The organism is uncultured Marinobacter sp., from assembly GCF_947259545.1.
Lineage (GTDB): Bacteria > Pseudomonadota > Gammaproteobacteria > Pseudomonadales > Oleiphilaceae > Marinobacter.
In genome coordinates this window covers 171,037-399,188 of the sequence record NZ_CAMYMK010000008.1, presented here as the reverse complement: position 1 = coordinate 399,188, position 228,152 = coordinate 171,037, and the positions used below count along the sequence as shown (strand labels likewise).

Below are 228,152 nucleotides of genomic sequence, written 5' to 3'. Positions count from 1 at the left end.
GGAAAGAACTTGGTCTGCATGGAAGCTCTGGTTCGCTGGAATCATCCCCTGAGGGGATGGCTATCGCCGATTGAGTTTCTGGACATTGCCCGTGGCAGTGGCCTGATGTACGCCCTGGGCGAGTGCGTGCTGCAACGGGTCTGTGAAGACTGGTCCGAAGCTTCATCATCAGGCATCCAGCTGCCAACCATCTCGGTCAACTTGTCTGCCGAGCAGGTTCTGACGGTTGACTTGCCTGATCGGATTGAGGAAATTTGCGCCAAACAGAAAATGCCGGTCAGCGCCCTTCAGTTTGAAGTCACCGAAGACTCGATCCAGGGCGACTCCGGAATTATCGAGAAAGTTCTGGAACGGCTGGTCAAGGCCGGAGCCGAACTGGCCATTGATGATTTCGGTACCGGCTATTCGTCATTGTCCCGCCTCAAGAGCCTGCCGTTTTCCCGGATCAAGATCGACCGGTCATTCATCAAAGACCTCCCGAATGACGAAAACGATTGCGCCATTACGCTGTCTATCATAGGTTTGGCCAGAGGCCTGGGGCTCTCTGTCGTGGCCGAAGGTGTCGAGAATGAGTCCCACGAAGCGTGGCTGCTGGAGAGAGGTTGCGACTACCTCCAGGGCTACCGGTACAGCAAACCGCTCCCGTTTACCCAGATCATTGACCGCTATTACTCCGGCTGATCCGGCAGGGTAAAGCCGGGAAAGACAGACAACACCTCAAGGAAGCTGCTTTCCGGCGGCGCACTGATAGACATCGCCTCCCCGGATGCAGGATGCTGGAATTCCAGGCGGGTAGCTGCCAGCATTAGCCGCCCCTGTCCGAATCTCTCCGCGAAATAACGATTGTGCCGGCCCCGGCCATGATTGGCATCGCCAATGATCGGATGATGGATGTGCTTCATGTGCCGTCGAAGCTGGTGTTTTCGACCGGTTTTAGGGCAAAGCTCGACCACAGCGTATCGGCTGGTCGGATATTTCTCGATGGCAACTGGTATCTCCGTGGTCGCCAGCGTTCGGTAGCGGGTTAACGCTTCCCTGACCGGCTGTTCAACGCCCCGGAGGCGTCGATCTTCCGACTCTTCCCGCAACGGGTGGTCAATCTCTCCGCTCTCCGCCGGCCAGCCACGCACCATTGCAAGATAAGTCTTGGACACGTCGCCGGACATCATCGCAAGACCCAGCGTGCGTGCCGTGTCTCTATCCCTGGCAAACACTAGGATCCCGGATGTAGGCCGGTCCAGTCGATGCACCGGATAGACATGCTCCCCACCATTCAACGCCCGTGCATACTGCAGGGCAAATTCAGTTTCATGCCGGTCTATGGGGCTTCGGTGTACCAGCAGGCCCGCCGGTTTGTGGACCACCAAAAGCTGGGTATCCCGGTACAATTCAGTCAGCGGGTTGCGCTCGAACGTCATCGCCCAATAATCCCCCTGACTCTGTGCCCTACCCGGTCGCCCAGAACCAGCAGCGCCGGGGTGAGCAACAGCGTCAGTATGGTCGCAAAGGTCAGGCCACCGGCAATAGCGCTGGACAGCTGGGTCCACCACTGGGTGGAGGGTGCCCCGATTCCGAGGGATGGGGTCAGCAGATCCACGTTGATGCCCAGCACCATAGGCATCAGACCCAGCACCGTGGTGACCGCCGTCAGCAATACCGGCCGCATACGCAGACAACCGGTTTCCAGTGCCGCCTCATAGGCTGCCATCCCGCTTTTTCGCATCCGGTTGTAAGTGTCGATCAGGATGATGTTGTTGTTCACCACAATCCCGGCCAGGGCAATGATCCCCATGCCCACCATAACAATGCCAAACGACTGACCATTCAGCAGCAATCCCAGCAGGACACCTGCTGTGGACAGCACAATTGCAGACAGGATCAGGAAGGTCTGGTACAGAGAATTGAACTGGGTCACCAGTATCAACAGCATCAACGCAATAGCGACCAGGAAAGCGGAGGTCAGGAAGTTGGCCGCCTGCTGCTGGTCCTCGTTTTCGCCACCCACTTTGATCGTCACACCAGCCGGAGGCTCCGGCATTTCCGCCTGCAGGCTGCGCAGCAATTCATCAACCCGACGCCCGGGCTCGATATCGGCTTTGATGGTCACCGTGCGCTGACCATCCACACGGACAATGCTACCGGTCTTCGGCGCCGGCTCCAGGGAAACAAACTCCGACAACGGGGCCTGGCCACGGCTGGTGTGGATGGTTTGACGCTGGAACTGATCGAGTTCGCGCCAGTTGTTCGGAACCCGGACCGCGATATCCACCTCATCCCGCACATCTTCCGGGCGGTAGGTAGCCAGAACCAGCCCATTGGTAATCAATCGCACGGCGCTGCCAACACTCAGCACGTCGGTACCAAAACGCGCTGCGGCTTCACGATCCACCTGCAATCGCCATTCAATGCCCGGGAGGCTGCGGTCATCCTCTATGTCCACGAATCCGCCCATCGTGGACATGCGTTTCTGAATCTGGTTCACGTAGTCATCAAGCACGTCACTGCTCATGCTGCTCACTTGCAACTCAACGGGTTTCCCGCCCGCCGGGCCACCTTCCTGTTTCCGGAATTCAAGTTGAATGCCCGGGATGTCGCTTGTCCGTTCCCTGAAATCCTCGAGAATGTCGTTCGCCGGGCGCCGGGTAAACCAGTCGGTAAACTGGAACTGCAATACACCGATCACGTCAGGGGCCATCCGATTGCCAGCACTAACCATGGAACGTGCATACAGCGCTTTCACTTCCGGCATGCCCTGGAGGCGTTGCTCCACTTCACGAACGATACTGTCCCGTTCCCAGATTGACAGATCTCCCCGGGCCCGGACCTGCACCTGAGCGGAATCGGGTTCAACCTCAGGGAAGAATTCGACACCATGATTGAAGTAGGCATAGGCGGCGTAGATCACCACGATCAACCCCAGCACGCCCAACAGGGTGAATCCCGGGCGGTTGAGCAAGACAGCGAGGAGTTTCCGGTACCCGTCCATCATGGGCCCGCCACCCACCGCCTGCCGGGCTCTCTTACCGCCACTGGCAGCCCCGAGAACCGGCAGGAATACCAGGGCCATCAACAGGGATGCGGTCAGGCAGATAATCACGGTGGTGGGCAGGAACTTCATGAACTCCCCGACTACGCCCGGCCAGAACAGCAATGGTGCAAATACCGCCAGGGTGGTCGCGGTGGACGCAATGATCGGCCACGCCATACGACTTGCGGACTCAGCCCAGGCGGCTCGAACCCCCATGCCGTCGGACAGGTTCCGGTCTGCCAGCTCAGACACCACGATGGCACCATCCACCAGCATCCCCGCCACCAGGATCAGACTGAACAGAACGACGATATTGAGGGTCAGCCCCATTCCCCAGATCACCAGAATGCCTGTCAGAAATGCGCCGGGAATGGTCAGGCCAACCAGAACCGCAGAGCGCGGCCCCATGGCGGCAATCACCACAATGATCACCAGTACGATGGCGGTCAGCACGTTGTTCAGTAGGTCACTCAGGATGTCGCGAACTTCGGTGGACTGATCCATGATGTAGCGAACATCCAGCTCATCGGGCAACTCGGAATCCGCAGCTTCAATCAGCGCCCGGACCTGGGCAACGGTTTCAATGATATTGGCGCCGGTCCGTTTGGACACCTCCAGGACCAGCGCCGGTTCGCCATTGATACGGGCAAACCCTCTCGGGTCTTTGAAGGTCCGTTGCAACATGGCGACGTCACCAAAGGTAATAACCGTATCGCCGTCCACCTTGATGGGCATGGACATCACATCTTCGATGTTTTCAATCACCCCGGGTACTTTCATCGCCATGCGTCCGGCACCGGTATCGAGACTGCCAGCGGCCACCAACTGGTTGTTGCGCGTAATCAGCGTAGCAAGCTGATTGAAATCGACCCCGTAGCTTTCCAGCACCTGGGGATCCACCACTACTTCCAGTTGGTCTTCACGGTCGCCGCCGATCTCCACCTCCAGAACTTCCGGTATGCCCTCAATGGCATCCTGGAGTCGTCGCGCAATGGTGATCAGCTCGCGCTCCGACAGGGGACCGGAGAGCCCGACGGAGAGCACCGGAAATAACGAAACATTGATCTCGTTAACTCGGGGCTCGTCCGCTTCCTGGGGAAGTTTGGTGCGGGCGGTGTCGACTTTCTCCCGCACATCCTGAAGGGCTTTATCCGGGTCAAAGCCGGCATCAAATTCCAGGATAACGGACGCATGCCCTTCGGATGCCGTTCCCTTCATCTCCTTGATGCCTTCCAGGGAGCGCAGTTCCTGCTCCATGGGTCGGACCAGCAAGCGTTCACCATCTTCCGGACTGATCCCCTCCAGGGTCATGGAGATATAGATCATCGGTATGGTGACGTCCGGATTGGCTTCCTTGGGGATACTGTAGAAGGCCGCGATCCCGCCGAGAATCAGGAACGTGAGGGTCAGAAGGCTGGTACGGCTGCGATCAAGGGCCGCAAATATCAGGGTCCGCATGCTGTTCAGCCCCGGTCACTTGAACGGTCAACCGGGTGTACTTCCTGCCCGATAGACACAAAGCCACCACCGCGGGTAATCAGCTGGATCTCGTCCGGCAGTCCGCTAACCCAGGCACCATCGGTGGTCACGCTCAGCAAGGTGACATTACGGAACACCACCCGATTGCCGTCATCCACATAACGCACACCCGGGCGACCGTCGTCCCCCAGTGACAGATAGGCCGGAGAAATAAAGGTGGCCCGGGTTTCGGGCAAGGCAATCCGCAATGTGGCACTACCACCCGCCACCCGTTTGAGATCCGGATTTTCTACTGTCACCTCAACCTCAAAGCTGCGGGTTTGCGGATTGGCCGCACTGGCTACAAAACTCACCTCACCTTCCAGGGAACCGCCGTTGATCAAACGGATATAAACGCTTTGACCTTCCGCTACGTCTCCAACCGATTGCTGGGGTATCTGTCCGGTCGCCTTGAGGCGGTCTACCTGGACCAGTTCAAACAGTGCCGTACCCGGCTGCACCAGATTGCCCAGGTCCACATGGCGACGATTCACAATGGCATCAAACGGTGCCTTCGGAGTGAGATCGTTAACGGCATGGCGAACCTGCGCCAATTCCGCACGGGCTGCGGACAAATCACTCTCCAGCCCCAGGATATCCGACTGGCTCGCCAGGTTGCTGGCGCCAAGCCGGCGAGCGGCAGCCAGATCGGCTTCCAGCTTCCGAACCCGGGCCTGCCACCGTTCAACACCTGCCCTGCGACCATCGTCGGACAGACGCAACAATGTCTGCCCCTGTTTCACCCGTTGGCCCTGGTCCACCGCCAACTCTTCCACCGTCCCGCTGACTCCGGCGCTGATGGACACTGTCCGCCAGGGTTCCAGTTGCCCCTGCAGCATCAGTCCGGGCTCGTAGAGACGAGCCCGCAGGGTTTCCACCTCAACGCTGGGTGGCTCGCCGGCATCGACTTCCTCCATATCCGGAGCTTCCTGTTGCGCGACCTTTACCTCGCCACTGACCAGCCAAAGCACGAGTGCAATGATTACCAGTAATGACAGCCCAAGGGAGCCCCACCTGCTCTTGCTCATGTTCTTCTCGTTTGTTGCGCATACATTAAGGAGTCAAACGGTAGCACAAAAAGATGGAATCAGGGGTTGCGCTGGCCTTCATTGCTGGGTTAACTTTTCACTATCGTAAACAGAGTTTGAGCAAGCGCACTTATCTCATGAACTTCAACGCTGTAATCGTCCTTGTGAAGCTGGTCCTGGTGGTCGTGGTACCGTCCGGGGGCTTTTGCGTGGACAAGCGGGTGAGATAGCGACAAACCTGACAAGACACCAGAAGCCCCCGGCACCGAAAGGTCCCGGGGGCTTTTTTTTGCGGAAGAAAAAGGGAAAAACGACCATGAACGGCGCACAGCACATTCTTGAAGCGTTCCACCGCCACAACATCAGTACGGTTTTCGGTTACCCGGGCGGTTGCATCATGCCGCTATACGACGCGCTGGTGGACGACGTGGGTGTGGAACATGTGCTGTGCCGCCATGAGCAGGGCTGCGCCCTGGCCGCCGATGGCTATGCCCGGGCCAGCGGCAAGCTGGGCGTTTGCATCGCCACCTCCGGCCCCGGCGCCACCAACCTGATTACCGGGGTTGCCAATGCTCACCGGGATTCCATTCCCATGCTGGTGATCACCGGGCAGGTACCCTCCGGCCTGATCGGCACAGATGCATTCCAGGAAACCGACGTGCTGGGCATGACCCTCGGCATCGTTAAACACAGTTACCTGGTGGATGACGCTGACACCCTGCCCGGCATCATGGAAGAAGCCATCGAGCTGGCCCAGAGCGGCCGGCCGGGACCGGTGTGGATTGATATCCCCAAGGACCTGTTACTCACTGACGTTGCCGATGCCCCCTGCTCCCGGCCGGAGCCACAGCACGGCGGCTGCCCGGATCTGACCGAAGCACTGACCATGCTGCGCAGTGCCCGCAAACCCCTACTTTACAGCGGCGGCGGCATCAGCCTGGCCCACGCAGAGCACAGTTTCCGCGCGTTTGCCGAGTCGTCAGCCATGCCCTCTGTGGTAACCCTCAAGGGCATCGGGAACGCCGGTAAACACAATCCCTACAACCTCGGCATGCTGGGGATGCACGGCTCCCGAGCCGCCAACAAGGCGGTCGACGAATGCGATCTGTTGCTGGTAATCGGCGCGCGCCTGGACGACCGCGCCACCGGCAACCTGAACGGTTTCGCCCCCAACGCCAGGATGATTCACATTGACGCCGACGCTGCTGAAATCAACAAACTGCGTCCGGCCGATCTGGCCATTCGCGGAGACCTGAACGACATCCTCACCGCATTGACCACTGCCTTGCAGGACAAACCACTGGCCATCGGCGAATGGCGGAAACAGTGCCGTACCTGGCACACCACGGCCGGCTTCCACGCCGCCGATAATGAAGAAGCTTTGGCGCCCATCACCGGCCCGGCGTTTATCCGCCAGCTCTCGCGTGTTGCGCCAGACGATACGGTCATTGCCTGCGATGTCGGCCAGCACCAGATGTGGGTCGCCCAGCACTACGAGTTCGACCACCCGCGCCATCACCTCACCAGCGGAGGCCTCGGCACCATGGGGTTCGGCCTGCCCGCCGCCATCGGTGCCCAGTTTGCTGACCGTAACAGCACCGTTATCAACGTGACGGGCGATGGCTCGTTCATGATGAACGCCCAGGAGCTGGCCACCATCCGCCGCTACAACCTGCCGGTAAAACTGATCGTGATGGACAACCAGTGCCTGGGCATGGTGCGCCAGCAGCAGGAGCTGTTCTACAACAACCGGGAAAGCCAGATCAATCTGGACGACAACCCCGACTTTGTAGCCATGGCCAGGGCCTTCGACATCCCGGCCCTACACATTGAACGCACCGACCAGATCCGCCGCGGCATTGAAACCATCCTGGCCTACAACGGCCCAATGCTGCTGCACGTAGCCATCAGCCGGGAAGAAAACGTATGGCCCATCGTCAAACCCGGCGCCAGTAACCGCGACATGATCGACGAAACCGCCCGTACGTCCAAAGCCAGCAAGGAGCAAGTTGCATGAACCCGCAAAGCCAGCCTTCAACACCCAGCTATACGATTAACTGCCGAATGACCCAGGAAGCCGCAGCCCTGGAGCGGCTGTGCCAGGTGGTCCGCATCCGCGGGTTCCGGATCGCCACCATGGCGGTTGAAACCGCCGGCGAGCATCTGAACATCGCCCTCACCCTGGAAGGCACTCGGCCGATAGCCATGTTGCAGTCGCAGCTGGAGAAGCTTCATACGGTTGCCGAGGTTGCCTTGGGCTCTGGTTCTGCGGCCCGGTCTCGTTCGGCCTAAGCTCGAAGTTGCGATTCTTCCAGCCTGAGGTTTGGCGGGCATGGTCTTTCTGTAGCCTGAGGTTTAAAGGGCAGGTACGGGGGTGGGGGTATCTTTTCTTCGGGGAAAACAACTCGCTTCGCTCAGACATCTTTTCCCTGTCAGAAAAGATACCCCCACCCCCCTACCGACGGGCAGAAACGATATGTCTGAAGAACAAGAGAACAAAAAGTCTTTAAGCCGGTGAACCCGTGTTGCACGTCGGCGCGGGGTGGTAGGTGGATTTTTCGCCGGAAAAAGGTGTCTGAGCGAAGCGAGTTCTTTTTCCAAGAAAAACTCCACCTGCCACCCCGCAAGCCCGCCCCTCAACCCACAGGCTACAAGGACGGAAACTCCAAGGTTACAGGCCCTGAGATTACCAGGCTTTGTAGGGCAGGAACTTGCCATTCATCGTGACCACAACGCGGTCGCCCTTCGGATTCTCTTCCTTCTCGATGTCCATGGTGAAATCGATGGCACTCATGATGCCGTCGCCGAACTTCTCGTGAATGAGTTCCTTCATGGTATCGCCGTATACACCGACTACCTCATACAGGCGGTAGATCAAAGGGTCCTGGGGAACGGCGCCGTCCCAGGCTTTCTTGGGGCAGACCTGCAGGGCTTCCGCCACCGGCTTGTCGAGGCCGAGGATTTCACACAAAGCGAAGGCTTTGTCTTCGGTCAGGCTGTTCATGCCCAGGGCTGCCGATGTTGTAAACACCGGAGACATGCCGATGGTTTCGGCGATGGCTTCCCAGGTCATGCCCGTTGAAACTTTGGCCTCCAGGATTTTGGCGGTCATCAGTTCTTTGTTCATCATGGCTGTTTCCTCTCTTAAGTTTTAACGTCAGGCATTCACCGCACGGGCGGCAGTGTCAGATTCGGATTCGGTTTCAGATTCAGCGGACGCTGGCTTTGACTGGGCAACGCCTTTGGCGGGCTCAATGAATTTCGGGCTGCCGTCTCTCTTGGGCAGAGCCGAGCCGCTCCGGTTAACCAGGAAGTCCACCAGGTAGTCCCGGGTTTTGTGGTAGGCCGGGTTCTGGAAGATGGTGGCGCGGGCCCGCGGATGGGGGATGTCCACTTTCACGCTTTCAGCGATGCGGGCGTTGGGGCCGTTGGACATCAGGAAGATGCGGTCAGAGAGCAAGATGGCTTCGTCCACATCATGGGTGATCATGAACACGGTCTGGCGGGTTTCTTCCCAGATTTTCACCAGCTCGTCCTGAATCACACCCCGAGTCAGGGCATCGAGAGCACCGAAGGGTTCGTCCAGCAGCAGGAGTTCCGGCTGGGTGGCGAAGGCCCGGGCGATACTCACCCGCTGGCGCATACCGCCGGAGAGCTGAGACGGCTTGCGGTTCATGGCATGATCGAGGCCCACCATCTTCAGATAGCGCTCGCTGTGCTCTTTCACCTTTTCCTTGGACCACCCCGGCCAACGGGCGCGCACGGCAAAGACAATGTTGTTCAGGGTGGTTTTCCAGGGCAGCAGGCTGTAGTTCTGGAACACGACCCCGCGCTCAAGGCCGGGGCCTTTGATTTCCTTACCATTCATCACCACGTTGCCGGCGCTGGCTTCGTCCAGACCTGCCAGCACGTTCAATATGGTGGATTTACCGCAACCGGAGTGGCCGATAATGCAGACGAACTCGCCTTTCTCCAGGGCAAAGCGGATATCCTCGAAGACGGTCAGCTCGCCGCCCTGGCCGTCCGGGTAGACTTTGCACAAACCATCTACTTCCAGGAATGATTTACTCATAACAGGTCTCCATTCGGAGGGTTGAGGCCGGCACCACTTACCGGTGCCGGACCGCTCACTCTTTGTACTCCACCAGCTTCTGGGCCTTGCCCAGAGCCAGGTCGAGCAGCATGCCCACTACCCCGATCATCAGGATGGAGAAGATCACACTGGCCAGATCCAGGTTGTTCCACTCGTTCCACACGTAGTAGCCAATGCCGGTGCCGCCCACGAGCATCTCTGCGGCCACGATGACCAGCCAGGCGATGCCGATGGAAATCCGCATACCGGTCAGGATGGTGGGCGCCGCCGCCGGCAGGATTACTGTGATGGCGGTGCGCAGCGGACCGAGTTCGTGAGTTCGGGCCACGTTGACCCAGTCCTGCCGGACATTGGCAACACCAAAGGCGGTATTGAGCAACATCGGCCATATCGAGCATATAAAGATGACGAAGATGGCCGATGCGTCGGAATCCTGAATGATGAACAGGGCCAATGGCATCCAGGCCAGAGGAGAAATTGGCCGAAGCAACTGAATATAGGGATTCAGTGCCTTGTACATGAGTGGCGACATGCCAATCAGGAAACCCACCGGCAAGGCAATAGCCATGGCTGCCAGGTAGCCGGTCAACACCCGATAGACTGAATAGGCCAGCTGAATACCGATACCCTTGTCATTGGCGCCAGCGTCATAGAATGGATTGGACAGTTCAGCCCATGCCAGTTTGATGACTGCAGAGGGCGGTGGCACCCGGGACTCCTGGTCGGCACCGCCCATCAACATTTCGTACTCAGTCATTCCGGTCTGGGCCTCCGGCGGCTGCGTCGCCATTTCCCAGAGTCCGAGAGCCAGAATCAGGAACGATATCGACAGGATCGCCGCCCGAATGTTCAGGGAGGCCATAGTTACACCCTCCCTATGGCAAAGCTGCGGGCGTACTCTTCCGGGCGATTCGGATCAAAGGTTTTGCCCATGATGGTATGGGTCTTGTAGGTTTTATCCGGAGCGGCATACCCCATTTCTTCCATCAGCTTTCCGGTCTCGCCGGCCAGGTAGACCTGCTCGGCAATGCCTTTGTAATCGACGTCCCCCTCGATATAACCCCAGCGCTTCATTTGGGTCAGGATCCACATACCCATGGAATGCCACGGGAAGGGATCAAAATCGATCCGATCCGGCACGTTCTGAATCTCTCCCAAACCATCAGCGTAGTAGCCGGTCAGTACCTGCTGGATCACCGGCACTGGCTGGTTCAGGTAGTTTTTGGGCGCTATCGCCTCGGATATTTCTTTACGATTATCAGGATTATTGGAGTACTGGGTGGCGTCGATAATTGCCCTGAGCAACGCGCCGTAGGTGTTCGGATTCTCGGTAGCAAACTGCTGGCTGCACGCGAAGGCACAACACGGGTGGCCTTCCCAGATGTCCTTGGTGAGCATGTGAATGAACCCCACCTTCTCCCACACGGCACGCTGATTAAACGGATCCGGGGACAGGTAGCCATCCAGATTACCGGCGCGCAGGTTGGCAACCATCTCGGGTGGCGGAACCACGCGAATCTGCACGTCCTTGTCTGGGTCGATGCCGTTCTCGGCCAGGTAGTAACGCAGCAGGAAGTTGTGCATGGAGTATTCGAACGGCACCCCGAACTTGAAGCCTTTCCACTGCTTCGGATCCCGCTTGTCTTTATGATCAACATGCAGAACGATGGCCTGGCCATTAATATTTTCAACCGCAGGCATGATGAACGGTTCCGGTGTGGACCCCGCACCCATGGTCATGGCGAGGGGCATGGGTGTGAGCATGTGGGAAGCGTCGTATTCGCCCGCCAGGGATTTGTCCCGGGCCACCGCCCAGCCGGCGGTTTTGGTCACCGTCACGTCCAATCCATAACGCTCATAGAACCCCATCGGGTGCGCCATGATGATGGGCGTGGCACAGGTGATCGGCACAAAGCCGACGTTCAGTCTGGTTTTCTCAAGCTTGCCGAGAGATTCCTTAACAGCCGCCTTGGCCTTATCCATGGGGAAAACGCTGCCAAGCAACGCCGCTGCCGTGCCCGCGCCCATCATTTTCATGAAACTCCGGCGGCTGTGATCGTTATGGCCGAAAACAGATCGGACGACCGCACTCTCGATGGCCCGATCCATCATCTCCTCGGAATCCATTCCCTCCCCGGGAACCGAGGCATCCTGGCTCGGTGATTGCTGCGGTTCCTGAGACATCGACGGCGCCTTTTGCCCGGGTTTGCATTCCGGACAACCGCAGGTTTTGGCGTGGATCAGTGACTGGTCACCGTCAAACGGATTGCCAAGGCTTTTCGTGGTCATGGGGCACTCTCCCTACTCTCGGATTGTTTTTGCACTCTCGCGGTGCAGCAAAGGCGCAGCTCGGGTCCAGTGCGAATATTTCGCCGGACCGGTTGCGATTTCTGGGAGAGCTATCGCAGGGTTTGTGCCAAGTCCCGGAAAATTATTACCTATCTGTTTTATATGGTTTTTATTCAGAGTTATCGAATCCAGCCAACGACGATATTTCGTAATTAACGATTTTTCGTAGCCGTAACTGCGATGTTTCGTAGTTGGCACAAGGTTTGTTTTGTCCTTTACGGAATGACACAGGACAGCGCCATGAGCCACGAAACCACCGCCATCCCCAAAGCCACCACCAATTGGATTGATCATCTGCCAGAAGCCGCCCTGCTGGTGGACGCTGGCCGGGATCTTATCCTGGCAGCCAACAGCGCCATGGGACGGATGATTGGCACCGACCGGCAATCTCTGACAGGCACTCCCTGCACCCACCTGTTTACCGACCAGCGCCCGCAACTGATTGCCTTTACTGAGGAGACCCTGTTCCGCAGCCACGGCTGGAGCCGGGACTTTATCCTTCAGCATCGGGACGGCCACACAGTGGAGCTGGAGATCTCCTCCTCTCGGGTCGGCGAGGCGGAATCACGGAACCTATTACTATTGCTCCGGGACCGGCGCCAGCTACGCACACTGCGGGAACGACACAATGCCAACCACTACCACCGGGGCGGGCTGCTGGAATGGCGACGGGTTGAAGAGCTGTTCAAGGACATGGAGCGGGAGAATCAGTTGATCCTGCATGCTGTCGGGGAAGGTATCTATGGCGTGGATGCCGAAGGCCGCACCACCTTCGCCAATCCCGCAGCGGAACGTATGCTGGGCTGGCGAATGGATGAACTCATGGGGCGGGTCATTCACCGGGTGGTACATCATTCCCACGAGGACGGCAGCCTCTACCCCCTGAAAGAATGCCCTATCTACGCTGCTTTCCGGGATGCCAGTGTCAAACGGGTGGGCGAAGACTGGTTCTGGCGCAAGGACGGTAGCGGATTCCCGGTTGAATATACCAGCACGCCCATCCTGGATAACGGCCACCCGGTCGGTGCTGTTGTCGTATTCCGGGATATCTCACCGCGCCTGCAGGCACAGAAGGAACTTCAGAAAGCACTGGAAGAGGTAGAGAGCCTCAAGCATAGACTGGAGATGGAAAACGCCTACCTGCAAGAAGAGCTCAGCGCTGAATACCACTTTCACGAAATATTTGGCCAGAGCGAGGCCATCAAAGCCATCGTGCGGCGGATCGGTATGGTGGCGCCCACCGACGCCAACGTGCTGATCACCGGTGAATCAGGCACGGGCAAGGAGCTGATCGCCCGCGCCATCCACCAGTCCAGTAGCCGACGGGACCGGCCCCTGATTCGGGTGAACTGCGCCGCTATTCCCAAAGACCTGTTCGAGAGCGAGTTCTTCGGCCACATCAAAGGCGCCTTCACCGGTGCCATCAGTGATCGCGTCGGCCGATTCGAACTGGCTGATGGTGGCACGCTGTTCCTGGACGAAGTGGGCGAAATTCCCCTCGAGCTGCAAGGCAAACTACTGCGTGTTCTGCAGGACCAGCAATTTGAGCGTGTAGGTGAGAACCACACACGGGCCGTGAATGTCCGGGTGATTGCCGCCACCAACCGGGACCTGAAAGCGGAAGTACAGAACAAAACCTTCCGGGAAGACCTCTACTTCCGCCTGAACGTGTTCCCCATCGAGTCCGTGCCACTGCGTCGTCGCCTGGAGGACATTCCCATCCTCGCACAGGAGTTCCTGAACCGGGCCTGCCAGAAATTCAACAGGCCTCAGCTGGCCCTTAGAGAACGTGACGTTGAAACCCTGAAAGCCTACCACTGGCCCGGCAATGTGCGGGAGCTGGAAAACGTAATTGAGCGCCAGGTAATCACCGCCGACGGCCGGCTGGATCTGGACCTGCCCGGGCCAGACTCCGCAGCCCGCACCACAAAGGCAGACACGCCCCCGGCCCGGCATTTCAGCGATGAATTAATGACAGAGCAGGAGCTACGGGAGCTGGAGAAACAGAATCTGGCACGAGCCCTGACAATGAGCAGTGGCCGGGTATTCGGGGATGACGGCGCGGCCGCCATGCTGGGCATCAAACCCACCACCCTGACCTCGCGTCTGAAGAAGCTGAAGATCGAACCCAGGAAGTTTCAGGTCAGACAGGTAACGTCAGATTTTCCATAATAAACCCAGGACACAGCATTAACACGAACATTGGTACAATGCTGACAAATCATATGGCCCACCCGTGATTGTCACCAAGGATATCGTGTCATGCACAACCTGACGTTCTCCTCACACTATGCCCGAGCCGTCCTGCACGGGCTGGAGGAACGGGGGCTGCCTATCGCCGATCTGTTACACAAAAACGGCATCGATCCGGATTTCATCTACCCGCCACGGGCACGGCTGCCCACCGAGCAGTTCATTCGACTGTTCCGCATGACGTGGAAAGTGCTGGATGATGAATTCATGGGGCGCACTACCGAGCCTTGCCGGGTCGGACATTTCCATCTGATGGGATCCCTGGTGGTGCACAGCGCCACCCTGGAAGACGTTATCCGACAGAGTATTCGATGCTACCGGCTGTTCAATCACGACATTGAGATCGAACTGAACACCGAGGGGGAAGAAGCCGAGCTGACCATGACCCATCGCCATCCGGAGCTGGACCCGGATCAGTTCCTGATTGAATGGCTGTTGATGGTGTGGCACCGGCTGGTAGGGTGGTTGATCGGGCGCAAGATAGTGCTCAGCCACGCCACCTTTCAGCACGGGCTGCCCGGCCATTTCGATGAATACCGTTTTGTCTTCCCGTGCCAGTGTTACTTCGACCAGGAACGCAACAGCCTGTTCTTCAGCAAGGCGTATCTGACCATGCCGGTCACACGGACACCGGAGGAACTCGACGAGTTCGTCCTGAGTTCGCCCCGAAACCTGCTGGTCTGGACCGACGATGACGACAGCCTGACCACCCGGGTTCGAAGACTGCTGGAAGGGATGGAACAGGATCGCTTGCCGACTCTGGAGACGATGGCGGATCACCTCAACATGACCAGCAATACCCTGAGCCGCAAGCTCAAATCCGAAGGCAGTGCCTATCAGAAGATCAAGGACAACCTGCGGCGGGATCAGGCGGTCACGTTGTTGCTGCGACCGAACCTGACCATCACCGAGATTTCATCCCAGCTGGGGTTCACCGAGCCCGGCGCCTTCTCCCGTGCCTTCAAGCACTGGACCGGGCTCAGCCCCCTCGCCTACCGCAAGCAGGACTATTAGGCCCGCTTACAGTAACTCGATGGCAACCGCTGTACCTTCGCCTCCACCGATGCACAGCGAAGCAACCCCACGCTTGAGGCCCCGCTGTTTCAGTGCGTTCATCAGGGTGATGATGATGCGCGAACCGGACGACCCGATCGGGTGACCGAGGGCGCAGGCGCCGCCGTACACATTGACCTTCTCGGCCGGGAGCTTCAGTTCGTTGATCGCTGCCAGGGTCACCACGGCGAAGGCCTCGTTGATCTCGAACAGATCCACATCGTCCACCGTCCAGCCCGCCTTCTTCAGTACCTTTTCGATGGAACCGATGGGCGCCAGCGTAAATTCGGACGGCAAACGGGCATGGGTTGCGTGGGCCACAATGCGCGCCTGGGGTGTCAGCCCCCGGGACTCGGCTTCCGCTGCGGACGCCAAAACCAGCGCCGAGGCGCCATCACTGATGGAACTGGAGTTGGCTGCCGTTACAGATCCGTCTTTGGCGAACGCCGGCTTGAGCGTCGGAATCTTTTCGGGGCGGGCGTTGCCCGGCTGCTCGTCGGTGTCCACCACCGTCTCACCACCACGGCCAGGCACACGTACCGGCGCGATTTCCGGTTTGAACCAGCCGCTCTCGATGGCCGCCAGGGATTTGTTCAGGGAACCAATGGCAAACTCGTCCATGGCTTCCCGGGTAATGTTGAACTTATCCGCCGTGCGCTGAGCAAATACGCCCATCAGACCGCCTTCGTAGGCATCTTCCAGGCCGTCCAGGAACATGCTGTCCATCACCTGGCCGTGCCCCATCCGCATGCCACCACGGGCTTTGGGCAGCAGGTAAGGCGCCTGGCTCATGTTTTCCATACCGCCGGCAATCATGACGTTGTTGGTGCCGGCCTTGATCTGGTCGTGAGCCATAATCACCGCCTGCATGCCGGAGCCACACATCTTGTTGATGGTGGTGCAACCGGAGCTGTCGGGGATACCGGAAGCGCGGGAGGCCTGGCGCGCCGGCGCCTGTCCCAGTCCGGCGGGCAACACACAGCCCATAATGACTTCCTGAATGTCCGCCGGCTGCAGACCTGAACGCTCAATGGCCGCCTTGATGGATACCGCACCCAGTTCCGGGGAGCGGACCGAACTCAGGGAGCCCATCATACCGCCCATGGGGGTTCTTGCTGATCCTGCTATTACTACGTCGTTGGTGCTCATGGTATTTGTCCTCTGGATTCGGTGCAGGGCCGAGTATGGGGAAGTCTTTCAAGGACACGCTGTGAATACGTCCATGTACGCTCGACCAAAACATCCATGTTTTGGACGGTCCCTGAAAGAAGTCCCCACACTCGCCCCTCTATCTTGTGAGTTGGCCCGCGGAAATCAGGCTTTGCCCAGTACCGAACGGGCAATGATCTCTTTCATCACTTCCGAGGTGCCGCCATAGATCCGCTGCACTCGTGCGTCTATAAACGCCCGGGAAATCGGATATTCCGTGGTGTAACCGTAGCCGCCGAACAACTGCAGGCAGCCATCCGCCACCCGGCACTGCATTTCGGTGGCGCTGTACTTGGCCATGGAGGCGGTCGGGGCATCCAGTTCGCCGCGGTCGTACTGATCGATACACTGGTCCACGAAGGCGCGGTTCACCCGGTAATCGGTTTCCATACGGGCAATCTCAAAGCGGGTGTTTTGCAGTTGGGCCAGTTTCTGGCCGAACAGTTCCCGCTCCTGGGCATACGCCACGGTCAGGTCGAGGGCACCGCGGGCAGCGGCTACACCGAGAGCACCAATCACCAGTCGCTCACGGGGCAGTTCCCGCATCAGGTACATAAAGCCCTGCCCTTCCTCGCCGAGCAACGCGGAGGCGGGGATGCGCATGTCGGAGAAAAACAGTTCCGAGGTGTCGCCGGAATGTTGGCCGATCTTGTCGAGATTGCGTCCCTTGCTGTAACCCGGCAGGGAGGTGTCTACCAGGAACAGGCTGATGCCACGGGCACCCGCGTTGGGGTCGGTCTTGGCCGCGACGATCACCATGTCCGCGTGCTGGCCGTTGGTGATAAAGGTCTTGGAACCGTTGAGGATGTAGTCATCCCCGTCCTTTACCGCGCTGGTGCGGATCGCCTGCAGATCACTGCCGGCGCCGGGTTCGGTCATGGCTATCGCGCCAACCGCTTCGCCGGAGACCATTTTCGGCAGCCACTGCTGCTTCTGTTCCTCATTGCCGATGTGGCTCAGATAGGGGGCGACAATGTCCGAATGCACCATCACGTTGGTGGACAGTGCACCGTAGCCCAGCCGCGCCAGCTCTTCACCGACGACCACGGAATACTGGAATGGCGCGCCGCAACCGCCGCACTCTTCCGGCACATCCACACACAACATGCCGGCATTTCCCAGGGTATTCCAAAGCTCACGGGGCACAATCCCGGATTTTTCCCAGCCTTCGTAGTGGGGTCTCACCTCGGCTTCCAGGGCCTTGATGACGGACTCCCGGAACATCTCGAGCTCTTCTTTATCAATCGGACTAGTCATAACGTTCTCCCATTTCCCCCAATCACTTCGGCGCCATGCGCAGGGCGCAGTCCAGACGAACCACTTCACCGTTGAGGATAGGATTGCGAACCATCTGATCCACCATCATGCCAAACTCCTCCGGTTTGCCGAGGCGCTTGGGAAACGGCAGGGTGGCCGACAGACTGTCCTGAACTTCCTGGGGCATGCCAGCCAACATCGGCGTCATGAACAGGCCCGGTGCAATGGTGTTCACCCGGATACCCTCACGGGCCAGTTCCCGGGCTGCCTGTAGAGTCAGCGCTACCACACCGCCTTTTGACGCACTGTAGGCTGCCTGACCGACCTGCCCCTCATAGGCAGCCACAGACGCTGTGGAAATGATTACCCCCCGCTCACCATCCGCGTTGGGTTCACGCTGCGCCATATCCGCTGCCGCCAGACGCAGGATGTTAAAGGTTCCGATCAGGTTCACCTGAATAACCTTGCTGAAACTCTCCAGAGGCATCACACCGTCACGACCCAGAATTTTCGCCGCCGGCCCGATACCGGCGCAGTTCACGGCCACACCACAGAGACCGTGAGCTTCACGGGCTGTCGCCATCGCCGCCTCAGCGCTTTCCGATGAGGTCACATCGCAGTGAACAAAAAGCCCGCCGATATCGCGGGCCACGGCCTCACCCTGCTCTTTCTGCACGTCAAAAATGGCGACCTTGCAGCCCGCCGCCGCCAGAGCACGCGCGGCCCCTTCACCCAATCCGGATGCACCACCGGTAACAATGGCCGGTACATTCTGAAATTCCATAGCGTTCTCCTTGTTGTCAGACACTCAAATCTGGTTGTTGTAAAGTGTGTTCCAGGCTCGGCTCCCATGCCATGACATATTCCGCCACAAAATTTGTTAAAAAATTCAATTCTGAAAATCGTCCCTTTTACACCCAAAATTTACTTTACGTTTACGTAAACTTTATCTAACCTTAGTCTAAAAAGGAAATCGCCATGGCAGAAGAAAAACGCACGTACAGCATCAGCGAACTCGCCAAGGAGTTCGACGTTACAACACGAAGCGTCCGCTTCTATGAGGATCAGGGCTTGCTGAAGCCCTCCCGACGGGGGCAGACGAGGATTTTCAGTTCGAAAGACAGAGTTCGACTGAAGCTCATTCTCCGGGGCAAACGTATGGGTTTTTCCCTGGCGGAGACCAAAGAACTGTTCGACCTGTGGGATGAAACCCTCACCGGCAACGAAAAGCAGTTACTGAAAATGCTGACCATTCTGGACAACAAACGCGCCCAGCTGGAACAGCAGAAGAACGACATTGCCCAGGCGGAAATGGAAATGGACACCGCCGAAGCGCGGTGCCGGGAAGCACTTGCAGACCTACAGAAGCGCAAGCGGCAACAGAAAGGTGCCGAGAGAGAGGCGCCAGCATCCGCTGAACAGAAATAATTTGCGAGAACAACAAGGTAGCCAACAATGAAATCACAATACACAGAGTTCAACTTCGGCCTAGGCGAAACCCTCGACATGCTCCGCGAGCAGATCAACGGCTTCGCCGCCTCCGAAATCGCGCCCCGCGCCGAGGAAATCGATCGCAACAACGAATTCCCCATGGACCTGTGGCGCAAAATGGGTGATATGGGCCTGTTGGGTATCACCGTGAAAGAAGAATACGGCGGCTCAGACATGGGCTACCTCGCCCACGTGATCGCCATGGAAGAAATCAGCCGTGCGTCTGCTTCCGTCGGCCTTTCCTACGGTGCCCACTCCAACCTCTGTGTAAACCAGATTCATCGCAACGGCACCGAAGAACAGAAGCAGAAATACCTGCCGAAACTGATCAGTGGTGAACACGTTGGCGCATTGGCCATGTCCGAGCCCAACGCCGGTTCCGACGTCATCTCCATGAAACTGAGCGCCAAAGACGCCGGCGACCACTACGTCCTCAACGGCAACAAAATGTGGATCACCAACGGCCCGGACGCGCACACCTACGTCATCTACGCAAAAACCGACACCCAGGCCGGCTCCAGGGGCGTCACCGCCTTCATCGTTGAACGCGATTACCCGGGCTTCAGCCGCCACCAGAAACTCGACAAACTCGGCATGCGCGGCTCCAACACCTGTGAACTGGTGTTCGAAGACTGCAAAGTGCCCAAGGAAAACGTCCTGGGCGGTGTTGGCAACGGCGCCAAAGTTCTCATGAGCGGCCTCGACTACGAACGCCTCGTCCTCTCCGGCGGCCCGCTGGGCATCATGCAGGCAGCGCTGGACGTCACCGTTCCCTACATCCGCGAACGCAAACAGTTCGGCCAGGCCATCGGCGAATTCGAACTGGTCCAGGGCAAAGTGGCGGATATGTACACCTGGATGAACACCGCCAAGTCCTACGTCTACATGGTCGCCATGTCCGCCGACCGCGGCGAAACCACCCGCAAAGACGCCGCCGGCGCCATCCTCTACTCCGCCGAAATGGCCACCAAACTGGCCCTGGACGCCATCCAGCTGCTCGGCGGCAACGGTTACATCAATGAATATCCGACAGGCCGCCTGCTGCGTGACGCCAAGCTGTACGAAATCGGCGCCGGCACGTCCGAAATCCGCCGCATGCTGATCGGCCGGGAACTGTTCCTGAACAAGTAAGTTTTACCGACCGGAAGACAGCACCCAAGTTTGACGAGGGGCTGCGGGCAGAGCGATTCGGGAATTTCGAAGGCCAAGGATGGCCTGAGAGAAGCGCACATGGATGTGCTCGTAGCGGTTCCCGAATCGCTCTGCCCGCAGGCCCGACGCACGGACTCCGATGCACGGACAAGAAGCCCTATGACTATACTCCAGAGCAAAATCAACACTCGGTCTGAAGAATTCGAGGCCAACAATTACTCCATGGCATCCGCCGTGGCCGACCTGCGGGATAAAGTGTCCACCATCCAGCAAGGCGGCGGCCCCACCTACCAGGAACGACACCTGGCACGTGGCAAACTGCTGCCCCGGGAACGCATCAACCAACTGCTGGATGACGGCTCCCCCTTCCTGGAAATCGGCCAGTTCGCCGCCTACAACGTCTACGACGAAGAAGTCCCAGCCGCCGGCGTCATCGCCGGCATCGGTCGGGTGTCCGGCACCGAATGCATGATCATCGCCAACGACGCCACCGTAAAAGGCGGCAGCTACTACCCGCTGTCCGTGAAAAAACACCTGCGCGCCCAGGAAATCGCCCTGCAGAACCGCCTGCCCTGTATCTACCTCGTAGACTCCGGCGGCGCCAACCTGCCACGACAGGACGAAGTCTTCCCGGATCGTGACCACTTCGGCCGCATCTTCTACAACCAGGCCAGAATGTCCGCCGACGACATCCCGCAGATTGCCGTGGTCATGGGCCTGTGTACCGCCGGCGGCGCCTACGTGCCTGCCATGGCTGACGAATCCATCATCGTCCGCAACCAGGGCACCATCTTCCTGGCCGGCCCGCCACTGGTTAAAGCCGCCACCGGTGAAGTGGTCAGCGCCGAAGACCTCGGTGGTGCGGACGTACACTGCAAGATTTCCGGTGTCGCCGACCATTACGCCGAGAACGACGCCCACGCCCTGGAAATTGCCCGGCGCAGCGTCTCCAACCTCAACCGCCGCAAACCGACCGACGTGGAGATCCGCAAGCCCAAGGCACCGCTGTACGACGCCGAAGAAATCTACGGCATCGTCGGCACCGACCTGCGCAAACAGTTCGACGTGCGCGACGTCATCGCCCGTATCGTCGACGGCTCCGAATTCGACGAATTCAAACGCTACTACGGCCAGACCCTGGTCACCGGCTTCGCCCATATCCACGGCTACCCGGTGGGCATCATCGCCAACAACGGCATCCTGTTCAGCGAAGCGGCCCAGAAAGGCGCGCACTTCATCGAACTGTGCTGCCAGCGCAACATCCCGCTGCTGTTCCTGCAGAACATCACCGGGTTCATGGTGGGCCAGAAATACGAGGCAGAAGGCATCGCCAAGCATGGCGCCAAAATGGTCATGGCCGTCGCCTGCGCCAACGTGCCCAAGATCACCGTACTGATCGGCGGCAGCTTTGGCGCCGGCAACTACGGCATGTGCGGCCGCGCCTACAGTCCGGACTTTCTGTGGATGTGGCCCAACGCCCGCATCTCCGTGATGGGCGGTGAACAGGCTGCCGGCGTGCTGGCCCAGGTAAAACGCGAGGGCATGGAGCGCAAGGGCCAGGAATGGAGCGCCGAGGAAGAGGCCGAATTCAAGCAACCGGTCATCGACAAGTACGAGGCACAGGGCCATCCCTACTACGCCAGCGCGCGCCTATGGGACGACGGTGTCATCGACCCGGCCCAGACCCGTGAGGTCGTGGCCCTGAGCCTGTCCGCCACCCTAAACCGCCCGGCCAAGCCAACACGCTTCGGCGTGTTCCGCATGTAATGGAGGACAGCGCCATGACCGATCAGGAATCAGCAGTAATGCTCAACCAACGCGCCAAGGGTGTCACCGAAGTGGTGCTCAACCGCCCGGACAAACGTAACGCGTTCGACGACGTTATCATCCAGCAACTGATCAACGCGCTGGAAAAAGTGAATGCCGACAAAAACACCAACATCGTGATCCTTCGATCCGAAGGCAAGCACTTCTCCGCCGGCGCGGACCTGGGCTGGATGCGCCGCATGGCGGACAACACCCGACAGGAAAACCTGGACGACTCACGAGAACTCGCGCGGCTGATGGACACCCTGAACCACCTCGGTAAGCCGGTGATTGGCCTGGTACAGGGTGCGGCTTTTGGCGGCGCCGTCGGCCTCGCCGCGTGCTGCGATATCGTTCTCGCAACGGAGAAAGCAAGTTTCTGTCTGAGCGAAGTGAAACTCGGCCTGATTCCCGCAGTGATCAGCCCCTACGTGGTACGGGCCATAGGCGAACGCCAGGCCAGGCGCTATTTCATCACCGCTGAGATATTCACTGCCCAACAAGCGGAGCACTTCGGCCTGGTACACGAAGTGTGTGACGACGTAGCCGCCATGGAACGCCGCTGCGACGAACTGCTGCTACAGCTCGCCCTCAACGGCCCGGAAGCCATGCAGGCGGCCAAGGATCTGGTGTTCGCCGTCAGCCACAAGCATATCGGCAATGACGTGATTGAAGACACCGCACAACGCATCGCCGACATCCGGGTAGGTGCCGAAGGCCAGGAAGGACTCAGCGCCTTCCTGAACAAGCGCAAGGCCAACTGGGTTCCGGAGGAAAAATAATGTTTAGCAAAATCCTGATCGCCAACCGGGGCGAAATCGCCTGCCGGATCATACAGACCGCCCACCGCATGGGCATTCGTGTCGTCGCCGTGTATTCCGACGCCGATGCCGACGCACGGCACGTGGCCATGGCCGACGAAGCCTTCAACATCGGCCCCGCCCCCAGCTCCGAAAGTTACCTGCGGTCCGACAAGATCATCGAGATAGCGAAGGAAAGCGGTGCCCAGGCCATTCACCCGGGTTACGGCTTCCTTTCGGAAAACACCCAGTTTGCCGAAGCCTGCGAAGCCAACGACATTGTTTTCATCGGCCCGCCCTCTTCGGCCATTGCCGCCATGGGCTCCAAATCCGCCGCCAAGGCGATTATGGAAAAAGCCGGTGTACCGCTGGTGCCCGGTTACCACGGTGACGACCAGTCACCGGAAACCCTGCGCGCCGAAGCCGAAAAGTGCGGCTTCCCGCTGCTGCTCAAAGCCGTCGCCGGCGGCGGTGGTAAAGGCATGCGTGTCGTTGAACGACTGGAGGACTTTGACGATGCCCTGGCCGCGGCTAAACGGGAATCCAAGAATGCCTTCGGCAACCCGGACATGCTGATCGAGCGCTACCTGACCCAGCCGCGCCACGTGGAAATCCAGGTGTTCTGTGATCAGGATGGCCACGGCGTTTACCTGGCCGAGCGGGACTGTTCCGTGCAGCGCCGCCACCAGAAAGTACTGGAAGAAGCGCCGGCCCCGGGCCTGTCGGAAGAAACCCGCAAAGCCATGGGCGAAGCGGCGGTGAAAGCGGCCCAGGCCATCAATTACGTGGGCGCCGGCACCGTGGAATTCCTCTACGACGTGGACGGCTCCTTCTTCTTCATGGAAATGAACACCCGCCTGCAGGTGGAGCACCCGGTCACCGAAATGGTCACTGGCCAGGACCTGGTGGAGTGGCAGTTGAAAGTGGCCTGGGGCGAGCCCCTGCCGCTGGAACAGTCCCAGGTGAAAACCCGGGGCCACGCCCTGGAAGCGCGGATTTACGCCGAAGACCCGGATCAGGACTTCCTGCCCGCCACCGGCAACCTGCGTTACCTGAGCACCCCTGACGAAAGCGTCCACGTGCGCGTGGACACGGGCGTCACCGAAGGCGACGAGATCAGCATCCACTACGATCCGATGATCGCCAAGCTGATCGTCTGGGATGAAACCCGGGACCAGGCCATTAACCGCATGGTGCAGGCCCTGGAGCATTACCGCATTGCCGGTGTGAAGACCAATATCCGCTTCCTTCACGCACTGGCCGATGCCCAGCCGTTCCGCGAAGCCGACCTGACCACCGGGTTTATCGATGAGCACCGGGAGCTGCTGTTCCCGAAGTCCAAACTGGACACCCACAAGGCCCTGGTACTGGCTGCCGGCTTCGTGCTGGAGCAGCGCAAGTCCCGGGAAGTGGTCAGCACCGATCCCTGGTCACCGTTTGGCCGCCAGAACAGCTGGCGCATGAACTCCGAATACGCCCAGCCGCTGAAGCTGCAGGTGGGCGAAGACATCCACGAACTCAAGGTGCTGGAACGGGACGACCGTTACCAGATGCACGTTGGCGGCAGCGTATACAACCTCACCGCCCGGCTGGACGACGACTACCTGCAGGCAGTGATCAACGGCCATCGCATCAGCATTCATGGCAACCTGCACAACGACAAACTGGTGCTGTTCTACGAAGGCGACACCTTCCAGTGCACCCTTTACCGGGAAACCTACGGCCTCGAGGAAATGGCCGGCGAAGGCAGCCTGTCAGCGCCTATGAACGGTGCCGTCGTCGCTGTACAGACTGAAGTGGGCCAGAAGGTTACAGCTGGCCAGAGCCTGGTCATCATGGAAGCCATGAAGATGGAACACGCCATCAAGGCCCCGGCCGATGGCGTGGTTACCGACATCTTCTTCGCCGAGGGCGACCAGGTGTCCGAAGGTGCCGAACTGATCGCCATTGAAGTCACCGCAGACGCGGAGAAGGAGGCAGGCTGATGGCCTTTCCGAAGAACGTGCGACTGGTTGAAATGAGCCCCCGGGACGGCCTGCAGAACGAACCCGGCCCGGTGATCGACACCGCCATCAAAACCGGACTGATAGAGCGGCTGGCCGACTGCGGCCTGACCCACATCGAAGCCGCCAGTTTCGTGTCCCCCAAATGGGTGCCGCAAATGGGTGATGCCGCCGAGGTCATGGCCGGCATCAACCGCAAACCGGGCGTTCGTTACTCCGTACTCACCCCCAACCTCAAGGGCTTCGAGAATGCCCTGGCAGCGGGGGTGGACGAAGTGGCCGTCTTTGGTGCCGCATCCGAATCCTTCAGCCAGAAAAACATCAACTGCTCCATCGCCGAAAGCCTCGACCGCTTTGCACCGGTGATGGAGGCTGCCAATAAAGCCGGCATCCCGGTGCGGGGCTATGTCTCCACCGTGCTGGGCTGCCCCTACGAAGGCGACATCGCGCCCGAACAGGTGGCCAAAGTCGCCAAAGCCCTGGCGGATATGGGCTGCTACGAAATCTCCCTGGGCGACACCATCGGCGTGGGCACACCGCTGAAAGCCAAGCGCATGCTCGAAGCCGTGGCCGCGCAGGTGCCAGTCGAGAAACTGGCCGCCCACTTCCACGACACCTATGGTCAGGCCCTGGGTAACCTCTACGCGGTACTGGAAGAAGGCGTAGCGGTGATTGATGCGTCCGTCGCCGGCCTTGGCGGCTGCCCCTACGCCAAGGGCGCTTCCGGCAATGTTGCCACCGAGGACGTGCTATACCTTCTGAACGGCCTGGGCATCGAAACCGGCGTGGACCTGGACAAACTGGTCGCCACCGGCGACTGGATCAGCCGCCAGCTCAGGCGCCATAACGGTTCCAAAGTTGGTCAGGCACTTGGAGGACAATGCGCATGAACCAGAACAAGAACGTGGTGGCCCTGGACCTGCCGATCCCCGAGATCCGCGACATGCCGGAAGACACCCAGAAGTACTTCCAGATTTGCCAGGAAAAACTGGGCATGATCCCCAATGTTCTGACCGCCTACAGCCAGAACCTGAAACAGCTCGAAGGCTTCACCCGCCTGTACAACGAACTGATGCTGGGCGAAGGCGAGCTGAGCAAGCTGGAGCGGGAAATGGTGGCCGTGGTGGTCTCGTCCGAGAACAAGTGCTACTACTGCCTGGTGGCCCACGGCGCTGCCGTTCGCCTGCTGAGCGGCGATCCCCAGTTGGGTGAACACATGGTGATGAACTACCGCAGCGCCAGACTCGACAAACGCCAGCGAGCCATGCTGGATTTTGCATCCCACCTCACCCGTTCACCGGCCACCGTCACCGAAGAACACATTCAGGCCCTGCGGGACGTCGGTCTCAGCGACCGTGCCATCTGGGACCTGAGCAACCTGATCGGTTTCTACAACATGTCCAATCGCGTGGCCATCGCCAGCGATATGCAGCCAAACCCGGAGTATCACAGCCAGACTCGCTAGCAGGTTCGACACTGCTCGCCCTTGACTACAAAAACAATGGAGGCAGAGACAATGAGCACGACTCTTCCAAGCTATACCAGTGGCACCTCAGAGACACCACTGCTAGGCATGACCATCGGCGAAATGCTCGACCGTACCGCCGAGCAATACCCGGACACCGAAGCCCTGGTGTGCCTGCACCAGGACATCCGCTGGACTTACAAAGAGTTTGTCGAAAAAGTAAACGAAGCAGCTCGCGCCTTTATGGCCATCGGCGTAAAACCGGGCGACCGCGTTGGCATCTGGTCCCCGAACCGCTATGAGTGGACCGTTACCCAGTTCGCCACCGCCAAGGTCGGTGCCATCCTGGTGAACATCAACCCGGCCTACGGCGTACACGAACTGGACTACGCCCTGAACCTGGCCGGTATTTCCGTGCTGGTCACGGCGGACAGCTTCAAGGCCTCCGATTACCGCAAGATGGTCTACCAGCTGGCCCCGGAACTGAAGGCCAGCACCCCGGGCCAACTCAAGGCCCAGCAAGTGCCGGAGTTACGCGCCGTGGTCAATCTGGACAAAGACAAGCACGACGGCATGTGGACCTGGGACCAGTTCGTGGGCTTTGCCAGCGATGTCAGCCAGGAAGAGCTGGACAAGGTACAGGGCCAGCTGCAGTTCGATGACCCGATCAACATCCAGTTCACCTCCGGCACCACCGGCAACCCCAAAGGCGCCACCCTCACCCACCACAACATCCTCAACAACGGCTACTTTGTGGCGGAGAGCCAGCGCTTTACCGAAAAAGACCGCCTGGTCATTCCCGTGCCCCTGTACCACTGTTTCGGCATGGTGATGGGCAACCTGGGCTGCATTACCCACGGCTCCACCATGATCTACCCGGGTGAAGGTTTCGAGCCCAAGTCCGTGCTGCAGGCCGTGCACCAGGAGAAGGCCACCGCCCTCTACGGCGTGCCCACCATGTTCATTGCCGAACTTGCCGAGCCGGAGTTTGAAAGCTACGACCTCTCCACCCTGCGCACAGGCATCATGGCCGGCTCCATCTGCCCGGCAGAGGTGATGAAAAAGGTCAACGGCAAGATGAACATGAAAGAAGTTCAGATCGCCTACGGCATGACCGAAACCAGCCCGGTATCCACACAGACCAGCTCCCTCGACCCGTTCGAAAAGCAGGTCACTACCGTGGGCCGCACTCAGCCGCACCTGGAAACCAAAATCGTCGACCCGGGCACCGGCAACGTGGTCCCCCGCGGTGAGATCGGCGAGCTGTGCACCCGAGGCTACAGCGTGATGCTGAAGTACTGGAACAACGAAGAAAAAACCCGCGAAGCCATCGACGGCGCCGGCTGGATGCACACCGGTGACCTGGCCACCATGGACGAAGACGGCTACATCCAGATCGTTGGCCGCATCAAAGATATGGTCATCCGCGGCGGCGAGAACATCTACCCGAAAGAAATCGAGGAATTCCTCTACACCCACCCGGCCATCGAGGAAGTGCAGGTCACCGGCATCCCCGATGACAAGTACGGTGAAGAGCTGATCGCCTGGGTAAAACTGAAGCCGGACGCGGACCCGGTGACAGGCGACGAACTGCGGGAATTCTGCAAGGGCAAAATCGCCCACTTCAAGATCCCCAGGAACTACAAGTTCGTGGATGAATTCCCGATGACCGTCACCGGGAAGATCCAGAAGTTCAAAATGCGGGAGATTTCTATTGAGGAGATGGGGTTGAAGCAGTAAGCCACTCCCCCTGCTCTGTTCCCCACTTTCAGACCCCGGCTATTTGTCGGGGTTTTTTCTTTGCGCTTCGTAATTACGTGGTGATATGACAAAATATTACCGATCGGCATAGCAGGCCTTTGATTTTTCCACTATTTTGTAAATTCGTTTGAACACAAAAGCGTAATAATTCAGCGGTCACGTTGCTGTAGTCGGTGTGACCGCTATCCAATTGCTGCATTCAGGGAGACGGACCTTTGAGCAACCTTACAGGGAAGTGTTTGTGCGAAACGGTGAGCTATGAAATTGAAGGGCGACTCGGCCCGATTTTCAATTGTCATTGCTCCAAGTGCCGGCGTTGGCACGGCGCTGCTTTCCGCACTCGTGCCTCGATTCGTAATGACCAGTTTCGGTGGCTGTCCGGAGAGCACAATCTCACTCCGTATGCTTCGTCCGAGAACGTCACCAAGTACTTTTGCAAGACGTGTGGTTCGCCTTTAATCAGTACCTATAAAGATCGTCCGGAAGTTATCGGCGTCCCACTTGGTGGTCTGGAAGGTGACATTGATGATGAGCCCGAGGCCCATATTTTTACGGGTTCAAAGGCAAGCTGGCATCAAATCACAGACTTGCTGCCACAGTTCGACAGCTGGCCTACTAGTGAGTCCCGAGTCAGAGATACAAGTGACTAACCATGCCAGTCGCGGCTACGGCGTTGGCGCCCATTAACACTGGCGTCACACGATGAGGTGGACTCCTGGTTCAGATAAGCCTCCCCCCTTAATTCGCCGTCATTTTCAGCAGACACCGCACAGACGGTGACAAGGGCTACGCCGAAATGGTCGAACGAATGGCGAGGCCCAACAGTGACTACTTGTCAGCAAGCGGCCGCCATGCTTCACTTTCCGGACTCGTACCCACACCCCCAACCGGAGACCGCTTTATGTCCAACCCTGTCACTGTCAGTTCATTAAGGCCACAAGGTGCCCGTCAGTTGTGGCTGTTGCTGCTCAGTGTCTTGTTTCTGGGCGGGTGTTCCTCGCTGTACTACAACACCATGGAAAAATTCGGGTATGAAAAGCGCGATATCCTCGTGGACCGGGTGGAAAACGCGCGAGACAGCCAGAACGACGCCCAGGAAACCTTTCGTTCCTCTCTGGAGCGCTTCCAGAGCGTTGTGGATACACCGGATACCGAGCTCAAGGATCGGTACGCCGAGATCAGCGATGCCTATGAAGACAGTAAGTCCAGCGCGGAAGATGTCCGCGATCGCATCGACAAGGTGGAAGAAGTTGCAGAAGATCTGTTCGATGAATGGGAGGATGAACTGGACCTATACGAAAGCGCCTCTCTGCGACGCAACAGCGAACAGCAGCTTGATGAGACCCGGGCTCAGTACAGCCAACTGATCCGCCGTATGCACGTGGCCGAAGATCGCATGGAGCCAGTATTGCAGGCCTTTCAGGATCAGGTGCTATATCTTAAGCATAACCTGAACGCCCAGGCGATCGGTTCCCTGGAGAACGAGCTGGTGAGTATCCGTCAGGACGTGGATGAGTTGATTCGCAATATGGAACAATCGATCGACGAGTCCGAAGCCTTTATCCGGAGATTCCGCGAAGGCGGATAGCGCCTGCCGCGAGCGGGCACCGAACACATACCGTCAAGGACATGATATGAACAGCGAGCCGGTTTTGTTTGCCCTGGAAGGTAGCCATGAGTTTGGTCGTTCCGTTGCCGCACAGCTCGGCATCAGCCTGGCCCCCCATGAAGATCGCGCCTTTGACGATGGCGAACACAAGTCCCGGCCACTACAGAGTGTACGGGGCCGGGACGTTTACGTTCTCCATACCCTCTTTGGCGAGCAAGCCTTAAGCGTTAACGACAAGTTGCTACGGCTGCTGTTTTTCATCGCCACCGTTAAAGATGCCGGCGCGAAACGCGTCACCGCGCTGGTGCCGTATCTGGCTTATGCGCGCAAGGATCGTCGCGCCAAGGAGCAAGACCCGGTCACCACACGCTACGTGGCGCAACTGTTCGAAGCCATGGCGGTGGACTGCGTGGTGGCGCTGGAAGTTCACAACCGGGGCGCATTCGACAACGCCTTCCGCTGCCAGACGGTGCATCTGGAAGCCCACAGTCTGTTCGTCAACGCACTTATAGACCGTGTAGGTGACGAGCCGGTCGTTATTGTTTCCCCCGACGCCGGGGGCACCAAACGCGTGGACCGGTTTCGCGACGCCTGGGCGGATGCCACTGGCGAACAGCCACCCACCGCCTTCCTGGAGAAACGACGAAGCGATGGCAAAGTAACCGGCGATGCCGTGATCGGGGACATGACAGGCAAGGTTGCCATCATCGTTGACGATATGGTGGCGAGCGGCACCACCCTGTTGCGCGCCGCCGACGCTTGCAAAGACAAGGGCGCCACGAGGGTGTTCGGGGTCATCACCCATGGCCTGTTCGGGCCGGGTTCGGAGCAACTTTACCGTGCCGTGTCCATGGATCAGCTTTTCATTACCGACAGCGTTACACCGCAGCAGAAACCAGAGGTTCAGGGCCGGGTCACGACCCTTCCGGTTGCCGGGCTGTTTGCCCAGGCCGTTCGGGAGCTCCATACCTGAACGGCTCACCCTCCTCATTCTGAAGCTGGTAGTCGTAGGCCGCCTGGAGGCCAGTCTCTTCTTCGCGCTCCTCCTCGTGCTCCGGCTCAATGTAGCGCGGATACAGGGGAGACAGTATGGCCACCAGAATGCCAACCACCGAAAACATGGCAAACGCATCTGAGTAACCGAACTCATTCACCAACAAGCCTACAAGAGGCGACCCGGTTGCCTGTCCAAGCGACACAGCCATAAAAGGCAATACGGGACCCATCGATAATCGGCCCGGCAACAGGCGGATGCCGGTCATCAGGTACAGGCCCGTCAGACTCATATAAGCCAGGCCGAAGACCAGTGCGGAGAATGCCGCAATCGCCAGGTTATCGGGACTGGCGGCGAGCAATGCCAGGCTCGCGGAAAGCATCATCAGCATGAGTGCCTGGGTGATTGGCGGGTTGTTGCGATCGGCCAGATCCGCCACCACGGCACCTCCGAGACCGGCAATACCAACCGCCAGCCATAGCCACCCGGTCGCATCGGGCGGCAGGGCGCCAAGGTTGACGACCAGGTCGGGCGCGAAGATCCAGTACGCCGCGGAGACAAAGCCCATCATGAAAGCAAACAGTGAAAGCCTGAACAGACGCCACCACTGCAGGGCGCTGATCGAAGGTGGTGGCGCCGCGTTCGACGGCATGACTCGCGACACGGAAGGAATGAAGATCCACGTGGCAAGCATCCCGATGACCGCCAGAACAGCAAAGGACGCGTACGCATAACGCCAGGCACCGGCCAGGAATAGAATCGTCGGTACAGCAATGACTACACCAATGCTGGTGCCAGCGTTCATAACCGAGCTGACCCGCCCATGGAGGGAGCGTTTCACCAGCGCCTGCATGGCCGCGGTCAGTGCCGGCATCATCAGACCGGTGCAGATGCCACAGGCGAATACACCCACGCCAAGGGATAAAGCTCCGGAAGCCTGGCTGATCAGCGCCAGACCGACAGTACCGAAACCACCGGAAAGCATCGCCGTATTGCGGGCACCAAGACGGTCAGCGGATAATGGTGCGACCATCGTGGCAAATACGAAACTGATGAGTGGCAGAGCGCCGATGATGCCGATCACGTCCGGCGTCAGCTCCAGCTCTGCGCGGATTGGGGGCACAAACAGCCCGAAGGCAAAACGCGCAAGCCCGTAGCTGATCGCAATCAGTGCTGCTCCCAAGAGGGCAAAAGCTGTGCTTGAGGGAAACTTCATTCCACCTCCGCCAGACAAGCGTCGAGAATTGGGGCCTTGTCGTTGCTGATTGTAATCAGCGTAGACGGCAACGAAACCACGAGCCAGACTTGTATCAGAGATCACGGTGACTGAACACGCAGCGCCGCTCTGGCCACCAGGGTCGAAGACGACTACATTCAGAGCGTCGGCTGGGAAGGTAACACTTGCACCGGCCCCGAACACAACAGGGAATCGAAGCTATGGAACGCCCAAACGCCGACCCTGCCCTCGAGCAGGCGTCGAAGCAGTTTGATGGAGCACTGGCTGAGTTCGCTCGAGCCCGTCACATCAACCCCAACGCCTCCAGCCTTGGACTGTTGGAGCGTGCCCGAATCCTGATGACAATGCCGGGCGGCTTTGATGTCCTGTACCGGCGGGTCCGATCGCTGGAATCCGCCGGCATCTTCGGTGCCAGCGACTGGGCTCAACCGGCGATACTGCAGCCGGCACTGGTCAAACACTCCCTGCGCGAGGCCGGGGCCGTTACCACCATCGTAGAAGCCATCAGCGAGCTAAGAATGCTTGCCGTCACCCTGGGTGACTACTTCCACCCCGGCATTTCAGCGGAACAGGCACGGCATTTTCTGACCCAGGTGATGGCGCTGAACCTGGATCTGCTGTCAGGCCAACTTACGGAAGCCGACCGGGAGCGCCCGAAACAGCTCGGGCTGATTGTCCAGGAACTCTACCGATACCTGATTTCCCATCTTGGCTATGAGAGCCTGCTGGACAGTCTGGTGGAGGAAGTCTGGCGTTTGCTGGACCAGGGGCCAGTACAGGTTAACAGCATCTGCGAGATGATCGATCAGATCGCCAAGTGCCTCTATGACCCCAAGATAAAAACCACCGGCAACGGTGCCGCCACCCGTCTGGTCAACGCGCTGTTTGCGCCCACACCGGGCAGCGCCGAAGACCCGGGCCTGGAGATCTATGAGCAGCGGCTGACGGAGATGGACGACGAAGCACTCTCGTCGGAAGCCACGAGCTTTGCCCGCAGCATGCACAACACCGGTCTGGCCTCCCCTTATCATGCGGTTATGCTGAGGTTCCTGCGCAACAGTGAGCAGGACGATCTGATACCCGACGCACTGGGACTGACCATGACCGGTCTGGATGATCTCTACTGTTACACGGAACTGGTCCATGCCCTGATCGACGAAGCCATCTACCCGGAAACCTGCCAGGCCGTTTACGGACTCACCTTAATGCTGGAACGGGGTTCGCTGTTTACGCCTTCCGTGGCCCAGGCCTTGTGGCGGCAAATCAAACTCCGCCTGTCAGCAGAGACAGCACACACTCTTCAAGGGGTCTATGGCGATGCCCGGCCGCCCCGGGTGTTCCTGCTGGCCGGTGTCATCAATCTTTTGGGGCAGCCGCTGGGAGTGGGCCAGGGCAACAACCCCACCTGCCAGTCTGCCATCGGTCTGTCGATGTGGTCCGCCAACGAAGCCGATTACCTGCTCCAGGTATTGGCCTGGGCGGCCCGGGACAACGAAGTGCTGAGCCGGTTCGAAGGCCAGAACGTCTCTTCCAGAGATCTTAAGCCCGGATTGGTCGAGGGAACACCAGTCGATGTGGACCCGGTATCGCTGATCCTAATCCCCCACCTGGATCGCATCTATGGGGAGATGTGGCGCCGTTGTGAAAACCGGGATGACGATGCCCATCGCTGGATCAACCCGGAATTCTATGGCTGGTGGGTCAGCCAGGGATTCCGTGTGGTGGCCGATATCCACACCGGCAAGGTGCACGACTACGACGGCTTCATTCGCCACTTCTATGCCAGCTACCACCCTTTTTACAACGGGAACATGCCAGTCATCCACGCCCAGCCGGCGGGCATTGCCGTCACGGACAGCGCCTCGCGCTTCGTGGGCCGTCACGCCATCAACATCCTGAGAGTCGGGCTCAGCCCCCAGGACGAGATACGGGTCTACTTCTTCAACCCCAACAACGACAGCGGCCAGGACTGGGGCCAGGGCATCACCTGCTCCACCCGGGGCCACGGCGAGTATCGCGGCGAAGCCTCCCTGCCCATTGCCGAATTTACCTCCCGCCTTTACGCATTCCATTTTGACCACCTGGAGTTGGGAGACCTGTCAGCAATACCGGAAGACGAAGTCGCCCGTATTATGAAGCTTGGCTACACTAGCTGGGCAGCATCGCCTTAGAGCTCACCAGGCTGGGCCTGAACAAGATGGTCGGTGGAATGATGGCAACTCGAATACGAATGGCGATTGTGATTGTCTCGGTGCTGGCCGCCCTGCTCATCGCAGCCGTCCTGGTAGCCTGGTTGCTGGTTGATACTGATCAGGTCAAAAAACGGATTGAGGCCGGGCTCAGCGACATCACGAACATGGACGTGCAGATCGGTCAGCCCCTGCGCTTCGGCCTGCTGCAGGGACCAAGCGTCACAATTGCAGAACTCGAGCTAAGCAGACAGGGGCAGGTAGTGGCCACAGCTGAAAGTGTCAGTGTGGGGCTTGCCACCTTCAGCCTGCTGACCGGTAACGTGCACCCAATTGATCTCCATATAAAACAGCCGGAACTGGTGATCAAGCGCTCCAGCCCGGGTGTGTTCAACATTGACGGGACCGATCCCGAGGAACTCGACGCACTGTCGCTGAGGCGGTTGCGGGTGTCCGATGCACGGTTTACCTATATTGATCAGACCTCGGAGATGGGATGGCTGTTTGAGCATTGCGATCTGGAGCTGCGCAATATCCACCATAACGGTGGCATGCCGGACCAGGCGCTTGCATCTCTTGCCGCCGAAGGCGACTTGCAATGCGATACGCTTAGCCAGAGCCGGTTCAAGGCTTCCGATTTCTCGATGAAGGTCCGCGGCGATAGCGGCGTCTTCACACTGAAGCCCGTCAAGGCAACTGCTTTCGAGGGAGAAGCCTCGGGATGGATTGAGGCGGACCTTTCGTCCCGAACACCCGCTCTCAGGCTTGAATACGGGCTTGCTGAATTTGATTTCGGGGCCTTCATGGGCAAGCTGAACCCGGATCAGGCCGCCACCGGCAACGTCGATCTTGAGTTGTCTCTCAATGCGCAGGGCAACACCTGGCAGGAGCTCCGTAACAGCGCAACCGGCATGCTCAGCTTGAGCTCGGGGGAACTGACCATTGATGGGTATGACCTGGATGACGAGCTGGCGGATTACACCAAAACCCAGAACTTCAATCTGATTGATGTTGGTGCGGTATTCATTGCCGGGCCGGTAGGTCTTGTGGTTACGCGCGGTTATGCGTTTACCGGTGTGCTTCAGGGCAGCGGGGGGAGCACAACCATTGATCAGATGATCTCTGAATGGGTTATTGAAGGGGGTGTGGCGCAGGCGCGTGACGTGGCCTTCCGAACTCCACAAAACCGCCTGGCCCTGACCGGGGCGCTGGACTTCGTCAATTACCGCTTCCAGGACATGCAGGTAGCAGTAATTGACTCCGATGGCTGTGCGGTTGTTGAACAACGAATTACCGGCCCGTTCCACGAACCCGAGATCGAGCGGCCCAACGTTCTGGTCGCGGTGACCGGACCGATGCTCGACCTCGTCAAACGCGGGGTGCGGGCGATTACAGGTGGCGACTGCGAAACGTTCTACACCGGATCGATGCCTCATCCCTGAACATGGCGGACTTTTCTGCAAAAGGTAGAGTTGGATAGCCCGAGCGTTGGCAATTACCTGCCCAAAGATCTAATTTGCCCGTATGTGGCGGGACGCAACGCCGTGGCAGCGCTTTACCTATCGCGCCCAGCGCAATCCCCTGGTTGTGCTGTTGAGCTACCCTATTATTTTCGGGTTGATCGTAGTGGTGTGGGTGCTCGGCGATATTGCAGACTGCTTCCGGTATGCCCTTTGGGATGAAGATAAACAGCGAATGGTGTCCTACCGGGAGGCCCCCGGTTGAACAGCCACTTCAGCCCCTGATGCCCCGGGCGGTATCACGGCCACAACCCTACCCCCAATAACGCCAACGTGGTCAGCAGTGCGGCAACGTTCACCCCCAGCACCGGGGACAACTTGCTGTTGTCATCCAGCGCATGGGGCAACCGCCAGGCCACCCAGAGCGCGGCCGGTAACGTGAACATTGCCAGCCCGCTGGCCACGGGTAGCGCTCCGACTAACAGGGCAGTGGCCAGCAGCAGATAACTTCCCAGCAACAACACCGCCACCACCGCTGCAGCCACCTTCAGGCCGAGCACTATCGGCAGATGGCGACGGCCGGCCTGGCGATCCGCCGCAACGTCGGGGATCTGGTTGATCAGCAGCAACTCGATGACCCACAGCATCACCATCACGGCCACCAGGGCAGCACTCGCATCCGGCTGGCCGCCCAGGGCCACCTGCGTGCCCCATATCATCACCGGCCCGAAGCCCAGGCCGGGGGCGAGCAGGCATAGCCAGGGGGAACGGGTGATCCATTGGGTGTAGCCAATGATCAGGACAAGCCCGCCCACCCCGAGCAACAGCATGGGCAGCCCCCGTAACCACAGGAAATAGAGGCCGATAGCCGCCATCGCGGCCATTGTCACCAACGCCGCAACGAGAACCTTGGGGGCTGCTTCAGGCCTGTCCGGTAAGGCGCCGCTGCCACCGGAAAACGGGGTGCGGGTGGTGGCCAGGTCAAGGCCCGAGCGGAAGTCCTGATATTCATTCAGCAGGTTGACCGCCGCATGGGCCAGCAGTGCCCCCACCAGGACCAACAGCACATGCATTCCATCCAGTACCGCCATCTGCCGCCAGGTCAAAACAATGCCCAGCGCCACACACAAGGGTGCAAGCACCAGGAAATTCGGGCGGCTCGCCCTCAGTACCGCTACACTAGACATATGCTCTCCTCCGCGGATTGCCTGTAATTGTCAGCCTGCTAATCTCTCTACCAAGGAAGATAAGATAAAACGAGGGATATCCCGCTACTATTAAGAACGGCGGTTGACGCAAGTCAAGGTAGCGCTCCCGTGATCCATTCCAGACTTGTCAAAACAACACCCTGAGGGCAACGGACATGCACGATTGGCGGATTCCAACCATCCTCGGCGGCCTGGTGCTCGCCATGGGCCTTGCCTGGATAACCCAGGGAACCGGCGTCATCCACAACGATCCCGAACGCAATATCTACATTCCAGGCCAACTGACCATGCCGTTGCAGGTCAAGGTAGCCTACAATCCCGAGCAGATCTTCTTTCGCTACCGCTGGCCAGCGGATCAGGCCTACGTCTATCACGACATGCTGCGTTTCGCGGACGGCGAGTGGATTCGCCACGGCAATTCCCGCGCCGGTCCGGATCCAGACAACACTTACGAAGACCGGGTCACTATGCTGGTGGATGACGGCGGTGTACCGGAGTTCGCCCGTTACGGTGGCTATATCACCGTCGGCGCCAACGCCCGCTTCTTTACCGACTCCGCCACCCCGGCTGACGTGACCGCCCACCCTCACCTGGGCAAAACCCTGGGGCAGAGCGATGTCCGCAAACACTTGCCCGATACCCGCCAGGATATCAGTGACTGGCGTACCGTGGTGGATGCCGACGCGCTTCAGGCACAACGGGAGGTGGGGTATTTCCTGGATCTCTGGCACTGGCGCGCGGGCCGCTCGAACCCCGTTGGTATGTCTGACGATCAGTGGATCGGCGAGCACCGCCACGGTGACGCCGGCCAGGGACCTTACACCACCAACTGGGACAGCGACGCCAAACAGCCGCTCTGGATGTTCGATCCGGAAGCCACCGGAATCCACGCCCTGCGATGGGAAGATATCCAGGCCAACCGGGTCGATTTTGACGCTATCTATTACCTGGCCGAGACTTTCGCCATTCCCTTCGATGCCACCCGCAACTGGCAAAACGGCGACGTGATTCCCCGCCGTCTGTTGCGTGAAGGGGCTGGCTCGCGGGGAGATATCCGGGTGCATGGAGACGCCCGTTGGCGCGACGGATACTGGGACGTAACCCTGGTCCGCAGTCGCGATACCGGCAAGCCGCTGGATGACAAGATGTTCCGGGATCAGGGGAGTTATACCCTGGGGTTTGCCGTCCACCGCAACGCCACCGGCAGCCGTTGGCACTATGTATCCCACCCCTACAGCCTGGGGCTGGGCCGCGACGCCGACATCCAGGCTGTCGCCTTCGAGGGAAGTGAGCCGGACTGGTCCCAGGCCTGGTTTGAGACCACCCTGTTCTACCCCGGCCAGGTGAATTGGCCGCTGCTGATCAGCCGCGCCCACGCCGGCAGCGCGGATATCGCCGAAGGGAAGCCGGTCCACCCCCGCCACAGCGAAGAGCAACTCGCTCACTACGGGGTGGAAATGGAGTTCAACGAGGCCATCATCCGGCAGTGGTGGCTGACCCTGGCCGCCGGTCTGTTCTTGCTGGCCGGTGTCCTGGTTGGACTCTGGTTCAGCTTTTCACCAACCCGCCAAGGAGACCGCCCATGACCGGCATACACCACATGCTTGTGCACATTCCCGTGGGCTTCTGGGCCCTCGCAGCATTGCTGGTTCTGGTTGGAGCCCTGGGCCGGGGACGCCCGGCGGAGATTGCCCAGGCCGCACTGCTGCCGCTATTGATCCTGAGCCTTCTTGGCGCGATGGCCGCCATTGTCACTGGTTTCCTGGTATGGCCCTGGCAAGCCAACCTGTACAGCCCCCTCGCCCGCAATCACATCCTGATGTCACTCTGGTCCCTGGGCGTCTGGGCCATGGTGGCTGTCCTGGTCTGGCGCGCTGGCGCAGCCGCGTTTACCGGTGCCCGGCGCTGGGCGCTGGTTTTCCTGGCGCTGTTGGGAGGCGTCCTGTTTGCCATCACTGGCACGCTGGGCGGCCATCTCGCCGGTGCGCCCACCGCGTTCTCCAAGATACTCGGCGCCCTGGGCTGGAATGTGTACACCACATTCTACGTGCCCGGTTGGGTGCTTTTGGTCCTGCTACTGATTGGGCTCGGCTGTGCAGTACTGGGCGTCAGAAGCGGTCGAAAGGCGGCGTAAACAAGCGAATTTTGATGGGGTGTCGATTTCCACCCGCACTGTCCGACTTACCAGTGAACACAACCAACAATCACTGGAGGACGACAGTATGAAATACATGTTGATGCGCAAAGCCGATGCCGACACCGAGAACGCCGTATTACCCACGGAAGAAATCCTGCAGGCAATGGCCGACTACAATGACCGTATGACCCAGGCCGGGGTGTTCGTCGATGGCAACGGACTGAGGCCAACCCGCGAAGGTTGTCGCATTCAGTTCCGCAACGGCGAGCCGACCGTTGCGCACGGTCCATTCGAGCAAACCAGCGAGCAGCTGGCTGGCTACAGCGTGCTTGAGGTGGATTCCCTTGAAGACGCCATCGCCTGGGCAAAACAATGGCCCCCGGAAGACGCCGATGGCAATGTTACCCTTGAATTACGCCGGTATTTTACGCTTGAAGATTTCAAGCCCAGCCCTGCACTTGAGCAACACCGCTCTCTGGGACAGCTACCCCGGGAGATGAATGTGCATGTAGCGTTTGCCGGTCACTGCCGGGAGGCCATGGAATTTTATGCGGAGGTGACAGGCGGCAACCTGGAGGCCGTGATCACCTACGGGGAAACGCCGGCGGCAGAGGATGTCGCCCCGGACATGCATGATCGTGTCATCCATGCGTCCCTTAATCTCAGGGGCCGCCGGCTAATGGGCGCGGATATGTCGGGAGATTGCTACCAGCCACCACAGGGCGCCCAGGTCCATCTTGAATACGATGATCCTGAGCAGGCTGAACAGGTTTTCCGAAGGCTTTCAGACGGGGGTGCGGTCATTATGCCGTTTGAAAAGACTTTCTGGGCGCACCGTTTCGGAATGGCCAAGGATCGCTTTGGCGTTCAATGGATGATCAGTAGCCAGATTGAACATTGCCAGTAAGACACAACAAGGAGCAATAGCATGACGGAACACGCAAAGAACACCATTTGCCTCTGGTTCGACGGTGATGCCGAGGAGGCAGCAAACTTCTACGCGGAAACCTTCCCCGACTCATCGGTTGGTACCGTCCTTTACGCACCGGGAGACTATCCAACCGGATCGAAGGGAGATGTGCTGACGGTAAAATTCACTGTCCTGGGCATTCCCTGCCTGGGCCTCAATGGCGGCCCAGCCTTCAAGCACAGCGAAGCATTCTCGTTTCAGGTTGCCACCTATGACCAAGAGGAAACCGATCGTTACTGGAATGCGATTGTCGGCAACGGCGGCGAAGAGAGCGCATGCGGCTGGTGCAGAGATAAATGGGGGCTGTGCTGGCAGATTACGCCGGTGGCTTTGACAGAAGCGATCGCCGATCCCGATCCTGCTGCGGCCAAGCGCGCCTTCGAGGCCATGATGACGATGGGAAAGATCGACATAGCGACCATTGAAGCGGCGCGTCAGGGTACGCCACCTCGCTGACATTAGCCAGTCCGGGAATCCCACTCCCGGACTGGCTAATGTTCACGGTGCCAACTTCTTCTTCAGCGCTTTGGTTACCGACAACGGCAGGCTCGGCAACGCGCGCAGCATCCACGGCAGTATCCGGCGCTTCACGCCGCTCAGTGACTCCGGAATCATGACTTCGATCAGGTGTGGCCCGGGCATGCTCAGGGCGTATTCCATGGCCTTGGCCATATCCTCGGCTGTATCTACCCTCACCCCGTGCACTCCCATGCCCTGTGCCATCTCGGCAAAGTTGAGCACGGGGCCGCGCAGGTCCAGTTGAGACTTTGCCTTCGTACCGGCCTGCTCTGCCCCCACCCGCTCCAGCTCAATATTCAGCACAGAGTAGGAGGCGTTATTGAAGATGATGGTGGTGACGTTGAGCTGTTCACGGGCCATGGTCCACAAGGCCTGGATGGTGTACATGGCGGTGCCATCGCCGATCAAGGCCAGTACCGGCCGATCCGGGCAGGCAACAGCGGCACCAACAGCATTCGGCAGGCCCTGGCCTATGGCGCCACCGGTGAGAGTAAGCAGATCATGCCTGGGCGCGCCAGCGGTCATCACCGACAGCATCAGGCTGGAGGTAATGCCTTCGTCCACAATGATGGCGTTATCGGGCATAAGGTGACCCACCGCCTTGCAAACTTTTTCGGCCGTGAGCTTGCCCCTCGGCCGGCCCGGTCGTTGGCTGGCCTGAAGTTTCGGTTCTGCCTGGCTGGCACCGAGGGCTTCGTTGAGTTTGTTCAGACTCCCGGTGATGTCCTGGTCCGGCGCCGCAAGGGTGTGAACTTTGCAGGTATCCGGCACCAGGTAACTCTGCTTGCCCGGATAGGCGAAGAAAGAGACGGGAGCCTTGGCATCCACCAGGATCAGGTGATCAATATCTGTCAGTTGTACCGTGGCCAGTTCTGCTAGGTAAGCCAGGCGCTCTACCGGGGGCAGGCCGGCGCCCCGCTCCATGCGGGTCGGGAAGGTTTCCGCCAGCAGCATGACGCCGCTGTGCGCAGCAAGCTTTGCCGCCGCCAGCAGGCTGGGCTCCCGTAACGCATGCCCGCCCATCAGCAGGGCCGTTTTCTTGCCGGAACGAATGGCTGCGGCGATGGCATCAACGGTGGCAGCATCCGCCGGTGCCGGTTTGGGTGGAGCGAGAGGCGCGCAGGGCACTCCTCCTTCCCCCCAGGAAACGTCCGCCGGCAGGATCAGTGTGGCTACCTGGCCTGGGGCGCTGCGTGCGGCCGCAATGGCCTCGGCGGCATCCTGGCAAAGGGTTTCCGTGCTCTTGGCGGTGCGGACAAAACCCGGCGATACGTTGCGGGCTACGGTTTCAATATCGGACTGCAACTGGGCATCGTACTTCACGTGGTAGATTGCATGATCGCCAACGATATTCAGCACCGGTACCTTGCCCTTACGGGCGTTGTGCAGATTGGCCAGCCCGTTCCCCAGTCCACAGCCCAGGTGCAGCAGCGTGGCAGCCGGCTTGTCGGCCATGCGGGCATAACCGTCCGCCGCGCCAGTGGCAACACCTTCGAACAGGGCAAGGACGGCACGCATTCCGGGCTCATCATCCAGTGCCGCCACAAAATGCATCTCACTGGTGCCGGGGTTGCTGAAGCAGACTTCAACATCAGCATCCACCAGGGTTTTCATCAGGGCTTGTGCGCCGTTTGTCATTGTTTTTCTCCACGCTTTCAGAGTTCTTGTTTATATCGCGGCTCTGGAATCATGCCAACTATGCCGATCCAAGGCTACTGGACATCAGCCTCCGGCCACAATAGACCGCACGGCGGCGCGGGCGGTCATGATGCAGCCGGGCAGAAAGGTGCCTTCAAGGGAACGTTTGCCGCTGGCGCCACCGCCGCCAAAGCCGGCCGCTTCTCCCACGCAGTACAGGCCGTCCACGGGAGCACCCGCACGGTTGAGCACGCGGCTTTGCAGGTCCGTTTGCAGACCACCCAGACTTTTACGAGTGATCAGCTGCATTCGGATGGCAATGTACGGACCGGCACCGGGCTTCTGCAGGGGCGACGGTTTGCAGGTGCGCAGTCGGTCCGGTCTCCATTCCCGGGCATGCTGGATCAGACGGATCTGGGGATCATTGTGTAATCGGGTACCGGCAGTGAAGTTGGCGTCGAAATCGTCCGCCGTAGCCTGCAGGGTAACGGGGTCAATGTCATGGGAGCACGTCAGGGCGTTCATTCTGCCGGCCAGTTCAGCCAGGCTCTCTGCCACCAGAAAATCGCGGCTTTCCCGCTGCATTTGACGAACCAGTGCGTGATTACCCAGCAGCAGCTCTTTCACGAACAGGGGGAACTGTTTGTCCCGTATACGGGCATTGTGCTCTGCCCCGGAGATGGCGAATTCTTTGGCGGCAATGCGCCAGTTGAGCAGGTGCCAGGTCCAGGGTTTTTCCTGTTCTGCCACCCGTTGGCACAGCCAGTGAGTGTCGAATCCGGTCACCAGGGGCTCGGGGCCGATACGCTCGCCCCGATGGTTCAGCCACAGGGCGGATTTGCAGGGGATGGTGGAAAGTCCATGGCCGGGAAACTGCGGGTACGGATGCGGGAAACCAGCCGCGTAATTCCACATCTCCCCGGCGTGGGTAATCCGGCCACCCAGGCTGTCAGCAACCCAGTGGTGCATTTGACCGTCCGCATTGGGGTTTGCGCCGTTCAGCATACTGGCAGGCTGCCGGCGGTCGCTGGGCCAATTGGCGCGGCATTCCTTGTGGCTACCGTTGATGCCGCCGGTGGCCAGCACCACGGCCGATGCTGTCAGCCGGACTTCTTCACCGCTTGTCTCATTAATCGCCAAGGCGCCGCAGACTTTGCCGGCAGCGTGGTCCAGTCTGGTGATACGATGCTGGTGCAGCAAGGTGAGTTTCCCGGCGCTGTTTTCACGATGCAGTGCCTCCACCAGGCAACGCACCAGCTCACGCGCTGTCCCCCAGATTACGTGATAGCGGGGCACACGGTTACCATCACCGAAGCGACCACGCTCCACCCAGTTAACCGCGGGCAGAAATCGGATGCCTTCGTTGCGTAGCCAGTCATATACTTCCGAACGGGAGTGTTCGACGTAATAGCGTGCCCATTGCAGGACCCATTGGTCATTCGGATCCAGCTCACCGAAACTCAGCCAGTCACCGAGGGCAACCTCCGGGGAATCGGCAATTTTCATCCGTTTTTGCAGAGGTGTGCCCACCAGCATCATCCCGCCAAAGGCCCACAATGCCAGGCCACCCATGCGCTCAGCGGTATCCCTGTCCGCAAGGGTGACACTCTTCCCGGCCCGTAGGGCTTCGAGTGCCGTGACAATACCAGCCAGCCCTCCTCCGACCACCAGAACATCTGAAGCAATTACTTTGGCCATGATACGCATCCGACTTGATTGCAACGAGTTGTCTGATTCCAAGATATACCGGTACTATGGTTTAAAAATTGACTTCAGAGGTCAGCAAAATTGACGCTAGAGGCCACGGTTTCCATTGGCTGGGTAAATACCGTTATTGCGGCGGCGCAACGCCTTTCCGTCGACAAAGACACCCTGCTGGCAACGGCTGGCATTCCCTCCGCTGCGAGCGAGCTGGAGCGCTGGCCTATAGATGACATTACAAGGCTCTGGCATGCGGCAGAACGTTGCACCGGTGATCCGGGCGTTGGTCTGAAGGTGGGGGCCGAATTTACTCCGAGGAGTATCAGTGGGGTCGGGTTTGCGTTGCAGTCTGCCGCCACCCTGCGTGAAGCCGTTGCGATGGCTCAGCGGTTTCAGCGATTGATCTCTGATGGCGGTCGGTTCCAGGTGTTGGCCGGCAGCACCGCTACCTGGTTGGTCTATCATCCCCGGCAGGGGAAGCTGGCATTCAGCCCTCACCAGATTGAAGCCGTTCTCGCTGCTGTAGTCGGCTTCGCCAGCTGGGTGACAGGAGCCCGAATGAAGCCCCTGCGGGTGCAGTTCAGCCAGCCCCGGCTTGGGCCGCCTCAGGGATACGAAACGGCCTTCCACAGCCCCGTGGACTTCGAGCAGGCCTTCAGCGGCGTGCTCGTGGATAATGAAATACTGGATCAGCCCCTGCCCCAGGCCGATCCCCAGCTTGCCCAGGTACATACGCGCTACACAACGGCACGCCTGGCGGCCCTTTCCATGAACAGTGCCTCTGTTCCGGAGTTGCAACGATGGCTGGCTGCCAGGCTGGGCCCGGTTCTCCCCCGGCGTGCCGAAGCTGCGGAGGCATTGGGCATCAGCGAACGCACACTGGCGCGGAGGCTACGGGACCAGGGGCAGACTTTCGACAACCTGCTGGATGAGGTGCGTCGCCAGAGAGCGCTTCAGGCTGTGGCGGAAACAACTACTCCTTTGCCCGAGATTGCCGAATCACTGGGGTTCGCCGAGGTGAGTACGTTCTATCGTGCGTTCAGGCGCTGGACAGGCTTACCGCCGGTGCGGTGGCGCAAGCAGTTGACAACCACCTCCCGAAGATGATGTTATCACTAGTAACAATGTTACTAGTGATAACTTATGCCTGACGACGTCAAACCTCCCAAAACCTCCTACCACCACGGCGACCTACCCCAACAGGCGCACCAGTTGGCCCTGGAGATCCTGCAGGAGCATGGCGATGCCGCTATCAGTCTGCGGGCGCTGGCCAAGCAGATCGGGGTCAGCGCCCCCGCGCTATACCGCCATTTCATTGACCGGGAAAGTCTGCTCGCAGAGCTGGCCGTGACAGGGTTTGAGGAACTACGGGAACGGCTGTTGGCGGTGGATCAAAGTAAACCTCGGCGGGCGTTGATTGAAATTGGCCTGGTGTACGTATCTTTTGCACAGGACGAACCCAACCTGTACCGGCTGATGTTTGGCGGGCGGGTATTGCCCAAGGGCGTTCACCCGCGCCTGGACTCCGCAGGCAAAGGTGCGTTTCAGGTGCTTGAAGACACCATTGCCCGGGCCCAGCAGGCAGGCTACATCAAACCCATGCCGCTGGCGCTGATGACCGCTGCCGCCTGGTCGCTGGTGCATGGACTTTCACAACTGACCATCGACGGGCATTTACCCAGTGCCGATGCGGAACCCCAGCTGACGGAAGGCGTCGTCACCCTTCTGCTGGACGGATCGCTCGCTGATAATGAACAACGACACAAGGACACCACATCATGAGCAGCCCCAAACCAAGTACCATTCGTGTCGGCCGTCGTTACCGCGCCAATCGCCTGGACGGTCCTTACGACGCCATCGTCATCGGCTCCGGTATCGGCGGGCTGACCGCCGCCGCCTGCATGAGCAAACTGGGCAAGAAGGTGGTGGTGTTCGAGCAGCATTACACGGCCGGCGGTTTTACCCATAGCTACGACCGAAACGGCTACGAGTGGGACGTGGGCGTTCACTACATCGGTGACGTGGGCGCGGACCACACCCTGACCAAGCGCCTGTTCGACCACATTACCGATGGCCAGCTGAAGTGGGCACCCATGGACAGCCATTTTGATCGCATCTTTATCGGCGACCGCCATGTGGATCTGGTGGCCGGTCCTGACAACTTCAAAGCAGAATTGAAGAAGGCCTTCCCAGGTGAAGAACAGGCTATCGATACCTACCTGGAGTACCTGAAGCAGGTGGCTAAAGCCATGCCCGGGCTGGTGATCGGAAAAGTACTACCCGATCTGGCCGCGGGCCCCCTGCGCAAGCTGGTCAACCGCACCGCACCCTCATTCCTGAATCGGCCTACTCGCGAGGTTCTGGAAGGCCTGACCGGCAACCAGGAACTGATTGCCGTGCTCACCGGCCAGTGGGGGGACAACGGTCTGCCACCAGCGGAGTCCAGCTTTATCATCCACGCCCTGATTGCGCGCCATTATCTCTACGGCGGCTACTACCCTATCGGCGGTGCCTCGGAAATGGCCAAAACCATCATCCCGGTCATCCAGCAGGGCGGCGGCGAGGTGTTTACCTACGCCGATGTGAAGGAAATCCTGATCGAAAAAGGCAAAGCGGTCGGCGTCCGCATGGCCGACGGCGAAGAAGTCCGTGCCCCGTTGGTGATCAGCAACGCCGGCGTGTTCAACACTTTTGACAAGCTGTTGCCGGAGTCCGCGCCCCACCGGGACTATTACCAGCAAAAGCTGAAAACCGTGGAACGCTCCATGGCCAGCAACTGCCTGTACATCGGCCTGAAGGATACCGCCGAGAACCTGCAGCTGCCGAAAACCAACTACTGGATCTACCCGGGCGCGAATTACGAAAAGCAGATCAGTGATTTTATAGCTGCGCCGGAAGAGACCGACATTCCGCTCACGTACATTTCCTTTCCTTCCGCCAAGGATCCGAGCTTTGCCGAGCGCTACCCCGGTCGCGCCACCATCGAGATTGTCGCTCCCGGGCCTTACGACTGGTACGAAAACTGGGCCGATAAAACCTGGGGCAAGCGTGGCGACGAGTACGAAGCGAAGAAGGAAGCCTACGCCCAGCGGCTGCTGACGAAGCTGTACGAGAAGTTCCCGCACCTGGAAGGGAAGGTGGATTATTATGAGCTGTCCACACCGCTTTCCACGGACTATTTCTGCCGCTACAGTAAAGGTGAAATCTACGGCCTGAATCACACGCCGGACCGTTTCGAGCAGGACTGGCTGAAACCCAAAACCCGTATCCCCGGCCTTTACCTCACTGGCCAGGATGTGATGACCTGCGGTGTGGCCGGAGCAATGATTGGCGGCTTACTCACGACCGTGGCCGTCAGCGGCCTCAAGGGATTGCCGCTGGCAAAGAGGATGTTTGTGGGTTAGAGCCAAGGGAGAACGTAAGTCAAGGAGAATAAACGTTGCTTGATTTTGTGGTGCAATCCTCTTTCACAGAGGTTGCAGCCCTTCTCGTATTGGCGGCCATCATCGGGTTCATCGGCATATTACTGAGGCAGCCGCTCATCGTGAGCTTTATCGCTGTTGGCCTGATCGCAGGGCCATCAGTTCTGGATATTGTTCATTCCCGGGAACAGATTGAGCTTCTTTCCGAGTTAGGTATCGCCGTCCTTCTGTTCCTTGTGGGTATTAAGCTGGATGTGAAGCTGATCCGTTCTATTGGCGGAGTCTCCTTGCTCACGGGACTGGGTCAGGTGGCTTTCACATCCATCTTTGGCTACTTCATCGGGCTGGCGATTGGCCTGAACCATGTAACCAGCATTTACGTTGCGGTCGCCCTCACCTTTTCGTCCACCATTATCATCGTCAAGCTGCTCTCGGATAAGAGAGAAATCGACTCATTGCACGGTCAGATCGCCCTGGGGTTCCTGATCGTCCAGGATCTTGTCGTTGTCATGGCAATGATTGTGCTGGCGGCAATCGGCATAGGAAGCGGGCACGCCCCAGCCAGTAATTCGTCGGTCTGGCAAGTAGCCATCTCCGGCATTGGCTTGCTGTTATTTGTCATCCTTTTTGTCCGGTACATCGCCGATCCGCTCACCGAGAAACTCGCGAAAGCAACTGAATTGTTGGTTGTTTACGCCCTCGCTCAAACGGCATTATTCGCGGCGATTGGCGATTTGGTGGGTCTGGGCAAGGAAGTGGGCGGCTTATTGGCGGGTGTGGCACTCGCCTCCACGCCCTATCGTGAAAGTATCGCGGCCAGACTGGCACCGTTACGCGATTTCTTGCTGCTGTTCTTCTTCATCGCACTGGGGGCGCAACTGGATTTGTCGCTGCTGGGCTCTCACATCTCTGGCGCCATCATCTTCTCGCTGTTTGTTCTTATCGGTAACCCACTAATTGTAATAGTCATTATGGGAGCCATGGGGTACCGGAAAAGGACCAGCTTCCTGGCCGGCCTGACCGTTGCCCAAATCAGTGAGTTTTCACTCATTTTCGTTACCATGGGCATCAGTCTGGGCCATATGCAACAGGATGTTCTCGGACTGGTCACCCTGGTCGGCATTGTGACCATCGCGGCATCGACTTACATGATCACCTATTCCCATCAACTTTACAGGCTGTTTGAGCCTTTGCTGGGGATATTTGAACGGCCAGGCACTCCCCGTGAACAGTCTGCCGAACAGCACGTTGGTGATCATTATCAGGTGATCATTTTTGGCTTGGGCCGCCTGGGCACAGCCATCGCCACTCGCCTCAAAGCACAAGGCATCAAGGTTCTGGGACTGGATTTTAATCCCGTTGCCATCAAATACTGGCGGCATTTGGGATTGGATACCGAATACGGAGATGTCACGGATGCAGAGTTTGTGGCCGAGTTACCACTCAGGCACGCCAAGTGGGTTGTGTCCGCCATTCCACATCACCAAACCGGGCTCTCCTCCGAAGATATGCGGAAAACAATCATTCAATTGACCCGGGCAGCGGGGTTCGCCGGCCAATTGGCGACGGTATCCCAAAGCAAGATCGAATCGGAAGAGTTGAGACTGCAAGGCGTAGATCTTGTCCTGGAACCCTTCCAGGATGCGGCTGATCGAGCCTGCGAGTTACTGCTTGAAGGTCTTGATGTCCAGTCAGGTCCACATGACGCAAACAGAGAACCAAACCATGAACAGGTTTAAAAACATTCTGTATGTGCTGAATGAACCCATCGGTGAACCCTCAGCGTCGTTGATTCGAGCCGTTTCCCTGGCTAAGAACAATCAGGCGGATTTGACGCTGTTGTATGTGCTCCCAAAACTTTCCTTATCGTCATATTCGAAACAGGCCGGTATCAGCGGCCAGGAACTGCAAAGCAGGATCCTTGCACATGAGCAGGCCGCCCTGGATCGACTGCACTCGTTGCTGGACCAGAACCTGACCATCAAGACCGGGATTCGGGTTGGAAAACGATACCTCGAGAGCATTCGCGCTGTGCAGGCCAATGACTTCGATTTAGTGGTCAAGGAAGCGGATGCGATTGACTGGCTTGACCGTTTCTTCGGCAGCGACGACATGCACCTGTTGCGCAAATGCCCCTGCCCGGTCTGGCTGATGAAGAAAGACGAGAAAGCGGATTACGAACATATCATGGCAGCCGTGGATTTCGACAACGCTGATGAGGACTCAGGAAACGATGAGCTGAACTCAGTGATCATGGAGCTGGCAAGCTCACTGGCTCTGGCAGACTTCACATCGCTCGACGTGGTGAACGCCTATGACGTGCCCGAGGCCGGCTTTATAAGCCTGTGGACAGACCAGCCTGACAAGGTCGAAAGGGAGCTGCTGGCGTCGGAATATTGCCTGAGAGCTCGCAAAATGGACGAATTGCTTGAAGAATTGAAGCACAAACTGGGAACCGAGTCCTATAACTACCTGTCTCTCCGCTCCCACCTTGTCCAGGGGGTTCCGGGTCGCGAGATTCCGAAAATGGCCAAAAAAGTCAAAGCGGACCTGGTAGTGATGGGAACCGTTGCCCGTACCGGTATTTCCGGCATCATTATTGGCAACACCGCCGAGCTCATCCTTTCCCAGCTAAGCTGTTCCGTACTCGCGATCAAACCCAGAGGATTCGTGTCACCGGTGTCTTAACACCAGGCATTCGAAGCGGTTGCGCTGCGCTTACTCACAACAGGCCATAAGCCGCGTGGCGTGTTCCCGTATGGCATTCTTCAGACCCTCTGGCTTCACGACGGTGAACGGGAAAGGGAGCTGTACCAGCCACCAGGCAAACCACTCGAAGCTGTCGGTGCGGGTGGTCAGAAGTAATCCGTCATCCCGTTGTTCAAGCTGATCCGCACAGGATGAGTGGAAATCAAACACAGTTGCGGCGGACTCACGGTCGGTGTGAAGCAAGAGTGATACCTCATGAGTTCGCCCCCAGGACAAAAAGCTCTCGTTCAGGAACTCCGCCGCATCAAAGCCTGGCGGTCGCCGGAAGGTATCTGCCATCAGGTGGACGCCGCTGATACGATCCAGCCGGAACGACCGCATGGCCTCCCTGAGATGGCAGAAGCCGGTGAGATACCAGCGTCCCTGGCGGAACACCAATCCGTAGGGATCAACACTACGGTCCATGCTGCCACGGTCCGGGGAGTGATAGGTAAACCCCACGGTCCGCGACGCTTCGGTGGCGACAGTCAGTGTTTGCAGGGCACGGTCGTCCAGGCTGGGTTCACCCCGGGGAAGGATCACCCGGGTGGTATCGCTGACACCGCGCACCCGCCTTTTCAGGTTGACCGGCATCACCCGTTCCAGTTTCGCCTGCACGCTGGCAATCGCCGGCGCCGCATCCGCCAGCCCGAGTTGCCGGGCCGCCAGCAACCCCAGGGAAACCGCCAGAGTTTCTTCATCGGTAAACATCATTGGCGGTAATTTGAAACCCGCCACCAATCGGTAACCACCGTAGCGCCCCTGTTCCGTCATCACCGGGATGCCCAGGTCCTCAAGCACCGTGATGTAACGCCGGATCGTCCGCCGGTCCACGCCCAACCGTTCCGCCAGTTCCCCTCCACCGATCTGGCCGTGGGCCTGTAATAACTCAAGCACGGTAAGCACGCGGGTTGTAGGACCAGACATAATCGCCTTCCTCCTGGCGTCGATTTGCGATGATTCTCATAAAAATTCTATTGTCCGATTTATTTAGGACAGATTCTTACCTATTTACAAACTAATCTGATCTCGCAGTACATCACTCCCTTAAAAAACTGACAGGAAATGGAGATCGACATGTCAGAACTCACCTTTTACACTCATCCTATGTCTCGCGGACGCGTTGTACGCTGGATGCTGGAAGAAGTCGGTATTCGCTACTCGGTAGAGACGATGGAATTCGGACCGGACATGAAGTCCCCGGAGTACCTGGCCATCAACCCTATGGGCAAGGTGCCGGCCATCAAGCACGGCAACACGATCGTGACCGAGGTGGCGGCCATCTGCGCTTACCTGGCGGATCAGTTTCCGGATAACAAACTGGCACCACCGCAGCAATCCCCTGAGCGAGGCGCGTATTACCGCTGGTTGTTCTTCATGGCGGGGCCCTTCGAAATGGCCACCAGTGCGCTGGCCTACGGCTGGAGAATCGATAGCAGCAACGCGCAGGCCGTCGGCTGCGGCCGGGTGGAAGACAGCATCAATACGCTGGAACAAGTATTAGGCCGAACTCCGTATATCTGCGGCGATCAGTTCACCGCAGCGGATGTGCTGGTTAGCAGTTACCTCTGGTGGGAAACGATGCAGAAGAACATCCCGCCAAACGAGGTCTTCCAGGACTACATCCAGCGTACGGAAAGCCGGCCAGCAGCCCAACGTGCCAATAAACTGGACGATGCTCTGGCCGAGCAGATGAACGTCGCCATGGCCTGACAGGCTTACCTGGCCTTGCCCCGATCAACGACAGGGGCAGGCCAGGGGCCCGCTGGGCCAGGCAGTAGCTGGTGTTCAGTGGCCGACTTCGGGATTAAGGGCTCTGATACACCAGGAGCTGGATGGCATGACAATACTCCCGGAATTATCCTGAAAGGGAGCAAGAGCCTCTCTCAACGCTTCCTCTATTTCCGGGCGCTGTCGCTCCGCCTGCTCTCCGGCTTCCCGAAAAACTTCGCCGGCTGGCCCGATGGCCAACTGGAAATTGATGGCATCCTGGACCGAGTTCCCCACGGTAACCGGGCCATCGAGCTGTTCGAAATTTACATCACGGAATCCGGCAATCTCCAGCTGCTTGGATACCACGTCGGTACAGGCCATGGAGAAGGGCCCAGGGCCACAGGACCGGGCGCCCTCGCCGGGCTCCGGCAGATAACGCAGGACCACCTCCTTCGCCATGCCCAGCCAGGGGTTATAGTCGCTGCTGCGCCAGACAATGAAGATCAGCTCACCTCCCGGACTCAGGGCACGCCGGATATTTTTCATCGCCAGTACCGGGTTTTCGAAGAACATCATGCCGAAGCGTGAAAAGCACAGGTCGAAACTACCATCAAAGGGGTAACGCTCGACGTCTTCGGTAATGAACCGGATGTTGTCCAGCCCCGCCCTACGGCCATCGTCCCGGGCCTTGGCCAGAAACTGCTCCACGCAGTCAACACCCAGCACATGGCCATCGGGCCCGGTCTTGCGGGCCAGTTGGATGGCGGTATCTCCCCAGCCACACCCCACATCAAGAATCCGGCTGCCCGGAGTCACGGTCAGGCGTTCCAGAGGCACCCGGCTGTGATAGCTAAGGCCTTCCATCAGAATGTGCCGGAACCGGTCGAATTTGTCGGCCAGGGTGTCGTTCCAGAACTGCACATATTCAGTGGGTTCAGTCAGTTTGGTGGCAACCTCGCTCATGGTATCCTCCCTTGTAATATCTCGTTCTCCACGGGAATCGGCCCTCCGACAAATGCCAGTAACACCAGGCCATTCCATGTTGGTGCAGCAAGGACGTGTTGGTTGGGCAATTTGTTCCCGGGTCAGCGGCGCGGTCTAACGAGCAGGTACCATTTTTGTCCGCAACCCATCCGCATGGTAATTTAGCGACATGACAGGAAACTGACTTCCGATCACCCACGTTTGATGGATAAAACGATGATAACTCGACTGACCGCTCCATTGGTCTGCCTGGCATTCTCACTAACTGGCTGCGCCTTTCAGGAAACCCTGAAGAGCGGCACCAAAAATCCGTGTGCCTCCCTGAAAAACATGGTGGCGGATTACCCAACGGGGTTCGCTTCGTACCGGAAAGGCGGGTCGGATTTCAGTGCGGTGACGATTTACCGGGCGAAGGAGGAACTGATCAGGGGACACTGTGAAGTATGGGCCTGGGGCAACGCTGACTCTGCCTACGTATGCACCGTCGGTGCTCCGGATCCTGAGGTCGCTGTCACGCGCTACAATCAGGCGGTGGAACAGGTAGCAAGTTGCCTGGGACCGACGTGGGTATCGTCGGAAGTGGCCCGCGAGAGGGACGGCGAGGCTGCCGGGGTGGCTACCCGCTTCAGATCTCAGGATGCCAAAACGCCTGTCGTTTCCGTACACAATGTCGAGGATCGCTGGCGCAGGTCTGTTTATCTCTACATTGGAAGCCCTGCCCGGGCTTTGTAATCCGACGCACCACCATCAGGCCAGCCCTTCCCTGGGCGCCTGATGCTGCTATCAGATCTGTTTGTAAGCCACCTCAGACAGCGCACTTCGATTGCCGTCGGTATCGAGGGTCCGCATGGCGAAGTACCAGGTACCTTCACTCAGTTGATCAACCAACAGTTCGTCAACGGAGGCGTCGCCAATGGCCAGGGTCTGATCCATCGTGTCAACAGAGGTGCCATAGACCACTTCATAACCCGCGATTTCACCCATGCTGAGACTGTCTCCATTTTCCCGGGTCAGCGGCGCGGTCCAGCTCAATAACGCAGCATCTGCGGGGATGGCAGTGCCTGTGCTACCGGAATCTGTCGTGTCACCTGATGTGCTGGTCTCACCGCCACTGTCACTGGTGCCATCAGTTCCGGAGGTTGTATCTCCAGAGTCAGCGAGACTGGTATCGGACTCGTCGTATACATCAGCAATAGTCTCGAACCGCTGCACATTGCGATGCTCAACCACCGCCAGTTGCTGACTGATCGTAGCCGAGTCCACTGTAATTTGAAGCTCCGACGCCTGTAATGCAGAGGCCGCTACCAGGTCTGACAAGGCAAGACTGTCACCATCCCCCAGGATCTGAATCTGCCCGGTGGCAGCTACCTGGGTCGTCATGTCATTCAGAACCTGGGAGATGGTGGTCCACTGGGGGTTGTCGTTTACCAGTGCCAGAAAAGCCGCATTGGCAATGGCCACCTGAAGGGCATCGGCGGATACATCACTGAGCTGATCCAACCGGGTCAGATCAGGCGGTGCAAGGTGTAAGGCACCGGCAGTAAGGCCGAACCAGTTTTCAACCGTCGTGTACGCACCCGCCAGCGCGTCAGGCGACAAGCCCTGATCGTTTCGCTCCGCGAGCGACACCGCCAGATGGGTCAGTGGTGTCAGATAGACAGTCTCGGAGATCAAATCGCCTGCGCCACGCAGGCTGAAGTCACTGTCGAGACTCAGGCTCTGGCCAAATACGACGGTGCTTCCGTCAGCCTGATCACAGCCGGGGAGGACATCGCAGACCATGCGGGTATGATGGTCGGTACTTAACTCAACCAGTGCCCAGCCGTCGGCCTTGCCCCGCAACTGAAGTTCATAACTACCGTCTTCATTGGTTCTGACGGTCTTGGCGGCCAGCCGGTCCAGAGAGTAGTTACCGTCTTTGTCCGCAATCAGGCGATTAGCCGTAACCATCCCCTGTTTAATAATGCCTTTGACGGCCGCCCCCGCAACTTTCACCACGGGGTCACCGGAATGGGTGCCGCCATCTGACTGCGCAGTCGCTTCACTCTCACTGCCTGAACCGCAGCCTGCAAGGAGGGCCACTACAGGGATAAACAGCAGTCCTTGCATCGATATTTTTTTGCCGCGATATGACATATTTTGCACCAATTTATTGACTATTCGAGCAAATCATATCGCGGGATTTTTCGGTTATTTGCGCTCTGGTTCCCTGTTTGTCACGGCCATTTCGTCAAGAAGTTGGCACTTACACTAAAAGACAGAATGACATCGACTGTAACGCGACAACGGGTCAAATGGTCGACGTTAACACTTTGTTTTCAAAGGGATTTCAGAAAGTTCGGAGGGAGGATCGAGAGCGGGACAGGAGGGAAAGATCGAATCCCCCTGCCCCTGTATTACAAATTCAAACAGCGAAATTTCACGCTAATCCGACTACTCACGCGCAATCAGGCGCCGTACCTGCTCGAGATTCTCGTTGGATGTGACGTGGTAACTGGGAGACGCTTTGGCGGCTTTCTGGAAGAATGCCTCAGCCTGTCGATAATCTTCTTCGGCCATACGGATATAGCCCATGGTATTCAACGCGTCCGCCTCACTCATTACCTTCGCGAATGCCTCCTGCGCTTCGTCATAGCGCTCCAGACGGGTATAGAGCTGCCCAAGATTTCGCCAGGTACGCTCGTGTCCGGGGGCAAGGCCAAGTGCTGTCTGGTACTGGCTTTCGGCCCGATCCCAGTGACCAATAAGATAATAGGAATAGCCCAGATTATTGTGGAGCTTGACGTTTCGGGGAGCCAGCAGGAGCGCCCTGTCGTAATAATTCCGGGCGTCGGTAAAGTCGCCACGCAAGTCCGCCATAATGCCCAGAGCATTCAATGCCTGCCAGCGGTTACTGTCGGCCTCAACCGCCTGTTCCAGCATGGTCCGGGCCTGGTCGTATTCCCGCTGTTTCATCATCATCAAACCCAGGCCCTCAAGGGCACCGGGGTGAGAAGCATCCTTCTCAAGAGCCAGACGAAAAGCAGAGGCAGCCTTGTTATTGGCTTCTTTGTGCAGGTTGATGGCGCCAATCTTGTAGAAGGTGTCGGCATTGTCCGGGTCCAGTTCCAGTGAGCGGATGTATTCGAACACGGCTTCGTCCACCTTGCCCCGCCGGTACGCGGCATCGCCCCTGGCGATCGCCTCCTCTGCCGATTCCACGGGCATCAGTGTGGAGAAGGTCAGTTCTGACGCACCCTCGTAGAGTTCCGTGTAGTTGTTGCCGGATTTAACGGCCGGGTTGGCGGCGCAACCGGCAAGGAAGAGCGCAGTAAGGATGACACCCACTCTCCCCCGTTTCCACAAGCAATGCCAGCCGGCGACTCGACTACCCTGATGCAATTCCTTTGTATGCTGATGTGCCGTCATGGTCAATCCTCGAATTATTGTTGTGGATATGATTACCCCTTGAAATGATCCAGAAGCCCAACGATAGCTGGGCCAATCGCCACTACAAAGAATGCGGGAAACATGCACAGCACCAACGGGAACACCATTTTTGTGGAAATGGTGGCGGCCGCCTCTTCCGCACGCTGCATACGTTTATCCCGGAACTCCTCCGAATAGATACGCAGGGATTCGGCAGTACTGGTGCCAAACCGGAGGCTCTGGCTAAGCAGCGCCACTAGACCACCGATCTCCTCCAGCCCAGTGCGGTCAGCAAGGTTTTTAAGAGCATCAACCCGATCCACACCAGCCCGCATCTCGCTATTTACCAAGGCAAGCTCCTCAGCCAACTCCGGGTGACCAACTTCCAGCTCATCAGACACTCGCTGTATCGCGGGCTTCAAGCCATATCCAGCCTCAGTACAAACTACCAACAAATCAAGAGCATCCGGGAAGCCATTGTAAAGTTTGCGCTTGCGCCGCAGGATCAGCTTATTCAGCACATAGTTGGGCCCAAGCGCTCCCAGAAGCATGGCTGCAGCCGCCGCTTGTACTACCGCCAGATTGGTCAGTCCAGGAACCCATTGCAACCCGAAAAACACTGCCAGAGGCAAGCCCACAATCAACAGGGTTTTTATGGCATAAAAATTGGACAGGGCATTGTCATTGCGAAAGCCGGCATGGATCAGCCGCTGCGCAGTCCGACTACGTTCTTTCTCTTTCCTTGGCAGCACATAAGGAGCAATAGACTTGAGCAATGGTGTAAATGGGCTTCGACCGGCCCCTTCGCCAATCTCCGGTGCCACCACGTTGTGCAGACGGCTCCGTACCGGATGAAACAGGGTTGACATCAGAAACATACCAGCGAGGGCGAGACAAAAGACCGCCACTGCCATCAGCATCACAAAAGCCAGCTGTGTCATCTGCCGATCCTTGAGGATGCTATCGAGCATTCCGATCAGGTAATCCATGGCTCTTCTCCCTATACCTTGAGGTTAAGAATTTTCTTGATCCAGAAAACCCCTATTACAATCAGCACCAGAGCAATGAGGACAATGTCACTACCCCGCGAACTTTCGGTAAGCATCGGCATGTAGTCCGGATTCACCAGCGTAATCAGCACAAACAGGACAAACGGAGTCATGGTGAGCACCCAAGCGGAAATCCGCCCCTCCGCCGAAAGGGTCCGGACCCGGCGCTGGAAGCGGAAACGGCCACGAATTACGGCTGCAATTTTCTCCAATACCTCGGCAAGGTTACCGCCCGACTCCCGCTGAACCAGCACAGCGGTAATCAGGGCCATAATCAGTACACTGGGTACACGCTGCAGCAACCCGAACAGAGCTGAACGAACATCTCCCCCGTAATTAATTTCGTTGAAGGTCGTCTGAAACTCTTCCTTTACCGGACTCGGCATTTCAGTGGATACCAGGCGAATCGCTTCAATAAACGGGTGGCCTGCCCGCAAGGCGCGAATAATCACATCCACCACGTCCGGTAACTGCTCTTCAATCTTCGCAATACGTTCAGCGCGTTTTTTTCGCAGGTAGATGAATGGAATGAGTGCACCAAACGGCGCAATGACCAGCGGCGACCACCAGGCACCGCTTATGGAATAGCCGACAAATCCAGTTATCACCGCCAACAACCCCGCCAACAGCAGCACCCGGTAGGCCCGGGTACGATACCCACTCTGGGCAACCAAAGTTACCAGGGGCTGCAACAGGGAAAGGGTTTCAAGTCGCTTCTCCAAGGGCGACAAGTCCTTCAGGTATTGCTCCCGTATGAGGGAAACGCGCTCCTTCGAGCCATCCTTCATAGTCAGGTTATTCATCCGCCGGCTTAGCCGTTTCCGTGCACCTCGACTCTCGCCGAATACCGGAATCACCATACCCTGAGACAACAGGAACACCGCCACAAAGACGAGTGCCAGGAATATCCAAAGTTTATCGCCCAATACGTCCATGGCTCAGCCCTCGAAGTCCGGATCATAGAGTGACAGCGGTAACGCAATGCCCCGCTGCTGAAGATGTTCCTGGAAGCGGGGAACAATGCCGGTTGCCCGGTAATTGCCAAGCACCCTACCCTGTTCATCCCGCCCTAACCGGCGGAAGGTAAAGATCTCGGACATGGTGATCACATCGCCTTCCATACCGTTAATTTCCTGCACGCTCACCAGCCGACGGGTTCCGTCCTCCTGACGTTCGACCTGCAGGACAACCTCAATGGCTGAGGCAATCTGGGAACGGACGGCCTTGGTCGGCATGGTGGTGCCCGTCATCGATACCATGTTCTCGATCCGGGTCAGCGCATCCCTGGGGGCGTTGGCGTGGAGTGTCGTCATGGAGCCATCGTGGCCAGTGTTCATCGCCTGCAACATATCCAGAGCTTCCGTACCCCGCACCTCGCCAACGATGATACGGTCTGGCCGCATCCTCAGGCTGTTGCGCACCAGGTCCCGCTGGGTAACTTCGCCCTTGTTCTCAATGTTCGGAGGACGGGTTTCCAGTCTCGCCACATGGGGCTGCTGCAGTTGCAGCTCCGCGGAATCCTCAATAGTGACGATCCGCTCATCGTGGGGCACAAACCCGGACAACACGTTCAGGAGGGTGGTTTTACCGGAACCGGTACCGCCGGAGATCAGCACGTTAAGCCGGCCCCGGACGATGCCCTCCAGAAGGTTGGCAATAGGAGCTGTCAGGGTGCCTTTCTCTATCAAGGCCTCCATCGACAACCGACCGATGGAAAAGCGACGAATAGACAGTAATGGCCCGTCTACCGCCAACGGGGGGATAATGGCGTTTACCCGGGAGCCGTCTTTCAGCCGTGCGTCCACCATTGGGGAAGACTCATCGATCCTCCGCCCCACACTGGACACAATACGGTCAATGGTATTCAACAAATGAGTGTCGCTTTGGAAGCTGATATTCTCCCGCTCCAGCTTGCCATTGCGCTCCACATAGATGCAGTTATAACCGTTGACCAAGATGTCTGATATGGACTTGTCGGCCAATAAAGGTTCGAGAGGACCAAAACCAAGAATGTCATCCTGTATCTGCCGGAGAATACGTTGGCGAGCTGCCAGCGAGAGAGGTATCGACTCCTCCGACATCAGCCGTTGACCAATATCCTGCAGCTGGCGCTCGGCTTCTTCGCGCCCCAGCGTTCCCAGTAAGGACAGATCCAGCACCTTCATCAATTTCTGGTGAATCTTCTGCTTCCAGATTCTCTCCTGCTCTTCTTCGGAGCGGCGGGCCGAATCCATTCCATTCGCTGATGTCACCAGCGGCGGTTCAAGTTCGCTCTTACCTGCGTCGTTCAGTTTGCTGAGTTCCATAACACCCTCCTCAGGCTCCTGCCAGTTTCCGCCAGACCCGACCAAGACCGGACTGTGGTACCACTTTCTTGCCACTCAGGGTTTCCGCCATCTGCACCATGCTGCGGCTCACCATTGAGGATGGCGCTGCTTCCAGTAACGGCACCCCCAGATTCGCGCTTTCCGCGACCTTGGCATAGTCATTGGGAATACAGGTGAGATCCCCGATCCCCAACGCCTTTTCAATATCTGCGGTGGTCAGGGTAAGGCGCTTGTTCCAGCGGTTAACAACCACCCCGATTCGATCCGTGGGTATTCCCATATAGCGGGTAAGGTAGTGGAGTAGTCGGCGGGCATCCTGAATGTGAGCTATGGTCTGCTGCATCACCACCAGTACCCTGTCGGCAGATTCCAATACTCCGCCGGTCACGCCATCAATCTGCCGTGGCAGGTCAACCACCGTATGGTCATAGCCGGAACGCAGGAGTATCAGTAGCTTTTGCAGCTGGCTCTCATCAATATCGCCTGGTACAACTAACTGGTCGGTGCCGTTGCCCAGAAGGTGCAACCCGCTTTTGTGCTTAACCATGTGTCCCTCGAGTGCTAACAGGTCCATATTGTCAGCACGCAGGATGGCATCGATCAGGCCACCGCTCTCTTTCAGGTCGAAAGCCGACGCCAGGTGGCCAAACTGCAAATCCATGTCCAGCAGAGCGACCCTCTCCTCAATTCTTTCAACGAGACTGTGAGCCAATACGCCTGCAATGGTGCTGGCACCAGAACCACCCTTGGCGTTGATCACCGCAAACAGGTCGCCTTCCTGCTTACCGGATGGCTGAAGTTCCCGTTCAATGCGCCAAAGGGCTTCCAGCAGTTCCTGTTTCTGAACCGGGAAAATGAAATAGTCCCGGGCTCCGACCTGCATGGCGGTGCGCATGACGGTGGTATTTTCCGGGCCTGTTACCAGCGTCGGTACACGCCCGGAAGCAGGACGCTCATCAAGCGACTTCAGCTCGTCTTCCCAGGCAACCGTAGTACAGAACACCAGTGCATCGGGCAGATCCGTTATATTGTGGAGCGGATCGGAATGCCCGTTGGTAATCAAGCGCTTGCTGATTGACAAGCCTGGCTCGTTGGCAAGCATCTGTTCGAGCTCTTCCAGCTCCTGGGCGTTACGCCCTGCAATCAAAACCGTCATCTTTGCTTTCATGGCTTTTCCTTCCTTGCTCGCTCAACTCACTGTTCCGAAACAGCCGGTGCCTTCCGGAGAAACACCCAGGCTCTCCCGTGGCAGTACGGTAATAAATGGCGGCAACTCAAATTCCTGGAAAAAGAATGGAATGATCAGCTGGTGCCGAAATCCGCTGACCTCACTCCGCACAAAGGCAATATCCAGGTAGTTGGTGGCCGGATCAGAAACCTCACTGCCGGTCCCGTCCAGATAGTCCAGATCGATCAGGCCTTCGTGCAGGTCTCTCAATATTGGGCTGTTCCCCGAGGATGTTGGTTCGTCAAACATGGCCACGCGTCGGATAGCGCTATGCTCAACGGGACAAACTACGGCGACCCGTGCAGCGCGGCGACTGGTTTCATCCAGCGTGTTCCAGACAAACAGCAGGCGACCGAATTCGATAGCGGCAAACAACAGGATGAAAAACATCGCCCCGACCAGGGCGAACTCCACAGTATGCAAACCGGACTGAGATCGAATATTCATAGCGCCCTCATCTGCACAGTGCCCTTCATTTCAAAGGCCAATTCGATAGGGTCTCCGCCGTAAAACGCAGGGATTCTTCCAACGATTGGCACATAGTCGTATATGGCTCTGACCTCAACGTGACTGGCGTCGGGACTGGACACGCTGATATCACCTGTCGACCACCCCGGCAGCAAAGGCTCGCCCGCTCCCACAGTGTTGCCGTACACCACCAAATTGCTGGTCTCTTGCACCAGTGCGCCATCAAGCAGGATCAGCCCCAGACTGCCATTCAGGGCATGGGACGCCGCGTGCCTCGCTCCGTCCTGCGTCGCCCGGGTCATGGTGTGGTACTGATGAAAGGCCCAGCCCAGTTCGCTGACCGCAAACACCACCAATATCAGCAACGGGGCAGTCAACATGAATTCCAGTACAGCGACGCCTTGCTGTTGCTTCCCTGACTTACGAATTGCGTCCATAACCTCTGCCCCCACTTATCCCGCAGCTTTCAGCTGTCGAAAGTATCCGGATCCTTGTAGAGCTGGATAATATGCGGCCCAGGGCCGGCACCAGGATTTGGCCCCGGCACGCCATTGCTGCCGCAATCGTCCTTGAACTGACCGTAAAACACGGCCTGGCCCTGGTGGTCCATCTCGTCCACCATGTAGAAACAGGCGAATCCAAGCAGCTCCACACTATCCTGACCGTTGGCCAGTCCGTCACAGTTCCCGACCGGCATAGTCAGGATACGTCGACCAGGTGCACCAGCCGGTGGTTGGTCCGGGCTGACGGTTTCGTATTGCGACTCGTACCAGTCCAGGTCGTAGGCAGGCATTTCCTGATTCAGATAATCCGCTTCGGTATAGGTTTCGTGGTTGGCAAACCAATCAGGGGGGTGATCGGTCGGGTTGACCGGTCCGTGGTAGATTCCCAGCCGGGTGTTGATACCCTGGGCGAACGGACCAACGGTGTTACCGGGTTCGGTCTCGATATCACTGTCGCCATCAGAGGAAAGGCAGGCATCATACTCTCCAGCCGCCGCGTCCCGCACATCGGCGCCACCCTGACTGCCATCGAGCCGGATCAGATAGAAGTTACCGTTACCCACCTCGGATGAATCGCCCGAACCGATTTTCAGTTGCTCCACCTGCCCGCGGGAATAACCGAACGTAGTGTCGGGAGGGCTCTCCTCCTGAGGCGTACCGCACGCCATCAGCGGCGCAATATCGCATGCCTTTTTGACAGATGGACTCGGGCCGGCAACTGCAGTTCCGGCTATGGCCAGGTCATCAAAACCGAGCACTGGGGCAAACCATTCGGCCACGTCATAGTTCGCCACCTTCGCCCTTACATAGTTAGCAGGCGTCGTGCCTGCTACAAAGGGATTCAGTGTGGAGGAATATTCCAGTGCCAGGGTAAGGTCACCGTCGTTGGCGGCGGCGCCAAGCCCGGCATTACCCGGTGCCGCCAGGTTAGCAGCAAACGTGGTATGGCCGGCGCTGTCAGCCAGCGCGGTGCTACCGGTCTGATCCAGAACCTTGGCGGCACTGAGCGCTGCTGCATCCAGGGCGTTCTGGAGACGCGTCTTTTCCAGGTGGGCATTACTTATATCGAGAGCAAGCGCAGCCATCCCCAGAATAGCCACCAGAGAAATTGCGGCCAGAGGCAGGATCGCACCGCCCTGAACCTTGTGACCTTTCATAACTGATACCATGATCAGTCCTCCCTGCTCAGCGCGAAAGCCCAAGGCCAGCGCTGCCACTCATATCCGGAGTCATTCGCGCAGGATTGCCGGTCTCCTTGCGATAGCTGTTGTAGCCAGCTTCCGCTTTGCGACCGTCGATTACCGGAAGCTCACGTGCTTCCTGATCCGGCGAGACATACTTCTGGGCAGCAATCATCTGGCGTACCGAGTTACCGAACTGATCCTCGGAGCTGGGTGAAGCACACCCGGCGATCAACAGAGCAGCAGTCAATCCTGTCACCACTGTCTTGAAATTGCGTTTGTATGCATCCATGACGTTCACCTCAGAGTTCATGTCCGAATTGTCCCTTTACACTGCCCTGCTGGACCGTTTTGGTGCCAGTTCCGGGCTCACGTCTGCCTTCCGTATACCCCAGTAGGTAAAACTCCAGGTCGGACGGTTCCACGAAATAATCCGTGGGCAGGGTGAATTGATTCCGCTCAACCGGCCGGGCGAAATGGGGGGTAACCAGGATGACCAACTCTGTCTTGCCCTTGATAAACTCCTGGCTGCGAAACAGGTTGCCCAGTATCGGCAGGTCACCAAGCCCCGGGAACTTATCAACCCGCTCCCTCAGGGTTTCGTTGATCAGGCCGGCCACCCCAATGGTCTGGCCATTGGCCAGTTCCACCGTGGACGAAGCACTGCGGCTGGTAAGCCCATTGATGAAAAAAGTGGCAGAGCTATCAGGAACATCAAGGGTGATCGAATTCTGATTACTCAGCTCGCTGACCTTGATGTTGAGCTTGAGGCTGATCATGTTGGAATCCAGCACCGTGGGCAGGAATCCGAGACTGACGCCAAATTCCTTGAACTCGATTGTGATACCGTCATCCTGACCACTGCCAACGGGGATCGGGAACTCACCGCCAGCATGGAAGGTGGCTTCCTGTCCTGTGAGTGTGGTCAATGTGGGCTCGGCCAGAACCTTGGCAAGGTTGTTCTCCTGGGCTGCGTCGATCACCAGATCAAACAGGGTGTCACCATCCAGGAAGCTAGCGAACAGGCCGGTGCTCTCGAACGACATAGGTTCACGCAGGATCTGGGTCGCCGGCAAACCGCCCGTTATGGTGTCAAACCCACCCCCGGGAACAAACGCGCCAGAAGGTGCCAGCGCCGTCCCGTTGTTACCGGCACCAATTGTCAGAAGGGAATTGGCATTGATCGCCTCAAACTTGGCACCAATGCGCTTGAGAAAGTCCCTTGAAACTTCGGCCACCTGAACTTCCAGCATGACCTGCTGCGCACCCCCGACCTGCATCATGTTGAGAACCTTTCCGTCCTCACCGCCCTGATAACTACGGGCCAGGTCCAGTGCCGATGTCATGCGCGCGGCACTGCTGACCTCCCCGCTCAGGATAATGGCATCCTGCGAGGAGCGGACTTCAATCTCTTCATCGGGCAGGATCTGGTGAAGCTTGGATTTCAGGCTTTCCAGATCGTGAGTGACCTCGATGCCAACCGCACTGACCACCTGATTGTCGCTGTCCCACAAGGTGACATTCGTCGTCCCCAGTTGTTTGCCAACCACATAGAGTTGCCGAGAGCGCAGGATCAGGATATCGGCAATATCCGGATTACCGACGGAGATTTTCGCGACCGGCTGTTCCAGATAGAGAGTCTGGGACTGGTTGAGTGCGACTTCTACAACCTGTTTGTCCATTCCATCCGCGAGCATGATTTGTGCTCGTGTACCGCTGGGGAACACCAGCACGCACATCAAAGCCAGGCCAATCAAACAACCCCCAAGCGATAGATTTCGCGTTTTCATGATCATGGTCACTCTCCCTTGTTTTACTTACATGGATACCTTCGATGTACTGACATCCGTGCCACGAATAACAGTGACTCTTGATGAAGTAGCGACAACCCGACGTGGTTTGGGCTTCGGCTCCGGCGGGGCTTCAACCACTTCTTCCTTGACCGGCTCAGGGCGCATGCTGTCATCCAGCGGATTCCTCAATGCCAACTGGACCACACCTTCCTGGGTCGCTTTGATCAATTCTTCCGCTTCGTCCGAGGTCAACTCCAGTGTGACCGCACGGACAATGACAGGCTTGTCTTTTTCCGGGGAAGCCGTCTGATCCACAGCCAGAACCTTGACGTTTTCCAGCAAGGTTCGTGATTCATAGCGACGGTTACCCATGGGGATTGCGGAAACAACGTCCACGCGGTTACCTGGCATCAGGAAACCCGCCACGCCGATAACATCGTTCACACGGACGGTAACAGCCCGTTTATTGGAAGAAATCACGGCCGACAGAGCACTGCCACCGCTGAAGGCTGCCACCTTATCTCTGAGAATGACTTCGCCCGGATAAATCGTCGTCATCGCAACAAATTCCTCTATCTCACCTATCTCTTGATAGGCTCCGGAAGGCACCATGGATTTGGGCATGGTGGCCACCTTCAGGTCGCTGGCTTCCACCTTCTTGCCAAAAGGAATCTGCAGTGACGCCACCACCACAGGGACGCCATCTTCCGTTGATGGTGAGGCAAAACGATCCACCGCCCAGCCTTTTGCCAGATAAGCAGCGCCAAGCCCCATCAGCAGCGCAAAAGTAAGCATGAGAACTGTTCTTGACTTGAACATAGCGGTCACCCCACGTTATCCATGTGTACGAAGTAGTTTTTCCAGGCCCAGCGGATGGATTCCTCGCTGAGCCTGGGTGGTACCCCACGGTACCTGCAGTAATCTCTGACCAGTCCGAGCAAGTCACGGGGATGACAGGGCAACAGGATGTTGTCCTGGCTCGGGTAGAGCTCGGTCATCATGAGCCGGGTGACCTCGGGATCGTCTTCGATCTCCATTTCCTGGCAAACCTGTTGCCAAAGCCGCAGATACGGCTCCGGCTCCAGGGTTTTAAAACCGATCTTGTGTCCGATCCGACGCAGGAACGCTTCGTCTGCCAGTTCGAGCGGATTGAGGTTGGTGGAGAAGATGAGCAACATGTCGAACGGAACAGCAAAGTGTTGCCCTGCCCGGAGGTTGAGGAAGTCCCGTTTCTCTTCCATGGGCACGATCCAGCGGTTCAGCAGATCCATGTGGGATACCCGCTGCCTGCCCAGGTCATCAATCAGCAACATGCCGTTGCTGGCCTTGAGTTGAATGGGGGCCTGGTATTGCTTGCGTTGCTCATCGAACTTCAGGTCCAGCATATCCAGGGTCAACTCACCGCCGGTGGTTACTTCCGGGCGGTGGCACAGGGTGTATCGGGGATCATGACCGTTGGTGAGATGAACCGGGTCCTGTTCCTCACCATGAACCGGGTGGTGAAACTCTGGATCAAACAAGCTGATAACGGTATCGCCTACCAAGATGGAATAAGGAACGTAGACTGGCCCCGCAAGCAACTTGACCAGTTGGCGGGATATATAGCTCTTTCCACTCCCTGCCGGGCCGTAGATAAACATGGCACGACCGGAATGCACCGCAGGACCGAGTTGATTCAACAAGCTCTCCTCGACCACGGTATTGCGGAACAGCCGGTGTATACCCTCTTCAGTAACAACGCATCTGGACACTGACTGACGCCGGACTAACAACTCATAGTCTGCCAGTAGAACAGGAGCCGGGCCGCAATATCCGTCCCGGGACAATGCATCCAGAGCTGCAGCACGCCCGCGATCCGTAAGTGCATAACGAAGTCCGCTTCCCGAGAGGTCTGCGCCACGGCTCTCGACCTTGGCCTCCCGGCGCAACAGGTGTAGTACAGGCTCGAGCACTGCGCCCGGTAATGCCATGTGACGAGACAACTGCTGCAGAGTCTGATTGCTGACCAGGTTAAGATGCTTCTGCAGCAGATCAGCAACAAAGAAATGGTCAAGGCCCGTTTCATCCAACGTATGTGGTCTGGAAATGAGCTCGACCGCTGCTGGAGGGGCTTCCCAATTTTCTGTGATCAAGAGTTCGGCTTCCATTGCTTACTCCACGAACTATGGGAAATATTTCGCTAAATAACCGCCAGGGCTGTTCCGCAAGCGATTGCAAGTGCATAAGGAAAACGTAAACCTGCTGCCTCCCCGGGAGCCGGAGGAATGTACTCCGGCTGCCGAGCCAGCAGCAGCCAGAACATGGAGACATAACGTCTAGCCATGGCTGGCAACCCACCTCTCGCGGTGATATATCCAAGGGCTAGCACGCCGCCCGCAATAACAGTCATCAGAGCAGCCATAAGCACAACTTTGGCACCCACAACAGCTCCAATTGCAGCCAGTAACTTCACATCACCTGCGCCCATGGCAGCAAAAAGGTAAAGCGGCAAGAAGCAGAGCAACCCAGCAATCAGCCCGACCAGAGAAAACATCAGCCCCTCCCATTGCCCAAACCAAGCATGAAAAACCAAGGCTATAGTCACCATGCCGAAACTAACCGCATTTGGGATTTTGCGGACGGATAAATCACTGAGAACCGCAATGAATAAGCCTACGGTAAGGGTCGCTACTGCCCATCCACTCAGGTCCATAAAAACCTCTTGCTACTCAAGCAACCTGACCAGAAAAAGGGGGAGTGCCATCCCCCCTTCTCTTGAAATAGCACCTACTTGTAGTAGGTGCCTTTAGCAACCAGAATTCCCCTGCACTGCGCAGGAAATTCTGCCGATTCCAGTAGTTATATCGCCGCCCAAGGCTTGAAATGCGGCCACTGTGCCCAACACAATCAAAGACCCAGCCACCGCGTACTCAGACAGCTCCAGACCTTCCTCATCACGAAGAAACTGAACCATTTTTTCCTTGAAGTTTTTCATTTCGTCACTCCTGCAGTCGTTAGACGAGCTTCCATGGTTAAACAGCGACAGTTCCGTGCGCTGTATCAACGAGGATAGGAGGAGGGGAAATTAACCGTTAGGAGAATTCTTGCGAAAAACTAGGAGGATCTTGCAAGCGGCAGTCAGATACTGACCGGGCCGCTTGCAGAAAGCTGGAATGGAATGGCGGCCTCATTGCGGGCAGTCAGCCATTTACTGCGGTACTGGGATGGGGTCATACCGGTGTGGCGTTGAAACATTTTGGTGAAATGAGACGCGTCGTGGAAACCGACCGCCCAGCACACATCAATGACCGAGGCGCTGTTGTTGTGCAGCAGCGCGATTGCTTTTTCGATACGACGGCGCACGATGTATTCCTGGAAGGTAATGCCATACACCCGCTTGAACGCGCGGCTCAACTGGTAGCTGTTCGTGCCACACAGTTCAGCAATGTCTGCCTGCATCAACTTGTCGGCAAGGTGCTGATCAATAAAGGCTGCCGCAGTCTCTACGACTTTGTCCTCACCACGATGCTTCTGGAAACGGGCATCATCAGGAAGGGGCTGTTTCTGGTGAATGGTCGCGCGGCGATCGCGATTTGAAGATTCTGTTAGAAGTCGGTTCAAGCGGTTCAGGGACTCCGCCACCGTATCCTCAACCACTGGTTTTACAAAATAATCCCATACCCGGGTCCGCAAGGCCCAGACAGCCAGTGCCTCGGAATGTTGCTCGGTAAACATCAGCATCGGTACGGAAGCAAACTCCCGCTTGGCCTCGCTAAGCATAGAAAGGCTGCCGATATCCGGAAAATCAAACTCGAAACAGGTAATCACGCGATTTCCGGGCTCCTGGGCCTCGTACACCGCGCCAAGATCGTCCTGTTTTGTCACAACCACAAGCGGGAAACGCCGCTCAATGACCCTGACAACCGCTGGATCTGCCCCATACTGTGTGGCATCTACCAGCACAACGGTAGATTTTTCCATTTCTACAACCCCTTCTTCCTGATTATTCTGGGTTGCCTTCCCTGTTGAGTCACCAGCTCCTTTCGGACCTGGAGGGAACAACATGTACGTTTTTTAATATTTTTGTGACGCGCCTCTCATAGATAGGTAACACACACAGTCATGTCAAGAACGCCGACATAAGATTTAACAATGTTTGAAATTTGAACAAATAAGGGCCGCTCTTGAGAGCCGCCCTTATTTGTTCAATCGATCATTTATGGCCGGTTTTATCCCATGTTTTTCCGTACAAATTTCTGTATCTCACCGACAATGCCGGACCGGAAGGCAATCACTGTGAGCACAAAGATCGCACCGAGTATCGGGTCCACCCAGTCACCCAAGGGCCCCTGGGACAGCTGGTACTCCAGGTTCACAACAAAAGTGGCGCCTACAACCGGCCCCAGCAGTGTCCCGGTACCGCCCAGCAGTGTCATCAGAATCACCTCACCGGACATGTGCCAGTGGGCATCGTTCAGTGACGCCAGCTGGAACACCACGGTTTTAACCGATCCGGCCAGCCCGGCCAGCCCGGCGGACATCACAAAGGCCAGCACCTTGTACTGATTCACGTTATAGCCCAGTGAGATGGCGCGCGGTTCGTTCTGCTTGATGGCTTTCAGGACCTGACCAAAGGGCGACCCGACCACTCGCTGCACCAACAGATAGCCTCCCAGGAACACAGCAAGCACGAAATAATACATCGCCAGGTTATTTTCCAGGTCAATGAACCCAAAGAGATGCCCGCGAGGCACGCCGTGCATACCGTCTTCACCGCCGGTGAACGGCGCCTGCACGAACATGAAGTACACCAATTGGGCCAGTGCCAGAGTGATCATTGCGAAATAGATGCCCTGACGCCGGATCGCAACCACCGCAAAAAGCACACCCAATACAGTGGCAGCGGCAGTGCCCACGATGATTCCCATCTCTGTGGTCAGGCCGGAATAGTTGGACAACAGGTAGCCGGTGGTATAACTCCCGGTCGCCAGAAACGCGGCGTGCCCGAAGGACAGCAAACCGGTGAAACCCAGTAGCAGATTGAACGCGACGGCAAAAAGCGAAAAACACAGAATCTTCATCAGGAAGACCGGATAAATCACCGCCGGCGCAATCAGCAGCAGCGCCAGTAACACCAGATTCAGTATGTGTTTCCGGCGTTGATCCGACTTTTGCTGATCCAGCATGGCCTGCTGGATGTCCGGCTGGTTTACGGGGTGGTCCATGATTACGCCTCCTTACCAAACAGGCCCGACGGGCGAATCAACAACACGACCACCATAACCAGAAAGATAACGGCTGAGGCGAACTCGGGGTAGAAAACCTTGGTAAAGCCTTCGATAACACCCATCAGCAAACCGGTAATAATGGCCCCCGCTATGGAGCCCATGCCGCCGATAACGACAACGGCAAACACCACAATCAGAATGTTGGACCCCATGACCGGCGTGACGGAATAGATCGGGGCCGCCAGGACACCGGCAAACGCTGCGATCATGACCCCGAAACCATAGGTCAGACTGATCAGCAACGGCACGTTGATACCAAACCCCTGCATCAATTGGGCGTCTTCAGTACCGGCCCTCAGGTAAGAACCAAGCTTGGTTTTTTCAATCATGAACCAGGTGCCAAAACACACCAGTAACGCCATGAAGATAACCCACGCCCGATAATACGGCAGGAACATGAAATCGAGCTTGAACCCTCCCTGGAAGATGTCCGGCATTGAGTAACGCATGCCGGATACCCCGAAAATATTGGTCAGAATGCCCTGGATCATCAGGGCCACACCGAAGGTCAACAGCAGGCTGTAGATATGATCCTGGCCTGCAATGCGGCGCAACAGGAAATACTCGAGCAGCACACCGAAGCAGCCAACCACCAAAGGGGCCAGGAACAGCGCCACCCAGTAGTTGATGCCCATGGCATCAAACATGATGACGGTGACCATGGCGCCCAGCATATACATGGCGCCATGGGCAAAGTTGATTATTTTGAGCAGGCCGAAGATCACCGCCAGCCCAAGGCTCAACAGGGCATAGAAAGCACCGTTGATTATCCCGAGCAGTAGCTGACCGAACAGCACAGCAACGGGAACTCCCAGAATCATGGACATGTTGCAAACTCCAAAAGCAGCGCAGACCTCAGGACCGGTCTGCAATTCTGCAGGTTCCAGAGTTCGCCCCGCCGGGGTTGCGGGGCGAACCGTTGGTCAATACCTCAGTTCTTGGAAACGAGTGAGCACTTGCTCTCGGAAAGCGGACGGTAGGCCTCGTCTCCCGGGATAGTGCGGACAATCTTGTAGAGGTCCCACTCGTTTTCGGACTCTTCCGGAGTTTTCACTTGCGCCAGGTACATGTCATGAACCATGCGGCCGTCTTCACGGATCCGACCGTTGGTGGCGAACATGTCGTTGATGGGCGTGTCCATCATTTGCTTGCGTACCGTCTGGGTATCATCCGAGCCGGTTGCCTTCACGGCATTCAGGTATTGCATGGTGCTGGAGTATATACCCGCGTGCACCATGGTCGGACGTACGCCAGTTTCTTCCATAAAGCGGTCGGCCCACTTACGGGCTTCTTCATTCATGTCCCAGTACCAGCCGGTAGTCAGCTGGATTCCCTGAGCGGCATTCACACCCAGTGCATGTACGTCCGTGAGGAAGAGAAGCAACGCCGCCAAAGTCTGACCGGACTGGGTCAGGCCAAATTCACCGGCGGTGTTAATGGCGTTGGTGGTATCGGAGCCGGCGTTCGCCAGGGCAACTACATCCGCACCGGAAGACTGTGCCTGCAGAATATAGGAGGAGAAATCCGATGTCGGGAATGGATGACGGGCCGTTTTGATCACCTTTCCACCGTTCTCTTCAACAACCCGGGTGACGTCCCCTTCCAGGGCGTGACCAAAGGCATAGTCCGCCGTCAGGATGAACCATTCCTTGCCACCCTCCTGGACAACGGCTTTTGCGGTGCCGTTAGCGAGCGGGTAAGTATCGTAGACATAGTGAATATGGTTCGGGGTGCAGTGCTCGTTGGTAATGCTGGAGGCAGCGGAACCCGAGACAATACCCAGGCTGTCGTTCTCTTCCAGCAGTTTGGTCACTGCGATAGTGACGGAGGAAGCAACCATACCGGCAACCAGATCCACGTTCTCATTCTCCAGCCAGCGGCGTACCGTGCTGGAGGCAGCATCCGGGCTGTTGCGGTCATCAGCACTGACCACCTCGATCTTCGCGCCGTTTACTTTACCGCCGAAATCAGCGATGGCCATCTCAAGGGCCTTCAGGCCATTGGGACCGGCCAGATCACGGTAGGTGCCCGACATGTCTGCCAGGTAACCGATTTTTACGGTGTCGTCAGAAATGTCAGCCTGGGCGCTCCCGACCATCATGGCTGAAGCAATCGCTGTTGTGAGGAGCTTTTTCATAATTGTCATTGTTGTGTCTCCGCTACTGTTGTTGTCGTTGCGTTGGTTGTATCGGGTTTTGGTTGTTGATTTGCTCTCTTGTTCTCCGGGCCTTAAACGCCCAGATAGCTATCCAGTACCGACTGCTTGGCCTCAAGCTCGTCGGCACTGATTTCCTCCACAATCTGGCCGTGTTCCATCACGTAATGACGGTCCGCCAGCGGTGCGGCGAAATGAAAATTCTGTTCTACGAGGACGATGGTCAGGCCCTTGTTCTTGAGCTTGACCAGCACCTCCCCCAGTTTCTCGACAATCACCGGAGCCAGGCCCTCGGTGATCTCATCCAGCAGCAGCATATTCGCGCCGGTCCTGAGAATCCGCGCCATGGCCAGCATCTGCTGCTCACCGCCGGAAAGCTTGGTGCCCTGGCTGAAGCGTCGCTCGTAGAGATTCGGGAACATGCTGTAGATTTCTTCCAGGCTCATGCCACCACTGCGTACCACAGGGGGCAGGGTCAGGTTTTCCTGGACGTTGAGTGCGGAAAAAATGCCCCGGTGTTCGGGGCAATACCCGACACCCAGCCTGGCAATGTGGTGAGGCTGGCAGGTCATGGTTTCATTGCCATTGATCATGATCGAGCCGGTGCGGCGCCCCACCATATTCATGATCGCCTTCAGCGTTGTACTCCGCCCTGCCCCGTTGCGCCCGAGCAACGTCACCAGCTCACCCCGGTGCACCACCATGTCGATACCGTGGAGTATGTGGGATTCTCCATAGAAGGCATGAAGCCCGGAAACCCTAAGCTGTTCGTATTCCTTGTCCGCCCCCTGGCTCATTCGGCTGCCTCCTGAGTGGTGTTGGCACTGCCCATGTAGACTTCCCGTACACGGGGATCCTCGGAGACTTCCTTATATTCCCCCTCTGTCAGCACTGAACCCTGGGCCAGCACGGTAATCCGGTCGCACAACTTACTGACCACCCCGAGGTTATGCTCAACCATCAGCACGGTCCGTCCTTCGGCGGCCTTGCGCACCAGCTCCACCACCCGCTCCACGTCTTCGCCCCCCATGCCCTGGGTCGGCTCGTCGAGCAGCAATAATTGGGGCTCCATAGCGAGTGTGGTAGCCAGCTCAAGGGCGCGCTTGCGGCCATAGGCGAGTTCAACGGTGGTGGTATTGGCAAATTCGGTGAGGCCTACGGAGTCGAGGAGCTCCATACAGCGTTCATTCAGCTTGTTCAGGCTGTGACCGGATTTCCAGAATTGAAAGCTGTTGCCCTCAAAGCTTTGAAGCGCCACCCGGATATTCTCGAGTGCTGTCATGTGGGGAAAAACCGCCGAAATCTGGAAGGAGCGGACCACACCCCTGCGTGCAATCGCCGCAGATTTAAGCGGCGTGATGTCTTTGCCGTTGAAAAGGATCTTGCCACGAGTGGGAGGGAGAAACTTGGTTAACAGGTTGAAGACGGTTGTCTTACCCGCACCGTTGGGCCCGATCAGGGCATGGATATGACCACGCTGAACCTTGAGGTTCACGTCGTCTACTGCGACAAAGCCTTTAAACTCTTTTACAAGGCCCCGGGTCTCAAGTACGAACTGGTCACTCATGGTGCCATCTCACCTTTTGTTATTGTTGTACATGAAAACGTTATTGACAGACTAGGTTAACGTATACGTAAACGTCAATATTAATCTGCTTATTTTTTAACCTTCAAACCGTCCAGGAACTCACACACCAGATGCACCAACTCCTCAGGATGCTCCAGGTGTGGTGAGTGCCCGGCTTCCGGCAGGAAAACCGGTGTGGCCGATTCACCGATTCCCTCGACAATCGCTGTCACCTGCTCGGGAACCCCGTACTCATCATCCTCCCCCTGAATGATCATAGACGGGCACTGGATGGCGTCCAGCCATTGGCTGAAATTCATGTGATTCTGAAATCCCTTATCCAGCCAGATGGTGTGCCAGGCATTGAAAATGTCATCGGTGCGTTCGCCATGGTGGCGCAGCAGTTTCTCGCGCAGCCCCTCTTCCCGATAGCGGCTCTGCATCTCCCGGATGCCGGAGACGGTCAGATGATCCGCCCAGGTATGAGCCGCCATGGTGATCAGCCCTTTCACCCGGTCACCCAGCGCACCAGCCGCAATCAGCGCGATAGACCCACCGTCGCTGTGACCAATCAGGATGACATCCGGCAACTCAAGCGCATCCAGCAGCCGCGGCAACCAGACAGCGCCTTCTTCTTCCTGGTAAGAGTAAGGGCGCGGCAGTACTTCATCCGTGGACAGGCCATAACCCCGGCGCTCGTAGATCAGAGCATCCAGTCCTGAGGCCTTGGCCAAACGCTCTGGAAACTTCCGCCACAGGGCAATATTGCCGAGGGATTCGTGCAGGAATACCAGCGTTGGGCCAGCGCTGACTTCGTGGCGGATTCGCCGGACCTGAAGCGCCACACCCTCCCCTAATGGCACCGACATATCACGAATCTGCATGGCATTACCGATTGGGAGGTATGGAGTAGGTCATCGTGGAATGAGCCACCGGCTCCTCAGCACCGTCTGAGTAGACGAAGACCTCGCCAACACCCATGGTGCGCCCCACCTTCAACATGGTTGCCCTGGCCCATATCGGGGCATGGGCAACCGGCTTGCGCAGGAAGTTGATATTGAGATTCGTCGTCACCGCCAGCGGCACCAGGCCGATCTTGCTAAGCAGTGCGGCATAAAGCGCGAGGTCCGCCAGACCCATCATGGCAGGGCCCGACACGGTTCCACCCGGGCGCAGGTGCCCTTCATCCACTTCCAGTTTCATCTCGGCCCAGCCATCGCCAAGTTTCTGCAGGGAGCCGTAAGCGGCTCCCTGCGGAAACTGCTCATCGAGGAAGGCCTGTAGCTCTTCGAACGTGATGATCATGCGTCTGCTTCATCCTTCGCGCGGTTACGCAAAACAAACCGCTGAATCTTGCCGCTGGGGGTCTTTGGCAGTTCATCCACGAATTCGATTTCACGGGGATAGGCATGCGTGGAGAGCCGGCGGCGAACCAGTTCCTGAAGCTCGTCTTTCAGCGCCTGATCTTCAGCCGGTTCCTGGCCACTCTTGATCACCACATAGGCCTTGATGATGGATCCACGCTTCTCATCAGGCTTGCCAACGACACCGGATTCAGCAACCGCCACATGCTCCAGAAGAGTGCTTTCAACGTCTGCGGGGCCGACGCGATAGCCGGCTGTGGTAATGATATCGTCATCACGACCACTGAATGAGAAACCGCCGTCGCCATGGCAGAGCACCATATCGCCAGTCAGGTAATAACCGTTCACAAACGGGTCTTTCTCACCCCAGGTATAGCCGTCGAAATGGAACAGTGGCGAAGCTTTTACATCCACCGCCAGCTGACCGATCTCGCCTTCACCGACTTCTTCATTCTTCTCGTTCAGGGCCACTACTTTATGACCGGGGGACGAATACCCCATGGAACCCTGGCGTACCGGATGCTCAAGGCCGTGGAAATTGCAGCAGGTCATACCGGTTTCGGTCTGGCCATAATGATCCTTGACCGGACAGTAGTGACGGTTCTTGATCCAGTTAACCACTTCCGGATTCAGTGGCTCGCCGGCGCTGCTGGCCACCCGCAGGCCGAGGTTCTCGCCTTCCGGCAACACATGATCATTGGCCTTGAGCAAGCGATACGCCGTGGGTGCCGCCGCCAGGTTGGTGATCTTGTATTTGCGAATCATGTCGTAGGTGGATTCCGGCGTGAAGGCCCCCGGATTGAAATGGGTCGCATGCCCCATCAGCAGCGGCCCAACCACCGCGTAATACAGGCCATAGGCCCAACCTGGATCGGCCACGTTCCAGTATTTGTCGTCGTCACGCAGGTCAATGGCATATTTCATGTAAACGTAGAAAGCCATCAGCGCCCGCGCCGGAACAGCCACGCCCTTGGCCTTGCCGACGGTGCCGGAGGTAAACATCTGCAGGAACGGGTCCGTGCCCTTGATCATTACTGGCTCAAACTCGGCGGACTGTTCTTCCAGGGTCTGCTCGAAATCGGGAACCTCAGAGCCTGCCTGCTCCGCTTCCAGGCACAACACCGGCGGGCAGTTGTTCACATCGTTCAGTTTTGGATAGTTCACCGGATCGGTCACCACCAGTTTGGTGTCCGCACGCTCCAGACGATACTCGATAGCCCCGGAGCCAAAGGCGGTAAACAGGGGCTGGTATACAGCGCCCGCCCGCAGAGCACCGGCAATGACCACTAACAACTCGGGGCTGCGCGGCAGCAGACCTGCTACCCGGTCGCCCTCACCGATACCGCGGGATTTCAGGTAATTGGCAAAGCGGGCGGATTTTTCTTTCAGCTCTGCAAAGGTCAGAGTGCCATCACCACCGCCCTCTTTCTCATAATAAAGCGCCACTCTCTGTGGGTCCGCTGCCCATTTGTCACAGATTTCGTGGCATACATTCAGCCCGGACTCCAGACGTCCATCCAGGATCTCCGCTTCCAGGGCTGCGGCATCAAAATTGTTATAAACCGTTTTGTATTCCGGGAGGCTCATTCTCAACTCCTGTTGTTCTTATCGTTGACTGCTGACATTCAGATTTAGCACAGGGTCCTGTTTACGTAAAGGTAAACTTTAGGCTAATACCACAGGTAGAAAAGGCGGCTTGGAAGCGATCAGGAAGGGTGGCCGCTGGTCAGTATGTGGTGCAGGCCGTCGCACTCCACCATGGGGTCCTCACAGTTCACTACAATGTCTGAACGGGCAATCACATAACCCTTGCCGGTGATGTTGTTCTCCACCACCTGATGATCGCCTTCCTGCCTGACGGCGGTGAATTCTCCAATAAACCCTGTCTCGCGCAGCGATACCGTTTCCAGACGGTCCCCGGGCTTGATGCGGCCCTGGTGATTCATCAGCGCCAGACGGGCAGACGTGCCGGTGCCGGTGGTACTGCGGCAGATCACTCCCGGATGAACGTAGGTAGCTGAACGTGAACGGTAATACCCTTCTGCCACATGCTCCACCGGCCCCATGAAGTGCAGGAACGGCAGTGGGCCAACATCACCAAGAGTGTAATGTGAGAATCCCCGTTCAGCCTGAATGGCCTCGACAATGGCGTGAGCGGTATCGGCAAGTTTGCGCTCTTCGTCCAGGGTCAGGTCGAATCCCAGCTCCGTGGCATCCACTAGCGCATAGAAGCCTCCGCTGTACGCCACACTGTAATTCACCCGGCCAACAGACGGCACATCAATGGTGGCCTGGTAAGTGTCAATGTAACTGGGCAGGCCTTCACAAGTGATGGCTTCTACGACACCGTTTTCCACGACGGCGTCGATATGTACCAACCCGGCCGGCGACTCAAGAATAAAACTCTGCCGGCCCTCTTTCTTGGTAACAATGCCACTTTCCAGTACCGCTGTGGCTGTGCAGATGGTGTTGGAGCCGGAATAGATCGGATACCCCATCACTTCCATGATGATGTACCCGACAGCCGCTTCAGGATCAGTTGCCGGAACCAGCAGATCCACGGACATCTCAGGAATCCCGTAGGGTTCTTCCAGCAACAGTTTCCGCAGCCCGTCGGCATCGTCCCGCAGGTATTCCATCTGCGCCCGGACCGTGTCACCGGGTAACGAATCAATGCCGCCAGTCACAATGCGGCTGACATCGCCACCGGCATGGGTGTCCATCAGTTGGATCGTCAGCTCAGGCTTCATCAGGCGCTCTCCAGGGACCAGTGTTTACCGTGCTCTTCCCACTGAGAGTCAGGGACAATGACGATCTTGCCGAGATAATTACTTCCCCGGTTAACAAAATAGCGCTCGGCCTGATGAAGTTCCGAGAGCCTGAAAGCCCCGTGCAGGACCGGCCTGAGCTGTCCGTTTCGAATCCAGGCCACGAGTTGACCAGCTTCCTCCCGTGTGCCGTGGGAAACGCCGAATATCTGTACCTGGTACAGGTAGATACGGGTCCACAGGATCTCGCTGATGTTGCCGCCACTGGCACCGGCGATGCTGAGGCGCGGGTAGGTATCGCGGGCATTCATGTCGAAGATCATGGTGTCTATGAACAGATCGGTCATCTCACCGCCGACCAGATCCATCACCGCATCGATGGGCTTACCTCCGGTTTCCGCCTTCACCCTCTCCTCAAAGCTGTCCATATCGGAACGGTCCAGTACCGCTTCCGCTCCAAGGGTGAGCAGTGAATCAGCCTTATCCTGCTGGCTGAGCGCATAGGGGATCGCTCCCATAATGCGGCACAACTGGATCAGTGCGGTGCCCACACCGCCGCTGGCGCCAGTGACCAGTACCCGCTCCCCTGCCCTGATGTTGGCGGAGGTCAGCATGTGCATAGCGGTCTGGTAGGAACACATGCCCATGGACGCCACTTCGGCATCCGCCAGTCCCGGATTGGGAATAGAGTAGAACTGGCCCGAAGGCACGGCTACATATTCTGCATAACCGCCATCGGCTCCGTGGCCATAATAATCCGGCGTCAGGTTGATATCCCTGCGATCGGTGGCGTAGATATTGAAATCCAGCAGTCCCCGCTCACCGATTCTACCCTCCTCAACACCTTCCCCCACAGCAACAATACGGCCAGCAATATCCGCCCCCTGAATTCTGGGAAAAACCAGCGTGGGTTTGCCGCCCATCTGGAAAGACTTCATCTCACCCTTCCTGGTGGGATAGAGCCCTTCCCGGGCCTTACGGTCGGTGTTGTTCTTGGCCGTTGCAGTGACCTGAACCAGCACTTCTCCCTTGCCAGGCTTCGGGGTAGTGACGTCCTGATATTCGAGTTTATCGATATCACCGTGACCGGTAAGCACCATGGCTTTCATGGTATTCGGGATCATGGGCAGACAATCCTCCCTGGCTGCTGAATGTCGGGTATTCAGTCAGGATAGGTTAGATTCCCAGGTGTGTCAGGGGACCTTTCTGATCATTAACCGCCCCCGGAACATAGAGTCCGGGGGGCGGTTACCCTTCACTTGTCTTCCGGGCGATACAACCGCTGGATGCTGGAGAAATCCAGCGCTCCATTGCCCTGCCCTGCATGCAGCTCGAACAGATTACGAGCCAGGGACCCCATGGGAATGGCAGCGTGATTTTTCACGGCGTTGTCAAAAGCCAGCCCCAGATCCTTGTTCATCAGGTTCACCAGGAAACCACCCTCGTAGCCGCGGGAAGCGGGAACTCCCTCCATCACCCCCGGCCAGGGGTTGTAGACGTTCAGCGCCCAGTTGCCGCCGGAGCTCTGCTTCATGATTTCAGAGAGCACAGCCGGATCCAGGCCGTTTTTCACACCCAGCGCCAGGGCCTCGCTGGTGCCCGCCATCAGAATCGCCAGCATCATGTTGTTGCAGATCTTGGCCACCTGGCCGGAACCGTGTTCTCCGGCATGGAAAATGTTCTTGCCCATACCCTCGAGAATCGGTTTGGCCTTGCTGAAGGTCTCTTCCGCGCCGCCGCAGATGAACGTCAGGGTGCCGGCCTTGGCGCCACCAACACCACCGGACACCGGGGCATCGATAAACGGAATGTCGCGGGCTTTGGCTTCTTCGGCGACACCACGGGCGGTTTCCGGTGCAATGGTGGACGAATCAATCACCAGGGTACCAGCTGGGAGATTGGCCAGCAGGCCGTCATCCCCCAGGTACACCGCTTCCACATGCTGACCAGCCGGGAGCATGGTGATGACGCACTCCGCTCCCCTGGCCGCTTCGTGGGCGGTCTCGGCCGTTTTTGCGCCTTCGGAAACCAATGCCGCGACGGCGTCCTTTGAAAGATCAAATACGGTGACGTCGTGTCCGGCCTTGACCAGGTTGCTCGCCATGGGGCCACCCATGTTGCCCAGGCCGATGAAAGTAATCGTTGCCATATCTCTTCCCCTTATTGTTGTATTCGGCTGAACGGACCGGTGTTGTCAGCCGGCACCGGTTGGTTATCGGGTGAAAAAGTCGTCAATCCAGGAACTGTCCATTTCCGCCAGCGACGCATAACGCCAGCGGGGCTGTTGATCCTTGTCGATCAACAGCGCGCGGATACCTTCGGCAAATTCGCCTTTTGTCAGACAGTTACGGGACAGCGTCAGTTCTTTGTCCAGGACCTCCTTCAGGCTGTCTTGACGCACATTACTGAGGTGTCGCCAGCACAGGGCCAGAGAGGTGGGCGAGGCGGTCGCCAGCGATCTGGTTGCCTTGGCCAGCCAGCCATCGCCACCTGACAGCTCGTTCAATTGGGCGATAATCTCTTCCAGGCTGTCGGCATCGGTGACCCGGTTAATGTCATCAAAGTGCGAACGTACCGGTGACTCCGGTTGCGCATCGGCGCTTTGCTGCTCAAACTGCCTCAGCACGCTGCTGACTACGGCGTCACTGTCCTGTTCCTGCCAGTCTCGCTGCTTCAGGGCGTCGACCACCCCGGCCTTGAGATCATGCCGGATAAAGCGGTCCGCCAGCCCGACAAACAGCGCATCCGCGCCATTCATTCGAGCACCGGTCAGTCCCAGGAACAACCCGGTTCGGCCCGGCGCCCGATTCAGAAACCAGCCTGCTGCCACATCTGGATACAGACCAATGCTGCTTTCGGGCATGGCCAGTTTCGAACCCTCGGTGACTACCCGATGGGACGCGCCGGCCATAATCCCCATACCACCACCCATGACAATGCCATGGCCCCAGCACACAATGGGCTTGGGGAAGGTATGGATGAGGTAATCCAGTTCATACTCTTCCTCGAAAAAGGCCGCGCCCTCACTGGCTCCCTCGGGTTCGGTCATGCTGCGGTACAAGGCCACGATGTCACCACCGGCGCAGAATGCCTTGTCGCCCTCGGCTTCCAGCCAGACCGCACAGATACTGCTGTCCTCTGCCCAGCGCTTGAGCTGCGGCGTCAGCAGCCGGATCATTTCCAGCGAGAGGGAGTTGAGCGCCTTCGGCATGTTCAGCCTGGCCACGGCAATGTGACGACCGTCGGCCGTGGACCACTCTTCGAAAACCATCGGTTGACCAGTCATATCAACGGTTCTTCCATTCCGGTTTGCGCTTGTCCAGAAAAGCGTTCACGCCTTCTTTCTGGTCCTCGGTGGAGAACAGCTCGATGAACAGTTCCCGTTCCATGCGCCAGCCATCGTCATGGCTGCGGCCATCACGGGCGCTCATCACCAGCGTCTTACAACGGGCGGTGGACGACGGGCTCTGTTTACAGGCCATTTCCCCCAGTTCCAGAGCTTTTTCCAGCCCCTGGCCGGTGGGAACCACCTCTTCAACCAGCCCGATCTGCAGGGCCTTGTCCGCCTTGACCCGCTCGCCACACAGAATCATCCGCTTGGCCCAGCCCTCACCTACCAGCCAGGGCAGGTTCTGGGTACCGCCGGCGCAGGGCAACAGGCCAACGCCGGCTTCCGGCAGCGCCATCTGGGCATGCTCTTCGGCAATACGAATGTCACAGGCCATGGCACATTCCAGGCCGCCGCCCATGGCATAACCGTTCACCGCGGCAATGGATACGCCGCGGAATCCGGACAATGCGGCAAAAGCTTCACCGAATGCCTGGGCCATTTCGTTGGCACGGGCTATGTCACCGTCGGCGAAGGACTTCAGGTCGGCACCGGCGGAGAAGAATTTCTCTCCCTGGCCGGTCACCACCAGGGCAAAAATGTCACGGTCTTCGTTCAGTTCACGGATCGTCGCCGTCAACGCAGCAAGGGACTCCCCGGTCCAGGTATTAGCCGGCGGGTTGTTGATGGTCAGTACCGCAATGTGGCCGCGTTTCTCGAGCTGAATCAGATCGCTCATGTTGTTTCTCCCGTTGTTCTTGCGGTTTTTATTGAATAGCTTCCGCCACACCGTCGTCGAGCAGGCGACGGGCGACAATCAGGCGCATGATTTCGTTAGTGCCTTCCAGAATCTGGTGCACACGCAGGTCTCGCAGGTAACGTTCCAGCGGATACTCACGGATATAGCCGTAGCCACCGTGCAGTTGCAGGGCATCGTTCACCACGTCAAAGCAGGCGTCGGTCGCGAATCGCTTGGCCATGGCACAGTGCAGTGTGGCTTCTGGATCACCACTATCCAGCTTGAACGCCCCCAGGCGCACCATCTGCCGCGCCGCCACCAGGTTGGTGGCCATGTCGGCCAGCTTGAACTGCAACGCCTGGAAAGCGGCCAGGGGTTTGCCGAACTGCTCGCGCTCGTGCATGTAGTTGCGTGCCCGCAGCAAGGCCGCCTGGGCCCCGCCAAGGGAGCACGTGGCAATGTTCAGGCGACCACCGTCAAGACCTTTCATGGCAATGGCAAATCCATCACCTTCATTGCCCACCCGGTTACTGGCGGGAATGCGAACGTTCTCAAGGCTGACCATGCGGGTTGGCTGGCTGTGCCAGCCCATTTTCTCTTCATTCTTACCGTAGGAAATGCCATCGGCATCGGCGGGAATAACAAAGGTCGATATGCCTTTGGAACCGGAATCCGGGTCACCGGTACGGGCCATCAGCACCAGAATATCAGTGTCGCCAGCACCGGAGATAAACACCTTGCTACCATTGATCACGTAGCTGTCGCCATCCCGGACAGCCTTGGTCCGCAGGCTGGCCGCATCGGAGCCTGCACCGGGTTCAGTCAGGCAATAGGAAGCCAACCACTCGCCACTGGCGAGTTTCGGCACAATTTCCTGTTTAAGGTCGTCCGAGGCAAAACTCGCCACCATCCAGGTGGCCATATTATGGATGGTGATAAAGGCTGCAGTGGATGGGCAGGCCGCGGCCAGCTCTTCCACGATCACTGAGGTGTCCAGCCGTGAAAGGCCCATCCCGCCCAGGGCTTCCGGGGTATACATGCCCATAAAGCCCATCTCGCCAGCTTCTTTCAGTACATCTTTCGGAAAGATATGCTCGTCGTCCCATTGGGCAGCGTGGGGCGCCATGGATTTCTCCGCGAACGCCCGGGCTGCCTCACGAAACGCCAGCTGGTCTTCAGTCAGGTTAAAGTCCATCGTTAAACTCCAGTCTGAGAGGCCTGTTGTCAGTGGGAGAAACTTTCTGTGCCACTACAGGGCCGGAAACAGGTTCCGGCCCAAACACCCACCTTCAACGCTGTTAACGCAGCTGGATCGAGAAGTTCGCTCCGGACGTCGCTGTCGCCTCTTTTGAGAACCAGCGAGAGGTCACGGTTTTGGTTTCGGTGTAGAAACGGACCGCCTGCTTGCCGTAGGCATGCTGGTCACCGTAGAAAGAGCCTTTCCAGCCGGTGAAAGAGAAGAACGGCAGGGGCACCGGAATGGGAACATTTATACCCACCTGGCCCACGTCAATCTCGTGCTGGAAGCGACGGGCACAGCCACCGGAATTGGTGAAGATGGAAACACCATTGCCGTACGGGCTCTTGTTGATCAGCTCAATGGCCTCACCCAGGCTGTTCGTTTCCATACAGGAAAGGACAGGACCAAAGATTTCCTCGTTGTAGATATCCATCTCGGTAGTGACACCGGAGAACAGTGTCGGGCCCACCCAGTTCCCATCTGGCAAACCATCGACAGTGCAGCCGCGACCATCCAGCAGAAGATTGGCGCCTTGCGCTTCACCGGTAGCAATCAGGGATTCCACCCGGTCCTTGGCCTTGGCACTGATGATCGGGCCGTAGCTGGCACCGGAATCGTTCCAGGCACCCGGACGAACCTTTGCCATGGCTTCCTTCAGTTCCGGAATCCACTGCTGCGCTTCGCCCACGAACACCGCAACCGAGATAGCCATGCAACGCTGCCCCGCCGCGCCAACAGAGGCGCCTACCAGGGCATTAATCACCTGCTGCTTGTCGGCATCCGGCAGGATCACCATATGGTTCTTGGCACCGGCAAAGCTTTGTACACGCTTCATGTTGCGGGTACCGGTTTCGTAAATGTAACGACCGACAGGAACAGAACCCACGAAGGACACCGCCCGGATGGCCGGATCGGTCAGCAGTACATCAACCTGCTCCTTGCCACCATGAACCACCTGCAGAACGCCCTTGGGCGCGCCGGCTTCCTCAAACAGCTCAGCCAGACGCATCGGCGTCAGCGGATCCTGCTCGGAGGGCTTGAGGATGAAGGTGTTACCGCAGGCAATGGCCATGGGGAACATCCACAGGGGGATCATGGCCGGGAAATTGAACGGGGTAATACCGGCGCACACGCCCAGCGGTTGGGTCCAGGAATGGGTATCCACCTCCCGCGCCACATTCTCGACCGTTTCGCCCATCATCAGCGACGCCACATTGGCGGCGTGCTCGACCACTTCAATGCCACGCCAGACATCCCCCTTGGCATCGTCAAAGGTCTTGCCGGTTTCCTGGGACAGAATTTCGGCGATCTCATCATGGTGCTCTTTCAGCAGCGCCTGGTAGCGCAGCATCACCCGGGCACGCTCGGAAACCGGCGTTTCTTTCCAGCTCTTGAACATCTCGCTGGCGCTGTCGATGGCCTTGCGCATTTCCGCATCGGTGGTGCACGGGGCCTTGGCAATCACTTCGTTGGTGGCGGGATCGGTGACTTCGATCCAGTCGCTGGCCTGGCTCTGAACAAATTCACCGGCAAGATACAGAGGTACGTTCTTCATCATTAATTCCCTGCTTGTTGTTGTACGGGGGAGCCGCCCGATCTGCGGGTGGACGACCATGTTTGAATTGATGCTAGCACAGGAATTCAGACCGCACCGATTGACTAAATTTCGTTCGTGATGGATTATCTTTTGATTACACACAAGTAAATTGGCATATCCATGACACAGACCTCCCAGTGGCCTGTACCGGCTGACAGCATTCGCTATGTGGTTCCAGCGCCAATCATACGACTATTGTCTACCTATCCCCTGACCCGGGACCTGTACCCATTGGCGTTTGGCCACTACCGCCGGGCCACGGGGCACCACATGCACCGGGAACACCACCATGACAATCTTTTGATTTACTGCACCGAGGGCAAAGCTTTCCTGAACGTCGAGGGAGAACCCTACACCGTGGAGGCCGGTGACCTGCTGTTACTGCCCGCAGGCGCATCCCACCGGTACACCGCTGACCCGGACAATCCCTGGACTATTCACTGGGTGCACTACACGGGGCCGCTTGCAGAGGATTTCCGTCACTACATGGGCTTTGACGACACCCGTATAAGACATCTCGGTCGCCAGCCGCGCTTACTGGTGGACTTCAACGGCTTGCTGTCTGTAAGGCAAACGGGGTTCCGCACCCGGGGCCTGATCCACGCCGCCAACCGACTCCGCCAGTTGCTGGCAGCCGTACCATTGAACGCCGACGAAACCAGCCACGAGCGCAAGACGGAACTGGACACGATTCACAACTATATGAGGGAACACCTGGACGAACGGGTATCACTGGAGCAGCTGGCAGACCTGGCAGGTCTGTCTCCGGCCCACTTTGCCACCCGGTATCGGGAACAGACCGGCACCTCTCCTATCCAGCATTTCCTGCACCTGAAAGTGGAGAGGGCCTGCCAGATGCTGGACACCACCAGCCTGAGTTTTGCCGATATCAGCCGACGCCTGGGATATGACGATTCCTACTATTTCTCAAGACTGTTCAAGAAAGTCATGGGACAGTCCCCCAGGGACTACCGACACACCAGTCGTCATTGACGGATGAAACCTCAACGCCGTGCGATTCAGGCCAAGGTTCGGCCCGCCTGCAACTACGACTTTCGTTGTAGCCTGCAGAGCGATAGGCTAGTGTCATCAGCATTCCTGATCTTCAGGTTTCTTACACATCAAGAGAGAACCCATGGCCATGTATACCATTGAAATAGATGAAACCTTCGATGTACCCCGTGACAGGGTATTTGCCCTGTTCGCCGATCACGGACGCTTTGGCAAACTGCTGGGCGCACCGGTCAAACGCATTCAGGACAGTGACCAGGCAGACCCAAACGGCATCGGCTCAGTACGAAAAATCGGCATCGGGCCACTGAGTCTGGAAGAAACCGTCATCGGCTTCGAACCGGACTCCCTGATCGAGTACACCATCACCAGCATGAGCCCGATCCGCAACCACATGGGCCGCATCCGCTTTGAGGATGCCGGTGAAGGCGGCACCCGGATGAACTACACCATCACCTTCGAGGACATCGTTCCTTATACCGGCAAGGTAGTAAGTGCCGCACTCGAACAGGGTATTCGCAAAGGCATCAAGCGCGTCCCAAAGATGGCGTAAGCCGTTGATTTATGGCCGGGCTTTCCGGCCATAAGTAGCATCCGCATTGTCATATCAGGCCTCCACATCTATTTCGACTATTCTTTTCCTCCAATACCTGTGTACAGTTGTTCACACAATAGAGCGGGGCCAGGAAGGCTCCTGACAACAAAAAGCAGCCATAGGGTTTTGTTTTTGTTTCTTTCTCTTAAAAGGAGGCTCTGATATGAGCATCACTACAAATCGACTGATTGGTCTTACCCAGGAACGGGCAATGGAAATCAACACCGGAGTCACGGACCTTCACGTTGGCTGGCAGAATGAGTACAGCCAGCAGGAACAGCGGGACCCGGCCGGACACCTTCACAGGGCTCCGGTAGTGACCTGGAAAAAAGACGACGTCACTTATCAGTTCGTCCCCAAGCTGACATTCCGGGTGAATGTAACTGAAACTCCGTGGATCAGAAGGGTTCTCGGAATGACAGACGACCCCGCTTACATCGTCGATGGCGCCGAACTGGCACAGACCATTGAAAAGCAGTTGCTCAGCCGGGGCCGCGAGAACTGCAACCGGAGTGAAGCCGCCGAGGCATAAGTCCGGCTGGCATAAGAAGGTGGACAGCAGCCTGCTGCTGTCCACCTTAGATCCACCCCCTTGAATCCTCGCTTCGCTATTCTTCAGACCTTTCAAGCTTCGACAGGAACTGTCTGGCTGCCATTTCCTCGTTTGCCGCCAGCCTGATCCACTCAAGTCCGGCCTCATACTCACCGCTGTCAAACAATCGTTTGCCAATGATCCACTGGGCTTCAGCATTACCGGCTTTGGCGGACTCCAGATACCAGTGCTCGGCCAGCGCAGCATCTTTGTCCATGCCACGCCCCTGCTCGTATGCCCTGGCTGCCTCCATCATACCAATGGCGTCCTCCGCTTTCGCGGCTTCCAGATACCAGCGAAAAGCCAATGAATCACTCTGTTCCGTGCCGAGTCCCTGCGAATACATATTGGCGACATTCAGCATGGCCTGGCGACTGCCTTTCTCAGCGAGAATCCTGTATTGCTCAAACGCTTCGTCGTACCGCCCCATCTTGTAGACGGCATAGGCGTTCAAAACACCAATCATCTCGCGGGCCACACCCAGCTGCTCATCGTCTCCATACGCCCGGACAGATCCCGGCATCATGAATAACCCGACACAGACAATAGCGAAAAACCGTTGCAAATCGGCAAGCCTTGACCGGTACTGCCTTACGTTCCTGAGCATTGCGACCACCCGTCTCTGGCATGTCATACCGACGTTATCAACGCACTCAGATCCGGTCACTGACCCGAAAGTGCCGAAATCCTACTCTGTTGGTCGGATACAGGAAAACGGCAGAATTGGTATGCACTTCCTGAAGAACTGACAAGAAAGTCTGTAACCGAGCCAGCTTGTTGAGTAAAATCCGGCTCTTTCCGAACGATCAAAGAGGCAGCGCAATGGGCAGAGCCTATCAGAACCGTAAAGAGTCCATGGCCAAAACGGCTGCGGCAAAAACCAAGGTCTACAGTAAATATGGGCGCGAGATTTACATGTGCGCCAAGTCCGGAGGCACCGACCCTGACGGCAACCTCTCTCTGCGAGGACTGATCGACCGGGCAAAGAAGGACCAGGTGCCTGCCCACGTCATTGACAAAGCCCTTGAGAAGGCAAAGGGCGGCGCCGGCGAAGACTACTCACCAGCCCGTTATGAAGGTTACGGCCCAGGTAACTGCATGGTTATTGTCGATTGCCTCACCGATAACCCGAATCGGACCTTCGGTGATGTCCGCCTGGCGTTCACCAAGACCAAATGCAAAATCGGCACTCCCGGCGCCGTTGCCCACATGTTTGATCACTGCGCCATCTTCGTTTTCAGCGGTGACGATGAGGAAGCGGTGCTGGAAGCCCTGATGGAAGCGGATGTGGACGTCACGGATATTGAAAATGAAAACGGCCTGATCACCGTATTCACGCCAAACACCGAGTATGCCAAGGCCAGGCAGGCGCTCGTGGATGCGATCGAAGGTATCGATTTCGAAGTGGACGAAATCCAGTTCCTGCCCAAGACTTCCACCCCGGTGGAAGGCGATGACGTGGCTATGTTCGAGAAATTCCTCGACATGCTCAATGAACTGGACGATGTGCAAAACGTTTTCCACAACGCGGAGCTGTCCGAGTAAACGCAGCTTCAAACAAAAAGCCCCGCTACTCAATGGAGCAGCGGGGCTTTTTTATCGCACTGATGTTACTCCGGTGTGGCAAACACCTGTGTCCAGTAGTTTTCGTAGTCAGCCCTATTGGTATCCACCCGCCTTACAGCAAACTGGGAGAACTTGGGCTCCATGATGTTGCGACAATGTCCGGGGCTGTCCAGCCACGCCTGAACCACCGTATCCACATCATCGTAACCGGCCGCAATGTTCTCGCCCACAACGGACCATTCGTAGCCAGTGGCCGTCACCCGAGCTCCCACGCGCAAGCCGTTGGAACCTGTGTGACTGAAAAAGTTATTGGAGGCCATGTCATTGCTGTGGTGTTCAGCGGCACCTTCTATCGGGCAGTTGTATGTTAACGGCTCAGCAGGTGCAAACTGCTCGGAGCCACAGCTTCGTGCAGAGGCACGGGCAGCATTCACTTTTCTGAGCATGTCTGCCTGATACTGTTCTACCTCGCATCCGGCGATCACAATAGTATCAGCAGTATCAGCGCTCTCTTCCTCTACCTGACCTTGCGAAGACACTTCAGCGCTGTTGGCCACTGCGGAGGAGTGGTCACTTTCGGGAGAACTGCTGCCGCCGCCACCACAGGCTGTCAGGACAACGGCTGATACTAGAATCGCGGGAAGCGTCAAAAAACCATTCATTTTTGGCCAACTCATTAGTCAGGAATTCGTTGTCCCAATATATAGAAAGCAGGCCTACAGAAAAGTGCAGGGATCGACAAAACTACAACTCCTTACAAAGCCACACTTTCAGGAAATAAAAGAACTTACAGCGTTTACACTGGGCACATTATGAAAAGAAAGCGTCAGCGACCGGTGTTCCCCCGAACCTTTGTTGAGTATGATCGGCCCTTTAGATGACGAGGCGGGAGCGCATTCATGGCCAATAGCCAGACAACCGGCAGAATTCCCCGGTTGGTGATACTGAAAACCGGTTCCACTTACCCCTCAATCAAGGCGAAATTCGGTGATTTCGACCACTGGTTTGTCCGGGAGTTGGGCCAGGGGCTGGATATATCCGTGGTTAATGTAGCGGCAGGAGAATCCCCGGGACACCCCGAACAGTGGGATGGCATCCTCGTCACCGGTTCGCCGGCGATGGTCAGCGAGCGCGCAGACTGGAGCGAGCGAACCGCCATCTGGCTTGCCAGCGCGGTCAACCTTCAGATCCCCTTGCTGGGGGTATGCTATGGACACCAATTGCTGGCGCATGCGCTCGGTGGTGACGTGGGGTATCACCCACAGGGCCGGGAAAGTGGCACTTTTGGCGTGAAGCTTTTCGATTCTGCCACAAGGGATCCACTCCTGGGGCAGCTACCGATACACTTTCAGGCGCAACTGACCCATCGCCAATCCGTTCTTCGACTTCCGGAAAGCGCTGTATTGCTGGCAAACAATGAGTTTGAGCCTCACCAGGCCTTTCGTATTGGGCAGTGCGCCTGGGGCGTCCAGTTCCATCCGGAGTTCACTCCGGAAATCATGAAAGCGTATCTGGAAGTGCAGTCATCGGATCTTGAAACGGAAAACCAGGACCCGAGCGCGCTGATCTCATCGGTGGCCGACACCCCGGACGCAACCGGCCTGCTCAAACGATTTTCGGAGCTGGTTCAGAGCCGCTGACGCCACCGGCGGCTAATTCCGGGTCAACAGAACAACAGACACATTATCAGACGCCCGGTTGTCCAGGCTGGCGTTAACCATCGCCTCGGCCACGCTCTGCGTGTCCTGATTCTTATCCAGTATATCCGGCCATAGTTGGTCTGGCAGCGCGTTGGTCAGACCGTCAGAACACAGAAGCAACCTGTCTCCAACTCCGATTTCGACACATTGATAGCTTGCCTGAATTGACGAAGGCGCACCCAGTACCTTTGTCAGCACATTGCGGAACGGCATATGCGGCACATCAGCGGCCTTGATACTGCCATCATCCAGCATATCCTGGACGACGGTATCGTCACGGGTCAGGCACGTCACACGACGGCCGCGCAAAAGGTAACAGCGCGAATCTCCCACGTGGGCCACATATCCCCTGCCCTCCAACACCCATGCCAGAACCAGCGTTGTTCCCATCTTGTCCAGACTTGCATCCACGGCCCGGCCATCCATGATGCTGTCGTTAGCCCGCGTCACACTGTCCTGCAGAATCATGCGTATGGCGTCATCGCTCAGCCCGGCATAGCTGGACGTCGGCTCCTGCAATCTGGGCGCCATGGTTTCCAGGACTGACTCCATTGCCAGCCGGCTGGCAATGTCACCACCGTGGTACCCACCCATACCGTCAGCCACCAGCAACAATGCCTGGCGGCCATCCTGACCCAGTTGCCAGGCCACAGCATCCTGGTTGGAACTCCGGACGGTACCGATATCACTCAGACCGGCAATGTCATAATGCATCCGGGCGCCTCCTATCCGGCAAAGACGAAAGGACCTTTGGTGCAGTATAGTCTCTACAAACTGCCCCTAAGAGCCCGGAAGCTTAATCATGACATTGAAGTTGCTGTTCGCGATGTTTGTGCTGGTTATTATCGGCACCGGTCTTTACCACTCCTTCAAACCTCTACCACCAGGTATCGGGTACCGCGGATCGGAAGCACCGCTGGCCGACGCGAAACTGCTGACCGACAGCACCATACACAGCAAAGACGGCAGTACCCGGCTTGACCACGAGATCTTTAACGAGGTATTCCGCCTGATCGGTCAGGCCAGTCGGTTCGTTCTGGTCGACATGTTCCTTTTCAACGACAGCAAACCCGAAGGGGTCACCCACCGCCCTCTTGCGCGCCAGCTCACCGACGCCCTTATTGCTCGCAAGCTGGCTGAACCCGATATTCAGATCATCGTGATCTCCGATCCGATCAACACCTTCTATGGCGGCACCCATTCCCCCTGGTTCTCACAACTTCGAGAAGCGGGCATCCAGGTAGTGGAAACGGACCTGACCAGACTGAGAGACAGCAATCCTGTCTGGTCCGCACTGTGGCGGGTATGCTGCCAGTGGATGGGTAATTCGACGAATTCGGGCTGGCTCCCCAACGCTCTCGGCGGAGGCCCTGCAACCATCCGAAGCTATCTTGCCCTGCCCAACTTCAAAGCTAACCATCGCAAACTCATTGTGGTGGATGAGGGTGACGATTTACGAGGACTGGTCACCTCCGCCAACCCCCACGACGGCAGCAGCCGGCACAGCAACATCGGGTTGAGCTTCACCGGCCCTGCAGTTGCCAGCCTGCTGGAAAGCGAAAAGGCTGTCCTGGCCCTGTCCAGAGCCGAAATCGGGATAGTAGAGCAAATGCTTGACAGCAGTAACCGGAGCGGCGAATTCGCTGTCTCCCCTTCCGCGGATACTCTTCAGGTAGTGACGGAATCCGCCATTCTGTCCAGTGCGCTAGATATCATTGAGTCATCAGTCTCCGGCGATCAAATCGACATGGCGATTTTCTACCTGTCCCACCGCAGGATCATTAATGCCCTAATCGGGGCCCGGCAACGTGGCGTTCAAATCCGGGTCCTGCTCGATGCGAACAACGAGGCCTTCGGCCTCGCAAAAAACGGCATTCCCAACCGCCCCGTCGCAGCAGAACTGGTCCGCTCGGGCATATCGGTTCGCTGGTGTCATACCCGCGGTGAGCAATGCCATAGCAAACTGCTTATTAAACGAAACGGTGCTGGTGCCGTGGATGTCCTCCTTGGCTCAGCGAACTTCACCCGCCGCAACCTGGACGACCTGAACCTTGAAACCAGCGTTCACCTGCGTTCCAAGGCATCATCACCTGTGATGAAGAAAGCAATCCGTTTCTTCGAAGCACACTGGTATCAGGGGCCCGATAGCGAGACGGTCATGAGCATTCCTTACGAAACCTGGGCCGATGAATCCACACTCAAGTACTGGCGTTATCGACTGATGGAAGCTTCCGGCCTGTCCACTTTCTGATTGCCGGAAAGCATGCCTGGCCTGCAACTATGAGATACGTATGACAAAGTATTAAGTTGATCCTGATCAAACTGCTGATTTAGCGTGAAACGAGGACCATCACCGAAAACAGGAGTGAGGGATGCAATCAATCCGCAAAAACCTGAGATATATGTCGTTCTTCCTGGCCATCCTGATGGCCATGACAACGGTTTGGTCATCTGCTGCGACAGCTGACGTTGTTGGCACCGGGGAACTACTGACCGAACAGCGTGCCGACCTGGACCGTGAGTCTCTCCTGAACATGCTTGAACAGCAGGAGGTCAAAGACAAACTGGCGGACATGGGAGTGAGTCAGGAGGTTGTCGAAGAACGAATCCAGAACCTGACGCCCTCGGAACTGGCAGAATTTGAGCAACAACTGGCGCAAGCTGAAGTGGGTGAAGGGGTTGTGGGCATTATCGTCCTGTTCCTCCTGGTGTTCATAATCACCGACATGCTTTGCGCGACCAATCTGTTCTCGTTCATTAACTGTATTCGCTAAAGCTCGCTGCCAGGTACGTTGAAACCAAGTGACTATTTTCCGCCTCCGCAGCCTGTCCGGACTCTTGATCAGCCTGGCGCTGGTCATGCTCCTGGCAGGTTGCGCCAGCAGCCCAAAATGGCCGGAACAGCCTGTTGCGGGCAGTCATGCTGACATTCATCAGCGAACCATTCTCAACTCCGTGCCTTTCCACGCCCAGGAACGCTACCAGTGTGGTCCCGCCTCCCTGGCGATGATGCTGAATGCCCGCGGACTTGAGACCAACCCGGAAATACTGAAAGAACTGGTTTATCTGCCCGGAAAAAAGGGCAGCTTACGCGTCGAACTGGTAGCGGGAGCCAGAAGCCATGGCATGCTGGTCTACGAACTGGATGGCACGCTGGAAAACCTGCTCTCGGAGGTCGCTGCCGGAAATCCGGTACTGGTGATGCAAAACCTGGGATTCAACTGGTGGCCACAATGGCATTTTGCCGTCGTGATCGGCTTCGATCCGGAAGAGCGTCACATCATACTCCACACCGATACCCGCGAACGCCATGAGCAAAACCTGACCGTCTTCAATAAAACCTGGAGCCGGGCCGAACGCTGGTCGGCTGTGGTGATGAAACCGGATCAGTTACCTGCCACCGCGAAGCCACTGGATTACCTGATGGCCGCCCATGATCTGGAAACCACCGGACGTACCTTTTCCGCGATGACAGCCTACAAGACGGCGGAAGCAAGATGGCCTGACCAGCCCGCCGCCGTGATGGGACAGGGGAATATTGCTTACTCGCAAGCCGATTGGACAACGGCTGTCGAACGATACCACCGGATGACTGAACGCTTTCCCGGGCTGGCCCCAGGCTGGTATAACCTGTCCCAGGCACTCAACCGGGCTGACTGCCCTTCCCAGGCCAGGGAAGCGGCCGCTTGTGCGGCAACACTGGCACCGGGACGCTTCGAAGCGCCATCCGGACAGAACCCGGACAAGTCCCACTCGGACAACGTCAACTGCCCTGTTATCCAATGCCCTGCGCCAATCGAGCCGTGAGCCTTCAGGGTTTTCGAAACAGGACCACGTCCTTGACCGGCACTTCCATGGCCCAGCCCAGCTTCTCTGCCAACCACCCCATCGTTGCCTCACGATAAAAAACAACATGGGTGGGATCGCGGCGATAGTGCCAGTTGGCAAATTTGCTATCGTCGGTCTGAAAGCAGGTCATCACGCCCACCCAGCCACCGGGCTTCACCAGCCGGTCAAGCTCCAGGAAGACTTCATGGGGGCGATGCAGATGCTCCACCACTTCCGTGCAGGTGACAAAGTCATAGCATCGATCCAATACCGATGACTCAGGATGAAAGAATGGATCGTAGAGGCTGACCGTCATGCCCGCGGCTTCCATGATCCTTGCCAGCGCCGGCCCCGGTCCGCAGCCAAAGTCCAGTCCGTGGGCGCCATCAGACAGGCGATCCAGTAATGGTGCCGTCAGTCTGGACAGGAAACGCCGGTAACCGGGGTCATCAGGATCATTATCATGAAGATCATAGATGTCCCTTTCCTGCTCCGGGGTCAGCCAGTGAGCGGGGTCCATCACCGTTGCCTCACAGTCCGGACAACGATGATAAGCGGTGCCCCGCACTCGTTGAAACGGCCGGAGTCCCCCACCTTCACATACCGGACAGATCATGCACAAAGTGCCCGGAGCTGGTGATCGAGCGCTTCCGCATCCAGCGCCAAAGACGCAATAATCTCGATCCGCGACATATCCCGGGCCTCCGCTTCAACCACAGAAAGAGCGCCGTCCGCCATATTCATCGCACGCCAACCCTCAGTGCAGTGAACGACCGCCTTGAAGCGTGATAGCCGATCATCCAGGGCCAGCGCCAGAAGACCATTCTCATCCAGCACCAAGTCCGGATGAACTCGCCAGCCGACACTGAAATAGCCCTGCCCCTCATTGCTCACCCGCTGCCAGGGCTCATCGGTAATTGACACGGCCGGGTCAGGTTTTGGTTGGTGATCGTGATGGTGGTGAGCCTGGGGATCCGTCACTTCCCGCAGGTCGGTGTTGCCGTCAAGCCACTCCAGTGCCAGACGCCCGAAACTGGTGTGGCAGATTGCCTGCTTGGAGGGTTCAAGCTTCGCAGCCCAGAGATCGAAAGCAGACAGTTGCTCCGGTGAGCAGGTGTCGACCTTGTTGGCTACCAGAATATCGGCTGCCGCCACCTGATCGCGGAACTGCACATTCTCCACCACCCGGCGCTCCTCCAGGCGACGAGGGTCCACCAGGCCAATCACCGGACCCAGGGCGAGCACATTCTGATAGTGTTCGCTGGTCAGGGTGTCTATGATCTGCGATGGATGGCCCAGGCCGGTTGGTTCAATCAGCAGGCGGTCCGGCCTGGCTTTGTGGATCAATTGATTGAGGCCAATCTGCATGGGCAACCCGGCGACACAACACATACAACCGCCGGGGACTTCGCGGACAAACGCCCCTTCCGTCTCCAACAGGGCGCCATCGATCCCGACCTCGCCAAATTCATTGACCAGAACCGCCCAGACCTCCCCTTCCGGTCGGTTTTTCAGCAAATCGAGTATGGCGGTGGTTTTACCGACCCCCAGAAAGCCGAGGATCAGGTTGGTGGGAATCGGTGTCTTCATGGAGCTGCCCGTAGCGGATGTTCTGAGGATTACCGTTATACTATAACACCTGCCACGAAGAAGCGGAATGCGCCGCCGGTTTATCCCGACAAACGATCCAGGCGCAGGCGCTCCCTGTCATCGAACAGGCGACGGCTACCCCATGCCACCGCCATCAGGGTACCAAAACCGGTACCAACGGTAATGGTGAGCATCACCAGGATCTGGTATTTCACGGCCACCGCTGGTGGGCTCCCCGCCAGGATTTGCCCGGTCATCATGCCCGGCAAGCTGACAATGCCGGCCGCCGCCATAGCGTTAATCGAGGGCATCATACCGCTGCGCATGGCATCGCGGCGGATATCCCCTACCGCCTCCTGCCATGTCTGCCCCAGCATCAGGCGATTTTCAATGACCGCGCGCTGTCGCCAGACCGCTTCCGTTAAACGATCGAGACTCAACGCAACGCCGGTCATGGTGTTGCCCAGCATCATCCCCAGAAGCGGAATCGCGTATTGGGGGGCGTACCAGGGGTTTGGACCAATCACCACAGTAAGGGTCAATACCGTCACCGTGAACGACGACAGGAACATGGCGCCGGTGCCTATACCAAAAGCCCAGCCACCGGTTAGCCGGTGCTGTTGCCTGGCCATCACTTCCCTGCCGGCAACCAGAAGCATCACCAACGCCATGAGGCCAATCCAGTGCAGACCGGAAGACGCGAACAGGGCTTCCAGCACCAGGCCTATCAACGCCAGCTGAATGCCGGTCCGGAGGCTGGCAATCAGCAGACTTCTGGTTACGCCCAAACGGCCGAGAAAGGTGAAGACCGCCAGTAACAGAATCAGTCCGGCTGCCAGTGCCAGCTTCCACCATGCCAGGTCAATAACACCCATCAGCAGGCCTCCAGCGCGTGACCGCGAATGGTGAAATGGCGACTGGCAACCCGCTGTATCTGCTCCCGATCATGGGCAACCCAAAGCACGGACAACTGGCGCTGGTTGATTTCCTGCTTTAACCAGTGCTCTGTCAGGGCCACAGAATCAGCATCCAGATTCGCTGTCGGTTCATCCAGAAGCAATGCGGAGGGGTTCATGGCCATCGCCCGCAACAGCGCCAAACGCTGCTTCTCGCCTGACGACAATCGGCTCACGGACCAGCCCATCACGGCCTCATCAAGTCCCAGATCCGCTACCGGGAGTGAACGATGGCCGTCCACGCTGTTAACAACGGGAAAATGATCCCCCACGCACTCGGCCCACCACTGACTTTCTGCGGGCACCATCACCACCTGACGCCGCCACTGATGCCCCGGAACAGCACTCTGTTCGGTATTACCCAGCCAAACGGAACCGCCGTGGGCATCCAGGTCCGCTACGGCCCTCAGCAGTCGGCTCTTGCCACTGCCGGAACGGCCGGACAGGCACACCACCTCACCAGCCGACACGGTTATGGATACATTTTCCAGAGAGCCAATGGACAGGTCTTCGAGCCGAAGGTCGGGCATGTTCAGGGCTTCCTTTTCAAGGTCTGAAACCGGGCGTCAGATTTTTACTTTGCCCCTGAGTGCCTTGGTTTTTCCTTTCCGGGTTTTACTGTCAACACGGCGGCGCTGAGAAGATTTCGTGGGCCGTGTGGGGCGCCTGGCTTTCTGCTGCTTCACCGCTTCCTGGATAAGTTCCTTCAGACGCTCCAGCGCGTCTTCCTTGTTTAGCTCCAGGGTACGGAACGACTGCGCTTTGATCACCACAATGCCATCCTTGCTGATGCGCTGATCGGATAAGGCCATCAGGCGCTGTTTATAGAAGGGTGGCAAAGTGGAGTGGAGGATATCAAAACGGAGGTGTACCGCCGAAGCCACCTTGTTCACATTCTGGCCGCCGGCACCCTGGGCACGAATCTGCGTGATCTCGATTTCCCAGTCAGCCAGCTCAACGGAGTTGGAGATTTTCAACATAGTTCAGCTCAAAAATTGATGGCCGTGGTGTCCCGCCTGGCCATCCAAATGAGCCTTACGTTAATGAATCCTGGGAGATAACACAATTGCGCCCGGCGGCTTTGCCAGCGTAAAGGGCATTGTCAGCCCGCCGCATCAGTGAATCGTAAGAGTTGTCTGCTGATGTAAATGAGGCTACACCTACAGTTATGGTGGAATAGAAGGTTATGCCATCAAGCCTGAACTCTACTTGCTCAATGCGTTGGCGAATTCGCTCGGCGAATGTCACAGCATCCTGCAGCTTTGTGTTCGGGAGGATAATCGCAAACTCCTCACCACCCACGCGGCACGCCACATCCATGGGCCGCAGCTCCTCATGAATCAGATTCGCGGCATCAACCAGCACCCGATCTCCGGCCGCATGGCCATACTGATCATTGATGACTTTGAACCTATCGAAATCATACATCACCACTGAAGCCGGGAGGCCGGAACGGGCATATGCCGCGTACTGGGCCCTGAGCTGGGCTTTGAAGTGCTTCCTGTTATAGAAGCCGGTCATTTCGTCGGTCAGCGATTCCAGAGTCAGTCGGTCTTCCAGCTCACGCTGATAGGTGACGTCCCTTACCAGGGCCATAGCAACCCTGGACCCATCCAACATAATGGCATTGATCATGATATCAACCGGCACTTCGGTGCCGTCGGCGCGCAGTCCGGAGAAGCGCCCTCCGGCTCCCATTGGGCGAGCGTGGGGCCCCCGGAAATACCCCTTAACATTCCGGCTGTGAATATCCCTGTGGTGCATTGGAATGAGCATATTCAGGTCCGAGCCTACCAAAGCATCCACAGGATAGCCGAACATCTCCCCCGCACGGGCGTTGACCAGTACGATCTCATGCTCAGCATTGGCAATAATGACAGCATCAGGTAAGGATTCTATAAACGGCAACAAACCCTGAGAAGTTGTAACGAGCATGTTGGCGTTTTCCTGATCGGGCATGGTAGGCAAGACACCCTTGAGGGAATATTGATGTTATACACATATATAGTACCTGCTTGACCATGAAATATCTCACGCATTCAGGACATTTGACCATTTATGACATCCCGTTCCACGGTGCCCATCACTGGCGCATTCAGGTGACCCTGTTATCATGCACCGAACAAAACCGGCACCGACAATAAGCAAACCTATCACAGGACCCCCATGACCTCCGGAACCACTACCCGCCTTAACAAATACATCAGTGAAAGCGGTCTGTGTTCACGCCGTGAAGCTGATCGGTACATTGAACAGGGCAGTGTCCGTATCAATGGCAAGCCGGCAACAGTGGGGGATCAGGTACTGCCGGGAGATACGGTCAAGGTGAACGGACAGATCATTGAGCCGCGATCGAAAGAAGACCTGGTTTTTATCGCCCTGAATAAACCGACAGGTATCGTCAGTACCACCGACAGCGCTGAAAAGCACAATATCCAGCGATTTGTGGGCCACAGTGAGCGGATTTTCCCCATCGGACGGCTGGACAAGGATTCCCAGGGCCTGATCTTTATGACCAGCAACGGGGATCTCGTCAACAAGATCCTCCGGGCCGGCAACAATCACGAAAAGGAATACCTGGTCACCGTCGACAAACCCATTACCAGGGAATTCATCCAGGGCATGGCCGGCGGCGTACCAATACTCGGCACGGTGACGAAAAAGTGCAAAGTGAATCAGGAGTCCCGGTTTGTCTTTCGCATCACCCTGATTCAGGGGTTGAACCGGCAGATTCGCCGGATGTGCGAGCACTTCGGCTACCAAGTCACCAAACTCGAACGTATCCGCATTATGAATGTCAGCCTGAGAGGACTTGCGGTGGGGCAGTGGCGGGATCTGACGCAGAAAGAACTGGCGGAACTGTTTGAGGCAATCCGCCATTCCACATCAGAGGCACAGCCCGCCCCCAAGAAGAATGCCCGCAAGCCCGGTGGCGGCCCCGGGAAGCGTCCCGGCAAAACACCCAGAGGGCCAGGGAAGCCAAGTACGACACGAAAACAGGGGAGTAAACGATCTGACGGAACAGGGAAGCGGAAAAAGCCCGCCAGCCCGAAACAGCGCAGCGTCAAACGTTGATTCGGGGCAACGCTAAAATGATTAACTGTTACTAAACTATAAAGGTATTATCTTGTAAGGCATTCTGCTGCATAAGGGGTGTGAATCAGACGACACCGCAACGGCGGCTATTACAAAAAGGAGTCACCAGTGAATGATCACGCCAATGGCCTGCATGAGTGGTTTGACGTAACCTTTATGGGACACGGCCATTGCTACTTGTGGCGCCCAGACCTAGTTTTGCTGCATTCCATCTCCGACATCCTGATCGCTGTGGCTTATTTCACGATCCCGGTTGCCCTTTACGTTCTGATGATCAAGCGCAAGGATTTGGAATATCAGTGGATGTTCGTCCTGTTTGCCCTGTTTATCTTTGCCTGTGGCACCACCCACCTGTTGGCTGTCTGGAACATATGGAATGGTGATTATTACCTCTCTGGCGCCGTTAAAGCAGTCACCGCCATTGTTTCTATCCTCACCGCAGCACTGATATGGCCGCTGATTCCGAAGGCGCTCGCCCTGCCCCGACCTATGGAACTCCAGAAAGCCAATAGCGATTTACAGACCGAGATCAACCTGCGCAAGGCCTCTGAGAGTAATCTCCGCTCAGCCCGGAACGAACTTCAGGACCATGTAAGGGAATTATTGGAAGCAAAGAAACAGCTTGAAATGGAGATTGCGCATCGCAAGGAGGCAGAGGAGAAAGAGAAAGCCAAATCCCTGGCGCTCGAGCGATCCAACGAAGACCTTGAGCAGTTTGCTTTTATCGCTTCCCATGATCTCAGAGAACCCCTGAGGAAGTTGATGTCATTTACGCAGCTTCTGTCTTCCGGACGCTACGGAAGTTTTGACGAAAAAGGCCAACAATTTGTCTATTACATTCGTGATGCAGCCGAGCGTATGGAAGCCCTTATCAACAGCCTTCTGGCATACAGCAGGGTCACCACGCAAAGCCGTGATTATGAGAGCGTCTCTTTTGCAGAGCTGACCGACGAAGCCGAGAGAGACCTGCAACTGCGAATCGAGGAATGTGATGCCCGCATTGAGAAAGATATCAAGGGTTTTGTGCCGGGAAATCGATCCCAGCTCAGACAGGTAATTCAGAATCTGATCAGCAACGCCCTCAAGTATCGGTCACCTGACACGCCGCCCGTTATCCGGATTTCCGGTGCTCCGGTCTCCAATGAAACCTACCGGTTAACAGTCACAGATAACGGCATAGGCTTTGACCCACAGTACGGGAATCAGATTTTCGAGGTCTTCAAGCGTCTTCATGGACGGGACGAGTATGAAGGCACCGGCATGGGGCTCGCCATCTGCAAAAAAGTCATTACCCGGCATGGAGGCCAGATCACCGCCACAAGCGAGGTTGGGAAAGGTTCAACGTTCCAGGTTGACCTGCCCATCAATAACCCGGGGACATTTTCCGCATGAAACCGATCACGATTTTAATGGCTGATGATGATCCGCTGGATCGTATGCTTACCGAGGAAGCCTTCCTGGAAAGCAAATCCATTAACCCCCTGTATTTCGTAGAGAACGGCGAGGAGTTGTTGAACTATCTCCGCCGTGTACCTCCCTATAACACTGCGGACTGCCCATTTCCGGATCTCATCCTGCTGGACCTGAATATGCCCAAAAAAGACGGCCGGGATTGTCTGATAGAGATCAAGAATGATCCGAATCTGAAGCATATACCGATCATTGTCCTGACAACCTCCAACCGGGAAGAGGAAGTTTTCAGGAGCTATGACCTGGGAGCGAGTTCCTTCATATCCAAACCGGTCGACTTTGAGAAGCTGGTCAGTCAGATAAAGGTTTTCAATAGTTATTGGTGTTCCATCGTGGAGTTACCCGATGTCAACGAATAATGAGTTCAACGTTGTCGTCATTGAGGATGACGAAGCAGACTTCATGATCCTGGAAAGTCTTCTTCAGGCATCTCAACGGTTTCGTTTTCAGCTCACGCACGTGAGAAGCTTTCAGCAAGCACAGCAGTATCTTACTGAAGAATGCCATGACATTTTCCTGCTGGATTATTTCCTCGGCGCTGACACTGCTATCGATTTTCTCAAAGAGGCATCGGTACTGCATATCCCACAACCAGTTGTCGTACTGACCGGGGCGGATTCAGGCCGAATAGACGATGAAGTGATCGAACTGGGAGCTGCCGACTTCATTCCCAAAAACGAGTTATCCACGTCCCTCCTGGAGCGCACGATTCATCATGCGGTGGAGCACAAACGCGCTGAGATCAACCTGGAACAATTGGCCAAACGAGACCCACTGACCGGCCTTGGTAACCGTCTGTTGTTCGAAGAAATGCTGGAAGCGTCACTGGCGAGGGCGGAACGTAAAAAGGGCAAATTGGCCGTACTGTTCCTTGACCTTGACCGTTTCAAAGAAATAAACGACTCGCTGGGACACCCAACGGGCGATCTGTTGCTGACCCTGATTGCAGATCGCATACGCAAAGTGCTTCGCGGCTCCGACTTTGCGGCCAGAATTGGCGGAGACGAATTCACGATTCTGGTCGACGAAATTAATGCCTATGAAGATGCGGTACTGGTGGCCAACAAGCTTCTCGATGCAATCGCCCCGCCAACCGCCATTCGTGGCCATGAACTGAACATATCCGCCAGCATTGGCATTGCGCTCTATCCGGAGAATGGAAAGACGCCCATAAAACTGATGCAAAAGGCCGATATCGCTCTTTACGAAGCCAAGCGACACGGGATAAACCGGTTACAGTGCTTCACTGCCAAGCTACAGACTCAGCTGGAAAAGAGTATCAAGCTTGAGAAAGGGCTACGTAGGGCGATGGAACACAACGAGTGCGAGCTCTACCTGCAACCCAAGTGGAACCTCTCTGACCGAAAAATTATCGGGTTTGAGGCCCTGCTTCGCTGGCTTGAAGATGAGGGTGGCGTCAGGCGGTTTGTGTCCCCGGCAGAATTCATACCGATTGCAGAGAAAACCGGGCTGATCGTGCCACTGGGTGAGTGGGTCATCCGCCAGGCCTGCAAAATGCTGAAGGCCTGGGAAGCGGCTGGCGTCTCCGATTTTCCAATTGCCATCAACGTATCGCCGATCCAGCTAAAACCCGGCAACTTCGGAGCCTCTCTGAAAGCGATTCTGGAAAGGGAAGGAATCCCCGCAAGCCTGCTGGAAATAGAGCTGACCGAGGAAACCCTGGTAGACATGAACTCGGAAGACGATAATGCCCTGGCGGAGCTCGAACAGATACGGTCAACCGGAGCCAGGATCTCGATTGATGATTTCGGCACAGGGTATTCCTCGCTCAAGTATCTGAAGCATTTCCCCGCCGATTGCCTCAAGATCGATAAGAGCTTTGTCTCTGTTGAAGGGGTGGACTCACTGGCAGAACCGGCAATCTGTCGCGCAATCGTTACCATGGCGGAATCGCTTGGTATGCAAGTTGTTGCTGAGGGGATTGAAACCGAGGCACAATTTCAGGCACTTACCGCGATGAATTGCAGCATGGGGCAAGGTTATTTGATTGCCAAGCCAATGCCAGCAGAACAAGCGCTGCGATTCGCCCAAAGCCACAATGGCAAGGATCTTGAAAAATCCGGCCCATCGCCATCAGTGGAGGGGAGTAACGGCCAATGAACATGCCAGTCGGCCCAGGGAATGATCGACGAATGGAATCTCCAGGTTATAAAAAATCGTTCAGAATTGCGCTTCTCGCTTCATCGGATGATGAGCGGGAGGAGCTTACTGATGCGCTGCAAGTCAATTCAATGGGGCATGATCTGCTTATCTTTGAGGACCCGGACCAGCTTTTTGAAGCACTGGATGCTGCTTGCACTGATCATGTTTCCGGCAGGTCCTCATTGCCCAACCTGCTGATGATCGCTCTGGACGATGGCAAATGGTCCAACGCTGACATTTTGGCCCGGGTCAAGCAGACCCCAACATTAAAGGCGATGCCAGTGATTGTTTTTTACCGGCATAGCACGTCGCCTAACACCCCGGAACTATACCGGCTGGGAGCCGCATCAGTTATCCATATGCCTCTGCGTTTCGAGGGATTGGTCCAGATTGTCCAGGTCATGGAGGATTACTGGTTCAAGGTGGCATCACCTTTTTCCGTATAGGGAAACTCATCGCCCTCCGGCTCCACCAGCAACGCCAGGTTTCTATTTTTTCACCCACTGCCCTTCGATCAACACGAACTGACCGGAGGGCGTTTTCTCGATCGCTTTCTTGCCGGCCACCGTTTCCACCTGGGTTACCGGAATGTCGTGTTTTTCCGCAATGCGGGTGTACTCATCCCTGCGGGCACTGTTTATGGCCTCAACCACCTCGCGGGCATCCCCTTCGCCACGGACCACATCGAGGTAGCCTGTCGGCGTCTCTCCCACCAGGCCCTGCTGCTTGACGGATTCCAGCTTCTGCTTGGCTTCATCCAGTCCCATGGCAAGCGCCGGCACACTCATAGCGATCGCCAGAATGAAGGCACCCAGTTGTATCAGTCGTTTCATCTTCAACCCCTTACAATGTCCGGCTTCGCTCAGAACAGTCCCTGCTCACTGAACAGCTCATCCACTTCCTTGTCCACTTTGACGTAGATTTCGTGCTGGATCTTGACGTTCAGATTCACCGTTATCGGTTCTTTTGGTGCGGCCATCTGCACCGTTGGCGTACAGGCGTATAACGCCAGCGGCAGCAACAGCATCAATGAACTCACCGTAAGCGGCCGGCGCGACCGCAATTCATTCGTCATGGCACTGTCTCCTCCCCGGATTGTTGCAGTCGCTCCCGAACTCGTTCGGTCACGGCTTCATTTACCCTGCCACTCAACTGGAGGCTGGTTAACAGGGCGGGAATGTCCTCCTCGAGACTGATATTCAACACCACCGGTTGCCCGCCTCTGACCTCAGGGTTCTCCCCCTCCAGTCTCAAACCAAGCACCAGCTTGCCCTTTTCATCGTAGTCTATCGTGCTCTCCAGCACCGAATAATGAAAATTCTGCAACGCGTCCACCACCAGGTCCATGGCCTGACTGCTGCCGAGCATCGCCTGGAGCCTCTCGGCGGGGAATTTCATCAGCCCACCGGGCGCGAGGGCTGAAATCTGGCCCTGCTCAACCTCGATACCGGTTTCAGTGACCATGACCGGTATACGGCCACTGAGCTCTCCGGTACCTTCAAAGCCCTCTGTCGGGTAAACCTGCAGTAGCCGCGCCAGGGAAATTTCATACACATCAATCGGGACCTGAGGGCGCTTCCCGGCAAGATCGATGGTACCGGGCGCCACCCTCAGGTTGCCGCCCAGAAACCCGGCATTTGCCTGCTGGATATCCAGAACGCCGGCCAGCACACCAGATAGCGGAGCCTCATAGTCAGCCAGAAAACGAACGGGCCCCATGCCAATGCCGGAGTTGATCTGACCAATAGTCACGTCGCGAAAGCGAGCGGTCAGCAATCCACGTTCCAGGCGGATCAACAGCCGCCCGTTCAGATCGGATATCGCAGTACGATCCATGATCCCGTCAACGCCGTCGAAATGAAACCGGCCATCGAGTGTCAACGGGGTATCGGGCTCCATGCGAAATTCCGCTTCGGCCCGTACCTGCCCTGTATGCAGCTCCATAAGCTCTGGCCAGTCAGCCAGGGTACCCGCCATCGCCTTGCTGCCCTGCGCCCCACTAACCTCCGCAGAAGCACGGGCAGCCAGGTATTCGCCAGGCACGTTTCTCACCGTCACATCAGCAACCAGACCGGAATCAGACCGCACCTGACCTTCAGCCCGCAGATCCGTCAGGGGGCCATTCACCACGCCCTCAAATCGCCAGCCCTGACTTCTGAGGCGCGGATGCTGCACTGTTCCAGCGTCGATAACCACCTCACCAGCCACAGCGCTTCGCTCGGCCAAGGGGCCACTGCCTCCGAGATTCACTGTCAGGGTGACACCCCTCAGATCCACGCGGACATCAGTGAGTTGAACCGGTGTGTCGCCAGCGTCCGGAGCAACGCGCGCCGCCTGCAACCGGGATCCGCTCTTGAAATGAATGGTAGCCACACGGTTGTCTGCCTCGACGGCGGTGACCACATCAGCGCGAAGTCCGGTCACAGCCCATCCTCCGAAATGCATATCCGGCAGAGACAGGCCGATCTGCCCCTGTTGCAGGATCAGGGACCAGCCTGCAGCAAACACAGGCGGCGCTGTCAGGGCAAATACCACCAGGACCACCATGCGGGTCCATCGCTTCCATGGCATGAGGCCATCAAATGGCAAAACAACGCTCCTTTTGATTAGGGCTGTCGCCAGGCGATTCCGGCTATTCGCCTCGCCAGGTCACGCTGTAAAGATCGTGCCGGCGATCCTGAAGGTTTTTTACGGTACCACTGTTACGAGCGGTGATCAGCACCTCCGACCGCAGATCAGCGAAAGCCACGGTTTCCACGTTTGGTTCGGTATCAGCCGCAATGCCATCCCGGGCGAACGGGAAATCACAGGGGGTAAGAATACAACTCTGGCCGTACTGGATTTCCATGTTCGGTACGTTGGGCAGATTCCCGACGTTTCCGGACATGACCACATACACTTGATTTTCCACAGCCCGCGCCTGACAGCAGTATCTCACCCGCAGGTAACTCTGGCGTTCGTCCGTACAGAACGGCACAAAGATAATGTGGACGCCCTGATCCACCAGGTGGCGGGTCAGTTCCGGGAACTCCGCGTCGTAGCAGATCAGCACACCAATGGTGCCGCAATCGGTTTCGATGGCGCTGACCCGGTTGCCTCCCTGCACGTTCCACCAGAAAGCCTCGTTGGGCGTCGGATGGATTTTGGGCTGGGTAAAGACCTGGCCGTCCCGGAGGAACACATGGGCCATGTTGCGGATGGTGCCGTCTTCCTCACGCACCGGCGTGGAGCCGGCAACAATATTGATGTTGTAGCGCAGAGACAGGTCCCGCATCAGTTCCCGGTAGCGTTCTGCGTAGTGGGTGACGGCGGCGAACGTCTCCGCCGGGCTGCCCTTTCGGGCTTCAATGGAGAGCAACTGGAGGGTAAAGAGCTCCGGAAACACCACGAAATCGCCCTTGTAGGTGGATACAACATCCACAAAGTAACGGACTATCTCGCTGAACTCATCAAAGGAAGACACGGGCCTCTGCTGATACTGCACCGTACCGATACGCACCGTGTCCCGCATACGCTGACCATACCGTTTGCGAGGCTCGCTGTCGCTGGTATGGGGCACTTTCGGGTTACGCCAGACCAGGTGGATACCGTAGCCCATGGAATCGTAATCGGCATCCAGATAATGCGGAATGATACCGTGGACATCGAAACCCTGATAGAGCTGAAAGGACAGCACCGGGTCCTTCTGCTCTTTGCTCTTGATGGCGTCAATGTAATCCTCGACACTGCCAAACTTTTTCAGGCGCTGGCGCAGGCTGGGCAGGCGGCCCGCAAAAGCAACGCCCTTCAGGTTCAGGGCCTGGCATAATTGCTTGCGCTCGTTATACAGCCGTTCGCCGATACGGTAGCCACGGCAATCCGGATCCACACACACTTCCATACCGTACAACCAGTCCCCTTCGGGATCGTGCCGCGAGGCGTAGCCGTTACCGGTGATGGAAGTCCAGTCATGGGCAGCCAGGGCCACCTCTTCGCCAATCCGGAAAGTGGCGCAGTAACCCACCACCGTATCGCCCAACATGGCGACGAACTGGCCATCCGGAAAGGTATTGATCTGCCCGGTTAGCGGCCCCTTGGTGTAACCGTACATGCCAGTGCCTTCATAAACGCGACGGCTGAGCTGGATAATGCCGGGAATATCCGCCAGCGTGGCATTGCGAACAAACAAACGCAGATCAGGATTGGAAAACGGCGGACACATAGACACCTCGGAAAAGGCGTTGAGTTGCTCTCATCTTTGGTGGCCGAATGGGTTTTCGTCAAGGGAAATCGGTCACGATGGATCTGCCAACGGAAACCGTTCGACCACTGTGTAGACGGAACCGTCATGCCCCTGGTTGCTTTCAAACAGAACGATGTCGGAAACAGCAAAGTACCCAAAAGCCGAATCGCCGTGACTCGCCAGTAATTCTTCCACCGACCCCCGCTGTTTTCTGAATCTCGCCAGCGTGATATGAGGGCGAAACGGCCGACTCTCCGGCGTGTACCGGAGGCCAGCCAAGCTGGCCTTGAGGGCATCATGCAGCACCTGAACGGGTTCCGGCGGCTGAACGCCCGCCCACAGGTTTCTCGGGCTACGGGGCTGACCGAAACAACCGAGACCGGTCACCTCAAGCTCAAACGCTTCCACCGGGATATCCCGGACAGCATCGCACAGTTCCGTAATCCTGCCCTGCTCAACATCTCCCAGGAACAGCAAGGTAATATGCAGCTGCTCAAGGCTTTGCCATTTGGCGCCGGGCACCGGCGCATTCACCTTGAGCAAACGCTGCTTGATGTCAGCCGGGATTTCCAACCCGAAGAACAACCGGGACATGGATCACTCGCTCTCGGAGAATTCTAGTGAAGATTGAACAGTAACAATACGAGGAACACTAATACCAGAAGAAACCAGCGAGCGTAAAAGTCCGGGCGGTCTTCGTCATCCTCGGTCACAACATCACTGCGACTGGTCGATTCATATTCCATGGCCAGCTGCCGGGCGCGATAGAGGTCTTCGTCTTCCACATAGACGTTGCTGAATCCGGCAGCACCAATTTCCCCCATGGCTCCCTGGAGATAGTGGCCACCAACGTAGGTTTCGATGCCGTTGGCCTCAAGCAGGCCGGCAACGATGTGCGCCTCGGTGATATCCCGGGCCCTGTAGGCTATTTGCAACGCCCGCCTCCTTCTGTGATTGTTCAGGTAGGAACTCGCCACGCCAAGCGGGTATTATCTGAAGCATAGTTCGCCCCGCTGACGGGGGCCACCTCAATACGGATTCCCTGATGCTCTGGATTGCTGTCGCCATTATCATCTGCCTGGTTGTTGCCATCACACTGATCCTGTTTCGCATTGAAGACTTCTCCCATTTCGACCGTGAGGAGTACGCCGTGCGCGATGCCACGCCGAGCGAAGCGCATCAGGAGGTGCTGGGGCGTATCCATGATTTGGGCAAGGCATCCCGCGGGCTCAAGGGCAAAGCCCGGCTAATGGCGCTGAGGCAGCATATGGATGGCTTGAGCGAAGGACTGGACCTTGATTCTGAATTCCGGTTTTGTGACGTACCAAGGGGCGAATGGGTGCTGTCACCCGGGGCGGACAGCCGCCGACGCATTCTCTATATTCATGGTGGCGCCTGGGCGGCCGGCAGCCCACGCAGCCACCGCGCCATTACCGATCGGCTGTCGCACATTGCCAACGCCGCTGTCTTTGCACTTGACTACCGCCTGATGCCGGAAAACCGATTCATGGATGGTGTCAGAGACTGCCGCAATGCCTATGCGTGGCTATTGGATCACGGTCCCGATGGCCCGGAACCAGTGAATTTCATGGTCGTGGCCGGGGACTCGGCCGGCGGCAGCCACACCCTTGCCCTGATCGCCTGGATACGAGACAGTGGCCTACGTCAGGCAGACGCAGCGGTTGCGCTCTCACCCTCGACCGACCTCACCCTGACCGCCCCCAGCAACCGCAGCAATATAGGGACAGACCCGTTACTGGGGCCGGCTTTCGGAGGTTTGTCGAAAATTCCGCTGCCGGTCATCTGGTGGGCAACCCTGGCGGCGTTTCGCGTCTCGCCCACCAACCCGGTAGCGTCACCCCTGCGGGGTGATCTGTCCAACCTGCCACCGACTCTGCTTCATGCCAGTGATTCCGAAATGCTGCTGGACAACGCTCGCCGCTACGCAGCAAAAGCCAGAACCGCAGGTTCTCGCGTGGAACTTCAGACCTGGCCCGGCATGGTGCACGTCTGGCATATTTTCACGCCACTGTTGCCCGAGGCCAATGATGCCTTTGAAGACATCGCCGAGTTCCTGTCGAAACTGGAGGCCTAGAGAACAGTCATGTGCGGACGCTTCACCTTCTACACACCACCGGACACCCTGATCCTCCAGTATTTTCCCGAAGGCATGGAGGTTGAAGGCTCCTTCGAGCCCAGCTACAACATTCCGCCGGGTGTTGGCACTCCCATGATCCGCATGACCATGAACGGCACCCTGCTGATGGCTCACTCGCTCTGGGGTTTCCGTCCGGTCTGGGCGGAAGGAAAGAAAGCACCTTCACCGATCAATGCCCGGGCGGAGAGCATCGCCACTTCCAGGTACTTCCGCGACGCGTTCGCCCACCACCGCTGTCTTATCCCCGCTAATGGCTGGTATGAGTGGAAACAGACCGGCAACGGTAAAGCGCCCTACTACATCTCGCCAGCCGATAACACCCGCGACCCGACCCTCTTCTTCGCCGGTCTCTGGACACCCAAGGAAGGTGATGACACAACCGCCTGTGCCATTATTACGGAACCCGCCAGCGAGAATCTGAAACACATTCATGACCGCCAGCCAGTGGTGCTTGACCCTGCTTGCCTGAGGGACTGGCTGAGCCCGCAGCTCACCCACCGCAACGCCATACGAGCCGCTACCCGCCGTCTCACCCCGGATCACCTGAGCGCCCACGTGGTCTCAAATGAGGTCAACAATCCGAGGCATGATGCTCCAGAACTGATCCGCAAGGTCTGAGATCGGTAGTATCCCTTTAATACCCGCTTACCGAGTGCCGCTGCTACTGTTCCATGACCCGGAAGGATAATTCCAAGGAGCAAGCGATGAGCAGCAAGAAGATTTTGATGATTACCGGCGATTTCACTGAAGATTACGAAACCATGGTGCCCTTTCAGGCACTGCAGGCAGTTGGTCATACGGTTCACGCCGTCTGTCCCGACAAGAAGGCAGGTGACACCGTAGCGACGGCAATCCACGACTTCGAGGGCGACCAGACCTACACCGAAAAACCCGGCCACCGCTTTGCACTGAATGCGGACTTTGAGGGCCTGGACCCTGCAGGTTACGATGCATTGGTGGTTCCCGGGGGGCGCGCTCCGGAATACCTCAGGCTGAACAAGGATGTGCAGAAGCTTGTCCGTCACTTCTTTGACACAGAAAAGCCTGTGGCCGCGATTTGCCATGGAGCCCAATTGCTCGCTGCGGCCGGTGTTCTGAATGGCCGCAAATGCTCTGCTTACCCAGCCTGTCAGCCGGAAGTGGAGCTGGCCGGAGGCAGCTTTGCCAGTATAGAGGTTGATCAGGCCGTGACCGATGCTAATCTTGTGACAGCACCCGCCTGGCCCGCCCATCCGGCCTGGCTGGCACAGTTTTTCAAGTTGCTGGACAAATAACCTGACCGGGGCCGGAATGCCGGCCCCGGAAAATGCCGGAGGCAGCCATGTGCAAGCTTTTCATCAATGCCGATCCGGAGCTTTGGGTCAGCCGGACTCATTCACTTCGTATTGACGGCATGGTCACCAGTGTCCGCATGGAAAACGCCTTCTGGCATGTGCTGGCCGAACTGGCAGAACGGGATGGCATGAATCTGCCGCAGATGATTACCAGGCTCTATCACGAATCCATCGATGCCGGTCACGATCTGGGCAATTTCACATCCTTTCTGCGAGTCTGTGCCTTAAGGTATCTAGAACTCCAGCTAAGTGGCGATGTTCCCAAAGATCTCCGTGTGCCCATCGCTTCCCTGGATGCTGAGCAGATCCTGACCAACAATCCCTCTTCGCCGAACATACCATCAAGCGGCGGTAAAACCAGCCACTAACCTTTGCCCGGGCCCTCACAAACCGTAACCTGACATCCCGACAAATACATAATAATGTGTCCAGGAGAACAGGCAGTCAGGTCTTCAACATGCGTAAGTCATTCCGATACATCTTTATTCTGTGCCTGTCAGTACTAACGCTGGCAGGGTGCGCCAGTAACCAGCAACTACCCACAGGACACAACAACGAGGTTGCCGATTTTTCAGTAGAGCCATCACAGGACTCCGCCAAAGCTGAAAAACTCTGGCAGGTGTTCAAGCGCTACCAGGGCACGCCTTACCAGTACGGTGGCACTTCCGCCAACGGCTTTGATTGTTCTGGCTTCATACTCACTGCGTATCAGGAAGGTCTGGGTATGCAACTGCCCAGGACCACGTCGCAAATGCTCGCCCACGGAGATTCCGTTCCCCCCGGCAACATTGAGCCTGGTGACCTTGTTTTCTTCCGCATCGGTGGCAAGGAGCAGCATGCCGGCATTTACATGGGTAATGACCGCTTTATCCATGCCTCGACATCCATCGGCGTGACCCAGTCGTCCATGAACGGCTATTACTGGAAGGGGCGCTTTACACAGGCCCGCCGTTTTGACTGACAACGGAGTAATGAGTCCCATGACACTCAGCCGATCCCTTTGCTGTTACCTCGCTCTCCTCCCGCTGGCCATGCCGGCCGCAGCCGAGGTGGAGCTCACGCCGTTTGCAGGCTTTCGCATGGGTGGTGAATTCGACACCAGAAACGACACCGACGAGTCACAAAGCCGGGTGAATCTGGATGACACCGTAAGTCAGGGCCTGGTGGTGAACGTTGATCTGCAGGAACCGGGCAAGCAGCTGGAACTGTATATGGGGAGGCAGGAGACAACGGCTGACATTCCTCAGGGGTTATTGTCGCCACCCCGCGACCGGGTGGATATCACCATCTATCAGCTGCAATTCGGCGGCCTGTATTTCCCGGGTGGCAAGACCACCGGCGGTTTTGTCTCGGGCGTCGCAGGGGTTACCCGGCTCGACCCCAAACCCTCCGATCTCGACACCCACCATCGCGCATCGCTGACACTGGGCGGTGGATACAAATTCCCGGTTTCGGAACACGTCCTGCTGAGACTGGACCTGCGTGGGATCTACACCGTACTCGAGAGTGGCGGCTCGGTGTTCTGCTCCGGTGGCTGTAATATCCGGTTTGAAAGCAGCGGGTACCTGCAAGTCGAGGCGGGTGCCGGGTTGACGGTCCGCTTCTGATCACCCCTCTGAATTCTAGAGGCCGCTATTAACGGCAAGGTGCACGGCAATAGCGGCCATCATCAGGCCAATGATCCCATCAATCACGCGCCATGCCATTGGCCGCGATAGAACCGGTGCCAGCGCAGACCCGCTCCACGCCAGTAGCCCGAACCAGAGAATCGATGCACTGCTGGCGCCCGCGACGAAGGTAGCGGTATCTTCCTGCTGGGCCCCAACCGCCGGTATCAGCAGCAGGGTATCGAGATAGACCTGCGGGTTCAGCAGGGTAACCGCCAGCGTGGTGAACAGCACCCCCTTCAGGCTTCGCTTCGTCACTTCTCCAGCTTCCAGAGCCACCCGACCCCGACCGACGCGAACGAAGGCCTGGATAGCCAGCCAGCCAAGGAAAACCACCCCCAGCCAGCGCAGGATTTCCAAAGCCTGGGGCATCGCCATCAGCGCGGCACTGACACCAAACATACCGAGGGTAAACAGGGTGACATCCGCCGCCATGCACAGCCCCGCCGACCACCAATGATGCTCCCGGCGAATCGCCTGGCTCAACACGTAGGCATTCTGGGCCCCGATGGCCACAATGATGCCGCCGCACACAATCAAACCGGTCAGGTAACTCTCCAGCACTTCTGAACCTCCTCATCCTATGGCGCAAGATTACCGGCTTACCGCTATACTGGAAATTCATATTCATAATGCTGCATCAGTTTTCCTTATGATTGATTACAAATTGCTGGAAGCCCTCGCCACAGTGATCGAGTGCGGTGGATTCGAACGTGCCGGCGCGGCCCTGGGGCTCAGTCAATCGGCGGTTTCCCAGCGTCTGCGCACACTGGAAATCCGGCTTGGTCAGCCGGTTCTGGTTCGTAGCCCGGTTATCAGGGCCACACCGGCAGGCCAGAGGCTGCTCAACCACGTCCAGCAGGTGCAACTGCTGGAACGGGATCTGGCCGATTCCATTCCGGCTCTGTCCGAACCAACGGCCAGACTCCGCATTGCCCTGAATGCGGACAGCCTCGCCACCTGGTGGGCAACCGCCATTGGGGAATTCTGTGCGGAGGAAGCGCTACTACTGGATATGGTGATCGAGGACCAGGACATTGGTTTGCGCCGCATGCGTGAAGGCGATGTCGCCGCCTGCCTGTGCAGCAGCCCGCAACCGGTCGCCGGTGCCCGGTGCGTGCCAGTTGGCAAAATGACCTACCTGCCACTGGCGACACCGGCATACGTTCAGCGGTATTTCTCCAGCGGCTTTAACGCTGACAACTTTGAATCCGCCCCGGCCATTGTGTTCGGTCCCAACGATCAGCTTCAGCACCGGTTTCTCGCCCAATGCGGCTACCACGGCCCGGTTCCTCACCATCTTTGCCCATCTTCGGAGGGCTTCGTGAAGCTGGCCCTTGCGGGGATGGGGTACGGCATGATCCCCCAGGCCCAGGTACAACAGGAACTGGACACCGGACAGCTGGTCAACATCGCACCCGGCCAATCCCTGGAAGTGCGGCTCTACTGGCATTTCTGGCGCCATGGCGGCGGTGTTATGGACCGCCTGACCACGGCCATTCAGTCCGCCAGCCCGCTCAATCGATAGCCGCTATGCCCTCCCCGCTCTGATGTTGTCGTTCATCATTGACGGGGATCGTCTTCGGGATTCAGGTAATCAATACCCCACGGACCTGTTCCGTGCACCTGGATAGTAACCTCCTCATCGGTATAGCCATACATCGGATCCCCTGGCGACAGGATCGCCAGACTGCCTTCAGGCAAAGCTTTGGCATTGGCACGGTCAAATTCCTCACCATGGGCAAAGTAAAGAGTCCCGGACAATACTGTGACTCGTTCATAGGCCGGATGATGGTGAGGCGCAACCACGTAGTTAGCGGGCAGTTTCAACCTGATGGTAAAAGGCTCCTCACTCCCGAGGTCACCTTCCAGAACAGCAATCTGGGCGCCCGGTTCCATGGAACCCACCGGGGCCCATTCAATCTCATCCGGTACCATCATCATGTGGCCTTCTCCCTTATAAGGCGTTCCCGCTATCACAGCGGCGCTCACGCCCACACAAAGCACCAGGGCCGTTACAGTAATCGTTGAATTGGCAGCCATCGCATCTATCCTCCATGTAAGGGTTACCAACCGGGGCATCTCCCGGCTGGCCACAAGGACGCATCGGGCTGGTAATTTGTTCCCGGGATTGAAACGGGCCTTACGGGAACTTTTCCTCACTCCAACACGTCCCTGTGACATCTCCGAAGGGAGACCGTCATGGTTACGACAGCACAGACTGAAACACTATCCCGCTCCCGTGCCACCCGCCGGGCGATGTTTGAGCGGGAAATCCACCCTTTGATGGATCGCCTCTACGGAACGGCTTTGCGCCTGTCCCGCAATCCGGACGATGCGGAAGACATTGTGGCCGAAACCGTGGCTACCGCCTGGAAAAAGCTTGACCAGCTAACGGATAACACCTGCTTCGAGGGTTGGCTGTTCCGGATACTGAACCACACATTTATCAGCCAATGGCGACGGCGTCAGTGCCGGCAAGAGAAAGAGATCGCCCTCGAAGACAATGGCAACGAGGGCAGTTTTTCACTGTTCGAAAGGCTTCACCAGCCATTTCTGTTGTGGTGGGGAACCCCGGAACAATCCTTTCTGAATCAGATCCTGAGTAAAGACATCCGTAAGGCCCTGGACCAGTTACCCGACGAATTCCGAATCGTCATGGTTCTGGTAGAGATTCAGGGGTACAGCTATCAGGAAACAGCAGAGCTTATCGGCATTCCATTAGGTACCGTTCGTTCCCGACTTTACCGGGCCCGCACGCTGCTGCAACGTGACTTATGGCAACAAGGCCAGGACGCAGGACTGACAACAGATGGATCCAGTGAGACCGATACCGGAGGTAAAGCATGAGCAAAGACATCATTGCCTGCGAGGAGGTCATAGAGCGGTTATTCGAATATCTGGACCGTGAACTGGATCCCGCAACCCAAACGGAAATCGATCGGCACCTTCGCCGTTGCCATGACTGTTTCAGCCGAAAAGAGTTTGAAAGACGTCTGAGAGACAAGGTCGCAGCCAGTGGTACCGAAAAGGCGCCGGACCGCTTAAAACGCCGGGTAGCATCACTGCTGAACAATTCTTGATGGCTCTCGCCAGGAGAACAAACCATGGTCGCGATCCTTGGATTCTCACGGGAACAAATCACCTCCGCCGTTCAGGATATGTACACCCGGGTGGCCGAAGCGCCGCAGTCCCGGTTCCATTTCCCGGTGGGGCACCAGGCCCTGCGTGCCCTGGATTACCCCGCAGACCAGGTTAAACAGCTACCTGAGGACATCGCTGCCTCCTTTGCAGGGGTAGGCTACCCCTTCAACGGACACGCCATCAGACCCGGCGACACCACCCTGGATCTTGGCGCCGGCGCAGGCAACGACAGTTTCCTGGCACACAGCCTGACAGGCCCCGACGGTCGCGTTATTTCGCTGGACCTGACTTCAGCCATGACTCGCAAGCTGAAACAGCGGGCTGACGAGGCGGGGGCCACCATTGATGTCGTCCAGGCAGACGCCGAGCACCTGCCCTTCACCAGCGGCAGTATCGACAGCATCACCAGCAACGGCGCACTCAACCTGGTCCCCGACAAACGTCGGGCCATCGGGGAGATGTTCCGCATACTCAAGCCCGGTGGGCGGCTGCAACTGGCTGATGTGGTTATTAATCGCCCCGTTACCGTGGACTGCGATTCAGACCCCAGGCTTTGGGTGGAATGCGTTGTCGGCGCGACCGTAGAGGAAAACCTGCTGGCCATGCTGGAGGACGCCGGTTTTGACGATATCAGGATCGTCAGATCCATCGACTATTTCGCTCACAGCCCGAGCCGCCAGACCCGTGAGGTGGCAGAGAGCTTTGGCGCCCGCTCTGTCGAAATTGCCGCACGCAGGGGCTTCAAGGCTCCCGGTCGGCTGCGGCAATGGATGCGCAGAAGCCACCCGAAGCGCTGGCTGACGGCTCTCGGGAAACGCGGATTCCTCGGCGTTACAGCGTTGGGCCTGGCACTACTGACCTGCTACGGCCTGCTTGCGGCAACAGTTCTTTTGGCTACACTGGGTGTTCAGCTCACCCTGAATATACAACTGTGGTCTGGCGGTATCGGACTATTTACGGCACTGACCGTACTGGCGGTCGCTGTTGGTAAACGAAGACATCACCATCTAGCGCCCACCTGGACAGCTCTGGCCGGAGCCTGTCTGGTTTTTTTCACGCTGTTTGTCGACTATTGGATTGTGGTCGAACTCGCAGGATTCATTATGCTGACAGGGGCCGTCATCTGGGATCTGGTTCTTCGCCGCAGGGATGAGGCCCGTCGCCTGGGGCTCACTCGCTCACGATAGCCCGGCAACCTGTCACTGCACTTAACCGGTAAAGGAGTTTTTGGACATGACCATACTGATCGTTGGTCTGGTTCTGTTTCTTGGCATTCACTCATTGTCGATCGTGAATGAACCCTTGCGTAATCGTATGCACGCTTCTCTGGGGGAGCTTCCGTTCAAGGGCCTTTATTCCCTGGTTTCACTGATCGGGCTGGTCCTGATTGTCTGGGGATATGGGGCGGCACGGATGGATCCCACAGTGCTGTATACGCCACCGGGCTGGCTCAGGCACCTGGCCATGCTGCTTCTGATACCGGTTTTCCCTCTGCTTTTCGCCACCTACTTTCCGGGCAAGATCAAAGCGAGACTGAGACACCCAATGCTCGTCTCCGTCAAGCTCTGGGCTCTCGCTCACCTGCTGGCCAACGGCATGCTCCACGACCTCATGCTGTTCGGTTCTTTCCTGGCCTGGGCAGTGGCAGACCGGATCTCCCTGAAACGCCGGTCCGAACGCCCCATCGCCACCCTGCCTGCGAGCAAAGCCAATGACGCAATTGCAGTCGTCGGCGGCCTCGTGGTGTACGTCATATTCGTATTCTGGGCTCATCAGTGGCTGTTTGGCGTCGCGCCGGCTTGAAGCAAGTCGCGGCGTCTGGGGTTCTGGCCATCAGTCAACACCAAACCGATGCGGGTAGCGACGCAGACAATACAATGCCACCACATCGTAAGCACCGTGCCATACCATCGTCATCAACAGGCTCTCTGACCAGATGTAGGCCAGCCCCAGCACTACACCCAGCACGGTGGCCATGACGAAATATACAAATGACAGGAAATGCACCAGACCGAACAGGATGGCAGCCGCAGCAAGCGCGAACACGGCCCCGAACTGTTCGGTAAGCCACCCCTGAACTACGCCCCGAAACAAAAGCTCCTCCCCGAAGCCCGCCAGTACGGAGAGGGTCAACAGCACCGGCCAGGAATAGCTGCAGGCAAATTCGTGCAGGAATCGCATCTGATCCCGCAGCGAACTGGAACTGAACAACCCACCCAGTGTCAGTATGAACAGTGCAAAGTATGTAAGCATCCCCCCCAGCACCCCTAGGAGCGTCGCATAAGCTACGGAGAGCTCGCCAAAGTTTGCTTCCGTGCCGGTCAAATAGAACGCGACAATAGCGACAATCGCAATCAGGGACTGGAAGCCAAGGACCGACAACGGTGACATTTTTTGCCTGGATATTTCCGGCATGCTGTATTTAGGCTCCCGTTGATTTCGCTCAACTGACACTCATCAGTAGCGTGTCAGAGTGATATTATGAGAAGTTTTTAATGATTACATACTCGGAACACATCATGGTAACGAACGTCTTGTCTCACCCGTTGTTTCGAGCAGTCATTGTTGGCTTCCTCTATTACGCTGGAGCCTGGATAGGTGTACATCAAGCCATTACACCGGACGGCATCTCAGTATTCTGGCCACCTAATGCCGTTCTTCTGACAGCCTTTCTGACAACACCTCGCAAGCAATGGCCGTTGTACGCGTTGGCGGCACTCTCTGCCGAATGCCTGGCAGATATACCCGCCTTTCCCCTATGGGCAGCGCTGAGTTTCGGAGCGGTCAATATCCTTGAGACACTCATCGCCGCCCTGGTGATTCAGCGGCTTGCTGGAAAGCAGTTCCACTTTGACTCACTGAAGTCCGCGCTTGTGTTTTTTGTCTCGGCACCCGCATTTGCTTCAGCAATCGCAGCGATTATGGGCGCAACCGTCTATATTGTGCTCGGCCGCTCAGACAGCAGCTTTCTTGCCATGTGGCGACTCTGGTGGTTTGGCGACGCCCTTGGTCTGATGATATTCACACCATTGCTGGTTACGTTTTGTCATGCCATCAAATACCGATTGGTGACATTCAGGGTAACGAAACTGGCGGAGCTCACCCTGCTTTGGACTGGGATGATACTCACAGGGTCTAATGCGCTTATCGACGCCAGCATTAATGAACTGCATTTCCATCTGACACCCATGCTGCTCCTGCCCTTTGTGGTGTGGGCGGCAACCCGATTCAATACCGCTATTGCAGCCAGCACAACGGCCATCATTGCCTGGATGGCCACAGGCTATCTGGTCAGCGGGATACACCCCTATGCAACCACTCTTCCCCAGTTTGCTGTCTGGCAAACTCAGGAATATCTGGCCATTGTCAGCATAATTTCCATCGGTCTGTCCGCTCTGATGCACGAACTGCGAGACCAGAGGCAACGCCTCGAACTCGCAACAGCGGCTCTCACATACCAGAACGAACAGCTTGAGGAGAAAGTCAGGAAACGAACTCAATCTCTGGAACGCGCCAATACCGAACTGACGAGCTTGAACTCTCAACTGAAAGAATTGGCATCCACGGATCATTTGACCGGTATAGCTAATCGCAGGCAATTCCATGAAGCTGGTGAGCGGGAACTGCAACGCCTGAAACATGACCGGGGCAAGGCCGCGCTGATTGCACTGGACCTGGATTATTTCAAGAGCATCAACGACCAGTACGGGCATGAAGCAGGCGATAATGTCCTCAGGCAGATGTTACCGCCGGTAAAAAACAATATCCGGCCATCGGATCTCTTTGCCCGGGTCGGTGGAGAGGAGTTTTTAATATTCCTCACGGGTGTGAAAGAAGCCACGGCGGTCAGCATCGCTGAACGGATTCGAGAACAAATTGCCGCTACCGATATGGACGTTCCGTCCGGAACAATTCGAGTAACGGCAAGCCTCGGCGTCGTACAATGGGATCAGATCTGTAATTTACGGACCCTGATCAATCGTGCGGACATTGCACTTTACCAGGCCAAACGCAGCGGCCGTAACTGCACTCGGACCTATCTGGCGGAAACAGAAGACGACGACGAGCTGGCCCCGGGACCGGTGTGATCCACCGGTCACCCTATACGCAAAGCCCCAGACAAGTTCTCCTCATTCAGAGAAAAGTCCCTTAACAGGGAACAATCCCTCGTACTCCGGTGTTTGTTTCTGGGCCTTGGCCTGAAAGGTTTTCATCATATCGCCGGGGCGGAACATACCCGCCTGCCAGGTCGCCATGTACTTCAGGCTGTCTTCCACGCTGTGATCGCGACTGTAGTTCAGCATTTCCTTGCAGCCAGTCACCGCCAGCGGTGAGTTGGCGGCAATCTGCCGTGCCACGGCCATCACCCCCTCCAGCATGGCATCCTGGCTGTCATACACTTCGTTCACGAACCCGAGTGACTTGGCCTCGCCCGCCGTGAGTTTTCGACCGGTGTAGGCCAGTTCCCGCACCACACCCTGCGGCATCAGTTTGGGCAGACGTTGCAATGTCCCCACATCGGCGGTCATGCCCAGCTCGGTTTCCTTGATGGTGAAATAGGCATCATCGGTGCAGTAACGGCTGTCAGCAGCACAGATGAGATCAAGCGCACCACCGATGCAGCCTCCATGAACGGCTGCAAGCACTGGCAGGCGCACTTCTTCCAGGGAGGTCAGGGTATCCTGAAGCTGCAGGACCACACGGCGAAGGTTCTCCGCCATACGTCCGGGGTCACCACTCATGGGTACGGACTTGGGATCACTGAACACGCCCAGGTCCATACCTGCAGAGAAGTGCTTGCCGGTCGAAGAAATCACGATCACCCGCGCGTCCGTGTTGGCCTCGATGTCCTGCATACACCGGGGCAGCTCCAGCCAGAACGCCTTGTTCATGGAATTCAGCGCTTCGGGGCGACTGAACTGCACATGGGCGATGTAGTCGGATACCTCCACGGAAAAACTCTGATAGGTTGCTAGCTCTGACACGCGGCACTCCTTTTTTCGGGATCGGATTCAGGTCTGGGGCAGATTAAACCATGTTACCGCGCCATTCACCCATAAGGTTTCATTCCGTGACACTTGTCCCCGCCTCTTAATGTTTTTTCCTGCGCGGTCGCGGTGGACAATACCACCAGGTCATTACAACCAGCAGTCCGAACAGCGAATAGACCAGGATGAATACCCAGGCTGGTGCCTCGTAGTAAAGCAGCTCCTGTAGCCAGTGCTGAACGAAGCTTCCAGAGTATCCCGCGTCCCCTGCCTTTGCTCGCAGCCACATCTCAAGCGTGGTCAGTGGGCACAGAACACCCAACCACGCCTGCAGCACAACGATGCCAATGGCAACCAGATGGGCCAGCCGGAACCCCAGGTTATTGACCCATCGCCAGGCCCGGAACTGACCGATGACAATCATCACCAGCCCGCCAATAACGAACACTACGATCGTCACATGAACCGTCAGGACCGTGTCGGCAAGGATCTGGTACGGCATCATTCCCTACCTCTACTTGCCGGGTGGCATGACCACCCATTCGGGGTCCTCAAACTCACCCAGCGGCCGGATTTCCACAAACGGCGCTGCGCTGCGGATAATCTCGGTGATTCTGGGGTCCTTGTCAGACTCCATCGCGTCACGCGCCTCTTTGCTTTCCCAACTCGCGATGGCAATCAGCGTACGGGGATCGCCGATCTTCCGATGCAATTCCGTTCCCCTGGCGCCAGGCGCCTGCTGGATCAACTCGCTGGCCCGCACCCAGGCATCGGCATAATCCTCCGCCGTATAGCCTTCCTTGATATGAACTTCAAACATAAACTTCATACTGCCTCCATTCCGGAGCAATCGTCGGGGCGCCCCGGTTTATGCCTATACGAAATAGCTTTGCATTCCGCCCCCACTGGGGTACAGTGAATCCCGTTGGAAAGATAGAGCAAAGCATTTCATCAATAAGACGCATCTCTGTTGTAATTAGTAGTGCATCGTCCTGTTTTTGACCACGCCAGTTTTTTGTTTCCGCACACCGCTGATCAGCCATCACGTTGATGTTCTGACGGCACATAAAATGATTGAATTCAGGATAGTTAAATATGTCTACTGTTACCGGTACTGTTAAGTTCTTCAACGAAGCAAAAGGCTTTGGCTTTATTACTCGTGAAGGCGGCCCGGACGTTTTTGTTCACTACAGCGCCATTCAGGGCGGCGGATTCAAGACTCTGGCAGAAGGCCAGCAGGTTGAATTCACCGTGACCCAGGGCCAGAAAGGTCCTCAGGCGGAAAACGTGACTGGTCTGTAATTAACAGCCAACGCACAGAAAAAGGCAGCTTCGGCTGCCTTTTTTGCGTTCTGGCGACACTATTTACCCAGCAACTCCCCAACCGGACGTAAGTTGGAGATATGGGCGCAGAGAGACTTGGTGATCATCAGAATGGGTGTGGCGATAATCAATCCGACCGGCCCCCAGATCCAGCCCCAGAAAAGCAGGCCAATGAAAATCGAGACGGTGTTGAGACTGGATACCTTACTGGTCATCCAGGGCGTCATCAGATTGCCCTGAATGCTGGTTATAATCAGGGAGACCACTGCAACAATGATCGCCATGTCGGGAGTTCCAAACTGTAGGAAAGCCGCCAACCCGCATCCGATAAACACCAGAAACGGGCCAAGATAAGGAATGGCGCTGGCCACCCCCGCCGCGACACCCCACAAACCGGCTTCCTCAACACCCAGGGCAAGGAATGCCAACCAGGTAACCAGGCCAACGAAAAGTGCTCCCATCAGCATCACAAACAGAAACCGCCGTACCTGATAGTGAAAATCGCTCATAATGCGAGCTGCGTTGCGCATGCGCGTGAACGAAGGCCCTGACAACCGTATGACTTTCCTGCGGTACAGTTTGCCAATCGACAACAGGAAATAGACCAGCAACAATACGGAAAACAACTGGGATATGAGCAGCAGCACTGACGATGAACCCCGTATCAGATAGCTCCTGAGGTTAAAGGAGTCATCAACAATACGCACTGGCGTGACCCCGGGCTCGGATTTTTCCTCTTCCTCTTTCCCAGCGGTGGATTCTATTTCCTTAACCGCCTTTTCTGCTTTCTCCAACATATCCTCTTCGCCGGTCAAAGCAGCACTGGCCCGTATCTGTTTTATTTTCTCGGTCGCCAATGGCACCTTATCCAGCATAGCCATGGCCTCACGCTGGAGAGGTATACTGGCCATCGACACCGCGGCAATCAGACTCCCAAGGACAAGGGCCGCGCCGATAGCCCGGGGAATCCGCAGTCGCTCCAGGGCTGAGACCACCGGGTCAAGGGCGTAGGAAACCAGCACCGCAACCACCAGCGGCAGCAGAATGGCTTCTGCCCAGTCAATGAAGTATATCGTCGCGACCGTTGCCAGCACGACAAGCGCCGCGTCCCTGACATTGATTTTTCCCGTCCCGCCCCCGTGATCCGGGGCTGAAGGTTCCCTCTTTGTGCCTGTCATAGGATTCTTCCTTTCCCACGGACCGCTGTCAGTTCAGCTGTTACCAGGGCAACAGTTCCCCATTGCTGTGCCAGAACGAGCCGGAGTTATCCAGATTCAATTCCTCAATTCTCTCAGCCAGGCCTTTTGCCGATTCTGCGGGCGTGATTAATCCTCCGAAATTCACCATCCGGGTTTTGACATAGCCGGGGTGCAGCTGGGCAACGGCGATGCCTTTTGGTTGCAGGTCCACCGCCAGGGATTTACCGAAGGCATTCAGTGCGGCCTTTGACGCCCGGTAACCGTAACGACCACCTGAGTCATTGTCGGCAATAGAACCCATTCGGCTGGTTATGTTGGCAATCTTGCCGCCGTAGGGAATCTGGCCCACCAGCGCCTCCGCCACACGCAGCGGCGCATAGGCATTGATTTCCATCTGCGTGCGGATGGAGTCGAAGTCGATACTGCCCAGCTTTTCATCCTGCAGCAGACCGGCATTATTGATTAGCAGGTCAATGGTCTGGCCGTTCAGTTCGCTCACCAGCTTCTGGATGCCATCGTCCGAAGTGACATCCACGCCCTCAATAACCTTCTCTGCCGCTTCCTGCAGCTCTGCAGAGGCCTCACGGCACACTCCAATCACCTTGCAGCCTTTTTCGGCGTAGTGCCGAGCCAGTTCAAGGCCAATGCCACGATTGGCACCGGTAATAACAACCGTCTGATTCTCTGACATATGCTTTCTCCTCCTGCATGCGCATAGGCATAAGAGTATGGCATCGCTCGGGCAAGCAGGCCAAAATGGTCGGTGCCCTTTCACACCACCGCAGGAAACGGAATGTCATTAGCACTGATCTATGCCATCTTTGCCATAACATTGATCGCGCTGAGCATTTTCTACCTGTTCTTTTACCGGCAATGGCGACGCGGACGGGCACTGCAGCAATCCTTTCCAGACCAGTGGCGACAGCTACTGAATACCCAGGTGCCGCTGTACCGCAGACTTTCCCCGTCATTACGACATCAGCTTGAACAACGGGTACAGCTGTTCCTCGCGGAAAAATCCTTCTACGGCTGCGACGGTTTTGATGTGGATGACAGGGTCCGGCTCACCATTGCCGGCCACGCCTGCCTGCTGATACTGGCCCGTGACTATACCGATTTCGACGATGTCCGCAGCATCCTGGTGTATCCGGACGCCTATCACGTGAGGGATGTGGAAAACGATGGCATGGTGGTGAGCGTCAGTAACCAGATTCGCGCTGGCGAAGCCTCCAGCCGTGGTCAGGTGGTGCTGGCCTGGGCAGAATGCGAAGAAGGTGCGGTCAATCCACACGGCGAACACAACGTGATTCTCCATGAATTCGCGCACCAGCTTGATTACCTCGACGGCACTGCCGATGGCGCCCCTCCCCTCAGCGGCGGACAGGCCAGACAGTGGAAGCAAACCATGACCCGCGCCTACGAGCACCTGCGGCGCTCACTCCGGCATCACCAGCACAGCTGGCTGGATCCATACGGTGCGACTGAGCCGGCTGAATTCTTTGCAGTGCTGACAGAAGCCTTCTTTCAACAGCCACAACACCTGAGCGACGAACAGCCGGAAGTGTACGAAGCCCTCTGCGGGTTCTACCGCTTTGATCCGCTCACGGATGTGTCCGAAGATCAGGCTGCGCCTGTCGCAGCCCACCAGAAAGAGGACATTGCCAACCCTGTTCGTCTCCCCCGGCGCAACCAGCACCCCCAACGAGGCCCACGTTATTGAAGGCGGCATTCAGCATGGGGTACTGGCCATGGATTCCTTTGTTTTTGGTCACCGTCCATCGCCCTTCACCCCCAACCGGTCCAGGTAGACGTGAAGCTCCTCTTCACTGATATTCACATACTCCAGCACCCGTCCGTACAACATCACCGTGGGCACGTTTCGCCCATTCAGTTCACGCTGGGTTTCATGCAGTACATACAGGATAATCCGCTCCGTGCGCGTCAGGCCATCGCGAACATCGGGAATGATTTTCGACACCAGTCACCCCACCGAAAAAGACAGAATGCGGGACAGGTGGCTGTAGGGCAGTCCTGTCTCCTGATGCCAGGCAGTGAACGCCTGCTGCGCCTGAACGAGGGCTTTCCTGGTTCCAGGCGTCGCATCCAGCAGGTCTTCCCGCCGCAGCCCAGCGACCACGTCCGGTGACAGGATAAAGCCATCCCAGCCAACTCGGCGCAGGAAATACTGGGCAGTATTGCCCCCCAGCCGGGTACCGTTGCGTTTGAGCCAAAGCAGCAATCCCACCTGGTCGTCAGACGGCCAGCTACTCAGAAACGCGCCGAAACTGCCATGCTCTCTCGCAGCATCCACTATCATCCGGGCATTCTCCGGCACCGTGCGGATTTTCTGCATGTTCCGCACAATGCGTGCATCCTGGGCCAGGTCCTCAAGAACTTCTGGCGGCACCTGCTGCCAGTAGAGCGGAACGAAGCCCTGGAACGCCGCCTCAAACCCCGGCCACTTGTTCTCGATCACGCGCCAGACAAATCCCGCCTTGAACACGCAACGGGTAATCTCGGACAGGTAACGGTCATCAGCTATCGCTTGCAGCTCCCCGGGCTCAGCCACCCTGGGCAAAAGCGAACGTAACGCGACCTCTCCTCCCTTGTGGGCGGCCGCCTGGTCGTAGATTCTGGAAAAAGACATGGTTTATTTTCCGGGATTCAGGTTGTCGGGCTTCAGTATTCTGGTTCACTATAGAAGAAACAGATCTCATCAGGGAGTCACGCATATGCCACTCATAGGATGGGTCATTATCCTGCTTGCCCTCGGACTGATCGTCGGCAGCCTGTTCCTGCTGCGCGACAGCGCCAATACGATGCATATCTCCGAGGAAAAGATGAAAAAAATCCAGGCGCGCAAGGCAGAGGTTGAAGCCGAGGAAAGCGCAGAGGACAAGGAAGACTGGCCCTGAGCGCCACAACGTCAGTTATGGCTGCGTTCCTGCATATCCATTGCCTCTTCGCCCCTTGGCTTACTCATGCCATCCAGCGGCTCAACATTTAATTCAACGTCCATATCCTCTGCTCCCTCAAAGATCACCGTCAGCGGGATACTTTCCCCCTCCTTAAGCGGTCCCTTCAGCTTTTCCAGCATCAGGTGGTAACCGTGGGGCTTTAGTTCCACAGTCCCACCGGCGGGGATGGTCAGGCCGTTTTCCAGCGGACGCATACTCATTAAGCCGTTGGTGGTGCGACTTTCATGGATGGATACGCCCCCGGCTCTCGGGGTGCTGGCACTGGTGAACGTGATATCACGGCTGCCGTTGTTGGTAATCGACATATATCCGACGCCCATGGGCGTACCCGGTGGTGTGGGACGACTCCAGGGATGCTTTATTGTGACCTCCCCCTGAGTGGATTCGTGAGCCAGGGCAAGTGTAGCCATCAGGGCACTGCAAGCCAGCAACAGGGTACCGGTCAAACGGGTCGTTCTTTTCATGGTGTCTCGCACAGGTTGTGATGTCGAATTGATAATGGCCATTCGGGCTGAAAGTGTTGCTTTCATTTCCCCCGAAGGCAAGAGGCATGATGGCGCCCCTCAATGTTGGTAACTTCAGGGCAGCTGTAACGATTCCATCAGCGCAGCCAGAAAGCGGGCGGCCTCACCGCCTGTCGCCGCCCGATGATCAAAGGTCACGGACAGCGGCAGTATGCGACGAATAGTCGCATTCCCCTGATAGGGCACGACTTTCTCGCGGATGGTGCCAGCCCCAACAATGGCCACTTGCGGCGGGGTGACAATGGGGTTGGCGTACTGACCGGTCATGGTGCCGAAGTTGGAGAGAGTAATGGTCGCGCCCTGCATTTCCTTCGGCGGGATCTTGCGGGTGGCAACCGCTTCGCGCAGGTTTTCCAGCCCCTTGCGCAGGTCTTTCAGGGAACGGTGGTTAACGTCCCGCAGTACCGGCACAAACAGGCCGTCCGGCGTATCCACGGCAATGCCCACATGCACTTCGCTCAGCAGCCGGCGGCTGAGATTGTCACCATCGAACCAGCAGTTCATCGCCGGCGATGCTTCACAGGCGGTGGCGATCGCCTGTACCAGGCGCATGGTGATGTCGGCACCTTTCTTCCAATCACCAATATCAACATCCTCATAGATGGACACCGGGACTACCTGGGCATGGGACAGCGCCATGTTTTTGGCCATGGTTCGACGGGTACCGCGCAGGGGTTCCGCCTCCCCCAGCTGTTTTTGGTGGCTGGCCTGCCGGTGCACATCGTCGTTGGTGATCAGGCCTCCCGGACCGCTGCCCTTGATCTGCTCCAGACTGACACCCAGTCGCTCCGCCAGAGCCCGCACACCGGGAGTGGCACGGTGGGAGCGGGCACGTTTGCTGGACGGTGCGGCGCCAACGATAAACTGATCCTGCCCGGAGCCTGGCTCGGCTTTTTTCAGCTCACCCACCACGGTGCCGCTGTCGTCTCCTTCGCCCTCGTACGCCAGCAGCGGTTCGCCGGTGTGGATAATGTCGCCGGGCTCACCAAACAACTTGGCGATGATACCTGCTTCGGGAGACGGCACTTCCACGATGGCCTTGGCTGTTTCGACGCTGACGAGTACCTGGTCAACCGCCACGGTGTCTCCAACCTTCACATGCCATTCGACAATTTCGGCTTCGGGGAGGCCTTCGCCGAGATCCGGGAGTTTGAAGTACTTCATAGGGCGATCACCTGCTCCACCGCTTCCACTATGTCCTCTACGTGAGGCAGATAGGCCTGCTCGTTACGGTAGTAGGGCATGATGGTGTCGTAGCCGGTCACCCGCACGATTGGCGCCTGCAGATCCAGGAAGGCGGCTTCGGCGATGGAGGCAGCAATTTCTGCCCCTACCCCGCCGTTACGACAGGCTTCATGCACAATCACCGCCCGACCGGTTTTGGCGACAGAACACAACAGGGTTTCCCGATCCAGCGGGCTGATAGTGGCGACATCAATCACCTCGGTGGAAATGCCCTGTTCCGCGAGTTTGTCAGCGGCCTGCAGGGTCTCCAGTATGGACGCGCCCCAGCTGATGAGGGTGACGTCATCGCCCTCCCGCAGGGTATAACAGGTGTCCAGCGGCAGCGCTTCGCCGTTGTCGGCAACGCTTTGGGTCACCGCACGGTAGATGCGCTTGGGTTCCAGGAACACCACCGGGTCCGGATTGCGAATGGCCGCCAGCAGCAATCCGTAGGCCCGTTGCGGCGAGCTCGGAATCACTACCCGCAGGCCGGGCACATGAGCAAACAGGGCTTCGGTGCTTTCAGAATGATGCTCGGGTGCATGGATGCCACCGCCAAAGGGCGCGCGATACACCAGCGGGCAATGCAACCGGCCACGCGTGCGATTGCGAATGCGCGCGGCGTGGCTGACGATTTGCTCCATACCGGCGTAGATAAAGCCCATGAACTGGAACTCCGCGACCGGACGGAGGCCCTGGGTGGCCATACCGATGGCCGTGCCGGCGATCAGGTTTTCCGCCAGCGGCGTGTCCATTACCCGCTTGAAGCCGAAGCGCTCCTTCAGGCCAACGGTGGCGCGGAACACACCGCCATTGGTGGCGATGTCTTCTCCGAGCACAACGACATTTTCATCGTGCTCCATTTCCCAGGCGAGAGCCATGTTGACGGCCTCCACCAGGGTCACTTCCTTCACCTCGCTCGCGTTCTGTTTGTCCACGGCTTTCTGGGCGGACGCATTCATGCGACACCTCCCTGTCCGGACCGGGCACGATGCTTATCCGCAAGGCGGTCCCGTTGAGCGTGCAGGGCTGCCGGCAGGGTTTCAAACAGGTAATCCATCATCGCCGTGGGCGGTTCCGGCTCCATTGCCAGATATTCCTCGACGGCGGTGTCCACGGTTTCCCGACAATCGGCCTGCAGTTGTTTTTCCTGGTCCGCATCCCAGAGCCCGCTGTCGTGCAGATAATTCTGCAGACGTTTGACGCCGTCCTTCTCCCAGGCTCTTTTCAGCTCCTCTGCATCGCGGTATCGGGTAGCATCATCGGCGGTTGTGTGATCCCCAAGACGATAGGTTATCGCCTCGATCACAGAAGCCCCCTTACCTCCATGCGCCCGCTCCAACGCCTGGTCGATGGCTTCAGTCACGGAAAAGTAGTCGTTGCCATCCACGATGTGCCCCGGCAAGCCGGCACCGATAGCCTTCTGCGCAATGGTTTCGGCCCCGCACTGAATGCTGCGGGGTGTGGAGATCGCCCACTGATTGTTGATTACCACAAACACCACCGGCAGGTGCCACGCGCCCGCCAGATTGATGCTTTCCAGAAAATCCCCCTTTGACGTACCACCATCTCCAACGCAGCACACCACGGCCCGATCCTCACCACGAATCCGGAAGGCAGACGCCACACCCACGGCATGGCAGCACTGGGTGGCAATAGGAACGGCAATGGGCAGGTCTTCCCGGCAGTTTTCCCAGGCACTGCCCCGTTCATCACCACCCCAGTACAGCAGCATCTCCTTCAGGCTCACGCCTCGCAGGATATGCGCCGCCTGATCCCGGTAGTAAGGCACCAGCACATCGGTTCTCGCCATACTCTGGCCAACCGCCGTTCCGACCACTTCATGCCCAAGGACAGATGGATAAGTGCCACATTTACCGGTGCGCTGCAGGGCAATCGTCTTGGAATCGAAGGTGCGGATCAGCACCATATGGCGGTAGGCAGCCAGGGTGCGATCGATATCCCTGGCCTGGGGCGGCAGATCGCCGAGCGGTTTGCCGTGATCATCCAGATAGCGGGCGCTATCCACATGGAACTCGTGGCGCTCTCTCATCCCATCCTCCTGGCGCAGAGTGCCCAAAGGCACTCTGTTTAATATTTAGACGATGGTTATGAATAGTTCAATGCAAGGCAGGCGCGTACCGGGTACTTGTCGTTCCGACGTCAATCAGTCATCCCAATGACGATCCTGATTACCCTGCCTGAGCAACCAGTAGGTGACGCCGAGGGATAAAGTCGTCGCCGCTATCCCGAATATGTACATGGGGGTCAGCGTTTCGAAGTCCAGAACGATGACTTTTCGCGCAATGGCCATCAGCGCGGTGGCAACCACCAACTGCACAGGAAAGACATTGGTACCAAGGTAAAGCCGGATATTGATGAAGATTTCCACGGCAATCAGTACCGCCATAAAGGCACCGAATGTGTAGAAAATATCGTTGATATCAAGCAACAGAAGCGGGGGCGTAACCAGCCTGTCATAAATGATATAGATGACATCCCCGACACCCCAGAGGATGACGGCAACCATCAGCACAGCAAGCACCCGAATCGCAAACCGTATGATTCGGTGAAGGCCCCGGAAGAGAGGATCAGGGAAATCGACCGGGAGCTCCTGATGCAATTCGTACCTTCGCTCGGTGGACGATTGCGGCGGCGTCACATCCTCTTCTTGCCCAGCCATTCACACTCTCCCTGAGGCTCCTGAAGCTACTGCATAATTCAGGCTTTTTTCACGAATTCGGACTTCAACTTCATAGCACCAATGCCATCGATCTTGCAATCGATATCGTGGTCACCATCCACCAGACGAATATTTTTGACTTTGGTGCCCACCTTGACCACAGAACTGGACCCTTTGACTTTCAGGTCCTTGATCACCGTCACGGTATCGCCATCCTGCAGTTCATTACCGTTGGCATCACGGATCACCGCACCGGCCTCAGCTTCCGCGGCTTCTGCCTCACTCCACTCATGCCCGCACTCGGGACACACAAGCTGCACACCGTCTTCGTATGCATACTCGGATTGACACTTTGGGCAAGGGGGGAGCTGGGACATGAAGCGGTTCCTTATATGATGTAAAGACCATGCAGTTTACCAGAAACCATTACCCTCGAAGGAAAGAACAACTAATCCCCAGGTGAAACCCTCGCCAATACCACCGGATTCCGCGACAGCGGCAAGGCAATGATTACGCCCTCGTTCGACGCCGGATACACACCCGTGAGCCGGGTAATATTGACCTGATGAGACACAAGAATGACGGGTGCCCCCTCGTCCAGATCATTCACCAGTGCGATAGTCTGCCTGGTAGCCAGTCTGCCTTCCCCGCGATTGGCGAAAAACGAGTTCAGAGCAGGCCACTCTGTCACCTCCCCCATGGCCATTTCCCTGGCAGTCTCCTTGCAACGGCACCACTGACTGCTGAACACCCGAGCCTGCCGTATACCCTGCATTTCCAGAAACGGCTTCCAGGCTCGGGCCTGCTCCCGCCCCTGTTCGTTCAGGTTCCGCTGGGTGCTGCAGTCCTCAAGATCAAAGTTGTCCGGATCCCCGGTGCCTGGCGCCAATGCATGACGAAGCATCAGAACTGCCCGGCCGTCCCGTAAAGCCTCCCAGGCGTCGTGATTATGGGCGTCTGCCATCAATGGTGTACTGATGAAAATTGCGAACAAAAATCCGACCACACACCGTCGCACCATAATGTCTGCCTCCCTCGAGCCGTTTTGTCACACAACATAGCCGCGGAGTTATCTGAGCTGCCAGACGGCGCCCTTTAAGATCACTGTCCAAAAATGTCGGAGGCCATGGATGGCCGGAGATCAAGCGCACAGGGATGTGCTTGTAGCGTTTTTTGGACAGTGATCTTAAAGGGCGCCAGGCAACTGATTCACAGGCCTGGTATACAATACGCGGACCAAACCTACCAGGCTCACAACAACAAAAGGTAAACTTCACCCCAGAACCAAATCGACGAAGGAACCAACCATGCCAATCTGGGTCGACGCCGACGCCTGCCCCGTACCCATCCGGGAAATTCTCTGCCGCGCCGCTACCCGCTGGCAGATCGACACCACTTTTATAGCGAACCACGCCATCAGCCTGCCCCCAAGTCCCTACATCAAACGCATGCAGGTTCCCCAGGGCTTTGATGTCGCGGACAACGAAATCATGGATCAGATGAGCTCCGGCGATCTGGTCATTACCCAGGACATCCCCCTCGCCGCAGAGGCTATCGACAAAGGCGCGGACGTCTTCAACCCCCGCGGTCAGGCCTTCACCAAAGAAAACATCCGCCAGCGCCTGGCCATGCGTAACTTCATGGAAGAAATGCGGAGCGCCGGACAGGTCACGGGCGGTCCGGCGCCGTTCAGCCAGACCGATCGCAAGGAATTCGCCGACAAGCTGGACCGCTGGCTACAACGTAACGCCCGCAAGTGATAATGATTCTGTTTTAAAAAACTTGAGAATCCGCTACCCTTGCCGCTTTTCTGGCGCAAGCGGAGCAGATCATGACACAGCATTTCACCAAAGCCACCAGCAGTTTTGCCGCACTCGGTCGCTTGCTGCGCTATGCCAGAGGGTATCGGCGACAGATCATTGCGGCCACTGTCTGCTCCATCATCAATAAACTGTTCGACATTGCCCCGGAAATCCTTATTGGTATCGCCATTGATGTGGTGGTCAACAAGGAAGAGAGTTTTGTGGCTGGCCTGGGGTTCGAAACTGCCCAGGAACAGATCACCATTCTGGCTGTTCTGACCTTCTTCATCTGGGCCGGTGAATCCCTTTTCGAGTACCTGTTCCAGATTCTCTGGCGCAATCTTGCACAGCGCCTGCAATCCGATTTGCGACAGGATGCCTACGAACATGCCCAGCGCCTGGACATGAGCTTCTTTGAAGCCCGCAGCTCCGGCCAACTGGTCGCGACCATGAACGACGACGTAAACCAGCTGGAACGCTTTCTGGACGGCGGTGCCAATGCCATGATCCAGGTGCTGGTGACCGTAGTCGCCGTTGGCGCCGTGTTCTTTGTGCTGTCACCGCTGATTGCCTTGCTGGCGTTTACCCCGATTCCGCTGATCGTCTGGGGAGCCTTCTATTTCCAACGTAAGGCTGGCCCACTCTATGCCGACGTCAGGGAAAAGGTCGGAGATCTTTCCAGCCGCCTCGCCAACAACCTCGGCGGTATTGCCACCATCAAGAGTTTCACCGCCGAGCAGCGTGAGGCCGAGCGCCTGAAGGCCAGCAGTGAGGCATACGTGGAGGCCAATCGCCGGGCGATCCGCATCAGTTCTGCGTTCATCCCTGTTATTCGCATGGCAATCCTCGCTGGCTTCCTCGCCACCTTCACCGTTGGCGGCATGATGGCCCTGGAAGGCACCCTCAACGTCGGTGCCTACGGCGTGCTGGTGTTCCTGACCCAGCGCCTGCTGTGGCCCCTGACCGGCCTGGCGGAAGTTATCGACCTGTTTGAGCGCGCCATGGCCAGTACCCGGCGGATCCTGGACTTGCTGGCAGAGCCGGTCCATGTGCGCGACGAGGCCGCCACGCCTCTGCCGGAGCCGGTTCGCGGCAGCGTCAGGTTCAACAATGTAAGCTTTCACTACCCTTCCAGCGGCGCCGGCATCAGCGGTATCAGCCTGGATGTACCGGCCGGAAATACCCTGGCGCTGGTAGGCGCAACCGGCTCCGGGAAATCCACCCTGATCAAACTGTTGCTGCGTTTTTATGACCCAACGGAAGGCGAGATTCGAATCGATGACAAGCCGATACAATCGGTCAGTCTGAAATCACTGCGAAATGCCATCGGCCTGGTCAGCCAGGACGTTTACCTGTTTGAAGGCACCATTCGGGACAACCTGGCCTACGGCAGGCCCGGCGCAAGCGACGAAGATATCATTGACGCCGCCCGTACCGCTGAAGCCTGGTCCTTTATCGAAGCCCTGCCCAACGGATTGGATACCGAAGTGGGTGAGCGTGGCGTCCGTCTGTCCGGCGGCCAACGTCAGCGCCTTTCGCTGGCACGCGCGCTGCTGAAGAATCCACCGGTCCTGGTACTGGACGAAGCCACCAGCGCGGTGGACAACGAAACCGAAGCGGCAATCCAGCGGTCCCTGAAGCGCATCGGCCATAACCGTACGGTGATTATGATCGCCCACCGGCTTTCCACCATTGTAGACGCGGACACCATCGCGGTTGTGGAGAACGGCAAGGTCGTGGAAAGCGGCAGCCATCAGACACTACTGGACAAAAACGGCGCCTACGCGGCCCAGTGGCGAGTGCAGACCGGACAGGCCTGACCAACATAATATTGATAGTAATTCGCATTTAGATTATTCTGCAGACCCTCGGAATCCATCTCAAAGAACGAAGGGAGTCTGTATGTCTGCGTTCTTCAAAGTATCCAGCCTGGGTGTAGATATTGGCGACGCCGGCATACTGCGCAATATCAACCTCGAGTTTCGCGAAGGCGAAGTCACTGCCCTGCTCGGACACAACGGCTCAGGCAAGTCCACACTGCTGAAGGTTCTGGCCCGCCAGTTGTCACCATCTTCTGGTAAGGTCAGCGTACTGGGCACCTCGTTCGACAGTACCGGTGCTCGTGAATTTGCCCGCACCGTGGGCTACCTTCCCCAACACCCCCCTGGCACGGATGGACTGACGGTACGCGAACTGGTGGCTCTTGGCCGCTACCCATGGCGAGGGCCCCTGGGGCGCTATAACGAAGAAGATCACCAGCTGATTGATCAGGCGATTGAAGACACGGGACTTCGTCACTTTCAGCATCGTTCCGTCGATACCCTCTCGGGAGGCGAGCGCCAACGCGCCTGGATCGCCATGCTGCTGGCGCAACAGACCCGCTGCCTGTTACTGGACGAACCCATCTCCGCCCTGGATGTAAAGCACCAGGTAGAGACGCTGCGCCTGGTACACCGCCTGGCCGAAGAGCGTGAATTAACCGTGGTCGTGGTACTGCACGACGTTGATCTGGCAGCCCGCTTCTGCGACCGTCTGGTGGCCCTTAAAACCGGACAGCTGGTTGCAGACGGAAGCCCCCGCGAGATTATGGATTCCGGAATACTCGAAACCATTTACGGTGTGCCCATGGGTGTTATGGAGCGGGCGCCGGGACAGTGGGTCTCCTATGTTCACTAACCCCCGATTATTACACCTGTTCACGGCCCTGCTTTCCAGCCTGCTACCCATGCTGGTCAGCGCCGGTACCTGGCAACATGAACAAGGCACCCTCACCCTCGACGAGCCCCCCGAGCGGGTGGTCACCCTGAACTGGGCAGCCACCGAAACCCTGTTACTTCTGGGCGTTACGCCTGTCGGCGTGGCGGATCGGGATGGTTACTCGGTCTGGGTCAAGGAACCGGCTCTCCCGGACGGCGTTTACGATATCGGCGCCCGGGTGGCACCAAGCCTGGAGGCGATCGCCGAACTGAAACCGGACCTGATTGTGACCAGCTCCGAAATGGCGCCGGCCTCACAGCTGCTGGAACAAATAGCTCCCACCTATGTGATCAGTGCTTACCGGGAAGGAAACCAGCCGTTCGACAAGGCCCGGGAGATGCTACTGACACTGGGTGACATGCTGGATCGCGAGGAGCGCGCTCAAGCGATTCTGGCGGATATAGAGCAAACACTCGACACCCAGCGCCAGCGCCTGGAAAAGGCGGGCTTGACCGACAGGCCCGTGGCCCTGGTGAACTTTCTGGATGACCGGCATGTACGGATCTATGCACCGAACGGTCTCTACCAACACGCTCTTGAGGGTCTTGGATTGACCAACGCGTGGTCACGGCAGGGCAACTTCTGGGGATTTTCGGTGGTCGGGCTCGAGGCCATCGCCCCCTACGAAGACAGCCGCGTAGTGGTGATCTCCCCAACGTTGCCCGGCCTGTCCGATAACCTTGCCGACAGTCCGTTCTGGACCTATCTGCCGCCGGTGAAACGCGAGCAGATCTATCAGATTGATGCCACCTGGCCATTCGGTGGTGTGTTTCCGGTTAAACGGCTCGCGACAAAGCTGACCGACAGCCTGCTGGAAGGAGGCTCCGACAATGTACGCTGACACCTCCACCCTGCCTTTGTCCCGCCCAACCATTCCGCCCACCCTGCCAATAGCAGCGGTTATTCTCTGGCTCGGCGCGCTCTTCGCCAGCGCCACGCCCTGGCTGAATCAGTTGGACCCTATCGCAATACTTTCCGCATTCTGGACATTCAACCCCGATCAGTACGCATCGGTGCTGGCCCATTACAGCTGGGCCCCCCGCGTATCCATTGCCATGCTGATTGGCTGTGGGCTGGGGTTGGCGGGGGCCGTTACCCAGCAGATCCTTGGCAACCCGCTGGCGTCCCCTACCACGCTCGGTGTCGAAGCCGGTGGTCAGTTTGGCGTTACAGTGGCCACGCTTTTCGCACCGGGTCTGCTCGCGTTCAGCCCGGATCTCGCCGCCATCGGGGGCGGTTTACTGGCCATCGGACTGGTGATTGCACTGACCTGGCGCCTGGGCTTTTCACCGGTGACGGTCATTCTCGCGGGGTTGGTGATTACCTTTTTCCTGGGCGCCATGAACATGGCCTTCTTGCTGCTTAAGGGCGAATGGCTCGGCAACCTGTACATCTGGGGGGCCGGCTCCCTGGTACAGAATAACTGGGGTCCGTTTATGGATCTCTGGCCCCGGGTCCTGGTGCTCGCAATCCTGATGCTGCTGCTGATGCGGCCGTTGCAATTGCTCCAGCTTGGACAGGCATCCGCCAGCTCACTGGGAGCCCGTGTGGGGCTGATCCGTGTGTTGGCATTGTTACTGGTGGTATTGATGAGTACTACCGTGGTCAGCCGGGTCGGGGTTGTGGCTTTTGTCGGGCTCGCGGCGCCGGTCCTGGCCAGACTCCTGGGTGCGCGCACCCTGGGCAGCCGTTTGCTTTGGAGCACGCTGATGGGGGGCGGCCTGCTACTGTTGGCGGATACCCTCGCGCACTGGGCTTCGACATGGGGTGACGGCTCCCTGGTCCCGACGGGAACCACCACAGCGCTGATCGGCGGCCCCGTCATCCTGTTGGCCCTGCAAGGCTTCAGGAACACCCATCATATGCCCGGCCAGGAATCCAGCCCGGCCGGCTTTCAGCCCAAACGACGTTCACCGGCCATAATCAGTGGCGTCATTGTCACCCTGCTATTGATCACCATCGTGATCTCCATGGGCTGGTCTCCGGGACTGAATGACTGGAACTGGACGCCCATCTTCCAGTGGCACGAAGCCTGGGTCTGGCGCGGTCCGAGACTGCTGGCAGCGACCCTTGCCGGGGTCGCCCTGGGACTGGCCGGCACACTGATTCAACGCATGACCGGCAACCCCATGGGCAGTCCGGAGATGCTGGGCATCAGTGGTGGCGCAGCCCTGGTTATGGTGATGATTGTGTTATCCGGCCTGGAAGTCGGACGTGTCGGGCAGCTTGGCGCCGCTACCCTCGGCGCCGCAGCGGCACTCGGCTTACTCATCCTGCTGGCACGAAAGCACCGTTTTGCCGGCAACCAGCTCCTGCTCGGTGGCCTGGCGCTTTATGTATTCATGGATGCAGGCCTACGGCTGGTCATGGCCTCTGGCGGCACCGTGGCATCTCAACTCCTGAACTGGATGTACGGTTCCACCTGGCTGATTTCCGAGAACGAAGCCTTCGGCCTGATGGCATTCATTATTCTGATTTGCGGGCTGCTGTGCCTGGTGGTGCGTCCGCTGACACTTCTGCCTCTTGGTGACACGTCCGCATCGGCATTAGGATTGCCAGTTGCCAAGGCTCGCTTACTACTTCTGCTGGTTGCTGCCGTATTAACCGCGTCCGCTACGGTGGTGATCGGCCCGCTGAGTTTTGTGGGTCTGATTGCACCTCATCTTGCCCGCGTGCTCGGTCAGCAGACAGTTGGTCGCCAGATGATTGTGGCGGCCCTGGTCGGCGGACTTCTGCTGGCCGCTGCCGATTACCTTTCCCGCATTGTGGTTTACCCGGGGCAACTGCCAGCCGGGTTACTCGCAGCGCTGGTCGGCGGTGTCTACTTCCTGTGGGGGCTGAGCCGTCATGGACGCGCCTGAACCGGAACTCCGGCAGTGGCCGGAGCATTACCGTCAACTGCTCGCCGGAGCCGGACTGGACCGGGATGCTGAGCTGGCCGGCGCCCTGCAGCCCGAGGATATCAACCGACCCGCCTTGTTCTCACTGGCACAAGGCCTCCGGGAACCAGAACTATTACGTCAACAGGTTCGCACTGACTATCCCGATGCACGGGATAACCGCGCGGTCACCGCGCGGTTATCGGTGCTGCAGCAGGATCTTGCCCTGAACATCATTGCACCACTGACTTTACGGTTATTCCTGCACGGGAAAGCGCCCCTGCCGGATCCCGAAAGGATCTTCCTGAGTGCGTTGCGCCCCGGGGAACAGACGTCACCACGCTGGTTCCAGGCGACCACTGCAGCCCCTGTGGACGTTTGTGAATTTGTCAGTGGTATGGAGGCACAGGTGAATGCCTGGTACCCGGTCTTTCGACAGGCACTCGGCGTCAGTCCGGGCGCTTACTGGAGCAGTATAGGTCTGGGGCTGGGGTCCCCTTTTTCCGTGGTCTGGAATCGAGGGACGCCATCCGCCGTATGTCAGCTTGCACAGGCATGGCTGAAACAGTTTGAGTGCGATGCCAACCGCTTTATTGACTGGATACCCGCCGAGTTCAGCGGTCAATCATGCGCAATTCCTCAGCGCAAAGGATGTTGCCTGAAGTATCTGTTACCGGAAGGGGGATATTGCGGAACGTGCGGTATCTATCGAAAGGAACGTATGGCAACGCTCAGCCACCAAAAGCCGAACTCAACACCAGGCCAATGGCAGCCAGGCCTATAAGCAGCCCGGAACTCGCGGCTATTTTTAATCCTTCAATCATTTCCTGCTCGGGTGTCATTCCCTGCCCTCCCCTCAGCATCTGATCAGAACTGTGTATAACCGGTTTTACCGTGGTTGAATCAATGCCGGAGCAGGAAAACACCCCTGCTCCGGCACCCTATCAGTACGTCCAGGCTACCGTCAGGTTGGCATTGGCCGGTGCTCCATAGAAGCCCTGGGCCGAAGTGCCAAACTTCTTCAGGCTCTCGATGTACTTCTCGTCAGTGACATTGTTCACATTCAGAGTTGCGTTCCAGTTACGGGCGAAGTCATAGCTTGCCATCAGATCCACAACCGCGTAGCTGCTCTGTTCGGTGACAATCGCTGAACCCGCATTGGGACCAACTGTGGCAAGACCCTGGTCCTGACTGATGCCTGACTGCCAGCGCACCTGACTCCCCAGTTCGAGTCCATTCACACCGGGCACTTGCCAGGTGCCGCGCAGTTGAGCCAGATGCTCCGGAATAAATTCCCGTGTCGAGTTTCCGTCCGCATCTTCGATGTTGATCCAGGCATACCCGGCAAACACCTGGATACGGTCAGTCACATCACCGACAAACTCCAGCTCAACACCCTCACTGGTGACACCATCTACGCCACGATGGAACGTATCAACACCATTCTCAAAGGTACCGGCGGCCTCGGCCAGGTTTTCCTGCTTGGTCCGGAAAACGGCCAGAGTTGTGTTCACACGATCATCAAGGAACTCGCTCTTCAGTCCCAGCTCGTAGTTCACACCCTCAATCGGGTCCAGACGATCCCGGTTGATGTCCACTTCCGTTTGTGGAGTGAAGATTTCAGTGTAGCTGGCATATACGGAATGATTGCGGTTCAGATCGTAAATCAGCCCGGCGTAGGGGGTATCAATCGCGTCGTAGCTGGTTTCCTTACTGTTACCATAACTGGTCCCCTCGGAATCCAACCAGGTCAGTCGCACACCGGTGATGGCAGTCAGCTGGTCCGTGAGCGACCAACGGGAAGCCAGGTAAGTGCTGACTTCCTTATCGGTCCAGTCAGACCCACTCACGCCAGCATCGAACACCGGCTTGGCATAGTTGCCGTCCCACTCTTCCAGTGGCGGAAGCGGGTCGCCGATGCCCCGGCCGAAGCGGGATTCATCAACAGTCTCCGAGCGTGACCAGGTCGCTCCCAATACGAGTTCATGGGTGCGATCAGCCAGCTGGAACGGCCCGGTGGCATAAGTATCCACTACCAGCTGCTCCACGTTCCGATCATATTGGCTGGCATAAGCCATCAAACCTTCACCCGTTTCCCGGTCAGGGGTACCAAACTGATAGAACAGCTCCGACTCGCTGTCCTTCTCAAGGCGCAGCACAGAGCCCCTGGCTTGCCAGCCGCCGCTCAGCTGCTGTTGCAGCTCAACGAAGCTGTTGTGGTTGGTGTTATCCCAGAAAGACCAGTCAGAGGCTGTGCTGGTGGAACGCTTGAAGTCCGTTGCCGAACCGTCGCTGTAAAACAGCGGCAGCGCGCCCCAGAGCGGGCTGTCGGTATCAGACGATTGTGTGGCATGCCCCAGAGTCAACAGTGTGGTATCGGTGACATCGGCTTCCACCACGCCATAGAACATCTGTTTCTCGTTGCTGTAGCGATCGAGGTAAGAATTCCGATCCTGATACCCGGCAACCACACGGCCGCGTACCTTGCCAGAATCAGACACAGAGCCGGACAGGTCGCCGACGATGCGACGGTTATCCCATGAGCCACCCGTCACGGCCACGGAGGCCTGTGTGTCTGCAGTCGGGCGCTTGCGGATAAAGTTGATCGTAGCCGAAGGATTGCCAGAACCGGTCATCAGACCGTTGGCGCCGCGGAGCACTTCAATCCGATCATAAAAAGCGGTATCCAGATCGCCCTGGACGTTGCCATAAACCGCTGGCATGCCCACGCCATCGTACTGAAAGTTGTTGATATCAAAACCACGAGCGGTGTAGTAGGTGCGGTCCGTTTCCACCGACTCGACAGTCACCCCTGTCGCGCCTTCAAGCACGTCGTTCACGTCATCCTGACCAAAATCATCCATCTGCTCGCGGGTAATCACCGTCACCGACTGCGGGTTTTCCCTATGGGACAGATCCATTTTCATTGCAGTACTGGTTGTACCGGCTTTGTAGCTACCGGTGGACTCGGAAGACTCTACCCCCCTGTCCGCGGACACCTGAATGGCATCCAACGTGGTGGTTTCCTGCTCCTGCGCGACGGCAAAACCGGGCAAGCTGGCCCAGAGAATGGCACTGGCCAGTGCTTTGCGGCGAAAGCCGTTGGTTGGGGACTGCGGCATGACTTCTCTCCTGGCTTCATAATGATGAAAAACGGACGCTATCTTAATGCGAATCATTCTGATTTAAAACAGCAAATAATAATTAACACACAGAAATAAACAGAATTGGATCACTCGCACGCTGGTCTGACAGTGCTATTCTGAAAACCGGGACGCCCGGTAACTTACAGAGGAGAGCGTCATGGTGGGAATTATCAGGATGGCAGCCGCATTCACACTGACGGCAACGGCACTCGGATGTTTGGCCCAAATAGCAGTAGCAGATGGCCACACGTTTACATCAAACAACGCCAATTTCAGGCTGGAGACCATTGCGACCGGACTGGCACACCCCTGGAGTATTGCGTTTCTTCCGGATGGCTCCCAGCTGGTGACTGAACGTGAGGGCAGATTGCGCCGTATTGAGGACGGAGAACTTCAAAGCCAGCCCATACAGGGGCTACCAGAGCTTGTGGTGTCTGGCCAGGGCGGACTACTGGACATCATTCTCCACCCTGATTTTGAAACCAACCAGACATTGTTTCTCAGCTACTCCCACAAGATCAGCCGCAAAGGCATGACCACGCGAGTGGCGCGGGCCACTCTGGATGGCAACGCCCTGTCCGATGTCGAGGTTATCTTTGAAGCTCTGCCACGAGGCACTGCCAGTCACCACTTTGCCGGCCGCATGGCGTTCGACCGTGATGGCAACCTGTACATTGCTGTTGGCGACCGAGGTAGAAAGGACCGCGCCCAGGACACGAGTGACGACGCAGGCGGCGTCCATCGCCTGACCACCAATGGCGATCCGGCACCGGGCAATCCATTTATTGACGACTCCTCCGGCAACGACACCCTCTATACTTACGGCAACCGCAATATCCAGGGTATGACGATCCACCCCACTACCGGTGAAATCTGGAGCCACGAACACGGCCCCCGTGGAGGTGACGAAATCAATATCATCCGGGCGGGCAACAATTATGGATGGCCGAAAGTGACTTACGGCATCGGTTACTCGGGCGCAATCATCTCTGACAAAACCACCATGGAAGGCGTTACTGATCCCCTGCATTATTGGGATCCGTCCATCGCCCCGTCCGGCATGGCGTTCTATACCGGAGACCGATTCCCCGAGTGGAAAGGTGACCTGTTTGTCGGCGCCCTCAAGATGCGGAAACTGGTACGCCTGAGTATGGAAAATGAGACAGTGAAAGAGGAAGAAGATCTGCTGGAGGACCTCGGCGAGCGAATCCGTGATGTGCGCATGGGGCCCGACGGCGTACTATGGTTACTGACCGACTCTACCGATGGCAAGGTATACCGGTTGGTGCCCCTTGAGTAACCTGTGGTCTTAGTGCGGGTCGTTGGTTCTCTCGGTTTTCTCGAACTGGGGAAGATCGTCCGTAATCTCGAACCAGTCGGATTTGGAGCCCACGAAAACATGCTGGGCTGGCCCCTTTCCAAGCGGCTCGTTGATCACGCCAACACGTAACCGAAGAATGCCGGGAATGGCATCTACACGGCTGTAGAGGTGGCTGCCGCACCGATTACAGAAGGCGCGGTATTTTCCGGGTCGAGACTCAAATTCCTGCACCTGATCTTCGCCGCTCAGGAACCGGAAACGCACTTTCTGCACCGGCGCACTGGCGGAAAAGGCACTGCCGTGAGCACGGCGGCACTGGCTGCAATGGCACAGAGCAACCGGCCCCAGAGGCCCTTCATATTCAAAGGTAATGTCGCCGCAAAGGCACCGGCCGGTCAGCATGATTTGCCCTTTTGTTCCGCACTGCAGATTTGATGACAGGAGCGCTATGATACCTGCGGGCCACTTGAAGAACCAGTGCGCGGGCACCACATTACAAACACAGATTTCGCAAAGGAGGACACCATGTCACTGAGCGCACTTCCAAAGATCGGTATGGGCACGTTTCGCCTGAAAGGTAACGACGCCAGGGACGCGGTGAAGAGTGCCTTATCACTGGGGTACCGTCATATCGATACCGCCCAGGTGTATGAAAACGAAGCGGAAGTGGGCGATGGCATTGTTTCCAGCGGCATTCCCCGCCGCGAAATCTTCCTGACCACCAAGATCTGGCACGACAAACTCCACACCAGTGACCTGATCAATAGCCTCCATGACAGCCTGACGCGACTGAAAACTGATCACGTCGACCTGGCGCTGATTCACTGGCCGTCCCCGGGCGATGAAGTACCTATGTCCGAGTACCTGGGCGCCCTGCGGGATGCCCAACGCGAAGGTTTGACCAACCACATTGGCATTTCCAATTTCACCTGCGCGCAAATGGACCAGGCCAGGGAGATTCTGGAAGAAACGCCCATCTTTACCAATCAGGTGGAAGTCCACCCCTTCCTCAATAACCACAAGGTCATTGAGCACGCCAAAAAACTGCGCATCATCGTGACCGGTTATATGCCTCTGGCAGTCGGCAAGGTGATGGAGGACGACACTCTTATCCGTATCGGCAACGAGCACAATGCCACACCGGCGCAGATTGCCATTGCCTGGGCCCTGGCCAAAGGCGTGGTACCGATTCCGTCCTCAGTTCGGCCGAAACACCAGAAAACCAATCTGGACGCCTTGAAGATTCAGCTCAGTAACGACGAAATTATTGCCATAGACGGGCTGGATCGGGGCGAGCGTCTGGCCAACCCCGACTTTGCACCTCGATGGGATTAACTGGCGTATGTCGCCTCCAGATACTTCAGGATGGAGGAAGATTCGAACAGCCCCTGGCCGGTGTTGGGATCTTCCAGATAAGGCACCTGGACACGTTTGTGCACCTGGAAGAAAGCGTCCCGCTTGCCACCCGGAATCGGAGTATAAGCCCCGGGCTTGATGCGCTGTTTTGCCGGACCAATCTCGGTCCAATGCTCTTTGCCAAGGTTATGAAGGGTGTAGGGAATCTCCAGCTCACACAACTTTTCGCGCACCAGACGGGAGTACGGACTGCCTTCAAAACTCCAGAGGTGCAGCGGTTGCTCCGGAGCGTTGGCGGAACCCGCCCTCAGTCCACGCAAAGCACTTGCTGCGGATGCCAGTGACCCAAGAGCCGGCTGGTAGCCTTTGGCACGATAATATCCTGGGACTGGCCTGCCGCCATACTGACGGAACAGGTACTCCACGATGGCCTCGGACTCATACATCACCTTACCCGTGTTTTCGTCCACCAGTAGCGGAAACTGCTGCTTGCCGCCAAGGTTCTCCGCTTCCGGCCGGAACCGCCGGCCCCCTTTCGGACACGGGCGAATCTCGGCATCCAGGTTCAGGGCCGTCAGCGCCTCCCGAACCCGGCGACAATACGGACAAGCCTCCATATCGTAGAGAACCAGGGGCTTTTCTGGTTGCGGTGCCTGCTTCACAACCAGACAACCACGCCATGCCGTGAGTGACGAAGTGGCTACCGAACCAAGCACATTGGCATTGTGGACGAGAAAATTGGACATGATTCAACCTCACAACCGATAAATGTTGGCCGCCATTATCACGCAATTGGCCAATTTTCCATTGGCTCGTGGCGCGGATACTCAGAAAGCAAGCAATCCTGGGCCGATTAACTCACTGATTCCAAAGACACCTTACAACTCTTCACAAAAGTGCAATGCAAACAATGACACTAGTGGCATTTTTTAACGTCATGTAGAGCTTTCGCACATAGTATGATCCGCAAAATTGGGCTATTGTTGAGGAATAACACACAATGAGTCCGGTCATGTTCACTTCATCGCTACTTTGCTTCCAACAGTCTGTTTCCCGTTGCCAGCAAACTGCGCCCGAAGCTCGTAAGGGGCTGCGTGCACAGAGAGCATTCCTGGCCGCCACTGCCTCCCTGGTCATGGCTTGCAGTCCGCTTGCCATGGCGGACGAAGGAACAACCAAAGCCGGAACCAAAACCTGGAGTAACCAGGTCAGGGATTACGCCGTTAAATCCCTGAATAATGAAGACGCCCTGAGCATGGCGGCCATTCCCATGAATGGGCCGGGAATTGATCAGTACATCAATGCCGATGCGCTGATGAGCCCGGGCTCGATCATGAAGCTGGTCACCACCTACGCCGCACTGGAAATCCTGGGGCCGACTCATCACTGGAATACAGATTTCTACACCGATGGCCAACTGGCGGGCAGCACACTGGACGGTAACTTCTATGTGCAATTCGGCGGCGACCCGAAACTGACCCTCGAGCGTTTGTGGAGCACCCTCCGGGAACTCCGCGGCATGGGCATCACCACCATCAATGGGGATTTGGTCCTTGACGGCAGCTACTTCGAAATTGCCGGAGGACTGCCGAAGTTCAATGACAACGGGGACAACCCCTATGCGCCGTTCCTGGTAGAGCCTTCAGGCGTGCTCACCAACCTGAACCTGATACATTTCCAGGTTCGTGCCGACGAGCGGGGTACCCAGGCCTGGAGTGCCCCGGCCCTGAACGACGTGGTCATCGATAACCGTGTGACAGCGACCGCTGAGGGCCCCTGCCCCTCCCGCCGGGGCTTTACCTGGAAACCTGTATTCCACGCTGACCAGCGGGTCACCGTTCGTGTCACCGGAGAATTGCCCCAGGGTTGCCGCACTACCGCGTATCTATCACTATTGCCACACGAACAGTACACGGCTTCACTGATTCGATCCCTGCTTTCCGAGATGGGCATTACCCTGGCCGGGGACAACATCACCGGCACCACACCCGACGATGCCCGCCTGATGCTGAGAACGACCTCTCCGGACCTGGTCACCATGGTGAGGGATATTAACAAGTGGAGCAGCAATGTGATGGCCCGCCAACTGTTGCTGACCATCGGTGCGGAAAACCGTCAGGAAAACGAGCACGATGACCGCGTTACCGGTATCCGGGTGATTTACGATTGGCTGGAGAACAAAGGCGTTAACACGGCCGGCATGGTCATTGATAACGGTGCCGGGCTGACCCGCCATGGCAGGATTACCGCTCGCCAGGGTGCCCAGATCCTCCAGCATGCCTGGAACAGCCCTTTCTCGGCGGATCTGATGGCGTCCATGCCTCTGATCGCGATGGACGGAACCATGGCCAGGCGTTTGCGAAACGTTGGCATGGATGGTCTGGGCAGGATCAAAACCGGCTATCTGGAGAACGTCCGCTCCATCGCCGGTTACACCCGGGATGAAAGCAACACTACCTGGGCCGTGGTGGGTATGGTAAACACCGACCCCGCCTGGAATGGTCAGGCCGTACTTGACCGCATTCTCTACTCCCTGCACTTCAAACCACCGGTCGGCACGACGCTCTCCAAAGCAGACGGTGGCCCTGAAATACGCTAAAGGGCCACCTTTCCCATCTTTCTTGCCAACCTTTCATGGCCAAGACAGAACTGACTGCTAATCTTACCCGTAGCACCAACAGACACTCTGGATGAGAGCTTTAATGAGCAGCTCAGGAGTACCGCTGCATCCCGGGGTGTCGATCGTTCGGGTGGGGTAGTATTCCCCGTCCTTCACATGAGGGAGATAGTGCATGAACAAGCATACTTCGATATTAACCGCTACAAGCATCATCGGTATTGCGTTGGTGATGGGTGGCTGTGCCAGTTCTGGTGAACGGCCCGATGCGCAGCTGCAGACCGCAGAAGCCTCAATTCAGCAAGCCGTATCGTCAGACGCACGGGATTTCGAACCGGTTTTGCTTAATCAGGCACAGAATCGGGTTGCTGATGCAGAGGAACTCATTGAACAGGAAAAGTACATTGAAGCCGAACGCCTGTTGGAAAAGGCATCCGTAGATGCTCAGCTGGCCGGTGCAAGATCAGAATCAACCAAGGCAGAGCAGGCCGTTGAGGAGATCAACCGCAGCATTGAATCACTTCGTAATCGAATCGAACAACGCCAGTAACGGCCACAGCAGAGAAAGGAGATTGTTATGAACAAGCGCAACATGATTCTGAGCGCGGCTGTGGGCTTTTCCGTCTTCATGGCCGGCTGTGCGAGCACCCCGAAGGACAATGAGCAAATCAACGAGGCTCGGGCAATCTACGAGGAAATCCGCAACGATCCCAACGTTGCCCGCAGCGGCGACCGACAGTTGAGAAATGCGAGGGACCAGCTGTCACGAGCTGAGAACCTGCTGGAAGAAGGGGAAGAACTGGTCGAAATCGAACATGCAGCGTATCTCGCCAAGCGGCATGCAGAGATTGCACAGGAGCAAGGTCGCCGCGCGGCATTGCAGCAGGAAATCACTTCGGCTGAAGCCCGCCGCAAGGCACTCGAACTGGAGATGACTTCTGCGGAAGCTGCTCAGGCACGCCGCGAAGCCGAAATGCTTCGTGCACGCATGGAGGAAATGGAAGCCGAGAAAACGGACCGGGGCATGGTTCTTACCCTGGGGGATGTACTGTTTGACCTCAATCGTGCCGAGCTCAAGCCCGCCGGTGAGCAAACGATAAACCGCCTCGCGGACTTCATGTCAGAATATCCGGAACGCCGCGTTCGGGTGGAAGGCTACACCGACAGCACCGGGGAGGCTTCTTATAACCGGGATTTGTCAGAGCGACGCGCTGAAGCAGTGCGCGACGCCCTGGTAAATAAAGGCATCAGCTGGAGCCGGATCGAAACCCGTGGCTATGGTGAAGATTACCCGGTTGCCAGCAATGACACCTCGGCTGGCCGGCAACAGAACCGCCGTGTGGAAATCGTGATTTCCGACGAGAACGGGAATATTGAGGGCCGGCAATAAGTCCTCGTGACGGGGGCCGGCAGCCATACAGCCTCCGGCCCCGTCAGAGTCACCGATCGACGCCGCTCAAACAGTAAGATAACCTCCATCAGCGTTGATGCAGGCGCCGGTGGTATAGCTGGACGCATCAGACGCCAGGTACAGTACGGTACCCGCCATCTCACTCGGATCGGCCACCCGCTTCATGGGGATGTGCGCCATTGCCTGTTTCTTGATCGCGTCGTTGGTGGTCAGGGCACTGGCGAATTTGGTGTCCGTCAGCCCCGGCAGCAATGCGTTGACGCGGATCTTCTGTTGCCCCAGCTCCATGGCAAAAGACTTGGTCATGGAGATCACGGCGGCCTTGGTCACTGAGTAGATACCCTGGAAGTGGCCGGGATTCACGCCATTGACAGACGCCACGTTGACGATCGAACCCCCGCCGTTCTTTTTCATCAGCTGCGCACCGCGGGCACACATGAAGAAATACCCGCGAATGTTCACATCCACGGTTTTCTGGTAGGCGCCCAGGTCGGTGTCCTCCACCGGACCAAAATACGGGTTCGCCGCAGCGTTGTTGACCAGGATGTCCAGCCTGCCGTGCTCTTTTTCGATGTGCGCCCAGATATCCTCAATCTGGTCCATCTCGCCAATATGGCAGGCATACGCCTCCGCACTGCCGCCAGCATCACGAATGCTGCTGGCCACTGCCTCGCAGCCCTCGATCTTACGGCTGCTGCAGATCACGTGGGCCCCGTAATCCGCCAGGGTGCGGGCGACATTTTCACCAATGCCACGGCTGGCGCCCGTAACCAACGCCACTTTGCCTGTCAGATCAAACAATTCCTTACTCATACATTCACCTCAAATCGTTATCGGAAGGTCACCAGTGCGGGGTCCTCCGCTTCCAGATGACTGTAATTATTGAAAACCGCCAGGCTCCGACGGGCGCCGGAATAGAGGATGCGCGAAACGCTGGTATTGGCGATCACGTTGTTCATCTCCAGCGCCTTGTGGTCGCTCAGGTGCAACAGGTGCTGGGCAATCACGGCAATGGGTCCGCCGGAGGTGGACACCAGGGTATCGCCGCCATCAGCGTACTCGATCAGTTCGTCCAGCGCGGTGATGACACGGCTTCTGAAGGCCTCCCAGCTTTCGGTGTATTCATTGTCGTGATCACCACTGACCCAACGGGCCATCGCCTTCTCGAACGCCTGCTGGAAGGCGCGGGCGGGCTTGGGAAACGCCGCCAGATCCGTGGCCATTCGCTGCCGGTCCGCCCACTCCGGGCGCAGCCGTTCAACCACCTGCATATGATCAAACTCGTTCAGACCACTAACCGCCTGCATGTCCGGCAAGGCGTCACCATAACCACTGGCAATCGCTTCCACGGTTTCCCGGTGGCGCTCCATGTTGCCGCCAAATACGGCATCGGGGCGAACCTTGCCCGACAGCCAGCGGCCGAGTACCCGGCCCTGCTCCCAGCCACGGGGCGAGAGCTGATCGTAGTTATCCTTGCCGAAACTGGCCTGTCCGTGGCGGATCAGATAGATCGTTGCCATTACAGATCACTCGCTTCAATCAGCCGCTGGCAGCGCTTCTCAAGGTAATTGGCCGCATGACCAAAGGCCGCAAAACGCTTGTCTTTGGTCTGACCGTGATAGAAGCGGTAATAGATCTGCTGAACAATCACCGCGAGACGGAACAGCCCGTAGATCTCGTAGAAATCGAAGTTATCGGCTTTGAAGCCCGACTTCTCCATGTAATATTCCACCACTTCCTTACGGGTCAGCATGCCCGTACGATGAGTCGGCTGCCGGCGCAGCATCTGGAACGGCCCCTCGTCGTCCGCCTCAATCCAGTACGCCAGGCTGTTGCCCAGATCCATCAGTGGATCTCCAATGGTGGCCATTTCCCAGTCCAGTACGCCGATCACTTCAAACGGGTTATCCGGATTCAGCACCACGTTGTCGAAACGGAAATCGTTGTGGATGACGACCTGGGCGATGTCCTCAGGCATCTTGTCATTGAGCCAGCTCATCACGGACTCAAAATCACCCACGTCTTCGGTACGGGCCTTGCGGAAACGGTCGCTCCAGCCACCAATCTGACGCTGGACATAACCGGCGCCCTTCCCCAACTTGTCCAAGCCCGCGGCTTTCGCGTCCACCCGGTGCAGGTCAACCAACTTGTCGATCACATTGAGGCAAAGCTTGCGGGTATCCGTTTCGCTCAGCTCAAAGTCCTTTGGAAAATCCTGACGCAGGATGATGCCCTTCAGACGCTCCATCACATAGAAGTCACACCCCAGAACGTCATGATCGTCACAGATCGCCACAATGTTCGGCACGTAGGGATACACCGGTTTCAGCGCATCCATTACCTTTGCCTCCCGCAGCATATCGTGGGCGGATTTGGCGATCTTGCCGAACGGAGGTCGACGCAATACGTAGGAACGATCGCCATAATCCACCTGATAGGTCAGGTTAGAGGCACCGCCAGGGTACTGGCGGATATCGGGCTCACCTTGCAGATCCGGAATGGCCTGCTTCATAAAGCGGTCAACGGCGCTGACGTCCAGTTTCTCGCCTTCGCGGATGTCCACGGCCTGGTCGATCTGGGTCATTCAGGGCTCTCCTGTCGTTTTTTCAATACAAGCGGTTCATCAGTACAGGTACCAACAGCGGCGCTTACGCCTTACTGCCACCCATCTTGTTCATCCAACGTTTGCTTTCCTGGTGCATCAACCAGTCAAAGGCCCACGGTGCATGGCGCTTGAGCATCCACATACGACGCTCCTTGGCGTGGGGAAGCACCCAGAAATTCTTCTCTTTGACGGAACGGACAATATCCTCAGCGACATCATCCGCTGTGATACTGGAGCGCTTCATCAGTTTGTTCACATTCTGCTGGATACCAGGAATATCCGATCGCATGCTGCTGGTCAGATTGGTCTGGAAAAACGCCGGACACACGCAACTCACATGAATCCCGGAATCCCTCAACTCCTGGCTCAGCGTCTCGGACAGGGCAATAACCCCGGCCTTGGTAACATTGTAGCTGTCCATCAACGGCGCCAACATGAGCCCGGCCATGGATGCCACATTCACAAACGCTCCAAAGCCCTGCTGTTTGAATTGCGGTGTAAACGCCTTGCAGCCACGGACCACGCCCAGTACGTTGATGTCCAGAATCCACTCCCAGTCGGCCATGGTGGTGTCCTCGATGGAGCCCGCAGAGGCAACACCGGCATTGTTCACCACCACATCGACACCACCCCACTTCTTGACCAGATCGTCACGGACCTTCTCGAAATCGGTCAGCCTGCGGACATCACACTCAACAAAATAGCCTTCGCCACCGGCGGCGTTGATCTCTTTCTCAACGTCAACGCCCTGCTCCGGGTTGATGTCACCGATACAGACCTTGGCCCCTTCTTTGGCATAACGCAGTGCAATTGCCCGGCCCAGGCCGCTGGCCCCACCTGTGATAAATACTCTTTGTGTCATGTGTGTTCTCACCGTTGTTATTGAGTTTGGATATTTTGCTTTGGTGCATGAGCTGGTGCCTGGTCGGCCCTTCCAAAACACGCTGTGGATACGTCCCTGTACGCTGTGCTCCGCCATCCATGGCTCCGCAACGTTTTGGAAGGGCCGACCAGGCACCAGCTCCCCGACATCTCAGTAAGCTGTTCGTCAAGCCCTATGGTTTTGGCAAACTTCGATTCGATAAATAGCTCCGTCGAACCCGACTAATTCTCGCCGTCGTTGAACCCCGAATCCCACTCCGCAGTCCGAAGGGGACGGCGGGGCGGTGTTTCTGAAAATTTGCGGAGCCATGGATGGCGGAGCAGAAGCGCCACAGGGATGTGCCGAAGGAGCGGTTTTCAGAAACACCGCCCCGCCGGCCCCCTACGCCCAACTCAAAGGCTGGGGGCGATCCAACCCAAGGCTCAGGACTTGTACTTGCGAAGCTCCAGGCGAGCCACCATAGCCCGATGAACCTCGTCCGGCCCATCGGCCAGCCGCAATACCCGAGCATAGGCGAACAATTGCGTCAGAGGGAAATCATCGTCGCTGACACCAGCGCCACCGTGAATCTGAATCGCCTGATCCACAATAGTCTGCAGCATGGACGGAATTACCGCCTTGATCATGGAAACTTCCTGAAGAGCACCGCCGATACCCTTGGTATCCAGCGCCCAGGCACATTTGAGAGTCAACAAGCGGGCCTGCTCAATCGACATGCGGGCATTGGCGATAATGTCCGGATTACCGCCCAGTTTCGCGATCGGGCGACCAAAGGCTTCACGGCTGGTTGCACGCTTGATCAGCAATTCCAGAGTGCGCTCAGCGGCACCGATAGCGCGCATACAGTGATGAACACGGCCCGGTCCCAGACGGCCCTGGGCGATTTCAAAACCACGGCCGGGGCCGGCAATAAAGGCACTTTTCGGCAAACGGACATTCTCGAAAGAGACAACACCGTGGCCGTAGGGCTCGTCGTATTCACCAAATACCGGCAGCATGCGTTCAATCTTCACGCCCGGGGTATCCAGCGGCACCAGAACCATGGAGTGGCGGCGGTGCTTCTGGGCATCCGGGTCGGTCAGGCCCATAAAGATGGCTACCTTGCAATCCGGGTGACCAATGCCGGTACTCCACCATTTTCGGCCGTTGAGGACTACTTCATCACCTTCAACAATGGCGGTGGCTTCCATGTTGGTCGCGTCGGAAGAGGCAACCGCCGGCTCGGTCATACAGAAAGCAGAGCGGATCTCACCGCTTTGCAGTCGCGGCAGCCACTCGGCTTTCTGCTCTTCGGAGCCGTAATGGATCAGCACTTCCATATTGCCGGTGTCCGGCGCATTGCAGTTGAAGATTTCCGGAGCAATGAAACTGCGGCCGGTTTCTTCGGCAATCAGAGCGTAATCGGAATTAAGTAGGCCACAACCGTGTTCTTCGTCCGGGAAGAACATGTTCCACAGGCCCTGAGCTTTGGCCTTTTCCTTCAGTTCCTTGATGATGGGCAGCACCACCCAGCGGTTATCCAGAGAAGCCAGCTCCCGGTGGTACTGCTCTTCAATCGGGAATATCTCATCCTTCATGAATTGCTTCACGCGGTTGAGGTAATCCTGGCCCTTTTCGGAAATACTGAAATCCATCGTCGTACCCTCATTGGTTGTGCACTATCCCACCAGTCTATGATCCAATACACTATTACGCGACTGAATTATTCTTATCATTTATTATTAGTCATACTTATTCATGGATCGGTAAAATTATGGCCCTGAATCGGCTGGATCTTAATCTTCTGCACGTTTTTGACACCATCTATCGGGAAGGTAGCCTCACTCGTGCGGCCAAGGCGCTGCACCTGACACAACCGGCCGTCAGTCATTCACTGTCCCGGTTACGGGAGCATTTTGATGATCCCCTGTTTACCCGTCAGGGTAACCAGATGATTCCCACGCCCCTGGCCCGGCGATTCTTGGAGTCCATGCGACCCGGACTTACCCAGATTCAGGGTGCGGTTAACCAGTTCCATGCCTTCGATCCTGCCACCCAGCGCAAGACTTATTCCCTGGCCCTGCGGGATATTCTGGAATCGACCTTCCTGCCACAGCTCATGCAGCGGCTCGATCAGTACCCGGAGCTGGAAATCGTCAGCCAGCGGATTCCACGGCGGGATATGGAGACCCAACTGGCAGCCGGGAAGCTGGATTTTGCGGTGGACGTGCTGTTGCCAGTGAGCAATCAGACCGCCCACGAGCTGTTACGGCGGGATCGATTAGTGGTGCTGGCGAGAGCCGGGCATCCACTGACTGAAGGCGAGCTGACTATGGACAGGTATATTGCCGCCCAGCATGTGCTGGTGTCCTCACGTACAGAGGGCCCGGGGATTGAGGATTTCGAACTGTCGCGCCTGGGCGTGCAACGGCATATACGCCTGCGTTGCCAGCATTACTACGCAGCCTGCCGGGTCGTCGAGGGGACCGACCTGTTACTGACCATGCCGGAAACCTACGCGCGGATCATCGCTGAACGTGCAAACATAAGCATTCTTACGCCACCAGCAGACCTGCCCAGCCTGGATGTGCATCTATACTGGCACAAGGCCTATGAACGGGAACCCGCATTGATCTGGTTCCGCGAACAACTCCGACATATTGCCTGAGAGCGCCGGTCAGTAGGCGCCGACCAGGGCAAGGAACCCGAGGAACCCGGCGGTGGTGATAGCCATGGACAGTGCCACAATGCCAAATCCCCACCAGATAGCCGCACCATCGGAAACAGGCACATCATGCCCCCGTAAGGTGCGGTAGAACGCCCAGGGACCCAGAATAAACGCACCCACCACGGCGAACACCAGCCCGACACTGATGCCGGCAAACGTCCAGGTAGCCAGAACCGTTGCCCGGTCGGACACCTGATCCTGAACACCGTGACGTAACAAGAACTGCTTACAGAAAAACCAGATCAGCGCGAACAGGACAATGACAAAGACCAGTCCACCAACAATCGTAACAATGCGATACAGCAAGATGTAACCTCAATGACTAATAGTCCGGAAAATTAAGCAAAAATGGCTTTGCTCTGCGCATCAACGATGGGCTGGAAGGCAAATGAGAAGGAAAAAACAATCTCTCGCCACACGTACATTGTTCACATTTAGACTCATCAAACAGAACGGCAGGCCGGTTCACATCCTCTCCTTGACTGCCCTCTAACGAGCAAATTGAGTTTAGAATCAATAAACTTTTTCAACTATAGCCTCGAAGCCCTCCCTGGTAAAACGCCAATTATTCAAAACTCTGGCATCCCCAAACCACGAGACTACACTGACAGCTACAGTTCTATACGATTCAAGAAGCCAACAGGAGCTCGCGGAATGGCCCAGAAATCCCGAATCGCAATTACCCCCGGCGATGGTATTGGCCCTGAAGTTGTCGCTGAGGCCGTGCGTTGCCTGGAGACACTGCGCTCCACGCATAACCTGGACCTGGAATGGACCCGCTTTCCCTGGCCATCCCATGCCTGGCATGAGGAACATGGCGCATCCATGCCGGAAAACGCCCTGGAACAACTCAAAGCATTTGATGCCATCCTGCTGGGCGCGCTTGGCGATCCGGGGCCAGTAGATGATCCACAACGCTACCTGTTGCCTGACAGCATTTCACTGGCGCCACTGCTGGATATGCGCAAGGGGTTTGATCAATGGGTTTGTGAGCGGCCCGCACGGCTATTGCCGGGAGCGCGTCAGTACCTGGCCGATGAACGTGCCAAAGACATCGACATGCTGGTCATCCGGGAAAACAGCGAAGGCGAATACGTCAGTCAGGGTGGTCGCCTGCGCAAAGGTACCCCTGACGAAGTCGCCACACAGATGGAGGTGTTCACCCGTTACGCCACCGACCGGATTATTCGCTACGGATTTGAGCAGGCCCGCCTGCGCGCCGGCGAGCGGATGAAACAGGGGCGCACACGTCAGTTCAAAACTCTGGATGGCCGCACCTGCGAAAGCCAGGTTTGCATTATCACCAAGCGCAATGCCCTGCGCTACTGGGGTGATATGTACTCTGAGGCCTTTGAGGAGATCAGCAAAGAGTACCCGGATGTCGCCACCCATCATGAACTGGTGGATGCCGCCTGCATGAAGTTCGTGCAGTGTCCGTGGGCATTTGATGTCGTGGTTGCCAGCAACCTGCAGGGTGACATCCTGACGGATCTTGCCGCTGTGTTGTCCGGAGGCATGGGGGTTGCCCCTTCGTGCAACCTGAACCCCACCGACGCTTCGATGCCATCCATGTTTGAGCCAACTCACGGCAGTGCCCCCGATATTGCCGGCCAGGGACTGGCAGATCCCACGGCCATGCTGTTCACTACCGCACGCATGCTGGAGTGGCTGGGGCGTAAGGATCCGGCGGTGGCTGCTGCCGGCAAGACGCTGTTTGACGCCGTAGCGGCAGATCTTGCTGAGAACTCCGGAATGCAGCGCAGCACCCATGAAGTCGGCGCCGCGATCTGCCGTCGCCTTAAAGACAACTAATCTTTCTCATGCATTTGAAAAGCGTCTTTTTAGGGCTAGTCTGCAAGAGGGACTAAATTCACTTCGGGAGGTGCACCGTGACCGACCATAAAGGCAAGTTATCACCACTGCTGAAACAGGCGACTGGCATCACCGCAGCCAAGGGCGAAGGCGCTTATATCATTGACCCGGATGGCAGGCGCTATCTTGATTTCACCTCCGGCATCGGCGTCACCAGCACCGGTCATTGCCACCCGAAAATTGTAGAGGCGGCGCAAAAACAGGTCGCCACCATGATCCATGCCCAGGCCACCACGGTGATGAATCCACGCTTACCGGAATTGGCGGAGAAACTGGGAGAACTCACCCCGGATCCGCTGAATGCGTTTTTTTTCTCCAACGCCGGCACCGAAGTAGCGGAGGGCGCAATCCGTCTGGTGCGTCAGGCCACAGGACGCCCGAACATCATTGTCTTCCATGGTGGCTTTCACGGGCGCACCATGGGCTCGCTTTCGCTGACCACCTCCAGCGTCGGGCTCCGTGCCGGCGTTAGCCCGATGATGGGCGGTGTTGTCGTGGCCCCGTTCCCCCACGCCCACCACTACGGCTGGAATCTTGAGGACACCACCGATTTCTGCCTGCGGGAACTGGACCGGATCTTTGTCACCTATTCCGCACCCAGGGAAACCGCCGCCATGCTGATCGAACCGGTGCAGGGTGAAGGCGGCTATGTACCCGCCAATGCCAAGTTCCTGAAAGGCCTGCGGGAGCGCTGTGACAAGCATGGCATCATGCTGGTGTTCGATGAAGTTCAGGCCGGCTTTGGTCGCAGCGGTCAGTTCTGGGCCCACCAGCACTTTGGTGTGACGCCGGACGCCATCATGATCGCCAAGGGCCTGGCCAGCGGCTTCCCGATTTCAGCCCTGGCGGCATCGGAAGACACCATGTCCAAGGGCTGGCCAGGTTCCCAGGGTGGCACCTATGGCGGCAACGCAGTGGCTGCCGCCGCAGCCATTGCAACCATCGACGTTATCCGGGAAGAAGGCCTGGTCGAGAACGCCAACAAGATGGGCAAGCGTCTTTGGGACAGCCTCCATAACCTGAAGAACGACTATCCGGACATGGCGGACGTTCGCGGTATGGGCCTGATGGTGGGCGTGGAAATGCGCCGGGACAACGCTCCGGACGGTGACCGTGCCGGCAGGATTCTCAAGGAATGCGAGAAGCGCGGCTTGTTGATGCTGCGCTGCGGCCCCTACCAGGAGATCGTACGCTGGCTGCCGCCGCTGATCGTCAATGAACAACAGATTGATGAGGCGGTGAGCGTCTTTGAGGAAGCCCTGAAGGCAACCGCCTGATCAGTCCGACAACGCGGATAACGTCAAAGGGGCCGCTGAATCCGGCCCCTTGCAGACACTTCCCCGATTACTCTGCCATCACAAACTCAAGCCGACCGGGAGCCACCCGGACGTCCATGGGCACCAGTCCGAACATACGCTGGGCAAGGTCTGTGTCATCCAATCTGTAGACTGGCATGGTTTCCAGCATTTGCGCCACTACCCGCATGACGTTGTCGGTCACCGGCTTGAGTTCGCCTTTGAACAACGGTGAATCAATACTGCTCTCGAGCAGCTGCAGGCGACGGATATAAACCGCCCGTTCCTCGGCATCATAAACCGGCGCTCCTTCCACTTTTAACGCCAGATTCACCGGGAGTTTGGCCATCAGGGCGTTGAGTGCCACCTGGCCTTTGAGATCTATTACGGCCACGTCCCGGCCGTCGGGCCCCAGGGTGATGTCGGCATCACTCAGGCTCAAGCTTAACGGCGAACCACTTTTCAATTGTTCCCGGTCAAAAGTGGTGACGACATCCTGAAGATGGCGTTCCAGAGTGCCTTCCGAGATCGAGTACGGTGACAGCGTGGCACAACCGCTGATGAGGCTGACTGCCAGAATGAGGACGGCCGGCAATACGGACGATCGCTTCAAAAGCATGGATTTTTCTCCGGAATGATCAAGATTACGACGACCTAGCCTAAGCCATCCCGAGCACAGAGTAGGTTAAGACTTCGTTAGAAAGGATCACTCATTCTCTGCGTGAACCTCCACATGAGGCGTCAGGTCATCGCCCACGATGACCTTCAGCAGTATCGGTTGGCAGCAGACCTGGCAGTCCTCAACATACTCCTGCTCCGGCACTGAGGGGTCGACGCTGATATCCAGCGTCTCCCAGCAGTACGGGCACTGAATGAGAACCGAGTCCAGGGCTGACATATCCACCTCAGAACTGTTGCTTGGCCATCCACGGTATAATCCGGTCGAAGGCTTCTTCCAGCTTCTCGCAAGTGGTGGAGAAGCTGATTCTGACGGCATTGGTACAGTGCTCGCCAAAGGCATCGCCAGGAACCACGCATACACCGGTTTCCTTCAACATTCGCAACGCCAGGTCAGAGCCATCCACATGGGGCGGCAGATCCGGGAACGCAAAGAATGCACCGCCTGGTTTGTAACCGGTCATATGGGGCGTCTGATCGATCAACTCCGTCACCTTGTCACGGCGCTCCCGGTAAATGTCCACCATATCCTTGACGCACTGCTGGTCACCGGTCAGTGCCGCGACCCCGGCAAACTGGGATGGCGTGTTGGCCACCGAGGTGGTGAACATATGATAGCGACGCAGGGACTTGATGGCTGCCTGGCTCGAAATGACCCATCCGATCCGTAGCCCTGCCATGCTGTAGGTTTTGGAAAAACTGCTGATACACATGATGTTATCCAGGTCCATCGAACAGTTCAGTACGCTGGCAAAGTCGTCATCGTCAAAAATCAGGTGATCGTAGACCTCATCCGAGTAAACCTGAATCCCGCGGTAAGCACATTCTTCCAGAATGGTCTCCACCGTACTGCGGGGATAGACCGCTCCAGTGGGATTGTTCGGGTTGTTGAGGATCAGGGCAAAGGTTCGGGCGCCCATGGCTCGGATCACTTCGTCCGGATCCAACTGATGGTTATTCTCGGCACGCGTGGGGACAAACTTGACCTCGCCGCCATTCATGCGGATCAGTGGGGCATAGAGCAGGAACGACGGATCGGTCACGATAAACTGTCGCCCGGGTGCCGATGTGGCGGAGATAGCCAGGTACATCGCCTCCGTGGCACCACTGGTGATCAGGATATTATCCCGGGTCAGCCGCCGGTTATAGCGCTTGCCGTAATAATCGCGCAGAGCCACCAGTAGTTCAGGCAAACCTGCGTCCATGGTGTAACCGGTTTGCCCGGCATTCAGGGCGTCGATGTAGGCATCGATAATATGCTTGGGTGTTGGCAAGTCAGGCTGACCAATGGACAGATGAATCACATCCTTCATGGTGGCCGCCATATTCACCATGCGACGAATGCCGGGGACCGGAACTGCCTGCATGGCGGGGTTCCAACTGGCCTTGCTCTTGCGATACTTCACTTTCCGGGGCTTGGTCTGGCCAGTTTCGTTGTTGGCGGCTTCGGCCATAAAAACACCTCCTGCAAACAAGGCAAAAAAAAGAAGCTACTCATGCAGGTTAGTCAGTAAAGATGGGGCCGACAAGGCATAACAACAGAAAGATTCAGGGTCCGGAGCACCAGTCACTGCCCGGCCCCTGAACGCCCCCATTTCAGCATCTCAGGTTGACCGTCCGCCACCCGCGAACCAGACTGTACAAGGTTGGATCGTAACGCCTTACCAAGCGTTCCAGCTCCCCCCAAAAGAGTGTTCAGGTGAGTGGAGGACAGATGACAAAACACAGCAAACCGGTTGTAACCGTTCTGACTGCCCCGGACGAGCAGGAACCGCCCGGAATGGATGCTCTACGGGCCAGGGCCACCGTACGGTTTGCCTGTGACGAGCCTACTCTGAGGGATACCCTGCCCGGCACCGATGTAATGATGGTCACGGACTTTCGCACTGAAGCCCTCGAAGCCGCATGGCCTGCGGCGGATAAACTTCAGTGGATACACGCCACCAGCGCCGGCGTCGATGCGCTGATGTTTCCTGCGCTGATCAACGGCGCTGTCACGGTCACCAACGCCCGGGGCATTTTTGACCGAACCATAGCGGAATATGTGCTCTGCACCATTCTGATGTTCGCCAAGGACTTCCCCCGATCCATTCGCCTGCAGATGGACCACAAGTGGCAGCATCGGGACACAGAGCGTGCACAGGGCAATCAGGTGCTTGTAGTGGGCGCCGGTTCCATCGGTCGCCAGATCGCTCGCCTGGTCAGCGCCATTGGCATGAAACCCCACGGCATCGCCCGCAGGGCCCGCCATGACGACCCCGACTTTGTCGCCGTTCACAGCAACGACGACCTGTTTCAACAACTGGCGCTGGTGGATTACGTGGTAATCGCCGCCCCCCTGACGCCCCAGACCGAAGGCCTGTTCGACAGCAAGGCGTTCAAAACCATGCGCCCTCACGCCCGGCTGATCAACATCGGCCGCGGCCCCATTGTGAAGACCGATGACCTGGTCGAGGCACTGCGCGATGGCGAAATCGCTGGCGCAGGCCTGGATGTGTTCGAGGAAGAACCGCTACCGGAAGATCATCCACTGTGGGACATGGAAAACGTCATCATGACAGCCCATATGGCCGGAGACTTCATCGGCTGGAAACGCGCCCTTACCGACCAGTTCCTGGAGAACTTTGATCGCTGGCATGGTGGTGAGGAGCTGTTCAATCTGGTGGACAAGGAGCTTGGGTACGCCGGGAGCAAGTAGTCGGGTCCGGAGCGGGCGGAAAGGTCGGATTAGCCACAGGGGTAATCCGACCAAACCTAACGAACTACCGACTATTACTAGCCGCAAATTGACTTTGCAACGGCAACAAATCAAACACCCGCTCCGGGTTATTCGGGTCCACTAATTCCGTCGACGACTTATAAACCCTCGGAGTGGTGTAAAGCAGCTTCAGCGCCGTGCTATGGGGCATCGCCATATACCGCTCGCCGTGATTCTCCTCCAGCCACTTCCGCACACGCGGCGCCATGTTATGCCCCATTTTCGGAAAGAAATGGTGCTCCACATGGTGACTGAACCGGAAGTGCAACCGATCCAGAACCGGATGGCTGCGCAGGCTCATGGAGTTATCCAGCGGATTATTGGTGGCCGTCTGCGGACGCAGGAAGTGATTGGTGAGGATATACCCTTGCCCCAGGGCGTTGGCCACCATGAACGGTACCAACACCGTAAACAGCGCCAGCGGACCGGATATCACCGCGAGTACAGCCCACGCCGCCATGCAGTAAAAGGTCTGACGAATCGCCTTGCGACGATCCAAACCCTGGAACTGCTTGCGCCGTTTGGCCTGGAACCACAGCACCAATTGCGCATGGAACGTGAATGAATAGGTCAGGAAGAGATAGCTGTACCAGGTGCCTGACCCCGGCGCCAGCTTGGTGAACTTCTTCTGCTTGGGATCGGCTTTGTAGCGGCGCATGGTACCGAAACTGTCCGGATCCGAATCACCGGTATTGGTATTGCCGTGATGCACCACGTTATGCCACTTACGCCAGAACTCCGGCGGCACAATCATCGGCCCGAACCCCAACCAGCCAAAGAAATTCTGCCAACGCTTGCTCATACCCAGCGCCCCGTGCAACACCTCATGGGCCAGCAGCGCCTGACAGCCAATGGTGTGCCCCACCACCAGCCCAAGCCCCAGATTTGCATACCAAGGCAGCCCCGCCAGCAGAATCGTCGCAATCCCACCCCAGATAATCAGCTGCAACGGCAGAAACCAGATCACCCGCCAGGTCTGCGCCTGAAACGTATCCGCCGGCAGCTCCTTCTTCATCCTGTCCCGAAGCTCGCGCTCATCGGGTTTTCCAAACACGGCATTTCCCATTGAATCGGGCTTAACAGCAGCGTTCATTCGTCACCTTCATTCTGAAAACACAATCGTTCAGCACGCCTCTTTGCATTTGAGCGTACATGTGTGAGCCGAATTTACAGAAAGAAAGCCCCAATGACAATGGCATTAAGATGAATATTTTGTGATTAGTAGAACGTTTGCGCACACATGTACCGAAAAATAAGAAAAGCTGTAACCATAGCCGAAGGTGCCGGGCGGGCAAGCCTTCCTTGGGATATCTTTGGCCATGGATGGCCAAAGCGAAGCGCACATGGATGTGCTCGTAGCGGTCCCAAGGAAGGCTTGCTCGCCCGGCACTCTCTCCCAAGCCAGAGAGCAAAAAAAACGGGAGCCCAAAGGCTCCCGCTTCATAACAAACCGAAAAAAGCTGAACGTCAGCTACCAGACAACGACTGATCCGAAGGATCAATCTCCATCTGCTGAATCGCAATCACCGCCTGAGTCCGATTCCGAACCCCCAGTTTCCGGAACACCGCCGTAATATGCGCCTTAATGGTCGCCTCCGACACATCCAGATCATACGCAATCTGCTTGTTCAAAAGCCCCTCGGCCAACATACCCAGCACACGGAACTGTTGCGGCGTCAGCGACGCCAGTTTCTCGGAAAAATCCGTCATATCCGAATGCATCTGCTCGATCTTGTCCGCCACACCCTGCGGCAACCAGACGTCCCCTTCCAGGACCGCCTGAATCGCCTCGGTAATGGTAGGTAGAGGCGCCGACTTCGGAATGAACCCTGACGCCCCGTAGTCGATCGAACGGCGCATCACCTGCATCTCCTCCGAGCCCGACACAACCACCACCGGCAACCCCGGATACTGCCCGCGCATAAACACGAGCCCCGAGAAGCCATGGGCACCCGGCATATTGAGATCCAGTAACACCAGATCCGCATCCGGATGCGACTCCACCGCCGCCTGCAGCGCCTTGATGCTGTCGACCTCGACTGTTTCCGCATCAGGAACCGCCTGGCTGACCGCCTGCTTCAATGCTGCACGGAACAGCGGGTGATCATCGGCGACGATAATGGTTTGTGTCATTCAACAGATTCCTCGCAGGTTACACGACCTGATCTCAAACAGGCCTTACTTGTTCTCACGACCGCTGATCAGGTCATCCACCACGCCCGGGTCCGCCAGTGTGGAGGTATCACCCAACTGATCGTGCTCGTTCGATGCAATCTTACGCAAAATACGGCGCATAATCTTGCCAGAGCGGGTCTTGGGCAGTCCAGGCGCCCACTGAATCACATCCGGAGACGCAATGGGACCGATTTCCTTGCGTACCCACTGAACCAACTCCTTCTTCAGCTCGTCCGACGGCTCCTCACCGTGAACAAGGGTCACGTAGACATAAATGCCCTGCCCTTTGATCTCGTGAGGGTAGCCTACCACAGCCGCCTCGGCGACTTTATCGTGGGCCACCAGCGCGCTCTCGACCTCAGCAGTACCCAAACGGTGACCGGATACGTTCAGAACGTCGTCCACGCGACCGGTGATCCAATAATAGCCATCCTCGTCACGACGGGCGCCGTCACCGGTGAAATACATGCCCTTGTAGGTGCTGAAGTAGGTCTGCTTGAAGCGCTCGTGATCACCGTAGATAGTGCGCATCTGGCCCGGCCAGCTGTCCAGGATAACCAGGTTGCCCTCGGTCTTGCCTTCAAGAACATTGCCATCGTTATCCACCAGCGCCGGCTTAACACCAAAGAACGGCACGGTGGCGGAACCGGGCTTCAGATCAACGGCACCCGGTAACGGCGAAATCAGGATGCCACCGGTTTCAGTCTGCCACCAGGTATCCACAATCGGGCACTTGCTGTTGCCGATCACGCGATAGTACCACTCCCAGGCTTCCGGGTTGATCGGTTCACCCACGGAACCCAGCAGACGCAGGCTGTCACGGGTGGTGCCGTTCATGCAGGACTCGCCCTCGGCCATCAGGGCACGGATGGCGGTGGGCGCCGTGTAGAGGATGTTCACTTTGTGCTTATCCACCACCTGGCCCATCCGTGAGGTGTCCGGGTAATTGGGCACGCCTTCAAACAGGACCGTAGTGGCACCGTTGGCGAGCGGGCCGTACAGGATATAGCTGTGGCCGGTCACCCAGCCGAAGTCAGCAGTACACCAGTAGACGTCGCCATCGTGATAATCAAACACATATTCGTGGGTCATGGAGGTATAAACCATGTAACCACCGGTGGTGTGCAGGACCCCCTTCGGGGCGCCAGTGGAGCCAGAGGTGTACAGCATGAACAAAGGATCTTCCGCGTTCATGGGCTCCGCAGGGCAGTCTGTTGAAGCGCTTTTCATAAGCTCTTCATAGCTCTGGTCACGGCCATCTTTCCAGGGCACATCGCCGCCGGTGCGCTTGACCACAATCACCTTGTCGACATTAGCGTTGGCTTCATTGTTCAGTGCCGCATCGACGTTCTTTTTCAGCGGAATCTTGCGGCCGCCGCGCACACCTTCGTCGGCGGTAACCACAAAGCGTGATTTACCGTTGGCAATACGGGCGCCAAGGGCCTCGGGCGAAAAACCACCAAAGACAACAGAGTGGATAGCACCAATCCGAGCACAGGCCAGCATGGCAACGCCCGTCTCAACAATCATCGGCATGTAGATAGTGACCACATCGCCTTTCTTCACACCCTGCTCTTTCAGGACGTTGGCGAACTTGCAGGTTTCTTCATAAAGTTCGCGATAGGTAACGTTACGGGAATCGGCAGGGTCGTCACCTTCGAAAATAATCGCCGTCTGATCGCCACGCTTCTCCAGATGGCGGTCCAGACAGTTGGCGGAGGCGTTCAATTCGCCATCTTCAAACCACTTGATGGACAGGTTATCGTAGTCGTAGGTGGTGTTCTTGACCCGTGAAAACGGCTTGATCCAGTCGATGCGCTTGCCGTGCTCACTCCAGAACGCATCCGGGTCCTGAATGGACTGGCGATACATTTCCTCGTACTGATCACGGTTCAGCAGCGCGCGTTTGGCCACCTCCGGACTCACCGGATAAACGTGCTTCTCAGTCATTGTGCTCCCCCTTTAGTTTAGAGTCTGTTGTCATTATCGGTTTTGTAATGCAGAGAGTATCGGGCGCCCTGGCCCTGAAGACGGATAGCTGTAGTTCAACATGTGTGCCACTACACAATGAATTAGACTAACGTCCTAATGTGACTGAACTTTTCTACGAGATAGCCGCTAAACCCATATATTTACTACGGGTAATCACGTTATATGAGAGCCCAGATAATAAGGATAGTCCTGTCACAATGAACCGCAAGGTATCGAAATGAGGAGGCAGGGAGGCAAAAAGAGAAAGACACCCGGTTGTCGACCGGGTGCCTGGCAGAACATCAAGCAGCTTTCTTGCGCGCTTTCGCACTGCGAAGACTGTACAGCTTACGCTCCTTCAAGGCGTACTGATTCAGCCCCGAAAGATGGATCTTGCGCAAGTAGTGTGACCAGTCAATCCGGCCGGCATCCACCGGGAATAGCGACTGGTCCCGCTCCCCCATCCTGGACGCAAGAGCCTGCAAGGAGTCATTGCGGAAGATATAGTCTGGTGCGGTGTAGAAACCAAAAATCGTTGCCAGGGACCGGCTGGTGTCCAGGTTTCGCAGCATTTTAAGCTCACGGTTCTGACCCAGCATGCGCATAACCCGCGCGGTAATGCTCAACGGCACCCGCATGCCACCTACCACTGCATCGAACAGTTTGCGATTCACCGCGATGAAGGGCTTGCTCGGCTGACGGTAAAACAACTGCTCATAGGCCGCATAGTTGGCCTTGGACTCGGCCATCAGGTGATCAATGAACTCGCCCAGGGAAATGGGATTACTGCTGCCGCTGCAACACTGGTAAATCCTGCGCTGCGGCACCTCAGCCAGTGCCTCTGCAAGAGACAGAATGATGGCGTTGGCGACCATGTCCACCGGAATCACGTCGACGATACCGCTGCGCTTGCCCGGGAAGAGCGTGACTTTCTCGCGGGCATAGGCAAGGATTATGGCATCGGCCACTTTGATACCTTCAATCCAGCCCGGAGCAGGTTCTTCCAGAGCACTTTCGATGATGGACGGTCTGACAATGGTCAATGCACGCCGATCCAGCGCCTTCATCAACAATTGCTCACCCAGCCATTTGGTAAAGGTGTAGGTATCACTCCAGCCGTAGCGGTTGGCTTCCTGAATACCCAGATCAACCAGTTTCTTTTCCAGAACTTTACCGGAGTATCGGGAACGGACGTCGGCGATCTTGTCCTCAAGAAGCCTGACCAGCTCCTCTATCTCATAGTAACCGGCGGTGCTGCGGGGAATGCTTTCGCCGGCAGGTTTAATCACCGACTCCGTCACCTGACCGGAATTCTTGCCATTCACGTAGCAGGTGGACACCTGAATCACCGCCATCTTCCTGTTTCGCCGCGCCAGTTCAACCACGTTGTTCAGGCACAGGGTGTTGATGGTGAGCGCCTTATCCAGTTCTTCACGGAAATTCACACTGGCTGCGGAGTTGACGAATGCATCCGCTTCGTTTGCAAGTGCGGCAAAGCGCTCAGGCGTCAACCCGAAGCGGGGCTTCGTCACTTCGCCGGTAATACAGTGAACCCGCTCTTCAATGAATGTCTCGAAGGCGTCGTTGTCTTCCTGACGCAGCCTCTCAAACACCGAGGAGGTTGCGATTTCATGAAAGAACCGATCACGAGCGTTCGGGTGCCGTTTGTTGCCCCGGATCAATAAATGAATACCACCGATATCGGGAACTGCACGAATGAGTTTTTCCAGAACCACCTTGCCCAAAAAGCCAGTCGTGCCCGTCACAAGGACGTGCTTGCCTCGCAACTGCTCAAGAACGGTTGAAGATAACTCTGATGTTTGAAGCTGTTGAACCATGCCGGGAACTCCTTCTCAAATAATCTGTGGCCATGAACTCGATTTTCGTGGCCGTCCACACCTTCCGGTTACAACAAAATAGGAAGCACTTGAATAGCCACTGCATTTAGCGGGCCACTATCCATAAAAAACGAGATTGATAATTACACGACTGCGATGAAACTGCGGTGACATACAGCAAAGTTACGCTACAAAAAGCAACAATGATATGACAATAAATTCAGGATTCGGGTTATCCGCAATGGAAAGGAGAAAAGGGTCAGGAGCGGTCCTTGTCAGCCGCTGACAAGGAGCGTAACAGCTGGTCCAGCGAGATGTCTGAGGGTTGCTCCTTCAGCGCCCTAACCAACTGATCCTGCTCACCAAAACTTCCCCGGTCATAAAACGGAGACGGTGGCTCAGGGGGGCCGTCAATCGCCGCGCCCCTGTTAGCGGGGGAGGAAATTACCCGATCTGCCAGATGACGGAGATGATCAGAAAAATGCTGGCGCTGAGATTCGGACAGTCTCTCCCACTCTATAGACGCAAGCCCGATCTGAATAATCTCGATGGTAGTCTCATCCACGGTGCGCCCCAGCAGTGCAAATAAACCGTTGAATGCTTCATATCGTAGCAACGCATCATGCTTTTCCCGAGCCAGCAGCTCACCCAACGCCTCTACCAGTTCCAGGCTTCCTGCCTTCGCACTGGCAGGGTGTGCACTGTCTATTTCAGATTGCTTCTTTTTCTGCAGCGGCGTCCTGCGGGAAGCCTCGTACCAGTATGCGGCAATGCCCGCCTTACGCGGACTCACCTGACCAAGTCGCAGGTGAAGCATATCCGCAAGAGTGTGAAACTGCCGGCAGGAGGGGTCCGATTCGGGCATCAGCGCAACAGGCCGCTGGTTCAACACAGACTGGCGCAGGGTCTCATCCCGGCATACCGCTCCCAGGTAATGGAGCGCAAGTCCCAGATGACGTTGTGCCGCGGAATCCAGGCGCTGAAAAACGGAACGGGCCTGACTGGCACCCTGGGCCATATTGACAAGCACACTGGGCACTCTCTTATAGCCACGCCGCTGGAGCACCTTGATCAGCGAAAAGGCATCCGTCAGCGACGCCGGGTCCGGAGTCACCACAACACAGGCCAATTCGGATGCGGCGATCATATGCAGACCGACGGCCTGCAGACCCGCAGCGGTGTCGGTAATGACAAAGTCGTACCGGCTTTCCAGCCGGTGCAGGGCTTTGAGAATATCCACGCTCGCCCCGGCATCCATGTCAAGGCACTCCTGCACACCGGAAGCGCCCGGGACGATGTGCAGTTCATGGTCCACGGCCATAATGACATCGTCCAGGGAACATTCACCGGAAACCACATTGGCCAGGGTTTTACGGGGATACTGCCCCAGCATGATGCTGATATTCGCCAGATCCGTGTCGCCGTCCAGCAGCAGAACACGATGACCTGCCCTCGCGAGGGTCAGCCCGAGGTTCAATGCCACGGAGGTTTTCCCCACACCACCTTTACCGCCGGTAATTGCGACCGTTCGGGGTTGGTTCACTTTGTGCTTAACACCTCGGGTAGCTGTCATCGCGTGTTAAAGGTTTCCCTGGATTCTGTAAAAAACAGCGCTTATAACCTGTCCAAATTCTACACATATCACAAATTGGTGAATACGATGTTTAAAAAACCACCAATAGCAGTTTAATAAATCCACATTATTGTCTAAGCTCCTGATGAACAAGAATAATGAACATGTCGCTAGAATACAGCGACTCCTGGCGCTCACAGGTAGCCTATGCAAACAGCCCCAGACATACAGTTACCAAGCCTTCCGGAGGTCACGCTGAGAGCGCTGGAAGCCTGTCACCAGGACGACAGTTACCGCAAGATCAGTGATATTGTTTCCACCGACACCGCGCTGGCCAGCCGCGTGCTTGCAGTTGCCAATTCCGCACTTTACGGCCCTGCCACCCAACTACACTCAATAGACCAGGCCCTCTTGCGCTTGGGCACTCACCGCTTTCAAACCCTGTTACTGACCGCGGCCCTTCGCCAGATGCTACTCGAGCTGGGCGCGGATCAATGGCAGCAGTTGCGGGATTTCTGGCGGCTTTCACTAACCACCGCGCTGACCGCCCGGGCATTGGCCACCCTCACCCGTTACCCGGAACCTGATCAGGCATTCATGCTGGGTATGCTCCACAATGTAGGAGAGCTTCTTGCTCTGAAAACGCCTCCCGGTGAAGCCCGACAGTATTACCTTAACCACCAGTGCGATATCGCAGCAGAGCTGGTCCGGTCCTGGGGACTGGGGACCATGGCCGAAGACGCGATGCGATACCAGCAGGCCCTGCCATCAGAGATCCGGGATGCCGGGCACCTGGTCAAGCTGATCAGCCTTGCTACCAGACTGGCGCAGTCGGATACGGCAGGTATCGCCGCGGCTGTCACGGTGTTCGGTTTGAGCGAGGACCTGACCCTGGAAATCAACCGCCGTATCGATCGGGAAGTCACTGGTGTCGCGGACTCCCTCGGGATTCCGCTGAACGACGAATACAACCCTGCCGCCGCACAGCGTCAATTAAAGCGCGTCGTTCTCGAACAGACCATGGCCAGTAACGTCCTGAGAATGTCCTCCCTGGAAGGCACCGAGGAAAACGTGTTAACAGACACCGTCAACAGCCTGACCCTGCTCACCGGCCTGCAGGCGCTGTGCTTTGGTCGCACGACTGACGGTCTGACTCTACTGTCCGGAACCACTGGTGACATCCCCAGCCTCAGTATCGCCAGCACCCCTGCCACCAGCGTTCTGACTGAAGCCTTTGCGCGACAGATATCCGTTCATCTGGCAGACCGACATCCGACGGTTCTCGACCGTCAACTACTGTCGTTACTGCGCTCGCCGTCACTGCTTGCCACCCCCGTCGTGACGGAAGACGGATGTCCCGGGGTGTTTGTACTGGGCACGGACAAAACAAACGCCGCTGCGGCCGAGACGATGGCCACTCTGTTCACCACAGAACTGACAAAATCCCTGGCCCTCGCGGATAAAGAACAAGCCCGCACCGGAGACCAGCTGGATCAGGAACTGGCGCAACATTCATTGCGCCGTCAGCTGCATGAAATCAGCAACCCACTGACCATTATTCGACAATATATCCACCAGCTTCGCCAACGACTCGACGACCCCGACATTCAAAGCGAGCTCGACGTTATCCGGGAAGAACTGGATCGGGCCGGGGATCTGCTGTTGCGGATCAGTCGCCCGGAGACAGACGGGGATGCCGACCGCACCGCCAATGCGACGTTGAATCAAGAGATCCGCGTCCTGAAGGAGCTTCTGGAAGATGGACTCTTCGGCGAGGACAGCAAACAGCTCACCATCGCATTATGCGACGACGACACCGGGGTGGCTGCCTCTCCATCGGCGATCCGACAGATCCTCATCAATCTGATCCGCAATGCCGCGGAGAGTCTGGCCGAAGGTGGTCAAGTTACCATCAAAACTTCGGCCCCTGTCTGGCAGAGCGGCCGGACCTGGATTGAACTGGAAATTGCCGACAACGGTGGCGGCATTCCTGAAAGCGTCAGGAACAAGTTGTTTTCACCGGTAACAACCAGCAAGGGGAAAGGCCACAGCGGACTGGGCCTGAGCATTGTCAAACAGCTCATCGACGACATGGAGGGCAGCATCGCTTGCCATACAGGGAATGAAGGCACCGTCTTCAGGATGTTATTACCCGCGGCAAGCAACAAGAAGAACGATAACGATTGAGCACAACAGGCAAACACCGATGAAACCTGCGCACTTCGAACAGCCTTTAAGCGACCCGTTACCTGCACGGGTTCTAGTGGTTGATGATGAACCGAGGTTACTGGCGAGCCTTGGTTCCCTGCTTCGCAGCCAGGAATACAATGTCACTGAAGCCGCCGATGGTCACAACGCCTGCCGGCTGATCGACTGCCAGACATTTGACCTTGCGATGCTGGATTTGCGCATGCCGGGGCTGGACGGATTCGACGTCATGAGGCACATCACCTCCCGCCAACCGGATTGCGGCATTGTCGTTGTCAGCGGCGAGAGTTCCTTTGACTCGGTCAGCCGCGCCCTGCGCCGTGGTGCTCTGGACTATATTCGCAAACCCTTCGATCCCGACGAACTCCTCGCCACCGTTGAAAGCGTGCTGGAAAAACGGGCCCTGATACGGGCCCACGAACATATCCGCGGCCGCCTCGAAAAGTCTGAGGCGCTGCATCGTTACATCGTCAACAGCTCGCCGGACATCGTCTTTATGCTGGATGGCGACGGTCACTTCTGTTTTGTGAACAGCAAGGTCGAAAGTATGCTGGGGTATAAACCTCAGGAACTGCGTGGTCGTCATTTCCGCCACATCATTGATGACCGGGATGTAGCTCGAGGCACTTATGCCCTGAATGCCCCTAATATTTCGGCGGATAACCCCCGCACACTGGAAGCCCGACTGAAAACCCGGGGCAGCCTTCGCGCCAATCGTCACTTTGAAATCACCGCCTTCCCGATAGATCCGGAAACCTGGCCGCAGGCGGGTGCCGACAGTCAGATCAACAGCCGGGAAGCCCGGTACTATGGCACTGCCCGGGATGTGACGGAGCGTAAGGAGGCAGAAGCGTTTATCAATTTTCAGGCCTACCACGATCTGCTGACCCGCTTGCCTAACCGAGCCCTGTTCAAGGACCGACTGGAACTGGCCATCACCCACGCCCGCCGGGGAAACCAGAAGCTCGCGGTGATGTTCCTGGATCTCGATCGCTTCAAGGTAATTAACGACACCCTGGGCCATGCCATGGGAGATCGTTTGCTGCAGGCCGTCACCCACCGTCTTGAGCGTTGCTTGCGCAAGGGCGATACCCTGTCACGGTTTGGTGGAGATGAGTTCACGCTATTACTGCCATCGATCCACAGCCACGAAGATGCCCGCCTGATTGCGAAGAAGCTGATCAAGGCGCTCCGTGCCCCCTTCCAACTGGACGAACACGAGGTGTTCGTCGGCGTCAGTATCGGCATTTCCATTTTCCCGGAAGCCGGGGAAAACATGGACCACCTCATCCAGAATGCGGACATAGCCATGTACCACGTCAAAGCGCGGGGTAAAGATGGCTATCGCTTCTATTCCCAGACCATGAGTATTGACTCGGCCAACCGCCTCAGTCTTGAACGGGACCTGCGCCTAGCGCTGGAAAATGACGAGCTAAGAGTGTTCTACCAGCCCCAGGTTTGCGCGACTACCAACCAGGTGGTTGGACTGGAAGCCCTGGTACGATGGCAGCACCCGGTAAGGGGCCTGCTCTACCCCAGGGACTTTCTCCCCCTGGCCGAGGAAACCAGACTGATCACCCAGGTCAGCGAATGGGTCATGAACCAGGCCTTTCGGGATGTTGGACACTGGATTTGTTCCGGCCAGCAGCACCTTCGCCTGGCGGTAAACCTCTCTCCCATACAGGTCGAACACCCGAAGTTTGTAGAGACCCTGATGAAACAGTTGCGTGCCAGCCAGTTCCCACCACAAAACCTGGAAATAGAGATTACCGAGAACCTGATCATGAACGATCTGGAGCAGATCAGCCAGAAACTGCGGGAGCTGGCTGATTTCGGTGTTCGCATTGCCATTGACGATTTTGGCACTGGCTATTCGTCCCTCAATTACATCCACCGCCTCCCCATCCACACCCTCAAGGTGGATCAATCCTTCGTCAGAGCTATTCGCAGTGGCGAAGAAGGTGCCTGCATCGTAAACGCCATTATCGCCATGGCCCATGGCCTCAGACTGGAGATCATAGCCGAAGGCGTTGAGACGACTGAACAGCTGACTTACCTGAAGCACCTGGGCTGTCATCAGATCCAGGGCTTCATCTACGGCGCGGCCCAGCCTGCCGAGGCCATTGAAAAATGCCTGGGCCACCTTCCTGCCCGGGCCGCCATCCTCTGACCGCAACCCACCAAATAACATTGTCCGACATTCTGATTATAAATATTGACTTGGTTTGCAAAGTGTTTCATTGCGTTACTTTGTGTATCCGGAAATGCGCGTTGCTGCACATAATTCCCACACCCTCTTCCCTAGAGTGAGATCCACAAGGCGTTGTCACCGAAAGCCGACAGGCAGTCGAGCCAACAATCACAAGAACGGTGACAGCATCCCCAGGATCTGAACAGGCAGCAGTGATCATGCGCGACAAGTACAAAATTATTGGCCCCGCTTACGATTTCCTCAGCAACCTATACAGCGGCAAGAACATCCACCGGTGCAAGACCGCCATGCTGGATGTGGAAACCATACGCCCCGGATCGCGCATCCTTTTCGCCGGTGTGGGCCATGGCCGGGATGCCATCCGCGCTGCAGAACTGGGTGCCGACGTGACCGTGGTTGACCTGTCCGAAACCATGCTGCGCAAGTTCGGCGAAGCCCAGGAGAAAGAAGCCCCTCACCTGAACATCCACCGTATCCACAGCGACATTATGAAGGTCGAGGAGTTCGGGCAATACGATATGGTGGTTGCCAATTTCTTTCTCAACGTGTTTGACGAAGACATGATGGTGCGTGTTCTGGAGCACCTGATCCGGTTGGGCAAGGCGGACGCCAAGGTGGTGGTGGGTGATTTTTGCTACCCCACCGGTAATCTCGTCGCCCGGTTGTTCAAGAAAATGTACTGGTACATGGCCGTCTTCATTTTCTGGCTGTTCGCCAACAACGCTTTCCACAAGATCTACAACTACCCCGAGCACATGCAGCGCCTCGGACTTGAAGTCACAGACAAGAAACACTTCAAGCTGCTGAACATGAACTGCTACTGGTCGATCCTGGGTCAGAAACAGGCTTGAACCGGATCCCTCAGACACCTCTCTTAACAAAAAAACCGGGGGAGCATTAACATGTCGGACCAGACTCTTGCACTGGATGATATTCGCCCACTGGACGAGAGCGCCTTCAGCTTTTCGGAGCGTGTGAGCTACCTGAAGAAATACGGGAGCCATTCCCAATCTTTCTCCACCCTTCAGCCTGGCATGAAGTATTACGATATGGCCGGTGTCGGCTACATCGCCTACATGCGCAAATGGGGCGGTACGTTTGTTTTGTCGGACCCGGTCTGCGCCCCGGAACACTTCGCCCTGATTCTGGAGCAGTTCCACAATTGCTTTCCGAACGCCTGCTACGTTCAGGTCTCCAAGCCGGTAGTGGACTTTCTGCACCTGCGTTTTGGAATGTTTGGCACCCAGTTCGGTAGTGAATCCCGAATCGACCTCAAACACTGGACCCTCAGTGGCAAGAAAAAGCAGGTGCTGCGTACTGCCTTGAATCAGGCTAGAAAGAACGGGATCACCGTGAAAGAACGGTTCAGTGACGACCATACCCGGCAAATCTCGGACGCCTGGATTCGCACCCGTAAGTGCAAAAGCAAGGAGATCCGGTTCCTGATTCGTCCCATGGAAATGGATTACCGGGAGAATGAACGGCATTTCTATGCCTACCAGAATGGCAAGGCCGTGGGATTTATCTACTTTGATCCGGTTTACCACAACAATGACATCGTCAGCTATGTACCCAACATTTCCAGGGCCAACGCTGATTTCAGGCAGGGTATTTTCTATACACTGATGGCTCACGCTATGGAGGTGTTTCGCTCGGAAGGTGTGCCCTATCTGGATCTGGGACTGATTCCGCTGTCGCTGGACCCGGCAACCGAGCATCAGGAAAGCCGCTTACTCAAGCGTATATTCCACAGCCTCTACAAGCGCGGGAACTTCCTGTACAACTTCAAGGGACTGGAATTCACCAAATCCCGCTTCCGTGGTGACATATTCAAGACCTACTGCTGCCACCGTAAGACCATCCCGGCGCTGGAATTTCTGGCGATGTTCAAGCTGACCCGGCTGTTGTAACCCCTTCATCACCGGGCCAGTGGCCCCGGATCTCATCCGGGGCCAACCCTGACTCCTCCATGTAGCGCCTCAGCCCACTGGGGATTTCTCCGGAAAACAGGGCAGCGCGCACTGGATAGTCCAACACGGCAGCTGAAGGGATTGTGGTTTTGTCCTGCTGCCCCAACAGCCACTCCGTACGGCGGGCAATGGCATCGCCGGAATCCACCCAAAAACGCACCTCGGGCAAGCACGCCTGAAGCTGCTCCCGAATCAACGGGTAATGGGTACAACCAAGAACCACGGTATCGACGCCGGCCGCTCGAAATGGCTGCAACGCCTCACAAAGCAACGATTGTGGGAGCTCCTGTCCGGCAACGGAATCCTCAATCCAGCGCACAAGCTCCGGCTGACCGATTCGCTCAACCTGACAATCAGCGGCGAATTCCCGAATCAACTCTTCCAGATAAGGGCGACGAATGGTTGCTGGTGTGGCCAGAATGCCAATACGACGATTCTGACTGCAGGCGGCTGCCGGTTTGACCGCCGGCACGACACCGACCACGGGAATCGATGTCATCGACCGCAAATCCGGCAACACCACGGTACTGGCCGTGTTACAGGCCACCACAATGACATCACAGGGAAATACCTGGAGCGCTTCGGAAATCAACCGCTGGCAACGCAGGGTGACCACGGATTCAGGCTGATCGCCGTAGGGGAAACCGGCGTTATCTGCCACATACACCTGTTCAACGAAAGGCAGGCGCTGCCGGATACAGGCTGACACGCTCAGCCCACCCACACCGGAGTCAAAAACCAGAACACGCGGCACTGTTACACCACCCTTCTCAGCAACTTCATTGGTTTTCCTGCGTCTGTTTCAATTCCTCTGCCATCTCCCGAATCAGGCGACCGGCGATGGTGGTGACCGGTGGCACCGGCGGCAACTCATCCGGGTTATACCAATCTGCGTCCGCCAGCTCATCCTCCTGGAGGACCAGGTCGCCACCACGGTAATCCGCAAAAAAGCCAACCATCAGCTGGTGCGGAAAAGGCCAGGGCTGGGACGAGCGATAGCGAATATTGTTCACATCGAGCCCGGTTTCTTCCTTTACCTCACGGACAACAGCCTGCTCCAGACCTTCTCCCGGCTCCACAAAGCCGGCAATCAGGCTATAAAAATGGCGCTTGACCCGGGACGATCGGGCCAAAAGCATACGATCTTCCCTGCGAATAACCACGATGACACAGGGAGCAACCCGTGGATACCAGGGGATACCACAGGGTTCACACCACTTGGCACGCTCCAGGGGATGGAGACCGGTGACACCACCACAGCGACCACAAAAACGGTGATCCTGCCACCATTGCCAAACCTGGAATCCGGTACCCAACATCTCGGCGGGAGCGTCATCCATCATCAGAATCGCATCCCTCAGAGGGATCGTTTCCATCATTTCCGGCAAACGATCCGCATCAAGCTCAACCACGTAAAGCGGCTGTACACCCCACTGCCCAAGGCTTACCGGGGCGAGGTCCCCGGTCGCAAGCGCCGCTACCTGATGCCAACGGATCAGCCAGTGGCCATCCACTCTCACGACACTGTTTCCGGTGATCGCCAGCACCAGATCATCTGATCCGGGTGGCGTTGTTGACCAGCCTGGCAGCCATGACGTCATAAACGAATCCTGAAGCAGATAGTGTTTTTCTACGGGTTTCCGATGCATCCAGTCAGCGGGAAATGTATCACACGGAACACCACAGCAGAACGCTGGCACGTCTTTCCGCCCTGCACACAACCAAGTAAACTTAGCCCCTGTTTTGTAGACCGGAGCAACACTTTATGCGAATTTTACAGGCCCTTCGCAGCCTGATTCTGACTTTTTTCCGCAAGATTCTGTTCCTGTGGGTCAGAACGGACGTCAGTGGCAACAGTCGCGAAGCGCTCGGGCTCGATCCCGACAAACCTGTCTGCTATGTGCTGCAATACAGCTCCATGTCCAGCCGCCTGGTCCTCGAACAGGAAGTGTTGCGAGGCGACTTGCCAGGCGCTGAAGCATCACTACCGGTAAAGAACGGGCCGGTACATTCGTTTTTCTTCCTGTATCGACGCATCGGCGGCCTCTTCCAGAAGCGACAAACCCCGGTGCCCACCTCGGAATTCAAGGCGCTGGTCCGTTACGGCCTGGAAAATCCGGAAAAGGATGTCCAGATCGTACCGGTATCACTGTTCTGGGGCCGCTCTCCAGACAAGGAAAAGTCTCTGGTCAAGTTGCTATTATCCGACACCTGGTCTGTGGCTGGCCGTCTCCAGAAGCTGCTGATCATCATGCTGCACGGCCGCAGCACCTACGTTCAGTTCAACCAGCCGCTGTCCCTGAAACAGGTGATTGAGGAATACCGCCACAGTGAAGAACGAGCCAACCGTAAACTGGCCCGCATTCTGCGCACCCACTTCCGCCGTGTTCGTCAGGCCGTACTGGGTCCGGATCTGTCCCACCGCCGGACCCTGGTGGAAGGGCTGGTGCGCACCCAGGCGGTAAAAGAAGCCATCCGGGAAACCGCCCGCCAGGACGACATTCCGCCGGAGAAGGTCCGTGCAAAGGCCTACAAGTACGCTGACGAAATCGCCGCCAGCATGTCGATCGTCACCATCCGCTTCCTGGAGGTGGTGCTGTCCTGGCTGTGGAACCGTATTTACAACGGCATCGCCGTAAACAATATCCGCGTTGCCAAGGAAGTGGCCCAGGACAACGCTGTGGTGTATGTCCCCTGCCACCGCTCCCACATTGATTACCTACTGCTGTCCTACGTGCTCTACAAGAACGGCCTGATGCCGCCGCACATTGCCGCCGGCATCAACCTGAACATGCCCATTGTCGGCCCCATACTGCGCCGGGGCGGTGCCTTTTTCATGCGTCGCAGCTTCAAGGACAATCCGCTCTACGCCACGGTATTCAATGAATACATGCACGTCATGTTCACCCGGGGTTATTCGGTGGAATATTTCGTGGAAGGGGGCCGCAGCCGCACCGGCCGCATGCTCCAGCCACGGCCCGGCATGCTGGCCATGACCGTCCGCAGTTTCCTGCGTAACCATCGCAAACCCATTGTGTTTGTGCCGGTTTACGTGGGCTACGAGAAGGTTATGGAGGGGCGCTCTTACCTCGGTGAACTGCGAGGCAAGAAAAAACAGAAGGAAAGCGTGTTTGGACTGGCCAAGACCGTGCGCAAGCTGAGCAATTCCTTTGGCCGGGTGGCCGTGAATTTCGGCGAGGCGATTCCCCTTGAGGACGTACTGAATGACGTTCATCCGAGCTGGCGCGACGAGGCTTTCGACGCCGAGTATCGTCCATCCTGGCTGCCGGAAGCAGTGGACAGGCTGGCCACCCGCGTGGCGGCCAATATCAACGCCTCGGTGGCGGTGAATCCCATCGGTATGACCGCCACCGTGCTACTGGGTACCGAGCGGCTGGCCATGGACGAAAGCCAGCTTATCCGCCTGATGGATCAGTACGCCGACCTGCTGAAGGCCTTCCCTTACGCCGATACCGTCACCATGCCCGAGGGCAGTGGCAAGGACTGGGTGGCCTACTGTGAGACCATGGGGCTGGTCACCCGCCAACCGCAAAAGCTGGGTGACATCATTGCCCTGGAAGGCAGCAATGCCATTCTGATGACCTACTATCGCAACAACATCCAGCATCTGTTCGCTTTGCCCTCGCTGATTGCCAGCCTGTTTGAGAACAAGAATTCACTCCAGCGCGACAAGATCGTATTTCTGGCCAGTGTGGCCTATCCCTACTTTCAGTCGGAGCTGTTCCTGAAGTACGAGTCGGATGAGGTGGAAGGGGTCATCAATCAATGGATTGACCTGATGATTGAAAAGGGTCTGATCGCTGAAGAGAACGGTCGGGTTCACCGTCCGGAAGAAGGCACCGATGCCATGCTGCGCCTGCGGGTCCTGTCCCGGTTTATCATCCAGACCCTGGAACGCTATCACATTGCCATTGGCATTCTTCGAAAGTACGGTTCCGGCCGGATCAGCGCTGCCGAGCTTGAAGAACAAAGCACCCTGCTCGCGGAGCGTATGTCGATCCTGTTCGGTTTGAACGCCCCGGAGTTTTTCGACAAGAGCCTGTTCCGCAACTTCATTGCCAATATGCAGAAAAACGGCGTCATCACCACCGATGATAACGGTCTGCTCTGTTATACGGATGGATTGGACGAGGTGGCGGAAGACGCTCGCCTGGTGCTGAGTGTTGAGAAACGCCAAGCCATCCAGCAGGTCACCATGCTCGGTGCCTGATCCCGAATCTATCAGGCGTTACCACTCGGTAGCGCTTTGATCGGGTATATGTCGTAGCGGCTGCTCTTGCCTTCAATGCGGGTAGCCGGTTCGGGCCCATCAATGGCCGGCGCCTTACGGGGACGCTTGACCACCACCCGGTAGGCGGCAGCTTTCAGCGCGGCGGCCAGCAGCTCCCCGGTATCGTCATCGTCCCCCACCACCGTGCGAAACACCTGCATTTCCTTTTTCACCAGCGCGGACTTGTCCCGGTGTGGGAACATCGGGTCGAGATACACAATATCCGCTGCTTCTCCCTCTTCGCTTTCTTCAAGACTCTCGAGCCATGCCCTGCTACTGCCAGCCCGCAGCGTCATCCTGGCAATGATGGGGGCACAGTCGGTGTTCAACGCTGCCCTGGCCAGACCATCCGCCAAAAGAGCGTGAATGACCGGATTACGCTCAAAAAGAGTGACCCGACACCCTAACCCCGCCAGAACAAACGCATCCTGCCCCAGGCCTGCCGTGGCATCCACCACATGCAACGGAACACGGGTCTTTTGCAGACCGATAGCCTTGGCAACCAGCTGCCCGGTCCCACCGCCGTGCTCACGACGGTAACCGGCCTTTCCTGATACGAATTCCGCCCGCACCGGCCCGGGTGCGCCTTTTCCAGTCACCTGCAGGCACAGCCCCTGTTCATCAAACAGTAACAGGACGGGAAAGTCTGACACCAGCTTGGGCTTGACCGCCCCCAGAAAAGGAATGGCCAATTCCGCGGCCAGTTCACGGGCCTGTGATTCATCACCCAGAGGACTGCATGCCACGGCAAGGGAAAGTTCTGAATTGGGCGTAGCCGGTGACATCAGACCAGGATATCGATACCGACCAGCCCATTCTCTCCGTTATCGCCGCGAGCCGCGATATCGGTGAACGTGGACAAGGCACGGGACGTGGACAATGGCAACTCATCTGCTCGAAAGCGCTCCAGCCGAGCATCTTCCGCAGCCCGACGCGCTTCCACGCGACGTTCCAGTGATTCGGTATTCACCTGGCGAGGGGCAGTCTCGGGGCGGCCTTCAGCCAGATCACGCCTTACGCCCTCGGCACTCCGGTCAGGAGAAGAGGCGGGCGTCCGCGCCACATCACTTCGCTCCCGGACCGGGCTGTTATTACCAGACTGGTAAGGGAGGCTACTGTTGGAATTAACGCCGCCGATCATGCATGAAAACCGGAAAGAAAAGTGGAGTATGAGTATGGAAGATCGCCACTCAATTTAAAAGCCTGACGAACAGTTTTTAACCAACCTACCACAGCATGACAACAAGCAGCAGTCCCAGCAGCAAGCGGTAGATTACGAATGGCATCATACCCAGACGCTCAAGGAACTTCAGGAACAGGTGGATACAGATAACCGCACTCACAAACGACAACAGGGTACCCAGAAAAATAGCCGCCCAGTCGGTCGCACCGCCCTGCTCGACCAGCTCCAGCGTCTTCAACAACCCGGCAGCCAGGATCAGGGGGATGGATAACAGGAATGAGAACCTGGCGGCAGCTTCCCTTTTTAATCCCAGGAACAACGCAGCAGTGATGGTAATACCCGAGCGGGAGGTTCCCGGAATCAGGGCCAGGGCCTGCGCCAGGCCGATCACCATAGCGTCTTTTATAGTGAGCGCCGGCAACTCCCTCGTCCGACGCCCAACGGCATCAGACCACCAAAGCACCAGCCCGAAACCAACGGTGGAGGCAGCAATGACCAGGCCGGACCTCAATTCAGTCTCAATAAAGTCATTGAGCAACAGGCCCGCCAGACCGGCGGGTATGGTGCCCACGATCACCGCCCAGGCCAGGCCGCTATCCTCGCCTATCCGTCCTCGAGCGGTATCCGCTGCCCAGGCCAAGCTGAGCCGGTATACCTCACGGCGAAAATACCACATCACCGCCGCCAGTGTGCCCAAATGGACAGCAACGTCAAAGGCCAGCCCCTGATCAGGCCAGCCAAGTACCTGCGAAGGCAAAATAAGGTGAGCGGAACTGCTGATCGGGAGAAATTCCGTCAGTCCCTGAATAACAGCAAGGGCAATGATATGCCACAAATCCATCGGCAAAGGTTCCGGAAACGGGAGAGGGTTGATCAGCGACCAGGCAGTTTCTTCCAGGTCACTTCGTCACGAACATACACCGGCTGAGCTTCGGCAGCCGACACACCGCGGCCAGCGATCAGTTCATGGCTGGCAAGACGCACCACATAGCTGGCTCGCGGCACCAGGGTGTCATCAGTTTTCGAGACAGCAGACACCAGGGATTGCGGCATCTGTTCCCGCAATTGCCAGCCCTGCCCGGCACCATACCAGCAACCATCCAAAGGCGGCAGGCTGACGGACTCCGGGGAACAGACACGCTCCGACATCATCGGCACAGGCAAGCCCCCTCGGGCTTGAAAACAGCCCCAGTACACCTCCCCCATACGCGCATCGAAAGCGACAGCAAGTCCGTCCCCTTCTGCAACATCGAAGCGTTCAATCGCATTCAGGGCGACCGTGGCCAGGGAAGAAACAGGAATAACCGGTATTTCCAGCCCCCACGCGAGCCCCTGAATTACGCCTGTGGCGATACGAAGGCCGGTGAAGGATCCCGGGCCACAGGCAAACGCCAGCGCATCCAGGTCCGCTGGCGCCAGGTTCTGCTCGGCCAGCAACTCGCGAATCATCGGCATCAGCAGGCGGGTATGACCACGGGGGGCCAGATCAAAGCGCTCGGTGACGCTGCCGTTAACCAGCAACGCAGCCGAGCAGCCTTCCGATGAGGTATCCAGTGCCAGTAACTTCACAGATGCTGCGGTTGCCTCAAGGTTGTGCGGATTACTTCAGTGCCTGAAGGATCTGGTCGCGAATTGCATCCAGGCTACCAACACCTTCCACGCGCACGTATTTGGGTGCGGCACTGGCGTCCTTCTCGGCCCAGTCCTGATAATAGCCAATCAGCGGAGCTGTCTGCTCATGGTAGATGGACAGGCGCTTACGTACGGTCTCTTCCTTGTCGTCCTCACGCTGAACCAGCGGCTCGCCGGTCTCGTCGTCCTTGCCTTCCTGCTTGGGCGGATCGTATTTGACGTGGTAAATACGGCCGCTGCCTTCGTGTACTCGGCGACCGGACAGACGGCTGACGATTTCCTCGTCATCCACGGCAATCTCAACCACGTAATCAATGTCGATACCCTGGTCTTTCAATGCCTCGGCCTGAGGAATTGTGCGGGGGAAGCCGTCGAGCAGGAAGCCATTCTTGCAGTCCGGCTGCTGGATACGTTCTTCAATCAGCGCAATGATGATATCGTCAGACACCAGACCACCGGTCGCCATCACTTCCTTGACCTGCTTACCCAGCTCGGACTCGGCCTTGACCGCTGCCCGCAACATATCGCCGGTGGAAATCTGGGGGATGTCAAAACGCTCGGTAATGAACTGGGCCTGGGTCCCCTTCCCCGCGCCCGGCGCGCCTAACATGATAATTCGCATAACGCTGTGCTCCCATAATATTTAGTCATTATCGTTTGAAAAGCTATGGCAAAAACGTGTGCCTTTGCGAAAGCCTCTCGAGCAGGAACAGGTGCAAGCCGGAGCCGGCGAAGGAGCATTATACGAAGTCAGCCGCCTTAGAGAAAGTCGACCTCCGTATCATGCACCATTTGGGGACACAGGATACCCGGAACTGCCAAGGGGATCAGGTTGACAGGGACACCGCCAGTGCGTCCAGTTCCCCGGCTACGTCGTCAATGCTGGCGTTGATGGCTTCGACGGCGTCCTCACCCAATCCCAGCGCGCCGGCCAGCGCCGTGAGGTCATCCGGGTTGAATTCGTCACCGATACCACGCTCTTTCAGCAGTCCATTGGCCAGTTGCACCATCAGCACGTAGTTTTCATTCTCACCATGGTATCCGGCTTGCTGATGCATTCCGGCCGCCTTGATCACCGGATCCGGCAATTGCCACAAACGATGCAGGATACCGCCAATAGCACCATGGCCGACCGTCAGGACATCCTGACCACTGCTCGCTCCGAATACCTGCTGTTCCAGGGAATGCATACTGGCTTCAGGATTCGCTTCCCGAAGCGTATTCAATTCGTCAAACTCACTGGGGAAAAGGTGCCCTACCAACAACAGTCCAAAGTTGTGCAAAAGGCCGCACAGATACGCCAGGCTCTTGTCTTCATTGCAGTAGGAGGCAATACGCTGGCACAGAAACGCACAATAGAGGGAATGACGCCAGAAGCTATCCATTCCCAGCATTCCCTGACGGGGCACATCAAAGGCCCGGACCGACGCAATGCCCAGAGCAATGTGCGCCACTCTGTCGAATCCGAGGACCCGGGTCACAGCATCCTGCACCGAATTGATCTGTCCCGGATAATTGAACAGTGCCGATCGGGCATAACGCATGATCTGGGCCGTCAGGCTGGGATCAAACTCGATGAGCTCCGCCAGCTCCCTGGCCGTGGCCTCAGTATTGCCGGTCAATTTCAGGATCTTCAGGGCAAGCGCAGGCATCGGCGGAAGGCGATAGAGCTTTTGCAACTTGTCCGCGACTTCTTCAAGGGTCAGGGCGTCCCGCTCAGCCGTCGCCTGACCACGGATCACCAGATGCCCACCACGGGAGCCAGCCAGCGCCAGGCGCAATGCCCGCCCATCCAGTTCAATAAGGGTATGGTCGCTGCCACTGGTCATCAGGGCGCGGGGATACTCCAGTACATCCTCATCAACCAGTACCGGTATATCATAGGCTCCGCCGATCGGGGGCTGAAAACCGGGATCACAGTCGGCAAACAAACGGTCGCTCTGGCGAGCCGTCAGAGGCTGAAGCCGACGCCCTGTCAACTGCTGTACCGCATCCATATCGAGAGCACTGTTAAAGCCGTGCACTGCCATGACCACACCGTTGATGTCGATCAGCAGAGTGGCACGGATGAACTGATCCTGGGGCTGACCCGATGCAATCACCGCTGAATCCAGGTTCACGACCTGATCAATTGGCTGCTCTGTATAAGGAATGCCCTTACGGGCGAGAAAATTTTGCAGTCGCGCAGCTACAGCCACGGCGTTACTCCTGTTGTCCGTATTGGCCGGCACACAGCCAGCCACACATCATCGGGTCTGATCAGCCGGTATTACGCATACCGGCGGCAATACCCGCCATGGTTACCTTCAAGGCTCTGCCGACCATTTCCGGCACGTCGTCCTTGCCCTCATTTTCACGATCCCGCTTGAGCAGTTCAGCCTGGAGGTAATGCAGGGGATCAGTATACGGGTTCCGCACTCGCATGGAATGGGCAAACACCGGCTCACCCTCCAGCAGGGTCTCCTGCCCTTTCAGCTCCAGCAGCCGCTCAATACAGCCTTTCAGCCGTTCACGAAGGCTTTCCCCCAGCCTTTTTAGACTGTCATCTTCAATCAGGGTCTGCTCGTAATAACTGGCGATTCGCAGGTCAGATTTGGCCAACACCATTTCCAGCATGTCCACGTAGGTACGGAAGAATGGCCACCCCTGCATCATCTCTCGCAGTACCGGCAGCCGGTCATTTCTGGCTGCATCCTCAAGGGCCACGTCGCTACCGAGCCAACTCGGCAACATCAACCGCATTTGAGTCCAGGCGAAGATCCACGGGATTGCCCGCAGACTCTCCACGCCACCGGTCGCCTTGCGACGCGCCGGGCGGCTTCCCAATGCCAGCTTGCCCAGCGCCTGTTCCGGAGTAACCTGACGGAAGTAAGGTACAAAATCAGGGTCTTCCCTCACCACCTCCCGATAGGCCTTGAGGGACCGCTCAGTCAGCCAGTCCATGGTTTCACGCCATTGCGGCTCCGGTTCGGGCGGTGGGGCCAGCGTCGCTTCAATGACGGCGGTGGTGTAAAGCGTGAGGCTCTGCTCCGCGAGACGCGGCAAGCCGAATTTGAAACGGATCATCTCGCCCTGCTCGGTGATCCGGAAACTGCCATTCACCGATCCTGGAGGCTGGGACAGGATGGCCCGGTTGGCCGGACCACCACCTCGTCCGACAGTACCACCGCGACCATGAAACAGCGTCAGGTGAACCCCGTAGACGGCAGCAACCGCCGTGAGCTTTTCCTGAGCCTGATACTGTGCCCAGGCAGCCATCAACTGGCCAGCGTCCTTGGAGGAGTCGGAGTAACCAATCATCACCTCCTGGCGCCCGCCGCAATAGTCCCGGTACCAATCCACTTCGTACAGGGCCGCCATGCTCTGCGGTGCACCGGTCAAATCATCCAGTGTCTCGAACAGCGGGACTACCCGCATCGGGAAGGTCATACCCGATTCACGCAGCAACAGAATCACACTGAGTACGTCGGAGGGTTTGCTGGCCATGGAAATGACATAGGATCCCAGAGCTTCAGGCGTCTGCTGCGCAATCACCTCGCAGGTGGCAAGCACCTCCTTCACCTCTTCGGAGGGCTCCCAATGCCTTGGCACCAGGGGACGACGCCCCTGGAGTTCTTTTAACAGGAACTGCTGGCGCTGATCCTCATTCCAGGACAGATAATCTCCCAGCTCAAGGTAATCCACCATTTCTGCCACTGCCTGGGCATGCCGGGATGCTTCCTGACGGATATCCAGGCGGATCAACGTGAGGCCAAACGTGTGAGAACGCCGGATGGTATCCAGTAGAGGGCCATCGGCAATACCCTCAAGACCACAGTCCACCAACGAGCGGTAACATATCTCCAGCGGTTCGATGAAGTCCCGGTTTTCAAACAGAATATCCGTGGCGTCACCGGCCTCTCCATTAACGCAGGCCTCTGCCCAGTCACGGGTCTTGATCAGCCGGTCCCGCAGTCCTGCCAACACGTGACGGTATGGTTCGCGGCTATCGCCAGCCAGTGCCCTCAGTTCATCATTGGCCTGCCACATGGACAGCTCGGCACGCAGCGCCTGGATATCACGCAGGTAAAGATCGGCAGCCATCCAGCGTCCCAGCAGAAACACCTCCCGGGTGACCTGATGGGTGACGTTAGGGTTGCCGTCCCGGTCCCCGCCCATCCAGGAAGCAATGCGAATGGGAGCCGCATCCAGGGGCAAGCCCTGACCAGTCACTTCTGATAACGACAGATCAAGACTTCTGAGGAACTTTGGCAATGCCTGCCAGAGGCTGTTCTCGATAACGGCGAACCCCCACTTGGCCTCATCTACCGCGGTCGGTCGCTCGTGTCGGATCTCATCGGTGTGCCAGGCTTCCGATATTAGCTGGGCCAGTCGGTCGACGATCTCGTCCCGTTCGGTCGGTAACAGGTCGTCATGGTCCAGCCTGGACAGACAGTCAGACATTTCATCGTATTTCATGATCAGTGTGCGGCGGGCCACCTCGGTGGGGTGCGCCGTCATCACGAACTCGATACTCAGATCCGCTACCCGCCGGTGCAGCTCGTCGGTACTGATTCCTGACGACGTGAGACGCTCAAACACCTGTTGCAGGGACTCCACCATCAGGTCCGATTCATGCCCGCGTTTGCGACGAATACCATGATACTGTTCCGCCAGGTTGGCCAGGTTCAGAAACTGGTTGAACGCCCGGGTGACGGGCAGCAGTTCCTCATCTTCGAGCTTTCCCAACAGGCTGACGAGACGCTGCCCGGAACCAGTTTCATGGCGGCGATCCGCTTTGGCGGCGGCACGGATCTCCTCAATCAGCTCGTAACAGTCCTGCCCCGGGTGACGCCGGATGCTTTGGCCCAGCAATTCACCGAGCATGCGAACGTTTTCTCGAAGGTCGGGATGTAACTCAGTCACATTGACGTCCTTTTAAATTGACGAAGGCGAAGTAAACTAACGATACTAATAACGATTAAAGCCCGTAGTCGCAAGGAGAATTCATGAAAGTCACTGATCTGCCAAAGCACTGGGAACAAAAGAAAGAAGACGTCGAACGGACCCACGACTACAACCTGCGACTGCCGCTGGAAGATGCTGCACGAGTCGCTGCCCTGGCGGAGCTCTATCCGGACCGGTCGGAAAGCGACATACTCAATGACATGATCGGAGCTGCGCTGGACGATCTGGTCAGGCAGAGTCCGCTCAAGGATAAACTCGAGGGGAAAGAAAAATAGCGCAGAAGGCGTCGGTTCGGGGTGGCGCTACCACCCCGACGGGAGAAGCCAGAGTTCAGTGAAGCGGCCTGGTCAGGCAACAGACTCCAGCTGACGGGCTTTCAGGCGCTGAATGTGCTTCTGGCTGAGACTGACGAAGCGCGGGGTCATCCCCTGATCCTCGTAGATCTCAAAGCCGTCCTCATCGTATGCCACCACTTTGGTTCCCTCTACATACGGGAAGCTGGTTTCCAGCTCATCAAGAGCAGCGGAAATCAGATCACGCATCAGATCCTGAGGTGACTTCATCGGATAAAGTGCGGCAAGCTTTTCCAGTCGCTTATGATGCTGGTCAGACAACTCCATAAAATAGGCATCCCGGGTCAGACGTCCGCGTGCATGCTTATCCCAGTAATTGACCAGATCTTTTATTTTCATGTGCCTTCACTCCTGCATCTTCTCTGCGGCCTACGGCGCACTGATAAAGTGCATCCGTTTCAGGAAGTGTAGACGAAGGAAGCGCTTGCAGGGACAAGAAATTGGTAACGGATTGTACCTACCTGATCCCTCCGAACCCTTTGTTTTCAGTGTTTTTCCACGCCTTTGACCTGCTGCCAGATGGCGTCCAGGGCTTCCAGGGATTCGTCGTCCAGATTACGGCCTTCGCCTTCCAGGCGCCGCTCAATGGCACGGAAACGTGCATCGAACTTGTGATTGGTTCGATTCAGCGCCTGCTCAGGATTTACTTTCATGAACCGTGCCAGGTTCACGCAGACAAACAGCAGGTCTCCCAGTTCATCCTCGACCGCATCCCGGGCCCCGGCCCCGTTTTCGGCAGCGTGCCAGGCTTCCTTGAGCTCATCGATTTCCTCGTGAAGCTTGTCAAAGACCGGCTCAATATCCGGCCAGTCGAAGCCATGATTGGCCGCCCGTTTCTGCAGCTTCTCTGCACGAGCCATGGCCGGCAGGGTCCGGGCAATACCGTCCAGCCGACTGCTGTCGCGGGCCTCGGCCCTGGGCTTCAGTGCGCGCTCTTCAGCCTTGATTCGTTCCCAGCTCGCCTTGATTTCAGCCTCATCAGGCCGATTTTCGGGGTCCACACGACTCTCTAGGGTGCCCTCGGGAAAAACATGGGGATGGCGCCGAACCAGCTTGCGCACCAGATTGTCCACCACCGAATCAAAATCAAAGTGCCCCTGCTCCCCGCCCATCTGGGTGTAGAAAATCACCTGAAACAGCAGGTCCCCCAACTCGTCTTCAAGATGGGGATAATCGGCCCGCTCTATGGCATCCGCCACTTCGTAGGCTTCTTCCAGGGTGTGAGGAACGATGCTTTTAAAGGTCTGCTTGATGTCCCAGGGACAGCCGGTCTCGGGATCCCGCAGCCGGGCCATCAGGGTTTTCAGGTCCTCAATGGAGTAACTCATCCTCGCTTACGCCTCACGTCAATAATGTTGGGCAGGTTGCGTATCTGGGCCAGCAGCTTTGCCAGCTGTTCAAGACTGGAAATCTCGACCGTGACGGTCATAGTTGCGGTGTTCTCGTCCTTGTTGCTAAGTGTGTTCAGGGACAACACGTCGCTCTTGGAAGACGACAACACCTGAGTGATATCCCGCAACAGTCCCGAGCGATCATAGGCCTGGATTTCAATATCCACGGGATAGACCGCAGCGGGCTGACCACCCCAGCTCACCTCAATGATCCGGTTCGGCTCCACATCCCGAAGGTTCAGGAAGGTTATGCAGTCCTGCCGGTGCACCGTCACTCCGCGACCGACCGTTATATAACCTCCGATATCATCCCCCGGTAACGGCTTGCAGCATTTTGCCACCTGGGTTTTGAGCTTGCCCACACCAAGAATCCGGATATCGGATTCGGTATCGTAGGGGCGGCGGCGCTGACCACTGAGCTTAAGATCCAGTTGTTGGGACCTGGGTTCCAGCATCTGCTGGGCGACATTGGCCACGTGGGTGGGGCGCAGGTCTCCAGCGCCAACCGCGGCGAACATATCCTCGGCATCGTGGTAATTGACCTTTCGCGCCAGGTCCCCGAGATCAACGTCATAGAGGGACAGCCGACGGAACTCGTCTTCCAGAATGGCTCGCCCGTCCAGAACATTACGACCGCGATCCTGTTCCTTGAACCAGTGAGTCACTTTTGCCCGGGCCCGGGATGTCTGGATATACCCCAGACTCGGATTCAGCCAGTCACGGCTTGGTGCCGGGTTGTTGGAGGTCAGGATAAACACCTGATCCCCAGTTTTCAGGGGATAGGTCAGAGGCACAATCCGACTGTTGACCCGGGCCCCACGGCAGGCGTGGCCGATCTCTGTGTGAACCCGGTAGGCAAAGTCCACCGCTGTGGCTCCCTGGGGCAGGTCCACTACATGCCCTTCGGGTGTAAACACATACACCCGGTCGGACGCCACATCACTTTTGAGATGATCAGCAAGCCCCGACAGGTCACCCAGTTCCTCCTGCCACTCCAGGACCTGACGCAACCAGTTGATCTTGGCATCGTAACCGGTGGAGCGGTTGCTCTTATCCGTACCCTTGTAGAGCCAGTGAGCGCACACGCCCAGCTCCGCCTCCTCGTGCATCTTGTGGGTACGGATCTGCACTTCCATAACCTTACCCTCAGGGCCGATTACGGCGGTATGCAGGGACTGGTAACCATTTTCCTTGGGGTTGGCGATGTAGTCATCAAACTCATTGGGTATATGGCGCCACAAGGTGTGCACAATACCCAGTGCGGCGTAGCAGTCCCGCACTTCAGGCACCAGCACACGCACCGCCCGGATATCATAGACCTGGGAAAAATCGATGCCCTTGCGCCGCATCTTCCGCCAGATGCTGTAGATATGCTTGGCTCGCCCCGACAGTTCTCCCTCGATGCCGAAGTTTTTGAGTTCGGTTTTCAGGGTATCGATCACCCGACGGATGTAACGCTCCCGGTCGAGGCGCTTCTCGTCCAGCAGCTTGGCAATTTTCTTGTAGGCCGAGGCATGGAGGTAGCGGAAAGACAGGTCTTCCAGTTCCCACTTGATATGCCCGATACCCAGCCGATGGGCTAACGGCGCGTAGATGTCAAACACCTCGCGGGCCACACGCATACGCTTTTCTTCGGAGGCGTTCTTGACTGCCCGGATGGCACAGGTCCGTTCCGCCAGCTTGATCAGCGCCACGCGAACATCGTCGATCATGGTCACCAGCATCTTGCGGACGTTATCGAGCTGGCCTTCACTCTGGCCCAGCACATTGCCCTTCAGCGGATGATGGATCGAGGAGATGGCAGCCATCTGCTGCACACCATTGATCAGCCCGGCCACCTCATCGCCAAACTCTTTGCGAATCTCCTCGAGGGGCACTCTCTCCTCGCGCACCGCACGGTAAAGTATCGCAGCCACCAGGCTGGCCTGGTCGAGGTGAAGTTCCGCCAGCACCTGCGCCATTTCAATGCCGGTGCGGAAACTGCTGGCCCCCTCGGCCCAAAGGCGGTCCTCGCGAAAAGCCTGCAGATCGATCTCTGCCGCTTTCTCACAGGCACGGCGAAACTGGTCCACATTCTCCAGGCGGGTCTGGGATTCGATCTGGCGCACCCAGCGCCCGATATCGACCTGCCCATCGCCGGTGATTGCGTAATCTTCGCGAACTTTTACCATATCGGCTTTGTTATTCCCGGTTATTCACCCGGCCATCCCTGACCGGCTGGTTAATCTCTCAATGATCGTCACGCTCAAACAATGCAATGGACTCCACATGGGTCGTATGCGGGAACATGTCCATCACACCCGCCTTCACCAGGCGGTAGCCATTGCGCACCATAACGCCCGCGTCCCTGGCCAACGTAGCGGGGTTGCAGGAAACGTACACAATGCGCCCGGCCCCAAACGCTGTCAGATATTCACACACTTCCTGGGCGCCCGACCGGGGCGGATCAATCAGGATCTTGTCGAACCCTTCAGCCGCCCACGGCTGCGATGTGAGATCCGCCTGCAAATCGGCACCGTGGAACATGACATTGCTGAGGCCGTTGAGTTCCGCATTTTCCCGACCACGGACCACCATGGCGTCATCGCCTTCAACGCCCACGACCTGCCCGGCCTTACGTGCCAGCGGCAAAGTAAAGTTGCCAAGGCCACAGAACAGGTCTAGTACCCGCTCATCTGGCTGGACATCCAGCCATTCCACGGCCCTGTGTACCATGGTGCCATTGATGCCTGCATTGACCTGGGTAAAGTCCATGGGATGAAACTTCATGGTCAGGCCAAATTCGTCAAGACGATAACTCAGGCGCTCCTCGCCCTCCTCCGGCCAGATACGATGCACGGTATCTGGCCCCTTGGGCTGCAGGTAAATATGCAAATCATGGGCCTGCCCGAAAGCGATTAACGATGCCCGATCCGAATCACTGAGTGTATCCATGTTGCGGAAGACCATAACCGCGACATCGTCACCGCAGGCAATTTCCACCTGGGGAATACGGTTAAAGGCATCCAGCTTGTACAGCATGTCTCGCAGCGGAGTTATGCGCTCACCAATCCGTGGATCCATAACCACACAGCGATCAATGTCAGTGAGGAAGCTGTTGCGCTTCTCCCGAAAGCCCACCAGCACGGAATCCCTGGCCTGGACATGCCGGACGCCAAGGCGTGCCTTGCGACGGTAGCCCAGCGTTTCCGGCGACAGCATCGGCGCCACCCATTCTTCGGGTTCGATGCCCCCGAAATGGGCAAAATGTTCCCGGAGCGTGTCTTCCTTGAACTGGATCTGGGCATCGGAGCCCATGTGCTGGAGGCTACAGCCACCGCACAGGTCCGCATACTCACAGGGAGGTGTCACCCGCGTGGGAGCGGCCTCCAGCACTTCGAGCGTTCGCAGCTCATCAAACTTGCTACGGGAACCCACGACTTTCGCCATCACGGTCTCGCCGGGCAAGGCGCCATCTACGAACTGAGTCTTGCCGTCCTGACGGGCAATGCCCCGGCCATCATGACTCAGGGTTTCAACTGCACAACGGACAGGCTCTTTCGGAAGCGCCTTCCTGCGTCTTCTGCTCATACTGAATTCTCTTGCTGCGGTTCAGGCGCCGGGAAAGACGCCAGTAGACAGGTAACGGTCGCCACGGTCACAGATAATGGCCACGATCACGGCGTTTTCAACCTGCTTCGACAGTTGCAGGGCTGCGGCAATGGAGCCACCGGAAGAAACGCCACAGAAAATACCTTCCTCGCTGGCCAGGGCCCGCATGGTGTCTTCCGCTTCCTGCTGGCCGATGTCCAGCACCTGGTCGACACGGGTGGCCTCGTAGATTTTCGGAAGATAGGCTTCCGGCCAGCGCCGGATACCGGGTATGGATGCCCCCTCCTTCGGCTGAAGTCCAATGATACGGATATCCGGGTTGCGCTCTTTCAGGTACCTGGACACGCCCATGATCGTACCGGTGGTCCCCATGGAACTGACAAAGTGGGTCACCCGTCCACCAGTCTGCTCCCAGATTTCGGGACCTGTGGTGCGATAATGGGCCAGCGGGTTGTCGGTATTGCTGAACTGGTCCAGAACCTTGCCTTTACCCTCTGCTTCCATTTGCAGAGCCAGGTCACGGGCAGTTTCCATGCCCTCTTCTTTCGACACCGTGACAATTTCCGCACCATAGGCCCTCATGGACGCCCGACGCTCTTCGCTCATATTCTCCGGCATGATCAGTACCATGCGGTACCCCTTGATGGATGCGGCCATGGCCAGGGCTATACCGGTATTGCCGCTGGTAGCCTCGATCAGCGTATCCCCCGGATGGATCTCGCCCCTGCGTTCCGCTTCCTGAATCATGCTCACGGCCGGGCGATCCTTGACCGATCCGGCCGGGTTATTGCCCTCGAGCTTGGCGAGAATCACATTGCTGGTCTCGCCTGGCAGGCGCTGCAAACGCACCAGCGGTGTATGCCCGACATAGTCTTCTATGGTGGGAAAATTCATATGGGAACCTTTCTCAAATCTGCCGTCTCCCGGCATGCCAGATAACCAAGCTGACAATAGCCTGTGGTACACTTTCGGATTCGCATGATACGCGTTATAGCCGTCGTCTCCCAATACAGCTTCTCGCTATATCCATGACCGGTGGCTATATCCGGGACAAAGCCGGGCGGGTAACACGGCACCGGGATTCCGGATCATCTATTCTGACAGGGAAGTAAAGCCAGACTGTCTGGCTGGCAACGATAACATCAGGAACACGATATGCGGCGTTGGGGCATTCGCAAGAAAGTACTGGTGGTGACGCTGGTCCCCACCCTTCTGACCACGATTCTACTCGGGCTGTTCTTTACCTACAGCTGGGTCAACAATATTGAAAGTCTGCTGCAGGACCGCGGCCAGTCCCTGTCGCGACAACTGGCGGCAGGGTCCGAATATGGCCTGTTTACCGCCAACCGAAGTCTGCTGAACAGCCTCTCCAACGCCCTCCTGGAAGAACAGGACGTGCGTTCCATCACCTTTTTCAATAGCGAGCGCGAGCGACTGCTGCACACCGGGCCCGGAAGCGCCGATGCCATTGCCCCGGATGACCTCACCGCAGAGGCCCCCTGGCGCATTTTCCGCGATGACAGCACCCTGTTTGTCACCCCCGTTTTCCTTCAGGACCTGATGATCGAGAGCATGCTGGATCAGGGTTCCGGTCAACCCGTCAGCGGTGTGCAAGAGCCCCTGGGCTGGGCTGCTGTTGAGATGTCCCATATCCGTACGGAAAAGGAAACCTACAAAGCCCTGCTGATCTCACTGATCTTGGTGCTCGGTGGCGTCATTCTCAGCCTTATCATCGCCATGCGCCTCAGTCGCGCCTTTACCGATCCGGTCTTCGAACTGAACGAGGCGGTGGCCAGGCTCAAGGAAGGCAAGCTGGATACCCGCGTACACACCGCCGCAGGTCCGGAATTCGAACAGCTGGAATCCGGTCTCAACGCCATGGCGGAAGAGCTCAGCAAGGCGCAGGCAGAAATGCAGCAAAATGTCGATCAGGCCACCGAGGATCTGCGGGAAACCCTGGAAACCATCGAGATCCAGAACATCGAGCTGGATCTGGCTCGTAAGGAAGCGCTGGAGGCCAGCCGGATCAAATCCGAATTTCTCGCCAACATGTCCCACGAGATACGCACACCGCTGAACGGCATCATTGGCTTCACCGAGCTATTGATGAAGAGTCCTCTGCCCCGCCAGCAACGGGACCACCTCAGCACCATCCGGAAATCCTCGGAAATTCTGCTGACCATCATCAACGACATCCTGGATTTCTCGAAGATCGAAGCTGGCAAACTGATCCTCGACCGGGTTCCATTCCAGCTCCGGGACATCGTTGAAGATGTCATGGTAATGCTGGCTCCTGCTGCCCACGGCAAAAACCTCGACCTGGTGCCACTGGTCTACAATGACGTGCCCGACAACATCATGGGGGATCCTTTGCGGGTCAAGCAGGTGATTACCAACCTGGTCAACAACGCCATCAAGTTTACACAGACCGGTGAAGTGGTACTCCGTGCCAGCCTCGAAGACGAGGACCAGGAAAACAACAGGGTGACCCTGCGCATCAGCATCACCGATTCCGGGGTTGGCCTTTCCCGGGCGCAGCAACAATCCCTGTTCAACGCCTTCAATCAGGCGGATGCCTCTACCGCTCGCCAGTATGGTGGGACCGGACTCGGCCTGGCCATATCCAAACGACTGGTAGAAGAAATGGGGGGCAAGATCGGCCTGCAAAGCGAGCTGGGCAAGGGGTCGACATTCTGGTTCACACTGACCTCTGAGCTGTCCGGTTCCGGCGAGGCCTGCGCCCCCCAGGACACCCTCCGCGGAGAGCGCGTCATTTACCTGGAGCACCAGAAGACCACCGGCCTTGCGGTGGAGCATATGCTGAAAGAGTGGGGCATGACAGTGGATGTGGTCTCCTCCCCCGGCGCCATGCAGGAACAGGTTGAGGAAGCCCAGAGGAGCCAGGCCGGCTATGCCCTCGCCATTATAGGTATCACCCGGCACCTGCTGAACTCCAGCCAGTATTGCGCCCTGGCACGCAACCTGGAACTGGAACGCGACTGTCGCACACTGCTGCTGACGCCAACTCTCGACACACACGATACCCCGCTGTCAGGACTGACCAGCGGGCACCTTACCAAGCCTGTGTGCCGCAATGCCCTGTATGACGAACTGCTGTTACTGGTGCATGGCATAAACGACAGGCAACAACCGCTGCAAGAGCACCAGGCCATCCCTGTGTGGCAACCGACAGGTGCCGTACCGAGGGTGCTGGCAGTAGACGACAATGACGCCAACCTGAAACTGGTCATGACCTTGCTGAACGACTGTCAGGTCAACGCGGAAGGTGCCTCCAGCGGCTTTGAAGCTATCAGCAAGGCTCGCAACAATCCCTTTGACCTGGTCTTTATGGACCTGCAGATGCCAGGCATGGATGGTGTCGAGACGACCGCACGATTGCGCGCCATGGACAACAAGACCCATCGCACCCCGGTGATTGCGCTCACGGCCCACGCCCTCGCTGATGAGCAGGATCGACTGGCTCGTCAGGGATTCGACGGTTATCTTGCCAAACCGATCAGTAGCGGGCAGCTGGTTGAAACGATTCGCGAATACACCGGCTATACCTGCGAGATCTCACCGCAACCCCATCGCATCCAGGTTCCTGAGATCCGGGATACCAGCAAGGCCCTGAGGCCATCAACCCGCAAGCTTCAACAGCAGTGCGTCAGCGTCGAAGAGAGCATTCAGCTGGCGGCCGGCAAGGCGGACCTCGCCGAGGAATTGTTCAGCATGCTTCTGGAACAGCTGTCGTCCGATGCCGACAAGGTTGATAACTTCTGGAAAGAAGGCGACCTCGACTCGCTTCTGGACTGCGTCCATAAGCTGCACGGGGCAACCCGCTACTGCGGCGTGCCGGAATTGAGAGTGGCGACAAACCAGTTCGAGACTGCACTCAAGTGCTCGTCATCAGACATGGCCTATCATAAAGACCAGTTACTGGCGGCGATCGAGAGGCTGCAGGCTTGGGGCGACCAGACCGACTGGCAGGCGCAGTTCCGCCAGCAATCAGAAGCGGGCGCCACCGGGTCCGGGAACACCCTGGGCTAAGGACATTTAACTGCCCAGGCGTGCACTTTCGAGAATGGACTTCATGTCACGCACGGCCTCTTTAAGGCCGGTAAAGACCGCCCGGGCAATAATGGCATGACCGATGTTGAGCTCATTAATACCGGGAATGGCCGCAACACGTTCGGTATTGTGATAATGCAGACCATGGCCCGCATTTACGGTAAGCCCCTTTTTACGCGCGTAGTCCACGGCATTCGCCAGCACCTTGAACGCAGCCTCAACTGCCTGTGGGTCGTCTGCCTCGGCGTACTCTCCGGTATGCAATTCCACCACAGGGGCACCGCAGCGAACGGCGGCGTCGATCTGAACCGGGTCCGGATCAATGAACAGTGATACCTCGGCACCGATTTTCGCCAGACGCTCACAGGCTTTGGCCACTCTGGTCTCCTGACCGTCGACGTCCAGTCCACCCTCAGTGGTGAGCTCCTCCCGCTTTTCCGGCACAAGGCACACGCACTCCGGCCGGACCTGTTCCGCAAATGCCAGCATGGCGTCGGTCACAGCCATTTCCAGATTCATTTTTGTCTGCAGGGTCTCCTTGAGCATCAGCACGTCGCGATCCTGAATGTGACGGCGATCCTCACGGGGATGAATGGTAATGCCGTCGGCACCAGCCTCCTCGGCCATCAGGGCCGCCTGCACCGGATCCGGATAACGGGTGCCCCGGGCCTGACGGAGGGTTGCCACGTGATCAATATTCACACCAAGTAACACTCTAGGATTCATTCGGTTCTCTCCGACCATGACTGAAAAGGCTTCTGCTGTGCAGCGGCTTGCCCTGTAACAGGTAGTCTACCAACACTCGCATGACCCGTTTGGCTGTACGACGACAATCCGGTGACTCCAGATCCCCGGCCGCCAGGGCCATCAGCGTGTCTCCCGACAGATTTCTCAACCGTACATTCTCGTCCGGGCGTAGCAAAATGCCCCGTTCCGGATCATAGCAGTAGCTCCGACCCGCCTCGACCCCAGCTCCGGAATCCGTCGCGATGTCCCAGGCAAAACGGTACCCCAGCGCCTCAGCAAATGAACATTCGAACCGACGCAACACCGGCTCAACATCGTCCGTTTCCGAGAGTTCGGTGATCACCTGAATGTAGGCGGCAAACAGGGAAGGATGAGGATCTGCCGCCGGCAGAACTCGCTGCAGCAACTCGTTGATGTAGAGCCCACTGTAAAGAGCTGTCGTGCGACTGAGTGACGGCCCGCTACGGACGTCAGTCTGGATCAGGGTTTTCAGATTACCGCGCCCGATCCAGTCCAGCATCAGGGGCTGGAATGGCTGCAGCTGGGCCTTGAGCGGACTTTTGGCGCTGTTGGCACCACGAGCAATCAACGATACTCGACCTGCGTTCAGCGTGAACACGTCGACCTGCAGACTGGTTTCCCGCCAGGGACGACGATGGAGGACATACGCCGGTTCCTCCTGCACTGAGCCGGCCATAGCGTTCTCAGAAATCGTTCATGCCCAGGCTCTTAAGGGCCCGGTCGCTGTCAGCCCAGCCCCGCTTGACCTTGACCCACAGGCGGAGCATGACCTTACTGTCAAACAGTCTCTCCATGTCTGTGCGCGCTTCCTGGCCGATGCGGCGCATGCGCTCACCCTTATCGCCAATGATGATTTTCTTCTGACCTTCCCGCTCCACCAGAATAAGCGCGGATATATGCAGAGTCTTGCCATCACGACGAAATTCTTCGATCTCGACAGCAACGGAATACGGCAGTTCCGCACCCAGTTGCCGGGTAATTTTCTCCCGGACCATTTCGGCGGCCATGAACCGCTCACTGCGGTCGGTTACCTGGTCATCCGGATAGAAATGCACGCTCTGCGGAAGGTAGCGGCCAACGGCTTCTTCCAGTGGCTGCAGATTCATCTCCTTGAGGGCGGACAGCGGAATGATCTCGGTAAACTCCCGCTTCTTCGACAGCATGTCCAAATGCGGCAACAACGCTTCACGCTTTTCGATCTTGTCGACCTTGTTGACCGCGAGGATCACCGGACATTTGAGTCTGGAGAGTTTTTCAAGCACCAGCTCGTCGGCCGTGGTCCATGCCATCTGGTCAACCACAAACACCACCACATCGACATCTATCAGAGCCGATGTCGCCGCCTTGTTCATGTAGCGGTTCAGTGCCCTGGGTTCTTCCTCGTGCATGCCCGGGGTATCGACATAGATCGCCTGCACCGGCCCCATGGTCTTGATACCCAGCACCTGGTGGCGCGTGGTCTGGGGCTTGCGGGAGGTTATGCTCAGCTTCTGGCCAAGGATATGATTCAACAGCGTGGACTTGCCCACGTTTGGTCGGCCAACAATGGCAACAAAACCACAGCGGCTTTCGGGGTCGTCCGGACGGGTAATATCATTCATTAATCGTTCTCCACGCCCAGTTGCTTCAGGGCATTACGGGCGGCCTGCTGCTCGGCAATACGACGACTGCTGCCGACACCGGTCGTTTTACGACCCAAAGACGGCAAAGCGCAGGAAACATGGAAAGTCTGTGCATGGGCTTCGCCATCCACCGAGATGACATCGTACATCGGCAGAGGGAACTGGCGGGACTGCAGGTATTCCTGGAGCCGGGTTTTCGGATCTTTCTGGGTGTCCTGGAGATCCAGATTCTTCAGGCGCTGCTCAAACCAACGCAGCACCTGCTGCCGACAGGTATCAAAATCACTATCAAGATATATCGCGCCGATGATGGACTCCACGGCATCGGCGAGAATCGATTCCCGGCGGAATCCCCCGCTTTTCAACTCGCCGGAACCCAATCGGAGATACTTTCCCAATTCAAACTCACGGCCGATCTCTGCCAGGGTTACACCCTTGACCATACGGGCGCGCAAACGGCTCAACTGGCCTTCCCGGGCTTTTTCGAACTGCAGATAAAGATGCTCGGCTATCACCATGTTAACGATGGAATCCCCGAGGAACTCCAGCCGCTCATTGTTCTGATTACCATAACTGCGATGAGTGAGCGCCAGCAGCAAGCGCTCCGGCGCCTTGAACTGATACCCAATTCGGCGCTGTAGCTGGTCCAGATCCGGTTGCGAACTCACTTGCCCTGCATCTCGTATTCATGTTGGAAATGGATAACGGCGTCCACGTTGCGAAACAGATTGCTACGCACCTCGTAGTCCACCTTGATCACCACAAGTTCACCATTTTTCTCAACGCTGATCTGCTTTTCGTCAAAACCGCGAACATTGTTCACAATCAACCTTTTATTGATCAAACTGCGAATCTGGGGAGGCCCCATGGAGGAAAGGCCTTCCGTGCCTTCCAGGCTTTCCACAGCTTCCTGGATGGTTACGTCATCCAGATAGGCCGGTCCCAGCTTTATCACCAGTGTCAGCAGGCTGCCAAAAAACAGCACCATCACCAGCATGGTGAGGGCCGAAGCACCACCCTGACGCCCCATTGAGGAGAATTTATTCTTCTTCATCTGAACTGCACTCCTTGAGAATTAGTCAATGCTGCCGACACGATCAAAGGATGGCAGACTGGTAAGCGATTTCCAGTGCATCCATATGGCAAACGCCTTGCCCACGATCAGCTCGTCGGGCACTGTGCCCCAGTAACGGCTGTCGTTACTGTTGTCACGATTGTCACCCATCACAAAATAATGCCCCTCAGGGACTGTCCATTCCCCTTCACCAGAGCCGCCAGGGCGCCCCAGGGTCAGGAAAAGGTCGTGTTCGGTCTCACCCAGCGTCTCACGACGAAGTTCCATCGGTGGCAGCCGTGCCACGAACCGGGAGTCCACCTTGTCGCCATTAATAAACAGTTCCTTGTTGCGGTAGCGAATATGATCACCGGGCAATCCGACCACCCGCTTGATGTAGTTGGTCTGTCCATCCTCGGGGTAGCGGAAGACCATCACGTCACCGCGCTCCGGGTCATCGACCTCAAGTATCTTCGTGCCGGCTACGGGCAGGCGCAGACCATAGGCATACTTGTTCACCAGGATAAAATCACCGACTTCCAGTGTGGGCAGCATGGACCCGGAAGGTATCTGGAAGGGTTCCACCAGGAAGGAACGTAGCACAAGGACAATCGCCAACACAGGAAAGAAGGAGCGGCTCAGGTCAACCAGGTAAGGCTCTTTGGGAGCTTCAGCCTCACTGTCCTGTGAGCTGTCACTGGCTGACACACCGGCCATTCTGCGTTTACGGAGAAACAATCTGTCTGCCAGCCAGATAAGACCGGTCGCGAACGTCAATACAACCAGGACCAGGGGAAAATCAATATCCATTCAGGTGCCTTTTATTTGTCCACTTTCAATACGGCAAGGAACGCTTCCTGAGGCACCTCAACGTTGCCCAGTTGCTTCATGCGCTTTTTACCTTCTTTTTGCTTTTGCAGCAGTTTCTTCTTGCGGCTCACGTCACCACCGTAACACTTGGCGGTCACGTTCTTGCGCAGTGCCTTCACCGTGACCCGCGACACCACGTGAGTGCCGATGGCCGCCTGAATGGCAATATCAAACATCTGGCGCGGGATCAGCTCCTTCATCTTCTCAATCAGTTGCCGACCCTTGTAGTGGGCCTGATCCTTATGGACGATCAACGCAAGGGCGTCCACCCGCTCCCCATTAATCAACACGTCCAGACGCACCAGGTTGGCCGGCTGGAAACGGATGAAGTGATAGTCCAGGGACGCAAAACCGCGGCTCGCGGACTTGATGCGATCAAAGAAATCCATTACCACTTCCGCCATGGGCAGCTCATAGGTGAGCTGCACCTGGGTCGACATGAAGTGCATATGTTTCTGAACACCCCGCTTCTCCTCGCACAGGGCGATGACATTACCGAGATGTTCCTGAGGCACCAGGATATTGGCCTCGACAATCGGCTCACGCATCTCCTCTATGGATCCAACATCCGGAAGCCGTGATGGGTTGTCTACCGACAGGGTCTCATTCTGCTTGGTAAGCACCTCATAGATGACCGTCGGGGCGGTGGTAATAAGGTCTATGTCGTATTCCCGTTCCAGCCGCTCCTGAATGATTTCCATGTGGAGCATGCCGAGGAACCCGCATCGGAACCCGAAGCCCAAGGCATCGGAGTTTTCCGGTTCGAAAAACAGCGAGGCATCGTTCAGCGTCAGCTTCTCCAGCGCATCACGGAAATCGTCATAATCATCCGCACTGACCGGGAACAGACCGGCATACACCTGGGGCTTCACCTTCTTGAACCCCGGCAGCATGGGCGTTTCCTGGAAGAATTTCTGGTGCACGATGGTATCCCCCACCGGTGCACCATGGATGTCCTTGATGCCCGCAACCATGAAGCCCACATCACCGGCCTCGAGAATATTGGTATCCTTCGGCTTGGGGTTGAAAATGCCCACCTTGTCCGCGTTCCAGGCCTTGCCCGTGGACTTGATGACGATCTTGTCGCCCTTTTTCAGGGTACCCTCGGTGACCCGCACCAGGGAAACAACCCCAAGATAGTTATCAAACCAGGAATCGATGATCAGTGCCTGCAAAGGCGCGCTCCGATCACCTTTGGGGGGCGGTATCTTCCGGATCAGATCTTCCAGGACGTCCTCTACCCCCATTCCGCTCTTGGCACTGCAGCGCACGGCATCGGAAGCCTCAATACCGATAATATCCTCAATCTCGGCGGCCACACGCTCCGGCTCTGCCTGGGGCAGGTCCATTTTATTGAGGACCGGTACGACTTCCAGGCCCTGCTCTATGGCGGTATAACAGTTCGCCACGGATTGGGCTTCCACGCCCTGACCGGCGTCCACCACCAGCAGGGCCCCTTCACAGGCGTACAGGGATCGCGACACCTCGTAGGAGAAGTCCACGTGCCCCGGGGTGTCGATAAAATTCAGCTTGTATTCCTGACCATCCCGGGCCTGGTAGTTGAGCGTGACGCTCTGGGCCTTGATGGTAATCCCGCGCTCACGCTCAAGGTCCATGGAGTCCAGGACCTGTTCGGCCATTTCACGGTCGGTCAGGCCACCGCAAACCTGGATAAAACGGTCCGCGAGTGTGGATTTACCATGGTCGATGTGGGCGATGATGGAAAAGTTACGGATTCGGCTCAGTTCAGTCACAGACAATGAATACTCATATAAGACGAAGGATTGAGCCCGGAGGGGCCGCTACCGCAGTCCGGGAACGGCGTGATTTTACCGGTTACTCGCCGCCATTGCCATGCTCAGGAAATAAGCGGCCGCTCATACTGCCGAATCAGGAAGCCAATCAGGGCATCCTCGTCCAGCGGGTAACTGAACAGATTGCCCTGACACTGCGCGCACCCGGCGGTTTTCAGGAAGTTGAGCTGCTGCGGGGTTTCCACACCTTCGGCCACAACGGTCAGGTGCAGTTTTCTGGCCAGAGCAATCACAGCGGACGCCACGTCAGTAGCGCTGACATTGTATGGAATATCGCGAATAAACCGGTGATCGATCTTGATAACATTCAACGGCAGCTGCTGGAGTGCGACCAGCGAACAGGCCCCCGTACCGAAATCGTCGAGAATCAGGCAGACGCCCAGATCGTGGAGGGAAACGAGCAAATCCCGCAACATGCGGGGGTCTTCATTAAGCAATTCGGCCGGCATTTCCAGCTCAAGGCGCTCCGGTGACACCCCGGTTTCGGTGATCACCTGTCGCACCATATCCAGGAATCCGGAGTCGGTCAGCTGGCGCACCGAGAGATTGACCGCCATCTTCAGGGACTCGAACCCGGCCCGCTCAAGGGCCTGGACCTGGATACAAGCCTGTCGCAGGGCCAGCTCGCCCAAACGCACGATCAGACCGGTCTCTTCGGCAAGCCCGATAAACTGCTGGGCCGACACCAGCCCTTTCTCCGGATGGTGCCAACGCAGGAATGCTTCAACGCCGATAACCCGTTCGGTTTCCAGATCCACCTTGGGTTGGTAATGCAGCACGAAACGGTCACCGTCCAGGGCTGCCGCCAGCTCCTCCTGCTGCAACAGGCGACGAGCCGCCTGGATATTCATCGCCGGGGTAAAGAACTGGTAGGTATTCCTGCCCATTTCCTTGGCACGGTACATAGCAAGATCGGCGTACTTCATCAAAGTGCCGGACTCCTCACTGTCGTGCGGAATCATGGTAATACCGATACTGACCGTGATCCCCACTTCGTGCTCATTCAGACGGATTCGCTGACACAGTCGTCGCAGGATGGTCTCAGCCACCTTGCCGGCGGCATCCGGGCCACTGATACGCGACAGCAACACCACGAACTCATCCCCACCCAGACGGGCAACGGAATCTTCCTCACGCACACACCCCGTAAGCCACTGGGCAACCCGCTTCAGCAGTTCATCACCGGAATCGTGGCCAAGGGTGTCGTTGATCCGCTTGAACCCGTCGAGATCCAGAAACATCAACGCCGCCGGCTCACCGCTGCGACGACTGCGGCGAACCACGTGATTCAGTCGGTCACGGAATAACTGACGGTTGGCCAGGCCGGTCAGCGGATCGTAGAATGCCAGGCGGTGCAACTCTGACTGGGCCTCCTTCAACTGGGTCAGATCCCGCAAGCTCAATACCACGCCGTTTACACCCGGCACATTCATCATCGCGGTGTAGGTTCCCTCCATGTCCCGCCACTGACCGGCAGCGTCACGGATCCGCGCCCGGATAACCGGCATCTGCTTACCCGGAGCGCCAACGGATTCTTCAAAACCCGCCACTAACTGGGGCCAGTCATCGCCATGGACAATCGACTCAAAATCCAGCTCCTGCAGTTTTTCGGGATCAAAACCCAGTATGTCCTTACTCGACGGGCTTGCGTATTGAGGCTTGCCCCCGCCGCTGAGCACCAGGGTGACGTTGGCCGCACCCTCGGTAATCGCACGATAGCGGCCCGCGCCCACCTGCGCCAGAATACGGGAGCGGATCAGCGTGAGGGCGAACAGGAACAGCAGGAAGCTGATAACAATGCCAGCGCCCAGCACAATCGGTGGCCGGGGATCGGAAGCCAGGAAATCAAAGGCGGGGGTCGAGCGGGTCTGCAACAACCAGTCCCTGCCGCCATGGCGAATGGTCTGGCTCATCTCAAAGCTGAAGTCGTTGTCCAGTGACCCCAGATTGGAACCATACATCAGTGTGTCTCGGGAGACCTGATCGCCGTCATAGATACGCACGTCGAGGAAAGGCGAGATCAGGCCGACGATACCGTCGAGCAGGTTATTCATACGAAACGCACTGAACACGTAGCCTGCCAGCATCATTCTGCGCTCCACACGCAGATCCGGAACTTCTCCACCCTGGTAGACCGGGTAATACATCAGAAAGCTGGCCTGGTCTTCCGCAACCTCTTCCTGAATCAGGATCACTTTCCCGGTGACTGTTGGCTTTGCCCCATCACGGGCTTCTTCCATCGCCCGGCGGTGAATGGGATCGCTGAAAGCGTCGTATCCCAGCGCCCTGCGATTTCGATCGGTGCCAGGCTCAAGATATACCATTGGATAGTAATCCGGCCCCGATCCCAGAGGTGTCACCAGGTAGTTATGAACACCTTCAGCGCGAACCGACGAGATGTGGTCTGCCATATCCCGTACACCGATACGCTGCACATAACCGATTCCCTGAATACCTGGGTAGTAACGATTAATGTCGACTTTGTCCACATATTCCCGCCATTCGTCACGGCTCACCCTGCCGGCAACCGCAAACAGGCCGGCACTTCCGGCCAGAACCTGCTCATGATTCAGCAGCCGTTCTTCAATGGCGGTTTTGAGCTGAAGCGACTGTGTTCGAAAACGGGCCTCAGTGCGATCTTCGACCAGATGAATCGAAAGCTGCCAAAGTAACAAAGTGATAGCGATAGAAGCCGCAAGCAAAAGCCAGGCAACCCAGGCATTACGGAAGGTGAGAAGTGTCCTGAGGGGAAGTTCCTTTTTGTTCATCATGCGGGCAGGTCCGATCCATGGCCGACGTTCTTGTTTATTTCCTATAGTGTAACAAAAGCCCCGGGATATGTCCCTGAAGAGCACCCGGGGCTCCGGATAATCCCTGAATCAGGGTTTCATTACGAGATATATGGCCCGCCCCTGGCGTACAACTCGCACAGACACGGCACGATCATCCGGCAGGGAAGATACAACATCACGGAACTCCTCAACGGTCCGCACCGGTTGGCGATGTAGCTCGGTGATCACATCCCTCGGACGAATACCTGCGTTCAGTGCAGGCCCCCGGCCAACATTGGCAACCAGAACACCGGCTTGCAGATCCATCGAATCGGCGAGCTCGGCAGGCAGAGGTTCAACTGTCAGTCCCAGGGGCGCCGAGGATGGACCACCCTGATCTGTGCCGGGTAACGCCGCCTGCTCGCTTCCCGGTTCCGGAAGCTTGCCGATTTCCACTTCCAGCTCAACTTCCCGGCCTTCGCGGAGCACCGTCAGCGTTGCGGTTTCACCCACGGGGGTACGTCCCACCATCGGCGGCAGATCCGACGACAGCTCGACACTCTCCCCGTCATATTCGAGCACGATATCACCCGTTTCCAACCCGGCATCCTCAGCCGGCGATCCGGCCATTACTTCGGCAATCAGCGCGCCCCTGGGACGCTTCAGCCCGAACGATTCAGCCAGATCACGATTCACCTCCTGAATCAATACGCCCAGCCAGCCACGGGCAACGAAGCCCTTATCGCGTATCTGATTGAATACGTTCATGGCGTCATCGATGGGAATGGCGAAAGAAACGCCCATGAACCCGCCGGAACGAGTGTATATCTGGGAATTGATACCAACCACTTCGCCATCGAGGTTGAACAGCGGTCCGCCGGAATTCCCCGGATTAATGGCCACATCAGTCTGGATAAACGGTACGTAGTTTTCGGAAGGCAGCGACCGACCAAGGGCACTGACGATGCCAGCGGTCACGGTATAGTCAAAACCAAAGGGGGAACCGATGGCCAGCACCCACTCACCCACTGCCAGATCCCGGGAGCGACCAATCTTGACGACCGGCAGGTCATCACCGTTTTCAATCTTGAGCACCGCCATATCCGAGCGGGGGTCCGTGCCCACAAGGGTCGCCTGCAACTCACGGCGGTCACTCAGACGCACGACAATCTCATCGGCCCCTTCGACAACATGGTTATTGGTCAGCACATAGCCGTCTTTCGAGACAATAAATCCGGACCCCATGGACCGGCGGGGCTGTGAGCGGCGGGGACTGTTACCGTAAGGGGATTGCGGCCCCCGGAAAAACTCCTGAAAGAATTCCGGTAACTGCTCCAGCTGGCGCTCATCAAACGGCGCCCCCGGATAACCGCCACCACCACGGGTTGGCTTGCTGGTGGTACTGATATTGACCACAGCGTTCGAGTTATCCTCCACCAGTTCCGTGAAATCTGGAAGGCTGCGCGCATTGGCCCCCTGGGCCCAGAATAAGAACACCATCAGGCACAGAACGAATACCTTAGCCGTGGACGAGCCACCGGAGGTCGAAACCAGCGTTCTGTACTTCCGGTTAGTCATTAACATGTAGAACCCCCTGTTTATCAGAGCTTTATATGCATTCTGAGGTCAGAACAGCGATTTTCAACTTAAAAAACGGTAGGGTTTGCAGACACATTCCCGTCGGTGGCGGGAACAATCCGGATCAGCCGGGGCTCGTAACGGTGAGCGGATCGGCGCTGTAACCAGCGAACCATCGCAAAGCCCCCCATCAGACCGGTCAGCGCGCCAGCGATGGCAACAAGATCCTGGCCACCAGCCCGGTGCCCCAATACGGCCCCAGCCACCATCAATAACAGTGGCACCGCATAGACCAGCAGGGATGCCCGCAACAGGGCGGCCTCATCAATCGCCAGCGTCACCTCGTCACCCACCCGCGCTGCCAGCTCGTTGGTCACCAAAACCTGGTTGGCACGACCACCCGTCGCCCCAGCCAACGCACGCTGGCCGCATCCATGTCGGGCGGCACAACTCTGACAGGCGCTGTTGCGTATGGTCTGAACCCAGGCCCGGTCCCCATCAATCGCCACAACCCTGCCGTTTTCAGTAATCATCGTCTGGCCGTCTCATACGCCCTGGCATTGTCTACCTCCACGGATTCTGCAACTTTTTTAGCTGTGGCTGGGGGCACCTCGCCGACGACGGTCACCATATAGGCCCGCCCTCCCACATTAAGCTGGCTGATATATACGGTCGTGGCACCAATCCGGGACGCCCCCGTCGGCATGGAAATCCGCCCGGCCGGCTCGACAAAAACGGAGAAGGCCGCCAGACCATCTGAAAATGCTACCGCCTGTCCCTTTCCGGAACGGGGTGCAGCAGCAGGCATAAAGCCTTCAGGTTGCCAGCCCAGTACCCAGCCGTCCATCCTTGGTTGTTGTGAAGGTTGGGGCGGATCACCAAGCGTACGCTCGAGTTCTTTTCCCTGGGACTGCACTTCAAATTCACTGTCTGGCAGGCGATCTGTAATTTCCAGGCTGGTAAACTGGAAATGCTCCAACACCTCGTCGGTATCAGACCTGACATGACTTTTCACCAGCAGCCCGGTCGACTTTTCAAGCCATAGACGGTGACTGTAACGATGTTCATCCCGGGCCTTGAGCGCGATTTTGACAACCTTATAGCCGGCCACCCTGTCTTCCCCCATCAACTCGGGACTGTACCAGCGGATCACCGGCATAAGCTGACTTGAAAAGGCCTCGGCGAAGGGCCCGGAAGGAATCACCTGATCCAGCTGGACCCGCCCCTGGTCGGGCAACACGCAGACCACCCGCATGCCCTTACGCACGATCTCACCACCACCACCATCCTGAAGCACCAAGCGCTCTTCGACGACACCATCACGGTACCGATGGGCAATTTGCAGGGAACTGACCTGATCACCACGGGCATACACGAACACGCCGCGATAGGACGTCATGTTGAGGGCCGGTCCCAGACGAGCGAGCCATTGCTCTGCGGATTGGGGGGCGTTCCCGGCAGGGATGGCAGACTCTTCACTGATGACAGCAGCAGGCCAGGACAGACAGAAGGCCGCGACCAGCAGATAGAAGAACCTGTGAACCCCCGAATTCCGGGTGACTGCCAGCCAATTCAACATCAACCCTTTCACTCCTGAATACTAGTAAGACGGCGTAGATGCAGTGACCAACCGGGCATAGCCAACGGATCCCCGACCAGCCCCAACGCTATTGTGTTGGGCATGCTCCAGCAGGTATCGACTCAAATGTTCCCACTGCTCCTCATCCAGACCTTGCAGGGCTACTTCCTGTACCTTGTTATCTACAGTATCCGAGATTTCAGGCGCTCCGGTACTGAGCCCGCCAGCAACCTGCGCTTCAGGCTCTGAAGAGTCCCAGCCAGCACCGACACCAAACCCCACTATGAGCGCCAGGCTCACCATGGCAGCCGCCGGCCAGTGCCAGCTCCGCGAAGGCCTTATTTCCACCGTCCTGTTTTCGAAACCGGTGGTTTCACCGCTTTCAATTACACGCCTCACACCAACACTGACATCAATCACGTCCTCCAGGACCTGGCGCTGGTGCATAACATCCCTCACCTGTTGCCAACGCTGCCACTGGGAGCGCACATCGCTCTGCTCGCCATGGGACAACAGCCGTCGGACTGAGAGCTCATCCGCTTCGTCATCCATCATGGCCGACAGTGTTTCTCTGAGACGATCATCCATGGGATGCAACCTCATTCACGTCAGGGAATTATTAAGCAACGGCCCGAGCTGTCGATCTACAGCATCCCGGGCTCTGAAAATTCGGGACCGGACGGTGCCAATGGGACACTCCAGTATGCGTGCGATATCCTCATAACTCAGGCCATCATATTCTCTGAGCAAAAAAGCCGAGCGGAGTTCCTCGGGAAGGTTGGATATCGCCCGGCCAAGCTCCTGTTGCAGTTGCTCCCGCTGGAGCAGCTTCTCCGGCGATGCGTTATCCCGGAGCCTGGATCCATCCTCGAAATTCTCAGCTTCGGTCACGTCGGCGCTGCCCTGAGGACGGCGCCCACGCGACTCGAGAAAGTTCTTTGCCGTGTTTACGGCAATGCGGTACAGCCACGTATAAAATGCACTGTCACCACGAAAGCGATCCATCGCCCGGAAGGCCTTCACAAAGGTCTCCTGGGTCAGGTCCAGCACTTCCTGGCTGTCGTAAACATACCGACTGATGATAGAGGCCACCCGGGACTGATACTTGACCACAAGCAGGTCAAACGCCGCCCGGTCACCATTACGCACTTTGCGTACGAGTTGGAGATCGGTCTGGCTGTCGGGGATCTCCCCCTTGTATTGATCAGTATCCGGAGTCATGGACGGATTGCCAGGACGTTCATAATCAATGGCCAACGGGCCTGCCTGCCTCGATTTGGTTTGCGTCGTCATGATGCTGTCCGGCGTCCGAAATAAATGCGGGTATCGGCCCTTTCAGGCCTGTCCGCGTCAGGGCAAATAGACAGCAAGCGTAAAGTTTAGTTCAATACACATCCACATTATGGCCCGCGATAACGACCCAATGCCACAATCTCACGAATACGATGTCCTGATTATCGGCAGCGGCGCTGCCGGACTGACCGTTGCCCTCAACCTGCCGGAACACCTGAATGTCTGTGTCGTGAGCAAAGCCGACATCAGTAGCGGGGCGACGCTCTGGGCACAGGGCGGCATTGCCGCGGTGCTGGATGACAACGACTCACTGGAAAACCACATCCAGGATACGCTGAATGCCGGCGGCGGCCTGTGTCATGAGGACGCCGTGCGGTTCACCGTAGAGCATGGCAAAGAAAGCATCAACTGGCTGATAGACTCGGGGGTGGATTTCACTCGTGACGAAGACGCCCAGTATCACCTGACCCGTGAGGGTGGCCACAGTCATCGACGCATCATTCACGCAGCGGATGCCACCGGGCACGCGGTTTCCACCACCCTGGCGTCCCAGGCTCAGGCACGCCCCAACATTACCCTGATATCCGGCCGGGTGGCCGTAGACCTGATCACCAACCGCAAACTGTCACTACCAGGCAATCGTTGCGTCGGCGCCTACGTTCTCAACCTCGAGGATAACCACGTTGAGCTGGTCCGGGCCCGCTTTACCGTGATCGCCACCGGTGGTGCCAGCAAAGCCTATCGCTACACCACCAATCCGGACGGCGCATCCGGCGACGGCATCGCGATGGCCTGGCGCGCAGGGTGCCGGGTTGCCAACATGGAATTCAATCAGTTCCATCCGACGTGTCTTTACCACCCCCACGCCAAATCCTTTCTGATCACCGAAGCGGTGCGGGGCGAAGGCGGCGTACTCAAGCTCCCGGATGGTAGCCGTTTCATGGACCGTTTCGACAAGCGCGGCGAACTGGCGCCCAGGGACATCGTGGCCCGTGCCATTGACCATGAAATGAAACGCCTGGGTGCCGATCACCTGTACCTGGACATCAGCGACAAACCAGCTGATTTCGTCAGGCACCACTTCCCGACGATTTACGAAAAGTGCCTGGAATTCGGCATCGACATTACCGAACAACCTATCCCTGTGGTGCCAGCGGCACACTACACCTGCGGCGGTATCGTCAGTGATAAACGGGCCCGCACCGACATAAACCAGCTTTATGTCGTTGGGGAGGCAGCCTTTACCGGTTTGCATGGCGCCAATCGTATGGCCAGCAACTCCCTGCTGGAGTGCCTGGTCTATGGTCGCGCAGCCGCTGAAGACATTGCGCGACGGGAGGCACAAATCCCGCCACCGCCTCCGGTGCCTGACTGGGATGAAAGTCAGGTACGGGATTCTGACGAAGACGTGGTAATCTCCCACAACTGGGACGAACTGCGCCACTTCATGTGGGATTACGTAGGCATTGTCAGGACCACCAAGCGCTTGCAACGGGCCAAGCACCGCGTTGATTTGCTATCCCGGGAAATAGGTGAGTTCTACAGCAACTACCGGGTCACCAACGACTTGCTCGAGCTGCGTAATCTGGTCACTGTATCGGACCTGATCATCTGCTCGGCGCTGCAGCGCAAAGAGAGTCGTGGCCTCCATTACACTCTGGATTACCCCGGGTTACTCAACGAACCGCGGGACACGGTGCTGTTTCCCACAACATACAGAACCCTATCACCCTGACACACGCGACCAGCGGAAAGAGAAACCGAATGTCTGACAACACCGAATACAAACGCCTGTGGTGGCACAGCCGCCGTGGAATGCTCGAACTGGACGTATTGCTGGTGCCCTTCGTAGAAGAGGCGTATCCCGGACTGGCGGCAGAAGACCAGGCACGCTATGAAAAGCTGCTGACCTGCGAAGACACCGACATGTTTGAATGGTTCATGCAGCGCAGCCGCCCGGAAGATCCGGACCTTCAGCGCATCGTGGATATGATCCTGAACCGTGTCCAGCCGGATTAATCTCCGCCTTCGGCCTTCAGCGTCCCGTCCATGGCTGCGAAGCATACTTCAGGCAGCCAACTCTGTTACGGAGTTAACCCTGGAACAGGGTCAACTCCGTGCCCGCTTCGCCTCAGGAAACAGCCATCCGGTTTGCGTCGCCGGTGAAAGCCGGATCGGCCCTCGCCTGACACTCTTGAAAATTCGCGCATCCGACACCAGATCTGGTTCACGCCTGGTGGTTTTGGCCAACTTTGGCCCGGGGTTTCGCAATGTCGATCCCGATGAATTCCGCCGTTTGCGGATGTGGCTAAGACTGAGCCAAAGCAACCATTCCCTCGCCAGCAACACATAACACCGGGAGCGCTCAATGACAGACTCTTCGACCATGGTCGCCAGCCAACCGCTACCTGCGTCAGCGTGGGCCATACTTGAAGATCAACGCATTCTCCGTATTACCGGCCCCGGTACCGATAAGTTTCTCCAGGGCCAGTTCAGCCAAAACCTGGAGGATGTCACCCCATCCTTTTCACCGCGCGCGGCGGCCAGTACCCCGAAAGGCAGGGCTTACTGCCTGACACGCATGGTGCGTGACGGAGAGGACGTGCTGATCGCGTTACCGGAAGACCTGGCAGATCACATCACCAGTCAGTTGCGTAAATACCTGATGCTGTTTCGCGGGACCGCCATGGAGGTTGTCGACAATGGCCGCATCCTTGGTATTCTGGGTGACGGGCTTACCCGGCAGCTTGGTGAGGACATCACCAATCAGCTTAATACGCCGGGCGACAGTGTTGTTGTCGACCAACACCATCTGATCAGAACCCAGGACACTGCTGAGGGACTGGCCCGGTTTGAACTCTGGCAAAGGGGTGACCTTTCGCCGGAACTGGCGGAGGTCTTCCAGCCCTCCGAGAAGACCGACCAGGTCAACTGGCAGGCGTCAGAGATAGCAGCTGGCATTGCCAGACTTACCCCCGAGTCCCTGGAAGCCTATGTGCCCCAGATGCTGAACTGGCAACACGTTCACGGCGTGCACTTCAAGAAAGGCTGCTACACAGGCCAGGAAGTCATTGCCCGAATGCATTTCCTCGGTCAGCTCAAGAAAAGTCTGTTTCGTTTTTCTGCCGCCGGCGTGGATACTGCTCCCGATTGCGGAACCGCTCTCAAGAGCGGTGAAAAGTCCGTCGGTGAGGTGGTCAATAGCGTTCGCCTCGCGGACCAGTCTGTGCAATGCCTGGCTGTCGTTCGTCACAATGCCGTGGATACGCCACTCCACCTGGACACCCATCCGGACATCACACTGGAGCGACTGGAACTCCCGTACGCGGTGCCGGAGCAGCAACAATCCGATACACCAGATACATAAGTTGACAGGCATTCCGGCGAGTTTTTGCTATAAAGTACCTATTATTTTGAATACTTATAGACGACGGACCTCAACTGACCATGTCGAACATTGTTGAAACCATCAAAAATGATCTGATCAGTGCGATCGAGAATGATCAGCTGGTGCTGCCAACGCTTCCGGAAGTCGCTCTTCAGGTGCGGGAGATTGCCGAATCGGAGGACTCCGCCATTCTGGATCTGGTCAAGGTCATCAGTAACGACACGGCCCTGTCTGCTCGCATTATTCGTGTCTGCAACAGCCCCCTTTTCCGGGGCAGTCGCGCCATCGAGAACCTGAACATGGCCGTCAGCCGTCTGGGCATGGCCTACACCAGCAATCTGGCGATGGGGCTTGCCATGGAGCAGATGTTCCAGGCCACGTCTGACATGATCGACAAGCGCCTGAGAGCGACCTGGCAAACCAGTACTGAGGTGGCCGGCGTGTGTCACGTTCTGGCCCAGCACTACACCCGACTGAAGCCGGACCAGGCCACATTGGCCGGCCTTGTGCATCTGATTGGTGTGCTGCCAATTCTGCGGTACGTTGAAGATCGCGATATCCAGATCAGCAGCATTATGCTGGACAATGTCGTTGATGAGCTGCACCCGCGGATCGGTAACCTGATCCTGAAGAAATGGGATTTCCCGGCCGAGCTCCAGTCCGTCCCGCTGGAATACGCCAACTTCCAGCGTGAGGTACCGGCAGCGGATTACGCTGACCTGGTGATGGTAGCCAATCTGCAGTTGGTGGCCGGTTCGGATCATCCCTGGACCGAGCTGGACTGGAAGACCATTTCTGCTTTCGATCGGCTGGGGCTTGATCCCGAGGTGGACATGAGCGAGGAGGAAGATCTCAACGCTCAGATGGAAGCGGCTATGGCCTTGCTTAAGTAACTCTTTGCGGTAGGCCGCTCCAGCGAGTGGCCAGAGCCTCCCAAAACACGCTGTGAATACCTCCCTGTACGCTCGGCTCCGCCATCCATGGCTCCGCACGGTTTTGGGAGGCTCTGGCCACTCGCTTACGCTCGCGACTCTCGACGGTAGCGATCCAGAAGCTCAGCTTTTAAAGGTAGCCCCCAATCTATGGGCTGCATCCCTTCTTGCTTCAGCCAGTCATTAGCGCGAGAGAAATGCTTACAACCGAAAAACCCACGGTAGGCACTCAGAGGTGACGGGTGGGGACCATCCAGCACATGATGGCGGCTGCGGTCGATGTGCTGACCTTTCTTTTTGGCGTAGCTGCCCCAGAGCAGGAACACGACGCCCTGCCGTTCCCGGTTGATGGTTTCAATGACCTTGTCGGTGAAGGCTTCCCAACCCTTGCCCTGATGGGCGCCGGCCTGGCCCTGAACCACTGTCAGGACGCTGTTGAGTAGCAACACCCCCTGCTCCGCCCAAGGCTGCAGGCAGCCGTGATCCGGCGGTTCGATGCCCAGGTCTTCGCGGATTTCCTTGAAGATGTTTACCAGCGATGGTGGCGGCGGTACCTCCGGGCGGACGGAAAAGCACAGGCCGTGGGCCTGGCCGGGGCCGTGGTAGGGGTCCTGGCCCAGAATCACCACGCGGACTTTGTCCAGCGGTGTGCTGTTGAGGGCGTTGAAACAGTGATGGCTGGCCGGGAACAGGGTTTTTCCGGCCTGTTCCTCGGCCGCCAGGAATTCCGCCAGCTTCTGCATGTAGGGCTGGCGAAACTCCTGTGAGAGATGCTCGCTCCAGCCCCGGTCGGACCGGAGCTGGCTGGCCAGTATCTCCACCGGGGACATGGGTTACTCCTCGTCTTTCCGGGCTTCCGTCTTGTGTTCCGGGCGCATGGCCGGGAACAGGATGACATCACGGATGGACGGCGAGTTCGTCAGCAACATCGCCAGACGGTCGATACCGATGCCCTCGCCCGCAGTGGGGGGCAGGCCATACTCGAGAGCCATGACGTAGTCTTCGTCGTAGAACATGGCCTCATCATCACCGGCGTCTTTCTCGGCCACCTGGGCCTGGAAACGTTCCGCCTGGTCCTCGGCGTCGTTCAGCTCCGAGAAGCCGTTGGCGATTTCACGGCCACCAACGAAGAATTCGAAGCGTTCGGTGACGAACGGATCGCTGTCCTTACAGCGCGCCAGAGGCGACACTTCTTTCGGGTATTCGGTGATGAACGTCGGCTGCATCAGACGGTGCTCCGCCGTCGCCTCGAAGATTTCGATCTGCACCTTGCCCAGACCCCAGCCATCTTTGAGATGGATACCCAGGTCCTTTGCCAACTGACGGGCACTCTCCTCGTTCGCCAGCTGCTCCGCCTTAACGTCCGGGTTGTAGCGCAGAATGGCATCTACCACGGTCAGGCGCTCGAACGGCTTGCCGAAATCGTACTCGATGGTTTCTTCTTCGCCGTCTTTCAGCGTGCGGGTATTCACCACTGTCGTAGTGCCCAATACCTGCTGGGTGATGGTGCGCAGCATGTCTTCGGTCAGGTCCATCAGGTCGTTGTAATCAGCGTAGGCCTGATAGAACTCCACCATGGTGAATTCCGGGTTATGACGGGTGGAAAGCCCCTCATTACGGAAATTGCGGTTGATCTCGAACACCCGCTCGAAGCCCCCAACCACCAGGCGCTTGAGGAACAGTTCCGGCGCAATGCGCAGGTACATGTCAATGCCCAGGGCGTTGTGATGGGTCACGAATGGTCGTGCCGTCGCGCCACCGGGAATCACCTGCAGCATCGGGGTCTCCACTTCCATGTAGTCCCGGTCAATGAAGTACTGGCGCATGGCGCTGATGATTTTCGAGCGCGCGTAGAACACACGGCGACTGTCCTCATTCATCATCAGGTCGACGTAGCGGTGACGGTAGCGGGCCTCAGTGTCGGTCAGGCCCTTGTGCTTTTCCGGCAGCGGGCGCAGGGACTTGGTGAGCAGTGTGTACTCATCCATGCTCACGTACAGGTCGCCTTTTCCGGACTTGCACAGGATGCCACGCACACCCACGATATCCCCGAGATCCCAGTGCTTGGTGTCTTTCTGGACATCCTTGGAGGCGTAGATCTGGATACGGCCGGTCATGTCCTGAACCACCTTGAACGCCTTGCGATCCAGCATCATGCGACCGGCGATGGCCACCTGAATCCCCATCTCCGCCAGCTCTTCCTTGCTTTTGTCCCCGTACTTGGCCTGCAGCTCGGCGGCTGTGGCATCACGGCGGAAATCATTGGGGAAAGCATTGCCCTGCTCACGCATATCCGACAGCTTGGCGCGGCGCTCGGCAATCAGCTTGTTGTCTTCGTGCGGTGCATTCTGGGTTTGTTCAGTCATGTTGGCTCACTAAAAATCGGGGATTGTCCGGGTTAGCGTGGCGAAGGCGCTGGGTTACAGCGCCATCTTCAGGCTGGCTTCAATAAACTTGTCGATGTCGCCGTCCAGCACCGACTGGGTATTGCTGGTTTCGACCTTGGTGCGCAGATCCTTGATGCGACTGTCGTCCAGCACATAGGAGCGGATCTGGCTACCCCAGCCGATATCGGCTTTGGCGTCTTCGGCCTTCTGCTTTTCGGCGTTGCGTTCCTGCATCTCACGTTCAAAGAGTTTGGCCTTGAGCTGCTTCATGGCCTGGTCTTTGTTCTGATGCTGACTGCGCCCGGCTTGACAGGCCACCACAATCCCGGTGGGGTTGTGAGTCAGACGCACCGCGGACTCGGTCCGGTTTACGTGCTGACCACCGGCACCGGACGCACGGTAGACGTCAACGCGCAGATCCGACGGGTTAATTTCAATTTCAAAACTGTCATCCACTTCCGGCGATACGAACACGGAGGAGAATGAGGTATGGCGACGGTTACCGGAATCGAACGGCGACTTCCTCACCAGGCGATGGACACCGGTCTCGGTGCGCAACCAGCCGTAGGCGTAATCGCCCTGGATATGGATAGTGGCGCTCTTGATACCGGCCACATCCCCTTCCTGCAACTCGACAATTTCCGCCTTGAAACCACGGCGCTCGGCCCAGCGCAGGTACATTCGCAACAGCATGTTGCCCCAGTCCTGGGCTTCGGTACCACCGGAGCCGGCCTGGATGTCCAGGTAGGCGTTGTTGGCATCCATCTCGCCGGAGAACATGCGGCGGAACTCTAGCTTTTCCAGCTCTTTGTCGAGACCTTCCAGGTCGGCTTCGATCTCGCCTGCGGTGCCTTCGTCCTCTTCCTCGGCCGCGATTTCCAGCAGGCCTTCGGCGTCTTCGAGGCCGGAGGTGAGGTTGTCGATGGTACGCACGATCAACTCAAGGTCCGAACGCTCCTTACCCAGTGCCTGGGCGCGCTCGGGATCGTCCCACACCGTGGGCATTTCCAGTTCCCGTTCTACTTCGACCAGTCGTTCACTACGCTGATCGTAGTCAAAGATACCCCCTGAGCGCTTCAGTGCGCTCACGAAGCTCTTTAATCTTCGTCACAATGGGATTAATTTCCATGGAACCCTTACTCGCTCTTGAAAATGGAGAGTAAAAACAGAGGCGGAATTCTACCGGAATTCTGTTTGTAAATCAGCCTGCGGGTTTGCTTACTATGGAGGCGGGTTCCGGGGTGGGGTCGCTTTTCTTTCGGGAAAAGAACTCGCTGCGCTCAGACACCTTTGTCCCTGCAGAAAAGCGACCCCACCCCTGAACCGGCAGAATTTTGCGCCAGCCCGCCCTGTATCAGGAGTTCAACGGCTCCAGGTAATCCACCAACAGCTGGAGGTTGGTTCGGCCCCTGAAGGTGTTGGCATCCGGCTTGTACACCACCCTGGCCCCGGTTTTGGTGTAGTCGGGCACTTCCGGGCCGGTATTGAAAGCAATGCCATCAACAATGCCGCTGCCATCAGCGGGCTGCAGCACCAGTTTCAGGTGGTTTTCGCCGACGATGCGCTGGCTGACGACGCGGAATTCTCCGTCGAACAGCGGCTCGGGAAAGTGCTGGCCCCAGGGGCTGGCTCTCTTGAGCAGGGTGGCGGTGTCCAGGGACAGCTCCTGACTGTTCAGCGGGCCGTCGGTGACGATGGCAGCTTCCAGATCTTCTGGCGTGAGCGTGTCCCGCACGGCTTTGTCGAAGGCTTCGCAGAAGGTGTCCAGATCTTCCCCAGCCAGGGTCATGCCGGCCGCCATGGCGTGGCCGCCGAACTTCTTCATCAGACCGGGATGGCGTGAGTCAACCACCGCCAGAGCGTCGCGGATGTGCAGGCCGGGAATGGAGCGGGCGGAGCCTTTGATGTCTTTGCCGTTGTCATCGGCGGCAAACGCGACCGTCGGACGGTTGGTTTGTTCGCGGATACGGGCGGCGAGGATGCCGATGACGCCTTGATGCCACTCCGGGTCATACAACGCCAGCCCCCAGGGCAATCCTTCCAGATCGAGCGACATGGATGCCAGCAGATCCTGGGCCTGGGCCTTCATGTCTTTTTCAATGGTGCGGCGTTCGCGATTGAAGGTGTCCAGTTCCCGGGCCAACCGACGGGCTTCGTCCGGGCTGTCCGCCAACAGGCAGGCAATGCCGATGCTCATGTCATCAAGCCGGCCAGCGGCGTTGAGTCGGGGGCCGACTACGAAGCCAAGGTCGGTGGAGCTGAGGGCGGTATGATCGCGGCCTGCCACTTCCAGCAGCGCGAGGATTCCCGGACGGGCCTCGCCCTGACGAATCCGGCGCAGGCCCTGCTCGACGAAGATCCGGTTGTTGTGATCCAGCGGCACCACGTCCGCCACGGTGCCCAGCGCCACCAGATCCAGCAGGGCACCAAGATTGGGCTGCGGCTCCGGCAGTCTGCCCTGCTCCCGCAAGTGCTTGCGCAAAGCCGTCAGCACGTAAAACATCACACCAACACCGGCGGCGTTTTTGCTGAGAAACGGGCAACCCGGCTGATTGGGGTTCACGATGGCATCGGCGTCCGGCAGGGTCTCGCCAGCCAGGTGGTGGTCGGTGATAACCACCTTGATTCCCAACTCTTTCGCGGCTCTGACCCCCTCAATTGCCGAAATGCCATTGTCGACGGTGACCATCAGGTCCGGCAGCTCACCCTCGTCTTTTAGCCGATGGATGATGCCGGGGGTCAGGCCGTAACCGTCCGCAAACCGGCTGGGCACCCGGAAGTCGACGCTTTTCAGTCCCAGCATGGAGAGGCCGAGCATGGCGACGGCAGTGCTGGTGGCGCCGTCGGCGTCGAAATCCCCGAGAATCATGACCCGCTGCTCGCCGGCTATCGCTTCAGACAGCAGCTCCACTGCCCGGTCGATACCACGGAGTTCCAGCGGTGACGCCAGGTGTTTCAGGGTATAGCTCAGCTGTTCATCAGAGGTGACGCCACGTGCGGCGTATAGACGGCGAAGCAAGGGGGGCAGGTTTTGCCCCCAGCCCGGAAGAGTATCGGGCTGAGGGCGACGCAGGATCTTTTTGGGTGTCATACCGGGTCAGGTATTCTTCCAGTTTTCTGCAATGAATTCCTGAACGCCCGCGATGTTGTTGTCCAGCACCGTGTAACGCTCTTCCCGCTCGAACAGATCCGCCATATGGGCCGGCAGTTCGGGCTTGATGGACAGCCCGGATTCGGCGATCGCATCCGGGAATTTGGCCGGGTGAGCCGTGCCCAGGGTAATCATCGGCACGGACTTGTCACGGCGACAGTTGCGGGCCGCGCGCACACCGATGGCGGTGTGGGGATCCAGCAGATATTCATTCTGCTCGTAGATCTCACGAATGGTATCGCAGGTGGTCTTGTCATCCACCGCGTCACTGTCGAACAGCTTGCGAGCGTGCTTCCAACGATACTCCTCAATGCTGACCGGGCCTTTGGCAGCATTTTCCAGGAGCAGCTTGACCGCCGCGCCATCACGACCGTGCAGATCAAACAGCAGACGCTCGAAGTTACTGGACACCATAATATCCATGCTCGGCGACAGGGTGTGCTCGAGCTGGTGCTGCTCGTACTTGTTGCCGCTCATGAAGCGATGAAGAATATCGTTGCGGTTGGTGGCAATCACCAGTTGGGAGATCGGCAGGCCCATTTTCTTCGCCAGGTAACCGGCAAAAATATCACCAAAGTTACCGGTGGGCACCGAAAACGCCATGCTGCGATCCGGTCCGCCCAGCGCCAGTGACGCCTGGAAGTAATAGACGATCTGGGCCATGATCCGCGCCCAGTTAATGGAGTTCACCGCCGCAAGCTGGGTCTTGCCATCCAGGAACGACTGGTTGCCGAAGCTCTCCTTCACCATGCGCTGACAGTCATCGAAATTGCCGCGCACCGCAATGTTGTGGATGTTGTCGCCCTTGACCGTGGTCATCTGACGGCGCTGCACCTCGGATACACGCTCGTACGGATGCAGGATGAAAATGTCCACGTGTTCACAACGACGGCAGCCCTCAATCGCTGCGGAACCGGTATCGCCGGAGGTTGCCCCCATGATCACTACGTGCTGTTTGCGCTTCTCCAGCACATAATCCAGCAGCCGACCCAGCAATTGCAGAGCAAAATCCTTGAACGCCAGGGTCGGGCCACGGAACAGCTCCAACACCCATTCATTGGTGTCGAGCTGAACCAGCGGAGCTACCGACTGATGGGCAAACACGCTGTAGGTCTCATCCAGCATCGTGCGGAAATCGTCTTCCGGAATAGCGTCGTCCACGAACGGGTACATTACCTTGAATGCCAGTTCGCTGTAGGACAGGCCACGCCAGCTGCGGATTTCTTCCAGACTGAAGTGAGGCAGTGACTCGGGAACATAAAGGCCACCATCGGTGGCCAGTCCGGTCAGCAGAACGTCTTCAAACCCCAGGGCGGGAGCTTCCCCCCGTGTACTGATGTATCTCACGTGCGTACCTGTCAGTTAAAGTTTTCAGCGCGGATGCGAACAACCTTGCCATCGATGTCCGTCAGGGCTTCCAGCTCTTCAATAGCACGGTTCACCTGGCGCTCCTGGACCGTGTGGGTCAGGATGATCACCGGAATACGACCGTCTTTCAGCTCGGACTCCTTCTGCATGATCGACTCGATGTTGATGCCATGCTCGCTGAGAATCGAGGCCACCTTGGCCAGTACACCAGGATGATCCATGGCTGTGATTCGCAGATAATACGCCGACTGGATATCCTCCATCGGCAGCACATCCAGGTCTTCCAGAGAAGACGGATCGAAGCCGAGGTACGGCACCCGCTGGGAGCTTCCGGCCGCAACCGTGCGAGCAACGTCGACGATATCCGCAATGACTGCTGAGGCGGTCGCCTCGTCGCCGGCACCCGGGCCGTAGTACATGGTCTGGCCGACGGCATCGCCATCGACAAGTACAGCGTTGAGCACGCCATCGACCTGAGCGATCAGGTGACTGCGCGGCACCAGCGTCGGATGCACACGCAGTTCAATGCCGTCATCACGACGGCGAGCAATGCCAAGGTGCTTGATCCGATAGCCCAGCAGTTCCGCGTGAGCAATATCATAAGGCGTGATTTGCGAGATGCCCTCGGTATAAGCTCTTTCGAACTGCAGCGGTACACCAAAACCGGCGGAAGCCAGAATGGTCAGTTTGTGTGCGGCATCGATACCCTCAACATCAAAGGTCGGATCGGCTTCCGCATACCCCAGATCCTGGGCTTCCTTCAACACTTCCGCAAATTCACGGCCAGCACGCATCTCGGTCAGGATGTAGTTACCGGTGCCGTTGATGATGCCGGCAATCCAGTCGATACGGTTGGCGGCCATGCCCTCACGAACCGATTTGATCACCGGAATGCCACCGGCAACGCCGGCTTCATAGGCAACAATAACGTTGGCCTTTTCAGCCGCCTCGAAGATCTCATTACCGTGAACAGCGATCAGGGCCTTATTGGCCGTCACCACGTGCTTGCCATTCTTGATGGCTGCCAGCACCAGTTCCCGGGCTGCCTCATACCCACCAATCAACTCCACCACAACATCAATGTCAGGATCGTTGATGACGTCGAAAATGTCGGTGCTGAACGGAATACCGTCCATATCAATATCTTCCCGGGGGGTTCGGCTAGCCACCCGGCCAATCCGGATATTGCAGCCGGCACGGCCCGCAATGATTTTGGCGTTTCGGGTCAATACATTGAATGTACCGCCGCCAACGGTTCCCAATCCGCAGATTCCGACACTGACGTCTTTCAAACTTTCACCTCTGATCCCGCTTGGGGGTGCTGATGGGTTTTCTTGGGGTTGTATCGAGAGGCCATAGTATACCGATTAAGGGCACGCTGAATAAGCCCCGCATTATCGCTATGGCGATTCCTTCAGGATGCCGGATCTGCTCCGGCACCCGCGGCGTCACAGCAGATCAAGTCCTTCAGCCAGTTTCCGGGCCGGAACGTAACCACGAACCATGTTACCGTCGTCCAGCACGATGGCGGGCGTTCCAGTAACACCAACCTGCCCTCCCAGAGCGAACTGGTCCCTGACCGGGTTCTCACACGTACTTGCATCAACCGGCTTTCCGGACTTGGCAGCGTTCATGGCTGCCTGCTGATCGTCACTGCACCAGACCGAAACGTATTTATTGAAAGAAGGCGTATTTGGCCCGGAACGGGGAAAACCGTAGTAATGGACGGTAATGCCATAGCTATTGAGCTCATCCATCTCGGCATGCAGTTTACGGCAGTATGGGCAATCGATATCGGTAAAGACGGCAATTTCAGCCTTTTCTTCACCATCAGCGGGATAACTGATCACTCCCCTGGCACCAAACTCTTCCATCTGCGACTTACGCACGATGGCCCGATTTTTTTCCGACACGTTGGCAATACCGTTATCGGTTACCTGCAACAAATCCCCCGTCAGCAGGTAGTCACCATCCTGGGTGGTATAGATGGTGTCACCGTTATTACTGTATACCTCATACAATCCGGGTGCCTCGGACTCGCGAACCTCAGTCACTTTAAGGCCCGGGATGGCCGCTGTGAGCCGCTCGGCGATCCGGTCCTCCGTCTCGCCGGCCATCGCGACCTGGCTGCCGACCAATATCAGGGCGACTGCCTGGGTGAATGCAAACAATTTTCTGACCAACATAATGTCTTCCGCTTTCGGTTATTGTTCAAGCTTGGAAACTCCCCAAGCCTATTCGCTCAAACTACTGCGACACTCTGACGACGTTAAAGTTCAGGTCTGATCTCAAGGCTACCAACCTTACCGGAAACCTCACCCCTCAGCCACGGGGATGATGGGCTTGATGCAGGGACTGCAGGCGCTGCCGCGCAACATGGGTGTATATCTGCGTTGTCGAGAGATCCGAGTGTCCCAGCAACATCTGGACGACCCGCAGGTCCGCGCCATGGTTCAGCAGGTGCGTCGCAAACGCATGACGCAGGGTGTGCGGGGACAAGTGCTTGTTAATGCCCGCACGCATGGCGTAGTGACGAATCCTGTGCCAGAAGGTCTGACGGGTCATCGCCACGGGACGGTTGCCTGGAAACAATGCATCCGAAGAGCGACCTTTTAGCAATTCAGATCGCCCTTCCTTCATGTACTGCACCAGCCAGTCCACGGCCTCTTCCCCAAGGGGCACCAATCGCTCCTTGTTACCCTTGCCAGTGATTCGCACCACGCCCTGACGGAGATTAACCTGATCCACTCGCAGTTCCGTCAACTCCGAGACCCGCAGTCCGCAACCATAGAGAATCTCCAACATCGCCTTGTCACGCAATTCTATGGGCACTGCCGGATCGGGTTCATCCAGCAATGCATCAACATCCTGCTCGGACAGGGAGTCCGGCAACCGGCGGGGCAGGCGGGGGCTGTCAATCTGCAAGGTGGGGTCTTCACTGATTACCCCCTCACGCAGCAGATATCTATAGAAACGCCGCAAACCTGATAATCGGCGAGCTGCTGTGGAGGTTTTGGCACCGTCCGCCAGCCCACGGGAAATCCAGGCAAGAAGATCCACTCGCCGCACCGCCCTCAGCAAGGGCTGCCCTGGCTGATCCGCCAACCACGCCGCCAAACGCTCAAGGTCATTGCGGTAAGCCATCCGGGTTTGCTCACCCAGGCCGTCTTCCAGCCAGATGGCATCAGTAAAGCGCGTGATCAGCGCTTCGTCATCGGGCCTGGGTTCCGGTCGGGATCTGCGTTGAGACACCATGTATGTTTCCGGGGCAATGAGCTAGGAGCCCTGTTTATAACAGCCAGACACGAAAAAGGCAGCCCATGGCTGCCTTTTCCTGAAGCACTCTGTTCAGCACAATGCTGATCAGCCCAGCTTCTCCTTGATACGAGCTGCCTTGCCAGACAGGTCGCGCAGGTAGTAAAGCTTGGCCTGGCGCACATCACCACGACGCTTCACTTTAATGCTGTCGATCAGCTTGGAGTGAGTCTGGAAAGTACGCTCGACACCCACACCGTAAGAAATCTTACGAACAGTGAAGGAAGAGTTCATGCCACGGTTACGCTTACCGATAACAACGCCTTCGAACGCCTGCAGACGCTCACGGTTGCCTTCAGTTACGCGAACCTGGATAACCACGGTGTCGCCCGGCGCGAACGCAGGGATTTCCTTGGTCATCTGTTCTGCTTCAAGTTGACTGATGATGTTGTTCTTGCCGCTCATCGTATGCTCCTGATACCCAATCTTTTAATGCCCTGATGATTCAGAGGCACCCGGTTCGTTCAAAATCTCTTCCAGCAGCTCACGCTCTTCGTCCGTCAACACCCGCTTTTCCAGCAGGTCGGGGCGTCGCTCCCGGGTTCGCCTCAGCGACTGCTTGAGCCGCCAACGCCGGATCTGATCATGGTGACCGCCTAACAAAACATCCGGCACCGCCTGACCTTCGTAAACCTCGGGCCGGGTGTAGTGCGGACAATCCAGCAAACCGTCGGCAAAGGAATCCTGCTCTGCCGACTGCGCATGACCCAGCGCTCCGGGGATGAGGCGCGTAACCGCATCAATGACAGCCATGGCTGCCAGCTCGCCACCGGACAGGACAAAATCCCCCAGCGACACTTCCCGATCGACTTCTGCCGATATCAGGCGCTCGTCGACACCCTCGTAACGGCCCGCCACCAGAATCAACTGCTCTTCCGCCGCAAGGGACTCAACAACAGACTGATTCAGCGTCTCACCCTGGGGTGAGAGATAAACAACACAGGCTTTGCCGGGTGCCGATTCCCTGGCCGCATGGATCGCATCCCGCAGAGGCTGCATCTTCATCAGCATGCCAGGACCACCACCATAGGGCCGGTCATCCACCGTACGATGACGATCATGGGTAAATTCCCGCGGGTTCCAGCTCTTAAAGGTCAGAAGACCATCACGAACTGCCCTGCCGGTAATGCCATAATCAGTTACCGCACTGAACATTTCCGGGAACAGACTGACTGCGCCAATCCACACCCTCAGAACTCCGGATCCCAGTCGACAACCATGCGCTTCGCGGCCAGATCCACTTCCCGAACCACCTGATCCGGAAGATAGGGAATCAGCCTTTCACGCTGGTCGATGGAAGCCTCGTTGGACTTCACCACCAGAACGTCATTGGAGCCTGTCTCGATCAGATGATCCACCACACCCAGGCATTCATCCTCGACAGTGAAGACATCAAGCCCCTCCAGCTGGTGCCAGTAGTACTCCCCCTCGGGAAGCGCCGGCAGTTCAGCGGTCGGAACCTTGACCTCCGCACCACAGTAGGTGTGCGCCAGATCACGATCATTTATACCTTTCAGCCTGACGACGATCCCCTGCCCCTGGCGGCGACCTTCCTCAAGCCTGGCCGGAATACGCTTACCATTAAGGACCAGAATCCAGTCGCGGTAGTTCAGTATTCCTTCCCTGGGGTCGGTGTAGGAATAAACCTTAAGCCATCCCTTGACCCCAAATACCGAGGTAATCCGGCCAATCACAGTTTCCTGCGAATGCTGTGTCATGCCATCAACCCCGGTGTTAAAGCGTAATTACTCAGCGCCCTTCAGCAGCTGGGCAACGCGATCGGTAGCCTGAGCACCCTGGCCCAGCCAGAACTCAACACGATCACGATCAACGCGCAGACGCTCTTCCTGACCACGGGCAACCGGGTTGAAGAAGCCAACACGCTCAATAAAACGACCGTCGCGGGATTTGCGGCTGTCGGTGACTGTCAGGTGATAGAACGGGCGCTTCTTTGAGCCGCCGCGAGCCAAACGGATTGTTACCATTTAACCAATATCCTGTTCTGTTGTACGAACTTTGTACGATTCACACCCGCCAAAACTGGCCAGCGTGAAGACCCATACTCGAAAGGGGCGCTATTCTATGCTAAAAAAGCGCCAATGAAAACAGGGAAACTCAGTGAAACCCGGTTTTCTGCGTACGGCTTTCTACATACGGCCAAATGGCGGCATACCACCACCGCCTCCGCCCGGAGGCATCATACCACCAAGGCCTCGCATCATATTGGCCATACCGCCTTTTTTACCGAATTTCTTCATCATCTTCTGCATCTGCTTGTGCTGCTTGAGCAGACGGTTCACATCCTGAATCTGGGTGCCGGACCCCGTCGCTATACGGCGCTTGCGGGAGTTATTGATGACATCCGGGTAACGACGCTCTTTCGGTGTCATAGAGCAAATGATCGCCTCCATCTGCCCCATGGACTTGTCATTCACCTGCTGCTGGGCCACCTGGGCCATCTGCCCCATACCCGGCAGCTTGTCCATCAGGCCGGCAACACCGCCCATGCTTTTCATTTGCTGCAACTGATCACGAAAGTCCTCAAGATCGAAACTCTTGCCCTTCTTGATCTTCTTGGTCAGCTTCTGGGCCTTCTTCTGGTCCAGCTTGCGCTCAGCCTCCTCTATAAGGGAGAGCACATCCCCCATCCCCAGAATCCGCGAAGCCACCCGATCCGGGTAGAAAGGCTCAAGGGCATCGGACTTTTCACCAATACCGAGGAACTTGATGGGCTTACCGGTAATGTGGCGCACTGACAGCGCCGCACCGCCACGGGCATCGCCATCGGTCTTGGTCAGCACCACACCGGTCAGCGGCAAGGCATCATTAAAGGCCTTGGCGGTATTGGCAGCGTCCTGACCGGTCATCGCATCGACCACGAACAGGGTTTCCACCGGGTTGACCGCCTTATGCAGTCGTCCGATCTCGCCCATCATCTGCTCATCCACATGCAAGCGACCGGCCGTATCCAGGATCACGACATCTATATGCTTTTTACGGGCTGCTGCGATGGCGCCTTCGGCAATGTCCACCGGATCCTGATCCGAGGAACTGGGGAAAAACTCCACCCCGACCTCACCGGCCAGAGTTTCCAGTTGCCGGATAGCGGCAGGGCGGTAGATGTCGGCACTGACCACCATCACCGATTTTTTCTGGCGCTCCTTTAGCAATCGGGAGAGCTTGGCCACCGTTGTGGTTTTACCCGCACCCTGCAGGCCAGCCATCATAATGACCGCTGGCGGCTGCACAGACAGGTTGAGGGATTCATTACCCTCACCCATGACCCGCTCAAGTTCCTGCTGGACGACCTTTACGAACACCTGGCCCGGCGTAAGACTGCGCTGCACTTCCTGGCCGACGGCGCGTTGGCGGACACCTTCTATGAAGTCCTTGACCACCGGCAGGGCAACGTCTGCCTCCAGCAGCGCCTTTCGCACTTCGCGCAGCGTGTCCTTGATATTGTCATCGGTAAGCCGCGCCTGGCCGGAAATTTTGCGCAGGCTACCGGAAAGTCGGTCTTGGAGGTTTTCAAACATGTTGCTCTTCCGTACCCCGGATAAATTGAGTGCACAAACCACAAAGCCGGAACCCGGCTCCTTGATTCCTGTTGCATAATCGCGACATTATAACCAGACTATCGCCCTGAAACGACCAACCCGGTCAAATCGGTGACTATCCGCACCGATCCCCAGTCAGACAGTGGTTAAAGGAAGTCATGGGAACGCTGATTCTCGCGGTCACCTCTCTTTTTCTGTACAGCATTGGTACTGCCCTGCAAGCACTCAGCTTCAGGGGGCGCGTCCATACCAATGCAGCCATCACCATGCTGATTGGCCTATTAGCCCTGACCGGTCATGGTTTACTGCTTGGCCAGACCGTTTACCAGGAAGGCAGTTTCGATTTCAGTTTCTTCCAGAGCTCGGTACTCATTTCCTGGCTGATTGTCTTTCTACTGCTGGGACTCAGCCTTCGAAAGCCAGT

Annotated in this window: 221 protein-coding genes (2 of these 221 only partly in view); 85 read left to right on the top strand and 136 right to left on the bottom strand. The window is 57.3% G+C overall.

From position 1 onward, the window contains the following. Positions 1-681: the 3' end of a sensor domain-containing phosphodiesterase gene (locus Q0Y21_RS13570; RefSeq protein ID WP_297796489.1), read on the top strand. The gene continues 1,191 nt to the left of window position 1, outside the view; the window shows 681 of its 1,872 coding nt (coding positions 1,192-1,872); its start codon lies off the left edge, out of view; it ends in the stop codon at positions 679-681. Here Q0Y21_RS13570 and Q0Y21_RS13565 read toward each other — a convergent pair. From Q0Y21_RS13565 to Q0Y21_RS13555, 3 genes are read right to left on the bottom strand one after another with little or no spacing between them, the layout of a single operon-like run. Further along, entirely contained in the window at positions 669-1,418 is a 750-nt protein-coding gene (locus tag Q0Y21_RS13565; protein ID WP_297796487.1) for a pseudouridine synthase, read from the bottom strand. The genes Q0Y21_RS13570 and Q0Y21_RS13565 overlap by 13 nt on opposite strands. Then, positions 1,415-4,486 carry an efflux RND transporter permease subunit gene (locus Q0Y21_RS13560; protein ID WP_297796485.1) on the bottom strand — a complete coding sequence of 1,024 codons (3,072 nt, stop codon included), beginning with the start codon at positions 4,484-4,486 and terminating at the stop codon, positions 1,415-1,417. Before Q0Y21_RS13560 ends, Q0Y21_RS13565 begins: the two co-directional genes overlap by 4 nt. A 5-nt stretch (positions 4,487-4,491) precedes the next feature. Beyond that, positions 4,492-5,574: an efflux RND transporter periplasmic adaptor subunit gene (locus Q0Y21_RS13555; protein ID WP_297796483.1), complete on the bottom strand. Its 1,083-nt coding sequence runs from the start codon at positions 5,572-5,574 to the stop codon at positions 4,492-4,494. Positions 5,575-5,890: 316 nt separating this feature from the next. Here Q0Y21_RS13555 and ilvG point away from each other — a divergent pair, with 316 nt between their 5' ends. Next, complete coding sequence (gene ilvG, locus Q0Y21_RS13550; RefSeq protein WP_297796481.1) at positions 5,891-7,591, top strand: acetolactate synthase 2 catalytic subunit; 1,701 nt, start codon at positions 5,891-5,893, stop codon at positions 7,589-7,591. Beyond that, complete coding sequence (locus tag Q0Y21_RS13545; RefSeq protein ID WP_297796480.1) at positions 7,588-7,866, top strand: ACT domain-containing protein; 279 nt, start codon at positions 7,588-7,590, stop codon at positions 7,864-7,866. Before ilvG ends, Q0Y21_RS13545 begins: the two co-directional genes overlap by 4 nt. A 394-nt stretch (positions 7,867-8,260) precedes the next feature. On the opposite strand, the gene cynS is transcribed toward Q0Y21_RS13545, so the two are convergent. Genes cynS through Q0Y21_RS13525 form a run of 4 tightly spaced genes read right to left on the bottom strand, consistent with a single transcriptional unit; the run spans position 8,261 to position 11,956 of the window. Next, positions 8,261-8,704, bottom strand: coding sequence for a cyanase (cynS, locus tag Q0Y21_RS13540; RefSeq protein ID WP_297796476.1), 444 nt, complete (start codon positions 8,702-8,704; stop codon positions 8,261-8,263). 27 nt (positions 8,705-8,731) lie between these two features. Next, a complete protein-coding gene (locus Q0Y21_RS13535; protein WP_297796474.1) occupies positions 8,732-9,646 on the bottom strand; it encodes an ABC transporter ATP-binding protein in 915 nt (304 codons plus the stop codon). 55 nt (positions 9,647-9,701) lie between these two features. Beyond that, positions 9,702-10,529, bottom strand: coding sequence for a nitrate ABC transporter permease (gene ntrB, locus Q0Y21_RS13530; RefSeq protein ID WP_297796471.1), 828 nt, complete (start codon positions 10,527-10,529; stop codon positions 9,702-9,704). Between the two features lie 2 nt (positions 10,530-10,531). Continuing rightward, positions 10,532-11,956 (bottom strand): ABC transporter substrate-binding protein, encoded by a 1,425-nt coding sequence (locus Q0Y21_RS13525; RefSeq protein WP_297796468.1) that lies wholly within the window; start codon positions 11,954-11,956, stop codon positions 10,532-10,534. A gap of 300 nt (positions 11,957-12,256) precedes the next feature. Between Q0Y21_RS13525 and Q0Y21_RS13520 the strand changes: the two genes are divergently transcribed. Further along, positions 12,257-14,188: a sigma 54-interacting transcriptional regulator gene (locus Q0Y21_RS13520; protein ID WP_297796465.1), complete on the top strand. Its 1,932-nt coding sequence runs from the start codon at positions 12,257-12,259 to the stop codon at positions 14,186-14,188. 90 nt (positions 14,189-14,278) lie between these two features. Beyond that, positions 14,279-15,283, top strand: a complete 1,005-nt coding sequence (locus Q0Y21_RS13515; protein WP_297796462.1) for an AraC family transcriptional regulator — start codon at positions 14,279-14,281, stop codon at positions 15,281-15,283. Positions 15,284-15,289: 6 nt separating this feature from the next. Here Q0Y21_RS13515 and Q0Y21_RS13510 read toward each other — a convergent pair whose 3' ends face one another. The 3 genes from Q0Y21_RS13510 to Q0Y21_RS13500 form a co-directional block, all read right to left on the bottom strand. Next, positions 15,290-16,471 (bottom strand): acetyl-CoA C-acyltransferase, encoded by a 1,182-nt coding sequence (locus Q0Y21_RS13510; protein ID WP_297796459.1) that lies wholly within the window; start codon positions 16,469-16,471, stop codon positions 15,290-15,292. Positions 16,472-16,636: 165 nt separating this feature from the next. Continuing rightward, complete coding sequence (locus Q0Y21_RS13505) at positions 16,637-17,788, bottom strand: acyl-CoA dehydrogenase family protein (protein WP_297796456.1); 1,152 nt, start codon at positions 17,786-17,788, stop codon at positions 16,637-16,639. Positions 17,789-17,810: 22 nt separating this feature from the next. Further along, positions 17,811-18,572: an SDR family NAD(P)-dependent oxidoreductase gene (locus Q0Y21_RS13500; protein ID WP_297796453.1), complete on the bottom strand. Its 762-nt coding sequence runs from the start codon at positions 18,570-18,572 to the stop codon at positions 17,811-17,813. A 194-nt stretch (positions 18,573-18,766) separates the two neighbouring features. Between Q0Y21_RS13500 and Q0Y21_RS13495 the strand changes: the two genes are divergently transcribed. The 11 genes from Q0Y21_RS13495 (at position 18,767) to prs (ending at position 30,848) form a co-directional block, all read left to right on the top strand. Continuing rightward, positions 18,767-19,216, top strand: coding sequence for a MerR family DNA-binding transcriptional regulator (locus Q0Y21_RS13495; protein ID WP_297796450.1), 450 nt, complete (start codon positions 18,767-18,769; stop codon positions 19,214-19,216). 27 nt (positions 19,217-19,243) lie between these two features. Next, a complete protein-coding gene (locus tag Q0Y21_RS13490) occupies positions 19,244-20,410 on the top strand; it encodes an isovaleryl-CoA dehydrogenase (protein ID WP_297796447.1) in 1,167 nt (388 codons plus the stop codon). A 180-nt stretch (positions 20,411-20,590) separates the two neighbouring features. Further along, complete coding sequence (locus tag Q0Y21_RS13485) at positions 20,591-22,198, top strand: carboxyl transferase domain-containing protein (RefSeq protein ID WP_297796444.1); 1,608 nt, start codon at positions 20,591-20,593, stop codon at positions 22,196-22,198. Positions 22,199-22,212: 14 nt separating this feature from the next. After that, positions 22,213-23,019 carry an enoyl-CoA hydratase-related protein gene (locus Q0Y21_RS13480; RefSeq protein WP_297796441.1) on the top strand — a complete coding sequence of 269 codons (807 nt, stop codon included), beginning with the start codon at positions 22,213-22,215 and terminating at the stop codon, positions 23,017-23,019. Further along, positions 23,019-25,022, top strand: coding sequence for an acetyl/propionyl/methylcrotonyl-CoA carboxylase subunit alpha (locus tag Q0Y21_RS13475; RefSeq protein WP_297796438.1), 2,004 nt, complete (start codon positions 23,019-23,021; stop codon positions 25,020-25,022). Before Q0Y21_RS13480 ends, Q0Y21_RS13475 begins: the two co-directional genes overlap by 1 nt. Next, entirely contained in the window at positions 25,022-25,930 is a 909-nt protein-coding gene (locus Q0Y21_RS13470) for a hydroxymethylglutaryl-CoA lyase (RefSeq protein WP_297796435.1), read from the top strand. The genes Q0Y21_RS13475 and Q0Y21_RS13470 overlap by 1 nt, the downstream gene beginning before the upstream one ends. Beyond that, positions 25,927-26,505 (top strand): peroxidase-related enzyme, encoded by a 579-nt coding sequence (locus Q0Y21_RS13465; RefSeq protein ID WP_297796432.1) that lies wholly within the window; start codon positions 25,927-25,929, stop codon positions 26,503-26,505. Before Q0Y21_RS13470 ends, Q0Y21_RS13465 begins: the two co-directional genes overlap by 4 nt. 51 nt (positions 26,506-26,556) lie before the next feature. Further along, complete coding sequence (locus Q0Y21_RS13460; protein ID WP_297796429.1) at positions 26,557-28,245, top strand: AMP-binding protein; 1,689 nt, start codon at positions 26,557-26,559, stop codon at positions 28,243-28,245. Positions 28,246-28,517: 272 nt separating this feature from the next. Then, the gene (locus Q0Y21_RS18490; protein WP_366517688.1) at positions 28,518-28,916 is read left to right on the top strand and encodes a GFA family protein; all 399 of its coding nucleotides are present in this window, start codon (positions 28,518-28,520) and stop codon (positions 28,914-28,916) included. Positions 28,917-29,167: 251 nt separating this feature from the next. Then, entirely contained in the window at positions 29,168-29,854 is a 687-nt protein-coding gene (locus tag Q0Y21_RS13455; RefSeq protein ID WP_297796426.1) for a DUF2959 domain-containing protein, read from the top strand. A gap of 46 nt (positions 29,855-29,900) precedes the next feature. Next, the gene (gene prs / locus Q0Y21_RS13450) at positions 29,901-30,848 is read left to right on the top strand and encodes a ribose-phosphate diphosphokinase (RefSeq protein ID WP_297796424.1); all 948 of its coding nucleotides are present in this window, start codon (positions 29,901-29,903) and stop codon (positions 30,846-30,848) included. Here prs and Q0Y21_RS13445 read toward each other — a convergent pair. Further along, positions 30,790-32,085 carry an MFS transporter gene (locus tag Q0Y21_RS13445; RefSeq protein WP_297796421.1) on the bottom strand — a complete coding sequence of 432 codons (1,296 nt, stop codon included), beginning with the start codon at positions 32,083-32,085 and terminating at the stop codon, positions 30,790-30,792. The two genes, prs and Q0Y21_RS13445, sit on opposite strands and share 59 nt — an antisense overlap. Positions 32,086-32,306: 221 nt before the next feature. Here Q0Y21_RS13445 and Q0Y21_RS13440 point away from each other — a divergent pair, with 221 nt between their 5' ends. The 3 genes from Q0Y21_RS13440 to Q0Y21_RS13430 all read left to right on the top strand — a co-directional run bounded on the left by Q0Y21_RS13440 (position 32,307) and on the right by Q0Y21_RS13430 (position 36,020). Continuing rightward, complete coding sequence (locus tag Q0Y21_RS13440) at positions 32,307-34,277, top strand: hypothetical protein (RefSeq protein ID WP_297796418.1); 1,971 nt, start codon at positions 32,307-32,309, stop codon at positions 34,275-34,277. A gap of 38 nt (positions 34,278-34,315) precedes the next feature. After that, the gene (locus Q0Y21_RS13435) at positions 34,316-35,737 is read left to right on the top strand and encodes an AsmA family protein (protein ID WP_297796415.1); all 1,422 of its coding nucleotides are present in this window, start codon (positions 34,316-34,318) and stop codon (positions 35,735-35,737) included. A gap of 82 nt (positions 35,738-35,819) precedes the next feature. Continuing rightward, positions 35,820-36,020, top strand: coding sequence for a hypothetical protein (locus tag Q0Y21_RS13430; protein ID WP_297796411.1), 201 nt, complete (start codon positions 35,820-35,822; stop codon positions 36,018-36,020). Positions 36,021-36,054: 34 nt separating this feature from the next. On the opposite strand, the gene Q0Y21_RS13425 is transcribed toward Q0Y21_RS13430, so the two are convergent. After that, positions 36,055-36,942 (bottom strand): prenyltransferase, encoded by an 888-nt coding sequence (locus Q0Y21_RS13425; RefSeq protein WP_297796408.1) that lies wholly within the window; start codon positions 36,940-36,942, stop codon positions 36,055-36,057. Positions 36,943-37,118: 176 nt separating this feature from the next. Between Q0Y21_RS13425 and Q0Y21_RS13420 the strand changes: the two genes are divergently transcribed. The 4 genes from Q0Y21_RS13420 (at position 37,119) to Q0Y21_RS13405 (ending at position 40,526) form a co-directional block, all read left to right on the top strand. Continuing rightward, on the top strand, positions 37,119-38,549 hold the full coding sequence (locus Q0Y21_RS13420; protein WP_297796405.1) for an ethylbenzene dehydrogenase-related protein: 1,431 nt from the start codon (positions 37,119-37,121) through the stop codon (positions 38,547-38,549). Continuing rightward, positions 38,546-39,097 (top strand): DUF2231 domain-containing protein, encoded by a 552-nt coding sequence (locus tag Q0Y21_RS13415; protein WP_297796402.1) that lies wholly within the window; start codon positions 38,546-38,548, stop codon positions 39,095-39,097. The genes Q0Y21_RS13420 and Q0Y21_RS13415 overlap by 4 nt, the downstream gene beginning before the upstream one ends. Before the next feature lie 88 nt (positions 39,098-39,185). Beyond that, positions 39,186-40,007 carry a YciI family protein gene (locus tag Q0Y21_RS13410; RefSeq protein ID WP_297796399.1) on the top strand — a complete coding sequence of 274 codons (822 nt, stop codon included), beginning with the start codon at positions 39,186-39,188 and terminating at the stop codon, positions 40,005-40,007. Between the two features lie 21 nt (positions 40,008-40,028). Continuing rightward, complete coding sequence (locus Q0Y21_RS13405) at positions 40,029-40,526, top strand: VOC family protein (RefSeq protein WP_297796396.1); 498 nt, start codon at positions 40,029-40,031, stop codon at positions 40,524-40,526. A 42-nt stretch (positions 40,527-40,568) separates the two neighbouring features. On the opposite strand, the gene Q0Y21_RS13400 is transcribed toward Q0Y21_RS13405, so the two are convergent. After that, the gene (locus Q0Y21_RS13400; protein WP_297796394.1) at positions 40,569-42,227 is read right to left on the bottom strand and encodes an acetolactate synthase large subunit; all 1,659 of its coding nucleotides are present in this window, start codon (positions 42,225-42,227) and stop codon (positions 40,569-40,571) included. An 84-nt stretch (positions 42,228-42,311) separates the two neighbouring features. Next, positions 42,312-43,925, bottom strand: a complete 1,614-nt coding sequence (locus Q0Y21_RS13395; RefSeq protein WP_297796391.1) for an FAD-dependent oxidoreductase — start codon at positions 43,923-43,925, stop codon at positions 42,312-42,314. Between the two features lie 90 nt (positions 43,926-44,015). On the opposite strand from Q0Y21_RS13395, the gene Q0Y21_RS13390 reads away from it, so the two are divergent. The 5 genes from Q0Y21_RS13390 to Q0Y21_RS13370 are packed head-to-tail and all read left to right on the top strand — an operon-like array spanning position 44,016 to position 50,038. Then, positions 44,016-45,035: an AraC family transcriptional regulator ligand-binding domain-containing protein gene (locus Q0Y21_RS13390; protein WP_297796388.1), complete on the top strand. Its 1,020-nt coding sequence runs from the start codon at positions 44,016-44,018 to the stop codon at positions 45,033-45,035. Positions 45,036-45,071: 36 nt separating this feature from the next. Next, complete coding sequence (locus tag Q0Y21_RS13385) at positions 45,072-45,710, top strand: TetR/AcrR family transcriptional regulator (protein ID WP_297796385.1); 639 nt, start codon at positions 45,072-45,074, stop codon at positions 45,708-45,710. Beyond that, a complete protein-coding gene (locus tag Q0Y21_RS13380; protein WP_297796381.1) occupies positions 45,707-47,332 on the top strand; it encodes an NAD(P)/FAD-dependent oxidoreductase in 1,626 nt (541 codons plus the stop codon). Before Q0Y21_RS13385 ends, Q0Y21_RS13380 begins: the two co-directional genes overlap by 4 nt. A 35-nt stretch (positions 47,333-47,367) precedes the next feature. Then, the gene (locus Q0Y21_RS13375) at positions 47,368-49,089 is read left to right on the top strand and encodes a cation:proton antiporter (RefSeq protein WP_297796378.1); all 1,722 of its coding nucleotides are present in this window, start codon (positions 47,368-47,370) and stop codon (positions 49,087-49,089) included. Next, entirely contained in the window at positions 49,076-50,038 is a 963-nt protein-coding gene (locus Q0Y21_RS13370; RefSeq protein WP_297796376.1) for a universal stress protein, read from the top strand. Before Q0Y21_RS13375 ends, Q0Y21_RS13370 begins: the two co-directional genes overlap by 14 nt. A gap of 30 nt (positions 50,039-50,068) precedes the next feature. On the opposite strand, the gene Q0Y21_RS13365 is transcribed toward Q0Y21_RS13370, so the two are convergent. After that, positions 50,069-51,025: a YafY family protein gene (locus Q0Y21_RS13365; RefSeq protein ID WP_297796373.1), complete on the bottom strand. Its 957-nt coding sequence runs from the start codon at positions 51,023-51,025 to the stop codon at positions 50,069-50,071. Between the two features lie 150 nt (positions 51,026-51,175). Between Q0Y21_RS13365 and Q0Y21_RS13360 the strand changes: the two genes are divergently transcribed. Next, positions 51,176-51,811 (top strand): glutathione S-transferase family protein, encoded by a 636-nt coding sequence (locus Q0Y21_RS13360; protein WP_297796370.1) that lies wholly within the window; start codon positions 51,176-51,178, stop codon positions 51,809-51,811. Positions 51,812-51,886: 75 nt separating this feature from the next. Here Q0Y21_RS13360 and Q0Y21_RS13355 read toward each other — a convergent pair whose 3' ends face one another. After that, positions 51,887-52,774 (bottom strand): class I SAM-dependent methyltransferase, encoded by an 888-nt coding sequence (locus Q0Y21_RS13355; protein WP_297796368.1) that lies wholly within the window; start codon positions 52,772-52,774, stop codon positions 51,887-51,889. A 237-nt stretch (positions 52,775-53,011) separates the two neighbouring features. Between Q0Y21_RS13355 and Q0Y21_RS13350 the strand changes: the two genes are divergently transcribed. Further along, a complete protein-coding gene (locus Q0Y21_RS13350) occupies positions 53,012-53,527 on the top strand; it encodes a hypothetical protein (RefSeq protein WP_297796366.1) in 516 nt (171 codons plus the stop codon). Positions 53,528-53,578: 51 nt separating this feature from the next. On the opposite strand, the gene Q0Y21_RS13345 is transcribed toward Q0Y21_RS13350, so the two are convergent. The 31 genes from Q0Y21_RS13345 to Q0Y21_RS13195 form a co-directional block, all read right to left on the bottom strand. Beyond that, positions 53,579-54,904 (bottom strand): fibronectin type III domain-containing protein, encoded by a 1,326-nt coding sequence (locus Q0Y21_RS13345; protein ID WP_297796363.1) that lies wholly within the window; start codon positions 54,902-54,904, stop codon positions 53,579-53,581. A gap of 324 nt (positions 54,905-55,228) precedes the next feature. Then, positions 55,229-56,203 carry a tetratricopeptide repeat protein gene (locus Q0Y21_RS13340; protein ID WP_297796360.1) on the bottom strand — a complete coding sequence of 325 codons (975 nt, stop codon included), beginning with the start codon at positions 56,201-56,203 and terminating at the stop codon, positions 55,229-55,231. 32 nt (positions 56,204-56,235) lie between these two features. Then, a complete protein-coding gene (locus Q0Y21_RS13335; RefSeq protein ID WP_297796357.1) occupies positions 56,236-57,192 on the bottom strand; it encodes a type II secretion system F family protein in 957 nt (318 codons plus the stop codon). 11 nt (positions 57,193-57,203) lie between these two features. Beyond that, on the bottom strand, positions 57,204-58,187 hold the full coding sequence (locus tag Q0Y21_RS13330) for a type II secretion system F family protein (RefSeq protein WP_297796354.1): 984 nt from the start codon (positions 58,185-58,187) through the stop codon (positions 57,204-57,206). 3 nt (positions 58,188-58,190) lie between these two features. Continuing rightward, on the bottom strand, positions 58,191-59,558 hold the full coding sequence (locus Q0Y21_RS13325; protein WP_297796352.1) for a CpaF family protein: 1,368 nt from the start codon (positions 59,556-59,558) through the stop codon (positions 58,191-58,193). Positions 59,559-59,568: 10 nt separating this feature from the next. Next, positions 59,569-60,747: an AAA family ATPase gene (locus Q0Y21_RS13320; RefSeq protein WP_297796349.1), complete on the bottom strand. Its 1,179-nt coding sequence runs from the start codon at positions 60,745-60,747 to the stop codon at positions 59,569-59,571. A gap of 21 nt (positions 60,748-60,768) precedes the next feature. Then, entirely contained in the window at positions 60,769-61,254 is a 486-nt protein-coding gene (locus Q0Y21_RS13315; RefSeq protein ID WP_297796347.1) for a TadE family protein, read from the bottom strand. Then, positions 61,251-61,712: a TadE family protein gene (locus Q0Y21_RS13310; RefSeq protein WP_297796344.1), complete on the bottom strand. Its 462-nt coding sequence runs from the start codon at positions 61,710-61,712 to the stop codon at positions 61,251-61,253. Before Q0Y21_RS13310 ends, Q0Y21_RS13315 begins: the two co-directional genes overlap by 4 nt. A gap of 29 nt (positions 61,713-61,741) precedes the next feature. Further along, positions 61,742-62,947, bottom strand: coding sequence for a Tad domain-containing protein (locus Q0Y21_RS13305; RefSeq protein ID WP_297796341.1), 1,206 nt, complete (start codon positions 62,945-62,947; stop codon positions 61,742-61,744). Between the two features lie 16 nt (positions 62,948-62,963). Further along, positions 62,964-63,251 carry a hypothetical protein gene (locus Q0Y21_RS13300; protein WP_297796338.1) on the bottom strand — a complete coding sequence of 96 codons (288 nt, stop codon included), beginning with the start codon at positions 63,249-63,251 and terminating at the stop codon, positions 62,964-62,966. A 10-nt stretch (positions 63,252-63,261) separates the two neighbouring features. Beyond that, the gene (locus tag Q0Y21_RS13295; protein WP_297796335.1) at positions 63,262-64,755 is read right to left on the bottom strand and encodes a type II and III secretion system protein family protein; all 1,494 of its coding nucleotides are present in this window, start codon (positions 64,753-64,755) and stop codon (positions 63,262-63,264) included. A gap of 21 nt (positions 64,756-64,776) precedes the next feature. Continuing rightward, positions 64,777-65,547, bottom strand: a complete 771-nt coding sequence (cpaB, locus tag Q0Y21_RS13290; protein WP_297796332.1) for a Flp pilus assembly protein CpaB — start codon at positions 65,545-65,547, stop codon at positions 64,777-64,779. A 29-nt stretch (positions 65,548-65,576) separates the two neighbouring features. Beyond that, a complete protein-coding gene (locus Q0Y21_RS13285; protein WP_297796329.1) occupies positions 65,577-66,899 on the bottom strand; it encodes an AAA family ATPase in 1,323 nt (440 codons plus the stop codon). Between the two features lie 32 nt (positions 66,900-66,931). Next, complete coding sequence (locus tag Q0Y21_RS13280) at positions 66,932-67,444, bottom strand: A24 family peptidase (RefSeq protein ID WP_297796326.1); 513 nt, start codon at positions 67,442-67,444, stop codon at positions 66,932-66,934. A 93-nt stretch (positions 67,445-67,537) separates the two neighbouring features. Further along, positions 67,538-67,726: a Flp family type IVb pilin gene (locus Q0Y21_RS13275; protein WP_297796323.1), complete on the bottom strand. Its 189-nt coding sequence runs from the start codon at positions 67,724-67,726 to the stop codon at positions 67,538-67,540. Positions 67,727-67,869: 143 nt separating this feature from the next. After that, a complete protein-coding gene (locus Q0Y21_RS13270) occupies positions 67,870-68,712 on the bottom strand; it encodes a DNA-binding response regulator (protein WP_297796320.1) in 843 nt (280 codons plus the stop codon). Between the two features lie 248 nt (positions 68,713-68,960). After that, positions 68,961-69,956, bottom strand: coding sequence for a branched-chain amino acid ABC transporter permease (locus Q0Y21_RS13265; protein ID WP_297796317.1), 996 nt, complete (start codon positions 69,954-69,956; stop codon positions 68,961-68,963). Positions 69,957-69,958: 2 nt separating this feature from the next. After that, on the bottom strand, positions 69,959-70,846 hold the full coding sequence (locus Q0Y21_RS13260) for a branched-chain amino acid ABC transporter permease (RefSeq protein WP_297796315.1): 888 nt from the start codon (positions 70,844-70,846) through the stop codon (positions 69,959-69,961). Between the two features lie 104 nt (positions 70,847-70,950). Continuing rightward, positions 70,951-72,165, bottom strand: a complete 1,215-nt coding sequence (locus Q0Y21_RS13255) for an ABC transporter substrate-binding protein (RefSeq protein WP_297796312.1) — start codon at positions 72,163-72,165, stop codon at positions 70,951-70,953. 83 nt (positions 72,166-72,248) lie between these two features. Then, positions 72,249-72,971 (bottom strand): ABC transporter ATP-binding protein, encoded by a 723-nt coding sequence (locus Q0Y21_RS13250; protein ID WP_297796310.1) that lies wholly within the window; start codon positions 72,969-72,971, stop codon positions 72,249-72,251. Next, entirely contained in the window at positions 72,968-73,741 is a 774-nt protein-coding gene (locus Q0Y21_RS13245; RefSeq protein ID WP_297796307.1) for an ABC transporter ATP-binding protein, read from the bottom strand. The genes Q0Y21_RS13250 and Q0Y21_RS13245 overlap by 4 nt, the downstream gene beginning before the upstream one ends. 89 nt (positions 73,742-73,830) lie before the next feature. Next, complete coding sequence (locus Q0Y21_RS13240; protein ID WP_297796304.1) at positions 73,831-74,625, bottom strand: alpha/beta hydrolase; 795 nt, start codon at positions 74,623-74,625, stop codon at positions 73,831-73,833. A gap of 4 nt (positions 74,626-74,629) precedes the next feature. Further along, on the bottom strand, positions 74,630-75,046 hold the full coding sequence (locus Q0Y21_RS13235) for a PaaI family thioesterase (protein ID WP_297796301.1): 417 nt from the start codon (positions 75,044-75,046) through the stop codon (positions 74,630-74,632). Then, on the bottom strand, positions 75,043-76,692 hold the full coding sequence (locus Q0Y21_RS13230) for an AMP-binding protein (protein ID WP_297796298.1): 1,650 nt from the start codon (positions 76,690-76,692) through the stop codon (positions 75,043-75,045). Before Q0Y21_RS13230 ends, Q0Y21_RS13235 begins: the two co-directional genes overlap by 4 nt. A gap of 119 nt (positions 76,693-76,811) precedes the next feature. Beyond that, on the bottom strand, positions 76,812-77,855 hold the full coding sequence (locus tag Q0Y21_RS13225) for a proline racemase family protein (protein ID WP_297796295.1): 1,044 nt from the start codon (positions 77,853-77,855) through the stop codon (positions 76,812-76,814). Then, a complete protein-coding gene (locus tag Q0Y21_RS13220; protein ID WP_297796293.1) occupies positions 77,855-78,997 on the bottom strand; it encodes a zinc-binding dehydrogenase in 1,143 nt (380 codons plus the stop codon). Before Q0Y21_RS13220 ends, Q0Y21_RS13225 begins: the two co-directional genes overlap by 1 nt. 131 nt (positions 78,998-79,128) lie before the next feature. Continuing rightward, positions 79,129-80,022, bottom strand: a complete 894-nt coding sequence (mmsB, locus tag Q0Y21_RS13215; protein ID WP_297796290.1) for a 3-hydroxyisobutyrate dehydrogenase — start codon at positions 80,020-80,022, stop codon at positions 79,129-79,131. Between the two features lie 63 nt (positions 80,023-80,085). Then, positions 80,086-81,159: an enoyl-CoA hydratase/isomerase family protein gene (locus Q0Y21_RS13210; RefSeq protein ID WP_297796288.1), complete on the bottom strand. Its 1,074-nt coding sequence runs from the start codon at positions 81,157-81,159 to the stop codon at positions 80,086-80,088. A gap of 1 nt (position 81,160) precedes the next feature. After that, on the bottom strand, positions 81,161-81,940 hold the full coding sequence (locus Q0Y21_RS13205; RefSeq protein WP_297796285.1) for an enoyl-CoA hydratase: 780 nt from the start codon (positions 81,938-81,940) through the stop codon (positions 81,161-81,163). 28 nt (positions 81,941-81,968) lie between these two features. Further along, positions 81,969-83,135, bottom strand: a complete 1,167-nt coding sequence (locus tag Q0Y21_RS13200; RefSeq protein WP_297796282.1) for an acyl-CoA dehydrogenase family protein — start codon at positions 83,133-83,135, stop codon at positions 81,969-81,971. A gap of 103 nt (positions 83,136-83,238) precedes the next feature. After that, positions 83,239-84,735, bottom strand: a complete 1,497-nt coding sequence (locus Q0Y21_RS13195) for a CoA-acylating methylmalonate-semialdehyde dehydrogenase (RefSeq protein WP_297797157.1) — start codon at positions 84,733-84,735, stop codon at positions 83,239-83,241. 162 nt (positions 84,736-84,897) lie between these two features. Here Q0Y21_RS13195 and Q0Y21_RS13190 point away from each other — a divergent pair, with 162 nt between their 5' ends. The 3 genes from Q0Y21_RS13190 to Q0Y21_RS13180 all read left to right on the top strand — a co-directional run bounded on the left by Q0Y21_RS13190 (position 84,898) and on the right by Q0Y21_RS13180 (position 86,915). Next, positions 84,898-85,770, top strand: a complete 873-nt coding sequence (locus Q0Y21_RS13190; protein WP_297796279.1) for an AraC family transcriptional regulator — start codon at positions 84,898-84,900, stop codon at positions 85,768-85,770. Between the two features lie 142 nt (positions 85,771-85,912). After that, a complete protein-coding gene (locus Q0Y21_RS13185; protein WP_297796276.1) occupies positions 85,913-86,341 on the top strand; it encodes an SRPBCC family protein in 429 nt (142 codons plus the stop codon). Positions 86,342-86,546: 205 nt separating this feature from the next. Further along, the gene (locus Q0Y21_RS13180) at positions 86,547-86,915 is read left to right on the top strand and encodes a hypothetical protein (RefSeq protein ID WP_297796273.1); all 369 of its coding nucleotides are present in this window, start codon (positions 86,547-86,549) and stop codon (positions 86,913-86,915) included. Between the two features lie 76 nt (positions 86,916-86,991). Here the strand turns inward: Q0Y21_RS13180 and Q0Y21_RS13175 are convergent, their stop codons facing one another. Next, entirely contained in the window at positions 86,992-87,582 is a 591-nt protein-coding gene (locus Q0Y21_RS13175; RefSeq protein WP_297796270.1) for a tetratricopeptide repeat protein, read from the bottom strand. Positions 87,583-87,797: 215 nt separating this feature from the next. Between Q0Y21_RS13175 and Q0Y21_RS13170 the strand changes: the two genes are divergently transcribed. Further along, positions 87,798-88,520, top strand: a complete 723-nt coding sequence (locus Q0Y21_RS13170) for a YebC/PmpR family DNA-binding transcriptional regulator (RefSeq protein ID WP_297796268.1) — start codon at positions 87,798-87,800, stop codon at positions 88,518-88,520. 65 nt (positions 88,521-88,585) lie between these two features. On the opposite strand, the gene Q0Y21_RS13165 is transcribed toward Q0Y21_RS13170, so the two are convergent. Next, on the bottom strand, positions 88,586-89,203 hold the full coding sequence (locus tag Q0Y21_RS13165; protein WP_297796265.1) for a CAP domain-containing protein: 618 nt from the start codon (positions 89,201-89,203) through the stop codon (positions 88,586-88,588). Positions 89,204-89,440: 237 nt separating this feature from the next. On the opposite strand from Q0Y21_RS13165, the gene Q0Y21_RS13160 reads away from it, so the two are divergent. After that, entirely contained in the window at positions 89,441-90,181 is a 741-nt protein-coding gene (locus Q0Y21_RS13160; protein ID WP_297796262.1) for a glutamine amidotransferase, read from the top strand. Positions 90,182-90,193: 12 nt separating this feature from the next. Here the strand turns inward: Q0Y21_RS13160 and Q0Y21_RS13155 are convergent, their stop codons facing one another. Next, positions 90,194-90,955 (bottom strand): protein phosphatase 2C domain-containing protein, encoded by a 762-nt coding sequence (locus tag Q0Y21_RS13155; protein WP_297796259.1) that lies wholly within the window; start codon positions 90,953-90,955, stop codon positions 90,194-90,196. 88 nt (positions 90,956-91,043) lie between these two features. On the opposite strand from Q0Y21_RS13155, the gene Q0Y21_RS13150 reads away from it, so the two are divergent. From Q0Y21_RS13150 to Q0Y21_RS13140, 3 genes are all read left to right on the top strand, one after another. Further along, complete coding sequence (locus Q0Y21_RS13150; RefSeq protein ID WP_297796256.1) at positions 91,044-92,492, top strand: phospholipase D-like domain-containing protein; 1,449 nt, start codon at positions 91,044-91,046, stop codon at positions 92,490-92,492. Between the two features lie 121 nt (positions 92,493-92,613). Beyond that, positions 92,614-93,015: a PA2779 family protein gene (locus tag Q0Y21_RS13145; protein WP_297796253.1), complete on the top strand. Its 402-nt coding sequence runs from the start codon at positions 92,614-92,616 to the stop codon at positions 93,013-93,015. Between the two features lie 28 nt (positions 93,016-93,043). Continuing rightward, a complete protein-coding gene (locus Q0Y21_RS13140; protein WP_297796250.1) occupies positions 93,044-94,048 on the top strand; it encodes a PA2778 family cysteine peptidase in 1,005 nt (334 codons plus the stop codon). 4 nt (positions 94,049-94,052) lie between these two features. On the opposite strand, the gene Q0Y21_RS13135 is transcribed toward Q0Y21_RS13140, so the two are convergent. The 6 genes from Q0Y21_RS13135 to Q0Y21_RS13110 all read right to left on the bottom strand — a co-directional run bounded on the left by Q0Y21_RS13135 (position 94,053) and on the right by Q0Y21_RS13110 (position 98,550). Beyond that, on the bottom strand, positions 94,053-94,589 hold the full coding sequence (locus Q0Y21_RS13135) for a class I SAM-dependent methyltransferase (RefSeq protein ID WP_297797154.1): 537 nt from the start codon (positions 94,587-94,589) through the stop codon (positions 94,053-94,055). Positions 94,590-94,681: 92 nt separating this feature from the next. Further along, complete coding sequence (locus tag Q0Y21_RS13130) at positions 94,682-95,659, bottom strand: GTP-binding protein (protein WP_297796247.1); 978 nt, start codon at positions 95,657-95,659, stop codon at positions 94,682-94,684. A gap of 80 nt (positions 95,660-95,739) precedes the next feature. Beyond that, positions 95,740-96,534: an iron export ABC transporter permease subunit FetB gene (gene fetB / locus Q0Y21_RS13125; RefSeq protein ID WP_297796244.1), complete on the bottom strand. Its 795-nt coding sequence runs from the start codon at positions 96,532-96,534 to the stop codon at positions 95,740-95,742. After that, a complete protein-coding gene (locus Q0Y21_RS13120; RefSeq protein ID WP_297796240.1) occupies positions 96,534-97,145 on the bottom strand; it encodes an ATP-binding cassette domain-containing protein in 612 nt (203 codons plus the stop codon). The genes fetB and Q0Y21_RS13120 overlap by 1 nt, the downstream gene beginning before the upstream one ends. Before the next feature lie 36 nt (positions 97,146-97,181). Then, complete coding sequence (gene arfB, locus Q0Y21_RS13115) at positions 97,182-97,595, bottom strand: alternative ribosome rescue aminoacyl-tRNA hydrolase ArfB (protein ID WP_297796238.1); 414 nt, start codon at positions 97,593-97,595, stop codon at positions 97,182-97,184. A 55-nt stretch (positions 97,596-97,650) separates the two neighbouring features. Continuing rightward, a complete protein-coding gene (locus Q0Y21_RS13110) occupies positions 97,651-98,550 on the bottom strand; it encodes a sensor domain-containing diguanylate cyclase (RefSeq protein WP_297796235.1) in 900 nt (299 codons plus the stop codon). A 231-nt stretch (positions 98,551-98,781) separates the two neighbouring features. Between Q0Y21_RS13110 and rluF the strand changes: the two genes are divergently transcribed. The 5 genes from rluF to Q0Y21_RS13085 all read left to right on the top strand — a co-directional run bounded on the left by rluF (position 98,782) and on the right by Q0Y21_RS13085 (position 103,790). Further along, the gene (rluF, locus tag Q0Y21_RS13105; protein WP_297796232.1) at positions 98,782-99,690 is read left to right on the top strand and encodes a 23S rRNA pseudouridine(2604) synthase RluF; all 909 of its coding nucleotides are present in this window, start codon (positions 98,782-98,784) and stop codon (positions 99,688-99,690) included. Between the two features lie 129 nt (positions 99,691-99,819). Then, positions 99,820-101,103 carry an ATP-binding protein gene (locus Q0Y21_RS13100; protein WP_297796230.1) on the top strand — a complete coding sequence of 428 codons (1,284 nt, stop codon included), beginning with the start codon at positions 99,820-99,822 and terminating at the stop codon, positions 101,101-101,103. Next, the gene (locus tag Q0Y21_RS13095) at positions 101,100-101,540 is read left to right on the top strand and encodes a response regulator (protein ID WP_297796228.1); all 441 of its coding nucleotides are present in this window, start codon (positions 101,100-101,102) and stop codon (positions 101,538-101,540) included. Before Q0Y21_RS13100 ends, Q0Y21_RS13095 begins: the two co-directional genes overlap by 4 nt. Further along, a complete protein-coding gene (locus Q0Y21_RS13090; RefSeq protein ID WP_297796226.1) occupies positions 101,527-103,302 on the top strand; it encodes a GGDEF domain-containing response regulator in 1,776 nt (591 codons plus the stop codon). The genes Q0Y21_RS13095 and Q0Y21_RS13090 overlap by 14 nt, the downstream gene beginning before the upstream one ends. After that, a complete protein-coding gene (locus Q0Y21_RS13085; protein ID WP_297796224.1) occupies positions 103,299-103,790 on the top strand; it encodes a hypothetical protein in 492 nt (163 codons plus the stop codon). Before Q0Y21_RS13090 ends, Q0Y21_RS13085 begins: the two co-directional genes overlap by 4 nt. Before the next feature lie 42 nt (positions 103,791-103,832). Here Q0Y21_RS13085 and Q0Y21_RS13080 read toward each other — a convergent pair whose 3' ends face one another. From Q0Y21_RS13080 to Q0Y21_RS13055, 6 genes are all read right to left on the bottom strand, one after another. Continuing rightward, positions 103,833-104,177, bottom strand: a complete 345-nt coding sequence (locus Q0Y21_RS13080) for a YdbL family protein (RefSeq protein ID WP_297796222.1) — start codon at positions 104,175-104,177, stop codon at positions 103,833-103,835. 29 nt (positions 104,178-104,206) lie between these two features. Then, positions 104,207-104,419 (bottom strand): YnbE family lipoprotein, encoded by a 213-nt coding sequence (locus tag Q0Y21_RS13075; RefSeq protein ID WP_297796221.1) that lies wholly within the window; start codon positions 104,417-104,419, stop codon positions 104,207-104,209. After that, positions 104,416-105,915 (bottom strand): YdbH domain-containing protein, encoded by a 1,500-nt coding sequence (locus Q0Y21_RS13070; protein ID WP_297796219.1) that lies wholly within the window; start codon positions 105,913-105,915, stop codon positions 104,416-104,418. The genes Q0Y21_RS13075 and Q0Y21_RS13070 overlap by 4 nt, the downstream gene beginning before the upstream one ends. Before the next feature lie 61 nt (positions 105,916-105,976). Further along, complete coding sequence (locus Q0Y21_RS13065; RefSeq protein ID WP_297796217.1) at positions 105,977-107,545, bottom strand: bifunctional GNAT family N-acetyltransferase/carbon-nitrogen hydrolase family protein; 1,569 nt, start codon at positions 107,543-107,545, stop codon at positions 105,977-105,979. A gap of 72 nt (positions 107,546-107,617) precedes the next feature. Then, entirely contained in the window at positions 107,618-108,160 is a 543-nt protein-coding gene (gene thpR / locus Q0Y21_RS13060) for an RNA 2',3'-cyclic phosphodiesterase (RefSeq protein ID WP_297796215.1), read from the bottom strand. 23 nt (positions 108,161-108,183) lie between these two features. Next, positions 108,184-108,501 (bottom strand): DUF2007 domain-containing protein, encoded by a 318-nt coding sequence (locus tag Q0Y21_RS13055; RefSeq protein ID WP_297796213.1) that lies wholly within the window; start codon positions 108,499-108,501, stop codon positions 108,184-108,186. A gap of 110 nt (positions 108,502-108,611) precedes the next feature. On the opposite strand from Q0Y21_RS13055, the gene Q0Y21_RS13050 reads away from it, so the two are divergent. The 6 genes from Q0Y21_RS13050 (at position 108,612) to Q0Y21_RS13025 (ending at position 112,665) form a co-directional block, all read left to right on the top strand. Next, positions 108,612-109,661 (top strand): alpha/beta hydrolase, encoded by a 1,050-nt coding sequence (locus Q0Y21_RS13050; protein WP_297796211.1) that lies wholly within the window; start codon positions 108,612-108,614, stop codon positions 109,659-109,661. A 9-nt stretch (positions 109,662-109,670) separates the two neighbouring features. After that, the gene (locus Q0Y21_RS13045) at positions 109,671-110,342 is read left to right on the top strand and encodes an SOS response-associated peptidase (RefSeq protein WP_297796209.1); all 672 of its coding nucleotides are present in this window, start codon (positions 109,671-109,673) and stop codon (positions 110,340-110,342) included. 86 nt (positions 110,343-110,428) lie between these two features. Further along, the gene (locus Q0Y21_RS13040) at positions 110,429-110,998 is read left to right on the top strand and encodes a DJ-1/PfpI family protein (RefSeq protein WP_297796207.1); all 570 of its coding nucleotides are present in this window, start codon (positions 110,429-110,431) and stop codon (positions 110,996-110,998) included. Between the two features lie 47 nt (positions 110,999-111,045). Continuing rightward, on the top strand, positions 111,046-111,426 hold the full coding sequence (locus tag Q0Y21_RS13035) for a ribbon-helix-helix domain-containing protein (RefSeq protein WP_297796205.1): 381 nt from the start codon (positions 111,046-111,048) through the stop codon (positions 111,424-111,426). A gap of 89 nt (positions 111,427-111,515) precedes the next feature. Further along, positions 111,516-112,019: an NlpC/P60 family protein gene (locus tag Q0Y21_RS13030; RefSeq protein ID WP_297796203.1), complete on the top strand. Its 504-nt coding sequence runs from the start codon at positions 111,516-111,518 to the stop codon at positions 112,017-112,019. A gap of 19 nt (positions 112,020-112,038) precedes the next feature. After that, positions 112,039-112,665, top strand: a complete 627-nt coding sequence (locus Q0Y21_RS13025; protein WP_297796202.1) for a hypothetical protein — start codon at positions 112,039-112,041, stop codon at positions 112,663-112,665. A 15-nt stretch (positions 112,666-112,680) separates the two neighbouring features. Here the strand turns inward: Q0Y21_RS13025 and Q0Y21_RS13020 are convergent, their stop codons facing one another. Beyond that, positions 112,681-113,289: a LysE/ArgO family amino acid transporter gene (locus Q0Y21_RS13020; protein WP_297796200.1), complete on the bottom strand. Its 609-nt coding sequence runs from the start codon at positions 113,287-113,289 to the stop codon at positions 112,681-112,683. An 88-nt stretch (positions 113,290-113,377) separates the two neighbouring features. Between Q0Y21_RS13020 and Q0Y21_RS13015 the strand changes: the two genes are divergently transcribed. Next, the gene (locus Q0Y21_RS13015) at positions 113,378-114,253 is read left to right on the top strand and encodes a LysR family transcriptional regulator ArgP (protein WP_297796198.1); all 876 of its coding nucleotides are present in this window, start codon (positions 113,378-113,380) and stop codon (positions 114,251-114,253) included. A gap of 35 nt (positions 114,254-114,288) precedes the next feature. Here Q0Y21_RS13015 and Q0Y21_RS13010 read toward each other — a convergent pair whose 3' ends face one another. Next, positions 114,289-114,768: a cupin domain-containing protein gene (locus tag Q0Y21_RS13010; protein ID WP_297796196.1), complete on the bottom strand. Its 480-nt coding sequence runs from the start codon at positions 114,766-114,768 to the stop codon at positions 114,289-114,291. Positions 114,769-114,927: 159 nt separating this feature from the next. Here Q0Y21_RS13010 and Q0Y21_RS13005 point away from each other — a divergent pair, with 159 nt between their 5' ends. The 4 genes from Q0Y21_RS13005 to Q0Y21_RS12990 are packed head-to-tail and all read left to right on the top strand — an operon-like array spanning position 114,928 to position 117,672. Continuing rightward, positions 114,928-115,575, top strand: coding sequence for a sigma-70 family RNA polymerase sigma factor (locus Q0Y21_RS13005; protein WP_297796194.1), 648 nt, complete (start codon positions 114,928-114,930; stop codon positions 115,573-115,575). Beyond that, positions 115,572-115,808, top strand: a complete 237-nt coding sequence (locus Q0Y21_RS13000; RefSeq protein ID WP_012138700.1) for a zf-HC2 domain-containing protein — start codon at positions 115,572-115,574, stop codon at positions 115,806-115,808. The genes Q0Y21_RS13005 and Q0Y21_RS13000 overlap by 4 nt, the downstream gene beginning before the upstream one ends. Before the next feature lie 24 nt (positions 115,809-115,832). Further along, on the top strand, positions 115,833-117,056 hold the full coding sequence (locus tag Q0Y21_RS12995) for a methyltransferase domain-containing protein (RefSeq protein WP_297796189.1): 1,224 nt from the start codon (positions 115,833-115,835) through the stop codon (positions 117,054-117,056). A gap of 46 nt (positions 117,057-117,102) precedes the next feature. Then, positions 117,103-117,672 carry an NnrU family protein gene (locus Q0Y21_RS12990; RefSeq protein ID WP_297796187.1) on the top strand — a complete coding sequence of 190 codons (570 nt, stop codon included), beginning with the start codon at positions 117,103-117,105 and terminating at the stop codon, positions 117,670-117,672. 30 nt (positions 117,673-117,702) lie between these two features. Here the strand turns inward: Q0Y21_RS12990 and Q0Y21_RS12985 are convergent, their stop codons facing one another. Next, positions 117,703-118,284: a CPBP family intramembrane glutamic endopeptidase gene (locus tag Q0Y21_RS12985; protein ID WP_297796184.1), complete on the bottom strand. Its 582-nt coding sequence runs from the start codon at positions 118,282-118,284 to the stop codon at positions 117,703-117,705. Positions 118,285-118,388: 104 nt separating this feature from the next. Here Q0Y21_RS12985 and Q0Y21_RS12980 point away from each other — a divergent pair, with 104 nt between their 5' ends. Further along, a complete protein-coding gene (locus Q0Y21_RS12980) occupies positions 118,389-119,957 on the top strand; it encodes a diguanylate cyclase (protein WP_297796181.1) in 1,569 nt (522 codons plus the stop codon). 42 nt (positions 119,958-119,999) lie between these two features. Here the strand turns inward: Q0Y21_RS12980 and Q0Y21_RS12975 are convergent, their stop codons facing one another. The 3 genes from Q0Y21_RS12975 to Q0Y21_RS12965 all read right to left on the bottom strand — a co-directional run bounded on the left by Q0Y21_RS12975 (position 120,000) and on the right by Q0Y21_RS12965 (position 121,686). Further along, positions 120,000-120,854, bottom strand: coding sequence for a crotonase/enoyl-CoA hydratase family protein (locus Q0Y21_RS12975; RefSeq protein ID WP_297796178.1), 855 nt, complete (start codon positions 120,852-120,854; stop codon positions 120,000-120,002). A gap of 106 nt (positions 120,855-120,960) precedes the next feature. Next, positions 120,961-121,362: a DUF2784 domain-containing protein gene (locus Q0Y21_RS12970; RefSeq protein WP_297796174.1), complete on the bottom strand. Its 402-nt coding sequence runs from the start codon at positions 121,360-121,362 to the stop codon at positions 120,961-120,963. Between the two features lie 9 nt (positions 121,363-121,371). Beyond that, complete coding sequence (locus Q0Y21_RS12965; RefSeq protein WP_297796171.1) at positions 121,372-121,686, bottom strand: antibiotic biosynthesis monooxygenase family protein; 315 nt, start codon at positions 121,684-121,686, stop codon at positions 121,372-121,374. 266 nt (positions 121,687-121,952) lie between these two features. Between Q0Y21_RS12965 and Q0Y21_RS12960 the strand changes: the two genes are divergently transcribed. Beyond that, positions 121,953-122,159: a cold shock domain-containing protein gene (locus Q0Y21_RS12960; protein ID WP_012138714.1), complete on the top strand. Its 207-nt coding sequence runs from the start codon at positions 121,953-121,955 to the stop codon at positions 122,157-122,159. Between the two features lie 59 nt (positions 122,160-122,218). Here Q0Y21_RS12960 and Q0Y21_RS12955 read toward each other — a convergent pair whose 3' ends face one another. Both Q0Y21_RS12955 and Q0Y21_RS12950 read right to left on the bottom strand, forming a co-directional pair. Further along, a complete protein-coding gene (locus Q0Y21_RS12955; RefSeq protein WP_297796168.1) occupies positions 122,219-123,358 on the bottom strand; it encodes an AI-2E family transporter in 1,140 nt (379 codons plus the stop codon). A gap of 40 nt (positions 123,359-123,398) precedes the next feature. Continuing rightward, positions 123,399-124,070, bottom strand: a complete 672-nt coding sequence (locus tag Q0Y21_RS12950; protein ID WP_297796165.1) for an SDR family oxidoreductase — start codon at positions 124,068-124,070, stop codon at positions 123,399-123,401. A 102-nt stretch (positions 124,071-124,172) separates the two neighbouring features. Here Q0Y21_RS12950 and Q0Y21_RS12945 point away from each other — a divergent pair, with 102 nt between their 5' ends. Further along, positions 124,173-125,099, top strand: a complete 927-nt coding sequence (locus Q0Y21_RS12945) for a M90 family metallopeptidase (protein WP_297796162.1) — start codon at positions 124,173-124,175, stop codon at positions 125,097-125,099. Positions 125,100-125,147: 48 nt separating this feature from the next. Here Q0Y21_RS12945 and Q0Y21_RS12940 read toward each other — a convergent pair whose 3' ends face one another. Continuing rightward, on the bottom strand, positions 125,148-125,357 hold the full coding sequence (locus Q0Y21_RS12940) for a hypothetical protein (RefSeq protein ID WP_297796159.1): 210 nt from the start codon (positions 125,355-125,357) through the stop codon (positions 125,148-125,150). A 3-nt stretch (positions 125,358-125,360) separates the two neighbouring features. Further along, the gene (locus Q0Y21_RS12935) at positions 125,361-126,026 is read right to left on the bottom strand and encodes a DNA-3-methyladenine glycosylase I (RefSeq protein WP_297796156.1); all 666 of its coding nucleotides are present in this window, start codon (positions 126,024-126,026) and stop codon (positions 125,361-125,363) included. An 85-nt stretch (positions 126,027-126,111) separates the two neighbouring features. Between Q0Y21_RS12935 and Q0Y21_RS12930 the strand changes: the two genes are divergently transcribed. Further along, positions 126,112-126,294 carry a DUF2897 family protein gene (locus Q0Y21_RS12930; RefSeq protein WP_297796153.1) on the top strand — a complete coding sequence of 61 codons (183 nt, stop codon included), beginning with the start codon at positions 126,112-126,114 and terminating at the stop codon, positions 126,292-126,294. Between the two features lie 11 nt (positions 126,295-126,305). Here Q0Y21_RS12930 and Q0Y21_RS12925 read toward each other — a convergent pair whose 3' ends face one another. The 7 genes from Q0Y21_RS12925 to Q0Y21_RS12895 all read right to left on the bottom strand — a co-directional run bounded on the left by Q0Y21_RS12925 (position 126,306) and on the right by Q0Y21_RS12895 (position 131,809). Next, entirely contained in the window at positions 126,306-126,821 is a 516-nt protein-coding gene (locus Q0Y21_RS12925; protein ID WP_297796150.1) for a copper chaperone PCu(A)C, read from the bottom strand. A 114-nt stretch (positions 126,822-126,935) separates the two neighbouring features. Beyond that, positions 126,936-128,045 carry a dihydrolipoamide acetyltransferase family protein gene (locus Q0Y21_RS12920; protein ID WP_297796147.1) on the bottom strand — a complete coding sequence of 370 codons (1,110 nt, stop codon included), beginning with the start codon at positions 128,043-128,045 and terminating at the stop codon, positions 126,936-126,938. Beyond that, positions 128,042-129,067 (bottom strand): alpha-ketoacid dehydrogenase subunit beta, encoded by a 1,026-nt coding sequence (locus tag Q0Y21_RS12915; protein WP_297796144.1) that lies wholly within the window; start codon positions 129,065-129,067, stop codon positions 128,042-128,044. Before Q0Y21_RS12915 ends, Q0Y21_RS12920 begins: the two co-directional genes overlap by 4 nt. Then, the gene (pdhA, locus tag Q0Y21_RS12910) at positions 129,064-130,158 is read right to left on the bottom strand and encodes a pyruvate dehydrogenase (acetyl-transferring) E1 component subunit alpha (RefSeq protein WP_297796141.1); all 1,095 of its coding nucleotides are present in this window, start codon (positions 130,156-130,158) and stop codon (positions 129,064-129,066) included. The genes Q0Y21_RS12915 and pdhA overlap by 4 nt, the downstream gene beginning before the upstream one ends. Positions 130,159-130,272: 114 nt before the next feature. Continuing rightward, on the bottom strand, positions 130,273-130,788 hold the full coding sequence (locus tag Q0Y21_RS12905) for a phosphate-starvation-inducible PsiE family protein (protein WP_297796139.1): 516 nt from the start codon (positions 130,786-130,788) through the stop codon (positions 130,273-130,275). A 38-nt stretch (positions 130,789-130,826) separates the two neighbouring features. Further along, entirely contained in the window at positions 130,827-131,165 is a 339-nt protein-coding gene (locus tag Q0Y21_RS12900; protein WP_297796136.1) for a zinc ribbon domain-containing protein YjdM, read from the bottom strand. Positions 131,166-131,236: 71 nt separating this feature from the next. Next, positions 131,237-131,809, bottom strand: coding sequence for a histidine phosphatase family protein (locus tag Q0Y21_RS12895; RefSeq protein WP_297796133.1), 573 nt, complete (start codon positions 131,807-131,809; stop codon positions 131,237-131,239). A gap of 286 nt (positions 131,810-132,095) precedes the next feature. Here Q0Y21_RS12895 and Q0Y21_RS12890 point away from each other — a divergent pair, with 286 nt between their 5' ends. The 6 genes from Q0Y21_RS12890 (at position 132,096) to Q0Y21_RS12865 (ending at position 139,010) form a co-directional block, all read left to right on the top strand. Beyond that, positions 132,096-132,548 (top strand): YaiI/YqxD family protein, encoded by a 453-nt coding sequence (locus Q0Y21_RS12890; RefSeq protein WP_297796130.1) that lies wholly within the window; start codon positions 132,096-132,098, stop codon positions 132,546-132,548. A gap of 71 nt (positions 132,549-132,619) precedes the next feature. Then, positions 132,620-134,410 carry an ABC transporter ATP-binding protein gene (locus tag Q0Y21_RS12885; protein ID WP_297796128.1) on the top strand — a complete coding sequence of 597 codons (1,791 nt, stop codon included), beginning with the start codon at positions 132,620-132,622 and terminating at the stop codon, positions 134,408-134,410. Between the two features lie 82 nt (positions 134,411-134,492). Next, positions 134,493-135,266 (top strand): ATP-binding cassette domain-containing protein, encoded by a 774-nt coding sequence (locus Q0Y21_RS12880; RefSeq protein WP_297796125.1) that lies wholly within the window; start codon positions 134,493-134,495, stop codon positions 135,264-135,266. Continuing rightward, positions 135,256-136,188, top strand: coding sequence for an ABC transporter substrate-binding protein (locus Q0Y21_RS12875; protein ID WP_297796122.1), 933 nt, complete (start codon positions 135,256-135,258; stop codon positions 136,186-136,188). Before Q0Y21_RS12880 ends, Q0Y21_RS12875 begins: the two co-directional genes overlap by 11 nt. Continuing rightward, positions 136,178-138,208: a Fe(3+)-hydroxamate ABC transporter permease FhuB gene (gene fhuB, locus Q0Y21_RS12870; RefSeq protein WP_297796119.1), complete on the top strand. Its 2,031-nt coding sequence runs from the start codon at positions 136,178-136,180 to the stop codon at positions 138,206-138,208. The genes Q0Y21_RS12875 and fhuB overlap by 11 nt, the downstream gene beginning before the upstream one ends. Beyond that, positions 138,195-139,010 carry a (2Fe-2S)-binding protein gene (locus Q0Y21_RS12865; RefSeq protein ID WP_297796117.1) on the top strand — a complete coding sequence of 272 codons (816 nt, stop codon included), beginning with the start codon at positions 138,195-138,197 and terminating at the stop codon, positions 139,008-139,010. Before fhuB ends, Q0Y21_RS12865 begins: the two co-directional genes overlap by 14 nt. A 160-nt stretch (positions 139,011-139,170) precedes the next feature. Here the strand turns inward: Q0Y21_RS12865 and Q0Y21_RS12860 are convergent, their stop codons facing one another. Next, positions 139,171-141,348: a TonB-dependent siderophore receptor gene (locus Q0Y21_RS12860; RefSeq protein WP_297796114.1), complete on the bottom strand. Its 2,178-nt coding sequence runs from the start codon at positions 141,346-141,348 to the stop codon at positions 139,171-139,173. Positions 141,349-141,529: 181 nt separating this feature from the next. Here Q0Y21_RS12860 and Q0Y21_RS12855 point away from each other — a divergent pair, with 181 nt between their 5' ends. Beyond that, positions 141,530-142,672: a PQQ-dependent sugar dehydrogenase gene (locus Q0Y21_RS12855; protein WP_297796096.1), complete on the top strand. Its 1,143-nt coding sequence runs from the start codon at positions 141,530-141,532 to the stop codon at positions 142,670-142,672. A gap of 9 nt (positions 142,673-142,681) precedes the next feature. On the opposite strand, the gene Q0Y21_RS12850 is transcribed toward Q0Y21_RS12855, so the two are convergent. Beyond that, complete coding sequence (locus Q0Y21_RS12850) at positions 142,682-143,095, bottom strand: GFA family protein (protein ID WP_297796093.1); 414 nt, start codon at positions 143,093-143,095, stop codon at positions 142,682-142,684. A 123-nt stretch (positions 143,096-143,218) separates the two neighbouring features. Here Q0Y21_RS12850 and dkgB point away from each other — a divergent pair, with 123 nt between their 5' ends. Next, a complete protein-coding gene (dkgB, locus tag Q0Y21_RS12845) occupies positions 143,219-144,028 on the top strand; it encodes a 2,5-didehydrogluconate reductase DkgB (RefSeq protein ID WP_297796090.1) in 810 nt (269 codons plus the stop codon). On the opposite strand, the gene Q0Y21_RS12840 is transcribed toward dkgB, so the two are convergent. Next, entirely contained in the window at positions 144,025-144,795 is a 771-nt protein-coding gene (locus Q0Y21_RS12840) for a glutathione S-transferase N-terminal domain-containing protein (protein WP_297796087.1), read from the bottom strand. The genes dkgB and Q0Y21_RS12840 overlap by 4 nt on opposite strands. Positions 144,796-145,205: 410 nt before the next feature. Here Q0Y21_RS12840 and dacB point away from each other — a divergent pair, with 410 nt between their 5' ends. From dacB to Q0Y21_RS12825, 3 genes are all read left to right on the top strand, one after another. Then, positions 145,206-146,648 (top strand): D-alanyl-D-alanine carboxypeptidase/D-alanyl-D-alanine-endopeptidase, encoded by a 1,443-nt coding sequence (dacB, locus tag Q0Y21_RS12835; protein WP_297797151.1) that lies wholly within the window; start codon positions 145,206-145,208, stop codon positions 146,646-146,648. A gap of 193 nt (positions 146,649-146,841) precedes the next feature. Beyond that, the gene (locus Q0Y21_RS12830) at positions 146,842-147,216 is read left to right on the top strand and encodes a DUF4398 domain-containing protein (protein ID WP_297796084.1); all 375 of its coding nucleotides are present in this window, start codon (positions 146,842-146,844) and stop codon (positions 147,214-147,216) included. A gap of 27 nt (positions 147,217-147,243) precedes the next feature. Further along, positions 147,244-148,056 (top strand): OmpA family protein, encoded by an 813-nt coding sequence (locus Q0Y21_RS12825; protein WP_297796082.1) that lies wholly within the window; start codon positions 147,244-147,246, stop codon positions 148,054-148,056. 66 nt (positions 148,057-148,122) lie between these two features. On the opposite strand, the gene Q0Y21_RS12820 is transcribed toward Q0Y21_RS12825, so the two are convergent. The 5 genes from Q0Y21_RS12820 to Q0Y21_RS12800 form a co-directional block, all read right to left on the bottom strand. After that, a complete protein-coding gene (locus Q0Y21_RS12820) occupies positions 148,123-148,890 on the bottom strand; it encodes an SDR family oxidoreductase (protein ID WP_297796079.1) in 768 nt (255 codons plus the stop codon). Positions 148,891-148,907: 17 nt separating this feature from the next. Beyond that, complete coding sequence (locus Q0Y21_RS12815) at positions 148,908-149,597, bottom strand: histidine phosphatase family protein (RefSeq protein WP_297796076.1); 690 nt, start codon at positions 149,595-149,597, stop codon at positions 148,908-148,910. Further along, entirely contained in the window at positions 149,597-150,661 is a 1,065-nt protein-coding gene (locus tag Q0Y21_RS12810) for a phosphotransferase family protein (RefSeq protein ID WP_297796075.1), read from the bottom strand. Before Q0Y21_RS12810 ends, Q0Y21_RS12815 begins: the two co-directional genes overlap by 1 nt. A 64-nt stretch (positions 150,662-150,725) precedes the next feature. Continuing rightward, positions 150,726-151,544 (bottom strand): SDR family oxidoreductase, encoded by an 819-nt coding sequence (locus tag Q0Y21_RS12805; RefSeq protein WP_297796072.1) that lies wholly within the window; start codon positions 151,542-151,544, stop codon positions 150,726-150,728. A gap of 443 nt (positions 151,545-151,987) precedes the next feature. Beyond that, positions 151,988-153,199, bottom strand: a complete 1,212-nt coding sequence (locus tag Q0Y21_RS12800) for an acyl-CoA dehydrogenase family protein (RefSeq protein WP_297796069.1) — start codon at positions 153,197-153,199, stop codon at positions 151,988-151,990. Between the two features lie 119 nt (positions 153,200-153,318). Between Q0Y21_RS12800 and Q0Y21_RS12795 the strand changes: the two genes are divergently transcribed. Then, positions 153,319-154,212, top strand: a complete 894-nt coding sequence (locus tag Q0Y21_RS12795; protein WP_297796066.1) for a LysR family transcriptional regulator — start codon at positions 153,319-153,321, stop codon at positions 154,210-154,212. A gap of 9 nt (positions 154,213-154,221) precedes the next feature. Here Q0Y21_RS12795 and Q0Y21_RS12790 read toward each other — a convergent pair whose 3' ends face one another. After that, complete coding sequence (locus Q0Y21_RS12790) at positions 154,222-154,578, bottom strand: hypothetical protein (RefSeq protein ID WP_297796063.1); 357 nt, start codon at positions 154,576-154,578, stop codon at positions 154,222-154,224. Positions 154,579-154,926: 348 nt separating this feature from the next. Here Q0Y21_RS12790 and Q0Y21_RS12785 point away from each other — a divergent pair, with 348 nt between their 5' ends. Together Q0Y21_RS12785 and Q0Y21_RS12780 are read left to right on the top strand one after the other, a co-directional pair. Beyond that, positions 154,927-156,084: an isocitrate/isopropylmalate dehydrogenase family protein gene (locus tag Q0Y21_RS12785; protein WP_297796060.1), complete on the top strand. Its 1,158-nt coding sequence runs from the start codon at positions 154,927-154,929 to the stop codon at positions 156,082-156,084. A gap of 77 nt (positions 156,085-156,161) precedes the next feature. Further along, on the top strand, positions 156,162-157,421 hold the full coding sequence (locus Q0Y21_RS12780; RefSeq protein ID WP_297796058.1) for an aminotransferase class III-fold pyridoxal phosphate-dependent enzyme: 1,260 nt from the start codon (positions 156,162-156,164) through the stop codon (positions 157,419-157,421). Positions 157,422-157,488: 67 nt separating this feature from the next. Here Q0Y21_RS12780 and Q0Y21_RS12775 read toward each other — a convergent pair whose 3' ends face one another. The 3 genes from Q0Y21_RS12775 to Q0Y21_RS12765 all read right to left on the bottom strand — a co-directional run bounded on the left by Q0Y21_RS12775 (position 157,489) and on the right by Q0Y21_RS12765 (position 159,571). After that, positions 157,489-158,058 (bottom strand): DUF1439 domain-containing protein, encoded by a 570-nt coding sequence (locus Q0Y21_RS12775; protein ID WP_297796055.1) that lies wholly within the window; start codon positions 158,056-158,058, stop codon positions 157,489-157,491. A gap of 87 nt (positions 158,059-158,145) precedes the next feature. Continuing rightward, complete coding sequence (locus tag Q0Y21_RS12770) at positions 158,146-158,337, bottom strand: CPXCG motif-containing cysteine-rich protein (protein ID WP_297796053.1); 192 nt, start codon at positions 158,335-158,337, stop codon at positions 158,146-158,148. 7 nt (positions 158,338-158,344) lie between these two features. Beyond that, positions 158,345-159,571: a pyridoxal phosphate-dependent aminotransferase gene (locus tag Q0Y21_RS12765; protein WP_297796050.1), complete on the bottom strand. Its 1,227-nt coding sequence runs from the start codon at positions 159,569-159,571 to the stop codon at positions 158,345-158,347. 260 nt (positions 159,572-159,831) lie between these two features. On the opposite strand from Q0Y21_RS12765, the gene Q0Y21_RS12760 reads away from it, so the two are divergent. Beyond that, entirely contained in the window at positions 159,832-160,815 is a 984-nt protein-coding gene (locus Q0Y21_RS12760) for a D-2-hydroxyacid dehydrogenase (RefSeq protein WP_297796048.1), read from the top strand. A 64-nt stretch (positions 160,816-160,879) separates the two neighbouring features. Here Q0Y21_RS12760 and Q0Y21_RS12755 read toward each other — a convergent pair whose 3' ends face one another. The 5 genes from Q0Y21_RS12755 to Q0Y21_RS12735 form a co-directional block, all read right to left on the bottom strand. Continuing rightward, entirely contained in the window at positions 160,880-161,968 is a 1,089-nt protein-coding gene (locus Q0Y21_RS12755) for an acyl-CoA desaturase (RefSeq protein WP_297796045.1), read from the bottom strand. 374 nt (positions 161,969-162,342) lie between these two features. Then, on the bottom strand, positions 162,343-163,008 hold the full coding sequence (locus tag Q0Y21_RS12750) for a response regulator transcription factor (protein WP_297796042.1): 666 nt from the start codon (positions 163,006-163,008) through the stop codon (positions 162,343-162,345). Between the two features lie 45 nt (positions 163,009-163,053). After that, positions 163,054-165,000 (bottom strand): acetate--CoA ligase, encoded by a 1,947-nt coding sequence (gene acs, locus Q0Y21_RS12745; protein ID WP_297796040.1) that lies wholly within the window; start codon positions 164,998-165,000, stop codon positions 163,054-163,056. A gap of 323 nt (positions 165,001-165,323) precedes the next feature. After that, positions 165,324-166,859 (bottom strand): fatty acyl-CoA reductase, encoded by a 1,536-nt coding sequence (locus Q0Y21_RS12740; protein ID WP_297796037.1) that lies wholly within the window; start codon positions 166,857-166,859, stop codon positions 165,324-165,326. Between the two features lie 259 nt (positions 166,860-167,118). Then, positions 167,119-168,432: an AAA family ATPase gene (locus Q0Y21_RS12735; RefSeq protein ID WP_297796034.1), complete on the bottom strand. Its 1,314-nt coding sequence runs from the start codon at positions 168,430-168,432 to the stop codon at positions 167,119-167,121. A 207-nt stretch (positions 168,433-168,639) separates the two neighbouring features. On the opposite strand from Q0Y21_RS12735, the gene Q0Y21_RS12730 reads away from it, so the two are divergent. The 4 genes from Q0Y21_RS12730 (at position 168,640) to Q0Y21_RS12715 (ending at position 174,762) form a co-directional block, all read left to right on the top strand. After that, positions 168,640-170,619 carry an HDOD domain-containing protein gene (locus Q0Y21_RS12730; RefSeq protein ID WP_297796031.1) on the top strand — a complete coding sequence of 660 codons (1,980 nt, stop codon included), beginning with the start codon at positions 168,640-168,642 and terminating at the stop codon, positions 170,617-170,619. A gap of 19 nt (positions 170,620-170,638) precedes the next feature. Beyond that, positions 170,639-172,810, top strand: coding sequence for an EAL domain-containing protein (locus tag Q0Y21_RS12725; protein WP_297796028.1), 2,172 nt, complete (start codon positions 170,639-170,641; stop codon positions 172,808-172,810). Between the two features lie 239 nt (positions 172,811-173,049). Beyond that, positions 173,050-173,703, top strand: a complete 654-nt coding sequence (locus tag Q0Y21_RS12720; RefSeq protein WP_297796025.1) for a class I SAM-dependent methyltransferase — start codon at positions 173,050-173,052, stop codon at positions 173,701-173,703. 51 nt (positions 173,704-173,754) lie between these two features. Continuing rightward, entirely contained in the window at positions 173,755-174,762 is a 1,008-nt protein-coding gene (locus tag Q0Y21_RS12715; RefSeq protein WP_297796022.1) for a DUF2156 domain-containing protein, read from the top strand. Here Q0Y21_RS12715 and murI read toward each other — a convergent pair. Together murI and nudC are read right to left on the bottom strand one after the other, a co-directional pair. After that, positions 174,740-175,576, bottom strand: a complete 837-nt coding sequence (gene murI / locus Q0Y21_RS12710; protein ID WP_297796019.1) for a glutamate racemase — start codon at positions 175,574-175,576, stop codon at positions 174,740-174,742. The two genes, Q0Y21_RS12715 and murI, sit on opposite strands and share 23 nt — an antisense overlap. A gap of 25 nt (positions 175,577-175,601) precedes the next feature. Next, positions 175,602-176,423, bottom strand: a complete 822-nt coding sequence (gene nudC, locus Q0Y21_RS12705; protein WP_297796016.1) for an NAD(+) diphosphatase — start codon at positions 176,421-176,423, stop codon at positions 175,602-175,604. A gap of 164 nt (positions 176,424-176,587) precedes the next feature. On the opposite strand from nudC, the gene plsB reads away from it, so the two are divergent. Continuing rightward, entirely contained in the window at positions 176,588-179,053 is a 2,466-nt protein-coding gene (gene plsB, locus Q0Y21_RS12700; protein WP_297796013.1) for a glycerol-3-phosphate 1-O-acyltransferase PlsB, read from the top strand. A gap of 11 nt (positions 179,054-179,064) precedes the next feature. Here plsB and Q0Y21_RS12695 read toward each other — a convergent pair whose 3' ends face one another. The 7 genes from Q0Y21_RS12695 to ppc form a co-directional block, all read right to left on the bottom strand. Then, a complete protein-coding gene (locus Q0Y21_RS12695; RefSeq protein WP_297796011.1) occupies positions 179,065-179,898 on the bottom strand; it encodes a class I SAM-dependent methyltransferase in 834 nt (277 codons plus the stop codon). Then, a complete protein-coding gene (locus tag Q0Y21_RS12690) occupies positions 179,898-180,176 on the bottom strand; it encodes a UDP pyrophosphate phosphatase (protein WP_297796008.1) in 279 nt (92 codons plus the stop codon). The genes Q0Y21_RS12695 and Q0Y21_RS12690 overlap by 1 nt, the downstream gene beginning before the upstream one ends. Before the next feature lie 163 nt (positions 180,177-180,339). Then, entirely contained in the window at positions 180,340-181,137 is a 798-nt protein-coding gene (locus tag Q0Y21_RS12685) for an undecaprenyl-diphosphate phosphatase (protein WP_297796005.1), read from the bottom strand. 32 nt (positions 181,138-181,169) lie between these two features. Beyond that, on the bottom strand, positions 181,170-181,865 hold the full coding sequence (tsaB, locus tag Q0Y21_RS12680; protein ID WP_297796003.1) for a tRNA (adenosine(37)-N6)-threonylcarbamoyltransferase complex dimerization subunit type 1 TsaB: 696 nt from the start codon (positions 181,863-181,865) through the stop codon (positions 181,170-181,172). A gap of 31 nt (positions 181,866-181,896) precedes the next feature. After that, entirely contained in the window at positions 181,897-182,550 is a 654-nt protein-coding gene (gene adk, locus Q0Y21_RS12675) for an adenylate kinase (protein ID WP_297796000.1), read from the bottom strand. 205 nt (positions 182,551-182,755) lie between these two features. After that, complete coding sequence (locus Q0Y21_RS12670; protein ID WP_297795998.1) at positions 182,756-184,126, bottom strand: HDOD domain-containing protein; 1,371 nt, start codon at positions 184,124-184,126, stop codon at positions 182,756-182,758. A 61-nt stretch (positions 184,127-184,187) separates the two neighbouring features. After that, entirely contained in the window at positions 184,188-186,833 is a 2,646-nt protein-coding gene (gene ppc, locus Q0Y21_RS12665) for a phosphoenolpyruvate carboxylase (protein WP_297795995.1), read from the bottom strand. Between the two features lie 83 nt (positions 186,834-186,916). Between ppc and Q0Y21_RS12660 the strand changes: the two genes are divergently transcribed. Beyond that, positions 186,917-187,150 (top strand): hypothetical protein, encoded by a 234-nt coding sequence (locus Q0Y21_RS12660; RefSeq protein ID WP_297795993.1) that lies wholly within the window; start codon positions 186,917-186,919, stop codon positions 187,148-187,150. A 72-nt stretch (positions 187,151-187,222) separates the two neighbouring features. On the opposite strand, the gene Q0Y21_RS12655 is transcribed toward Q0Y21_RS12660, so the two are convergent. The 5 genes from Q0Y21_RS12655 to cysM all read right to left on the bottom strand — a co-directional run bounded on the left by Q0Y21_RS12655 (position 187,223) and on the right by cysM (position 193,104). After that, positions 187,223-187,567, bottom strand: coding sequence for a pilin assembly protein (locus Q0Y21_RS12655; protein WP_297795991.1), 345 nt, complete (start codon positions 187,565-187,567; stop codon positions 187,223-187,225). A gap of 146 nt (positions 187,568-187,713) precedes the next feature. Beyond that, positions 187,714-188,556 carry a nucleoside triphosphate pyrophosphohydrolase gene (gene mazG, locus Q0Y21_RS12650; RefSeq protein WP_297795988.1) on the bottom strand — a complete coding sequence of 281 codons (843 nt, stop codon included), beginning with the start codon at positions 188,554-188,556 and terminating at the stop codon, positions 187,714-187,716. Further along, the gene (relA, locus tag Q0Y21_RS12645; protein WP_297795985.1) at positions 188,553-190,790 is read right to left on the bottom strand and encodes a GTP diphosphokinase; all 2,238 of its coding nucleotides are present in this window, start codon (positions 190,788-190,790) and stop codon (positions 188,553-188,555) included. Before relA ends, mazG begins: the two co-directional genes overlap by 4 nt. Before the next feature lie 58 nt (positions 190,791-190,848). Continuing rightward, positions 190,849-192,189 (bottom strand): 23S rRNA (uracil(1939)-C(5))-methyltransferase RlmD, encoded by a 1,341-nt coding sequence (gene rlmD / locus Q0Y21_RS12640; RefSeq protein ID WP_297795982.1) that lies wholly within the window; start codon positions 192,187-192,189, stop codon positions 190,849-190,851. Between the two features lie 21 nt (positions 192,190-192,210). After that, positions 192,211-193,104, bottom strand: coding sequence for a cysteine synthase CysM (gene cysM, locus Q0Y21_RS12635; protein WP_297795980.1), 894 nt, complete (start codon positions 193,102-193,104; stop codon positions 192,211-192,213). A gap of 261 nt (positions 193,105-193,365) precedes the next feature. On the opposite strand from cysM, the gene Q0Y21_RS12630 reads away from it, so the two are divergent. Continuing rightward, a complete protein-coding gene (locus Q0Y21_RS12630) occupies positions 193,366-196,260 on the top strand; it encodes an ATP-binding protein (RefSeq protein WP_297795977.1) in 2,895 nt (964 codons plus the stop codon). A 6-nt stretch (positions 196,261-196,266) separates the two neighbouring features. Here Q0Y21_RS12630 and pdxJ read toward each other — a convergent pair whose 3' ends face one another. The 13 genes from pdxJ to rpoE all read right to left on the bottom strand — a co-directional run bounded on the left by pdxJ (position 196,267) and on the right by rpoE (position 209,558). Further along, positions 196,267-197,007: a pyridoxine 5'-phosphate synthase gene (gene pdxJ, locus Q0Y21_RS12625; protein WP_297795974.1), complete on the bottom strand. Its 741-nt coding sequence runs from the start codon at positions 197,005-197,007 to the stop codon at positions 196,267-196,269. Next, positions 196,997-197,725 (bottom strand): DNA repair protein RecO, encoded by a 729-nt coding sequence (gene recO / locus Q0Y21_RS12620; RefSeq protein WP_297795972.1) that lies wholly within the window; start codon positions 197,723-197,725, stop codon positions 196,997-196,999. Before recO ends, pdxJ begins: the two co-directional genes overlap by 11 nt. Before the next feature lie 7 nt (positions 197,726-197,732). Beyond that, complete coding sequence (gene era / locus Q0Y21_RS12615; RefSeq protein ID WP_297795969.1) at positions 197,733-198,650, bottom strand: GTPase Era; 918 nt, start codon at positions 198,648-198,650, stop codon at positions 197,733-197,735. Next, on the bottom strand, positions 198,650-199,339 hold the full coding sequence (gene rnc, locus Q0Y21_RS12610; RefSeq protein ID WP_297795966.1) for a ribonuclease III: 690 nt from the start codon (positions 199,337-199,339) through the stop codon (positions 198,650-198,652). The genes era and rnc overlap by 1 nt, the downstream gene beginning before the upstream one ends. Then, the gene (locus Q0Y21_RS12605) at positions 199,336-199,725 is read right to left on the bottom strand and encodes a DUF4845 domain-containing protein (protein WP_297795964.1); all 390 of its coding nucleotides are present in this window, start codon (positions 199,723-199,725) and stop codon (positions 199,336-199,338) included. The genes rnc and Q0Y21_RS12605 overlap by 4 nt, the downstream gene beginning before the upstream one ends. 21 nt (positions 199,726-199,746) lie before the next feature. Continuing rightward, positions 199,747-200,535, bottom strand: a complete 789-nt coding sequence (gene lepB, locus Q0Y21_RS12600; protein WP_297795961.1) for a signal peptidase I — start codon at positions 200,533-200,535, stop codon at positions 199,747-199,749. Positions 200,536-200,546: 11 nt separating this feature from the next. Further along, positions 200,547-202,349, bottom strand: a complete 1,803-nt coding sequence (gene lepA / locus Q0Y21_RS12595; protein WP_297795958.1) for a translation elongation factor 4 — start codon at positions 202,347-202,349, stop codon at positions 200,547-200,549. Positions 202,350-202,453: 104 nt separating this feature from the next. Further along, positions 202,454-205,180: an EAL domain-containing protein gene (locus Q0Y21_RS12590; RefSeq protein WP_297795956.1), complete on the bottom strand. Its 2,727-nt coding sequence runs from the start codon at positions 205,178-205,180 to the stop codon at positions 202,454-202,456. Between the two features lie 108 nt (positions 205,181-205,288). Further along, the gene (locus Q0Y21_RS12585) at positions 205,289-206,680 is read right to left on the bottom strand and encodes a DegQ family serine endoprotease (RefSeq protein WP_297797148.1); all 1,392 of its coding nucleotides are present in this window, start codon (positions 206,678-206,680) and stop codon (positions 205,289-205,291) included. Positions 206,681-206,826: 146 nt separating this feature from the next. After that, on the bottom strand, positions 206,827-207,291 hold the full coding sequence (locus tag Q0Y21_RS12580; RefSeq protein ID WP_297795953.1) for a SoxR reducing system RseC family protein: 465 nt from the start codon (positions 207,289-207,291) through the stop codon (positions 206,827-206,829). Then, complete coding sequence (locus Q0Y21_RS12575; protein ID WP_297795950.1) at positions 207,288-208,337, bottom strand: MucB/RseB C-terminal domain-containing protein; 1,050 nt, start codon at positions 208,335-208,337, stop codon at positions 207,288-207,290. The genes Q0Y21_RS12580 and Q0Y21_RS12575 overlap by 4 nt, the downstream gene beginning before the upstream one ends. Positions 208,338-208,358: 21 nt before the next feature. Next, the gene (locus Q0Y21_RS12570) at positions 208,359-208,925 is read right to left on the bottom strand and encodes a sigma-E factor negative regulatory protein (RefSeq protein ID WP_297795947.1); all 567 of its coding nucleotides are present in this window, start codon (positions 208,923-208,925) and stop codon (positions 208,359-208,361) included. A 15-nt stretch (positions 208,926-208,940) separates the two neighbouring features. Continuing rightward, positions 208,941-209,558 carry an RNA polymerase sigma factor RpoE gene (rpoE, locus tag Q0Y21_RS12565; RefSeq protein WP_297797144.1) on the bottom strand — a complete coding sequence of 206 codons (618 nt, stop codon included), beginning with the start codon at positions 209,556-209,558 and terminating at the stop codon, positions 208,941-208,943. A 202-nt stretch (positions 209,559-209,760) separates the two neighbouring features. Between rpoE and nadB the strand changes: the two genes are divergently transcribed. From nadB to Q0Y21_RS12545, 4 genes are all read left to right on the top strand, one after another. Beyond that, positions 209,761-211,365, top strand: a complete 1,605-nt coding sequence (gene nadB, locus Q0Y21_RS12560) for an L-aspartate oxidase (protein WP_297795944.1) — start codon at positions 209,761-209,763, stop codon at positions 211,363-211,365. Positions 211,366-211,394: 29 nt separating this feature from the next. Then, positions 211,395-211,649: a succinate dehydrogenase assembly factor 2 gene (locus Q0Y21_RS12555; RefSeq protein WP_297795941.1), complete on the top strand. Its 255-nt coding sequence runs from the start codon at positions 211,395-211,397 to the stop codon at positions 211,647-211,649. A 349-nt stretch (positions 211,650-211,998) separates the two neighbouring features. Beyond that, on the top strand, positions 211,999-212,997 hold the full coding sequence (locus Q0Y21_RS12550; protein ID WP_297795939.1) for a folate-binding protein: 999 nt from the start codon (positions 211,999-212,001) through the stop codon (positions 212,995-212,997). Between the two features lie 80 nt (positions 212,998-213,077). After that, positions 213,078-213,911: an HDOD domain-containing protein gene (locus tag Q0Y21_RS12545; protein WP_297795936.1), complete on the top strand. Its 834-nt coding sequence runs from the start codon at positions 213,078-213,080 to the stop codon at positions 213,909-213,911. 125 nt (positions 213,912-214,036) lie between these two features. Here Q0Y21_RS12545 and ung read toward each other — a convergent pair whose 3' ends face one another. From ung to ffh, 13 genes are all read right to left on the bottom strand, one after another. Continuing rightward, positions 214,037-214,780: a uracil-DNA glycosylase gene (gene ung / locus Q0Y21_RS12540; protein ID WP_297795935.1), complete on the bottom strand. Its 744-nt coding sequence runs from the start codon at positions 214,778-214,780 to the stop codon at positions 214,037-214,039. 3 nt (positions 214,781-214,783) lie between these two features. Beyond that, positions 214,784-216,316, bottom strand: coding sequence for a lysine--tRNA ligase (gene lysS / locus Q0Y21_RS12535; RefSeq protein WP_297795932.1), 1,533 nt, complete (start codon positions 216,314-216,316; stop codon positions 214,784-214,786). A gap of 54 nt (positions 216,317-216,370) precedes the next feature. Beyond that, positions 216,371-217,466 (bottom strand): peptide chain release factor 2 gene (gene prfB / locus Q0Y21_RS12530; protein ID WP_297795929.1). Its coding sequence is split into 2 segments (ribosomal slippage): positions 216,371-217,393 and positions 217,395-217,466, totalling 1,095 coding nucleotides; the frame shifts between segments, so codons are not numbered across the junction. A 225-nt stretch (positions 217,467-217,691) separates the two neighbouring features. Then, positions 217,692-219,428 (bottom strand): single-stranded-DNA-specific exonuclease RecJ, encoded by a 1,737-nt coding sequence (gene recJ / locus Q0Y21_RS12525; RefSeq protein WP_297795927.1) that lies wholly within the window; start codon positions 219,426-219,428, stop codon positions 217,692-217,694. 6 nt (positions 219,429-219,434) lie between these two features. Then, positions 219,435-220,835, bottom strand: a complete 1,401-nt coding sequence (thrC, locus tag Q0Y21_RS12520; RefSeq protein WP_297795925.1) for a threonine synthase — start codon at positions 220,833-220,835, stop codon at positions 219,435-219,437. Between the two features lie 11 nt (positions 220,836-220,846). Next, positions 220,847-222,148: a homoserine dehydrogenase gene (locus Q0Y21_RS12515; protein WP_297795922.1), complete on the bottom strand. Its 1,302-nt coding sequence runs from the start codon at positions 222,146-222,148 to the stop codon at positions 220,847-220,849. A gap of 156 nt (positions 222,149-222,304) precedes the next feature. Further along, positions 222,305-223,042 (bottom strand): thioredoxin fold domain-containing protein, encoded by a 738-nt coding sequence (locus Q0Y21_RS12510; RefSeq protein WP_297795920.1) that lies wholly within the window; start codon positions 223,040-223,042, stop codon positions 222,305-222,307. Between the two features lie 136 nt (positions 223,043-223,178). Next, complete coding sequence (gene xerD / locus Q0Y21_RS12505; protein ID WP_297795917.1) at positions 223,179-224,111, bottom strand: site-specific tyrosine recombinase XerD; 933 nt, start codon at positions 224,109-224,111, stop codon at positions 223,179-223,181. Between the two features lie 108 nt (positions 224,112-224,219). Continuing rightward, complete coding sequence (gene rplS, locus Q0Y21_RS12500; protein WP_297795914.1) at positions 224,220-224,576, bottom strand: 50S ribosomal protein L19; 357 nt, start codon at positions 224,574-224,576, stop codon at positions 224,220-224,222. Between the two features lie 24 nt (positions 224,577-224,600). Then, a complete protein-coding gene (gene trmD / locus Q0Y21_RS12495; RefSeq protein WP_297795911.1) occupies positions 224,601-225,359 on the bottom strand; it encodes a tRNA (guanosine(37)-N1)-methyltransferase TrmD in 759 nt (252 codons plus the stop codon). A 2-nt stretch (positions 225,360-225,361) separates the two neighbouring features. Further along, complete coding sequence (gene rimM / locus Q0Y21_RS12490; protein ID WP_297795908.1) at positions 225,362-225,889, bottom strand: ribosome maturation factor RimM; 528 nt, start codon at positions 225,887-225,889, stop codon at positions 225,362-225,364. A 27-nt stretch (positions 225,890-225,916) separates the two neighbouring features. Then, a complete protein-coding gene (rpsP, locus tag Q0Y21_RS12485) occupies positions 225,917-226,156 on the bottom strand; it encodes a 30S ribosomal protein S16 (protein WP_012138828.1) in 240 nt (79 codons plus the stop codon). A 162-nt stretch (positions 226,157-226,318) separates the two neighbouring features. Beyond that, positions 226,319-227,707, bottom strand: coding sequence for a signal recognition particle protein (gene ffh, locus Q0Y21_RS12480; protein WP_297795904.1), 1,389 nt, complete (start codon positions 227,705-227,707; stop codon positions 226,319-226,321). 179 nt (positions 227,708-227,886) lie between these two features. On the opposite strand from ffh, the gene ccsA reads away from it, so the two are divergent. After that, positions 227,887-228,152: the 5' portion of a cytochrome c biogenesis protein CcsA gene (gene ccsA, locus Q0Y21_RS12475; protein WP_297795901.1), read on the top strand. 535 nt of this gene lie beyond the right edge of the window; 266 of the gene's 801 nt are visible here — the first part of the coding sequence; it begins with the start codon at positions 227,887-227,889; its stop codon lies off the right edge, out of view.

Excerpts from the sequence above, each read along its gene's own strand:
- Q0Y21_RS13565 (WP_297796487.1), bottom strand. The coding sequence starts at position 1,418 with ATGACGTTCGAGCGCAACCCGCTGACTGAATTGTACCGGGATACCCAG.
- Q0Y21_RS13560 (WP_297796485.1), bottom strand. The coding sequence starts at position 4,486 with ATGCGGACCCTGATATTTGCGGCCCTTGATCGCAGCCGTACCAGCCTT.
- Q0Y21_RS13555 (WP_297796483.1), bottom strand. The coding sequence starts at position 5,574 with ATGAGCAAGAGCAGGTGGGGCTCCCTTGGGCTGTCATTACTGGTAATC.
- ilvG (WP_297796481.1), top strand. The coding sequence starts at position 5,891 with ATGAACGGCGCACAGCACATTCTTGAAGCGTTCCACCGCCACAACATC.
- Q0Y21_RS13545 (WP_297796480.1), top strand. The coding sequence starts at position 7,588 with ATGAACCCGCAAAGCCAGCCTTCAACACCCAGCTATACGATTAACTGC.
- cynS (WP_297796476.1), bottom strand. The coding sequence starts at position 8,704 with ATGATGAACAAAGAACTGATGACCGCCAAAATCCTGGAGGCCAAAGTT.
- Q0Y21_RS13535 (WP_297796474.1), bottom strand. The coding sequence starts at position 9,646 with ATGAGTAAATCATTCCTGGAAGTAGATGGTTTGTGCAAAGTCTACCCG.
- ntrB (WP_297796471.1), bottom strand. The coding sequence starts at position 10,529 with ATGGCCTCCCTGAACATTCGGGCGGCGATCCTGTCGATATCGTTCCTG.
- Q0Y21_RS13525 (WP_297796468.1), bottom strand. The coding sequence starts at position 11,956 with ATGACCACGAAAAGCCTTGGCAATCCGTTTGACGGTGACCAGTCACTG.
- Q0Y21_RS13520 (WP_297796465.1), top strand. The coding sequence starts at position 12,257 with ATGAGCCACGAAACCACCGCCATCCCCAAAGCCACCACCAATTGGATT.
- Q0Y21_RS13515 (WP_297796462.1), top strand. The coding sequence starts at position 14,279 with ATGCACAACCTGACGTTCTCCTCACACTATGCCCGAGCCGTCCTGCAC.
- Q0Y21_RS13510 (WP_297796459.1), bottom strand. The coding sequence starts at position 16,471 with ATGAGCACCAACGACGTAGTAATAGCAGGATCAGCAAGAACCCCCATG.
- Q0Y21_RS13505 (WP_297796456.1), bottom strand. The coding sequence starts at position 17,788 with ATGACTAGTCCGATTGATAAAGAAGAGCTCGAGATGTTCCGGGAGTCC.
- Q0Y21_RS13500 (WP_297796453.1), bottom strand. The coding sequence starts at position 18,572 with ATGGAATTTCAGAATGTACCGGCCATTGTTACCGGTGGTGCATCCGGA.
- Q0Y21_RS13495 (WP_297796450.1), top strand. The coding sequence starts at position 18,767 with ATGGCAGAAGAAAAACGCACGTACAGCATCAGCGAACTCGCCAAGGAG.
- Q0Y21_RS13490 (WP_297796447.1), top strand. The coding sequence starts at position 19,244 with ATGAAATCACAATACACAGAGTTCAACTTCGGCCTAGGCGAAACCCTC.
- Q0Y21_RS13485 (WP_297796444.1), top strand. The coding sequence starts at position 20,591 with ATGACTATACTCCAGAGCAAAATCAACACTCGGTCTGAAGAATTCGAG.
- Q0Y21_RS13480 (WP_297796441.1), top strand. The coding sequence starts at position 22,213 with ATGACCGATCAGGAATCAGCAGTAATGCTCAACCAACGCGCCAAGGGT.
- Q0Y21_RS13475 (WP_297796438.1), top strand. The coding sequence starts at position 23,019 with ATGTTTAGCAAAATCCTGATCGCCAACCGGGGCGAAATCGCCTGCCGG.
- Q0Y21_RS13470 (WP_297796435.1), top strand. The coding sequence starts at position 25,022 with ATGGCCTTTCCGAAGAACGTGCGACTGGTTGAAATGAGCCCCCGGGAC.
- Q0Y21_RS13465 (WP_297796432.1), top strand. The coding sequence starts at position 25,927 with ATGAACCAGAACAAGAACGTGGTGGCCCTGGACCTGCCGATCCCCGAG.
- Q0Y21_RS13460 (WP_297796429.1), top strand. The coding sequence starts at position 26,557 with ATGAGCACGACTCTTCCAAGCTATACCAGTGGCACCTCAGAGACACCA.
- Q0Y21_RS13455 (WP_297796426.1), top strand. The coding sequence starts at position 29,168 with ATGTCCAACCCTGTCACTGTCAGTTCATTAAGGCCACAAGGTGCCCGT.
- prs (WP_297796424.1), top strand. The coding sequence starts at position 29,901 with ATGAACAGCGAGCCGGTTTTGTTTGCCCTGGAAGGTAGCCATGAGTTT.
- Q0Y21_RS13445 (WP_297796421.1), bottom strand. The coding sequence starts at position 32,085 with ATGAAGTTTCCCTCAAGCACAGCTTTTGCCCTCTTGGGAGCAGCACTG.
- Q0Y21_RS13440 (WP_297796418.1), top strand. The coding sequence starts at position 32,307 with ATGGAACGCCCAAACGCCGACCCTGCCCTCGAGCAGGCGTCGAAGCAG.
- Q0Y21_RS13435 (WP_297796415.1), top strand. The coding sequence starts at position 34,316 with ATGATGGCAACTCGAATACGAATGGCGATTGTGATTGTCTCGGTGCTG.
- Q0Y21_RS13430 (WP_297796411.1), top strand. The coding sequence starts at position 35,820 with ATGTGGCGGGACGCAACGCCGTGGCAGCGCTTTACCTATCGCGCCCAG.
- Q0Y21_RS13425 (WP_297796408.1), bottom strand. The coding sequence starts at position 36,942 with ATGTCTAGTGTAGCGGTACTGAGGGCGAGCCGCCCGAATTTCCTGGTG.
- Q0Y21_RS13420 (WP_297796405.1), top strand. The coding sequence starts at position 37,119 with ATGCACGATTGGCGGATTCCAACCATCCTCGGCGGCCTGGTGCTCGCC.
- Q0Y21_RS13415 (WP_297796402.1), top strand. The coding sequence starts at position 38,546 with ATGACCGGCATACACCACATGCTTGTGCACATTCCCGTGGGCTTCTGG.
- Q0Y21_RS13410 (WP_297796399.1), top strand. The coding sequence starts at position 39,186 with ATGAAATACATGTTGATGCGCAAAGCCGATGCCGACACCGAGAACGCC.
- Q0Y21_RS13405 (WP_297796396.1), top strand. The coding sequence starts at position 40,029 with ATGACGGAACACGCAAAGAACACCATTTGCCTCTGGTTCGACGGTGAT.
- Q0Y21_RS13400 (WP_297796394.1), bottom strand. The coding sequence starts at position 42,227 with ATGACAAACGGCGCACAAGCCCTGATGAAAACCCTGGTGGATGCTGAT.
- Q0Y21_RS13395 (WP_297796391.1), bottom strand. The coding sequence starts at position 43,925 with ATGGCCAAAGTAATTGCTTCAGATGTTCTGGTGGTCGGAGGAGGGCTG.
- Q0Y21_RS13385 (WP_297796385.1), top strand. The coding sequence starts at position 45,072 with ATGCCTGACGACGTCAAACCTCCCAAAACCTCCTACCACCACGGCGAC.
- Q0Y21_RS13380 (WP_297796381.1), top strand. The coding sequence starts at position 45,707 with ATGAGCAGCCCCAAACCAAGTACCATTCGTGTCGGCCGTCGTTACCGC.
- Q0Y21_RS13370 (WP_297796376.1), top strand. The coding sequence starts at position 49,076 with ATGAACAGGTTTAAAAACATTCTGTATGTGCTGAATGAACCCATCGGT.
- Q0Y21_RS13365 (WP_297796373.1), bottom strand. The coding sequence starts at position 51,025 with ATGTCTGGTCCTACAACCCGCGTGCTTACCGTGCTTGAGTTATTACAG.
- Q0Y21_RS13360 (WP_297796370.1), top strand. The coding sequence starts at position 51,176 with ATGTCAGAACTCACCTTTTACACTCATCCTATGTCTCGCGGACGCGTT.
- Q0Y21_RS13355 (WP_297796368.1), bottom strand. The coding sequence starts at position 52,774 with ATGAGCGAGGTTGCCACCAAACTGACTGAACCCACTGAATATGTGCAG.
- Q0Y21_RS13350 (WP_297796366.1), top strand. The coding sequence starts at position 53,012 with ATGATAACTCGACTGACCGCTCCATTGGTCTGCCTGGCATTCTCACTA.
- Q0Y21_RS13345 (WP_297796363.1), bottom strand. The coding sequence starts at position 54,904 with ATGCAAGGACTGCTGTTTATCCCTGTAGTGGCCCTCCTTGCAGGCTGC.
- Q0Y21_RS13340 (WP_297796360.1), bottom strand. The coding sequence starts at position 56,203 with ATGACGGCACATCAGCATACAAAGGAATTGCATCAGGGTAGTCGAGTC.
- Q0Y21_RS13335 (WP_297796357.1), bottom strand. The coding sequence starts at position 57,192 with ATGGATTACCTGATCGGAATGCTCGATAGCATCCTCAAGGATCGGCAG.
- Q0Y21_RS13330 (WP_297796354.1), bottom strand. The coding sequence starts at position 58,187 with ATGGACGTATTGGGCGATAAACTTTGGATATTCCTGGCACTCGTCTTT.
- Q0Y21_RS13325 (WP_297796352.1), bottom strand. The coding sequence starts at position 59,558 with ATGGAACTCAGCAAACTGAACGACGCAGGTAAGAGCGAACTTGAACCG.
- Q0Y21_RS13320 (WP_297796349.1), bottom strand. The coding sequence starts at position 60,747 with ATGAAAGCAAAGATGACGGTTTTGATTGCAGGGCGTAACGCCCAGGAG.
- Q0Y21_RS13315 (WP_297796347.1), bottom strand. The coding sequence starts at position 61,254 with ATGAATATTCGATCTCAGTCCGGTTTGCATACTGTGGAGTTCGCCCTG.
- Q0Y21_RS13310 (WP_297796344.1), bottom strand. The coding sequence starts at position 61,712 with ATGGACGCAATTCGTAAGTCAGGGAAGCAACAGCAAGGCGTCGCTGTA.
- Q0Y21_RS13305 (WP_297796341.1), bottom strand. The coding sequence starts at position 62,947 with ATGGTATCAGTTATGAAAGGTCACAAGGTTCAGGGCGGTGCGATCCTG.
- Q0Y21_RS13300 (WP_297796338.1), bottom strand. The coding sequence starts at position 63,251 with ATGGATGCATACAAACGCAATTTCAAGACAGTGGTGACAGGATTGACT.
- Q0Y21_RS13295 (WP_297796335.1), bottom strand. The coding sequence starts at position 64,755 with ATGATCATGAAAACGCGAAATCTATCGCTTGGGGGTTGTTTGATTGGC.
- cpaB (WP_297796332.1), bottom strand. The coding sequence starts at position 65,547 with ATGCTTACTTTTGCGCTGCTGATGGGGCTTGGCGCTGCTTATCTGGCA.
- Q0Y21_RS13285 (WP_297796329.1), bottom strand. The coding sequence starts at position 66,899 with ATGGAAGCCGAACTCTTGATCACAGAAAATTGGGAAGCCCCTCCAGCA.
- Q0Y21_RS13280 (WP_297796326.1), bottom strand. The coding sequence starts at position 67,444 with ATGGACCTGAGTGGATGGGCAGTAGCGACCCTTACCGTAGGCTTATTC.
- Q0Y21_RS13275 (WP_297796323.1), bottom strand. The coding sequence starts at position 67,726 with ATGAAAAACTTCAAGGAAAAAATGGTTCAGTTTCTTCGTGATGAGGAA.
- Q0Y21_RS13270 (WP_297796320.1), bottom strand. The coding sequence starts at position 68,712 with ATGGAAAAATCTACCGTTGTGCTGGTAGATGCCACACAGTATGGGGCA.
- Q0Y21_RS13265 (WP_297796317.1), bottom strand. The coding sequence starts at position 69,956 with ATGGACCACCCCGTAAACCAGCCGGACATCCAGCAGGCCATGCTGGAT.
- Q0Y21_RS13260 (WP_297796315.1), bottom strand. The coding sequence starts at position 70,846 with ATGTCCATGATTCTGGGAGTTCCCGTTGCTGTGCTGTTCGGTCAGCTA.
- Q0Y21_RS13255 (WP_297796312.1), bottom strand. The coding sequence starts at position 72,165 with ATGACAATTATGAAAAAGCTCCTCACAACAGCGATTGCTTCAGCCATG.
- Q0Y21_RS13250 (WP_297796310.1), bottom strand. The coding sequence starts at position 72,971 with ATGAGCCAGGGGGCGGACAAGGAATACGAACAGCTTAGGGTTTCCGGG.
- Q0Y21_RS13245 (WP_297796307.1), bottom strand. The coding sequence starts at position 73,741 with ATGAGTGACCAGTTCGTACTTGAGACCCGGGGCCTTGTAAAAGAGTTT.
- Q0Y21_RS13240 (WP_297796304.1), bottom strand. The coding sequence starts at position 74,625 with ATGCAGATTCGTGATATGTCGGTGCCATTAGGGGAGGGTGTGGCGCTT.
- Q0Y21_RS13235 (WP_297796301.1), bottom strand. The coding sequence starts at position 75,046 with ATGATCATCACGTTCGAAGAGCTACAGGCCTTCCTCGATGAGCAGTTT.
- Q0Y21_RS13230 (WP_297796298.1), bottom strand. The coding sequence starts at position 76,692 with ATGAGCCTCCCGGAATACAAAACGGTTTATAACAATTTTGATGCCGCA.
- Q0Y21_RS13225 (WP_297796295.1), bottom strand. The coding sequence starts at position 77,855 with ATGAAGCCTGAGCTGACGATCCAACTGATGGACACCCATGCCGGTGGC.
- Q0Y21_RS13220 (WP_297796293.1), bottom strand. The coding sequence starts at position 78,997 with ATGATCCCGAATACCATGAAAGCCATGGTGCTTACCGGTCACGGTGAT.
- mmsB (WP_297796290.1), bottom strand. The coding sequence starts at position 80,022 with ATGGCAACGATTACTTTCATCGGCCTGGGCAACATGGGTGGCCCCATG.
- Q0Y21_RS13210 (WP_297796288.1), bottom strand. The coding sequence starts at position 81,159 with ATGACTGGTCAACCGATGGTTTTCGAAGAGTGGTCCACGGCCGACGGT.
- Q0Y21_RS13205 (WP_297796285.1), bottom strand. The coding sequence starts at position 81,940 with ATGAGCGATCTGATTCAGCTCGAGAAACGCGGCCACATTGCGGTACTG.
- Q0Y21_RS13200 (WP_297796282.1), bottom strand. The coding sequence starts at position 83,135 with ATGGACTTTAACCTGACTGAAGACCAGCTGGCGTTTCGTGAGGCAGCC.
- Q0Y21_RS13195 (WP_297797157.1), bottom strand. The coding sequence starts at position 84,735 with ATGAAGAACGTACCTCTGTATCTTGCCGGTGAATTTGTTCAGAGCCAG.
- Q0Y21_RS13190 (WP_297796279.1), top strand. The coding sequence starts at position 84,898 with ATGACACAGACCTCCCAGTGGCCTGTACCGGCTGACAGCATTCGCTAT.
- Q0Y21_RS13185 (WP_297796276.1), top strand. The coding sequence starts at position 85,913 with ATGGCCATGTATACCATTGAAATAGATGAAACCTTCGATGTACCCCGT.
- Q0Y21_RS13180 (WP_297796273.1), top strand. The coding sequence starts at position 86,547 with ATGAGCATCACTACAAATCGACTGATTGGTCTTACCCAGGAACGGGCA.
- Q0Y21_RS13175 (WP_297796270.1), bottom strand. The coding sequence starts at position 87,582 with ATGCTCAGGAACGTAAGGCAGTACCGGTCAAGGCTTGCCGATTTGCAA.
- Q0Y21_RS13170 (WP_297796268.1), top strand. The coding sequence starts at position 87,798 with ATGGGCAGAGCCTATCAGAACCGTAAAGAGTCCATGGCCAAAACGGCT.
- Q0Y21_RS13165 (WP_297796265.1), bottom strand. The coding sequence starts at position 89,203 with ATGAATGGTTTTTTGACGCTTCCCGCGATTCTAGTATCAGCCGTTGTC.
- Q0Y21_RS13160 (WP_297796262.1), top strand. The coding sequence starts at position 89,441 with ATGGCCAATAGCCAGACAACCGGCAGAATTCCCCGGTTGGTGATACTG.
- Q0Y21_RS13155 (WP_297796259.1), bottom strand. The coding sequence starts at position 90,955 with ATGCATTATGACATTGCCGGTCTGAGTGATATCGGTACCGTCCGGAGT.
- Q0Y21_RS13150 (WP_297796256.1), top strand. The coding sequence starts at position 91,044 with ATGACATTGAAGTTGCTGTTCGCGATGTTTGTGCTGGTTATTATCGGC.
- Q0Y21_RS13145 (WP_297796253.1), top strand. The coding sequence starts at position 92,614 with ATGCAATCAATCCGCAAAAACCTGAGATATATGTCGTTCTTCCTGGCC.
- Q0Y21_RS13135 (WP_297797154.1), bottom strand. The coding sequence starts at position 94,589 with ATGGACCCCGCTCACTGGCTGACCCCGGAGCAGGAAAGGGACATCTAT.
- Q0Y21_RS13130 (WP_297796247.1), bottom strand. The coding sequence starts at position 95,659 with ATGAAGACACCGATTCCCACCAACCTGATCCTCGGCTTTCTGGGGGTC.
- fetB (WP_297796244.1), bottom strand. The coding sequence starts at position 96,534 with ATGGGTGTTATTGACCTGGCATGGTGGAAGCTGGCACTGGCAGCCGGA.
- Q0Y21_RS13120 (WP_297796240.1), bottom strand. The coding sequence starts at position 97,145 with ATGCCCGACCTTCGGCTCGAAGACCTGTCCATTGGCTCTCTGGAAAAT.
- arfB (WP_297796238.1), bottom strand. The coding sequence starts at position 97,595 with ATGTTGAAAATCTCCAACTCCGTTGAGCTGGCTGACTGGGAAATCGAG.
- Q0Y21_RS13110 (WP_297796235.1), bottom strand. The coding sequence starts at position 98,550 with ATGCTCGTTACAACTTCTCAGGGTTTGTTGCCGTTTATAGAATCCTTA.
- rluF (WP_297796232.1), top strand. The coding sequence starts at position 98,782 with ATGACCTCCGGAACCACTACCCGCCTTAACAAATACATCAGTGAAAGC.
- Q0Y21_RS13095 (WP_297796228.1), top strand. The coding sequence starts at position 101,100 with ATGAAACCGATCACGATTTTAATGGCTGATGATGATCCGCTGGATCGT.
- Q0Y21_RS13090 (WP_297796226.1), top strand. The coding sequence starts at position 101,527 with ATGTCAACGAATAATGAGTTCAACGTTGTCGTCATTGAGGATGACGAA.
- Q0Y21_RS13085 (WP_297796224.1), top strand. The coding sequence starts at position 103,299 with ATGAACATGCCAGTCGGCCCAGGGAATGATCGACGAATGGAATCTCCA.
- Q0Y21_RS13080 (WP_297796222.1), bottom strand. The coding sequence starts at position 104,177 with ATGAAACGACTGATACAACTGGGTGCCTTCATTCTGGCGATCGCTATG.
- Q0Y21_RS13075 (WP_297796221.1), bottom strand. The coding sequence starts at position 104,419 with ATGACGAATGAATTGCGGTCGCGCCGGCCGCTTACGGTGAGTTCATTG.
- Q0Y21_RS13070 (WP_297796219.1), bottom strand. The coding sequence starts at position 105,915 with ATGCCATGGAAGCGATGGACCCGCATGGTGGTCCTGGTGGTATTTGCC.
- Q0Y21_RS13065 (WP_297796217.1), bottom strand. The coding sequence starts at position 107,545 with ATGTGTCCGCCGTTTTCCAATCCTGATCTGCGTTTGTTTGTTCGCAAT.
- thpR (WP_297796215.1), bottom strand. The coding sequence starts at position 108,160 with ATGTCCCGGTTGTTCTTCGGGTTGGAAATCCCGGCTGACATCAAGCAG.
- Q0Y21_RS13050 (WP_297796211.1), top strand. The coding sequence starts at position 108,612 with ATGCTCTGGATTGCTGTCGCCATTATCATCTGCCTGGTTGTTGCCATC.
- Q0Y21_RS13045 (WP_297796209.1), top strand. The coding sequence starts at position 109,671 with ATGTGCGGACGCTTCACCTTCTACACACCACCGGACACCCTGATCCTC.
- Q0Y21_RS13040 (WP_297796207.1), top strand. The coding sequence starts at position 110,429 with ATGAGCAGCAAGAAGATTTTGATGATTACCGGCGATTTCACTGAAGAT.
- Q0Y21_RS13035 (WP_297796205.1), top strand. The coding sequence starts at position 111,046 with ATGTGCAAGCTTTTCATCAATGCCGATCCGGAGCTTTGGGTCAGCCGG.
- Q0Y21_RS13030 (WP_297796203.1), top strand. The coding sequence starts at position 111,516 with ATGCGTAAGTCATTCCGATACATCTTTATTCTGTGCCTGTCAGTACTA.
- Q0Y21_RS13025 (WP_297796202.1), top strand. The coding sequence starts at position 112,039 with ATGACACTCAGCCGATCCCTTTGCTGTTACCTCGCTCTCCTCCCGCTG.
- Q0Y21_RS13015 (WP_297796198.1), top strand. The coding sequence starts at position 113,378 with ATGATTGATTACAAATTGCTGGAAGCCCTCGCCACAGTGATCGAGTGC.
- Q0Y21_RS13010 (WP_297796196.1), bottom strand. The coding sequence starts at position 114,768 with ATGGCTGCCAATTCAACGATTACTGTAACGGCCCTGGTGCTTTGTGTG.
- Q0Y21_RS13005 (WP_297796194.1), top strand. The coding sequence starts at position 114,928 with ATGGTTACGACAGCACAGACTGAAACACTATCCCGCTCCCGTGCCACC.
- Q0Y21_RS13000 (WP_012138700.1), top strand. The coding sequence starts at position 115,572 with ATGAGCAAAGACATCATTGCCTGCGAGGAGGTCATAGAGCGGTTATTC.
- Q0Y21_RS12995 (WP_297796189.1), top strand. The coding sequence starts at position 115,833 with ATGGTCGCGATCCTTGGATTCTCACGGGAACAAATCACCTCCGCCGTT.
- Q0Y21_RS12990 (WP_297796187.1), top strand. The coding sequence starts at position 117,103 with ATGACCATACTGATCGTTGGTCTGGTTCTGTTTCTTGGCATTCACTCA.
- Q0Y21_RS12985 (WP_297796184.1), bottom strand. The coding sequence starts at position 118,284 with ATGCCGGAAATATCCAGGCAAAAAATGTCACCGTTGTCGGTCCTTGGC.
- Q0Y21_RS12980 (WP_297796181.1), top strand. The coding sequence starts at position 118,389 with ATGGTAACGAACGTCTTGTCTCACCCGTTGTTTCGAGCAGTCATTGTT.
- Q0Y21_RS12970 (WP_297796174.1), bottom strand. The coding sequence starts at position 121,362 with ATGATGCCGTACCAGATCCTTGCCGACACGGTCCTGACGGTTCATGTG.
- Q0Y21_RS12965 (WP_297796171.1), bottom strand. The coding sequence starts at position 121,686 with ATGAAGTTTATGTTTGAAGTTCATATCAAGGAAGGCTATACGGCGGAG.
- Q0Y21_RS12960 (WP_012138714.1), top strand. The coding sequence starts at position 121,953 with ATGTCTACTGTTACCGGTACTGTTAAGTTCTTCAACGAAGCAAAAGGC.
- Q0Y21_RS12955 (WP_297796168.1), bottom strand. The coding sequence starts at position 123,358 with ATGACAGGCACAAAGAGGGAACCTTCAGCCCCGGATCACGGGGGCGGG.
- Q0Y21_RS12950 (WP_297796165.1), bottom strand. The coding sequence starts at position 124,070 with ATGTCAGAGAATCAGACGGTTGTTATTACCGGTGCCAATCGTGGCATT.
- Q0Y21_RS12945 (WP_297796162.1), top strand. The coding sequence starts at position 124,173 with ATGTCATTAGCACTGATCTATGCCATCTTTGCCATAACATTGATCGCG.
- Q0Y21_RS12935 (WP_297796156.1), bottom strand. The coding sequence starts at position 126,026 with ATGTCTTTTTCCAGAATCTACGACCAGGCGGCCGCCCACAAGGGAGGA.
- Q0Y21_RS12930 (WP_297796153.1), top strand. The coding sequence starts at position 126,112 with ATGCCACTCATAGGATGGGTCATTATCCTGCTTGCCCTCGGACTGATC.
- Q0Y21_RS12925 (WP_297796150.1), bottom strand. The coding sequence starts at position 126,821 with ATGAAAAGAACGACCCGTTTGACCGGTACCCTGTTGCTGGCTTGCAGT.
- Q0Y21_RS12920 (WP_297796147.1), bottom strand. The coding sequence starts at position 128,045 with ATGAAGTACTTCAAACTCCCGGATCTCGGCGAAGGCCTCCCCGAAGCC.
- Q0Y21_RS12915 (WP_297796144.1), bottom strand. The coding sequence starts at position 129,067 with ATGAATGCGTCCGCCCAGAAAGCCGTGGACAAACAGAACGCGAGCGAG.
- pdhA (WP_297796141.1), bottom strand. The coding sequence starts at position 130,158 with ATGAGAGAGCGCCACGAGTTCCATGTGGATAGCGCCCGCTATCTGGAT.
- Q0Y21_RS12905 (WP_297796139.1), bottom strand. The coding sequence starts at position 130,788 with ATGGCTGGGCAAGAAGAGGATGTGACGCCGCCGCAATCGTCCACCGAG.
- Q0Y21_RS12900 (WP_297796136.1), bottom strand. The coding sequence starts at position 131,165 with ATGTCCCAGCTCCCCCCTTGCCCAAAGTGTCAATCCGAGTATGCATAC.
- Q0Y21_RS12895 (WP_297796133.1), bottom strand. The coding sequence starts at position 131,809 with ATGGTGCGACGGTGTGTGGTCGGATTTTTGTTCGCAATTTTCATCAGT.
- Q0Y21_RS12890 (WP_297796130.1), top strand. The coding sequence starts at position 132,096 with ATGCCAATCTGGGTCGACGCCGACGCCTGCCCCGTACCCATCCGGGAA.
- Q0Y21_RS12885 (WP_297796128.1), top strand. The coding sequence starts at position 132,620 with ATGACACAGCATTTCACCAAAGCCACCAGCAGTTTTGCCGCACTCGGT.
- Q0Y21_RS12880 (WP_297796125.1), top strand. The coding sequence starts at position 134,493 with ATGTCTGCGTTCTTCAAAGTATCCAGCCTGGGTGTAGATATTGGCGAC.
- Q0Y21_RS12875 (WP_297796122.1), top strand. The coding sequence starts at position 135,256 with ATGTTCACTAACCCCCGATTATTACACCTGTTCACGGCCCTGCTTTCC.
- fhuB (WP_297796119.1), top strand. The coding sequence starts at position 136,178 with ATGTACGCTGACACCTCCACCCTGCCTTTGTCCCGCCCAACCATTCCG.
- Q0Y21_RS12865 (WP_297796117.1), top strand. The coding sequence starts at position 138,195 with ATGGACGCGCCTGAACCGGAACTCCGGCAGTGGCCGGAGCATTACCGT.
- Q0Y21_RS12860 (WP_297796114.1), bottom strand. The coding sequence starts at position 141,348 with ATGCCGCAGTCCCCAACCAACGGCTTTCGCCGCAAAGCACTGGCCAGT.
- Q0Y21_RS12855 (WP_297796096.1), top strand. The coding sequence starts at position 141,530 with ATGGTGGGAATTATCAGGATGGCAGCCGCATTCACACTGACGGCAACG.
- Q0Y21_RS12850 (WP_297796093.1), bottom strand. The coding sequence starts at position 143,095 with ATGCTGACCGGCCGGTGCCTTTGCGGCGACATTACCTTTGAATATGAA.
- dkgB (WP_297796090.1), top strand. The coding sequence starts at position 143,219 with ATGTCACTGAGCGCACTTCCAAAGATCGGTATGGGCACGTTTCGCCTG.
- Q0Y21_RS12840 (WP_297796087.1), bottom strand. The coding sequence starts at position 144,795 with ATGTCCAATTTTCTCGTCCACAATGCCAATGTGCTTGGTTCGGTAGCC.
- dacB (WP_297797151.1), top strand. The coding sequence starts at position 145,206 with ATGGCGGACGAAGGAACAACCAAAGCCGGAACCAAAACCTGGAGTAAC.
- Q0Y21_RS12830 (WP_297796084.1), top strand. The coding sequence starts at position 146,842 with ATGAACAAGCATACTTCGATATTAACCGCTACAAGCATCATCGGTATT.
- Q0Y21_RS12825 (WP_297796082.1), top strand. The coding sequence starts at position 147,244 with ATGAACAAGCGCAACATGATTCTGAGCGCGGCTGTGGGCTTTTCCGTC.
- Q0Y21_RS12820 (WP_297796079.1), bottom strand. The coding sequence starts at position 148,890 with ATGAGTAAGGAATTGTTTGATCTGACAGGCAAAGTGGCGTTGGTTACG.
- Q0Y21_RS12815 (WP_297796076.1), bottom strand. The coding sequence starts at position 149,597 with ATGGCAACGATCTATCTGATCCGCCACGGACAGGCCAGTTTCGGCAAG.
- Q0Y21_RS12810 (WP_297796075.1), bottom strand. The coding sequence starts at position 150,661 with ATGACCCAGATCGACCAGGCCGTGGACATCCGCGAAGGCGAGAAACTG.
- Q0Y21_RS12805 (WP_297796072.1), bottom strand. The coding sequence starts at position 151,544 with ATGACACAAAGAGTATTTATCACAGGTGGGGCCAGCGGCCTGGGCCGG.
- Q0Y21_RS12800 (WP_297796069.1), bottom strand. The coding sequence starts at position 153,199 with ATGGATTTCAGTATTTCCGAAAAGGGCCAGGATTACCTCAACCGCGTG.
- Q0Y21_RS12795 (WP_297796066.1), top strand. The coding sequence starts at position 153,319 with ATGGCCCTGAATCGGCTGGATCTTAATCTTCTGCACGTTTTTGACACC.
- Q0Y21_RS12785 (WP_297796060.1), top strand. The coding sequence starts at position 154,927 with ATGGCCCAGAAATCCCGAATCGCAATTACCCCCGGCGATGGTATTGGC.
- Q0Y21_RS12775 (WP_297796055.1), bottom strand. The coding sequence starts at position 158,058 with ATGCTTTTGAAGCGATCGTCCGTATTGCCGGCCGTCCTCATTCTGGCA.
- Q0Y21_RS12770 (WP_297796053.1), bottom strand. The coding sequence starts at position 158,337 with ATGTCAGCCCTGGACTCGGTTCTCATTCAGTGCCCGTACTGCTGGGAG.
- Q0Y21_RS12765 (WP_297796050.1), bottom strand. The coding sequence starts at position 159,571 with ATGGCCGAAGCCGCCAACAACGAAACTGGCCAGACCAAGCCCCGGAAA.
- Q0Y21_RS12760 (WP_297796048.1), top strand. The coding sequence starts at position 159,832 with ATGACAAAACACAGCAAACCGGTTGTAACCGTTCTGACTGCCCCGGAC.
- Q0Y21_RS12755 (WP_297796045.1), bottom strand. The coding sequence starts at position 161,968 with ATGAACGCTGCTGTTAAGCCCGATTCAATGGGAAATGCCGTGTTTGGA.
- Q0Y21_RS12750 (WP_297796042.1), bottom strand. The coding sequence starts at position 163,008 with ATGACACAAACCATTATCGTCGCCGATGATCACCCGCTGTTCCGTGCA.
- acs (WP_297796040.1), bottom strand. The coding sequence starts at position 165,000 with ATGACTGAGAAGCACGTTTATCCGGTGAGTCCGGAGGTGGCCAAACGC.
- Q0Y21_RS12740 (WP_297796037.1), bottom strand. The coding sequence starts at position 166,859 with ATGGTTCAACAGCTTCAAACATCAGAGTTATCTTCAACCGTTCTTGAG.
- Q0Y21_RS12735 (WP_297796034.1), bottom strand. The coding sequence starts at position 168,432 with ATGACAGCTACCCGAGGTGTTAAGCACAAAGTGAACCAACCCCGAACG.
- Q0Y21_RS12730 (WP_297796031.1), top strand. The coding sequence starts at position 168,640 with ATGCAAACAGCCCCAGACATACAGTTACCAAGCCTTCCGGAGGTCACG.
- Q0Y21_RS12725 (WP_297796028.1), top strand. The coding sequence starts at position 170,639 with ATGAAACCTGCGCACTTCGAACAGCCTTTAAGCGACCCGTTACCTGCA.
- Q0Y21_RS12720 (WP_297796025.1), top strand. The coding sequence starts at position 173,050 with ATGCGCGACAAGTACAAAATTATTGGCCCCGCTTACGATTTCCTCAGC.
- Q0Y21_RS12715 (WP_297796022.1), top strand. The coding sequence starts at position 173,755 with ATGTCGGACCAGACTCTTGCACTGGATGATATTCGCCCACTGGACGAG.
- nudC (WP_297796016.1), bottom strand. The coding sequence starts at position 176,423 with ATGACGTCATGGCTGCCAGGCTGGTCAACAACGCCACCCGGATCAGAT.
- plsB (WP_297796013.1), top strand. The coding sequence starts at position 176,588 with ATGCGAATTTTACAGGCCCTTCGCAGCCTGATTCTGACTTTTTTCCGC.
- Q0Y21_RS12695 (WP_297796011.1), bottom strand. The coding sequence starts at position 179,898 with ATGTCACCGGCTACGCCCAATTCAGAACTTTCCCTTGCCGTGGCATGC.
- Q0Y21_RS12685 (WP_297796005.1), bottom strand. The coding sequence starts at position 181,137 with ATGGATTTGTGGCATATCATTGCCCTTGCTGTTATTCAGGGACTGACG.
- adk (WP_297796000.1), bottom strand. The coding sequence starts at position 182,550 with ATGCGAATTATCATGTTAGGCGCGCCGGGCGCGGGGAAGGGGACCCAG.
- Q0Y21_RS12660 (WP_297795993.1), top strand. The coding sequence starts at position 186,917 with ATGAAAGTCACTGATCTGCCAAAGCACTGGGAACAAAAGAAAGAAGAC.
- Q0Y21_RS12655 (WP_297795991.1), bottom strand. The coding sequence starts at position 187,567 with ATGAAAATAAAAGATCTGGTCAATTACTGGGATAAGCATGCACGCGGA.
- mazG (WP_297795988.1), bottom strand. The coding sequence starts at position 188,556 with ATGAGTTACTCCATTGAGGACCTGAAAACCCTGATGGCCCGGCTGCGG.
- relA (WP_297795985.1), bottom strand. The coding sequence starts at position 190,790 with ATGGTAAAAGTTCGCGAAGATTACGCAATCACCGGCGATGGGCAGGTC.
- rlmD (WP_297795982.1), bottom strand. The coding sequence starts at position 192,189 with ATGAGCAGAAGACGCAGGAAGGCGCTTCCGAAAGAGCCTGTCCGTTGT.
- cysM (WP_297795980.1), bottom strand. The coding sequence starts at position 193,104 with ATGAATTTTCCCACCATAGAAGACTATGTCGGGCATACACCGCTGGTG.
- Q0Y21_RS12630 (WP_297795977.1), top strand. The coding sequence starts at position 193,366 with ATGCGGCGTTGGGGCATTCGCAAGAAAGTACTGGTGGTGACGCTGGTC.
- pdxJ (WP_297795974.1), bottom strand. The coding sequence starts at position 197,007 with ATGAATCCTAGAGTGTTACTTGGTGTGAATATTGATCACGTGGCAACC.
- recO (WP_297795972.1), bottom strand. The coding sequence starts at position 197,725 with ATGGCCGGCTCAGTGCAGGAGGAACCGGCGTATGTCCTCCATCGTCGT.
- era (WP_297795969.1), bottom strand. The coding sequence starts at position 198,650 with ATGAATGATATTACCCGTCCGGACGACCCCGAAAGCCGCTGTGGTTTT.
- Q0Y21_RS12605 (WP_297795964.1), bottom strand. The coding sequence starts at position 199,725 with ATGAAGAAGAATAAATTCTCCTCAATGGGGCGTCAGGGTGGTGCTTCG.
- lepB (WP_297795961.1), bottom strand. The coding sequence starts at position 200,535 with ATGGATATTGATTTTCCCCTGGTCCTGGTTGTATTGACGTTCGCGACC.
- Q0Y21_RS12590 (WP_297795956.1), bottom strand. The coding sequence starts at position 205,180 with ATGATGAACAAAAAGGAACTTCCCCTCAGGACACTTCTCACCTTCCGT.
- Q0Y21_RS12585 (WP_297797148.1), bottom strand. The coding sequence starts at position 206,680 with ATGGTGTTCTTATTCTGGGCCCAGGGGGCCAATGCGCGCAGCCTTCCA.
- Q0Y21_RS12580 (WP_297795953.1), bottom strand. The coding sequence starts at position 207,291 with ATGATTACTGAAAACGGCAGGGTTGTGGCGATTGATGGGGACCGGGCC.
- Q0Y21_RS12575 (WP_297795950.1), bottom strand. The coding sequence starts at position 208,337 with ATGTTGAATTGGCTGGCAGTCACCCGGAATTCGGGGGTTCACAGGTTC.
- Q0Y21_RS12570 (WP_297795947.1), bottom strand. The coding sequence starts at position 208,925 with ATGGATGATCGTCTCAGAGAAACACTGTCGGCCATGATGGATGACGAA.
- rpoE (WP_297797144.1), bottom strand. The coding sequence starts at position 209,558 with ATGACTCCGGATACTGATCAATACAAGGGGGAGATCCCCGACAGCCAG.
- nadB (WP_297795944.1), top strand. The coding sequence starts at position 209,761 with ATGCCACAATCTCACGAATACGATGTCCTGATTATCGGCAGCGGCGCT.
- Q0Y21_RS12555 (WP_297795941.1), top strand. The coding sequence starts at position 211,395 with ATGTCTGACAACACCGAATACAAACGCCTGTGGTGGCACAGCCGCCGT.
- Q0Y21_RS12550 (WP_297795939.1), top strand. The coding sequence starts at position 211,999 with ATGACAGACTCTTCGACCATGGTCGCCAGCCAACCGCTACCTGCGTCA.
- Q0Y21_RS12545 (WP_297795936.1), top strand. The coding sequence starts at position 213,078 with ATGTCGAACATTGTTGAAACCATCAAAAATGATCTGATCAGTGCGATC.
- ung (WP_297795935.1), bottom strand. The coding sequence starts at position 214,780 with ATGTCCCCGGTGGAGATACTGGCCAGCCAGCTCCGGTCCGACCGGGGC.
- lysS (WP_297795932.1), bottom strand. The coding sequence starts at position 216,316 with ATGACTGAACAAACCCAGAATGCACCGCACGAAGACAACAAGCTGATT.
- recJ (WP_297795927.1), bottom strand. The coding sequence starts at position 219,428 with ATGACACCCAAAAAGATCCTGCGTCGCCCTCAGCCCGATACTCTTCCG.
- Q0Y21_RS12510 (WP_297795920.1), bottom strand. The coding sequence starts at position 223,042 with ATGTTGGTCAGAAAATTGTTTGCATTCACCCAGGCAGTCGCCCTGATA.
- xerD (WP_297795917.1), bottom strand. The coding sequence starts at position 224,111 with ATGGTGTCTCAACGCAGATCCCGACCGGAACCCAGGCCCGATGACGAA.
- rplS (WP_297795914.1), bottom strand. The coding sequence starts at position 224,576 with ATGAGCGGCAAGAACAACATCATCAGTCAACTTGAAGCAGAACAGATG.
- rimM (WP_297795908.1), bottom strand. The coding sequence starts at position 225,889 with ATGACACAGCATTCGCAGGAAACTGTGATTGGCCGGATTACCTCGGTA.
- rpsP (WP_012138828.1), bottom strand. The coding sequence starts at position 226,156 with ATGGTAACAATCCGTTTGGCTCGCGGCGGCTCAAAGAAGCGCCCGTTC.
- ffh (WP_297795904.1), bottom strand. The coding sequence starts at position 227,707 with ATGTTTGAAAACCTCCAAGACCGACTTTCCGGTAGCCTGCGCAAAATT.